Origin of the sequence: Halomonas sp. TA22 (genome assembly GCF_013009075.1) — a bacterium.
GTDB lineage: Bacteria > Pseudomonadota > Gammaproteobacteria > Pseudomonadales > Halomonadaceae > TA22.
Genome location: NZ_CP053108.1, coordinates 55,136 through 283,389 on the forward strand (window position 1 = coordinate 55,136; position 228,254 = coordinate 283,389).

A 228,254-nucleotide genomic window follows, 5' to 3' on the forward strand; every position below is an offset into this window, starting at 1 on the left:
CCAAGGTCACCAGCGTACCGTCGCATATCGTGATCCCAGTGGTGATCTTCCTGTGCTTGGCCGGCATTCAGGTCCAAGGCTACGGTACCTTCGGCATGCTGGTGGTATTCGGCTTTGCCCTGTTTGGCTACTTCCTCAAGAAATTTGACTACTCCTTCGTGACCTTCCTGGTGGCGTTCATCGTCACCCCGATGCTCGAGATGAACCTGCGTCAGTCGATCATCCTGTCGGGAGGCGAGATCTCGATTCTGCTGCAGCGCCCCATCGCCCTTACCTTCTGCATCGCTACCGTGCTGATGGCCCTTCACCTGAGCTGGAGTGGTTATCGCAAGCGAGCGGAGCTACGTGCCGCTTGAGGGCCCCTTTCAACCGCCATTAACGACAATCAACAAGAGGACTACACCATGCGAATGAAACTGCTTACCACGGCGGTAATTTCCGCCACCATGAGCCTGGGCATCGCCGGGCAACTCCAGGCCGACGATTTCCCCAGCCAGCCGCTGTCCATGGTGGTCGGCTTCGGCGCTGGCGGCAGTACCGACATTCAGGCCCGGGTGCTCGCCAATGTGCTGGAAGAGGAGCTGGGACAGCCGGTCAATGTCGTCAACCAGCCCGGCGCCGGCGGTGCCGTCGCCCTGGCACGCCTGGCCAACAATCGTGACGAAGGCTATACCTTTGCCTTCGGTACCTCCAGTACGGTGACCTTCGGCCCGCATGCCACCGAAACCAGCTTCGCGCTGGACGACTTCCGTTATGTCGCCGGCATTACCGTCGGCCAGGCCGCGATCGTCACCGGCGAAGATCGTCCCTTCAGCGCCAGCTGGGAAGAGGTGGTCGAGTATGCACGTGAGAACCCCGGTACCAGCTACGCCACCCAGACCGCGCTGGACCGGCTGGTCATCGAATACATCGCCAAGCAGGAGGAGCTCGATCTGCGCATCGTGCCAACTTCTGGCGGCGCCGGCATGGCGCCGCTGATCCTCTCCGGCGATGTCGACTTCGGCTATAGCGGCGGCACTCACTCCGGCTACGCCGAAACCGGCGAGATGCCAGTGCTGCTCGGCCTGGACAATGAACGCCTGGTGGCCTTCCCGGACGCCCCCTCGCTGCGCGAAGCCGGCTATGACATCAATACCGGCGAGATTCGCGTCATCATGGTGCCGAGCAATACCCCCGACAGCCATGTCGAGCGCTTGGCCGAAGCGCTGGAAGCTGCCACCCAGGATGAGCGCTTCATCGAGATCACCGAAGAGCGGATCCTGATGCCGGTGACCTATGTTCCCGAAGATGAGGTGACCGAGAGGCTCAACGAACAGTCCGAGGGCTACCGCACGCTGCTCGAGGAGATGGGTGGCGTTCCCGACGACGCGTAAACCACCCACGCTCACTCGAATACCGCGCAATCGCTGGGCAAATGCCCGTCCGAAGCAGGGGCGGGCATTTTTTATGCAGATCATGACGCTTCCAGGCCGTTGAATTAGCAGGATACGCGACGAAAGGTGCAGATTTCTGGCCACAATGCTGGTAGGGGTTGCGAGCTAGATACTATAATGCGCCCCAATTTTCGCTGCAGGATCCCGTCGTGATCGAGAAACTTCGCAACATCGCCATCATCGCCCACGTTGACCATGGCAAGACTACGCTGGTCGACAAGCTCTTGAGCCAGTCCGGTACGCTGGACCGCAAGGCCGAGGGTCAGGAGCGCATCATGGACTCCAACGACCAGGAGAAGGAACGCGGCATCACCATCCTGGCCAAGAACACGGCGATCCGCTGGCAGGCTCCCGGTTCCGACGAGGTCTACCACATCAATATCGTCGACACTCCTGGACACGCCGACTTCGGTGGCGAGGTCGAGCGCGTGATGTCGATGGTCGATTCCGTGCTGCTGCTGGTCGACGCCGTCGACGGTCCCATGCCGCAGACCCGCTTCGTGACTCAGAAAGCGTTTGCCCAGGGCCTCAAGCCGATCGTCGTGGTCAACAAGATCGACCGTCCCGGCGCTCGCCCCGACTGGGTCATCGATCAAATCTTCGATCTGTTCGACAATCTCGGTGCCTCCGACGAGCAGCTCGACTTCCCGATCATCTATTGCTCGGCGCTCAACGGCATTGCCGGCATGGATCCGGAATCGCTGGCCGACGACATGACGCCCATGCTGCAGTCCATCGTCGACATCGTCGAACCGCCCAAGGTCGAGCTCGACGGCCCCTTCCAGATGCAGATCTCGGCGCTCGACTACAACAGCTACGTCGGCGTCATCGGCCTTGGCCGCATCAAGCGCGGTAGCGTCAAGCCCAACCAGCAGGTGGTGGTGGTCGGCGTCGATGGCGCGACCCGCAAGGGCAAGATCGGTCAGGTGATGACCCACATGGGCCTGGAGCGCGTGCAGACCGAACAGGCTGATGCTGGCGATATCGTCTGCATCACCGGTATCGACAATCTCTCCATCTCCGACACCCTGTGCGACCCAGCCGCCGTCGAGGCACTGCCGCCGCTGTCGGTCGACGAACCCACCGTCTCGATGACCTTCCAGGTCAACGACTCGCCATTCGCCGGGCGTGACGGCAAGTACGTCACCAGCCGCAACATCAAGGAGCGCCTCGAGCAGGAGTTGATCCACAACGTCGCGCTGCGTGTCGAGCCGGGCGAAACTCCCGAAAAGTTCAAGGTCTCCGGACGTGGCGAGCTGCACCTCTCGGTGCTGATCGAGACCATGCGTCGCGAAGGCTTCGAGCTGGCCGTGGGCCGTCCCGAGGTGATCATCAAGGAGATCGACGGCGTCAAGCAGGAGCCGTACGAAGAGGTGATCATCGACTGCGAGGAGCAGCACCAGGGTGCCGTCATGGAGGAGCTCGGCTACCGCAAGGGCGAGCTGACCAACATGAACCCCGACGGCAAGGGTCGTGTACGCCTGGACTTCATCATCCCCGCGCGTGGGCTGATTGGCTTCCGCGGCCAGTTCCTGACGATGACCTCGGGCACCGGCATCCTCACCAGCCGCTTCGATCACTACGGCCCGCTCAAGCCCGACGCCTCCATCGAACGGCGCAATGGCGTGCTGGTCTCGATGGTGCCAGGCAAGGCACTGGCCTATGCCCTATATGCCCTGCAGGAGCGCGGCAAGCTGATCATCGATCACGCCACCGAGGTCTACGAAGGCATGCTGATCGGTATCAACAACCGCGCCAACGACATGGTGGTCAACCCGACCAAGGGCAAGAAGCTCGACAACATGCGTTCCACGGGGAACGACGAGAACATCGTGCTGACCCCGCCGGTGAAGTTCTCACTGGAGCAGGCCATCGAGTTCCTCGACTCCGACGAGCTGGTCGAGATCACGCCCAACCACATCCGCCTGCGCAAGAAGCATCTGACCGAGAACGAGCGTAAGCGCGCCAGCAAGAAGTAAGCGCTTTCCCGCTCGCTTGTCGCCATGCGATCTTGTACGGCGTAGCGGATAGACCCGAAAAACCGGTGCCAGTATCTGGCACCGGTTTTTTAATTTTCGCCATGCCGGATTGTCCAGTGACTTGGCCAGATGCCCGGATAAGGCCTAGGGTAAATCATCCAAGCTTGCCGTTAACGAGACTTCACTGGGGAAACATGATGTGCGACATCTGTAGAGCGCGTGCGGGAGCCACTCGGCGGGATTTTCTGAAGGGCGCCTTGACCGGGGCGGGAGCGATTGCCGGTGGAGGGCTGCTCTCTTCTGCCTCCGCGTCGACGCACACCTCCACGCAGACGCAGCGGGACATGCCGAATCACAGCGGCGAGCCTGGGCGACGCGTCCTGATCCGCGGCGGCCATGTCCTCTCCATGGATGACACGGTGGGCGATTTCGAGCGCGGCGATGTACTGATCGAAGGCAGCCGCATTGTCGCTGTCGGCGTCAACCTCGACGCCGGCGATGCCGAGGTCATCGATGCGGCGGGGCGCATCGTCATGCCGGGCTTCATCGACACGCATCACCACCTGTTCGAGACCGCGCTGCGCAGCTTCCTGGCCGACGGCATCATGTTCGACGATGGCACGCTGGAAGGATCGCCCAATTACATGGACGACATCCTGGGCCAGCTGACGCCGGTGTACCGTCCCGAGGACGTCTATATCAGCGAGCTGTTCGGCTCGCTCAGCCAGCTCGACGCCGGGGTCACGACGGTGATGGACACCAGTCAGATCCACCACAGCCCCGAGCACTCCGATGCCGCCATCGAGGGCTTGCGCGACTCCGTGCGACGCAGCGTATTCGGCTACTTCGAGGGGCAAGGAGAGCGCACGCAATACCCCCAGGACGCGCGGCGCATTCGCCAGCAGTACTTCTCAGCAGGCGAGGGGCTCTCGGCCGACGGCCTGATGAGCATGGTGATGGGCGGCGAGATCTACCTGCCCGACCACGAGACCTCCTGGGCACTCGCTCGCGAGCTGGACCTACCGCTCGCCTACCACGTGGTCGGTGGCCTGGACATGGCAGAGACATTCGACGAAATTGCCGCCAGCGGCCAGATCGACGAGCGCCACATCCTGATCCACATGACGGGGATGAGCGACATGGCCTGGCGGGCGGTACGTGATGCCGGGGCGCATGTCTCGCTCGCGGTCCCCATCGAGATGACCATGCGCCACGGCACGCCGCCGCTGATGAAGACCTCGGAGCTGGGCATTCTGCCTTCGCTTTCCAGCGACGTGGAGTGCACCATGACCGCCGACTTCTTCACCCAGATGCGCTCGACGCTGACGCTGCAGCGCATGTTCGTCAACGAGCTGGCGCTGCAGGGCGAGGAGGAGAGACCCTCCTTGCTAACCCCGCGCGAGGTGATTCGCTACGCAACCATGGGCGGGGCCAAGGGGCTGCGCCTGGAGCACAAGGTGGGCTCGCTGACGCCGGGCAAGGAAGCCGACATCCTCCTGCTCGATGCCGAGGCGATCAACGTCGCACCGCTGAACAACGTCCCCGGCGCGGTGGTGACGCTGATGGAGCGCAACAACGTCGAGACGGTGCTGGTCGCGGGAAGGATTCGCAAATGGCGCGGAGAATTGCTCGAGGCGGACATTCCCCGGCTGCGTGACGAGTTGACCGCCTCACGCGACTATCTGTTCGAAGCCGCAGGCGTGGACCGGCATCTGTTCCGTTGAGAAGGCGTGCGCCCCGCCCAAGCGAGGCGCTGCCGGTGGCGGTAAGCTCAGGCGCGTTTGGACAATCCCAGATAGGCCTGTTGCACCGACTCGTCGGAGCGCAGCGTCTCGGCGCTCCCTTCGCCCACCACTCTGCCCGTCTCTATCAGGTAGCCACGGTCGGCGATCGCCAGACTCTTGCGTGCGTTCTGCTCGACGAACAGCACGCTGACTTCGATCTCGCGGATTCGCTCCAGTGCCTTGAACAGCTCACTGGCCATCAGCGGTGAGAGGCCCAGCGAGGGCTCGTCGAGCAACAATAGCCTGGGGGCCGACATCAGCGCCCGGCCGATCGCCACCATCTGCTGCTCGCCACCGCTCATGCTGCCTGCCACCTGCCCCAGACGCTCCTTGAGCTTGGGAAAGAGCGCCATGACCCGCTCCAAACTGGCACCCTCCTCGGTGCGCGCGCGGCGCGGATAGGCCCCGAGCAGAAGGTTCTCGCGTACTGTCATGGCTCCGAAGATGCCCCGCCCCTCAGGTACCAGCGCCACCCCGGCCTCGACGATCTGGTGAGCGGGCAGGCTCAACAGGTCGACTCCCGCCAGGCGCACCTCACTCCCGGCACGAGGCGGCACCAGGCCGGCGATCACCGAGAGCAAGGTAGATTTACCCGCCCCGTTGGCCCCCAACATCACCACCATTTCGCTCTCACCCACCGACAGATCGACTCCCTGCAGTGCAAGGTGCTGTCCGTAGGCGGCTGACACATTGCGTACCTCAAGCATCGTCATCGTCTCCCAGGTAGGCGCGAATCACCTCCGGCTCGGCCAGCGCCTGAGTTGGGGTGCCCTCGGCGATCTTGCTGCCGGCATTCATGATCACGCAGCGCCCGCAGAGCGAGCGGATCGCATCCATGACATGCTCGACCATCACCATGGTGACGCCTTCGTCGCGCACCTTGCGTAGCAGTGCGATAGCCTCGACCAGTTCGGAGGGGTTGAGTCCCGCCAGCCACTCGTCGAGCAGCAGCAGACGCGGCTGCAGGGCCAGCGCCCGGGCAAGCTCGAGCCGCTTCTGATTCATGTAGGTGAGATCTTGGCCCAGGGTATCGACGTGATGCGAAATTCCTACCAGGCCGAGCAGCTCAGTAGCACGGGCATCGGCCGCCGCCCCCCACAGCGGGGTATTGCCGAATGCCATGCCGGCCTTGACGTTGTCGAGACAGTCCATCGAGGCAAGCACACGCACCAGCTGGAAAGTTCGCGCGATTCCCTGACGAGCGATACGATTCGGCGCAAGTCCCGATATCTCATCGTCGCCTAGGCGAATGCTACCCGAATCGGGCTTGAGCGCCCCCGAGACAAGATTCATCATGGTCGTCTTGCCCGAGCCGTTGGGTCCAAGCAAACCCACGATTTCCCCCTCTGCGACCTCGAAACTCAGCTCATTCACCGCGCGCAGGCTGCCGAAGCTGCGTGTGACGGAGTGCACGGACAGTAGCGTTGTCGACCTATTCATGCGCTGCCCTCCCTTGCGGGTTGAGCCACGCCACGCTCACGCCATTTTCGCCGGTAGGTGTCGTACAGCCCGGCAACCCCATTGGGCACCAGGTAGACGATGGCCAGGAAGGTGATACCCAGCAATACGCTGAACAGGTGCGGGAAGTTGGCCGACAGGTATTCAAACAGCAGTACCATGGGGATGACACCCAGGATTGGGCCATAGAGGCGCCGCGCCCCGCCCAGCAACGCCATGATCAGCACCTGGAACGAGATGTTGGGATTGAAGGCGATACTGGGGTCGAGGTAGGTCCAGCGCGGGGCCAGAATGGCGCCCACCACGGCCATGAAGGTGGCGCTCAGCGCAAATACCATCACCTTGATCAGCGTGATATTGATGCCGCAGTGCAGTGCCACGGTTTCGTCATCACCGATCATGCGCAGGGCGAAGCCGACCCGCGAGCGCCCGATCAGCCATCCGACGATCAGCACCAGCGCCAGCACTGCCGTGAGCTGCCAGACGATCTGCTGCTGGCTGATATCCAGAAACACGTAGCGCCCCACCGAGCCCGCGTGAGTCGACTCGTACCAGTTCACCAGCTGGCGGATCAATTCTGCCAGACCGAAGCTGAAGATGACGAAATAGACGCCACGCAGGCGCAATGTGGAGAGTCCCACCAGCAGCGCTATCACAAAGGCAATCGTGGCAGAGATGGCGATCACCGCGGCCCAGGGCAGTGTCTCGCCCAGTACCGCCATGCTATAGGCACCGATGCCGAAGAAGGCCACGGTCGCCAGCGAGACATAGCCGGTCGGTCCCGAGAAGAGGGCCCAGGCGGTAGCCAGGATGGCGAACATCAGGAAGTTGATGGCCATGGAGAGGCCATAACCCCCCACATACCCCGGCAGAAGGGCGAAAAAGGCGATACCCGCGCAGAGGAGCAGTGCCCCGGCGATTTCCGAACGTGCCATCATGCCTCGGCCCTCCCCATCATGCCGGTAGGCCGCACCAGCAATACCAGCAGGAACAGCGCGAAGGTGACGGCAAGCGTCAGTCCCGGTGCCACGTAGGTCGAGACGAAGCTCTCCGCCAATCCCAGGATCAACCCGGCGGCCAGGGCGCCGAGCAGGTTGCCAGCCCCCCCCATGATCACCACGATGAGCGCCTTCATGGTAAAGACCACGCCCATCGATGCATTGAAGGTAGTGAACATGCTGACCAGCACGCCGCTGGCGGCGACCAGGCCACCGCCAAGCGCAAAGGCCATCGCCGAAGCCGCACGAACGTTGATGCCGACAAGCTGGGCTGCCCGGGGGTCGACGGAGACGGCACGCAGCGCGGTGCCCGGCCGTGTCCGCATCAGCGCCAGATAGAGCAGGGCGCCGATCACCACGGCGAAGCCCACCGCCAGCAGCCGATCCATGGCCAGCGGCGAGCCCGCCAGCATCACCACGGTATTGATGTAGGTGTAGCTGAAGTAATTGCTGCCGAAGAGCAGCAGCACGAGCCCCTGGATGACGAACAGCAGCCCGAAGGTGGCCAGGATACTGTTGACCTCGAGCTCCCCCCGGGTGCGCGAACGCTTCACCAAGGGGTTGAGCAGCACCTGATAGATCAGCCAGTTGAGCGCGAACGCCACCGGGACGACCAGAAACAGCGCCAGCAACGGATTGATCGCATGCAGTTGGAAGAGCCAGTAGGTGGCAAAGGCCGCCGCGATCAAAAACTCCCCATAGGAGAGGTTCATGATGCGGGCAACGCCATATTGCAAGGTCAGTCCCATGGCCACCAGGGCATACATACCGCCCAGCGTCAGGCCATTGAGCAGGGCATCGAGAAACGCCATGTCTTGTCCCTGTGGTTGTCTAGCTATCGTGAGAGGAAACGACGGGCACTTGGCCCGCCGTGCAGTGGCGGTTAACGCCAGTCGGGTTTGGGCAGGAGGAGCTCGCTGGCACCGTCGCGATCCATGGGGGCGATGGCACGGAACATGCCGTCCTGCCACTGGCCCACCTGCCAGCCCTCCCAATAGACGCGCCCATCCAGCGTGATCTCACCGAGCACCGTCTCGAAGGTGCCGTTCTCCATTTCCGCCACCACCGTCTCATGATCGATGCTGCCGGCCCGCTCGATCGCCTGCTGCAGTACCTGCAGGCTGGCGTAGGTCGGGGCGCTGGCCCACAGATCGGGCGCCTGGCCAATCACCTCGGTATGGCGCTCGATGTACTGCATCATCGCCTCACTGTCACTCTCCACCCCGCCGATACCGATCACCCCCTCGACGTTGTCGCCAAAGCGGCTCTTGTAGAGCGGGAAGGCGGTACCTACCGCGGTATAGAACAGTGGTGGGTTGAAGCCCAGAGTTTGCGCCTGGTCGGTGATGGCGATCGTTTCGGGGGGGTAGCTGAAGGCGAGGAAAGCCTCGGGATCACGCTGGCGTGCGCTGTTGATGATGCTCTGCATGTCTTGGGTGCCGGGCGGGTAGGCCTGGTTGTAGACCACCTCGAAGCCTGCCGCGTCCAGGCGCTCGCGTGCGGCATTGGCCAACTCGATACCGAACTGGTCGGCGACATTGACCATCGCCACCCGGCCCTCGATCTCGCCGCTGTCACGCAACTCGGTGAGCATATCCACGATGCCCTCAGCGTAGTGGCTCGACATGCTCAGGAAGAAGAAGATGCGCGGCCAGCGTGACATCAGGTTTTCCTGATGATTGGAGACCGCCGTCACCGCCAGGTGGGGATAACCGGCACGGTGGAGCACCGGGGCCACGGCGAGATTGAGCGCCGTGCCCCAGGGAGGCAGCACGAAGTGCACCTCATCCTGATTGATCAACCGCTCGACCGCCCTGACCGCCTCCTCCGAGCTGCTGCGATCGTCGTAAGCGACCACTTCGATGGGCACCTGACGATCACCAATCCGGATACCGCCGGCCTCGTTGACCTCATGTACCCAGAGCTTGTAATTGGGCGTGATGGTGGTACCGGCGCCCCCGGCGTATGGGCCGGTATCCGAGACGGCGTAACCGATGCGTATCGTCTCTGGCACCTCACCGGCCCACAGCGGGGATGCGGCGAGGGAAACAGCGACGCAGAGGCCGAGCGCCGCGCGTGTGAAGTGACGTGGTAGGGTCATGACGAACTCCAGTTCTCGTTATCTTTTTTATGCATGACAGCGCCTGAGCACACACGGGGAAAGGCATTGTGCAGTGACGACCCGACAGGCCATGTTCGCTAGGCGTACAATTATGCGCGATACGAATCTAGCCTAGAGTTCTCCAGACGGACGAACAATCATCCCAAAGCCTAAAGCCTCAATACGTGTAGAAATTTATCTTGGAAATCAAAAATATATAAAAATCCATCGTTATCGAATATTCAAATGACCTTTATTTACTTGATCTATCAATATGAAAGGCTCCCTTGGATCGCGTCTTCATGTGCCCTATGCATGCAAGCGTTGAAGCTTACCTAGGCCGGTAGGCTTTTTTTGTGGGTCGTAAAGCGGTCTACTCTATAGTCAAACGCGCGTTCTAGGATTTCCGACGGAGAACAACGATGCACAAGCACGTCGAGTGGGACGATCCCGGCCGCGACAGCGTGAGCGCCCATTTCGCCCATCATCCCCATCAGCATGCCGAACCCGGCCCCGGCGACATTCTGTCGGCCCGCTTCAAGGGCAAGGTGGTGCGCATCAAGGTGGCGGCGCACGTGGATGGCACCAGCATCGGCGATGTCGTGGCCATGATCGACCCCGACGACGGTGCTCGCATCAAATCGCATGACAAGCTTGCGCTGGGCGATACCGTGCGTCTGCCCAATGAGTCCCGCGCCTTCGAGCCGCGCGGCAAGAGCGAGGAATCCGACGATAATGACGACGATAGGTGATACCACGCCTTAACGTCGGCGCTAGGCGCGAGTAAACTCGCGTACGGTTTTCGCAAGGCCCACAAGGCCGACACAATATCTTCAGGACACAATATGAGTACGCATAACGTCTGGACGCACAAGGGTACCTTCCTGCTGGCGGCGGTTGGCTCGGCAGTGGGCCTTGGCAACCTGTGGCGCTTCCCCTACCTGACCGGGGAGAACGGCGGGGGCGCCTTCATTCTGATCTACGCGCTGACCATCTTCGCCGTGGGTATCCCTATCCTCATCGCCGAAACCATGCTCGGCCGCACCAGCCGACAGAGCCCGATCATGGGCATGCGCCATCTGATCAAGACACACAATACCTCGCGGGCCTGGGAGTCGATCGGCTGGCTGGGCGCCGCCTCGGCATTCCTGATCCTGAGCTTCTATTCGGTGATCGCCGGCTGGGCCGTGCACTACACCGGGCTGATGTTCACCGGCTCGCTGAGTGGTGCCGACGCCGCCACCATCGGCGCCAGCTTCGATGACCTGCTCGCCTCGCCGTGGCTGCTGGTGCTCTACCACACGCTGTTCATCATCGCCTCGGCCCTGATCGTCGGCATGGGCATCCACAAGGGCATCGAGGGCGGCCTGCGCATCATGATGCCAGCACTGTTCGTGATTCTGCTGGTGGTGCTGATCTATGGCGTGATCAATGGCGATATCGGTGCGGCGGCAGCGTTCCTGTTCACCTTCAATTTTGAGGATTTGAGCCTCGAAGGCTGGTTGCAGGCGATGGGGCAGTCGTTCTTCACCTTGAGTCTCGGCATGGGCGCGATCATGGCCTATGGCGCCTACATGTCCAGCGAGGTATCGCTGACCCGCACCGCCATCGCAGTGGCCTTCGTCGACACCGCAGTGGCGATGGTCGCCGGTCTGGCGATCTTCGCGCTGGTGTTCGGCGCCGACCTGAGCCCCGGCCAGGGCCCAGGCCTGATGTTCGTCTCGCTGCCACTGGCATTCGCAGAGATGCCTTTCGGCGGCCTGGTTGGCGGCGTGTTCTTCATTCTGGTGCTGGGGGCGGCGATCAGCTCGTCGATCTCGCTGATCGAGCCGGTCGCGGCCTTCCTGGTCGAGCGCTTCGACATGACCCGCCCCAAGGCAGTCGGCCTGATGGTCGCCGCCAGCTGGATGATGGGGCTGTTGACCGTGGTCAGCTTCAACGTGTGGGCCGAAGGCACGATCTTCCATACCCTGTTCGGGCGTAGCGCCTTCGACTTCATCGAGCTGCTGACCAACATCTTCATGCCGCTGGGTGGCCTGTTGATCGCGCTGTTCGCTGGCTGGGCACTGACCCAGAGCGAAGTGATGAAGGAGCTGCGCACCTCGGAGGCGTGGTTCAAGACTTGGCGCTTCTTGGTACGCTTCATTGCACCGGCGGCAGTCTCCTTCGTGTTCCTGCGCACCATCCCGCAGGTCGATGGCTACCTGATCCCCGCCCTGGGGGCAGCCGTGATCGTCGGTGCCTTCGCCGCGGGACGCACCTTCATTGTCAACAGCAGCAATAATTGATCCGCCTGCCCGGCCGCCACACGTCGGCCGGGCCAGCGACGATAATAAAAACTGTATGCGGGTTACTCCATGTCAGCGATTATCGATGTCAGTCACGTACACAAGTCATTCGGTGGCCTGAAGGTCATCAACGACTGCTCCATCAGTGTGGAAAAAGGCTCGATCACCGGGCTGATCGGCCCCAACGGTGCCGGCAAGTCCACGCTGTTCAACATCATCGCCGGCGCCTTGCCGCTCGACAGCGGTCATGTCACCCTCGACGGCGAAGACATTACCAACCTTCCCGCCAACCGGCTCTTCCATAAGGGGCTGCTGCGCACCTTCCAGATCGCGCATGAATTCTCGCAGATGACGGCGCTGGAGAACCTGATGATGGTGCCACCGCATCAGGAGGGCGAGCACCTCTTCTCCACCTGGTTCAAGCCGGCGCGCGTGCGCGAGCAGGAGAGCGAGGTGCGCCGCCGTGCGCTCGAGGTGATCGATTTCGTCGGTCTCAACCATGTGCGCAACGAGCTGGCCGGCAACCTCTCCGGCGGCCAGAAGAAGCTGCTCGAACTCGGCCGCACCATGATGACCGACGCACGGGTGGTACTGCTCGACGAGATCGCCGCCGGGGTCAACCGAACCCTGCTCGGCGAGCTGATCACCAATATCGAGCGCCTCAACCGCGAGCTTGGCTACACCTTCCTGGTCATCGAGCATGACATGGAGATGATCGCCAGGCTCTGCGACCCGGTGATCGTGCTGGCCCAGGGCCAGGTGATGGTCGAGGGCAGCATCGAAGAGATACGCAGCAATCCCGAGGTCATCGAGGCCTACTTTGGCTCTACCGCCGCCTGAGCGCGCCTGACCGATAACACCAACGACAACGCATTCGCAGGAAACCATCCATGCCTCTACTCGATGCACGGGACGTTCATGGCGGCTACGGCGGCATGAACATCCTCAATGGGGTCGAGATGTCGATCGAGGCCGATCAGATCGGCGTCATCGTCGGCCCCAACGGCGCCGGCAAGTCGACCATGCTCAAGGCGATCTTCGGCCTGCTCAACGTCAACCAGGGCGAGATCCTGCTGCGCGGCGAGCCCATCACCAACCTTGCGCCCAACAGGCTGGTGCACCTGGGCATGGGCTTCGTGCCCCAGGAGAAGAACATCTTCCCGAGCCTCACGGTGGAGGAGAACCTCGAGATGGGCGCTTTCATCCGTCCCGGCAACTTCCGCCGCATGCTCGAGCAGATCTACGACTTCTTCCCGCCGCTCAAGGAGAAGCGCAAGCAGCCGGCTGGCGAGCTCTCCGGCGGCCAGCGCCAGATGGTGGCGATGGGTCGCGCGCTGATGGTCGAGCCCAGCGTGCTGCTGCTCGACGAACCCACCGCCGGGCTCTCGCCGCTCTACATGAGCGAGATCTTCGAGCGGGTGAAGAAGATCAACGCGGCAGGTGTGGGCATTCTGATGGTCGAGCAGCACGCCCGCCAGGCGCTGGCCATCGCCCACAAGGGCTTCGTGCTGGCCGCCGGACAGAACCGCTTCACCGACAGCGGCGAGAACCTGCTCAACGATCCCGAGGTCGCCAAGAGCTTCCTGGGCGGCTGAGCGCCCGGCACAACAACAACCGTGGCAAGCGCTGGCGATTGCGCCATCTGCAGGAGAGGTCGCTTTGAACGAACTGGTATTTTTCATCAATAACGTGGTGGTGGCCGGCAGCGTGACCGGCTCGATCTACGCCATGGGGGCGATCGGCGTGACGCTGGTGTTCAGCATCATGCGCTTTGCCCACTTCGCGCATGCCGACATGATGACGCTGGGCGCCTTCATCGTGCTGCTGCTGACGCTGATGTTCCCTGAAGCGGGCGCCATGGTGGGTCTGCCTACCGCCATCGTCATGCTGCCCATCGCCATGCTGGTCACGGCGCTGGCGGCGGTGGGGATCGACCGCGCCTTCTACAAGCCGCTGCGCGCGCATGGCGTCAAGCCGATCGTCATCGTGATCGGCTCGCTGGGCGTGACGCTGATGCTGCAGGGGCTGCTGCGGCTGTTCGCCGGCACCAGCCCACAAAGCCTCTACATCGCCGAGCGCAAGGAGATCTACCGCCTCGAGCTGCCCTTCGAGGCGGTAACGCGACCGATCATCGTTACCGAGCCGCAGGTGATTTTGTTCGTGCTGGTGGCGGCGGCGGTGGTCGGCCTGCACCTGTTTCTGAGCCGCTCGCGGCTGGGCAAGGCGATGCGCGCGATGTCCGACAACCCCGACCTGGCCCAGGCCTCCGGCATCAACACCAACACCATCGTCGCGGTGACCTGGGTGATCGCCGGCTCGCTTGCCGCCATGGCGGGCACGCTGCTGTCGCTGGACGTCACCTTCAAGCCCGACCTGAGCTTCTTCCTGCTGCTGCCGATCTTCGCCGCCGCCATCGTCGGCGGCGTCGGCCACCCCTATGGCGCCATCGCCGGGGGCTTCGTGGTCGGCTTCGCCGAGACACTGGCGGTGTTCAACTGGGCGATCCTGCTGCGCCCCTTCCAGGAGCGCCTGCCGGAGTGGCTGGAGATCCCGCGCAACCTGGCCTTCGTGAGCACCGAGTACAAGATCGTGGTGCCCTTCTTCATCTTGATCGCCATTCTGGTGTGGCGCCCCACCGGCATCTTCAAAGGGAAGGTCCTCTAATGACAAGAACGCTTCCTGTCCGTGAGACCGTGCTGTTTATCGGTCTGTTCGTCGCCATCCTGGCAATCTACTTCTTTATGGGCGCGGCCTACAGCACGCGCATGCTGGTCGAGGCCGCCTGCTACGCGATCATCGCGCTGGGCCTGACCATCCAGTGGGGCTACGCCGGACAGTTCAATGCCGGCGTGATGGGCTTCGTGGCCCTGGGTGGCTTCTGTGCGATGTTCTTCAGCATCCCTGTCAACGACGCCTTCTGGGGTACCGAGCTGCCCGGCGAACTGGGCCGCGTGCTGCTCTACCTGGCGGCGGCGGTGCTGGTGGTGTACGGCGCCACCAAGCTCGACCGGCTCGGCGTGCCCAGGCGGCTGCGCACGATCATCGCCGTCACCTTGGCGGTGGTGCTCTATCTGGTGGTGATCAGTGCCATGCGCGAGGTGACCGACGAGATCCAGTCGCGGGCCGGCTTCATCGGCGGGCTAGGGCTGCCGGCGTGGATCGGCTGGATCGTCGGCGGGGCGCTGGCCGGCGCCATCGGCTACTTCATCGGGCATATCTGCCTGGGGCTCAGAAGCGACTACCTGGCCATTGCCACGCTGGGCATCGCCGAGATCATCAAGGCGTTTCTCAAGAACTCCGACTGGCTGACCCGCGGCACCGCCACCGTCTCGCCGTTGCCCTGGCCTACGCCGGGACCAAGCGAGCTCGGCTTCGTGCTGGCGCGCGCGCTTTACCTCTCGGTCACGGCGGTGATGATCGCGGCGATCTTCTTCCTGCTGCACCGCGCCTACCACGCCCCCTGGGGGCGCATGATCCGTGCCATTCGCGACAATGAAGTCTCGGCCGCGGCGATGGGCAAGGACATCAACCGACGCCGCCTGGAGATCTTCGTGCTCGGCTGCATCCTGATGGGCATCGGCGGGGCGGCGTTGACCAGCTTCAACGGCATCTTCGACCCGCAGGGCTTCCTGCCGCTCAACCACACCTTCCTGGTGCTGGTGATGGTGATCCTGGGCGGGCCTGGCAACAACCTCGGCACCATCTTCGGCGCCGTGCTGGTCTACATCATCTGGTTGATGTCCGAGCCGCTGGCGCTGTTTCTGATGAACGTCGCCATCTACATCGGCGAGGGCTGGTTCGGCTGGGAGCCGCCGGCCAATATCACCAGCCGTGCGCTGCAGGCGCGGGTGTTCGTGATCGGCCTGCTGATCTCGCTGGTGCTGCGCTACGCGCCACGTGGCCTGCTGCCGGAAAAGGTCCCTCACCACCACTGAGGTGTCCCTGGCTGCGATAACGCACCCGGCAGACGAACGAAGGCCCCGGCGGGTAACCGCCGGGGCCTTCGTTGCTACGGACCAGCCTTGCTGAACTTACAGATCCACGAAGCCCTTGCTGACGAAGCGGCCATCCTCGACGACCATTTCCACCACCACGCCGGGCACGTCGCCATTCTCGTCGAAGTCCTGGGTGCCGGAGGCGCCTTCGTAGTTGATCTCCTCTCCATCGGCGATCAGCTGCTTGGCCTTCTCCCACTCGCCGGGCAGGATCACCTCGCCGGGTGCGCTTGCCACGTCACGCAGCGCCTCGGCGAGCCCTTCGCGATCGGCGCTACCATTCTTCTCGATGGCAAGTGCCAGCAGGAAGGCGGCATCGTAGGCCTGGGCGGCGAACACCGCGCTGGGGTCGATACCCGCTTCCTCGGCCATCTCGGCGAAGCGATCGGTGCCGGGCATCTCGGGGCTACCCGGACGCGTGGCGATCATCCCCTCGAGCACATCGGCGCCCACCGCGTCGACCAGGCTGTCGCCGACCATGCCGTCGGCCCCCACGTACTGGGTGAACATGCCGCTCTCGTAGGCCTGGCGCAGCAGCGTCTGTCCGGAGCCATCGGCGTAGGCGAGCACCACCAGCGTCTCGACGCCGGTGGAGGAGAGCGAGCCAAGCTCGGAGCGGTAGTCGGCACGGCCATCCTCATGCGCCTCGTTGGCGGCGACCGTGCCGCCCTCGGCCTCGAAGGTGGCAGTGAAGGCATCGGCCAGACCACGACCGTAGTCGTTGTTGACGTAGGTCACTGCCGCTTCGTCGAAACCCTTGGCAAGCACCAGCTTGGCCAGCATCTCGCCCTGGAAGGCGTCGGAGGGCACGGTACGGAATACCAGGTCGTTGTCGTTCAGGTCAGTGACCGCCGGGGCCGTGGAGGCCGGCGATACCATCACCACCCCGCCGGGAATCGCCGCGTTGTTGGCTGCCGCCACCGTGGCGCCGGTACACAGCGCGCCGACGATGGCGGTCACGTTCTCGGTATTGACCATGCGATCCGCGGCGTTGGATGCCGCCGAGGCATCGGCACAGGTAGTATCGCCGCTGGGCATCGCCAGGGTCTGGCCATCGAGGATGCCGCCCTGCTCATTGACCTGGGCCACCGCCAGCTGGGCGCCATCGTAGATCGGGGGCGTCAGGCTTTCGATGGGGCCGGTGAAGCCACCCAGGAAACCTATCTTGACCTCGGCCTGCGCCAGTCCTGCAAAGGCCGTCGTGGCGGCAGCCACCGCCATCGCTAACAGAGCTTTCTTCATGATTGTTCTCGTTGTTGCCAGTTAGATGGGTACCGTCATTACTCTGGAAGCGTTCACGCAAAAACACAAGCGGTTCGTGCCAACGCTAATATTTGGCTATTCTTTGTTAAATGGATGATAAGGAAGCTGTTTTTTTCACTTCTTTTGCCAGCTCAGCGGGGCTTCAACGCAATACGACCAAGGAGAGGCAACATGACCGAGCTGACCGAACTGCACGGCAGCCGAGGCGACATCGGCCTGGCCCATGGTCGCCGGCACGCCGAGAAGATTCACCGCAGCATCCGCGTCTACGACCAGCTCTTCCAGGACTTCGTTGGCTGCGACTGGCCAGCGGCCACGCAGCGGGCACTGGCATTTCTACCGGCCATCGAGCGTCGCTTTCCGGCAATCATCGAGGAGGTGGAGGGCATCGCCCAGGGCGCAGGGCTCGAGCTTGCCGACATTCTGGCGCTCAACTGTCGCAGCGAGATCTCGCTGACCCAGGCCAGCGGCGGCTGCTCCGCCTTCGCCCTTCAGCGCGCGAGCACCCAATGGCTGGCCCAGAACTGGGACTGGCGTGCCGATCAGCTCGACAACGTGGTGGCACTGAGAATCGAGGCTGACAACGCACCCGCGCTGGTCACCCTCACCGAAGCCGGCATGGTCGGCAAGATCGGGCTCAATGCCCAGGGCATCGGCGTGTGTCTCAATGCGATTCGCTCGGAAACCTGCGGCGAGGGACTGCCGATTCACTTCGCCCTGCGCAAGATTCTCGAAAGCGAAGATTACGCCGCCGCCCGGCGCGTCATCGAGGAGGACCGGGTCGCCTCGCCCGCCCACTTCCTGCTGGCCTGCGGCCAGGGCCAGGCCAGCGGCTTCGAGGTGCACCCCGGCGCACCGGGAGAGCTGCCCGCCCGCAACGGCATCGTGACCCACACCAACCATCTCTATGCCGAATCGGTGACTGCCTGTGTTGCCGACTACCCGCGCCCCGACTCCCACATCCGCCTGGCCCGGCTCGACCAGCGCCTGGAGCAGCCCTTCGATGCCAGCCCCGAGGGGCTGTTCGACATCCTCAGCGACCATGAGCACAGCCCCATGTCGATCTGCTGCCACACCGATCATGAACGCCCCGAAGCCGAGCGGATGGAAACGCTCTTCTCCACGGTCATGAACCTGAGCGAGCGCACGCTCTACTGGCGGCACGGCAAACCTTGCCAGAACCGCGAGACACTGCGCATCCAGCTCTAGGCCGCGACACGCCATCGGCCCTTACTTGTCCAGCCACCGCGCGGTGCGGGTCGCAACCGCTTCCTGCGCTTCGAGCTCACCTTTCAGGTACTGCTCGGTGGTGCGCAGGAACAGCCGGCGAAACCGGTTGTGGATCGCCTCCTCGCGCTTGAGTGCCAGTAGATCCTGATCCTCCTCCTGCTCCTGGTGCGGATACTGAAGCGCCATGCGCACCGAGCCCGAGGTCGCATCGCAGATCTGCAGTGCAGGAAGAGCCGCCTGGGAAGGATTGATTCGGTATGCCATTACCGCCTCCGTGATAGTCTTTTTAAATGATAATAATTATCATTTTCAGAAGAGAATTTAGGCATACCCCAACCGCCTGTCAAGCATGCATCGGGAGATTCTATCGACCCGATAACTTTGTAAGGGATTTTTTTATTTTGTTGCTATGAAGAAATATACAGTAATAAATATTTTCTGCTTATTGTGAATACATGCATAAAGTCTATGACCGAGAGCGCCGATAAGACATTACCCCCTGCACTACATAAAAAGGTCCGACATGCCATTTATCACGCGTTCTCTCCGCCGCACCAGCGTCGGGGGAAAACTCTCGTTGCTGATTCTCGCACTGCAAATAACCGGTTTCATCGGCCTGGCGTTCTTCCTGTCACAGGCCAGCATCCGACAGATGAACACCGAAGTGGGTGATGGCATCCAGCGTCAGCAGCAGCAAGTGTCGGACATGGTGTCGCTGTTCGACCAGACCCTGCAGCAGCAAGCCGGCGACATGCTGCAGATATTTCTTGCCGATCTCGTCCCCATCTACGACCTGGTACCCACTCAGCGCATTACCGTGGGCGAGCGGCAGACCCCGGCATTGACCAACGGTGGCGAGGCCCTCAACGGCGAGTACTACCTTCCCGATCAATTCACTGCCCAGACCGGCGCGCCCATCACGTTCTTCGTCCGCGACGGCGACGATTTCGTGCGCGTGACGACCTCACTCACCAACGCCAGTGGCGAGCGTGTCGTGGGTACCCTGCTCGATCGCGAGAGCCGCGCCTATGCAAGCCTGGCGGCGGGTGAAGCCTACAGCGGTATTGCCGAGCTGTTCGGCACGCCCTACATCACCAAGTACGAGCCGCTGCGTAACCGCCAGGGCGAAGTGATCGGCGCCGCCTTCATTGGTGTCAATATCGTCAATGAGCTGGCCATGCTGCAGGAGCGGGTGCGCAGCATGACTTACTACGCAAGCGGCTATGCCATGCTGATCAATGCCAGCCCACAAGGCCAGGGGCAGGTGATTGTCGGCGGGCCGCATGAAGGAAGCTCGCTGCTGGAGCTGAAGACGACCGGCAATGAACCCGCCTTCACCGAGCTGTTCACGGCCCCCTCGGGCCAGATCGACTACGCCCTGGCTGGCAACGACACTCGCCAGCGCACCACCTACTACTTGGCCTACCCGGAGTGGGACTGGATCATCGCTAGTACCGTCTTCGACGACGAAGTGGAAGCGGGTATCGTCACGCTGCGCAACTGGGCCCTGCTCGCGGCCGTGCTGCTGGCACTTGGCGTTGCCGGCCTGCTCTATTTCGTTCAGAAACGGCTCATCGGCCGCCCGCTCGACAGGACGGTCGCCATGGCGCAGAACCTGGCCAAGGGTGACTTGTCGCAGCGCCACATGACGCAGCGTGAAGATGAGATCGGCAAGCTGATCACCTCGATGAACGGTATCGGCGAAGGGCTTTCGCATATCGTAAGCCAGGTGCGCAGCAGCACCCGCAGCGTTAACCATGCCGCCGAGGAGATCACCCAGAGCAGCCAGGACCTTTCGTCGCGTACCGAACAGTCGGCCGCCAATCTGCAGGAGACCTCGGCCTCCATGGAGCAGATCACCGCCACCGTGCAGAACACCGCCCACTCCGCCCAGCAGGCCAACCAGCTGGTACAGAGCACCGCGGATATCGCCAAACAGGGCAACAGCGACATGCACAAGGCCCAGGCGACGATGGACGACATCAACGCATCGGCCGCTCGCATCGGCGAGATCATCACCCTGATCGACGGGATCGCCTTTCAGACCAACATCCTGGCGCTGAACGCCTCGGTGGAGGCCGCTCGCGCGGGCGAGCACGGCCGCGGCTTTGCCGTTGTCGCCCAGGAAGTGCGTACCCTGGCGACTCGCTCAAGTGACGCCTCCAAGGAGATCCGGGTACTGGTCGACGAGTCGATCGTGCATACCCAGTCCGGCGCCACGCTGGTCAAGGGAGCCGCCCAGACCATGGAGAAGATCCTTCAGGGGGTCGAACGCGTCAGCGACATGATTGGCGAGATCAGTGCCGGCGCCAAGGAGCAGAGCGACGGTATCCTGCAGATCAACACCGCCGTGACCGAGCTTGATACCATGACCCAGCAGAACGCCGCCGTGGTCGAGCAGTCCAGCGCGGCGTCCGAAGAGATGCGCCACCAGGCCGGGCAACTCGAAAAGCTGATGGCCACCTTCACCCTTGGTGCCGACGACCTTGCCACACTAGCCAGCCAGTCCTCGCGCCCACGCAGCGCACAGCAGCTTCCCCAGACTCCAGCGCCCGCTATCGCAAAGCGCAAGCTGCCGACCACCCAGGCCGACGAGTGGGAATCTTTCTAAGGTTCTAAGTAATGACGTGGCTTATCTCACGAGATAGGCCACTTGTTTGCTGTCGTTGGGCTTGGCCGGGCGACAGCGAACTCCTGCCTGAGCTGTCTGGGTGGCAGCGAACCCCGCGCTTGGGGTGGTCGCCCGCACCCATGGTACAGCCATCCTGTTGAGCCCTGCGCCTGCAGGGAACGGCAGCGGACGTGATACTCGAGCAATCCTTTCGGGGTTCATCCCCACGCCTGTGGGGAACGGGGCGAGATCGTGACGCAAGACTTCGTGCGACCCCACGCCTGTGGGGAACGGTCTAAGGCATACTCCACCCTTTCTTCCCCAAGCGGTTCATCCCCACGCCTGTGGGGAACGGTGCTCAGGGAAGGTCCGGGCGTACTCCTGGCACGGTTCATCCCCACGCCTGTGGGGAACGGACCCACTGGAAGGGCGAATTCCGGCAGTATGACGGTTCATCCCCACGCCTGTGGGGAACGGACCTGTTTATGTGTACGCAGATCATGGGCAAACGGTTCATCCCCACGCCTGTGGGGAACGGAGGCTGATGATTTGTTCGCGCTGACTCATTTCCGGTTCATCCCCACGCCTGTGGGGAACGGGACATATTTAGCCAGCCAGTATTTATCCATAACGGTTCATCCCCACGCCTGTGGGGAACGGTGGGAAGGGTCGACATTGGCTCTACTCCTCGCCGCTGGATAGAGTACCTGACTACGAATCAGGGGGTCGGAGGTTCGAATCCTCCCGGGCGCGCCATATCGTTACCCGTCCTCATGATCGAAGGGCGGGTTTTTCGTTTGTGTAAAGGCAAGAAATAAGCCGGTGAATTTTATTGGTATTGCGCACATCAACCGGCTTGTGCATCTCCAAATGATGAGCTGGTCAGCGTTCCCGAGGCGCCACGTTATCCACGTGGCGCCTTTTTTATGGTTCATACCAGGCTCGGTGATGGTGATACTTCTTGGCGAAGCCCCGCCAGGAGGTCATCGAGCGACGTGAGGCGTCGCAACGAGAGGAAGCGACGGGCCGCTTCCTGGTCGCGGTGACGCATATGGTTCAACCATTGTTTAATCAGCGATACGACGACGCGTTCAGGAAGTGTGCTACGCTGCAATGCAGCATAGGCGAGCAGCGTATCGGCGCGCACCTGCCAGGGCGTATCGGCAAGGCGTTCGCCATAACGTTGCCAGTGGCGAATGCGTCTGGCTAGCCAGGGATCGGCAAGGATGCCTCTACCGAGCATGACATCGACGCAGCCGGAGAGCGAGCGGGCTTTCCAATACTCCTCCAAGGTCCAGATGTCGCCATTGGCGACGACCGGAATGGCAAGGTGCTGGCGAATACGCCCGATCCACTCCCAGTGCGCCGGGGGGCGGTAGCCTTCGTCACGCGTGCGAGCGTGTACGACGAGCTGTACAGCACCGCCATTCTCCGCCGCACGGGCGCAGGCAAGGGCCAGGCGACGGTTGGCGAAGCCCAGTCGAATCTTGGCGGTCACCGGAATGGCGCCGTCGACGGCGCGCTGGACCGCCGCAACAGCCTGCTCGACACGGGCAGGGTCGCGCAGCAATGAGGCGCCGCCGTCGTGACGGTTGACCAATTTGGCCGGGCAACCGAAGTTGAGGTCCAGGCCGGTCGCGCCTAGGTCGAGCGCCTGGCGAGCATTCTCGGCGAGTGCCACCGGGTCGGAGCCAAGCAGCTGCAGATGCACCGATACGCCGCTGGGGGTTGCGACCGTTGGCTGGGCAAGCTCGGGGCAGTGCTTGAGAAATACCCGGGGCGGCAGGCGAGCATCGACGACTCGCACGAATTCGGTGACTGCCCAGTCGATCCCTGGATGCTGCGTCAGTAGGGCACGGGTATGCGCATCGATGACGCCCTCCATGGGTGCCAAGCCGATACGCCCCTCGTGTAGTAAATTGACAACTTGTGGCTCAACCATGGTGTCATTGAAAATCTGGTAGATTCAGGCAGGTTATTGTATCAGCCAAGAGAGTGCCCGCAGCAGTGCCGTCGCTTAACTGCCGGGCGAGCAAGGGGAACCGTGATGTGGGATACAGCGCTGTTGCAGGAAGGCCTCGCTTTGATGGCCTTCGGTATGGGCTTCGTCTTCATTTTTCTGACGGTGCTGGTGATTTCAACCTCGCTCATGTCGATGCTGGTGACGCGCCTGGCCCCGGTCCCCGTGGCACAGACGCCATCCACGCATGTGCCCGCCGCAGGCAAGAGCGCGGAAAATGACGAGCTGATGGTCGTGCTCAGTGCGGCTCTGCATCGCTACCGTAGACGCCATCCTCGCTGAGACAACGGCATAACCCGCCACTGCGACGCGACAGACCGTGCCGAGGCAATTGGCTGATCGCGATATAACGATACAAGGAAGAAGGTCTTTGTCATGAGTGAGAGCAAACGCCCGCTGGGCATCACCGACGTGGTGTTGAGAGACGCTCATCAGTCACTGTTCGCGACGCGTATGCGCCTGGACGACATGCTGCCGATTGCCGAGAAGCTCGACCGGGTGGGGTTCTGGTCACTGGAGTCCTGGGGTGGCGCGACCTTTGATGCCTGTATTCGTTATCTCGGCGAGGATCCCTGGGCGCGCATTCGCGCCCTCAAGGAGGCGATGCCCAACACGCCCCAGCAGATGCTGCTGCGCGCCCAGAACCTGCTCGGCTATCGTCACTATGCCGATGACGTCGTGGACAGGTTCATCGAGCGTGCCCGCACCAACGGTGTCGACGTGTTTCGCGTCTTCGACGCCATGAACGATCCGCGCAATCTGGAGCGGCCGATCAAGGCGGTGGTCGCCCAGGGTGGCCACGCCCAGGGCGCGATCTCCTATACCGTGAGCCCAGTGCACACCATCGAAGGCTGGGTGGATCTCGCCAAGCGGCTTGAAGACATGGGCTCGCACTCGGTGGCGATCAAGGACATGGCGGGCTTGCTCACGCCCTATACCGCCTTCGAGCTGGTGTCGCGCCTGAAGAAGACCTTGTCGATTCCGGTGCACATGCAGTGCCACGCGACCACCGGCATGTCGACCGCCACCGCGCTCAAGGCCGTTGAGGCGGGTATCGACAACGTCGATACCGCGATCTCCTCGATGTCGATGACCTATGGCCACAGCCCCACCGAGTCGGTGGTGGCGATCCTCAAGGAGACTGATCGCGATACCGGGCTCGATCTCGAGCTGCTCGAGGAGATCGCCGCCTACTTCCGCGAAGTACGCAAGAAATACGCCGCCTTCGAAGGCTCGCTGAAGGGCATCGATTCACGCATCCTGGTCGCCCAGGTGCCGGGGGGCATGCTCACCAACATGGAGAATCAGCTCAGGGAGCAGGGGGCCGGCGACAAGCTCGACGCGGTGCTCGACGAGATCCCCAAGGTGCGCGAGGATCTGGGCTTCATTCCACTGGTCACGCCGACCTCGCAGATCGTCGGTACCCAGGCGGTCATGAACGTGATGATGGGTGAGCGCTACAAGTCGATCTCCAAGGAGGTTCAGGCGCTGCTCAAGGGCGAGTATGGCGCTGCCCCGTCCGAGTTCAACCAGGAGCTGCAGGCTCGCGTGATCGAGGGCAAGGCGCCGATCACTTGCCGCCCTGCGGACATGCTCGAAGACGAGATGGATCGCTTGCGTACCGAGCTCAAGGCCAAGGCCAAGGAGGAGGGCATTCGGCTCGAGGAGGGAGAGCGCGAGATCGACGATGTGCTGACCTACGCACTGTTCCCCCAGATCGGCCTCAAGTTCCTCAAGAATCGCGACAATCCCGATGCCTTCGAGCCGGTACCCCAGGCACCTGATGCCCAGGCCTCGAACCTGCCGGCCGTGTCTCAGAAGAGCACGGCACCGGCGCCTGCCAGTTCCGGGCCCGAGACCTACACCATCACCGTCAATGGCAAGCAGTATGTGGTCGAGGTCGCCGAAGGTGGCGACATCACCCAGGTCCAGAGCGGCAGTGGCGCGTCCTCCGGTACGCAGACGGCGGTCTCCCGTGACGAGACTTCCGCCCCCTCCACGGGGGAGTCGATTACCGCACCGCTGGCCGGCAACATCTTCAAGGTCAACGTCAGCGTGGGCGACAGTGTCGCCGAGGATGACGTGGTGATCATCCTCGAGGCGATGAAGATGGAAACTGAAGTGCGTGCCGCCAGTGCCGGTACGGTGTCCGAGATCAAGATCAAGGAGGGCGACAGCGTATCGGTGGGCGATACGCTGATCGTTCTCTAAGGGCATCGATTCATGGATAAGCTGTTAACGCTCTGGTACGGCTCGGGCCTGTACAACCTGACCCTGGGCCAGGTTGTGATGATCGTGATTGGCCTGGCCCTGCTCTATCTAGCCATCTACAAGAAGTTCGAGCCGTTACTGCTGGTGCCGATCGGCTTTGGGGGAATTCTCGCCAACATTCCGGAGGCGGGACTGGCACTGTCGGCGTTAGACCAGGCCATCGAAGTGGCACAACCGACGGTGCTTCAGCAGCTGGCGGCTGTCATGCAGGTGACCCTCAATCCGCTCGCAAGCCCCGATGCCTGGCGCGAAACGCTGCATGCCGTCGCTCACGACGGATTGCCCCCGGAGCTGTTGCGAGCTGCGCGGGACGTAGTGGGAGCGGCCGGTTACGGCGATGGCATGCTGTATACCTTCTACAGCGTGGCCATCTCATCGGGCATCGCGCCGCTGGTGATCTTCATGGGGGTCGGTGCGATGACCGACTTCGGCCCACTGCTGGCCAACCCGCGAACCCTGTTCCTGGGTGCCGCCGCGCAGTTCGGCATTTTCGCCACGGTGCTCGGTGCGGTGGGGCTTTCGGCGATGGGCGTGATGGACTTCTCGCTCAATCAGGCGGCGGCAATCGGCATCATCGGCGGGGCCGATGGCCCGACCTCGATCTACGTCTCGAGCATACTGGCGCCTGAGCTGCTGGGTGCGATTGCGGTGGCTGCCTACGCCTACATGGCGTTGGTTCCGCTGATTCAGCCGCCGATCATGCGTGCGCTGACCAGCAAGAAGGAGCGTGCCATCGCCATGACCCAGCTGCGTCCGGTATCGAAGATCGAGAAGATCATCTTTCCGCTGGTGCTGCTGCTGCTGGTAGCCCTGTTCCTGCCGGATGCCGCGCCACTGCTGGGAATGTTCTGCTTCGGCAACCTGATGCGCGAGTGTGGCGTAGTCGAGCGGCTCTCCGATACCGCGCAGAATGCGCTGATCAATATCGTCACCATCTTCCTCGGCCTGGCCGTTGGCTCCAAGCTGGTTGCCAGCGAGTTCCTGGCGGTCGAGACGCTTGGCATCATGGGATTGGGTATCGTGGCTTTCGCCATCGGGACCGCGGCGGGGGTGCTCATGGCCAAGCTGATGAATGCCGTCAGCAAGATGCCGATCAATCCGCTGATCGGGGCGGCTGGCGTCTCGGCCGTGCCGATGGCGGCACGTGTGGCCAACAAGGTGGGGCTCGAGGCCAACCCGCACAACTTCCTGTTGATGCACGCCATGGGACCCAACGTGGCCGGTGTGATCGGTTCGGCGGTGGCAGCCGGGGTGATGATCAAGTATCTGGGATGATGCTCCGGTCAGCAATAGGTCCATCGGCGCGTGCCAATGGGCCTGTTGCTGCTCTTCGTTCAAGCCCTAGTGGCTCAAAGAGTCGTAGTAGCAGTGCCGGGCCGGCTTCGGTCAGCCGAACCGCCCGTGATGTCCTGGGCTAGCTCAAGATCCTCGTCCACCCAGAGCTGGCAAGCGAGCCGATAACCCTGCTCGAGACGCGAGCCCAGCATCTTCTTCTCTTTCCAGTTGGGCTCGGGTAGGGCTTCGCCCCCTTTGACGACTCGACACATGCACTTGGCGCACTTGCCCATGCCGCATCCGTAGTCGAGGTGGGGATAGGGAAACTGACGAATCCCCGCTCGTACAACCAGGTTGGTGTTGGCCCGGACTTCTCCTTCGAAAACTTCGCCATTCTTATGAATCTTGATTAGAGGCATGAATCACCTGCTTGTCTGCTGAGCGGGGAGCGATATGCCGGCGCCCGCGTTTGTCGCCATTGTTAAAGTCAGAGAGGCCATGCCAGGATGGACTCTCGTCTTGTCGACCTGTCTGGCGCTGCTATAACAGTAGGATGGCCAGGCAGGAAGCCACGCCAATCCCGGCGATGACCGGCACGAAGTTGCGACGCACCAAGGCTGCCGGGCTGACCCCTGCAATGCCGGCATCCGCCGCTACGCCGAACGCCCAGGCCGCCAACGTGCCGCCACCGGCGAAGATCGCTGCCACTTGGCCCAGGGCGGCCAGCACATGGACGTTGACATCCGCGCCAGTGCCCAGCGCCCCCGACAGCGAACCCACTAGCGGTAGTCCGGAGAAGCCGGACCCATCCATTCCCGAGAGCAGGCCGATGAAGGCCATGCCGAATGTCAGCAGGAAGGCGTTGCCGTCAATGTGGCGGCCGATGTTGTTGCCGATGTCAAACAGGTAGCCGGCCGAGCCGGCGCCGATTACCTCCGCGGCATGCTCCGGATGGCCCAAGAAGAAGAAGCCGGCGATAGGAATGATCGGTGCGAATATCTTGATGGCAAAGAAAAAACCATCGCGAGTGTAGCTGCTGATGCCGTCCAGAGCATGGTGACCGTGCGAGGCGAGAGAGGAGAGCACCAGCAGCACGGTGGCCGTGCCGCCGAGCAGTGCGGTGGCGCCGCCGCCGCGAATCGCTTGATCGGGCAGAAACAGGGCGCGGTAGATCATCATGGCCGCGATGCTGATCAGTATAGTCGGCACCGCCACGGCAAAGAAGCGAGCGCAGGGGCTGGCGTCGAAGGGCTCCGAAATGGTGGCGGGCTGCACCGCGGCCGCGTTCACGCTCGCTGCCGGTTTGGGTGTGAATATCTCGTCGCTCTTCGGTGCCTTCAGCACGCCCGAGCGCATGTCGCGGCGCAGCTGGATGCAGGCCAGCGTCACGGCGACGATGCCTACGGTCAGGGAAAACAGCATGGTATAGGGCACCAGGGCGGTGGTTTCGACGCCGGCGGCGCTAGCGGTGAGACGACTGGCGCCCTGGATGACCGGATCGGCCGACAGGGCCATGCCGTGGCCGAACAGGTTGACCGCCATGGCTGCGCCGATCGCCGGCAGCCCGACCTGCATCGCGACCGGAATCAGCACGGTGCCGACCAGCGCCACTGCCGGAGTGGGCCAGAAGAAGGCTGCCGCAACATACATGGTGATGCCGACCACGAAGAATGCGGTCCAGGGGCCGACCATCAGCCTTTTCATTGGAGCAACCATGAGGCGGTCGGCGCCTGAGTGCTGCAGCGACTTTAGCATGGCCACCATCAAGGCGATGACTAGCATGATGTCGAAGAGTTCGACCCCGGCGTTGAGCAGGGCCCGAAAGACCACCTGAGTGGCGAATATGGTCTGATTGAGTGCACCGTCGTGTGGCGCTTCGGCTAGCATGCCCAGCATGAAGATGCCGGCGATGGAAGGGATGATAACTCCCTTACGGAAACCGATGGAGACGAATATCGCCAGGATGACCAGCAGGAATATCCAATGCGATGCCGTGAGTTGTATTTGTTCCAATTGTTCCATGTTGTTGCACCATGTCGTGTCGTCAGGCTTGGGGGTTGTAGTTATCGATGCTGCTTTACAACTTTTTCGCTGCGCCATGTATGCCGGAAGCGGTGCTTACGTCTCATAAGCATGAGATGGCGATTAGGATGAGCTCACTCGTATCGTCTGCCTCCTAATCGCTCGCAATGTCGCCGCTCGCTGGTCGCGGGACGAATGTCCAAAAACCTTGGCACGTTCCTCCCTGCGGGACTAGAACCGCCCGCATGGGCTGGAGGCAGTGTGGCGCAGAGCCTCCATTTCCCGAATGCCAATCGTCGGATTAACTGGCGTCCGCTCAAACATGTCGCAAAATCAATTTCTGGTGTACCAAATTGGGGCATAAAGGGTAGTCTCCCGATTTCATTGATTGGCATTATAAAAGAAGGAGGGATAAATATAGTGACGCTTAGCAAGCGTAGCTAATGGCCTTCTTTCGCATTTATTGTTTAAAAACAATATCTTAAATATCTATTTTGAATATGTTTTTGTCTTTAAAATCGATTATGACTTAGATTATGCCTCTGTTAGGGAAGGCGTCAAGTAAGGTATACCAAATTCCAAAAGGTAGAGGTTCTGCATGGCGAGACACGGTAACAGCAAGCCAGAGGCGACAGTGGCAAGCCGTATCTATGAGATCCTGCGCCAGGATCTACTCAACGGGAGATTCGAGGCGGGCAAGAGATTGTCGATTGTGTCTTTGAGAGAAGCGTACCAGGTGGGGCTGAGCCCGCTGCGCGAGGCGCTAAATCGCCTGGCGGCGTATGGTCTGTTGCGCCAGGAGAGTCAACGAGGCTTCCGCGTGCTCGAACTATCCAGGGATGAGCTTGCCGATATCACGGAGGTGCGTCGTCGGCTGGAGGGCATGGCATTGGAGCTAGCCATCCGGCACGGCGATGCGGAGTGGGAGTCGCAATTGTTAGCGGCCTGTCACCGACTAGTGCGCGCTGGCGATCATACCTCGCTGAGCGAGTGGGAGGCATTGCACTTGCGTTTTCACAACGCCCTCATCGCCTCCTGCGGCTCAGCATGGCTGCTGCGCTTCATCGCCCAGCTCCACGATCAGTTCGACCGCTATCGGCGGGTTGCGCCTCGTGCTCTTGAGCTGCGCCAGCGGCTTAATAGCCAACATCATGAGCTGGTGAACTTGGCGTTGGCGAGGGATGCCAGACGCGCCAGAGCGGTGATCGAGGAGCATATCGTGCTTTCCAGCGAAGTGGCGAGGCGCAGCTGCCTCTAGCGCGGTGCCGGAGGCGGCGCGATGCGGAAGGGCCGATTCGGCAAGTGGCGATTGGTGAAGCGACGTGGCTGGCGAGATTATTCATGGGGGGCTTTACAAGGGAAGGACATTTAGCTAGTTTATGGTATACCAAGTGCCATTGGCGAAAACGACTCCTGCGTCCGACCCCTTGCTTCCCTGCAGGAGCCAAAGGAGAGAACGGGATGAAAAGCTACATTCTCACAGAGATGACCTGGCCGGAGGTCGAGGAGGCGTTGCAGCGCGTCAGGATGGCCATCGTGCCGGTGGGCGCCCACGAACAGCACGGCCCGCACATGAACGAGAGCTGCGATGCGGTGCTGGCCACCGAGATGGCCAAGCGGCTGGCGGCGCGCTTGCATCCCGATGTGCTGGTGACGCCCACGGTCAACATGGGCGTCTCGCCCCATCACCTGAATTTTCCCGGCACCCTGAGCCTGCGCCCGGAAACGCTGATCGCCGTACTGCGCGACATGGTGATCTCCCTCAAGCGCCACGGCATCGACAGAGTGCTGTTTCTCAACAGTCATGGTGGCAACCAGGCAACGCTTAGCCTGGCCTGCGCCACCTTTTCCCAAGAACTGGGAGTGGTGTGCTACTACGCCAAGACCACGGCGTCCGCCAAGAAGGCGATGAAGGAGCATGTTCATTCGACGTTATTTGGTCACAGCTGCGAGCGAGAGGTGTCCGAGGCGCTCTACATGGCTCCTCACCTGGTGCGTCCGGAGCGGCTCGAGAAAGGCGATATTGTCAGCGGTGGGCGCTGGGAGCGGATGCGTCCGGGCAACCCCATCCAGGGGTTCTACCGTTACGAGGAGATGACCCGCAACGGCTGCATAGGCGATGCCACCCAGGCAAGCTATGCCATTGGCAAGGTCATCGTGGAAGAGGCACTTGAGGAGCTTTCTGCAGCAGTACATGCGCTACTGAATGAGCGCGCCGAATCGAGACAGGCTTCACCGAGTGAGCGGGAGTTGGCCAGCTGATACTGCGTTTGTGGTTGCTGCCAGCATTCACGGCTGACGATGCCACGACGACCCATGACAACAAGAGGGCAACGATATGTTTATTATCCTGACAAGCAAGCTGGACGAATACGATGCCAGGCCGGGGCAAGGCGTTTCCCCCATCGAAGCCTACGAGTACTTCTTCTATGGCAAGAAGAAGGCCGACTTCACCATTGCCCAGGTCGATGGGCTCCAGGGGCGCGTTAGCATCGTCGAGACCGGCGAGGGTGGGGCAACCAATAGCGTGCCGCTGAAGTTCTTCGAGCGCTTCGACACGCTCGAGGCGGCACGCAACGAACTCAAGCAACTGGTATCCTTCGGCAGTATCGATGCCCGCCTGAAGAAGGTTTCGCTGCACTGAAAAAGTCGACCCTCTGTATTGGGCCCGCTCCTGATGGTGCGGGCCTGCGCCTGTCACTACTGGTTCTTCGTGCACCAGATACCTCCTACATTGCCCTAAGTATGGTAAAATGTCGCAGTTGATTCACCGCCCAGACAGCCGCAGGTAGCCAATGGCCGACACTTGGTCCCAAGAAGACCTTTCCCCAATCCGCGACAAGGTGTACGCCCATCTCAAGGACGCCATTCTGCGGGGTGAATACAAGGCGGGTGATCGTCTGGTCGAGAGGGTGCTGGCCGATAAGCTCAATATCAGCCGTACGCCTATCCGTGAGGCGCTGTTTCGTCTCGAGACCCAGCGCTTCGTGCGCACGGTGCCGCGCAAGGGAGTCGTGGTCAACGAAATCACCCAGGCGGAGATTCTTGAAGTCTTCATGATCCTGGCATCGCTGGAGTCACTGGCGGCACGCCTGGCCGCGCAAAAGGTCAACGATGAGATCGTGGCCGAGATCGACCAACTGCTGGCCGAGATCGAAGAGGCGCTGAGCAATGGCGGTGGTGATGAAGTCGAGCTCAACGTCAAATACAACGATCTGATTGGCCGTGCCTCCGGCAATCCCAAGCTGCATGAGATGCTGGTAGACTTGAAGGATTACGTACGCGCTTTCTCCAATCTCAGCAGCGCCCTACCGGGGCGTACCAAGGAAGCCCTGCGTGAACATCAGGATGTACTAAGCGCCATTCGCAGCGGCGAAGAGGACCTGGCCGAGAGCTTTACTCGCATCCATCTCGAGAAGTCACGCATGGCCTACATGAGCCACTCCCACAACTGACAGTGGCGACGTGGTTCACATACCCTCGACAATGCGCATATCCCTGACGGCTCCATTGCCGAGCGCTGTCAACGCAGCCGCGTAAGCCTCCCCATCATGGGTCGCGCGAGCACTATCGAGATCGGGAAACTCGATGACGATAGTGCGTTCCCGCCGGCCATTTTCATAGGCGAAGGCTGCGACACCTCTTGCCAGGAAAGTTCCGCCGCCAGCGGTGATGGCAGGAACGGCAAGCCGAATGTAGCTGGCATACTGCTCGGCATTCGTGATTTCGCGATAGCAAGATATCCAGTAAGCTTTTTTCATCGCTTGAGTTCCTTGGGTACAGAGTGACGGGGGACGCGACACTGCCCGGGGCACTCGTCATGCCCCAGGCCGGCGTGACTAGCTGATGACCAGCGGCGAAGACAGGTCCTTCAAAGTCTTGGCGACGCTCATGGCGACGATGTGGCCGGTCTTGGGGTTGCTCGGCGAGGGGGTGTTCCGCACCTCGATGCGCACCTCGCCGAACCGTCCTTTGGCCGATACCTCGTGGACGTTCTTGTCGATGGAGGGGTCGATCAGCACGCGAACGTCTGTTGACTCGAAGCCTACTCCCGCCAGGCTCAGCGCCGCCGAGACGTTGACGCTCTCCGGGAACACGCGGGACGACTCACGGGCGTTGCCCTCGAAGATCACCGTCGGCTGCGTGATCGTGTCGAGATCCACTACCTCTTCGGCAAAGGTGCCGCGCCATGCCTTGACCGGCTTGCGGGTGGTCAAGGTGACGCGCTCCAGCGGCCCTTGGGCAGCGGCGGCGATGCGGTCGAGGCCGGCAATGGCCGCCGATGGCACCAGCACCCGTTTGCCGTGCCGGCCGGCGCTGGCCATGACCCGATCGAACAGCGCCTGGTCGCAGAAGGCGCCGACCGAGACGATCATGAAGTCGCAGCCGTGGGCCAGCGAAGTTTCGGCGTAACGGATCACGGCCGCATGGCCCGCCGTCTCGACTACCACGTCGGGGGCAGAGGCGAAGAAGGTCTCCTCGCAGTCGGTGAATTGGCAGCCGTCCAGGGTAATGCCGGCATACTTGGCCACATCGCGTACCAGCACGGCGACCAGGCGACTATCACCCGCCTGGCCGCCGAGTATGGCCTCGGCGACGTCCTTTCCGGCCGTGCCGTAGCCGATGAGACCTACCCGTGTCGAATGCTCGCTGCTGGCCATATCGCTGCTCACGCCTCCGCCTTGGGTGTGACCTGGCGAGCACCTGCACTACCCCCTTTGGGGGGCTCCTCCCAGGAGACCTTGACGTCGCCCTTGAGAAAGGTCTGGCAGGCGAGCCGATAACCCTGCTTGAGCTCTTCGGCCGAGAGCAGTTTCTCTTCCTTCTTCTTTACGGCATCGGTATTCTCGCGACCTTCCTCGATCAGGCATTTGCAGGTGCCGCATAGGCCACCACCGCACTTGAACGGGATGCCACCCTTTTCGCGCAGCGAGATACGTAGCAGGTTGGAGTCCTCGGGAGCGCGGATGATCTTGCCGCCGTTGGTGATGAAAGTGATATCCGGCATGTCGATTACCTCGCTAGATCCGGTGATGCCTCAGGCTAGGCTACGCTGCCTTCGAGCTCGTGGGTGAAATTGAAGCTGTCGGCATAGATACGTTCTACGTCGAGGCCGCGCTGGGAAAAGCTCGTCTTGGCGGCGGCGATCATCGGCGGTGGGCCACACAGGTAGGCATCGAAAGCGCTCAGGTCGTTGAAGTCTTGACACACGGCCTCATGCACGAAGCCTCGGCGTCCATCCCACTCGGAGTCGGGCTCCGAGAGTACCGGTACGTAGCGCAAGTTGGGCAGCGTCCTGGTCCAGTCATTGAGCTGCTCGTCGAGATAGAGATCCTCGGCGCGGCGCACCCCCCAATAGAGGGCGATAGCCGGTCGCTCGGGCTCGTTCAGCAGCGACTCGATGATGCTTTTGAGCGGCGCCAGGCCGGTGCCGCCACCCACCATCAGCAGATCGCGCGGGCTATCGGCGTCGTGGCGGAAGTTGCCCAACGGCAGCTCCACGTCGAGGGTGTCGCCGGGCTGGTAGTGAGTTTCCAGGCGACCGGTGAAATGGCCGCCTGGCACGTGACGGATATGGAAGTCGAAAAGCTCACCGCGATGGGGTGAGGCCATCGAGAAGCTGCGTGGGCTGCCATCGTCCAGCATCACGTTGAGATACTGGCCGGGATGGAAGACCACCTCGCTGGCGCTGGGAATGCGCAGCACCAGGTGGGTCACGTCGTGGCTCAACTTCTCCAGTTGCTCGATGGTGGCAACGTGGAAGTCGGCCGGAATGTGGCCCGCTGGCAGCAGCTTGGCGGTGATGGTCAGGTCGCTCTGGGCGCATGCCTGGCAGGCCAGCGCATAGCCCGCCTCGGCTTCCTCTTCGGTCAAGCCGAAGGGGAACTCGTCATACCCGACGGTGCCTTCCACCAGCTTGACGCGACAGGCCCCGCAGCCGCCGAAGCGGCAGTCATGAGCAAGTGGGAAACCGGCTCGCTCGGCGGCCTCGAGCAGCGGTTCTCCTGTCTGGGCTTCGAAGCTTTCTGAGGTGTCGGAAAGGGTAATACGGTAGCTCATGGCAGCCTCCTTGAGCGCACCCGTCTGGTCAGGGTCTTGTCATCATCGCCGCGAGCGGCGCTTGAATTCGTCAGGGGAGTCGGCAAGGGAGCCGTCCGCTTGCCGACGTCGCCTCGTGCGGACGGGCTTATTTCTTGATGTCGGCCTCGACCACCACCTCGTGGCCGGACTCGCGCAGATGATCCTGAAGCGCCTTCAGCGCGGCCAGGCCGGCCTGGGTGTCCTGTTCGCCGTTGCCGCCGCTCAGGCCAACACCGCCGATCACCTCGCCATCGACGACGATGGGGAAGCCGCCGACGAACACGGCGAACTTGCCCTCGAAGCTCCATTGGATGCCGAAGGCTTCGTTACCGGGTAGAGCGGGGCCATTGGGGGCGGTATTGAAGAGATGGGTCGAACGCTTATGGCCGGCCGCGGTGAAGGCCTTGTTCCAGGCGATCTGCGGGCCGGTGACGCGGGCGCCGTTCATGCGTTCCAGCGCCAGCGGGTAGCCGCCATCATCCACCACGCAGATGCTTTCTAGCACACCGATCTCCTCGGAGCGCTGCTTGGCGGCCTCCACCATTACCTTGGCTTCTTCCAGTTCCAGTCGAAATACCTGCTTCATGAGTCTCACCTTGTCGTCAGGTTGTAGTTATGTGTGCCGTGCTCAGCAGCCGATGTAGACGGTCTTGGTCTGGGTGAAAAAATCCAGCCCGGCGCGTCCCGACTCGCGGAACGTGGACGTGCTCGACTGCTTCAACCCGCCGAAGGGGGCGTTGACCAGGTTGCCGGTGGTGGTGCGGTTGACCTTGACCGTGCCGGCCTGGATGTCGAGTGGGAAACGCTGGATGTAGCCGATGTCGTTGGTCACCAGTGCGGCGGCGAGGCCGTAGGGCGTATCGTTGGCCTTGGCGATGGCGTCGTCGTAGTCGTCGATCTCGATCACCGCGACCACCGGGCCGAAGATCTCTTCGCGGGCGATGCGCATCTCCTGGGTTACGTCGCTGAAGATGGCCGGCGCCACGTAGAAGCCCTTGACGTAGTCGCCCTCGGTGAGGTGCTCGCCGCCATGAACGTGGGTCGCTTCCTTCTTGCCCGCCTCGACGTAGCCGAGCACGGTGTCGAGCTGCTGGCGGGTGGCCAGTGGGCCGATCTGGGTACCTTCGGTCATGCCGTTGCCGATCTTCAGCGTCTTGACCTTCTCCACCAGCCGCGTGAGGTACTCTTCTTTGAGACGACTAGCGATCAGCACCCGGCTGGTGCCGGTGCAGGCCTGGCCGGTCAGAGAAAAACCGCCCTTCACGGTCAGGTCCACCGCGGTGTCGATATCGGCATCTTCCAGCACGATCAGCGGATTCTTACCGCCGAGCTCCATCTGAGTGCGGGTGGTCATGGCCGCGGCGCGATGAATGCGCTCGCCTGCTGCGGTGGAGCCGGTGAAGGAGATCGCCTTGACGGTCGGATTGGCGGTGATCTCCTCGCCGATGGCCGAGGCGGCACCGGTAACGAAATTGAACACGCCTGCCGGCACGCCGGCGTGGTGCAGGGCCTCGGCCAGGCGATAGCCGATCAGCGGAGCATCCGACGAGGGCTTGAATACCACGGTGTTGCCGGTGATCAGTGCCGGAGCTATCTTGCGCGCCGGAATCGAGATCGGGAAGTTCCAAGGCGTGATGATGGTGGCCACGCCCAGCGGTTCGCGCTGGGTATAGACCATCATCTTGGCGTCGTCCTGGGGGAAGGTTTCGCCGGTGATGGTCTGGCCTTCCACCGCGTAGAAACGCAGGGTCTGTGCCGAACGGGCCACTTCGTCGAGGCTGTTGGCCAAGAGCTTGCCTTCTTCGCGGGTTAGCTCCTGGGCAAACTGCTCGACGTTCTCCATCAGGTAATCGGCGGCGCGGTTGAGGATCTTGGCGCGCTGCGAAATGGGTGTCTCGCACCAGGCGGCGAAGGCGCGGTCGGCCGCGCTGATGGCCTGACGGGCGTCTTCCACCGTGGAGGCCTGGAACCGTCCGAGCAGATCGTCCTGGTCGGCAGGGTTGCGGTTCTCGAAGGTCTCCCCAGAGGCGCCCGCGACCCACTGGCCGTCGATGTAATTGAGAAACTGGGTTGCGTTATCCAAGACGCTTACCTTTTTGTCGTCGCTGGCTGTTGTTGCTGACTATCGATGCTAGACCGGGTCCGTTTGTGCTCGAGCCGGGTCATCTGCCGGCCACGGGCCGGCAGATGAAAGGACCGTTCCGAATGATCAGGCGGCCATGTCCAGCTCGGTGATGGGCAGGTCGCCGACGACGTAGTCGTAGTACAGCGCGGTGGTATAAAGCAGGCGCATCTGGGCGCCGATTTCACAAATCTTCAGGCAGCGCTGCTGCAGCTCGACGGTGTCGGCATGCTCCAGCACGATCTGATAGCCACGCTCGCCATGGATTTCGTCGGAGACGATGTGCAGATCGAAGAACTCGACCTCTTCGTCGGTAAAGCCGTACTTCTCACGCAGGGTCGGGGTCTGCTTGCGATAGATCGATGGCACCTGGGACTCCAGGCCGACCACCAGCGCTGCCACCGCGACAACCGGATGCTCACGCATGGCCACGGCATAGCACCAGCTCTGCAGCCCACGGGTGGTGGGCGACATGTTGTCCGGATTCTCGACGCGCTCGCGGGTGGTGCCACAGGCCTCGGCGAAGCGAATCAGCAGGTCGGTGTGACGGTCGCCACCCAGCTCTTCCTCGTACATGTTCTGCAGCAGGAAGTCCTTGGCCTCGGTGTAGGTCTCCGGGGTGTTGGCGTATATGTAGGCCAGATAGTCGGCGAACGGGCCCACATAGTGGTAGTGGTTCTCGGCCCAGCGGGCGAGATGGTCGCGGGACAGCTTGCCGCTGGCCCAGGCCACGCTGAACGGGGCCTTGTTGGCGCTCTTGCCTTTGATGGCATCTTCCAGAGCGGTACGGAATTCGTCGCGATTCATCAACTGTGCCATGGGGGAGGACTCCTGGTCGTTACCGTGCGCCGCCTGATCCGACAGGCCGAGCGCTTGTTGTTTGTCGTCGTGGTTCCGGGCATTGGCCGGTTTTTCAAATGGCTCATGGTATACCATGAGCCATAAGGTGAGATTAGCATGCTCTCTTGGAGTGTCAAGGGATTTGCTAGATGCCAGCGAATAGGAAGGATGCGGGAAAGGGATGCGGGGAGCATGGTAGCGCCTGGCACTCTCCTTCAGAAGAGATGATTAGCGGGCTTTGGTATACCTTTGGTGGGTGTCTAGTGTGGAAATGATAGGGTCGGGGAGGATTCGTGCGGCGCTCAAGCACCGCATCGGGGCGGGCAGCAGGCATTCACCGGCGAGTGCGAGGCGCAACGAGAGGGTATGGTTTCGGCTCTCGAGGGGCGTGGTGCGTTGGCTGTCAGCCCCCGAGAACCCGTTGGACGAGTGTTCACTCCTGTGCGAGCGGTTGGCCTCGCTGCTTGAAGCGGTAGCGCAGGGCCAGCACGATCGACAACGCGGCCAGGGTCAGCAGTGCCAGCGAGATGGGACGGGTGAAGAACAGTGTCCAATCCTCGTTGGTCATCAGCGCTCGACGCAGGTTGGTCTCGGCGATGGGGCCGAGAATCACCCCCAGCACCAGCGGTGCCAGCGGGTAGTCGAGCTTGGCCAGGATATAGCCGAAGACACCGATGCCCAGCAGCAGGTAGATGTCGGTGATGCGATTGTTGAGTGCGAAGGCGCCGACCATGCAACAGGTCAGCACTACAGGCACGATGATCGACTTGGGCACGCTGGTGACCTTGAGAAATAGCCGCATACTGAGAAGGCACACTACCAGCATCATGGCGCCGGCCAGGAACATCGCCATGAACATGCCGTAGACGGTGTCGGCGTGATCCATGATCAGGCGTGGGCCGACGCCGATACCATGCACCATCAGCGCCGCCATCAATACCGCGTCCACGGCGCTGCCGGGAATGCCCAGTGCGATCATCGGGATCAGACCTCCGCCGGAGGTCGCCGAGTTGCCTGATTCCGAGGCGATCACCCCCTCGCTTGAGCCTTTGCCAAAGGCCTCGGGATGCTTGGAGCTGCGCTTGGCCTGATCGTAGGCCAATAGATTGGCGATGCTACCACCAGCCCCCGGTACTGCGCCAATGAACACCCCGACCATCGAGGAGCGAATCAGGTTGAACGGATAGGAGAGCACCTCACGCATCGCTGCCCAGGGCTTGAAGCTGATGTGGCTATCGATCAGTTGCTTGCCGGCCTTGACCTCCTCGGCGTCCTCGACCTCACGCAGTAGCTGGCTGACCGCGAATATGCCGATCAGCACGATTAGGAAAGGGATGCCCGCCGTCAACATGCGCAGGTCGAACGAGAAGCGTGTCACGCCCATCAGCGGGTCCGAGCCCACCGTGGCGATGATCAGTCCTATGACACCGGCTAGCAGACCGCGCAGCATCGATTTGCCGACCAGGCTGGCGACGATGGTGAGGGCGAACACCACCAGCGAAAAATACTCCCAGGCGCCGAGCTTGACGGCGATCATGGCCAACGGCGGGGCGGCGATGATCAGTACGATGGAGCTGATCAGAGTGCCGAAGAATGACGCCCAGATGCCGATCGCCAACGCCCTGCCGGGCTCGCCGCGACGAGCCATCGGATAGGCGTCGAAGGTGGTGGCCAGCGCCGACGGCGTACCGGGGATGCCCAGCAGTGCGGCGCTGATCATGCCGCCTGTATAGCCGCCGATATAGACCGCCAGCAGGGTAGCGACCCCCTGCAGCGCCGGCATGGTGAAGGTCAGCGGCAGTGCCAGCACGATGGCCATGGTGATGGTGAAGCCGGGAATGGCCGCGGTGATTACACCGGCCACCACGCCTACCAGCATGGTCAGTATGGTGGGCAGGGTAAATAGCTGATCGGCCCCTGCCAGAATGGATTCCATCATGTGCGGATTCCTGGGTCAGCGAGTGATTTTGTTGGATAGCGCATGTCTTAAAGCAGCGCACCGCGTGGTAGGGAAATGGTGAACACGTGGCGGAACAGAGCGTCGAGCCCTACTGACATCAAGAGCGCGATGAGCACGGCGATGGCCAATTGACGCGGGCGATGTGCACCCAATAACACTTGGCAGGCCAGCACGAAGGGCAGTGTGGCCCAGCGGAAACCGACAAGAGGCACGGCGAAGGCGTATAGGGTAAACAGACCCAATACGCCGAAAGCCAGTCGATGCCGCCACAGCCATGTGCCTACGCTGCCGTTGGGCAGTGCCGTGGTATGCCTCAGCTTGGCGGACTCCTTGGCGATCATGATGACATTGAGCAGCGCCAAGATGGCCAACATCAGACGCGGGAAGCTGCCCGAGCCGATCGGCTCCCAGGCCGAGGATGGCAGCCCGCCGGCGTGAGTGAACATCACCGCGGCGATCCCGAGCAGCGCCAGGTTGAAGACGATATGAGCGACCGCCTTGGCGCGCTCGCCGTGAGGGACGGGATCCCGGCCTTGCGACCGGGAATCGGAGGTGGCCACGCTCATTGCTGCAGGGACCCTGCCAGGCGCTCGATGGTGGCATCGAGGGAGGCGAGGTGTTCACGATACTCGTCCGGGCCCATGAAATGTACCTCGGCGCCGGCATTGTTGACGCGGGTCACGAACTCCTCTTCCGCTGCCATTGCCTCGACGGCGGTGGCCAGTACCTCGATGCGATCCTGTGAAGTGCCCTTCGGTGCGATCAGACCGCGTAGGATCGACAGGTTGAGGTCTTCGTAGCCGAGCTCAGCGAAAGTCGGTACGTCGGGGGTTTGTGTCATGCGTTCGGTGTGGCCTACGGCCAAGAAACGTAGATCGTCATTCTCGACGAACTGCAGGCTGGAGGCGACATCACCCATGGCGGCGTCGATATGCCCGCCGACCAGTGAACGGATACGCTCGCCGGTACCTTCGAAGCCAACGTAGCGGAACGAGAGGTCCTCTGCCTCCTCGATCATGGCGCCATGGATATGCGGCACCCCGCCGAGGGTCACGCCGAAACGGATCTCGCCGGGGTTTTCCTGAGCATACTCAACGAACTCCTCGAAGGTTTCCCAAGGGCTGTCGGCGCTAACGGTCAGATACTGCGGCGAGGCGGTGATTGCAGCTATCGGCTCGTAGTCGTCCCAATTGTACTGGGTCATGCCAGTATGGTGGGAGACCATGAAGCCGTCGTGGACCTGACCGATGGTGTAGCCGTCATTGTCGCGCTCGGCGAGATCGGCAAGACCAATCGTGCCGCTGACGCCAGGCATGTTGATCACCGGTAGCGGCTGGCCGAGATGGGGCTGTATATGGTTGGAAACCAGGCGCATCAGTACGTCGCTGCCGCCACCCGGCGCCCAGGGTACGATGAATTCCACCGCACTGTCGGGGTAGTCGTTGGCGTGGGCACCGGTGGCGAGGCCGCCCACCACCAGGCCGAGGCCGGCCAAGGTTGCGGAGGTCAAAGTCAAGCGCTTAGCGAGCGGTTGGCGCGAGGCGACGTTGAGGTTATTGGTTGTCGGCATCTTGCTTCTCCGATTGTGGTCAAAGGGACCCGGCAGGCGCCGGGTCCGGAACTGCAGGGTTACCAGGGCAGCACGGCCCCGTCGGTACGCGGCTCGGTACCACCGCACAGCACGCCGGTGGTACTGTCGCGCAGGATGATCTGGCCGCGACCGAAGCTGATCGTGTCGGCGGCCTTGACGATATGGTGACCGCGGCGGGCCAGCGCCTGAGCGAGGTGGTCCGGGAAGTGCGGCTCGACCTCGACGGTCTTGCCCTTGACCCACTTCCAGCGCGGCATGTCGAGCGCCGCCTGAGGGTTGAGGCGATCCTCGAGCATGGCGGTGATCACCTGCACATGGCCCTGAGGCTGCATGTAGCCGCCCATCACTCCGAACGGGCCCACCGCCTGGTCACCCCGGGTGATGAAGCCAGGGATGATGGTGTGGTAGGTGCGTTTGCCTGGCGCCAGCGCATTGGCGTGGTTCACATCGAGCGAGAAGGAAGCGCCGCGATTCTGCAGGCTGATGCCGGTACCCGGAATCACTATCCCTGAACCGAAGCCATGGAAGTTGCTCTGAATGAGCGACACCATGTTGCCGTCGTCATCGGCGGTGGCCAGATAGACGGTACCGCCCATGATCGGGTTGCCGTGTACCGGTTCCACGGCCTTCTCGCCGATCAGCCCGGCGCGCTGCGCCAGGTAATCCGCGGATAGCATCTGCTCGACGCTGGGGCCCATGGCGTCGCGCTCGGTGATGTAGTTCAGGCCATCGACATAGGCCAGCTTGGTGGCCTCGATACGTCGATGCAGCGTCTCCAGCGGGTCGCGCCCTGCGTCGCCCAGCTGCTCGAGCATGCCGAGTGCCTGCAGCGCGATCATGCCGGCGCCGTTGGGCGGAATCTCCCAGATGTCGTGGCCGCGGTAGCGCGTCGAGATGGGCTCGACCCACTCCGGCTCGAACGTGGCCAGATCCTCCTTGCGCAGCTGGCCGCCATGCTCGCGGAAGAAGGCGTCGAGCTTGTCGGCGAGTTCACCCCGGTAGAACGCCTCGGCACTGGTTTCGGCGATCGCTTTCAGGGTGCTGGCATGGCCCGAGGATCTCCACACTTCACCTGGTACCGGGGCACGTCCTTCGGGTGCGAAGGTGTCGAACCAGGGGACGAAGGCGGTCTCCTCGAAGGCGGCGTAGCGATGATAGGCCTCGTTCCACATCTGATGGACGATTGGCGAGACGGGGAAACCCTGCTCTGCCAAAGCGATGGCGGGTGCCAGCAGCTCCGCGAAGGGCAGCTTGCCGAAGCGCTCGGAGAGCGCTGCCCAGGCCGCCGGTGCCCCGGGAACGGTGACCGGAATCAGGCCATACTCGGGCATGCTCTCGTGCCCCAGCGCCTTGACCGCCTCGATGCTGGCCGCTTGCGCCGCGGGGCCGCTGGCATTGAGGCCATGCAGCTTGCCGTCGATCCAGACGATGGCAAAGGCGTCGCTGCCGATACCGTTGGAGGTGGGCTCGACGACGGTCAATGCTGCGGCCGTCGCAATTGCCGCATCGATGGCATTGCCGCCTTGCTTGAGGATATCCATGCCGACCTGGGCTGCCAGGGGCTGGGAGGTGGCGACCATGCCGCGACGGCCGAAGCTGGCCATGCGCCGCGAGGGGCTCGGGTAGTAGAGGGCGTCATGTTGCATGCATAGGCTCCTTGAGAGGGCTCAGGCGTCGTCGCGCCGCGCCTTGAGATGGGTGCGTTGGATCTTGTGATTCTGATAGAGCGAGAAGATGACCGAGGCGACCGCCAGGGCCAGAAACAGTGCCGACAGTGGGCGAGTCAGGAAGGCCATCCAGTTGCTGTCGAGTTCCAGTGCCCGGAATAGCTGGCGCTCGAGGTTATCGCCAAGCACCACGCCCAGGATCAACGGCGTCAGCGGCACCTCGGCCTTCCACAGCAGGTAACCCACCACGCCGAAGATGAACAGCACCCAGATATCGAAGAGGTTGTTGTTCAGCGCATAGGCACCCACGGCACACAGCATCAGTACCACGGGAATCAGGATTTCCTGGGGGATCAACGAGATCTTGGCGAACCAGCGCACCAGCAGAAGCTGACACAACACCATGATCACCGCCCCGATCAGCAGGCTGGCGTAGATGGCGCCCACCAGTATCGGGTTCTGCTCGAACATCAGTGGCCCCGGGGTGATGCCATGCAGGATCAGCACCCCCATCATGATCGCCATCGGTAAGTCGCCCGGGATGCCCAGTGCCAGGGTGGGAACAAAGGCGCCGCCGGCCACGGCGCTGTTTGACGCTTCCGAGGCAACGATCCCATCGGGAATCCCTTTGCCGAAGCGCTCGGGATGGCGCGAGAACTTCTTGGCCTGGTCGTAGCTGATGAAGTTGGCCACGGTGCCGCCGGTGCCCGGCAGCGCGCCGACCAGACTGCCGATTAGCGAGGAGCGCACGGTATTGAGCTTCTGGCTTGCCATGTCCCGCAGGATGGTGGCGTAGGGAATGGCGACGTTGGTATCCACCCCCTTGGCCTTGTCCTGCTCGTCGCGCAGCTTCTCGAGATTGCCCATCAACTGGGAGAAGGCGAAGATGCCGATCATCACCGGCAGGATCTCGAACCCCGAGCCCAGCGCCGGCACGCTGAAATCGAAGCGCAGGTTGCTGTTGCGGTCATATCCCACGGTGGTGATCAGAAGTCCCAGTGCGGCGGCAAGCAACCCCTTGAGCATCGCGCCGCTGGAGAGACCGGCGACCAGCGTCAAGGCGAAGACGATCAGTGCGGTGATCTCCCAGGGGCGGAAGTTCATGCTGAAGCTTGCAATCAGCGGGCCGAAGAACACCAGTACCGCTACGCTGATCAGCGTGCCGAGAAAGGAGGCCGCAACGCCGATGCCCAGCGCCCGTCCCGGTTCGCCCTTCTGGGCCATGGGATAGCCGTCGTACACGGTGGTGATCGACGAGGGTGTGCCGGGAATCCCGAGCATCACGCCGGAGACGATGCCACCGGAATAACCGCCCACGAAGACCCCCACCATCAGCGAAACACCGCTGACGGGATCCATGGCGAAGGTGAACGGGAAGACCACCAGGATCGCCATGGTCACGGTAAAGCCGGGGATGCTGCCACCGATGATGCCGAACAGCACGCCGATGACGATCAGTCCTAGCACCGAAGGGCTGCCGACCTGGGCGAGGGCCTGTAGAAAGAAGTCAGCCATGGTTCACTCCAGAGGTCAGGGCAGCCAGACGTTGAGGCCGAAACGGAAGATGGCGTATACCAGCGGCGCCAAGGTAAGGCTGATGCCGAGATTGATCGCCCATTTGCGCCACGAGTCGATACCCAGCAGTAGCGCCAAGGAAGCGACAAGAAACCCTAGTGTCGCAACGATGTATCCCACCAGCGGTAGTAGTGCCGCATAGGCAGCAAAGAGCGCGAACAGCGATAAAACCGTGCGGTTATAAGCTACCCACTCCCCAAAGCTGCGACCGGGTGCCGTGCGGGAAGGAAGCTTTGAGAGCAGCGAGCGGAGCAGAATCAGGGCCGACAACAGACCGATCACCACCAGCAGGATGCGTGGGAAGAGTGCCGATCCATAGGGCTGCCAACTGGTCGGAGGACGAATATTGCCGGACTCCATCCACATGATGCCCACCACGATCAGCATGACCAGCGCCAGAGCACGGTCCTTGGTTAGCGTCAGCATTTTGCTATCTCCAGTGCTGCCCGACTGCAAGCCGGGCAGCACACTGACTCGATTCGATTGATTGCACAGTGGCGCTTCGTTTTGCCGAATCCTCGAGAGTTCAATTCTGGAAGTCGATGTTCTCGGCAGCGGCGCTCAGGGCCGACTCGTTCTCATCGAGAAATTCGAGATACTCCTCTCCCGCCAGGAAACGCACCACCGAGCCGAATTCGTTCTCGATACGGCTCTGCAGGGCCTCGTTCTCGAGGGCCTGGCCATAGGCGTCGGCTAGCGTGTCCAGATACTCCTGCGGTGTGCCCTTGGGGGCGAAGATGCCGCGGCTGGTGGAGTGGTCCAACTCGATGTCCTGCTCGCGAAGGGTGGGCACGTCGGGCAGGCCATCGATCCGCTCTTCATGCGCCACGCCGAGCGGACGGAAGGTGCCGTTCTCGAAGAAGGCACCGCCCGAGGGCAAGTTGAACATGGCGAAATCGATCTCCTGCGCCATCAGCGCCGATACCTGCTCACCGGTATCCGGATAGCCGACCAGGCGCACGTCGGCCATGTCGATGCCGGCGGCATCGAAGAACTGCACCCAGAAGAAATGGTCGGTGGAGCTAGGGATCATGCTGAAGCGCACCTGGCCGGGGTTTTCGCGGACGTAATCGGCGATCTCGTCGGCGCTCTGCACGGGATGATCGCTGTGCGCTGCCGGGATGTTGATGGTCTGGGTCAGCAGGGCGACGGGTTCGAAGGCGTCGTAGGAGTAGTCGACCATGCCGGCCAGTTGGGAGAGTGCGATGGAGTCGTGGCTGCCCAGGAGGGTATAGCCATCGGGCCGCGCCTCCTTGACGTTGCGAGAGCCAAGGGTGGCGCCGGCGCCAGCCATGTTGACCGGTACGATAGTCTGGCCTAGGTGCTGTTCGGCCTGTTGGGAGATGAGGCGGAAAATGATGTCGGTCGCGCCGCCTGGCCCAAAGGGAATGATCAGGCGGATATCCTGCTCGGGGTAGTCCGCCTGGGCGGGCTGACTACAGGCAATGCTCGAGGCGAGGCCGATCGCCGCGACGGCGGTGGCCATGGTCAGTGTTGAACGCGTCATATCGAAACACCTTTTATATTGTGGTGGTGTAGTTGATACCGCTATAGCAACGGCAGTGGTGGCGCGATCCCTTTCGGGAGTGTTGTTATGTCCGGCACGAGCCGGAGTTCAGCCGATAAGTAGCCCTCCATAGACCAGGGCACCGAGAACCACGAAGGCGGGATGCACTTTGAATCGCACCAGGGCGATGGCTGCCACGGCACCGATCAGCACGGTATGGATTGGTCCGGCGTTGTCGAGGCCTTCGCTGAAGAAGCTCCAGGTCAGCCAGGCCATCATGATGGCAATGACCGGGCGCACCCACTGGCTCATGCGCTTGACCCGCGGCGAGTCGCGGTGGCGATAGAGTAGTCCCAGTGCGCCGAGCATCAAGAGTAGCGACGGCACGACGGTGGCGAAGACGGCGACGATGGCACCGGCCGTGCCGGCCACGTCATAGCCGATGTAACCCGCCATCTTGGTGGCGATGGGACTGGGCAGGGCGTTGCCAAGAGCCAGGGTCTCGGCGAACTCCTGTCCGCTCATCCATCCGTAGCGGCCCACCACCTCCGTCTCGATCAGCGGAATGATCGCCGGGCCCCCTCCATAGCCGATAATGTTGGGAATGAAGAACGCCATGAACAGCTGCCAATAGATCATTGCGCCGTCTCCTTGGCAGTGCGGGGCGATGCTGGGCGAAGCAGGGCGGCCACCAGCAGGGCGCCTATCACCCAGCCGGGATGCACGCCGAGCCAGTAGATCAGCGCCCCGGCAATGGCCGCCATCGCCAGGCTGACCAACCAACCCAGCGCCTGACGGGACTTTTGCCAGAAATCCCAGGTCAGTTGCGCCATCATCACCATGACCACCGGTACCACGCCTTGCCCCATGCCCCGGATCCAGGCCACGTCACGGTAGCGGCTAAAGACGCCAAGCAGCAGGATCATCGCAACGATGGTGGGTAGAATGACCGCCAGAATGGCATTGATGCACCCGGTGACACCGCCTATTCGATAGCCGATATAGCCGGGCATCTTGGTGGCGATGGGACCGGGCAGGGTGTTGGCGATGGCCAGGATGTCAGCGAACTCCTCGTCACTGAGCCAGTGGTGGCGCTTGACGACCTCCTGCTGCACCAGCGGTATCATCGATGGCCCGCCGCCGAAGCCCAGCAACCCGATACGCAGAAAGGCCCAGAAGATATGCTGCTGCCTGGCGGCCACCGGCGTGTTCATGTCCTGCCCACAAAAGAGTGCATTAAGATTCCTTAACAAATCGTCTTATTTTAAGAAAATCGATTATTTGAAATATAATATAGATTGCTTGAGAAAGTTGCGTCAAGCTCATATCAGGCAGGTATCATCGAGGTCGTATCAAACGAAGGAGCTGCGATGGGTGCAATACAACCGAAAAACAGTGCCACGAACGCCAGCCGAATTTTCGATACCTTGCGTCAGGATCTGGTCAACGGGCGCTTCGAGGCGGGCGAGAAGATCGCTATCAACTCGCTTAAGGATCACTATCAGGTGGGGCTGAGCCCACTTCGCGAAGCACTCAATCGCTTGTCCGCCTACGGTCTGCTGATCCAGGAGAATCAGCGCGGCTTTCGCGTGCCGCGCCTCGAGCGTCGCGAACTTGACGATGTGGCGGAAATGCGTCGCGAGCTGGAGGGCATGGCCTTGGAGAGGGCGATTCTCAACGGTGATGCGGAGTGGGAGTCGGAGCTGCTGGCGGCAGCCCACCGTCTCAAGCGTGCCGATGCATCACCCACCGAAGTCGATGAGTGGGAGCGCCTGCATGGGCGCTTCCACAGCACCCTGGTGGCACCCTGCGGGTCGGTATGGCTACTGCGCTTCATCGACCAGTTGCATGATCAGTTCGATCGCTATCGGCGCATGGCACCAGGAGTACCGGAGATTCGAGAGATTCTGGATGTCCAGCATGGCGAGCTGGTGGCGCTCGCGCTCGATCGCGATATCAAGGGCGCAAGAACGCTGCTCGAGCATCACATAGCGCTCTCCTACGAAGTGGCGCTGGGGAGCTGCACGGCGAAATAGTCTCGTCGTGGAGATGGGCTAGGTCACAGGCCATGGAAGATGTCGATGCGTCCTTTGAGGCGCGAGCGCAAGGTCGCCAGGTCGACAGGCAGTGACTTGGGCCAGCCCACGGTGAGCACGACGCCATCGGAGGCGTAGTCGACCGCTTCGACTGGAATCGTCTCTCCCGCAAGCCAGCTGCGCGCCTCGGCCTCGCCGGAGAAGTCGACCTTGAGCTTAAGTGGCACGCGGGGGGTGTATTCTCGGGTCGGTAGGTCTGCCAGCGCCTGCGCCACCGCGTGGGAATACGCTCGGGCCAGGCCTCCGGTACCCAGCTTGGTGCCGCCGAAGTAGCGGGTCACCACGCAGCCCACCTGGCCAAGGCCTGCACCCTCCAGCACCTGGAACATCGGGCGACCGGCGGTGCCGCCGGGTTCGCCATCGTCTGAAAAGCCGATGGCCATCTGCTCCCCCGGTGGGCCTGCGATAAAGGCGCTGCAGTGGTGGCTGGCGCTGGGGTGTGCCTGGCGTGCCTGGGTCAGCAGCATCTCAAAATCGGCCACCTTGGGTGCGTGGCAGAGCCAGGTAATGAAACGGCTGCGCTCCACCTCCATTTCGCTCTCCTGCCTCTCGCCCACCGTGAGCGCGGGAATCGGATACCCCATCAGGCCACGCTTGCCGTCTGTCGCACCACACCCATCACCATGCCCAGCACCTGGATATCGTCGTTCTTGAGATAGATGGGCGGCATGCTCTCGTTGGCCGGTTGCAGGCGCACGCCGGACTTCTCGATATAGAGCTTTTTCAAGGTCACTTCATGGTCATTGATCATCACCACGGCGGTCTCGCCATTCTCGGCGCTCTCCTGGCGCTCGATGATGATCACGTCGCCATCATGGATATTGCTCTCGATCATCGAATTGCCGCAGACCCGCAGCGCATAGGTATTGCGCCGCACCATCCGCGAAGGAATGAAGACCGTCGAGGAGTCGGGGCAGGCTTCGATTGGCATGCCCGCCGAGACCCGGCCCAGTAGGGGAACCTCCACCAGGTCGATGCCATCGATCTTCTCCCAGGCATCGTTGAGCGGCAGGTTGGGCAAGCGGTTGAGATAGTGCGTAGCGACATGCGACATATCCTACTCCTGGGGCACGACGGGGCCGGGCAAAAGCCCTGTTGTTTTTTACAGCTAACGGCATCATAGCAAGGGGAGATAGGCTGGCAAGCGTTAACGTTCGGGAGGGAGCATGACCGAGGTCAAGCCAGGGGCGGATGCGACCGGCTGACGCAGCGTGTACGCTGGCGAGCCTGGGTCTTTCCGTGTAGAGTCGCGAGCGATTATTCGACGCTGGGAGAGTGCGGTGAACTTCCGCCTGCAAGCGCGAAACCTGGCCTGTGAACGTGACGATCGCTGGTTGTTCCGGCAGCTCGATCTCGAGGTTGAACCCGGTCAGATCGTGCGTATCGAAGGCCCCAACGGTAGCGGCAAGACCACGTTGCTGAAGATTCTGTCCGGGCAGCTGAGCGACTACCAGGGCGAGCTCTACTGGAGCGACCGGCCCATGCGCGAGGTGCGTGACGCCTTTCTGGCCAACCTCCTCTATATGGGACACGCTCCCGGGGTCAAGGGCGCGCTGACGCCCCTTGAGAATCTAGCCTGGTACCAGGCGCTGGCCGGCGACGCGGGGAGTGAACGGGCGCGCATGTCGGCCTTGGCGAGTGTCGGGCTGAGTGGCTTCGAGGATGTGCCTGCCGCCCAGCTATCGGCGGGGCAGCAGCGTCGCGTGGCGCTCGCCAGAATGGCATTGATCGCGCGGCCTCTCTGGGTCCTCGACGAGCCGTTCACGGCCATCGACCGTGAAGGTGTGGCGGCACTCGAACAGCGCCTGCTCAAGCATGCGCGCAGCGGTGGCAGCGTACTGCTGACCACTCACCACGACCTGGCTCCGCTTGGCGATATCAAGCGGATTCGCCTGGGTGACGGAGGGCGCGATGCAGCAGTTGGCTGAAGAGATGGTGGTCACGGAACCCCGTGGCGGACTTGGGGTCGCACTGGCGGCGACACTGAGACGCGACCTGACGCTGATGCTCAGACGGCGCAGCGAGGTGATGAACCCGTTGGTATTCTTTGCCCTGGTGATCACGCTGTTTCCACTGGGCATCTCACCTGAAGCGGTGTTGCTCGCCACGATCGCGCCGGGGCTGCTGTGGGTGGCGGCACTACTGGCCACGCTGCTCTCCCTCGATTCGCTGTTTCGTGCCGATTTCGAGGATGGCAGCCTCGAGCAGTTGCTGCTCTCGCCGCAACCCCTGCCGATGATGGTGATGGCCAAGGTTGCCGTGCACTGGCTGCTGACCGGTCTGCCACTTGCACTGATGGCGCCGCTGCTGGGCATCATGCTGGCGCTGCCGGCGGGAAGCTATCTGGTGCTGGCGGTCTCGCTTGCGGTGGGAAGTGCCAGCCTGAGTTTGATCGGCGCGATTGGTGCGGCCCTGACGGTGGGCCTGGCACGCGGGGGCGTGCTGCTATCACTGCTGGTGCTGCCACTTTATATACCGGTGCTGATCTTTGGCACGGGTGCAGTCGAGGCGGTCATCGTGGGAGACGGAGTGGCGGCGCATCTGGCGATACTCGGCGCGCTGCTGGCAACGGCACTGATGCTGGCCCCCTGGGCAATCGCCGCCTCGCTGCGCATCAGCATCAACGGTTAAGCGACATCAAGAGGATAAGGGCATGTGGTCCTTTATACATAAGCTCGGCTCGCCCAAGTGGTTCTACGGCATCAGCTCAAGCCTGCAGCCCTGGTTCTGGGCCGCGGCACTCATTCTGATCAGTGCCGGCAGCATCTGGGGCCTGGCCTTCGCGCCCGCTGATTACCAGCAGGGCAACAGCTTCCGTATCATCTACGTGCATGTGCCGGCGGCCTTCCTGGCGCAATCGATCTTTGTCAGCCTGGCGGTATCGGCGGTGGTCTTCTTGGTGTGGAAGATCAAGGTGGCCGATATGGTCGCCGCCGTCATGGCGCCGCTGGGAGCAGCGATGACCTTCGTCGCGCTGTTCTCCGGTGCGGTGTGGGGCGTGCCCACTTGGGGTACCTGGTGGATGTGGGATGCGCGCCTGACCTCGATGCTGATCCTGCTGTTTCTGTTCTTCGGCGTGATTGCTTTGCGCGGCGCCTTCGCGAGCCGCGACAGCGGCTCCCGGGCAGCATCGGTGCTGGCGCTGGTCGGCGTGATCAATATCCCGATCATCAAGTACTCCGTGGACTGGTGGTACACCCTGCATCAGCCCGCCAGCTTTACCCTGACCTCGCGCCCGACCATGCCCGCCGACATGTGGTGGCCACTGCTGTTGATGGTGCTAGGGTTCTACAGTTTCTTCATCGCCCTGACACTGATGCGCACGCGCAGCGAGATACTGCGCCGCGAGTCGCGCAAGCGCTGGGTTCGTGAATTGGCGGGGGGGGAATCGTGATGGCCTTCGATTCGCTGGAAGCGTTCTTCGCCATGGGCGGTCATGCGCCCTATGTTTGGTCAGCCTGGGCCATGACGGCAGTGCTGATGCTGGGCGCCGTAATACATGCGCGGGCCGAGCGCCGACGCTTGATTCGTGATCTGCAACGACGTGAACGCAGGGAGCGCCGTGTCGAAAGCGAAATGTCGAGGAGACAAGTCAATGAAACCTAAACGCAAACAGAAGCTCTTCATCATTTTCGGCCTGATGTCACTGGCGGTGGTCGCCGTGGGCCTGACCCTGTTCGCACTGCGCTCCAACATCAATCTGTTCTTCAGTCCGATCCAGATCGCCGCCGGCGAGGCGCCGGTGGAGCGCCAGATCCGCGCCGGCGGCATGGTCAAGGAGGGTAGCGTGTCACGCAACCCTGAGAGTCTCGATGTCGAATTCACCATCACCGATTTCGTCGAGGATCTTGGCGTGCACTATAGCGGCATCCTGCCGGACCTGTTTCGTGAAGGGCAGGGCGTGGTGGTGGTGGGCTCGCTGAACGCGAGCGGCCTGTTCCGTGCCGATCAGGTGCTGGCGCGCCATGACGAGAACTACATGCCCAGCGAAGTCGCAGAGGCACTCGAGGCGGCAGGGTACTCACCGGCCGATTTTCAAGCCAAGGCCGCGGAGGTGGGCAAGCGCCTGGAAGCCTCGAGCAACGGCACCAGCGCATACTGATCCGGAGCCCCCATGCTGATCAAGATGATTCCCGAAATCGGCCACTTTGCCCTGATGCTGGCGCTGTTGATGGCGCTGGTTCAGGCGGTCATGCCGCTGGCCGGGGCGACTTTCCGCCGCCCGCTGTGGATGGCCTTTGCCCGCCCCATGGCGGCGGGCCAGTTTCTGTTCGTGGCGATCGCCTACGCGTGTCTGACCACGAGCTACATGCTCGACGACTTCAGTGTCGCCAACGTCGCCAACAATTCGAACTCGATGCTGCCGTGGTACTACAAGTTCAGCGCGGTATGGGGCAACCATGAAGGCTCGGTACTGCTATGGAGCCTGATGCTGGCCGGCTGGAGCTATGCTGCCAGCCGCTTCTCGCGTCAACTGCCCGAGGATATGATCGCGCGGGTCACCGGCGTGATGGGGCTGGTCAGCCTGGGCTTCCTGCTGTTCATCCTGGTCACCTCGAACCCCTTCGAGCGTCTGTTGCCCAACATGCCGGCCGATGGCGCCGACCTCAATCCACTACTGCAGGACTTCGGCCTGATCGTCCATCCGCCAATGCTCTACATGGGTTACGTGGGCTTCTCGGTGGTCTTCGCCTTTGCCATCGCCGCGCTGCTGGGCGGACGACTCGACGCCGCCTGGACGCGCTGGGCGCGCCCCTGGACCAACCTGGCCTGGGCGTTTCTTACCGTGGGTATCGCCCTGGGTAGCTGGTGGGCCTACTACGAACTAGGCTGGGGCGGCTGGTGGTTCTGGGATCCGGTGGAGAATGCCTCGCTGTTGCCGTGGCTCACCGGCACCGCATTGATGCACTCGCTGGCGGTGACCGAAAAGCGCGGCTCGTTCAAGAGCTGGACGGTGCTGCTGGCAATCTCGACCTTCTCGCTGTCACTGCTGGGAACCTTCCTGGTACGCTCCGGCGTGCTCACCTCCGTGCATGCCTTCGCCAACGACCCCTCGCGTGGCTTTTTTATCCTGGTACTGCTCGGCATCACCGTTGGCCTGTCACTGCTGATCTTCGCTCTTCGCGCCCCCCGCGTGCGCCATGTGGTGGGCTTCAACTGGGTGTCGCGTGATGCGCTGCTGCTGATCAACAACATCATGTTGGTGATCATTACCGTCACCGTGCTGCTGGGTACCGTCTATCCGCTGTTTCTCGATGCGCTGGGTCTGGGCAAGATCAGCGTGGGCCCACCCTACTTCAATGCGCTGTTCGTGCCCCTGACGGTATTGATGTGCGTATTCATGGGGCTGGGTCCGAGCGCACGCTGGAAGGGTATGCCGGCTCGCGAACTAGGCAAGCGAGTGGCACTTTCCGGTGTGGCGGCGCTGGTGCTCGGTATGCTGCTGCCGCTGATCTTCGCCGATCACTGGAATGTCTGGGTGGCCCTCGGCCTGGTCACTGCCTTGTGGATCGTGCTGCCGATGCTGCGTGACCTCTATGACAAGACGCGACATGCCAGCTCCTTCGCTGCCGGCCTGCGCAAGCTATCGCTCTCCTATTGGGGCATGCAGCTTGGCCATCTTGGTGTCGCGGTGACCATCGTCGGCGTCGCCATGGTCTCCAACTACAACATCGAGCGTAACGTGCGCCTGTCGCCGGGCGACAGCGTGCAGGTGGCCGGCTACGAATTCACCATGACCCAGTTGACCAGCCGCCGCGGCCCCAACTTCCTGGCCGATACCGCCACCATCGAGGTGAGCCGGCTGGATAGCTCGCGCAGCTTCATCATGACACCGGAGAAGCGCCTCTATATCGCGCGGGGCATGCCGATGACTCAGGTCGCCCTGCGCCCCGGCTTTTTCCGCGATCTCTACGTGGCCATGGGCGAGGATCTGGGCGATGGCTCCTGGGCGATGCGTATCCAGTACAAGCCCTTCGTGCGTTGGCTGTGGCTTGGTGGCCTGCTGATGGCCGGCGGTGGCGTGATGGCCGTTGCCGACCGTCGCTACCGTCGTCGCAAGGAGGCCGATGAGGTGCAGCGCCAGGAGATGGGCGCACGAGAGGTGCCGGCATGAAGCGCCGTCTGCTGCTGCTGATCCCTCTATTGGGATTCGGATTGCTGTCGATATTTCTCTATCAGGGATTGGGGCTGGACCCCTTTCATCGCGATTCGGCGCTGCTGGCCCGCGAGTTCCCGAGCTTCGAAAAGGCCACCCTGGAGGACCCTGAACGGCGTGTCGACCAGACCCTGCTCACCGGCGAGGTGACGCTGGTCAACGTATGGGGCGAGTGGTGTCCGGCCTGCAAGCAGGAGATGCCGCAGCTGCTCGATCTTGCCAGCCGAGGTGTGCGCATGGTGGGCATCAACTACCGCGACACGCGTGAGAAGGGGCTGCAGTTTCTCGAGGAGTTCGGCAATCCCTTCGAGTTCAACATCTTCGATCCCGAGGGCGACCTTGGTTTCGAGCTGGGGGTGTATGGCGCACCGGAAACCTTCCTGGTCGATCGCGATGGGGTAATCCGCTATCACCATACCGGCTATATCGATCCGGCCGACGTACGCGACCACATCCTGCCGGAGGTGCAGAAATGGCAGTGATCCAACGAGCCTTCGCCGTGCTGCTGCTGGCGATGATGGCCGGCCTGGCCCAGGCCGCCATCGAAGTGCGCGAATTCGATGATCCGGTGCTCGAACAGCGCTACCGCTCGCTGACCGCCTCGCTACGCTGTCCGCTGTGCGAGAACCAGGCGATCGACGACTCCGATGCACCGATATCCGCCGACATGCGCGAGCGCGTCTATGTATTGCTCCAGGATGGGCGTTCGGACATCGAGATCCTCGATTTCATGACCCAGCGGTTCGGCGACTACGTGCTCTACAACCCTCGGCTCGAGGGCCGCACATTCCTGCTTTGGGGGCTGCCGGCGGCGCTGGTGGTATTGGGTGGCCTATTGGTGGTGCTGATCGTACGCACCCGCCGCAAGGCCTCGGCACGCGAGCTGACGGATGCTGAACGTCAACGGCTCCACGACCTGATCAATCGCGAGAGGACGCAATGACTTCACTCTGGCTAGCCTTTGCGCTGCTACTGTTGCCCGCCCTATGGCTGCTGATCGTGCCGCTGCGCACGGCGCGCCATGTGCATACGGCACAGAGCGACTTCGAGGCCCAAGACCGCACCGCCGAGCAGAACGTGGCGGTGTATCAACGCCGCCTGGCGTCGCTGGAGGCGGCGCGTGAGCGCGGCGAGATCGACCAGGCGCGCTTCGACGAGGATCGTCTGGATCTCGAGCGCAGCCTGCTCGAGGATACCGAGGGCCTCAAGCGTGCACCGCTCAAGAGCCCGGCCGCCGGGCGTCTGGTGGTGCCGGTGGCGATGCTGGCGGTGGTGGTCGCCTCGGTAGTGTGGTATCAGCGCGAAGGGGCCGAAGGGGACCTGGCACTGCATGCCGCCCAGCAGGAGGTGCGCAACCACCCCGAGCGCTCCATGCCGATGATGATCGAGCGCCTCGAGCAGGAGGCCGCACGCCAGCCTGATAACGTCAATGTGTGGCTTGCGCTGTTTCCGCTCTATCGCGATTCCGGGCAGGCGCCCCAGGCACTGCATGCCCTGGATCGCCTGATCGAGCTCGAAGGTCGCCAGCCGGCGCTACTTGCTCAGCTTGCTCAGCTGCAGTTCTTCATCGCTGACCGCCGCATCACAGACGAGGTTCAGGCGCTGGTCGAGGAGACCCTCGACCTCGATCCCCGCCAGCCCACGGTGCTCGGCATGCTCGGCATCAATGCCTTCGATGAGTCGCGCTATGAGGAAGCCATCGACTACTGGCGCCGCGCGATTGCCGGCTACGACGACCCCGGCTCCGCAGCTGCGCTGCGTGAAGGGATCGCCGTGGCCCAGGAGCGTCTCGGCGTGAGCAGCGACGAGATCGCCGCCGAGCTTGCCGACGGGCCGGGTATCAGCGTACGGGTCACGCTCGACGAGGCGCTGCGCGGTCAGGTCGATGACGATGCCGTGGTGTTCGTGGTGGCCCGCGACGTGGCGGGCGAACTGCCGCCCCTGGCGATTACCCAACTGCTGGTCTCGGAACTGCCGGCGACGGTGTTTCTCGATGACACTGCCGCCATGAGCGATGCCGCGCGGCTGTCGCAGGTCAACGAGGCGCGGCTGATGGTGCGGGTCTCGCCCAGCGGTCAGGCCACGCCACAGGCCGGCGACCTGTTCGGCGATCATGATGCGGTGGCCGTGGGCGACATCGATGGCGACCCGGTGGACGTAGTGGTCAACCGGATATTCGAGTAGGCCATGCGGCTGAAATCGATCAAGCTGGTCGGCTTCAAGTCCTTCGTCGATCCAGTGACGGTGCCCTTCGATGGCAACATGACCGCCATCGTCGGGCCCAACGGCTGCGGCAAGTCCAACGTCATCGACGCGGTGCGCTGGGTGATGGGCGAATCCTCGGCCAAGACCCTGCGCGGCGAGTCGATGACCGACGTCATCTTCAACGGCTCCACCGGGCGCAAGCCGGTGGGACAGGCCTCCATCGAGCTGCTGTTCGACAACCGCGATGGCAGCATGGGCGGTATCTACGCACAGTACGCGGAAATCGCCGTCAAGCGCGTGGTGACCCGCGACGCCCAATCCTCCTACTTCTTCAATGGCCAGAAGTGCCGGCGCCGCGATATCGCCGACCTGTTCATGGGCACCGGCCTCGGGCCGCGCTCCTACGCCATCATCGGCCAGGGGATGATCTCGCGGCTGATCGAGGCGCGCCCCGAGGAGCTGCGCGCCACCATCGAGGAGGCCGCCGGGATCTCCAAGTACAAGGAGCGGCGCCGAGAGACCGAGAACCGCATGCGTCGCACCCAGGAGAACCTCGAGCGCCTCGACGATATTCGCGAGGAGCTCGACAAGCAGCTCGAGCGTCTCAAGCGCCAGGCCGAGGCCGCCAGGCTTTACCAGACGCTCAAGCAGGAAGAGCATCGTCTGAAGGGCGAGCTGGCTCTGCTGCGTGGACGTGCCCTGCGTGCCGAACAGGGCGAGCAGGAGAGCCGCGTCCGCGATCTCGAGACTGCGGTGGAACGGGAACTGCTGGGGCAGCGCCAGTGCGAGTCGAGTCTCGAACAGGTGCGTCTCGAGCACGATCAACTGGCCGAACGGCTCAATGCCAGCCAGGCCAAATTCTTCGACACTACCTCCGCCATTGCCCGGCTCGAGCAGCAGCTGGAGCACGCCCGTACCCGCGATCAGCAGCTGGCTCGCGACCTGGAGGAGGCGCGCCGCGAGCTTGCCGAGCTCGACCGGCTGGGCGAGGCGGATGGCGAACGGTTGGTGTTGCTCGATGCGCGACTGGAGGCGCTGGAGCCCGAGCGAGAAGGAATTGCCGAAGCGCTGGGGACGCTCGAGGCTTCGCTGGAGGAGGCCGAGCAGTATCAGGTTGTTGCCAACGAAGGGTGGGAAGCCTTCCATGACCGACATCGCGATACCGGCCGTGACGCCGAGCGCGCCCAGGAGCGCGTGCGCTCGCTCGAACGTGCCCTCGAGGATGCCGACAAGGCACTCGCGCGGCGTCGCCAACAGCGGGGCGAGTTGCCTGATGTCCGCGAAATGCGCGAGCAGCGCCATGTCCTGAGAGAACAGCTTGGCGAACTCGATCTCGGCCTTGACGCCGTCGAAATGCGGCACGAGACCCTTCTGGCGCAGCGCGATGCGGCCCGCGACACGATCCAGACGCATGAGTCTCGGCGTGAAGAGGGGCGTCAGCGGCGCAGTATCCTGAATGGCGAGCTGGCCTCGCTCGTTGCCCTCATTCAGGCGGCACTGACCGATCACGACGATGCGCTGAATGAGCGGTGGCTCGCCCATGGCCTCGACGAGGCATCGCGCCTTGGCGAGTGCCTGCAGGTCTCCCCCGGTTGGGAAAATGCCGTCTCCTGGGTACTGGCACCTTGGCTCAATGCTCGCCTGGCAAGACTGGACGAGGTGGCAACGCTGGTGCAGGGCGGCGATAGCCGTGGCATGTCGTTGGTCGACGAGCGTGAGGGAGCGGCCGAGCGCGAGGCGGGTACGGGATTGGCCACCAAGGTCAGCGGGGCTGGAGCAGCGCGTCAGCTGCTTGCTGGTATCCACACCGCTGAAAGCGCCGCGCAAGCGTGGCAGCGCCGTGCGACCCTGCTGCCTGGCGAGAGCGTGATCACTACCGATGGCTTGTGGCTCGGGTCGGGCTGGGCACGCCGTCAAGGCCAGGAGGATAGCGGTGCCAGTCTGCTGGTGAGCCGCCAGCGGCATGACGAGGTGACAGCGCAGCTCGAGACGCTTGGCATCGAACTCGAGTCGCTGGACATGGTACTGGAGGCGGCTCGGGAAGAGGCGCATCAGACCGAATCGGAGCTCGAAGTGTGCCGACGCCAACAGAGCGAACAGCAGCAACGACGCCAGCAGGTGGCGCTTGCCGAGTCGAACCTCGCCACCCGCCTGGAGCACCTCGACCAGCGTGCCGCCGAGCTAGACGAGGAGCTGGCATCGCTTCTCGAGCAGCGTGAAAACCATGCCCTTGCGCTTGAGGAGGCGCGGGAGACATGGCAGCTGACCATGGCTCGTCTCGACGAAAGCGCTCTCGAGCGCGAGTCGTTGGAAAGGCGGCGTCGCGAGCGGCAGGAGGCAGTGGCTGCCTTGCGGGCCCGTCAGCGCCCAATGGCGGAGCGCGCTCAGCAGCTTGCCCTCGAGTATCAGCGGGTGACGACCGAGCGCGATGGTCTGTGTCAGCAGCGCTCGCGGGTAGAGGAGTCGCGGGGACGGCTCGAGGAGAAGCGTATCACCCTTGAAGAGCAGCGCGAACTTCTTCACGAGCCTCAGGATATCGAGCACGAGCGCCTCGCCGAACTGCTGGAGCAGCGTGAGCGCGATGAGCGCGCATTGAATGGTTGTCGCGACCAGGCCGCCGAGCTCGGCGAACAGCTGCGCCGCGACGAGCTGGCCCGGCAGAGTCATGAACGCAATCTGGAAGGGGTGCGCGAGCGATTGCAGGAAGGACGCCTGCAGGTTCAAGCGCTCAAGTTGAAGGCCGACGCTCAGGATGAACAGCTGGCGGAGCTGGGTCATGACGCCCAGGCGCTGGCCGAGACGCTGGACCCCAATGCCACCGAATCGCAGTGGCAGACCCGTCTAGAGGAGCTCGCCGACAAGATCCGAAGGCTTGGTGCCATCAACCTGGCAGCGATCGAGGAGTACGATCAGCAGGCCGAAAGGCGCGATTATCTCGAGGCACAGCATGCCGAACTCAGCGAAGCTCTGGAGACGCTCGACCGGGCGATTCGTAAGATAGACCAGGAGACTCGGACCCGTTTCAAGCAGACCTTCGAGCAGGTCGACGCAGGTCTTCAGACACTTTTTCCCAAGGTCTTCGGTGGGGGTACTGCCTGGCTAACCTTGACCGGTGATGATCTGTTGGAGACTGGAGTAGCCATCATGGCAAGGCCACCCGGAAAGAAGAATAGTACGATTCATTTGCTCTCCGGGGGAGAAAAAGCCCTGACCGCGTTGTCTCTGGTATTTGCGATCTTCCAATTGAATCCGGCACCCTTCTGTATGCTGGACGAAGTGGATGCGCCTCTCGATGATGCCAATGTCGGTCGCTATGCCAAGCTCGTGAAGGAGATGTCCGAGTCGGTTCAGTTCATCTATATCACACATAGTAAAATTGCCATGGAAGCCGCGGAGCGGCTGATGGGCGTTACCATGCAGGAGCCTGGGGTGTCACGCCTGGTCTCGGTCGGTGTCGAGGAGGCGGCGGTACTGGCAGAGGCATGAACGCCTTGCACTGAAACCACAAACGGGTTAACAAGGATGCAAACCGATGAAGTACAGGGAACAAGAAGGGCAATTGCACTGGGCGCAGCAAGCTCGCTGTTTTATCAGAGATGCTTGACATTCAAAAAAAGTGGCCTTTTTTTTGGGAATCGCGCTATGCTGGTGACGAACAATTTATCAGGCATGGCGCCTTAGCACACAGGCAAGACGACCCATGGAACTAAGAGAGTGGCTGATCATCCTGGGGCTAGCCCTGGTGACTATCATCGTGATTGATGGTGTACGTCGCCTGCAGCGCCAGCGTCGCGTGCCTCGACTGGATCAGGTCGACGCATCACCGGTAGGCACCGGTAATGGTAAGAGCGGAGTGAAAGCCGAGGCTGACCCCGAAGAGGTGGCTCGAGAAGCCGAGATCAATTGGGAACTTCCCAATGGCGGCGCGCGCGTAGTCAAACCGGCCTCCTACAGCCGTGACACCTCGCAAGAGCACGACATGGTGATCCCGACGCCGAAGCCCAAGCTCAAGCGGCAGGAGCATCCCGGGCCGTCGCGGGTGCTTTCGTCTTGGCGCCGGGAAGCGGCTCAACAAGCAGCGGTTGCCTCTGCGTCTCAACCTGAGCCTGAAAGAGTGGTGCCTACGCAAAAGCCTTCTGACACTATCAGCTCGTCTGCCCCCCTTTCTGAAAAAGATATAGCTAATAAAGGCGTGGCGAGCAAGCCAAGCCGTGTCGAGCCGGCGATGGAACAAATGTCCTCAAAGGAGCAAGTCTCCTCTCCCCGCGATGCGTCTCCTAAGCCTGCCTCGTCCCAGACGCCGGAAGAGCCGCTCGTTCAGGCAGAAGTGCCACCTGTTTCCGAGTCGCAAACACCTCGCGCCGAGCCGACGCTATCAGCACTGGACGATGGCATGGATCCCGAAGCGGATGACACCACTCAGCCTCTCGCGGCCGATCCCGCTGATCACGAAGAGTATCAGGATGGCGAGCGTTATCGTCTGGTTGATCTCGATGGCATGTCCGATTCGCTGCGTTCACGCTCGGCACGTGCCGGTGCCTCCATGCAGCGCTTCGGGGCCTCGGTGAAGAAGTCAATGGCCGAACGCAAGGAGCAGCGCAAGAAGGAGAAGCTCGAGCGGGCCAGGATCAAGACCGAGCGCGAAGCTCGAGAAGCCAGCCGTCGGCAGCAGGCCGAGGCCGAAAAAGCATTGCAGCGTCAGCAGGAAGAGGCACGCCTGACAGCCCTGCGCGAGCAGCAGGTGATCGACGCACAGGAGTATGACGATCCGCTATTTGCGCCAGGCCGGCTGAGCCATGTCGATAGTCGTTATGATGGCCGCTACGCCGACGGGCCTGCAGGCGGAGCGGATCATGGCAGCGAAGCGGAGCCTGCCCACTATTCCGTTCACCACGCCGATGCGCAGGTAGGCGTCGAGGGGCATGCCGGAGAGCAAGCGGCTCCCCGCCCCATCGTCGAGAACTCGCTGGTGGAGAGAGTGCTACGCCACGATGTCAATGGCGACCATGCTCGCGATACGCTCAGCCATGCCGACGAAGTCATCGTCATCAGTGTGATGTCACGTGATGAGGAGGGCTTCTCCGGTCCAGCACTGCTCGAACTCATGCTCGCTTGCGGGCTGCGGTACAGCAGCGACATGGGCATCTTCCACCGCTGCGAGACGGAAGATCCCGGCAGTGAGCTGCAATTCTCAATGGTCAACGTCATCAAACCGGGGACCTTCCCGCTCGAATCGATGGAGACGTTCCAGACGCCCGGCATCACTTTGTTGATGCCGTTACCCGGTGCTGCGGATACCAGTGCCGCCTTCGAAGCCATGGTGGAGACTGCCATGGTGGTGGTACGTCATCTGGGTGGCGAGCTGAAGGATGAGAACCGAAGCGTGATGACGGCGCAGACCGTCGAGTTCGCGCGTCAGCGCGTGCACGATTTCGAGCGGCGTCATCGCCTGCACCGTTATCAGGTCAACTGATCGAGCTGCCTTTCAGTAGGCACTCGCCATGGGCTCCTTCGGGAGCCCATGGCGTTTTTGCCCAACGCTGCCCGGGATTCGTTACACTACATCCATTCCTTGAGACGACCTGAGTTCTCCACTGCATGAGCCAGCACGATCAGAAAAGTGTTGCCGAGGCGGCCAGCCTGCGGGCCGAAATCGACGATGCCAATCACCGTTACTACGTCCTTGACGAGCCGATGCTGACCGACGCCGAGTACGATCGCAAGCTGCGTCGGCTGCAGGAGCTGGAAGCCCGGTTTCCCGAACTGGTGACGCCCGACTCTCCGACCCAGCGCGTCGGCGCCGCGCCTGCCGCGGGCTTCCCAGAGGTCGCGCATGCCATGCCGATGCTTTCCCTCGACAATGCCTTCGACGACGACGAGCTCACCGCCTTCGTCAAGCGACTGGGAGAGCGGCTCGAGCGTGACGGCGAGCAGCTCGCGTTCTGCTGCGAGCCCAAGCTCGACGGTGCGGCGGTGTCGCTGGTCTACGAGAATGGCGTGTTGCTGAGCGGTGCGACCCGTGGCGATGGGCGTACCGGTGAAGGCATTACTACCAATCTGCGCACCCTGCGCTCAATGCCGCTCAAGTTGCGTGGCAACGGCTGGCCGGAACTTCTCGAGGTGCGTGGCGAAGTGACCATGAGCCATGCAGGATTCGAGACACTCAACGAGCGTGCCCGCGAGGAGGGCGGCAAGGTGTTCGCCAATCCGCGCAATGCCGCTGCCGGCAGCCTGCGCCAGCTCGATCCGCGCATTACCGCGACCCGCCCTCTGGAATTTTGCGCCTACCAAGTGGCACGTATCGAGCCCGACCAAGGGGCGCAGACCCACAGCGCGTTGATGGCGCAGCTGCGCAAATTCGGTTTTCGCAGCAGCCCCGCGCTGGAGGTGGTGCATGGCTCTCAGGGCATCATCGATTACTGCCGCCGCCTGGGCGAGCGGCGCGACAACCTCGGCTATGATATCGACGGTGTGGTGATCAAGGTCGATGACCTGCGACTGCAGCGCGAACTCGGTTTCGTTGCCCGCGCACCGCGCTGGGCGGTAGCCTTCAAGTACCCCGCCCAGGAGCAGATCACCCAGCTCAACGACGTCGAATTCCAGGTTGGGCGTACCGGGGCGATCACCCCGGTGGCGCGTCTTGAGCCGGTGACGGTGGCGGGCGTCACGGTCTCCAACGCCACCCTGCATAATGCCGATGAGATCGAGCGGCTGGGAGTGATGATCGGCGATACCGTCAGCATTCGCCGCGCCGGGGATGTGATTCCCCAGGTGGTTCGGGTGTTGAAGGAGCAGCGTCCCGCCGATGCCCGAGAAATCCGCTTCCCCAGCCGATGTCCGGTGTGCGATTCCGACGTCGAGCGCCTGGAGGGCGAGGCGGTGGCGCGCTGCTCGGGCGGACTCTACTGCGCGGCCCAGCGCAAGGAGGCGCTCAAGCACTTCGCCAGCCGCCGCGCGCTAGATATCGAGGGGCTCGGCGTCAAGCTGATCGACCAGCTGGTCGAGCTCGACTGGGTCAAGACTCCCGCCGACCTGTTCCGGCTCGAGGCCGAGCGCCTGGCCGAGCTTCCGCGCATGGCGAGCAAGTCCTCGGAGAAGCTGGTGGCGGCCCTCGAGAAGTCGCGCCATACCACCCTTGCACGCTTCATCTACGCACTGGGAATTCGCGAGGTGGGCGAGGCCACGGCCGGCAACCTCGCGGCGCACTTCGGCACGCTCTCTGCTCTGATGAGCGCCGAGGTGGCCGAACTCGAGGCGGTCAATGACGTGGGGCCGGTGGTCGCCTCGCATGTGCATACCTTCTTTCGTCAGCCGCATAATCGCGAGACCATCGACGATCTGCTGGTGGTAGGCCTCGAGTGGCAGGAGGAGGAGATCGGCGAACGCCCTCAACCGCTCGAGGGGCAGACCTGGGTGCTGACCGGCACGCTCGAGAATCTGACCCGGGACGAAGGCAAGGCGCGACTGCAGTTGTTGGGCGCCAAGGTCGCCGGCAGCGTATCGAAGAAGACCGCCTGTGTGGTGGCGGGCCCGGGGGCGGGCAGCAAGCTTGCCAAGGCCGAGGAGCTGGGCGTGACCGTGATCGATGAGCCGGCGTTCCTGGCCAGTCTTGCCAAGTGGGAAAGCGGGGAGGAGACGACATGAGCGAACGCTTTATCGAGGTGCCCTATCGCATGCTGCCGGGCGAGACGCTCGAGGTGCTGCTCGAGACCTTCGTCACTCGCCAGGGCTACGACACCACCGATACCGGTGCGGGCATGGGCGGCTGGGTCGAAGAGCTCAAGCGCCAACTGGAGCGTGGCGAGTTGATCATCGCGCATGATCTGCAGACTGAAACCACCGAGGTGATGACGCTTGCCCAGTGGCGAGCCTTCGGGCGTGACCTGGCCGACGACGAGGAGGGCTGAGCCGGCACACTCAGGGCCCGGCAAAAAAGACCAGGCCCGCCTCAAGAGAGGCGGGCCTGGTGCGCATGGCTGGCGGAAGGCCTGTCTCAGCCGAACAGCAATGGCACGCCGAGCCCCGAAATCAGCAGGATCAGGGCACCCCCCAGCCGCGAGGATATCTGTGCGAAGGGCATCAGCTGCATGCGTCGCGCCGCGGAGAGCACCGCCACGTCACCGGTACCCCCCATGTTGGCCATGCATAGCCCGGCGGTGATCGCCGACTCGATGGGATAGAAACCGACCAGCTTGCCGAGCAGGGCAGCCCCCAGCGCGGCACCGGCCACCACGGCGAAGACGATCAGCACATAGGCGGGGGTGAGCGCCTCGATCACCGTGCCCAGGTCGGTATAGGCCACGCCGATGCCGAACAGCAGGGCAAAGGTCCAGTTGCGGGCCACGAAGCCGTACCACTGGGTGGCGGCGTCGGCCAGCGTCTGGGGCACCAGGCCGAAGATCTTGAACAGCGCGACCACGATGATCATCAGTGCGTAAGGGTGCAGCGGAATCAGGTCGGCAATGATCTGACCGCCGATGTAGAAGCCCAATGCCACCATCACACCGATCCCCATGGCGGCGATATCGAGCTCCTGGCGACGCTCCTCGAGCTTGACGCCGGGCATGATCTGGCCATTTCCGGTCAGGCTCGGGTAGCGATCGCCGAGCTTGGCCAGCAGGCTGGCGAAGACGATGGCAAAGACGTTGCCCAGCGCTAGGGCTGGCACCAGCAGCGAGATGTAGTAGCTTGCCGGTTGGCCGAGCATCTGCTCGTAGATCTGGCTCATCGGGACCGCGCCGGCGCCCATGCCGCCACCCAGGATGGGCAGGGTGATCACCACCACGGCATCGCTGAGGGTGAAACCTGCCAGGGTGCCGAACAGTGCCGCCAGCGCCATGGCGCCTAGCACTGCGCCGATGATCGGCATGAAGTAGCGAGTGCCGATGGTCACCAGTGCCTTGGAATCCATGCCCAGGATGCTGCCGGTGATCAGTGCGGCGATATAGAAGTTGAGAAAGTCACCGCCCTGCATGAACTGGGTGATATTCTCGCCGACGCTTGCCGGCATCACCGGGAAGTACATCAAGGTGGCGGCACCGAAGATGGCAAGGATTGCCCCACCACCGAGGTAGGTGCGCACGATCGGCAGGCGATCACCGACGAAGCCCAGCAGTTCGCCCAGCACCATCATGGTCAGCAGGCCGCCGATCATCCCGGCGGGCAGATTGTCGGTGTAGATGGCAGTCAACAGCACCACGCTCAGCATGCCGAAGGCCGGCATCGGCATGCCGGCGATACGCGGCAGGCTATGGCGGGAATTGGCGACCAGCGTCGCGGTGTCGTTCGCGTTGCTCATGCATTTCCTCCTGCCGCCTGCGGTATGCTAGAGACGGCGTCATGATCTGGTGTGAACGGCCAGTGTGAGTGGCGTCCCATCATTCGGTATTCACTAGCGTGGTGAGCGAGAATAAGCGCCAGCGCCGATGAGCCAAGCTTTGCAAACTTAACTAAGCGTTTTGAAGTTATTGAAAACGAACGCTGCCTTGGCGGCACAGCGTGCGCCAAGTGGAAATGCCACCAAGGTCTAACAAGTGTCTCTCAACAGGAATCGTGCGTGTCATCTCTTTTGAATGCCCGACGACCCCGCTTGAACGTATTGATCTCGCTGCTGGTGGCAGTGATGATCGTGCTGTCGCTGGGGCTAGCGCTGTGGCTCTTCGCCGCCCAGCAGCGCAGCGTACTCGAGCAGGCCGAAGCGACGCGGGTCACTGACCTTGCCCGGGTCGTTTCCGGCATGTCCGAGGTACGCGCCGTGCTCGCCTCGGACATGCCGAAATCAAGCGATGCGCAGAGCGTGCTGCAGCGTGATATCGATGGCTTGCGGCGCGTGCTGGAGGTTGACTTCATCGTGGTCATGACGCCCGTTGCGCAGCGTCTCACTCACCCCGAGCCGCGGCTGATCGGCCAGCGATTTCAGGGTGACGACGAAGGGCCGGCGCTTGCGGGGAGTCACTACGCCTCGCGCTCCCAGGGCAGCCTGGGCACCAGTATCAGAGGCTTCGCACCGGTGGTCGGCGAGCAGGGCGAGGTAATCGGAGCGGTGTCCGTGGGGGTGACCTTGGCCTCGCTGCTGCCATCGCTCGAGCAGCATCGCAGGCAGTTGTGGCTTGGTATCGCGATACTGATGCTGGCGGCCGCCCTCGGCGCCGGCTGGCTTGCCCGCTATATCAAGCGTGTGCTGCTGGGACTGGAACCGCATCAGATCGCGCGGCTGGTCGAGGAGCGCCAGGCGATGCTCGCCTCGGTGCACGAGGGTATCCTGGCGGTGGATCGCGAGGGGCGTATAACGCTTGCCAACGAGGCGGCACGCGCCCTGTTTGCCCGGGCCGGGCTTGGCGAGCCACCGCTGGGTACGCCATTGACCGACTACATACCCCACGCCGGTTTGCCGAAGGTGCTGACCGACTTGCGTCCGGTGCTGGATGGCGAGTTGTTGATCAATGGCCAGGTACTGCTGGTCAACCGTGTTCCGATCCGTCACTTGGGTGAGGTGATCGGCGCGGTGGCGACACTGCGTGACAAGAGCGAGGTGGCGCGACTTGCCGAGGAGCTCACCGGCGTGAAGCGCTATGCCGAAGCGCTGCGCGCCTCGACCCATGACTTCAAGAACAAGCTGCACGTGATCACGGGCCTGGCAAAGCTCGGCGATCTGGCCTCGCTGCGCCGCTATTTGCGTGAGCTGGCCGACGACCGCCTGGCCTCCTCGTCGGCGTTGGGCGATGAATTCCATGATCCGGTGCTAGCTGGCTTTCTGCTCGGCAAGCGCAGTGAAGCGCGCGAGCGCGGTATCGAGCTTACGATTAGCGCGGCAAGCCCGCTGCCGGGCCCTGCCGATCCGGCACTCGGCCATACCCTGGTCACGGTGATCGGCAACCTGCTCGAGAATGCCTTCGAGGCCCTGGTCTCAAGCGAAGAGCGACGGGTCGGCCTGACCCTGGGGCTCGACGAGCAACTCTTGACCCTCGAGGTGCAGGATACCGGGCCGGGCATTGACGAGGCGCTGCAGGGGCAAGTCTTCGAGCGTGGCGTATCGACCAAGGGCGACCGGCGCGGCCTAGGGCTTGCGCTGGTCAAAGAGCGCATTGCGGCCCACGAAGGCACGCTCTCGCTCTACAGCAGCCCCGGGCGCGGCACCCTGATAGAGGTGGCGCTGCCTTATCTCCCGTCTCAGTCGGTCGCTAGTGAGGAGCTGCCATGAGTGATCTCATTCGCGTCCTGATCGTCGAGGACGACCCAATGGTGATGCGCCTGAATCTGGAGTATCTCAACCGTCTCGAAGGCGTGACTCTGGTGGCACAGTGTGCCGACGTCCCCTCCGCCCTGGCAGTGCTTGAAGAGCGGGCGGTGGAGCTGGTGTTGCTGGATGTCTATCTGCGCGAGCGCAGCGGGCTCGAGATCGTCCGCCAGCTGCAGCGCCAGGGACGCGACATCGATGTGATCCTGATCACTGCGGCTTCGGAGGTCGAGACGGTGCGCGCCGCGCGTCAGCTCGGCGTCAGGGATTTTCTGGTCAAGCCCTTCGAATTCGAACGCTTCCGCGATGCGGTCCAGGCCTGTGTCGAGGTGCGCCGCTCCTTGGGCTCCCTGCCGGAACGTCTCGCCCAGCGCGATCTCGACCGGCTCTTCAAGTCGACCGGCGGTGAGGCGCTGCCGCGCCGCCCGGATGGGCTGCCCAAGGGATTGACTGCGCCGACGCTTGGCCAGGTGGCCGCGGCGGCACTGGCCCAAGGAGGGGAGAGCTTCGCCACTGAGGCGTTGATTCCGGCCACCGGCATGTCGCGGGTATCGCTGCGCAAGTATCTCAAGTACCTCGCCGAGCAGGGTATCCTCGAGGAGTCTTTCCATTACGGCCAGGTCGGGCGCCCCTCCTTCAGCTACCGCTGCCTCGATCGCCCCGCGCTCCTCGCCCTGCAACAGGGGTGAGCCTACCCTGCCGTGCCGCGCACGATATCGCTGATCAGCCGCCGGCCGGGGTGCAGGTGATCGACCAGCTCGCGCTCCAGCGGTAGCGGCTCGTCGCAGATCCGCGAGGCAAGCAGCTCGGCGCATAGCGGCGCACTGGCAAGCCCACGCGAGCCATGGGCGGCACTGATCCACAGCCCGGCATGATGAGCCCCGGGAGTGGCCGGCACGCGGCGCGCGTCCCGGGCCAGCACGGCATAGTCGCGCTTCCAGCGCTCGGCATCCGGCAGCGGGCCTGCATAGGGTGTCTTGTCGGGGCTTGCCGCACGCACCGCGGCGCGGCCACCAAGCTGCGCGGGGGAAAGCGCGCGGTGTGTATCGCGCAGCGCCTGGTCAAGCGCCTCGGCGTAACCCGGCAAGGTGCGCTTGAGCTCGGCGAGATTGGCCGTATGGTCGCTGTCGCGCAGCGCGGTGTCGCTGTCGTTGGGTGCGAAGGTGGCGCCGAAGGTGAGGGCGCCATCGAGCGGGGGAGGCAGATAGCCGCCCGCGCAGATCACTCGCTTGGGCGCCGGGAGGCGCTCGGCGATACCGGGTGATAGGGCAAGCGTGCTCACCTGGCCGCGAATCGGCTGCAGTGGCAAACCGGCCGTTTGGGTGAAGCGGTTGGCCAGTGCGGCGTTGGCAATCACGACTTGGTCGGCTGTGAGCGTGTGGCCATCGGCCATCGTCAGCGTCCAACCCGTGGTACAGCGCTCAAGCGCTACCACGTCCGCCCGGTGAAAATGGATGCCGTCAAGCTTGGACAGCTGCTCGCATACTGCCTTTGGTCGGACCCAGCCAGCGCTTGGGTAATCCAGCGCGGGCATGCGCGGCGCCAACGCTTCGGGCAGGCCGCTACGTGCATCGGCCGTCTCGGCCGCGACGTGTTCGACCACCTCGCTTGGTAGGGCGTGATTGTCCGCAAAGCGCTGCTGGCGCTTCGCTTCGCGCTCGCTCGTGGCCAGCTGCATGACGCCGCAGTCGTCCCACAGCCGGCGCGTCGGGTCGAGCTCGGCAAGCCAGCGGCGGCTATGCAGCAGCCCGGCAAGATAGACGCGGCTCTGCAGGTTGGTGTCGGCGGAGAGCTTCACATAGAGCGCTCCCTGGCCATTGCCCGAGCCACCTGCGCCAGGGGCTTCGCGGTCGATGAGTGTCACCTGCAAGCCACGCCGCGCCAGCGCTTGGGCGGTGGTGGTGCCGGCAAGCCCTGCACCGATCACCGCCACGTGTCGCACGGGCAGCGCAGGAGGCGGACAAAACCAGGGGGTGAGCCGGCGGCTGTGTCCGGCGGGCGGGGTGACGATCTCGCCTGTGAGCATTTCGCGCTTACGCCCGAAGCCCGGCACCTTGCGCCAGCTGAAGCCGGCCGCCTTGAGTCCGCGCTTGACGATGCCGGCACAGGTGAAGGTGGCGAAGGTGGCACCGGCACGGCTGTGCGCCGCCATTGCCTCGAACAGCGACGGCTGCCACATCTCGGGATTCTTCGACGGGGCGAAGCCATCGAGGAACCAGGCATCGACACGCCCCTCCAGCCGCGCGAGCCGCTCGACGCTGTCGCCGAAGTGCAGGTCCAGCGTGACGCGTCGGTCCAACCATAGGCGATGCACGCCCGCCACCGGCGCTGGCCATTGCGATACCAGCCGCTGCGCCCGCTCGGCGAGATCGGGCCAGGCGCGCAGGGCGCGGGCCAGATCATCACGGCTCAGCGGGTGCTTCTCGGTGGAGACCAGGTGCAGGCGGGCGCCGGGGGGGGCGTGGGCATCGAAGCTGGCCCAGGCGCAGAGCATGTTGAGCCCGGTGCCGAACCCCGTCTCGCCGATCACGAAGGGGCGCGACTCGCGCCACTCGGCAAGCCGCCTGGGCAGGTCGTTGGCGGCGATGAAGACGTGCTCGCTCTCGGCGCGGCCGCTCTGGCGCGAGAAGTAAAGATCATCGAAGGTAGTGGAGCGCGGCGACTCGAGATCGGCGTCGTCACGCGCCCAGTCGAGGCGAGCCTCTTCCATTGCGGTGAGGGGGGGCAGGCTGGCGCTACGATTTTCGCAAGGGGGCACCGGCGGCTCCGCTTCACAGGTGATCAAAAAGTAGGCGATTGACGCTGGGCGGCAGCTTGTCTGCGCTTGCACGATGCGTCCGCGCCCTGTTAACAGTCTTTTCCACAGCCTCTGTGGGTAACGCCCTGTGGAAAACCAGGCGGCGACGCGAGAGGCTGTGCCAAGTGGTGGGGCGTTACGGAAAGACCTTCTTGAACGGCTTGACCGCCACCTTGGCGTAGACACCTGCGATCATGTAGGGATCGGCATCGGCCCAACTCCGGGCAGCCTGTATGTCATCGAACTCGGCGACCACCAGGCTGCCGCTGAAGCCTGCATCGCCGGGGTTTTCGGCATCGACCGCCGGGTGAGGACCGGCCAGCACGAGCCTGCCTTGGTCGCGCAGTTTCTCCAGGCGTGCCAGGTGATCGGGTCGGGCCGCCATGCGGCGCTCGAGGCTGTCCTTCACGTCTTCACTGATAATCGCATAGAGCATCGTCATGTTTTCCTTATCCGCCACTTGGTTGATTGACCCTCGGCTAATTGACCGTGGCGCGGCGGGCGCGCACCATGGTGCTCCCATTTTGACAAAGAAGCCTGTCGGCGTCATGCCCATACCCGCTCTGCCTAATGCCATCGACGAGGTGACAGGCCTCGATCTGCACATGCACTCCACCGCCTCCGATGGTGCCCTGTCGCCCACCGAGCTGGTGGCGCTCTGCCATCGCCGCGGCCTGACCCACATGTCGCTCACCGACCACGACACCGTGGCCGGGGTCGCCGAGGCGCAAGCCGCCGCGGCGCCATTGGGTATCCGCTTCATTGCGGGAACCGAACTCTCGACACAGTGGCGAGGCGTCAATATCCATGTGGTGGGGCTGTTGCCCCAAGGCGCCCGGGGTTTGCTGGTGACCGGGCTCGAGGCGCAGGCCCTGGCGCGTATCGAGCGCGGCGAGGAGATCGCCCGTCGCCTGGAAACGGTAGGGCTCGACGATGCGCTGGCGCATGCGCGGGCCCAGGCCGGCAGCGACCGGCCGCTTGGCCGACCCGATTTCGCCCGGGCGCTGGTCGAGGCGGGCATCGTCAAGGACATGGCCGAGGCGTTCAAGAAGTATCTGGGCAGCGGCAAGCTTGGCGACATCAAGGCCCACTGGCCGTTCCTGTCCACGGCTGTGGAGTGGATTCGCGATGCCGGCGGCGTGGCCGTGCTGGCACATCCGCTGCGTTACGGCATGACGCGGCGCAAGCGCGGCCTGCTACTCGACGATTTTCAGGCGGCGGGGGGCGAGGCGGCAGAACTGGTGAGCGGCTTCCAGAACCAGGATGTGACCCGCGACCTGGCCCGCCAGCTCGCCGAGCGCAGTCTCTATGCCTCACTCGGCAGCGACTTCCATTTCCCCGGCGGGCCGCTGGCGCCCGGCAGCCTTAGTCCGGTACCGCGTGCCGCAGTCAAGCCGGTATGGCAGCACCCCCATCTCGCCGCCTTTGCCGGCGATGCCGCGTTGGATGGCTAAGCAGGGGTTCGCTGGTTAAGCTGAACCGAGGAACCATTACCGCAAGGATTCGCCATGACCCTGTTCTTACAGCTGCATCCCGACAACCCGCAGAAGCGTCTGATCGACCAGGCGGTGAAGATCATCCGCCAGGGCGGCGTGATCGCCTACCCCACCGACTCCGGCTACGCCCTCGGCTGCCACCTGGGCGACAAGAAGGCGATCGAGAAGATCAAGTGGCTGCGCTCGCTGGACGACAAGCACAACTTCACGCTGATGTGCTCGGATCTCTCCGAGATCGGCACTTACGCCAAGGTCGACAATATCGTCTTCCGGCTGCTCAAGGCACATACGCCAGGCCCCTACACCTTCATCCTGGTCGCCACCACCGAGGTGCCGCGCCTGCTGCTGCATCCCAAGCGGCGCTCGATCGGTGTGCGTGTGCCCGACCACCCGATCACCCGTGCCCTGCTCGATGCCCTGGGTGAGCCGCTGATGAGCGTGACGCTGATTCCGGTGGGCGAGGAGCTGCCACTGACCGACCCCGAGGAGATTCGCGAGCGCTACGATGCGCACCTGGACCTGATCATCGACGGCGGCGCCTGCCACCTCGAACCCACCAGCGTCATCGACCTGCGCGAACTGCCGCCGGTGATTGTGCGTGAAGGACGTGGCGACCTGACGCCGTTCCGCTGATTGTATGGGGCCTGCAGCGGATTGCTTGATGCGTATCAACCGGCAATGGCCGGTGTCGCGCTTGAGTGGGATGCTATCAATGCCATGGGCTTGAGCGAACATATCAGGGCACTGGAGAAGTCCAAAGCAGGTCGTTAAGCCGGCTCACTGCCCGTCAGCCGTCGTTCCACTCTCTTCAGATCCTCCGGTGCGCCCAGCATCACCAGCACGTCCCCCGCCATAATCCGGGTACGCTTGTCTGGGTAGCGTTGGCGCCTGTCATTTCTTACGAGCGCCGTTACCATCACTTGATCATCTTCCAGGTCAAGGGCGCCCAACTCTTCTTCCAACACGGGGCTGCCTTCGTGCATGACAATGGAGTGAAGGCGTTCGGCCTTTTCATCTTCCGTGTTGAGGGCGTCGTGATCCCCTCGGAACAGCTCCTTCAACATCGGGTAACGGCTGGTTCGCTGCTCCTGGAGATATTGAGTGATCTTGTATTGCGGCACGCTCAACGCGAGCAGCGAATGGGAGACGATGATCATGCCCGTTTCCAATGTTTCGGGGATGACTTCCGTGGCCCCGGCCTTGCGTAATTCGTCCACGCTACTCTCATCCCGAGTGCGGACCACGATGGATAGTGCGGGATTCAGCAAGCGGGCATGATGCAGGGACTTTAGCGCGGCAGGTCGATCGTCATGGCTGACGATCAAGAGCGCTGCACGTTCGACACCTGCTGTCTCGAGAATGGTCGGATCTGATGAGTCGCCATAATAGACAGGTTGGCCAGCCAGGCGCGCCTCCTTGACGATTGCCGGATCCATGTCCAGCGCCACGAAATCGATATTCTCGCTTTCGAGGAAGCGACTGACGACTTGGCCGGTACGACCATAACCACATATCACGACATGTCGTTTAAGGTCCTGCTGTTCAGTAAGACGTTGAGAGTTCGCCTCATTGGAGGGGCGGTTGGGTATCGTACTGAACAGCTTGGCTGCTATCGGTTGATTGTAGCGAATCAGGAAGGGAGCCAGGATCATGGAGAAGAGCACTGCAGTCAGAACGATTTGGGCAGGGTAGGGGGTAATGACCGCTGCCTCTAGGCCAATGGCGAGCAGGGCGAAACCGAACTCCCCTCCAACAGCAAGCAACATGCCCGTGCGAAAGGCTGTATAGAGATCTATGCCGGAATACTTGACGATCACTGTCACCAGCAGGAGCTTGATGCCCAGCAGGGCGAGAGCACCCAACAATGCTTCCAGCCAGATGTCGGGAATCAGCATCGGGTCCACCAGCATGCCGATGCTGACGAAGAACAGGCCGAGCAGTACATCGCGGAAAGGTCGAATGGTCGATTCTACCTGATGACGGAACTCGGTTTCTCCCAGAACCATTCCGGCAAGAAACGCACCGAATGCCATGGACAGCCCCAATGTATTGGTAGTCCAGGCTGCTACCAAGGAAACGAAAAGTACCGTCAGGGTGAAAAGCTCCGCTGAGCGCCTTTCCGCAACCAGGTGAAACAGAGGTTTTAGCAAGTAGCGACCCGACACCATAACGACGGCAAAGGCCAAAGCAGCCTTGAATAGCGCAAACCCCAAGGCGCTGGCGACTTCATTGGCTGCCGCCACACCCAAGACAGGAATGACGACAACGAAGGGAACGGCCGTTATGTCTTGAAATACCGAAACTGTGGTGCCGAGCCGCCCATGGCGAGTCTGGCTCTCCCCTTGCTCCATCAGTTGCTTGGTGATGATCGTGGTTGAAGACTGTGCGAATACGGCGCCTATCACGAATGCTGCCGCTGCCGGCGTTCCTAATCTCCAGGCAAGCAGGGCGATGACGGCGGTAGTGAGAGCGACCTGAGCTGACCCTAGTCCCAGAATCGTATGACGAAGCGCGTATATCTGCTTTATCGAGAAACTCAGGCCAATGGTAAACAGCAGAAAAACGATGCCGAATTCAGCGATGACACGAATATTTTCGTCAGGTAGCACGGGTCCGGCAGTATGCGAGCCAAGGATGACGCCTACCAGCAGATAGCCAAGGCTCGGGGGAATACGCAATCGCTGAAAGATCAGTACGATAAAAACGGTTGCGCCCAGCAGTAGCAACATCTGTATCAAGGTTTGTTCGAGCATCGTATTGTCATATCTCCAAGAGCACGCTACGAGGCCACGCCAAAAAATGAGGTTGTGGTCATCCTAACAAAAAGCCTTATTCCAATGCGTGCTTATGGGAGAGAGTGATAAATCGTCGATAACAGTATCTCGTGGAAGAAGAAACGCCAGTTAGTGCTCATGACCGCTAGCGTGTGAATGCTCCGCAGGATCGTCTGTAGTCTCGTCGAGCCAGGTGCCGCAGCGCAGGCAGTATCGGGCGCGCTTCTCGTGGCGGTCGTGACCGCAGCCCGGGCAGGCTTCGTCGGAGTAGCGATCGGCGCGAATCGAGCGGATCACCTCGGCGGAGAAGACCCCGGTGGGCACGGCAATGATCGAGTAGCCGAGCAGCATGACTATCATCGAAATCGCCTGGCCCAGTGCCGTGGTCGGCACGATATCGCCGTAGCCGACCGTGGTCAGGGTCACGATGCCCCAGTAGATCGCCTTAGGGATGCTGGTGAAGCCGGCTTCCATGGGCTCGATCATGTAGACCACCGAGCCGAATATCGTCACCAGAATGAACACGGTGAACAGGAACAGCAGGATCTGGTCGGTACTGTTCTTCAGCGCTTCCACTAGCAGCCGGCCCTCTCCCACGAACTGCATCAGGCGCAGAATGCGGAAGATGCGCAATACCCGCAGGATGCGCACCACCAGCAGCGTCTGGGCGCCGGGAACCAGCAGCACCAGCCAGGTCGGCAGGATCGCCAGCAGGTCGATGATGCCGTAGAAACTCTTGAGGTAGAGCCAGGGGCGCTCGAGGCAGTAGAGGCGTACGGCGATCTCGAGAGTGAAGAGCAGCGTGAATGTCCACTCGAGAATCGTCAACAGCTCCCCATACTCGCGCTGCCAGGCCGGCACGCTCTCGAGCATCACCACCGCCACGCTGGCCAGGATCACCACGATCAGGGCGATATCGAAACTCTTGGCCAGCGGCGTGTCCGACTCGAAGATGATCTGGAAAAGGCGCGTGCGCAGGCCCTCTCCGCCGGGCTTCAGTAGTGACACAGGCAGTCTCCTGGGCGGTCAAGCTTGGGCGGCATGAAGGTCACGGGCAAGCGCGACCAGGGTCTGGCCGAGCTCGGTGGTGAGCCTGTCGCCGTCACCTGGGGCGGCGAGAAACGTATGCAGCTGCGTGCTCAGCCGATCATCGCCCAGCGCTGCCAGGCGTGCCAGCGCTTCGTGCGCCACCGCCGCGAAGTGGGCAGCGCCACTGTCATAGAAGGCATCGAGTGCGGAGGTGGCCCGTTCGAGGCAGTCGGCACGCGACACGCACGCCTCGGGCAGCGTCCAGCGGCAGTCGACCAGTGCCGTGCCGCGGGCGGCCTTGCTGGCGCTGGCCGGGCGCAGGGGAAGCCACTCGGCAAGCTCCAGTGCCAGCTGCCACAGATGAGCGACCTCTCCCTCCTGCAGCTCGAGTTCCAGCTCGCGGATCTGCGCGCGGCGCTCACCGGCGATGATCTCGCCGATATCGAGCGCCAGCTCGATGCGGCTGCCGTGCATCTCCAGCTGCCAGGCCAGGCGGCGAAAATCGGTACGAAAGCGCGGGGTGAGGGCGTCGAGGAGGGATGCATCGACATCTTGCATCGGCGGCAGTGCGGCAAGGCCGACCAGGTCGAGTTCCGCCCCCGCAATGGGCCACTCCCACTCGCCGCGAATCGACAGGCCACCGCTGCCCCGCCCGCTGGTCTTCAAGGTCTGGAGTCGCTGCAGGTCCGTTGCACCCTGCCTGCGTTTCTCGCGAATGCGCAGGGCCACGCGGGCGCGCTCCAGGTCGCCCTGGGGGGTATCGAAGTAGGTGTTGCGCAACTCGATTGCCTGCGGCACGAGGGTGGCAAGCCGGGGGTGGCGGCCGAGACGCTCGGAGTCCACGGCGCCAAGTGCCAGTTTCAATTCGATTTCCTGCGACATGATCCATGCGCCCTTGAATGAGAGAGTGTTAAATTTTCATGACGCTGGGAGCTGCAGTCACTATACTGACGCCGCCATTTCCAAAGCGCATCGTTTCCATGGTTACACCTAATCCGTTCTCCGCGATGTTTGGCCGCTCGCCATTCCAGCCCTTGCTTGCGCATATCGTCAAGGTCAATGAGTGTGCCGATGAGCTGTTGCCATTCTTCGATGCCGCGCTCGACGGCGATTGGGAGGCTGCCTCCCGTCACCGTGAAGCCATCACCCAGCTCGAGCACGACGCCGATGAGCTCAAGACCGAGCTGCGTCTCAACCTCCCCAATACCTTGTTCCTGCCGGTGTCGCGCTCCGATCTGCTCGACCTGATCAGCGTGCAGGACAAGATCGCCAACAAGGCGCGTGACATCACCGGCATCATGCTGGGTCGCCGCATGCAGATGCCAAGCGAGCTTGCCCAGCCGATGCGCGAGTACCTCGTGACCTCCGTCGCCTCCGTCGCCCAGGCGCGCAAGGCGCTAGGTGAGCTCAAGGAGCTGCTCGAGTCAGGCTTCGGCCGCAATGTCTCCGACGTCATGCAGAATCTGATCCGCGACCTGCACGAGCTGGAGCACCAGACCGACAACCAGCAGGTCGAGATCCGCCGCCAGCTGTTTGCGCTGGAGAGCCAGCTGCCCCCCGTGGACGTGATCTTTCTCTACAAGATCATCGACTGGATCGGCGAACTCTCCGACCGCGCCGAGCGCGTGGGTAGCCGACTGCAGATATTGACGGCTCGCTGACACGTCGTCTTCCCGCACGTCCCGATCTCCTTTGTCCTCGACACCTACATAGGATCGAAAACCTATGTCGATCATTGCGCAACACGGTGAAATCTTCATCATCCTGGCCTGTGCCTTCGGTTTCTTCATGGCCTGGGGGGTGGGGGCCAACGATGTCGCCAACGCCATGGGCACCTCGGTGGGTTCCAAGGCGATCACCATCAAGCAGGCGATCGTCATCGCCGTGATCTTCGAATTCCTGGGGGCCTGGCTGGCGGGAGGAGAGGTCACCGCCACCATTCGCGGCGGTATCGTCGACCCCGCGCTGCTGGCGCAAAATCCTGAACTGCTGGTGTATGGCATGCTTTCGGCGCTGCTGGCCGCGGCGATCTGGCTGCTGGTCGCCTCGAGCAAGGGCTGGCCGGTCTCCACCACCCACTCCATCGTCGGCGCCATCGTCGGCTTCGGTGCGGTGGGCCTGGGCATGGAGGCGGTGGCCTGGGGGCGGGTGGGAACGATCGCCTCGAGCTGGCTGATCTCGCCGCTGCTGGCCGGCTCCATCGCCTTCATGCTGTTCAAGTCGGTGCAGCACCTGATCTTCGAGAATCGCGACCCCTTCGCCGCGGCGAAGCGCTACGTGCCGGGTTATATCTTCCTGGTCGGCTTCATCGTCGCCATGGTGACCCTGACCAAGGGGCTCACCCATGTCGGGCTGGACTTCACCTTCGGCCAGAGTTTCATCATCTCGGTGGTGATTGGCCTGGCGATCACGGGGCTTGGCATCGTGCTCGAGAACCGCATCAACCCGGGCAAGCCCTCCGAGGATCAATTCGGCTTCGGTGGGGTGGAGCGGGTGTTCGGCGTGCTGATGCTGTTCACCGCCTGTGCCATGGCCTTCGCCCATGGCTCCAACGACGTGGCCAACGCAGTGGGGCCGCTGGCCGCAGTGATCAGCGTGGTACAGAGCGATGGCGCGATCGACGCGGCAGCGTTGGTGCCTTGGTGGGTGCTGGTGTTGGGCGGCGGCGGTATCGTCTTCGGCCTGGTCACCTACGGACACAAGGTGATCGCCACCGTGGGCACCGGCATCACCGAACTGACCCCCAGCCGCGGCTTCGCCGCGACGCTTGCCGCTGCCACCACCGTGGTACTGGCATCGGGCACTGGGCTGCCCATCTCTACTACCCACACCTTGGTCGGGGCCGTGTTGGGGGTGGGGCTTGCGCGCGGCATGGCGGCCCTCAATCTGCGTGTGATCGTCACCATCGTCATGTCCTGGTTGATCACGCTGCCTGCCGGTGCGGGACTGGCGATCATGTTCTTCTTCATGTTCAAGGGCATCTTCGGCTAAGCGGCAAGCCTGAAGGCAGTGAGTGGAAGGCGGGCGCCACGAGAGTGGTGCCGCCTTTTTTTGGCCTCTGTTATAGTCTTTGGCAGTAACGCTCATTCACCCTGCGCCGGAGCGCGGCTCTTGAACACTCGTTTTCCCTTCGTCGACTCGTTCCGTAACTCATCGCCCTATATCAATGCGCATCGCGGCCGCACCTTCGTGATCCTGATCGAGGGCGAGGCCATGGAGGATGGCCGCGGCGAGCAGTTGATTCAGGATCTGGCGCTGCTGCACACGCTGGGTGTGCGCCTGGTGGTGGCCTTCGGCATTCGCCCCCAGGTGACGGCGGCCCTGGAGGCGGCGGGGATCGAGCCCCGTCGGTACGCTGGGCATTGGGTCGCCACCGACGCGATCATGGCCTGTGTCGAGCGTATCGCCGCCGAACAGCGTCTGTGGCTCGAGGCGAGGTTATCGCTAGGGCTCCCCAATACGCCGCTGCACGGCGTGGAGCTGACCGCCATCTCCGGAAATCTGGTGATGGCCAAGCCGCTTGGGGTGCGTGAAGGGGTCGACTTCGAGCACAGCGGCGAGGTGCGCCGCGTGCGCGCCAGCTCCATCCAGGCGCTGATCGAGAAGGGCGCACTGGTGCTGCTGCCCCCGCTGGGCTTTTCGAGTACCGGTGAAGTGTTCGATCTGGATGCCTCGGAGGTTGCCCAGCAGGCGGCCGTGGCGCTCAAGGCGGACAAGCTGATCCTGCTCGGCGAGGCGATTGGCCTGCATGATCAGAGCGGTGCGCTTCAACGGCAGCTGACGCCTGGCGAGGCTGAGCCGCTCAGGCGACAGACCGACCCCGGCAGCGAGCTCGATCGGCATCTCGCCGCAGCATGCGGTGCGGCACGCAGCGGCGTGGCCCGTACTCACCTGCTCTCCTGGCATGACCACGATGCGCTGCTCGGCGAGCTGTTCACCCGCGATGGGGTGGGTACCATGATCACCCAGCACCGCTACGAGCAACTGCGCGCCGCGGAGCTTTCCGATATTGCCGGTCTGCTGGAGCTGCTTGAGCCACTGGAGAGCAACGGCATGCTGGTGCCCCGTTCACGGGATCGGCTCGAGCATGAAATTGACGACTATCTGGTCATCGAGCGCGATGGCATGATCATCGGCTGCGCCGCACTGCATGTCTTCAGCGATGCCGGAATGGGCGAGCTTGCCTGCGTGGCGGTGCACGACGACTATCGGCGTGGGGCGCGGGGCGAGCTGTTGCTGGCCGAAGTGGAGCGCCATGCACGCCGCCGGGGGCTTGAGAGCCTGTTCGCCCTGACCACCCATACCACGCACTGGTTCTACGAACATGGTTTCCGTCTGGCGGAGCTTGCCGACCTGCCCACGCTCAAGCGCGATGCTTACAATCACGCGCGTAAATCGAAAGTCCTATTGAAACCCTTGAGCTGAGTGTCTGCTGAAAAGAGACACATTCTCGACGCTGAGCGGTGATGTGTCGCCAAAAAGATACTAATAAATCATTGTTATTATTGGGTTTTAAAAATAACAGTGTTTCCATGTTGGTAATTGGAGACACATTTTCTTTCTTTCTAGCCCTTTTCCAGCGGTTTTCTTCAAGGTCTGCCTATTTGCTTCAATATGCCATTCTCAAACAATTGTTTTTATTTATAAAATAGGTTTATTGGCATGGCTTTCGCACTATATAGAATGTGAGCAAGAGAAGTTGATCAACACGGCTCGATCAACTTCTCGACCTAACCGGCTAGGGCGCTATCGCAACCCTGGACAGATCCCTCGCTAGGTTGGGTCTACGTCTGCTCCACGCGATGTGTGACTTAGGTTGCGATGAGACTTGGTGCCGCCGACACGCATGGAAGTGCACCTACGGGCAAGGATGCCCTGGCAAGGATGCCTCATCCCCTTCGGGGGATCGAATTCAGGATAGCGCTGTGCGACAGCGATATCGTAGTACGGAGCCGGGTGGTGCGCCACCCGAGTGCGGGCAAGTCCCTGGTGGTACGGCTTGTTTGGCACGGCTTCAGAGCCCTCGGGCTCGCCGGAGATTGCGACAGATCGTTGGGCCAGGCTTGCGACCTATTGAGATCTCTACCCCCTTCAGTTCCCTGCGTACCTTGGGCCGGCTCTGCCGGCCCTCTTTTTTGCGTGTCTGTTGAGTGTGCAAAGGCAGTTGATGTAGGTGAGCGTCGTCAACGTCGATTATCTGTTATTCTCAGTGATAAGCAGTATGACTCTGCCATTTTTTCTCTTACATAGAACACTCGTCATGACCACTCAGGTCTCGCGTCGCTGGCGCCCTCGCTCACTGCTGCAGCTGGTGTTGCTGGCCTTCATGGCCGTGATGCTGCCGCTTGGCGTGCTGATGTTTCAGGCCGGTCAGGCGCTCGCGGAGCTTACGCGCCTGGCCGATGTCAGCGCCAGACAGGCGGTGGAGGAGACGCGGCGTGCGCGTACGCTCTCGAGCCTCGCGCTTGAGATGGAGCGCAGTGCCAGGCAGTACGCGGTGGTGGAGCAGGAAGGGCTGCTCGACATCTATACCGAGCGTGCCAGGGAGTTCGGTATTCTGCTTCGCCAGCATACTCGCTTGCTGCCGGAGGACCCCGATGTACTGGCGCTGGCCGACCAGCTCGAAGAGGTGCGCCAGTTGCCCGATCTGTCCCTCGAAGAGTTTCGCGAGGCACTGCCCGTCTTCGCCTCTTTTGCGGCACGTACCGAGGCCATGCGCCGGGCCACCAATCGCCATATCGACACGCGCATCGAAGCGATCAGTGAGCAGGCCAGCAACGTCCAGACGCGACTTTGGCTGCAGACCGCTGCTCTGGTCTCGGCAAGCCTGGCGCTGATGCTGCTCTTCACCTGGCTGATCATCCGTCCGATTCGCCAGCTCGAACGGCGTATCCTAGGGTTGGGTAGCGAGGGCAAGGCGAAGACGGCGCAGGTTATCCAGGGGCCGGCGGAACTGGTCAGCCTTGGCGATCGGCTGGATTGGCTCTCGCTGCGTCTTGGCGAGCTCGAGGAACAGAAGCGGCAATTCCTGCGTCATATGTCCCATGAGCTCAAGACACCGCTGGCCAGCGTGCGCGAAGGCACAGCCCTGCTCAACGATGGTGTGGCAGGCGAGATCACGCCGCGCCAGCGCGAGATACTCGAGTTGATCGATGCCAGCGGCCGCGAATTGCAGACACTGATCGAACAGCTGCTCGACTATAATCTGCAGCAGCACCAGCGAACCAGCAGCAGTGAAACCTTCGACGTGGCAGAGGTGGTCAAGGAGCTGCTGGCCAAGCATCAGCTGACCCTGGAGCACAAGGGCATGCGCGTCAATTGGTTCGATGTGCCGCTAGAGTGGCGTGCCGATCGCATTACGACTGGGCGAATACTCGACAACCTGCTCTCCAATGCCGTGGCCTACGGCGAGGATGGCGGGCGCCTGGAGATCCGCGCGCGCAAGCGCGGCAGGTCGCTTGAGATCGAAGTGGCCAATAGCGGTGAGCCCATCGCCGAGCAGGACCGTCCTCGTCTGTTCGAAGCCTTCTACCAAGGGCGCGCGCAGCGCAAGGGACCATTGAAGGGATCGGGAATCGGCCTGTCGGTGGCCGCCGACTGCGCCCGGGCGCAACATGGCAAGCTCGAACTGGTCGATCAGGACAGTCTGCCGGTCTGTTTCCGTCTTACGCTGCCTTGGGCCCAGCAGAGCCTGGATAACACACATGAAAATACAACGGCGCTACCTCTACCGAGAGAGGCGGTAAGCGACGACGCAAGGAACCATTGATCATGAACTATCGAATGCTGTCGCCGCTGTTGATTGCAGTGGCACTGGTTGGCTGCGAAATGATGCCGACTGCGCACATCGAGGCACCCAATGCCAACTCGGAGCTGCCCACGGAGTGCAATGAAGAGATTCCCACTCTGGTGGAGAGTACCTGCCTGGTCGACGCCTGGGTCGCTTTTGGGCTTGCCTCGCAGCGCGGCAACCGCGAGTGGCGTGATGAGATGCTTGAGCGAGTCGACAGTCCCACCGCCCAGGCACGGCTCAATCGTGCCGTGCTGCTGGCGTGGGGCACGGAGCGACAGTGGAATCAGGCCGCCGAGCTGCTGCGCGAGGATATCCATGCCGCCCCCAGCGACTTGCAGCCCCTGCTGCGCTATTGGCTGAACGAAGTGGAAGGGCGTCGCGGCATGTCCGAGCGGCTGGAGCGCAGCGAATCGCAGCGCCGCGCCGCCAGTGAAGAGAACGCCGCGTTGAGCGAAAAGCTCGAAGCGTTGACCGATATCGAGCAGAGCATCAATCTGCGTCAGCTATCCCCCTGACGCCTGCTTTATCTTGCGATTCAAGGGAGTGTAATTGTGAAGCAAGCAGCCCATATCCTGCTGGTGGATGATGATGTCAGCCTGCTCAAGCTACTCGGCATGCGCCTGGAGAGCCGTGGCTATCGCGTCAGCACTGCCGAAAGCGGCCGTCAGGCGCTGACCCGCCTGAGCGAAACGCGCCCGGATCTGGTGCTCTCCGACCTGCGCATGGATCAGATGGACGGCCTTGAGTTGTTCCACGAGATCCAGCGCCGCACGCCGGGCCTGCCAGTGATCATCCTCACCGCCCACGGCTCGATTCCCGATGCGGTGAGCGCCACTCGCCAGGGCGTATTCAGCTTTCTCACCAAGCCGGTGGATCGCGACGAGCTGTTCGCCGCCATCGACGAGGCGCTGTCCCAGGCGCCCGGCTCCTCAAGCGATGGTGACGACGCCTGGCGCGCGGCGATCATCACCCGCAGCCCGCAGATGGAGCGCATCCTCGAGCAGGCAAGGATGGTGGCCGGGGCCGATGTCAGCGTGCTGATCACCGGAGCATCGGGGTCGGGCAAGGAGCTGCTGGCCAACGCCATTCATCAGGCCAGTCCACGCGCCAATAATCCCTTCATTGCCATCAACTGCGGCGCACTGCCCGAGCAGCTGCTCGAAAGCGAGCTCTTCGGCCACGCCAAGGGCGCCTTCACCGGCGCGGTCAGCCAGCACCAAGGGCTATTCCAGGCCGCCAATGGCGGCACCCTGTTCCTCGACGAGATCGGTGACATGCCACTGCCGCTGCAGGTCAAGCTGCTGCGCGCGATCCAGGAGCGCCAGATCCGTCCGCTCGGCTCCACCGTCTCGGTGGATATCGACGTGCGCATCATCTCCGCCACCCACCGCGATCTCGACCGCGCCATGCGCGACGGGGATTTCCGCGAGGATCTCTACTACCGTCTCAACGTGGTCAACCTCAAGCTGCCGGCGCTCAAGGAGCGTGCCGAGGACGTGCCGCTGCTGGCCAAGTACCTCGTGACCCAGGCGGCGGCGCGCCACAAGCCCTTCGTCAAGGGCTTCTCGTCGGAGGCGCTCAACCTGCTTGCCTCCAGCGCCTGGCCGGGCAACGTGCGTCAGCTGGTCAATGTGGTCGAGCAGTGCGTGGCGCTGACCAGCTCGCCGATCATTCCCGAGGCGCTGGTCTCCCAGGCGCTGGCAGCGGAGGAGAATGCGCTGCCTTCGTTCAACGAGGCGCGCGCCACCTTCGAGCGCAGCTATCTGATCAAGGTGCTCAAGATCACCGAAGGCAATGTGACCCAGGCCGCGCGCATCGCCGGACGCAACCGCACCGATTTCTACAAGCTGCTCAATCGCCATGAGCTCGAGCCGAGCGCCTTCAAGCCGGGCGCCGAGATGGTCAGCGACTTCTGATGGTGTCCACCTAGCGCGACAGCCGCCGCTTCACTTCCAGCGTCAGCCGCCCCTCGCCCAGACGGGCGGTGAGAAGCTGCCCCGGTCGAGTGTCGGCCGCGTGGCGTACCACCTGCCTCTGCTCATCCTCGAGAATCGCATAGCCGCGCCCCAACACCGCCAGCGGGCTGACCGCATTCAACTCCCGCACCACGCCGGAAAGCTCGGCGCGGCGCGTGGCGAGTAGACGCGGCATGACCGCCTGCAGGCGTTGGCTGACCTGCTCATGGCGCTGCTGGGCAAGGCGCAGCTGGCTTGCCGGGTCGAAGGTGGAGAGCCGTTGCTGGAGATGACGCTGCTGCTGGCGCCGCGCGCTCAATTGCTGGTACATGGCGCGCTGCAGGCGTGCCTCGAGCTGCTCGAGCTGCCGGCGCTGCTGGGCAAGGCGCTCGCCAGGGTGGCGCAGCCGCGCCCGCAGGTGATCGAGGCGCTGGGCCTCCCGCTCGAGGCGTACCCGCTGGCAGTGCGCCAGCCGCTGCAGCGAGGCCGCCAGGCGCTGCACCAGCTCGCGGCGGTCCGGCACCAGCTGCTCGGCGGCGGCAGAGGGGGTGGGCGCGCGGGTATCGGCGGCGAAATCGACCAGGCTGGTGTCGACCTCATGGCCCACCGCCGACATCACCGGCAGCCGCGAGTGAAACACCGCCCTTGCCAGATGCTCGTCGTTGAACGCCCACAGGTCCTCGAGGCTACCGCCGCCGCGGGTGATCAGCAGCGCATCCTGGGCCGGGTCGAAGCGCCCCTGTTCGCCGACATGCCGATTGATCATCCCCAGCGCCCGGATCATCGCCGACGCCGCCTCGCGCCCCTGCACCGGCACCGGCACCACGCTGACGCGGGCCAGCGGCCAGCGTGCCGCGAGCACCGCCAGCACGTCGCGAATCGCCGCTCCACTGGGTGAGGTCATCACCAGCAGCTGGCGTGGCGGGCGCGGCAGGGCGCGGGCGTTGGCGAACACCCCCTGGGCGGTAAGCTGCTGCTTGAGACGCTCCAGCGCGGCGAGCAGGTCGCCGGCGCCGGCCGGCTGCACGGCCTCCACGATCATCTGGAAATCGCCGCGCGGCTCGAACAGCGAGACGCGCCCACGCAGCTTGACGCGGTCACCATCCTGCATGGGCGTTGCGACGAAGCGCGCTCGGTTGCGAAACAGCGCGCAGCGCAGCTGGGCGCGATCGTCCTTGAGTGTGAAGTAGACGTGCCCCGAGGCCGGGCGCGACACCCCGGAGAGCTCGCCCTCCACCCAGCAGTCGCCGAAGCCGCTCTCCAGCATCAGCCGGGCGCGGCGATTGAGTTCGCTGACGGAGAGGGCATCGCTGACGGTGGGCATGGCGGCTCCGGTAAGTGGCAAGGCAAGTCTTGGCAAGTCTACCACTTCAGCCAAGCCCGCCCTTCATTGAAGCAGGGGCGGGCGGAGCGCTATAATGGTCGATTAACTCCTCCACGCCCCGTCTTCCCATCTGCTCAAATGGGTGTTGCCGCTATGTTACGTATGGCCCAAGAAGCGCTTACGTTCGATGACGTATTACTCGTTCCCGGCTACTCGAATGTCCTGCCCAAGGATGTCAGCCTCAAGTCCCGCCTGACCCGCAATCTCGAACTCAATATCCCGCTCGTCTCCGCCGCCATGGATACCGTGACCGAGGCGCGCCTGGCGATCGCCATGGCCCAGGAGGGCGGGATCGGCATCATCCACAAGAACATGACCATCGCCGGACAGGCCGCCGAGGTGCGCAAGGTCAAGAAGCACGAGAGCGTGATCGTCAAGGACCCGGTGACCGTGGGACCCAAGGCCAAGCTGCAGGACCTGCTGGCGATGGCCGACGAGTATGGCTACTCCGGCTTCCCGGTGGTGGAGGGCGAGACCCTGGTGGGCATCGTCACCGGCCGCGACATGCGCTTCCAGCCCGACTACAGCGACAGCGTCGAGGCAATCATGACCCCGCGCGAGAAGCTGGTCACCGTGCCGGTCGGCACTCCGCTCGACGACATCAAGGTCAAGCTGCAGGAGAACCGCATCGAGAAGATCCTGATCGTCGATGACGCCTTCCGCCTACACGGCCTGGTCACGGTGCGCGACATCGAGAAGGCGCGTACCTACCCGTTCGCCGCCAAGGATGCCGATGGCCGCCTGCTGGTCGGCGCCGCGGTGGGCACCGGCCCGGAAACCCCCGAGCGGGTGGCCGCCCTGGCCGAGGCCGGCGTCGATGTGATCATCGTCGATACCGCCCATGGCCACTCCCAGGGCGTGATCGACCGCGTGCGCTGGGTCAAGGAGCACTTCCCCGAGGTGCAGGTGATCGGTGGCAACATCGCCACCGCCGACGCCGCCGTGGCGCTGGCCGAGGCGGGTGCCGACGCGGTCAAGGTGGGCATCGGCCCCGGCTCGATCTGCACCACGCGCATCGTCGCCGGCGTCGGCGTGCCGCAGATCAGCGCGGTGGCCAACGTGGCCGAAGCGCTCAAGGCGTTCGACATCCCGCTGATCGCCGATGGTGGCGTGCGCTTCTCCGGCGACCTGGCCAAGGCGATTGCCGCCGGCGCCAGCACGGTGATGATCGGCGGCCTGCTGGCTGGCACCGAAGAGGCACCGGGCGAGGTCGAGCTCTACCAGGGGCGCACCTACAAGGCCTACCGCGGCATGGGCTCGATGGGCGCCATGTCCCAGAGCCAGGGCTCCAGCGACCGCTACTTCCAGGACAAGAGCGAAGGCGCCGAGAAGCTGGTGCCGGAAGGCATCGAAGGCCGCGTTCCCTACAAGGGCATGATGAGCGCCATCGTCCATCAGCTGATGGGCGGCCTGCGCGCCTCCATGGGCTACACCGGCTGCCGCGACATCCAGGAGATGCGCACCAAGCCGCAGTTCGTGCAGATCACCGGCGCCGGCTTCGCCGAATCCCACGTACATGACGTGCAGATCACCAAGGAAGCCCCGAACTACCGGGTGGGTTGATCACCAAGCTTGATGAATGGCGGCGGGCATAGCCCCGCCGCTCGCTTTTCGATTCCCACGCGGCCTGTTTCGCGGCCCTAACGAGACGCTTTCATGACCGATATTCACGCCCACAAGATCCTGATCCTCGACTTCGGCTCCCAGTACACCCAGCTCATTGCCCGCCGCGTGCGCGAGATCGGCGTCTACTCCGAGGTTCGCGCCTTCGATATCACCGAAGAGGAGATCCGCGAGTACAACCCCAACGGCATCATCCTCTCCGGCGGGCCGGAATCGACCGTCGCCGAAGGCTCGCCGCGGGCGCCGCAGTGCGTGTTCGAGCTGGGCTTGCCGGTGCTGGGCATCTGCTACGGCATGCAGACCATGGCCGAGCAGCTCGGCGGCGCCGTGGAGGGCTCCAACAAGCATGAGTTCGGTTATGCCCAGGTCACGATCGACGAAGGCGACGACATGTTCCGCGACATCAAGGACCATGTGGGCCACGACGGCAAGGCGCTGCTCGACGTGTGGATGAGCCACGGCGACAAGGTCGCCCGCGCGCCGGACACCTTCACCGTGACCGCCTCCACCCCGAGCTGCCACATCGCCGCCATGAGCTGGGCCGAGAAGCGCTTCTACGGCGTGCAGTTCCACCCCGAGGTGACTCACACCTTGCAGGGCCAGCGCATCCTCGAGCAGTTCGTGGTCGGCATCTGTGGTGCCGAGAAGCTGTGGACCCCGGCCAAGATCATCGAGGACCAGATCGCCCGCGTGCGCGACCAGGTCGGCGAGCGCCACGTGCTGCTCGGCCTCTCCGGCGGCGTCGACTCCTCGGTGGTGGCGGCACTGCTGCACAAGGCGATCGGCGATCAGCTCACCTGCGTGTTCGTCGACAACGGCCTGCTGCGCAAGAACGAAGGCGAGCAGGTGATGGAGACCTTCGCCCGCCACATGGGCGTGAAGGTGATCCGCGTCGACGCCGAAGCGCTGTTCCTCGGCAAGCTGGAAGGTGAGAACGACCCGGAAGCCAAGCGCAAGATCATCGGCAATACCTTCATCGAGGTGTTCGACGATGAGGCGAGCAAGATCGAGGGCGTCGACTTCCTCGCCCAGGGCACCATCTACCCCGACGTGATTGAATCTGCCGCCAGCAAGACCGGCAAGGCCCACGTGATCAAGTCGCACCACAACGTCGGCGGCCTGCCCGAAACCATGAAGCTCAAGCTGGTCGAACCGCTGCGCGAACTGTTCAAGGACGAGGTACGCAAGCTTGGCGTCGAGCTCGGCCTGCCCTACGACATGGTCTATCGCCACCCCTTCCCGGGGCCGGGCCTGGGCGTGCGCATTCTCGGAGAAGTGAAGAAGGAGTACGCCGACATCCTGCGCGAAGCCGACGCCATCTTCATCGAAGAACTGCACAACGCTGACTGGTACCACAAGACCAGCCAGGCCTTCGCCGTGTTCCTGCCGGTCAAGTCCGTCGGCGTGGTCGGCGACGGCCGCCGCTATGAATGGGTCATCGCCCTGCGCGCCGTGGAAACCATCGACTTCATGACCGCAAGATGGGCACATCTACCGTATGAGCTGCTGGAAACCGTCTCCAACCGCATCATCAACGAGATCAGCGGCGTATCGCGCGTGACCTACGACGTCAGCAGCAAGCCGCCTGCGACGATCGAGTGGGAGTGAGGCACGCCTAGGCAGAACGCCTGACACAGTTAAGCTGACCGGGATCAAGGGTCTACCAAAGGGTAGGCCCTTTTTCTTTGCAATTTGTTACAGGGTTTTGTTTGCTCGGGTTAAGGTTGCCGAGACGACCGCCGATAGAACAGGAACAGGTAGTACAACGCAGACAGGGCTGTCGCAGGGAAAGGATATCATCCCCGGGCGGTAGCGTGCTTTGACAAATAAATGCAGCCGATTTTCGATAACGTTACCTTTGGAATTAGCCGAGAGAAGTCTTAGTGCAAAGTTCCGCTTCCGGCCCAAAGCGGACATACAGGCAAAGGCAGCATGCACGCACTTCCGTGATATACAGCCGGCACGATGATAGGTGTTATATTGCCGATTTATACATAATGTCTAGAATTTTAAGTAGGCCGGGGTGTGAGTGGAGTGCGGCATAACACGCAGGAACTGGTCGGCACGTACATCCAATTATCGGACGGGAAATAAAAACCTATCTGCTCTATGTATTTGGCATTGGCTTAATAATGACATTAACAGAGAGATCACGGATGCTTAGCTTCCTCTCAAAAATTTTCGGAAATGGAAGGGATACAGATCCCCAAGAATCCACTGGCTTGACGTGTGTTGCCCACGATTCGAATAGAAAATCCGGCAGGCGGGAACCACCGAAGGAACTCGATTGGTCCCAAGCCGAGTACGTCCCGCTGCCACCATCACCGCCTACCTGGGAGGTGGATGGTCGCGACGAGTTCCACCGTGAGTACAATGACCCATCGATTGGCCCTGTGTTTCAGGCTGGATTCAAGAACCAACACTCCAAGGTCGTGAAGCTCGCCGGTGACCTACCTCAAGAACAGCGGCAAGGACGAGTCGGGGAGGTCATAGCCAAGGCATATGCCAAGCTGATTATGCGGCGGATGAAGTCTGGGCAGCTAGCGGCGGCGGCAAAGCAAGCTGTTGAAATGTTCGAGCGTGTCCCTGAGCACGTGAAGGACGTTGATCGCCGTCGCTTTAATCGTATCTTGAAAGAGATGGAAAAGTCAGGGAAGAAGCATGGCTACTCACCGGTGGATGTCGCAAGCCCTTCATCATTGCCGCTGTTTAAAGCATCGGAAGATGCTCCTTGGAAACTTGTAGGCGAGCGAAAGCTGAACAGTGATGAGCGGCCAGATCCTGCCTTCACTATTGCTGCCATCGATGCAAGAGGGACTTGGTTACTCGACCGTTCCGGGGCCAGTGCGGACCGATCGGAGGTAAAGAGCGTACTTCGTAGAATGGACCGACTTGGGTGCCTTGTTGGCGAAAAAGCGCTGCTCCATGATGCCTATCGAACCGGAACCGGCGGCGCCGGTTCCGGTATAGCGATCATGGATTCCAGCGGGTTGCTTCACGTCTACAACGAAGAGCTGAACATCGTAACCGAGTCAAATCTGCGCGAGGACTCCCGTGTAGTTGATCACTTCCGGACCATCGACACGAATTACTGGGGTGAGTTCAAATCCCAGGTGCGAGCCGTGGATGTTTCTCCTGAGGGGGATCGGTACCTTTTCACGTTAGCCGACGAGACTTGGTGCTGCACGGCCTCCGGCAGAGCAGCCTGGGGGCTCGTGATGCCACTGAAGGAAGGTTGGAAGCGTGTCGTGGGACGCAGCGAGCGCTTCGGGGTAGCTCAAGAGGTTGAGGAGGCGCTACGGCTTTTCAGCTTGTCCCTACCCGTTGATCCCACGGACATCAAGCGAAAGTACCGCAAGTTGGCGCAGGCCCACCACCCGGACCGCAATGCTGGCGATCCGGCCGCTACCGAGAAGATGAAGGCGTTGAACGCTGCGTTCGAAATTTTGACCGGTGTCGATCCGAACACGCTCGGATACGAAGAGTCTGATGTTACTTATTTCGCCCGGGCGGCTCCCGACTACGTTATGGAGCTGGAGGGCTTTCGGCTTGAGATATCCATGACCGGTGGAGTGCCTCAAGATTGGGTCTACGCGGCCAGCTTTGCTGTTGTCGGCGGTGGGGCCTATCTGGCTACTTACTCGGGCAAAGTCATCCTAGTTTCACGAGAGGGGCGACCCGAGGTGGTGTACGACATCGGGACCTGCCCGAACGAGATCGTTGATGTTGATCGGTATACTTACTTTCTCACACCCACCCGACTTTACATCATAGAAGATAGTACAAAGCTCTCTGCGTTTCTCGATGTCTTCCAGCAGGGGCGGTTACTTGTAACGCAAGTCGGATTTGGGTTGCACACAGGAAAACGACTCCAGTGGTTCACGCATGCCGGCGTGAAAACTGGTGAATTGATGGCGAGAGACCCTATACGGACAATTTACGCAACCGATAGTGGAGTGGTTGTCCAAACTCGACAGCATCAAGTCGAAATCCAAGGGCTTTTGATGTGAAATCCACAGGTCAAAAGTGAAAAACGGTGTCATTGGTGAGCTAACAACAGCGTCAACACGGGCCGATTTTCCGCTGGCGCTCCAAAGTCGGCCGGTTACGTGGGCGTTATGCAGTGCAAAAGGGTGAGCTACCGTGCCAATTGAAATGCCAGTAGAGTTACGGTTCCCGATGGGGGAACGACTCCGTTAACTGTGGGAGCGGTTCAAGACTTTATTAGTCTTGCTCGAAAGGCCTCATCTAGCACCATTGGTCGCCAACAGATTATTGAAAAATATAAGGGGTTCTTGGCTATTGCAAGTGGTGACCAGTACGCCAACAGCTCCAGTCTGTCGTGGGCTGAATCAAATCTGGAAAATCATGCCGAAAAAGCTGCGTCTGATGCACCTGGATTCATTGCCGCTTTTTGTGATGCATGTGAGGCGCTAGAAAATTGGGGAGTAGCTGTTCCCGGACACCAATACGTTAACAATATTCTTGAGAAACACTCGGTTCCGTTTAGAGTTATCGATAGCCAACTGGCGGCCACTGATGAGCACATTTCACCACCGGATCCTGTGATTGAAACAGCAGAGTCAACCGTTTCTAGAGCGCTGGCTGATGCCAAAGCATTAGTTGGTTATTCTGATGCTTCAAGTGCAATAGATAGAGCGCATACGGCATTGCACGGTTACCTGATCAAACTTTGTGGCAACGCCTCAATACCAGTAGAGGATGATGCTTAATTATCGAGAGTATTTAAATTGCTGCGCCAATCTCATCCCGCTCTCTCCCCTGATGGACCGAGAGCGTCGGATGTTACTAAAATACTTCAATCCTTCGCGGCTTCAATTGATGCATTGTCCACTTCGTAACCGGGCCAGCTTAGCACACGCAAATGAACTCTTGGATGAACCGGAAGCAACAGTGGCACTAAATGCCGTGTATACAATATTTCGATACATTCAGGACTGCATCAAGAGGTTCGGCAATGCATAACCATGCGCTGTTGTCGGACAATTTTTCCACCGCTGCACGGTTCAAAAATTTCCGGAAAGCTTCGCGCTCATAACCTGAAAGTCAGCTTTTGGCCGACAGGTGAACTTTAGACTATCCTTAATTCTTATGAGGTCGGACTCGGCCTAAAAAGGTCGTCCTGCTAAAGGCTGAAAACGTTTCGGTCTTATGGTTTAGGATCATTTTCGTTATGCGATAAATTTATAATTAATATAAGGGATTTCCAGTAGTTGGGGCTGTGTGCGGTAGAAAAAAATTGTTTAGCGCATGTGCGAGTTAAGCTTGGCAGACAATCACTCAGCCTAATGGCTCCGAAGGGTCTAAAAAATGAATGATTTTAGAAAAACAAATAAGCCAATAGTTCTGAAATCGATACGCGGCCGGAAGAATTGGGTACCAATGAAGTGTGAAGAATGTGGAAAGAAATCCTGCTTCACCACAACATATAAACGATCGAACACAGGTAAAGTTATAGTTTGCAATGTAAGCCAATAGTGCGGGATCATTCAAAAGGGCATCAGAAACGGGGGAAGTTTGACGCAATGAATATGGTGGTTGGGAAAAGTGTCAAAAATTGACCTAACAAGACAGCCAACGGGACGCAGCAAAGCTGCACTTGATGGGTGCATTACATAATTCTTCGCCGAACGTCTGCTCTTGGCCGAATGGTGAAATTCAGTCTATGCTGATGGAGTTACGTGGGCAGCTGACGCCCCTGAGCGGACATGGTGGCAAAGAGAACAAGCACGTTCATCTGTGTTATGCAGCGTGCGCGGTGATTGGTTCAATGCCGCCGAGCTATACTTAATGCGCCTATATTTCAGTGCCTTAATAAGGCTGCGGGCGCGCGGCATAATATTCTTGAACGCGTATGCGTGTTCAAGTGGAATATCGATTATGCTACATAACACAACTGTTATGCGGCGCGGAAGCCTTTGACTCGTTCCTGAAACAGACAACGCCTAAATGGAGATCAACCGGTTAGACATCTTCTCCATCCCCGTAAGCGACCCACAAGCAGAAATCCATTTATGGGGACACGTTGGACTTTGAGGTCGTTCGAGTTGATCCCACCCGGAGGTGCCGATGACCCGCATCGTCATGACCGCCATGCCGGCAGCTGGCCACGTCAACCCCAGCGCGCCGCTGGTCCGTGAACTGGTCCGGCGCGGCATCGACGTCACCTTTTACGTCACCGAGGAGTTCCGCGCTGTCGTCGAGCAGTTAGGGGCCACCTGCCGCGCTTATCCCGACGGCACGATCTCCTCCAATGTAATTGCCGATGCCACCGCTCACGGCGGATCGGCGAAGGTCGTTCAGCGACTGCTGGAGGCGACGCAGACGCTGTTGCCGCTGCTGGAGTCCGAGCTGCGGGAGGCCCCCCCGGACGCGATCATGTTCGACTCGAACGCCCTATGGGGCCGAATGCTCGCGACCAGCCTGCGCCGTCCGGCGATCTCTCTTATGACCACGATCCTCGTCGACGCATCCGTGTTCCGCAGTTTGACTGTACGCGAGCGTCTTGCCGTAGTGCGGGAGACCGCGACCTCCCTGCCGGGAATCCTCGGCGCGCGACGACGGCTGCTGCGAAGCGCCGGTCGTGACCTCCTACCATCGAGTCCGGTGTTCCCGACCCGAGGTGATCTAACAATCTTCCCGATTCCTGCATGGATCCAATCTCCCGATGACCGGTGCGATGCGAGTAGCCACTTCGTCGGCCCTTCCATCGATACCGAGTTGCGCAGCGAGGAGATCGACGAGCAACTTGAACGCCTCTTTGGAGACGAGGTCCCCCTGGTGGTGGTGTCCCTAGGGACACTGCACCGCGGCGGCGAAGACTTCTTCCGATCCTGCATCGACGCCTTCGCTGCGCTGCCCGCGAACGTGCTGCTGGTCGTCGGCCGTGCCATGGACCCTGCCGATTTCGAATCAGCGTCGTCGAACATCGTGGTACGGGCCGTCGTGCCCCTACTCGCGGCGCTGCGGCAGGCGGCGGTGTTCGTGACGCATGGCGGAATGAACAGCGTGCTGGAGGGGCTCCACTTCGGCGTGCCGATGGTCGTTATCCCCCAGCAGGTCGAGCAGTTCCTTATCGGCCAGGCGGTCGCGGACCGTGGCGCGGGTCTTGTGCTGCGCCATCACCTCAGCGGGCAGAAGATCGGCACGAGGGAACTACGGGCAACCGTCGAGGCACTGCTGGATGATTCGTCTTACACGGCCTCGGCCCGCACTCTTGCAGCCACCCTGCACGAGGGCGGTGGAGCAATGGAGGCAGCCGATCAGATCGAACGTCTTCTCGGCGAGCCCGCTGCCATGTGAGGGAGAGACTCCGCCCCGGAGGCGACTCGTTTGGGATGGCTCTATAGATGGCTCTATAGATTCCTCTATGTCCATCTACAAGCCTCGGCGTTGCGGCCCGGGGTGTGCTCAGTAAATGAGCCGCATGGCTTCCGCATAACCAGTCGTTCAAGCGGACGCGCCGCTGGCGGGCGTTGCTTCTTTCGAGCGTCAGTGCTTCCTTGCCATAGATTGAATGTTGGCGTTTGGCGCGCCGCTTAACTCCGGTGTTCACTGGGAGGATTTTTGCAATACGGAACCGAAAAATATAGGAAGCTATTTGAGCAGATGTCTCCCCAAGAAATTGAGGAGATGAACCGACTCAGTTATGAGGAACACCAACGGCAAGCCGAAGCCAGGACACATCGATAGACTTTTCTCACTATCATTTTCAAATGCGAATTGATGGTCAAAATTCATTAACTTTAATGACTTTCATGTGCCTTTTACTGAACATGACCTATTTGTCCTAAAAACAGCATGGAGCAGTCCGACTGGTTAAAACAGGACTTCGGCGCAATAGGTTCTGGTATGCAAGACGCGGTAAGTGTCGAGTTGGATGACATTCTGGAGCATACAACTAGGTCGGAAGATGAGAGTGACGCGGTATACCACTTTTCGACAATGATCGACGCAAGGGATGACCCTATATCTGGTGAAGAGATTTATTAAATGCAGCAGGAAGCGGAAAGAATTGGAAAGTCACTTTCCTATATCGCTCAGAAAAGATTAAAAGATCGTGCAAAAGTCCAAACCGTAGCCAGCCCTGCAGATTCGATACCTGACCTTGCCTCTCGGACGGAGCACAAGCGCAGGTGAAGTTTGGCGACGCCTGTTTCGTTGCGGCGTCGCCTCCACCACAAAGGCGCGCATGCTGGCTGGCGTTATATCAGGGACTTCTCAAGGTCCGCTTTTGGCCGTTAGTTGACCTAAGGCTGTACACCTCCAACGTATCGTCACTTACCATGGCGCTAACCACCCACTCGCTGCACTACCACCTCTGCAACAGCCCCTGCTCGGTACGCAGCTGGCGCACCAGTTTGCCGAGTTCTTCGCTGTGGCGAATGGGAGTGCCCAAGTGGGCAGGGGAGTTGGTAGACAGCTTAAAGCGGGCGCCACAAGGGCGCCCGCTTTCGTTGTGACCTCACAGTCAGAAGCGATCGACGCGGAACGGCGTCATATCCACCTCGGGCGCTTCGCCATCCATCATCTGGGCGAGCAGCTCGCCTGTGGCCGGGCCCAGGGTAAAGCCCTGGTGGCCGTGGCCGAAGGCGAGCCATAACCCTTCCTTGTCGGGGGCGGGGCCGATCACCGGCTTCATGTCAGGCAGGCAGGGCCGGGCGCCTTTCCAGGGCTGGCTGTCGCGACGCTTGCCCAGCGGGAACAGCTTGCGTGCCACCTTCTCGGCGGCGGCCAGCTGCTTGTACTGGGGCGGCGAGTCCAGGTTGGCAAGCTCGGCGCCGGTGGTCAGGCGAATCCCGGCGCGCATCGGTTCGAGCAGGAAGCCCTTCTCGGCGTCCATCACCCAGTGGTTGAGCTTGGCCTCTCCTTCGGCGGAGTAGTGCATGTGGTAGCCGCGCTTCACGAACAGCGGCACTTTCATGCCCAGTCTTCCCAGCAGCTCTCCGGCCCAGGGCCCCAGGGCCACCACCACCTGCTCCGCCTCCAGGGGGCCTTCGCTGGTATTGACTCGCCAGCCGCCATCCACCTGGAGCACGTCCTCGACGCTGGCCTTCATCACATGGCCGCCCTGTTCGGCAAAGCTGCGGGCGTAGGCCTGCACCAGGCCACCCGGGTCCGAGACCATCCAGGGCTGCGCCCAGTGGATCGCCCCGATCAGCCCCTTGCCCAGGTGCGGCTCCTTGGCGTAGAGCGCCTCGGCGTCCAGCACCTCGTACTCCACTCCGAAGCGCTCGTGGTTCTCCTGGGCTTCTTTCTGGCGCTCCTCGAACTCCTTGCGGGTGCGGTAAAGCTCCAGCCAGCCGCCCTTGCGCACCAGCGCCTCGGCGCCGGCGGCCTCGATCATCGGCGCGTGGGCATCCTGGCAGCGCATGATCAGCGACGCCCACTCGCGAACGATGCGCTCGTAGCGTTCGCCACTCGAGTTCAACCAGTAGTTCAGCAGCGGGCCCGCTGCGCTCATCATGCCGGTGGGGCGGTAGCGGATGTCCACCTCGCGGTTGGGCAGCACCCGCAGCAGGGTGCCGATATCACGGGGGAAGGCATAAGGGCGCACCGCCTCGCGCTGGATGATGCCGGCATTGCCGAAGGAGGTCTCGAGCCCCGGCTCGCGGCGGTCCACCAGCGTGACGTCATGGCCGCGACGCACCAGATGCCAGGCCACCGATACGCCGACCATGCCGGCACCAAGAACGATGATATTGCGGGCCATGAGAGTCTCCCTGCCGATGATTCGGAAGCTCCGCGGCGGGCAGAGCCTGTCATGTGCGGAGCTTATCAGCACTTGTCATAAAAACGGCGATGTGCCGATAATTAAGACGAAGTGGCTATATTGACATATTAATGCAGAATATTTGCCCGAATCTTTGGGGGTAAATGGAGCTTTTGATTATGGCTGACGCTTGGCCCTTCTCGCGTCATTGTCGGATAGTATAGGTGCTGCCTGACGGCCTCCATGGTCTGACCATGGACGGTGGGGCGGGTGCTTAAGCTGGTGGGGTCAACTGCCCCCGACTGCCCACCGCTCCGGCAGCTTGCTGCAGTTGCTTAGCAGCCGCTGCTGCAGCCTCTCCAGCAGCGTTTACTCGGTGCCTTGGTGTGTCTCTGCGCTCAGGGTGGCGAGGGTAGTGTCGATGGCTGCCGGCATGCGTTCGGCGAGTTCGAGGCCTTGCTTGATGAAGTAACGTGGCTGGAATCGCATCGAGCGTGCCAGCGCTTCGAGTTGCGAGCGTTCGATACGGTTGGGGCGAGCCTCACCATCAATGCGAAACGTGAAGCGGCGTGCGAGGCCGCTGTAGAGTCATGGAAATCCCATCTGATCCACCGCTTGCATATGTCTTGCATATGCATGGTGCGGCTACTATAGTGCCATATGTAAAGCATGTGCGTGGGGTGAGAGAAATGCGTACCGTGTCAATATTCAAGAATGGCAAGAATCAGGCAGTCCGACTGCCCGCCGACATGGCCTATGAAGGCATTGGGGAGCTGGAAATCACGAGGGAGGGAGATGTGATCACCCTTCGCCCTGTTCGGCCTTCCTGGGCGTCTCTGCATGACTTGCCGAAAGCTGACGACGACTTCCTGAAAGAACGGCCAACAGTCGTGGGCGATGAAGGTAGGTTCCATCTGTGACTACCTACATGCTCGATACATGCATCTGCTCATTCATCATGCGTGAGCACCCAGCATCGGTGATCCAGCGCTTGACCACTGAAGTTGAGAAGGGCAATCGGATAGTCGTTTCTGCCATCACCTACGCCGAGATGCGTTATGGTCAGCTCGGCAAGAAGGCATCAGCCAAGCACAAGATATTGGTCGATGAGTTCGTGAAGCGTCTTGATGCCGTATTGGCGTGGGATCAGCCAGCAGTGGATGCGACGGTGGAGGTCATGGGCGACCTGACCAGTGCTGGGACGCCCATCGGACCTAACGACACAGCGATAGCAGGACACGCAATTGCCTCTGGCTGTACGTTGGTGACCAACAACGTTCGTGAATTCGGCCGTGTTAAAGCCTTAGTTTACGAAGACTGGTGTCATTATTCATGACGGCTGCCACCCTTGCGCCGCACTACGACCTCGAGCCTCATCAGGCCCAGCACGTCCAACACCTTTTGCAGTTGCAGGGTCGGTTTGCCGCGCTCCAGGCGACGATGAAGCGGTTGCCGGTGCCGGCCGTTGCTTTTACAGGCGGCGGCGGGGATGCTTTAGTAAGCATGTGCTGAACGTCACCGATATGACCCATTGAAGCTCGTGCAAGGAGCACGCTATGCCGCTGGAACTGTGGCTTTCCTTCTGTTTGGCCTCGCTGTTGATCATCGTTTCGCCCGGCCCCGCCGTGGCCCTGCTGGTCACTACCGGGATCAACCGAGGGCGACGCGCTGCCCTAGCCATGCTGCCTGGTTTCTTCCTGGGGGATTTGCTGGCCATGACCCTGTCGTTTGCCGGGGTCGGTGCGCTGCTGATGGCCTCCGCCGAGCTGTTCCAGCTCTTCAAATGGCTCGGGGCCGCCTATCTGCTTTATCTAGGCATCAAGATGTGGCGCGAGGCCGGCCAACTGGGCGAACTGCAGCCTACAGGCACGGATATTCGTCTCGGTACCGCCAAGGCGTTTCTGGTCACCGTGCTGAACCCCAAGAGCCTGGCCTTCTTCATGGCCTTCATGCCCCAGTTCGTGGCGCCCAGCCAGCCCCTGCTGCCGCAGTTGGTCATCCTATTCTCGACCTTCCTGGTCATCGGCGTGCTCAGCGATCTCGCCTTCACCTTCCTGGCCACCAGCGGCGGCCGGGTGCTGAGTGCTCGGTTGCGCCGCATCCTGCACCGCACCGGTGCCGGCAGCCTGATCGGGGCGAGTGCCCTGGTCGCTGCCATGCGGCGGCCTTGAGGGCATTCGCCAGGTTGAAGTGGTTATCGAACCCCCAGGTGACCATCAATCGTCGCTCCATCTTGCCGCGTTCTAGCTAAGTGGAGCGTGAGAAGCGCAGAGTATCGGTCTCAAGGTTGGCGCCCACGGCGCCGGAATCGAAGGCGTGATAAGGCCTTCCGAAATCCACGCCAGGCACCGCTAAACAGCTTGGCAAAGAGGCCTGCGCGCAACCGGGCATTGCGCTGCTCGATTTCGCGCATTTTCGGATCCGGGTTGTGGAAGGCCATGACTATCACCCCGCTGCTGTCGCAAGCACACTTGATGCATAGCACGGGGTTGCAGCGACTGTCGAGCCACGTGGCTGTAAGTGGGTAGATTGAGCATGTAGAGGGTGGCCATCGCGACCTGGCTGCGCCAGGGCTCCAAGAGGGGGAAGCAGGATGAGAACAGCAGGCGATGTGGTGCGCGAATTCTGGCGGCTGATGGCAACCAATGACTTTTACTCGGTCATGGCGGTGCTTGTGTCGGAATTCGTTCTCGAATGGCCGCAGTCCAACGAGCGCATCCGCGGCGCTGAGCGTTTCGCACGGATGAATGCCGAATACCCGGCCCATGGCCGTTGGCAGTTCACGCTGAATCGCGTCGTCGAGGGTGACGGTGAGGTGGTGACGGAAGTCGCCATCACCGATGGTGTCCAGTCGGCAACGGCGATCTCCTTTTTCACGGTAGAGAAGGGAAGGATTATCCGGCTGGTCGAATACTGGCCCGAGCCCTACTCGGCCCCCGTGGGCAGGGCACATCTCGTCGAGCCGATGCCATCACGGGCCTTCCGTGGCGCCGGGCAGCGCTGAACATGGCTTGTCGTCAAGTTAGTGCGGGTGCGGCAGGATTTCGTTGAACTCCAGCACATTCAGATCGGGGTCGCGGATGAAGCAGACATTGCGGCGTCCGTGGCCCATCATGACTGGCCCCTCGGTGATCTTGGTCCCTTCATGCGTCAGCCATGCCACCAGTTCGTCCATGCTCTCGACGATGAAGGCGGCATGGGTGTAGCCGGGCCGTTTGATCGGCGCGTCCAGCAGCACGTTGCCTTCCTCGGCAAGCTCGCCGTTGTAGATCAGGTGGATGCGCAGGCCTGACGGATGCACGAGGCCGCAGGCCTTGGCCTCGGGGGCAAACTCTCCGGGATCGCGCAGGAAACCGAGCTTGGCGTAGAAGGATTCCGCTGTGGCGAGATCGGTGACGCGGATGCCTATATGGTCGAGATGAAGCGTGTCAAAACGCATGGTAATGACTCCTTGAGGAAGTGGCCTGCTCAGACATTGAGTCCGGCGCGGGTGCGCTGGAAGGGGATGAAACCGGGGAGGCCTTCGATCTGGCGCAGCCAGGCCTGGACTCTGGGGTAGCCGGTGAGGTCGACGTTGCCCTCGGGGGCCCGTTCGATGTAGCTGTAGAGCGCGATGTCGGCGATGCTCGGCTCTGCCGTTGCGGCGATCCAGCGCTGGCCTTCCAGCGTCCGCTCCATGACGGCGAGCGTGGCGTGGGCGCGCTCGATCACCTCCTCGGGGCGGAAGGGTACACCGAATACGGTGATAAGCCGGGCGGCGCAGGCGCCATAGGCGACCTTGCCGGCCGCGACCGAGAGCCACCGCTGTACCCGCGCCTCGTTGGCGGGATCGGTCGGCAGCCAATGGGAAGAACCGATCTTCCTCGCCACATAGACGAGAATCGCCAGCGAGTCCGCGATGATGATGCCGTTGTCGTCGAGCACCGGTACTTCACCGAAGGCATTGAGCGCGAGAAATTCCGGTTGCTTGTGGGCGCCGGCCGCCAGATCGACCTCGATCAGTTCATGCTCGACTCCGGCAAGGGAGAGAAACAGGGCGGCGCGATGGGCGTGCCCTGAGAGAGCGTAATGGTAGAGCTTCATGACAATTGTCCTCCTGCAGACGAAGCCTCATTCTGTCTCTCGCTTGAAGGCGAGAGAATCCGTCAGAATCACACTTCATCATTGCGATAACCGATAATAATGCTCGGCGATGGACGAGCGATGGACAGGAGGCGCAATGGACAGGCTGCGAACGCTAAGGACCTTCATCTGCGTAGCGGAACAATCGAGCTTCGCCGAAGCGGGGCGGCGGATGAACATGTCGCCCACCACCGTGACACGGACCATCGCGGCGCTGGAGGCGAGCCTTGGCGTTCAGCTGTTGATGCGCACCACGCGCAGCGTTCGGCTGACCGAGGAGGGGGCACTGTTCCTGGAGCGATGCCGGGCAGGGCTTGCCGAGATCGACGGGGCGTTCGATATCGTCCGTGGTGGCCGCGCGACGCCGCGAGGCACCCTGACGGTGACGGCGCCGGTCATGTTCGGCCGGCTGCACGTGCTGCCGGTGGTGGTCGAGCTGCTGCGGCAGTATCCCGAGCTTCAGGTCAGGCTCCTGCTGCTGGATCGGGTGGTTCGCCTGGTCGATGAGGGCATCGACGTTGCCGTTCGCATCGCCGAGTTGCCGGACAGCTCGCTGCACATGCTGCAAGTCGGTCAGGTGCGGCGAGTGCTGAGTGCGAGCCCGGCCTATCTCGCCGCGCGTGGCAGGCCGACGTCGCTGACCGATCTTCGCGATCATGACCTGATCTGGATAGAGGATGAGGCCGGGCCGCATCGCGGGTGGGGCCTCGATGAGGTTCGGCGATCCGGAAGCCCCGCCAGACTGACAGTCAACCATATGGACGCGGCCATTGCCGCTGCGGTCGCCGGGCTCGGCGTGGTGCGAACGCTCTCCTACCAAGTCGCCGATGATGTCGCGGCAGGGAGGCTCGAGCATATCCTGAATGACGATGCCGCCCCGGCGCTGCCGATTTCCTTGCTGTTCCAGAGCGGTCGCAGAGATCATCCGAACGTGCGCGCCTTCATCGATGCCGCCAAGCAGCACTTGCAGGGGGTATCGCTGTAGCCGGTGCGGTGGCGATGTTAGACATCGGTTCACCAATGCTGTGGCTAGCTGTCCTCATTTTTCCGCACCTTAGGCGTGTTGCTTTAGTCTGCTTGGGCCGATTCGGCTGACCAACGCATTGATCGACCACCTGATAAGCCAGCCAGACGCGGTAATCGTAAACGTATCGTCCGGCCTTGCCTTCGTCCCGCTGAGCGCCACGCCAACCTACAGCGCCACCAAGGCGGCGCTTCACTCCTATTCGGTCTCCCTGCGCGAACAGCTCAAGGGCAAGGTCGAGATGCTCAACGCGCTGTGAGCGCGAGCGCATCTCAGTATCGGCCTACGCCACTCGCTTGCCGATGGCGCAAGGCCGCACAGTCCGGCGCTAGACCTCCCTGGTGGTCGGGGCTTGCGATCTCTGCGCCTGTCCATGACTTACAACCAAGGCCGAGAGATGGTGAAACGTGCCGAATTACTCAGAAAACCGGTACAGCGATCTATTTCGCTGACCCACATAGCCCATGGCAGCGGGGTTCCAACGCGAATACCAATGGCCTGTTGCGGCAGTACCCGCCCAAGGGCACAGACCTCTCGATCTACCGCCAGGAAGAGCTCGACGAGATCGCCAACTCACTGAATACACGGTCACGCAAAACACTGAACTGGCGACCGCCGCTGGAAGTCTACGCCGAAGTGCTCAAGAAGTCGGTCGCCGGCCCGAGCACACTTCAATAGCGTTGCTGGAACTTGAGATCACCCTCTTGCTGTCAGCAGAAGATAACTCCTATAACTCATTTTATCATGCGGAACCCTATGCCTACTTTATTGTCCTATTATTAACAAACACCAACGCCCTAAAGACCAGATGCGAAAGAGGCTCAATAAACCTAATCTTGAATTTTCTGAAAAGCACTTTCTTTCTTTTGTTTTTAACCAGTCCCAAGAAGCTAGGCAAAAACATATGATTATTATCAACGCAATAAACAGGCTTTGCCGTCAGCTCCATAATCTTTTTGGCTTGTCTAACATTGCTATCTATAAATAAAACAAGCTCGCTCTGATCCTTAAAATAGGCGGCTTTATGAGCACTATGCGCACTTAACCTCTGTCGCTCAGCTTTAGATGGCAGGTCAAGCATTATTAAGTTTTCATACTGAATTCCATTTTTCTTAAGCCATTCCTCTGTTTGAGGCCGATATTTTTCTAACCTGCTTGTCACCAATGAATGTATTCTACAGGAAGGAATGATGTGCGGTTTTGCGTTAGTCAAAAAACCCAAATATTTTTTCCCATCATCATTTTCATCTTCACTTGGATCAAGACAAAGTACGCCATCAATATCAACACAAGCCCGAGACAATATTCTGTGATGAAAAACATTCCATTCAAAAATTCTGGGTGCGGGCACATGCTCAAAATAAAAATCTATATCAGCTCGATTCTTCCTATCTGAATAGATAGCTACAGATGTAACACGTTCTCTTAGATCATTGGGCAATTTTTCTAAAATATAAGCCATAGACTCACCCGATAAAATGCTATCATCGACCAACAGAACTTTTCTTGCATCATGCGCAGTACAAAGCTTGTTTTTGACTTGCCGAGTGAGCCCATTTTTCAGTGGGCGGTTCTGAATGTATCCATCAATATCAATAACATTTAAGTTAGTGTACAGCCCAATCATGTAAGCAGGTATCATTCCGCTTCTTGGTATGCCTACTATCAAATCATATCCACCTGAATGAATCTTATACAGATGCTTCTTAATATCTTCTGACAGGTTGTAAAAAGACTTGTAATTTATCATGAAAGTTTTCCTTTTGAGCGAAATTACACAGCAATAATAAACAATGTGGAGTAAAGCTATGAGTAGACGATGGAAGTCATGGAGGCAATTGCATGAAAGGTGGCTTTGAAAATGAAATGATCGAAATGAAAGGCAGAAAATAACCGGTGACTATCCAAAGCGGACCAGCATAAAGGACTTGCGTAAGCATATGTTCTTGTATTCGCCATTTGTAGAAGTAACGGATCACCTTATGGGAGCGAGCCAGCCATTCCATCCGCGCCTCTTCGCAAGGCAGATAATGGCGCAGTGGGTAGCCGCGTTCGTGAATTTCGATGGCGCTGGTGGTCTCGGCGAGAAGCGTGTCACCGAGCTTTACCTGCACCCGGCGATTGTGAGGATGCAGTACAATGCGAGGCTTGACGGAGTCATTGGCCATGGTCCTTCCCTGCGCGTAAAGTTTGTGTGTTTGTTGTATTTATATTGCCATTTGTAACGATGCTAGCACAGAAGAGGGTTAGTTCCATGCTTTGGATCTTGAATTCAACCATAAGCGCAGCACCAGCGGTGTTTAGGGCTCCTAAACACTCCCAGGGACACCTGTGCCGGTGTCCGATAGCCGAGACGCTTTCGAGGACGGTCATTCAGTTTCCTCACCATTTGTCGCAACTCGGCAGTTGATCTGCCGGACATTGATGCCCATCATCTGACAGGCCTTGGCCAGCCGAGCACCGTCACGCTGGACGTCTTGCACCAGTGTCACGATGCGCTGGCGATCCGGGAGGCTGATCAGTCGTTCTCGTCGCTGTTCGTGCCCCAGATCAACTGTCAATGCTGATGAGAATCATTACAGTTTAAATAGGGTGGCTAATCGTCACTGTTTCCTTCACCCCTGCAGATACTGTCCTGGCAGCCGCTGTGCCAGAAACTCCATGAACAACCGGGTGCGCTGGGAAAGTATGGCCTGGCGATAATAGACAGCGTTGATGGGCTGGGTCTGGAACTCGACATGCTGAGGTAATACCTCGACCAACGCCCCTTTCCGGCGGAGGGAAAGCGTCATGAAGTCGGCGAGGCAGGCGATGCCTTCGCCAGCGGTCGTGAGTTCCAGCAGCGTGGTGCCGCTTGAGGCCGCCAGTGTCGGCGTGATGTGCAGATATTTGCCATCGGCGCGGCGTAGGGGCCAGCGGTTGAGATGGTCGAGCTGGCTGAAGCCAAGCAGGCTGTGATGCCCAAGCGCCTCGACGCTGTGCGGTACGCCGTGGCACTCGAGGTAGCGGGGGCTGGCCAGGATGCGCAGCGGACTTTGGCCCAGTGGCCGGGCATGGAGCGAGGAGTCCTCCAGTTCACCGATGCGGATGGCGAGGTCGACGCGCTGTTCGAGTAGGTCGACAAAGCGGTCGTGGGTGTCGAGCTCCAACGTGATGCCAGGATAGAGGGCGCGGAACTCGCCGATCACCGGTGCGATGACGAACTGCATGAAGCTCGGGGCGGCATTGATCCTGAGCCTACCCTGCGGCTGGTCGTGACGGTCGAGGATCGACTCCTCCGCCATTTCCACGGCGGAAAGAATATGGCGGCAGTGGCCAAGAAACGTCTCGCCCTCCTCGGTGAGTTCCAAGCGGCGCGTGGTCCGGCGCAGCAAGGTCGCGCCGAGCTTCCGCTCCAGACGGTTGAGCGCACGGCTGACGCCGGAGACGGTGATGCCGAGCCGTTCTGCGGCACCGGTGATCGAGCCACAGTCGACCACGGTGACAAACGCTTGCTGCTCTTCGAGGGTGCTTTTCATAGTCTCTTCATGCGGATTTGCACTGTTTTAGATGCGGGATTAAATAGGCACTGTTGATTTTAAGTCAAAAGTGTCTTGTTCTGATCTCGGTTTTTCTTCTTCTTCTCGACTCCCACAATACGTCTCACCGGATCCCTGCCTATGACGTGAGGGCAGGCCATGACGACTATTCAAGAGGTTTGATGAATGAGGATTCTGCTGATCAATGGCGGCAAGGCGTTTGCTCACTCTGGTGGTGAGCTCAACAATACCCTTCACGGTGTTGCACTCGAAACCCTGAGTGAGCTGGGCCACGAGGTGCGTGAGACGGTGATCGAGCGTGGTTACGATGCAGAGGCAGAGGTGCAGCGTTATATATGGGCCGAAGCGATTATCTATCAGATGCCAGGCTGGTGGATGGGCGCCCCCTGGACCGTCAAGCGCTACATCGATGAGGTTTTTACCGCTGGGCACGGTTCGCTCTATGCCAGCGATGGGCGTTCGCGCCAAGACCCGACCAAGCAGTACGGTAGTGGTGGTTTGCTGCAGGGGCGGCGCTACATGCTTTCGCTCACCTGGAACGCGCCGCTGGAAGCCTTCGAGGAGGCGGGCAACTTCTTCGAGGGGCGTGGCGTGGATGGCGTCTACTTCCCGTTTCACAAGTCCCAGGCGTTCGTGGGCTTGGCAGCACTGCCCACGTTCATTGCCACCGATGTGATCAAGGCACCTGAGGTACAGCGCGACAAGATCGCTTACCGTAAGCACCTGATGCGGCTCTTTGGCTAGGCAAGACGATTCACGCTTCGCGACTGCATACCCGCGCTTCCACTCGTTGGTATCGGTAAGCCCAATACAACCCGACTGTCAGGTAGCATGGGGGTGGGTTATCGCAATCGGAAGGCACGTATGAAGCGAAGTGGAACATGGCGCCTGTGGATCGTATTGGCAGTGGCATTCACGTTCTCGAGCCTGTGCATGGCGCAAATGCCGCAGGGCGGAGGCGGTGGCGAGAGCCAAGGCGAAAGCGAAGAGAGGTTGTGGTTCGCCGTCGATTCACTGAATGCCGGACTGGACGACCCCCCCGAGGCGGTCCAGCGCCTTTCGCCACGCGAGGCGATCCGCAGTTTCCTTTCGCTTACCGAAGAGGAGGAGTTCGCGGCGGCGGCGCATGTGCTCAACCTCTCCGACCTGACCGATGCCGAGCAGCAAGCGCGAGGGGCGCAACTTGCCATGCAGTTGGCGGCGGTTCTCAGGCGTGGCGAGTGGCTCAACGTGTCCAACCTTTCGGGGCGCCAGGATGCCGCCATCGAGGACCCCTCAGGGGAGCATCCCCTGACGGGAGAGCCGCGCCGGAATATCCAGTTGGCCTCGCTCGAGGCCGATGGCGAAGCCTATGATATTCGGCTGGGTCGTTACCGGGAGGGCGACGAGGAGCCGGTCTGGCTGATCACGCCGGACAGCGTTGCATCGCTTCCCGTGCTTTACGAGGAGTACGGCCCCTCATTGTTGGAGGAGTACATCCCGAAGCGCTTCAAGTCGTCGTTCGGGATGCTCGAGATATGGGAGTGGATCGCCATTCCGGCTTTCCTGCTGGCGATTGGCCTGGTGGGGTGGGGGGTCTACAGCCTGGTCGGCTTGACGGCACACTGGTTCCCGTCGGGTTCGCCAAGCATCTTCGCCAGTCGTATCAGGGGCCCCATGGCGCTGCTCGTCATGTCGCTCGTGGCCCAGGTACTGCTCGACTACGTGGTCTCCTTCACGGCGGTGGCCACCACGTTCATTCGCGTGCTGCTGATCACTATCATGGCCTGGGGGGGCGGAACGATCGCGCTGCGTCTCGTCGACACCATCATGCTGAGGATGATGCGGCGCCTGGTGGGCGGGATCGACGATACCAAGCCCAAGGACGAGCGCAAGTTGCTGACATCGCTCTATGCGTTGCGTCGGCTGATCATCCTGGTCACGGTGATCGCCGTTTCGGTCTATGTGCTTAGCCAGATCCAGCTCTTCGAGACGCTGGGGCTGTCGCTGCTGGCCTCGGCCAGCGTGATTGCCGTGCTGGTGGGTATTGCCGGCCAAGCGGTGCTTGGCAACATCCTCTCATCGTTTCAGCTGTCGCTGGCCAAGCCGATCCGTATCGGCGACCTGGTGATGTTCGAGGGCCAGTGGTGCTATGTCGAGGGTATCTTCTATACGTTCATTCGCTTGAGGGTGTGGGACGAGCGGCGCTTGATCGTGCCGGTAACGTACTTTGTCTCCAAGCCCTTCGAGAACCTGTCGGTGAAGAGCGCCAAGATGTACAGGACGCTGGAGATGAAGCTTCATTTGAGCGCCGACATACAGCAGATCAGGGAGAAATTCCTGGCGTTCGCCAAGGAGGAGGACAACGTCGTCGAGCATCACAAATTGTGCTGCTACGTAACTGCGCAGAGCGAGACGTCCCAGACGGTCTCCTGCTACCTGATGGCGTCCGACCCCTTCGCCGGCTGGGTCGCGGAAATGAATATCCGCGAGAGGCTGATGGCCTTCATCCGGGAGAATCACCCCGAGTGGTGGCCGCGAGACGTGGTAGTCATCAGCCATCATGATATCGCCAAGGACAAACGGTCAGGCAACCGCCAGACAGCAGTGCAGGAGGGGGCCGGCGACAGGTCGGCTGAATAAGGATAATCATCGGCCATCGACCGGTAGGTGACCAATGCGATCAATGGTGCAACGCCGGCTCGAAGAACGACACTTAACACGCTATCTTTTAGCTACCGAGTATGTTCCGCAGCACTAGCCGGGCCGCGCCATCCTCATGCTTTCAGGAGTTGTTTATGAGCCAGGAAAACGCGTACGTGCCGCCTCGAGTATGGAAATGGGAGAAGGAGAGTGGTGGCAAGTTCGCCAGCATCAACCGGCCCATTGCCGGCCCCACCCACGACAAGGCATTGCCGGTCGGCAAGCACCCGTTACAGCTCTACTCGCTTGCCACGCCCAACGGGGTCAAGGTGACGGTGATGCTCGAGGAATTGCTGGCGCTGGGTCACCAGGCGGCCGAATACGACGCCTGGCTGATCAACATCGGCGAGGGCGATCAGTTCGGCAGCGGCTTCGTCGAGGTTAATCCGAACTCCAAGATTCCCGCCTTGATGGACCACCGCTCCACGCCGCCCACCCGCGTGTTCGAGTCGGGCGCGATCCTGTTCTACCTGGCCGAGAAGTTCGGCGAGTTCTTGCCGCGCGATCCCGCCAAACGTGCGGAGACGCTGAATTGGCTGTTCTGGCAGATGGGCAGTGGGCCATTGCTTGGCGGTGGCTTCGGTCACTTCTACGCCTATGCGCCGGTCAAGATCGAATATGCCATCGACCGTTACGCCATGGAGGCCAAGCGTCAGCTCGACGTGCTCAACCGGCGTCTGGCAGAGTCGTCCTATCTCGGCGGTGACGAATACACCATCGCCGACATGGCGGCCTGGCCCTGGTACGGCCAGTTGGTGCTTGGGCAGTTGTATGAGGCCGCCGAGTTCCTGCAGGTACAGGAGTACGAGCATGTCCTGCGCTGGGCCAGGAAGATCGAAGCGCGTCCGGCAGTGAAGCGTGGGTGCATGGTCAACCGTAGCTTCGGCGATCCCGGTGGACAGCTACATGAGCGCCACGACGCCAGCGACTTCGAGACCCGCACGCAGGACAAGCTAGACAAAACGCGTTAAGGCAGAAGGGCCAAACATAGATGCCGGCTCCAAGGCCGGCATGCTTCGCTTCTGATATGGCTACTATCAATTTACCTGCGTCACCATTACCGGCACCGTGCCTCGATTGATCATGCCGAGCTTGCGTGCAGCGCGCTTGGAGAGGTCGATGATGCGCCCTTGGACGTAGGGACCGCGATCGTTGATCAGTACTTCCACTTCCTGGCCGGTATCCGGGCGGGTGACGAGCACCATGGTACCCAGCGGCAGCGAGGGGTGAGCGGCCGTCAGCGCCTGCTGGTCGAAAGGCTCGCCACTAGCGGTGGCGGCACCTTGGAAAGCATCGCTGTAGAAGGAGGCGATGCCTTGCTCGGTATCGTCTGCCTGAGCATGCGCGATCGCATGGCCAGAGGCCAGCAGACCCCCTGCCAATGCGCAGGCGATAAGAAGTTGGGAAAATCTTCCCATGATATTTCCTCAAGGTTCTCGTGTAGCAGTGTTCAGCATCCATTGATGCAATGAGGGCCATAGGACAAGGGAGAATAATAGCCGGCGTAGCGGGATGTGGCAACCAAAGCGGCGTTTGACGGAATTCGCTGCAATATTTTTGTCAATCGCGTCATTAGGGCGAAAATGGTTTGCTTGGTGCATAATGATCAATGATCTAGATTTACCGTCATGACGACGATGCTATGCATATATCAGGAGCGCCATGCCATGGATGACGAGAAGCACAAGCAGATACTGATCGAGAAGTACCTGAGCGCCTACAATTCGTTCGATATCGATAGGATGCTTGCCACGCTGCATGACGAGATCGAATTCAGGAATGTCTCGGGCGGCGTCATAAATGCACATGCATCGGGTAAGGAGCAGTTTCGTCGCCTGGCGGAACATGGCAAGACGCTGTTCCTCTCGCGTCAGCTCACCGTGCGCGGCTACGATCTCGAAGCGGAACCCGCGACCGTCAATATCCACTTCCGGGGCTCGCTGGCCTTCGATATTCCCGAGGGTGCCAGCAAAGGAGAGACAATGGAGATGGAGGGGCGCTCCGAATTCTCATTCCAGGATGGGCTGATTCGCAAGATCGTCGATATCAGCTGATTCAGCGCGGGCAACGATACTGACAACGACGCCGGCCACTTGGCCGGCGTTATGATATGCAGGTGTCGTGGTCGGGCTCAGGCGCGGTGGGATAGCTTGCGATGAGCGTCATCCATCGAAGCGATCAGGCGTATCCGTGAAACGACTTCGGTTCTGTTGCGGCCATTGGCCTTGGCGGCATATAGCCCCTCATCGGCCTGTTTGATCAGCGTATGAGCATTGGCATGGCGTACCGGCAGCATCGAGGTGACACCAATGCTGACAGTCACATGATTTGCCACGGGGGAGGCGGGAAATGCGCAGGCACGTTCGGCCAACAGATCATGAATGCGCTGAGCCATGTGCGTTGCGCCTTCCAGTTCTGTGCGAGGCAGCAGGATGGCCATCTCCTCTCCGCCATAACGCGCCACTAGATCGCCTGGCCGGGCAGCTGCTTCTTTTAAGGTGGAGGCGATGTGACGTAGGCATTCATCACCTTCCAGATGGCCATAGGTGTCGTTGAATACCTTGAAGTTGTCGACGTCGATCAGCAGCAGGCTCAGCGGTTGCCGTTCGCGAGCCGCACGGCGCCACTCAAGCTTGAGCACCCGTTCGAATTCGCGGCGGTTGGCAATGCCTAGCAGACCATCACTGGTGGCCTGGCGATGGAGCTTGTCGTTTAGTGCTTCGAGCTGCTTCTGCTTGTTCTTGAGTTGCTGTTCGCGTTCTTGGTAGGCATTGCGCATGGGGCGCACGATCAAGGTGATCGTGAGAGCGATACCGCCGATAAAGGCGAGAAGGATCAGGCTGCTGCGAGGGAGGCCCGGAGGGAGTTCGATCAGAGACTCGATGACGCCGAGAGAGAGGGAAGTGGCTGCTGGCTCGAGGCTCCAGGCAAGCACTGCGGCAAGCGCGACGGCCGTGAGGCTGAGGCTGATGACCAAGGGTTGCTTAGGTTTCATATGCATGTTGGGCGTCTCGTTCCAGGATCCGTCCTGGCAGTGCTGAGTAGTAGAGGTACAAAGCTGACGCATTTGGCTTGCCATTTTTTCCCGGAGGATGCGTAGGCAGCCGCAAAAAATGAGGCCGCAAAGCGGCCCAAGGTACGCAGGGAACTGAAGGGTCTTGCCAGCTGGCCGCTACCGAGTAGCCGCCAGCATAAAATGAGGGGAGGCGTCCTTGCCGAAATCCTTCCATCAACCGCCACTCCTTGGCGAACAAGAGCCTCCTTATACTGGGAGAGCCTATGGCTAAACATCTACTCTTCCCAGTTGTACTTTACTAGTGCGATAAGTGGGCCAGAGAAGATTTCGCTAAACAAAAACAATGAGATGAAGCGTAGACCAGAAGGCGCAAGGTGTAAAATAGAATAGGTGAAGGTATTAATTGTTTCTTTATGGCGACGCTTTTCTGACATTCCTTAAATAATAATTAAAAATCAATGATTTGATGTGTCTCCAAATGGGCACATGACGTAAACTTGCAGTGCAACCGCATTGTGACGGCAAGTGCGAATTCGTCACTCTTGCGCGTATTATTGTCAGTTGGCAAATAAAATCGGTGCTTATTATTGGTTCATGTAATTCAAAGGTGATTTGACTAACCAAAAGCTGTCGCCCGAAAACTGTCGCGTCCGATCAGGACCGTATGCCAACCTGCCAATGCGGCGTGATCGGCTGCCCAATCGAATTCCGGCAAGCGGAAGGAGAGATACTCGAGCGCTACGCCAACGACAATATCGCCAAGGGTGAGTCTCGGGGGCTTGGGAGGCGCCTCGTTCATCGTATCTTCGAGTCGTTGCAGGATGCGGGGAATCGCCCACAGACGGCGCTGCCCGAGATTGCTGGCATCGACCTCAGGGCCGTTATGCTTACGGGCGATGACAGTATTGAACGCGGCTTCCATCAGCCCTTGGCCAAGGCCGGCCAGGCTGAGCACACGGCCCAGTCGGGTAGGGGGCAGCAGTGATTCCCCTTCGCCTGTAGCGTCCAGGTACTGGGCAATCAGCAGGGCTTCGCTAAGTGCCGTCCCCTCATCGGTTACCAAGGTAGGCACCCGGCCCACCGGATTGGCAGCAAGCAGAGATGCATCGTCTGACCAAGGATCGCACCAGCAGAGCGTGACGGCCTCGGCGAGTCCCTTTTCCATGGCGACGATACGCGCGACACGAGCAAAGGGCGAGGTGGCGTTCAGGTAGAGCTGCATGATGTGTGGCTCCTAGGCAAGGATGGTAAATTGCCGATGCTACGCAAGTGGGCGTGACTCGGCCGTGGCGCCGATGTTGCGGCTGAACAGGAGCAGTAGGCACCCCACGGCAAGCATGGAGCTGCCAATGCCGAAGAGCGGATGGTAGGTGCCGGTCGTGGCATAGAGTGCCGACATGCCGTAACCGGAAGCTGCCTGAGCGGCGGCGAAGGTGGCCGTGGCGTAACCCCATAGGCGCTTGTGCGCACGTGGCCCCACCAGCTCCGCCAGGCGGCCCGACGTCAAAGCGACGATGCCGGGAATCATGGCGCCCACCACCAGCGACGAGATCGACCGGCTGACGAGAGAGAGCGAGATCAGGGGGATCGCGACAGCCAGGGCCTTGGCCAGGAAGGCCAGCGCCAGGCCGGTATGCCACCCCAGTCGTTTCGCCACCAGGCCAGCCAGCAGCGGCCCTACTACTGCGCCAATTCCGAACATGGCCCATTGCAGAGAGGCGGCCTCATGGCCCAATTCGGCTTCTCGGGTCAGGTAATCGACCCAGAATACCGTATGTGGCACGAAGCCTGCCGCATCGAGGCCATAAGCGGCGATCACCATGATCACGACCAGTGCGCCAAGCTGACGGGTGTCTCCACCTTCCCTCAATGAGGGGAGTCCGGCTGGCTTGTCAAGCCGGGTGACGCCTCGATCGCAGATTCCCCCCGCTAGCAGTGAAACCCCTCCCAGCGCCAACCAGGTGACGGCCAGGGGATACTCGAGCAGCAGCGGCACCACGGTCGCCGCAATCAAGGCCCCCAGACCTATACCACTGAAGACTAGGGCGCCCACGGAGGCCTTGCGCTCGGGCACGGTGGCCGCCAGGGCCATGGAGGGACCAACCACCATTAGAATTGCGCCGGCAACGCCTGAGACCAGACGCCAGATGAAGAACCAAGCGAAGGGCGCTGGACTTGCACAGAGCAGAAAGCTCAGCCCGATGGCAGCGAAGGCGCCTGCCAGCACCCAGCGGGGGCGGAAGTGCTCCGATAGCCTGTGGGCGGTAAGGGCGCCGATGAAGTAGCCCAGCAGGTTGGCGGCGCCCAGATAAGCGGCTTGCGAAGCCGTGAACCAGCCCTGCTCGATCAATGCCGGCAGCAGCGGTGTATAGGCGAAGCGCGCTATCCCGATGCCGGCAAGTGTGGCCATGATGCCGGTCAGCAGCGCGGGCAGATCGTGCTTATGCAGCATGAAGCATCGCTGGTAAGCGGAAATGCACCATAGGTCTCTTGCCCTAGTGTTTGATGATCACGTAAAAGGCATGAATGATTCCCGGAATGAAGCCCAGCATGGTCAACAGGATGTTCAACCAGAAGTGGCCTTTTAATCCGACTTCCAGAAAAACGCCAACTGGCGGAAGAATGATGGCGAAGATCATCTTGATGGGGTCTGTTGCGGTAAGCGCCATGATGGCTCCTCAGAGTCGATTCGGTGAGTGCCTTCAGTTTAGGTCGTGATGCGAAACAGGCCAGCACCGAATGGCACCGAGTCGCCGTAACAAGTGTTCAACTATTGTCCCGACACGACCCACCATTGGGCGGGCCGTGTGTGACAGGGATGGAACGTCAGAACTGATAATCTTCCTCGAAGAGATTGGCCCTGGCGTCGCGCATGACATCCTCACAGGCAGCTTGATGGGCGAGCTGGGTGAGCAGGCTCTGGGTCACTTCAAAGCCCTTGCCCAGGCAGGTGTCGACCTCCTGACGGCTGACTTGGGGCATTACGTTGCAATCGATCTTGATCGTTCTTCCGCCACTATCCAGCTTGTCGGCTAGCGCACGCATGCGCCAGGCAAGTCGCGATTGCCAGCTAGCTGATTCTTCCACGCCTTCGTTTACGCTAAACGTGCAGTGCCATTCAGGTTTGTATACCTTCATGAGAACCTCCTGGGCTGGTCTGGTAGGAATGTTCGATCGTGGTTTCTGCTCCGTATTGGCAACTGTTGCAGAATCATCATACAGGCTTTCGGCTGCCGGGATAGAGTGGCAACATGGCCCGCCAAAGCGATTGGTTAAAGTAAATCGTCCCCCTGCCGAAGGATGTCATGAGGAATAAGAGAAAAACATTCAGCAGGGGGGCGGATGCGGTTATCGATTGATCGGCACGGTGGCAAGCGCGTAGGGCGGTGGCTGCTGATCGTGGCGCTTGGCTTGCTCTCCTCCAGCTGCGCAATGATGGCGCCTGCGCCACCGCAGGATCAGAGCAACATCTGCGAGATCTTTCGCGAGCAGCCCTCCTGGTATGACTACGCCCGCGCGTCGCAGGAAGCGTGGGGCACGCCCATTGCGACGCAGATGTCGTTCATTCAGCAGGAGTCCTCGTTTCGCAGCCATGTCCGACCCGACCGCAAGCGAATCCTATGGATATTCCCCGGTCCGCGTCACTCATCGGCACGGGGTTATGCCCAGGCGCAGGATCCGGTCTGGGGCGAGTACCAGGCCGATGCCGGGCGTCTCTTTGCCCGCCGCACCCATATGAAACACGCCACCGACTTCGTCGGCTGGTATAACGCACGCACGCACCGGCAGCTTGGCATTTCGCTCTACAATCCCGAGCATCTCTACCTTGCCTATCATGAGGGAGCCGGTGGCTACCGCCGCGGCACCTACCGAAGCAAGCCCCACGTCATGCAGGCCGCAAGCCAGGTGAGTTCGCGGGCCAGCCGCTACCAGTCGCAGCTGGCCTCCTGCGAGTCCGAATTCCGCTGCCGCCACTTCTACCAGATCTGGCCCTTCTGCCGAGCGTAAGGGAGGACGAAGGGGCGACGCAGAGCAGGGTTCAGCGGCGGAAGGACTCTGCCAGTTGCTGGCGCCGATACTCGCCCTGGCGCTCGAACATCCAGCCGGGGTACTCCGCGGGCAGGGCGCTTACGCGGTCGAGTTCGGCAAGCTCATCGCCACTTAGCGTGATGTTGATAGCGGCGATATTGTCGTCGAGTTGGTCGGTGCGCTTGGCGCCGATGATCACGCTGGTCACGGCCCGCTGATGCAGCAGCCAGGCCAGGGCGATCTGGGCGACGGAGACGCCGTGCGCCTCGGCGATTCTACGCATTGCGTCGATGGCGTCATAGGCGCGTTCGATGTCCACCGGTGGGAAATCGAAGCTGGTACGGCGGCTGCCGGCCTCGGCCTGGCCGTCGCGGCTGTATTTACCGCTAAGCAGGCCACCCGCCAGTGGGCTCCATACCATCAAGCCAACGTTCTCGCTCTCGAGCATGGGAATGAGTTCGCGCTCCAGATCACGACCGGCCAGGGTGTAGTACGCCTGGAGCGATTCGAAGCGGGCCAGGTTCTGGCGCTCGGCAATGCCTTGCGCCTTCATGATCTGCCACGCCGCCCAGTTGGAGACGCCGATATAACGCACATGGCCATGCTGTACCAGTACGTCCAGGGCGCGCATGGTCTCCTCGATCGGGGTGGCCGGATCGAAGCCATGGATCTGGTAGAGATCGATATGGTCGAGTTGCAGCCGCTTCAGGCTGGCCTTCACCGCCTCCATGATGTGGTAACGCGATGTGCCTCGTGAATTGACGCCCCGGCTGCCGGTCTCGCCAAAGGCCTTGGTCGCGACCACGACCTCGTCGCGGGGCACCTTGAGATTCTTCAGTGCCTGGCCGGTGATGACTTCCGACTGCCCCAGGGAGTAGACGTCGGCGGTATCGATGAAATTGATGCCCGAATCTAGGGCCCTGCCGATCAGTTTGTCGGCGTCGCCCTGTTGCAGATCACCGATCTGGCCCCACAGTTCGCCTTCGCCACCGAAGGTCATGGTGCCAAGGCAGAGTTCGGAGACGAACAGACCGGTATTGCCGAATTTTCTGTAACGCATGGAAGACTCCTGCTGGGTACGATGGGCGATATGCAAGTATGGTTCACCGTAGCGGAGCCGCTAGCATGATCCTGTCGGGAATCTGCCTATTCCTCTTGAAAGTCAATCGAGCGCTACCTTTTCCAATCTCGCCGTAAGGCGCTCCAGTAACTGTCCGCCATGGCGCCAGAAGTGCCAATGGAGCGGGACGCTCAGTTGTTTACCGGGGGCTAGGCTCGCCAGGGTGCCTTGCGCCAGCTGCGCTTGCACTTGCCGGGTCGGCATCATGCCGTAGCCGATGCCTGCTTCCGCCAGCCGCACGAAGCCCTCCGAGGAGGGGCAAAGGTGATAAGGGAAGCTCCCGCGATAGCCGCATTGGGCCAGGAAGCGATGCTGCAGCTGATCGTGAGGGCCGAACACGATGGCCGGCGCCGAGCCAAACGCCCGCTCGGTGGGGCCATCGGGAAAATGGCGCGAGATATAGTCCGGCGAGGCGAGCGGCTGATAGACCATGTGCCCGATTGCGATGCATCGGGCGCCAGCGATGGCTTGGTCGCTACTGCACAGGCAAGCCGCGACATCGCCATCGCGCAAGCGCTTTAGACCCACGTCCTGATCCTCGATGACCATGTCCAGTAGTACCCCTTCCGAGCGGCACAGCTCGCCGATCGCCGCCGCCCACCAGGTGCCTAGGCTGTCGGCATTCAGGGCGATGCGCAGCCTTGGTGTGGTCGCCACCAAGGAGGGCAGGGCATCGCGAAGATCCCACTCCAGCAGCTGCACCTGTTGAAAGTGGTTGAGCAACCGCTGCCCGGTCGGGGTGGCCTGAAGGGTCGGATGACGCACCAAGACCGACTGGCCGATTCGCCCTTCTAGCAAGCGGATGCGCTGTGACACCGCCGACTGCGTCAGCCCCAATGCTGCGCCGGCGCGCTCGAAGCCATCGTGCTCGATCACCGTGGCTAGCGCCTCGAGAAGCTTGTAGTCCAGCATAAGCAGTTTTAATGCACCATTAGCAGGATGAATTTTTAGTATATATATGGTCCGTTATACTTGCCGCTTCACACAGGAGCGAACCATGTTGACGAGTTACCTCACCGGGCTGCTGGTTTGTGGCGGCATTATTGTCGCGATTGGTGCTCAGAATACTTATGTGTTGGGCCAGGCAATCCGTCGCGAGCACCAGTGGTGGTCGGCGTGCCTATGCATGTGTACGGATATCCTGCTGTTCACCATGGGGATGCTGGGAGTGAGCGCCGCGCTGATGGCCTTGCCCGAAGCGGTCGAGGTACTGCGCTGGGTGGGGGTGCTGTTTCTGGGCTGGCTGGCGGTTCAGGCGTTCAAGCGCGCTTTCACGGGGGCGCACGGGCTGGCGGCTCAACGAAGAGAACGACGCAGCTTGAAGGCGGTGGTGGTGACGACACTTGCGGTGACGCTGCTGAATCCTCATGTCTATCTGGACACGCTCTTGCTGATTCCTGCCATAGGTGCCCAGCAGGAGAGCCCCACCGTTTTCCTGGCCGGCGCGGGGAGTGCTTCCGTCCTATGGTTCGCACTACTGGCTTGGGGGGGAGCGACCTTGGCTCCATGGCTCTCCAAGCCGGCCGTATGGCGGATGATCGATGGCTTGATCGGCACGATGATGGCCATGATCGCCCTCCAGCTTGCGATCAATGGCGTCTAGATCGACCATTAGGGCTTTGATACAGGGAGATGAGCATGCCTATCGTAACTATTCAGCAGTTTCCGCGTTCGGTCGAACAGAAGCGTGAGCTGGCCAGGCGTATCACTGAAGCGTTCGTCGAGGTCTATGGTGCCAATGCAGATAGCGTGCAGCTCTTCTTCAATGAGATCGACGGCAAGAACTGGGCCAAGGGTGGCACCATGGGCTGTGACAATGATCGCGATAGCGGTAGCGCTAGCCAAGGATAGCGTTTTGGATGGCTTGCTTGAGCGATCTCGAGGCATGGCTGTGGCTGCGCATGCATAAAATTGGTGTCGTTAATATCAGTCGGTTTTGTAAGTCAGTGTTGCAATTTTTTTCTGATGTTTTTTATGATTTTTATGTCTTGTGTATTCAAATGCAGCGCGTGTAATTACAGGTATTGATGTTGGCCCATATTATCTTGGGATAGCAAGTCGGACATTGACAACCTGCCTATGCGAACTATCGTTCGAGTATGAGGCCCTAGATTGTAAGGGCAGGCGCCAACGGAATTACGCGCCTTGGTTAAAAGTCATGTCAAAACATGGAGGTAACAGCATGGTGGGTTCAGATAATCAGACCGGCACAGGCGCATCATCCTCATCCCATGGCGGCACCATGGGCAGTGAGGAGATCAAGAGAGAAGCCCAAGGGCAGGCGCACGAGTTGAAGGACGAGGCGCGGGACACGGTCGAAGAAGTCGCCGGCGCAGCGCGACAGCAGGCTGAGAACATGTTCAATAGCCAGAAAGAGGCGGCGGTGGAGCAGACCAGCAAGCTTTCCAGCGTGTTTCAGAAGATGGCCGATGAGTTCGACAATCAGGATCAATCCTACTTTTCTGGCTACGCCAGAAACATGGCCAACTGTGTCGATCACGTCTCTCAACAACTTCGTGAAAAGGATATTCAGAGTCTGGTTAATGACGCTCAGCAATACAGTCGTCGTGAACCGGTACTATTCATGGGCGGAGCGATTGCGGCGGGTTTCTTTATATCCCGCTTTCTGCGCAGCTCCGGTAAGCGGAGTGGCACGACTGACAGCAGTTACGATGATGCGCCGCAATACTGAGTCGAGGTGCTAATTCGGCAGAGTTAGAGGCTTCATTGTTAATAGGTTAATTCCCTTCGTTTCTAACAGCCAGGGAGGCTAAATAGCATGGATGCAGATAACCGCTCTACAACGGAAAACTCCTCCATCGGATCACTTCTCTCAAGCCTGACCCGCGAGATGACGTCACTTGTGCGCAAGGAAACGGAACTTGCGAAAGTGGAGATGTCCGAGAAGACTAGCCAGGCCATGGGTGGCATTGCAGCCATCGCGACGGCGGGCGCTGTGCTCTTGTGCGGTTTTCTCGTGCTGCTCGCAGCAGCGGTGTTCGCCCTCGACGAGGCGCTTAATACGCCTTGGCTGTCAGCCCTGATCGTTGGCGGTGTCGTCGCCATCATTGGTTTCATCATGCTTCAGAGCGGACGCAAGAAGCTGCAGAGCCAGAACCTGATGCCAAACAGGACCATGGCCAGCTTGCAGCGCGACAAGGATTTCGCCAAGCAGCATGAAGAAATAGCCAAGGAGGAGCTGAAATGAGCGAGCACCGCGATCAGCGCAAATCGGAAGAGATCGAGAGCGAAATTCATGAGACGCGTGCGCGTCTCGATCATACCCTGCATGAAATCGAGGAGCGCTTCTCTCCTCAGCAGTTGATGAACGCGGGTTACGACTACCTGCGCCATGGCGGTGCCAATGAGTTCATCGCCAACCTTGGCGATGCCATCAAACGCAATCCTGTGCCGTTCATGCTCACTAGCGCTGGGCTGGGCTGGCTGATACTGGCACAGCGCAAACCTACGCACCATGACGATGGCCGCTCAAGAATGCGAACCAATGCGGGATACAATGATGCCAGCAGAGGTTCGCATAATCATGTCAGTGGCGCGTCACCAAGTCCGGGAGTTCCACCCACACACACTACACATGCGTCTTCCACCCACACGCATTCCGACAGCATGACGGGCGCCGGCACCACCACCTATGGGACCGATCCCGCTTCCGTGGGGGCCTCTGCCACCACGTCGCAGGCCACCCCTTCAGTGGGGAGCACGCCGCCTGCCGGGAGCGCCAGTGGCTCGGCATCGGACAAGAGTCGGATGGATGCCGTTAAGAGCAAGGCGCAGCACATCACGGACAGCGTGAAGGGAACAGCACAGCACATGGGGGAGAGTATGCGAGATACCACATCACATATGCGCGATAGCGCATCGCACCTGCGCAATAGCAACCACTCGATGCACGATTCGATGCATGACATATCGCATCGCGCCAAGCACGCGGGTAGCCAGGCGGGAGGCTTCATCCAAGATCATCCCTTCGTTGCGGGTGCTTTGGGCCTTGCCATCGGTGCGGCTCTAGGTGGCATGTTCCCGGCGACGCGGGTCGAGAACAAGTATCTGGGCGAGTATCGCGACCGGGCAATGCACAAGGCGTCGGAAGCGGGTCATGAACAGGCGGAAAAGGCACAAGCCGCCGCCCAGGAGAAGGTCGGCGAGGCCCGCGAGAAAATCGAAGAGGCTCGTGACAAGATTCATGACAAGGCCGAGGAGGCCCAGTCCGGACAGTCGGATGTGCCATCCGCCAAATCCGGCTCCACCTCGACAGGGGCCACGGCGCCGGTCACCAAGGAGGAGACCACGCCTGGCGGTGCTTCGCATGGCGAAGCGATGACGGCACCCTCGTCTGCGGCCAGTGCTAAGGTAGGTACCGGCGGGGCTGGCTCCAAGGGTGACGATGCCATCAAGAGCGGCAGCCGCTCGACGCGGGATACCTGATCCTCGTTAACGGAAGGCAGTCGTTGGCTTGAGCTTCTGGCGTGACGCAAGGAGTCTCATGTGACCAAGGCCGGTCGGGGTTGGCAAGGCGCCACTCCCCGATCGGCCTTCTCGTTGGTGCCTATGACCCCTCGCGGCGCTTGATCTGGTCGCGCAGTTGCGGTGGAACCTGTTTGATGATCAGGCGATCATGCTGTGAATCGTACTCGATGCCTGAACCCAGCAGGTGAGAGTCGAAGCTGATCGATACGCCAGCAGAGCGGCCCGTGAAGCGCCGGAACTGGTTGAGCGTGCGTCGGTCGGCGGGAATCTCCGGCGAAAGGCCGTAGTCCTGCTGACGGATGTAATCGTAGAAAGCTTTTGGCTGCTGTTCGTCGACCAATTCCGAGAGCTCGTCCAAGGTGATCGGCTCGCCACGTCGAGCCTGGTTACTGGCGTAGTCGATCAGTGTGTCGGTCTTCTCACGGCTCTGCTCCTCGGAGAGATCCTCGCTCTCCACGTAATCGCTGAAGGCCTTGAGCAGGGTGCGCGTCTCGCCACTGGAGTCTACCCCCTCCTCGCAGCCCAGCAGTTCGCGGAAGTCGTCGGCGAGTTTTTTGCCGCCGCGATCCTTGATGAAGGAAATGTACTGCTGCGATTTCCCGCCTCTCCACTGGTTCAGGTCGATGCGCGCTGCCAGCATCAACTGGCTGAGGTTGAGCTGCTGTACCGCGGCTACCTTGAGAGAGGCATCGATACCGAAGCCTTGGCGGTGATGCAGCAGGGAGAAGCTCAGGTACTGGGTATCGCCCTGCTGGTAGTGAACGAACAGTACCGGGCCACCCACCGGCAGGTGTACGTCGATGAGTGCCTTGAGCTTCTCCACCACTTCCAGGGTAAAGGTCGTAAAGTCGCCTTCATCGTCGAGGTAACGCGCGAGTGCCATCTCGAATGCGCGACTCCCCGTCGCATGGCTGAAGTGGCCCCACGTCTTGGGCTTGGCATGAAAACTGTCATTGAAGCTTGCCAGCAGATCCGCCATGGACGGTGTTGCGTCATGCGCCTGGCCGGCCCGTTGTAGCGTGGCGGGACGATCGGGGGTGGGCTTGTCGATCTGATGGACGATGCTGTTGAGTATCGGCATGAAGGCATCTTGGCAGGAGAGGTAGGCATGATGATAACGTGCCCGAGTGGCAGGAAACCATGCGTGCAATCCGCACACGGGCATACCACGGCGGTCTCTGCTATTCTGCTGCCTTTGCACCCTTGTATATGGCCTTTATCTCCTCGGCTGCGCTCCCCTTCGACCTCCCGCTCGCTTCACGCCTTGATTTCGTTACAGGACCCCCAACGTGTCTGATTCCGTGCCCGACTCCAGTGATATCCACGATGGCGATTTCGCTTCCCTGCCGCTGATGCCGGAGCTGCTTGCCAACCTGAAGTCGCTTGGCTATCACGCCATGACGCCGATTCAGCAAAAGAGCCTGCCGGCGATGCTGGCCGGACGTGACGTCATCGCCCAGGCCAAGACTGGCTCGGGCAAGACGGCGGCATTCGGCCTGAGCCTGCTCTCGCGAGTCGAGGTGACGCGCTTTCGCGTGCAGGCGCTGGTGCTGTGTCCGACCCGTGAGCTGGCCGACCAAGTGGCCGGCGAGGTGAGACGGCTGGCGCGCGGCCTGTCCAACGTCAAGGTACTGACGCTGTGCGGTGGTGCGCCGCTCGGGCCGCAGCTCAACTCGCTTGAGCACGGTGCGCATGTGATCGTCGGCACCCCTGGGCGCGTGGAGGAGCACTTGCGCAAGGGCTCGCTGGCACTTGATGAGCTCACCACCCTGGTGCTGGATGAAGCCGACCGCATGCTCGACATGGGCTTTCAGGCTTCGCTGGAGGCGATCGTCGGTCAGACACCCGCCAGCCGACAAACTCTGCTGTTCAGTGCCACTTATGGTGACAGCATTCGGCCCGTCGCCGAGCGGCTGATGCGCGATCCGGTCACGGTGGCAGTGATCGCCACGCATGATCAGATGAGCATTCGTCAGCACATCTACCGGGTCGCCGATGAGGTGTCGCGTTTCGAGGCGCTGCGCCGGTTGCTACTGCACTTCCGTCCCGAGTCATGCGTGGTGTTTTGCAATACCAAGCGTGAGACGCAGGAACTGGTCGACGCCTTGCGTGAGCAGGGCTTCAGCGCCCTGGCCTTGAATGGCGACCTGGAGCAGCGCGATCGCGACCGCACCCTGGTACTGTTCGCCAATGGCAGTATCTCCCTCCTGGTGGCTACCGACGTGGCGGCGCGCGGTCTGGATATCGAAGCGCTGGACATGGTGATCAACTACCAGATCGCCCGTGAGCTCGAGGTGCATGTGCACCGTATCGGGCGTACCGGTCGGGCCGGCAGCAGCGGCGTGGCCTGCACCCTGGTCAGCGACAAGGAGCACTACCGCCTGGAGCGTCTCGCCGAGTTCCTTGACCAGCCGCTCGAGGCCGAGCCGTTACCGGCGTTGCGAGGCGAGCCGGAGCCGCTGATACCGCGCATGGCCACTCTGCAGCTCGATGGCGGCAAGAAGCAGAAGGTGCGGCCGGGGGACATCCTCGGTGCGTTGACCGGTGAGGCGGGCATCAACGGCGACCAGGTGGGCAAGATCAAGGTGCTGGAGCGCAGTGCCTATGTTGCGGTTCGTCGCGACGTGGTCAACGTCGCACTGGAGAAGTTGAGTTCGGGCAAGATGAAAGGGCGCTCTTTCCGCGCCCGTCGGGTCAATTGTTAACTCCCGGGCTCATTCAGGAGCTATTCTCTACCCACAGGATCCATCCTCGAGGATTAACAACAAGGGGCCTATGAAAGTACCCAAGCGATTACAGCCGCTGGTCGACGATGGCATGATCGATGAGGTCGTCAATCAGCTGATGAGCGGTAAGGAAGCCCAGGTATACGTCGTTCGCTGCGGCGATGAGCTGCGCTGTGCCAAGGTATTCAAGGAGGCCAAGCAGCGCAGCTTCAAGCAGGCGGTGCAGTACCAGGAGGGGCGCAAGGTGCGTAACACCCGCCGCGCCCGGGCGATGGCCAAGAAGACCCGATACGGGCAGAAGGAACAGGAGCAGGATTGGTTGAACGCCGAGGTGGACGCCCTTTACCGGTTGGCGTCGGCGGGAGTGCGTGTGCCCAAGCCCTACGGCTTCGTCGATGGTGTGCTGCTGATGGAGATGATCGACGACGGCGAAGGCTATGCCGCGCCGCGCCTCGACGACGTGACGCTCACCCCGGAGCAGGCCAGGCAGTATCACGCCAAGATCATCGCCGACGTGGTGCGCATGTTGAGCGCCGGGCTGATCCATGGCGATCTCTCCGAATTCAACGTGCTGCTGGCGCCGGACGGGCCGGTAATCATTGACCTGCCCCAGGCGGTGAATGCGGCGGGTAACAACAGTGCGGCGATGATGCTCGAACGCGACGTCAACAACATGCGCGACTACTTCGGGCGCTTCGCTCCTGAGCTGCTGACGACCGAATTTGGCAAGGAGCTCTGGGCCCTGTTCGAATCGGGCGAGCTACACCCGGAGAGCCAGCTGACCGGTCGTTTCGTTCACGATACCCGTCTCGTCGATGTCGGTGATCTGATGGCGGTGATCGAAGATGTTCAGGAGGAGGAAGCCGAGCGCCGTGAGCGAGCCCGCGACGACGGAGACGACGATTGAGAGGACGCTAGGGCAACCGGCGCATGACGAGGAGAGAGCATGAAACTGCAGAACGCGACCTGGCAGGAGGTGGAAACCTACCTGCAGCGCGCCAGGGGTATCATCGTGCCGATCGGCTCTACCGAGCAGCATGGCCCTAACGGGCTGATGGGTACCGATGCGATCTGCCCCGAGGCAATCGCCTGGGCGCTGGGAGAGCGGCATGACGTGCTGGTGGCCCCGACCCAGAACATCGGCGTGGCGCAGCATCACCTCGCCTTTCCCGGCACCCTGACACTGCGGCCAAGCACGCTGATCGCCGTGCTGCGCGATACTGTTGCCTCGCTTGCTCGGCACGGCTTCACCCATGTGTTCTTCATCAATGGACACGGTGGCAATATCGCCACCATCAGTGCGGCCTTTGCCGAGATCCACAGCGAGCAGAGCTTCGGGGCTTCACGTGGCGTCGAACTCAACCTGGCGCTATTCAACTGGTTCGCCGGACGGCGCGGGCGTGAATTGGCCAAGTCGCTATATGGTGATGCCGAAGGCAGTCATGCCACGGCTTCGGAGATCGCGCTCTCCTGGTACGCGCGCCCTGAAGCGGTCAAGCAGGTCGCCATGTCACCCAAGATCGCGCCCAAGGGCAGCGCCATGTGCACTGCCGACGAGTTTCGGCGGCGCTTTCCGGATGGCCGCATGGGCTCCGACCCGTCGCTTGCCACTGTCGAACATGGCCAACGTTTCCTGGAGGCGGGGGTGGAGGATGCCTGGGAGGCGTACCAGGCCTTCATCGACGGCTGATCCAGGTAAGTGAGCATTGACTGGGGCGCCTTTCCGGCGCCCCGATTCATGATTTCGCGTTGTGGTCGGGCTTGCCCTTGCGTTTGGAGGAGGCCATCTCCTCGAGCTCCTTCTCGCTCATCGATTCATACATCGATTTAGACGCGCCCTCGAGCTCGTTGACCTTCTTGTCGCCGCGCTTGGCCGAAAGCGCCGCGCCGGCGGCCATTTGCTGAGATTTAGACTTTGCTGGCATGGGTTGCCCTCCTGTTGGCCTGAATCCACTGGTTTGCCACGATTCACTATAGTAGGCGTAGTGGTGGCTATCCAAATGGCACGGGAAGTAAACGCTCGCTTACGTTCGAGAAATGGTCGCCGAAACCGCTGACGAGGTGTGCTCATGTGGCGTTTCCTGTTTGGGCTGGTCGCGATCTACGCCCTGGTCGTGGGGCTGGCGTGGGCGTTCCAGGACCGGTTACTCTACGTGCCGCTAGGGCGTGAGCATGTCGCCACACCAGCGGAGATCGGCCTTGCCTGGGAGTCGGTGGCACTCGAAACCGAGGATGGCCTGATGCTCGACGCCTGGTGGGTGCCGGCAGCGGAGCCTCGCGGTACCCTGCTGTTCTTGCACGGCAATGCCGGCAATATCTCGCATCGCCTGGCATCACTTGCCCACTTCAACCGCCTGGGCCTGTCGGTGCTGATACTCGACTACCGTGGCTATGGCCGTAGCGAGGGCAGGCCTTCCGAAGCGGGTATTGCCCGCGATGCGCGGGCCGGCTGGCGGTGGCTTCGCGAGGAGAGGGGCCTGCCGGCAAGCGAGATCGTGCTCTTCGGCCGTTCGCTGGGCTCGGCTGTCGCCGCGGAGCTCGCCCACCGGAAGCGAGGTGATGACCTGCCTGCCGGGGTGATCCTCGAATCCCCGTTCCGCTCGGTGCCGCACCTCGCGCAGCAACTCTACCCGTTTCTGCCCGTCCGCTGGCTGTCGCGCTTCGACTACCCTACCCAGGAGTACGTAAAGCAGATCGCCTCACCGCTGCTGGTGATCCATAGCCGCGAAGACGAGATCATTCCCTTCAGCGAAGGTGAGGCGGTGTTCGAGGCGGCAAGCGAGCCCAAGCAGATGCTGGTGATCGGGGGTGGCCACAATACCGGCTTCATCGACAGCGAGGTGGAGTATCTGCAGGGGATAGAACACTTTCTCACGCGCATCGTCAGCCTGGAGCGGCCCTGACCGGGGCCGATGACTCAACACAAGGATCCTTTATGTTCCGTTACTTCGAACGGCTGGTCGACCCGTTTCCCATCGACGAGCCGAGCGAGCCGCCGCGTGGTCTGGTGGCCTTCTTGTATCACTATTCGCGTCCGGTGCTGCCCTGGCTTGTATTGATGGCGCTGGTCACGGCGCTGCTCTCGATCACCGAAGTGGTCATCCTGAGCTTTCTCGGCTCGCTGGTGGATTGGCTGGCCGCTGCGGATCGCGAGACATTCTTCAGCGAGCATGGCAGCACCCTGTTGGCGATGGGGGCGCTCGTGGTGATCGGCTTCCCGCTGGCGGTACTGGCACAGTCGCTGCTCACGCATCAGACGGTCTTCGGCAACTATCCGATGATCGCCCGCTGGCTGACGCACCGCTACATCCTGCGCCAGAGCATGATCTTCTTCCAGGACGAGTTCGCCGGGCGGGTATCGCAGAAGGTGATGCAGACGGCGCTGGCGATCCGCGAGACGGTGGTCAAGCTGATGGATGTGTTCGTCTACGTGGTGGTCTACTTCAGCGGGGCGATGTTCCTGGTCGGGCGCGCCGAGCCATGGCTGATGCTGCCGCTGGTGCTGTGGCTCGGCATCTATATCGCCATCATGTGCTACTTCGTGCCGCGCCTGCGGCGCATCTCGATGGCTCAGGCCGATGCCCGGGCGCAGATGACCGGCCGCGTGGTCGATAGCTACACCAATATCCAGACCATCAAGCTGTTTGCCCATACGCTGCGCGAGCAGGACTACGCCCGCGAGGCGATGAGCGGTTTCATGAACACCGTCTACCGCCAGATGCGCCTGGTGACGGTGCTCACGGTCTGTCTGCAGACCAGCAATGCGCTGTTGCTTGCGAGTATCGCCGGGATCGCGATCTTTGCCTGGCAGCAGGCGGCGATCGGGCTTGGCGCCATCGCCGTGGCGATCGCCCTGGTGCTGCGGCTGCGCTCGATGTCCGACTGGATCCTGTGGGAGGTGGCGGGGCTGTTCGAGAACATCGGCACCGTGCAGGACGGTATCAATACCATCGCCCAGCCGCCCGCCGTGCGTGACCGCGATGATGCCAAGGAGCTTGCCGTGACCCACGGCGAGATCCGTTTCGATCAGGTGCGCTTCGGTTATGGTGGCGAGACGCCGGTGGTCGAGCATCTCGATCTGACGATTCGCCCAGGCGAGAAGATCGGGCTGATCGGCCGCTCCGGGGCTGGCAAGTCGACGCTGGTCAACCTGCTGCTGCGCTTTCATGACGTCGAGGGCGGCCGCATCCTGATCGACGGGCAGGATATCGCCGGGGTGACTCAGGAGTCGTTGCGGCGGCATATCGGCATGGTGACCCAGGATACCTCGCTGCTGCACCGCTCGATTCTCGACAATATCCGCTACGGCAAGCCCGATGCCAGCGAGGAGGAGGCGCTTGCCGCTGCCCGCCGCGCCCATGCCGATACGTTCATCGACACGCTCAGCGATCCCCAGGGGCGCACCGGGCTCGATGCCCATGTCGGTGAGCGCGGGGTGAAGCTTTCCGGCGGTCAGCGCCAGCGTATCGCGATCGCCCGGGTGCTGCTCAAGAACGCGCCGATCCTGATTCTCGACGAGGCAACCTCGGCGCTCGACTCCGAGGTCGAGGCGGCGATCCAGGAGCAGCTCTACACGCTGATGGAGGGCAAGACGGTGATCGCCATCGCCCACCGCCTCTCCACCATCGCCTCCCTCGATCGCCTGCTGGTGATCGACGGGGGGCGTGTCGTCGAGCAGGGGAGCCATGAGGAGCTACTGGACGAGGATGGACTCTACGCCTCGCTGTGGCGGCACCAATCCGGTGGCTTTTTGGGGCTCGACCCGACGCCGAGCGAGGCATCGCACGCGGACTGAAGGCAGACGCCCCACTGGCCAGCTATGCTTCGCTGCAGGTGCAATATTTTGCAAGGAGGAGACATGCGACTCGAAGGCTCATGCCACTGTGGTTCGGTCAGCTTCCGGCTGGAATCGGCGCACCCCTATCCCTTCATGCGTTGCTACTGCTCGGTGTGCCGCAAGACGGCGGGAGGTGGCGGTTATGCCATCAACCTGAGCGGCAACGCCGAGACGCTGGAGGTGGAGGGGCGCCCCAACATCGGGATATACCGGGCGATCATCGATGGCCAGCAGAGCTCGGGGGAGCGGCACTTTTGCAAGCACTGTGCCAGTGCGCTGTGGCTCTTCGACCCGAGCTGGCCCGATCTTGTCCACCCCTTCGCCTCGGCCATCGACAGTGAGCTGCCGACTCCGCCGGAGCGCACGCATCTCATGCTCGGTAGCAAGGCGGACTGGGTCGAGGTGGAGGCGAAGGCGCAGGACAAGTGTTGCGAGGAGTATCCCGACGAGAGTCTCGCCGAATGGCACCAGCGTCTGGGATTGGAAATGTGATCATGATTCAAGGAGACATCGATGAAGGTAGTCACACTGCGTAGCCCGGGCGGGCTTGATCATCTCGAGCTGAGCGAGCGTGACGCGCCGGCCAATCCGGGGCCGGGCGAGATCCTGGTGCGAGTTCAGGCAAGCTCGCTCAACTTCCATGACTACGGGGTGGTGTCCGGGGCGATGCCCACCGAGGACGGGCGGATCCCGATGTCGGACGGGGCCGGCGTGGTCGAGGCGGTGGGCGAGGGTGTCGAGGAGTTCACGGTGGGCGATGCCGTGGTCTCCTGTTTCTTCCCTACCTGGCAGACAGGCCCAGCCATGGTCGGCGACTTCTCTACCGTGCCCGGCGATGGCGTGGATGGCTATGCACGCGAGTACGTGGTACGCCCGGCGAGCTGGTTCACCCACTCGCCCAAGGGGTACAGCCATGCCGAGGCGGCAACCTTGACCACGGCGGGGCTGACCGCCTGGCGGGCCCTGGTGGTCGATGGTGGTCTCAAGGCCGGCGATACGGTGCTGGTGCTTGGCACCGGTGGGGTGTCGATCTTCGCGCTGCAGATCGCCAGGATGATGGGGGCGAGGGTCATCGCCACCTCGTCGTCGGATGAGAAGATCGAGCGACTCAAGGCGCTGGGGGCGGACCACACCATCAACTACAAGGCGGAGCCCGAGTGGGGCAAGCGCGTCAAGGCTCTGACCGATGGGCATGGCGTCGATCACGTGATCGAGGTGGGAGGGCCTGGCACCTTGCCGCAATCGATCGACGCGGTGCGAATCGGCGGACATATCTCGCTGATCGGCGTGCTCACCGGGCGTGGCGGCGAAGTGCCAACCGTCAAGTTGATGGCCAAGCAGGCCAGGTTGCAGGGGCTGATCGTCGGCAGCCGTCGGCAGCAGCAGGAGTTAGTGCGGGCACTGGAGACAAGCGACCTGCACCCGGTCATCGACCGCCGATTCTCGCTGGAGGAGATTGCCGATGCCTTCCGCCATCAGGAGGCGGGGCGTCACTTCGGCAAGATCTGTCTTGAGTTCTAGGGTTTAGCCGGTGCGCTCGGCAGTGGGTGCGAGGCCGAAATAGCGCTTGTAGTCGCGGCTGAACTGGGAGGCGCTCTGATACCCCACGGCAGTCGCGACGCCCGAGACATTGAGCGTCTGCCGGTTGAGCAGCAGACGCGCTCTGAGCAGGCGCAGCCGTTTCAGGTACTGCATCGGGGCCTGTTGCGTGGTGCGCTTGAAATGGTGATGAAAGTGCGAAGCGCTCATGTTGACCTGGCTGGCGAGCCGTTCCACCGAGATTGGCTGGGCATAATGCTGGTGCAGGTAGGCGAGCGCATCGGCGATCTGCGCATACTTTCCCGAAGTGTGAAGCAGTTGGCACAGTGAGTCGCCCTGGGGGCCGCGCAGCGCCTCGAACAGCACCTCTCGCACACGACCGCTGCCTAACGCCTCGCACAGCAGCGGATCGTGCAGGCACTCGAGTAGCCTCAGCACGTTATCGCCCATGGATTCGTTCATGGGCACCGCCGCCATCGGCGAGGGGGCCATCACCGGGTAACGCTCATCCCTTGCCAGCAACGGTCGGACCAGCTCATCCAGCATGAGCCGATCCAGACTCACTGAGATACCCAGCAACGGCTGTCGTTCGGCGGCGAAGGTTTCGCACTCGAAGGGCAGCGGCAGCGCCTGGATGAGATAGTTGCCGGGACCATAATGGATGACGCGCTCCTCCAGGTAACCGATCTTGTTGCCCTGGACGATGATCACCAGGCTCGGATCGTAGATCAGCGGCGTGCGCGGCTGGCTACAGTGCGATGCAATGATCTGCACGCCCGGTAGACGCGTTTCAGAGTAACCCTCCCGTTTCACCAGCGGTGCTATGAGTGACGCCATGGAGGCGCCATATCGGTCGTGTGCCGCGGCGGCGGCCTTAGGGTCGATCAGGGACATCCAGGGTCATCGCTATTCATGAGGTACATGGCCGAATAATAACATTGGGCATAAAATTGCCGATGTTAGGTAATTGCCAAGCACCATCTCATAGCTTTGAGCAAACATTGTACAGAATCGTGTATGGCCGCGAGGCGTGCATCGCGCCACACTATATTGGCTAATCGCCATGATATTGCCATGCGCGTTAGCGCCTTCGGCCTGTTTCACTTACAAGGAGACATTCATGCCTGAAGCAAAAGGATATGCTGCCCACTCCGCCACCACACCGCTGGCACCGTTTCGGTTTGAGCGCCGCACGCCGCGTCCGGACGATGTCGCCATTGAGATCCTCTATTGCGGGGTCTGCCATAGCGATCTGCATTTCGCCCAGGATGACTGGGGCATGAGCTCCTACCCGGTGGTGCCTGGCCACGAGATCGTGGGACGTGTCACCTCGGTAGGCGATGAGGTTAGCCAGTATAAGGTGGGTGATATCGTCGGCGTCGGTTGCATGGTCGACTCCTGTCGCCACTGTTCGGCGTGCAACGATGGTCTCGAGCAGTACTGTCTGGAGGGCTTCACCATGACCTATGGCAGCCCCGATCGGCATGATGGCAGCTTGACCCAGGGGGGCTACTCCGATGCGATCGTGGTCAGCGAACGCTTCGTGGTGCGCATGCCCGAGGGGATCGACCTCAAGTCAGCCGCACCGCTGCTGTGCGCGGGTATCACCACCTACTCGCCACTCAAGCACTTCGGCGTCACCAAGGGCCATAAGATCGGGGTGATCGGTATGGGTGGGCTTGGTCACATGGGCGTCAAGTTGGCCAAGGCGTTCGGTGCCGAGGTCACGCTGTTTACCCGCTCCGAGAGCAAGGTCGCCGAGGCCAAGCAGCAGGGCGCCGACCACGTGGTAGTCTCCACTGATGAGTCGCAGATGGCGGCGGTGGAGGCGACGTTCGACTTCATGCTCGACACCATACCGGTGCAGCACGACCTCAACCCATACCTGGCGGCACTCAAGCATGATGGCATACATATCCTGGTAGGCCTGCTCGAGCCGATCGATCCCGCTATCAGTGGTGCTGCGCTGATCTTCAAGCGCCGCGTACTGGCCGGCTCGTTGATCGGTGGCATGCCGGAAACCCAGGAGGTGCTCGATTTCTGCGCCGAGCATGGCATCACCTGTGATGTGGAGATGATCGGTATCGACGAGATTAACGAGGCCTATCAGCGCATGATCAAGGGCGATGTGCGTTACCGCTTCGTGATCGACATGGCCTCGCTAAAGGAGAACGCTGCCTAATCGAGATAAGCTCATTGACGCTGTATTAAGCACCTAATAGAACGAAAAGCCGCACGGTTACCGTGCGGCTTTGTAGGCCTTTGCCACCACTGCTTTGAGTCTTGCTCGCTGCAGGGGGGCATTACGCTCAACGCTTGGCGGGAACGTCGTCCTCGCTGGAGCGTGCCAGGAAAGCCTGAGTCACGGCAGGAAGGTTCTCTTCAAGCCACTGCGCCATGTTCTCCTCCTCCTTGAGGATCTCTTCGCAGACGCGTTTCACTTCAAGCTCACCACAGTACTCCGCTGCACTGATCAAGGCCTTGTAGTTAGCGATCTCGAAGTGCTCGAAGGAGAGGCTGGCAATGCCACCCTTGACCACTTCATCGGAGACGAACATACCGCCCATCGATTGGCCCATGGCGGCGAATTTGGCGCCTATGTCCTTGAAGGCGGAGGTGTCCATGTCGGCCTTGTCGATCACGCTCTCAAGCTTCTCGAGCTGGCCTTGGGTCTCCTGAATGTGCTTCTCGATACGAGACTGTAACTCAGGGTAGTGCTCTAGACGGCTCGCCTGGTCCCTGAGCATCTTGTCGGCTTGGACTTCCATGGCGTGCGCATCGCGCAACCAGTCACTGAGATGCTTGCGGCTGGACTCATTCATAATATTACCTCTCCTTGGTTAAAAACCGGTGCGGGGCTTCAAGCGACAATCAAATCTGCTCGCTCTGTGCACCTGAACCCGGTCGCGCCTTGCCAAGCGACGCGGGCTCGCCTTCCGGTTCGGGTTGCTGCTTGACGCTGAACTCGCCACGTCCATCCAGTGACGGACCCTGGGCCCAGCGTCCTTCCGGTGCTTGCTTGTCCATGAGTGTATTAAGATAGTAGTAAGAGTGCTGTGTTGCCTCATGCTCTTCCGGTGTGGAGTTGGGAATCGGCAAGGCTGCCTGGATACCGCCCAGCTCCTCGATCACTGCCAGCCACTGCTGCTGGTGATAGGTGTCGCGAGCGATCAGGAACGACAGGAAGTCCTTCATCCCCTTGTCATCGGTCCAATTGTAGAGACGCGAGGCCAGCACACGACCGCTCGATTCAGCGGCGACGTTGGCCAGCATGTCCGCCCCCACATTGCCGGTGGCATAGATATGGCTCATGTCGAAGGGTACGCCATTGGAGTTGACAGGCATGGCGGAGAGGCCCGAACTCAACAGATGGCGAGGGTTCATGCCACCCAGGATGGCGTGGACCACAGGGTCTTTGGCCGACTCCTCCTGGTAGGAAAGCGGGGCCCCCTCGAGATTGAGGGCCACGGCATGGGCAAGCATTTCGATATGCGCAAGCTCTTCCGTAGCCGTCGACATCAACATGTCGCGGATCCGGTCATCGCCACGCGCGCCCATGGCCTGGAAGAAATACTGCATCGCGACGCGAATTTCTCCCTCCACGCCACCAATGGCTTGCTGAAGCAGCATGGCGAATTGCGGATCGGGCTTGTCGACTTTAACCGGGTACTGAAGATTGGACGAATGATGGAACATGGCTCTCTTCCTTGATGTTGGTTACATTAAGCTAGACATTCATATGCACTAACCTTTTAGTGCGTTTCTCAGGCGTTGTTTACGGACGTTACTACTACTTCACTTATGGCTATTGCCCATCTATAGCAACTTTTCTTCCCAGCAAATTGAAATAGAAAGGAAATTTCCCCAAGTTGAGTTTGGGAGGTTAGAAAAACCAACTCATGTTAATTAACGTCTTGCTTCCTAGCCAATCGGTTATCGAGATGATTCCTGATTCAGGCTAGCAGTTAAGCAAAATATTATTACTGCCATTTGTGTTTTTTCGTAAATTAGTTTGGCTCCTAACATTGTGCTTCTTTCAACGTAGTCCACTTTCCTGATATAGGCCAAAGGATTGCCGCCCGATGGCAGGCTGGCGGCACATTGACTTGCATCGTTGCTATCGAATTTATTGCGCGTTACGGTCTTGTACCGTTCGTAGGACGCTATAGCGCAATCGAATGTCACATGCAGACTAATGGAGGAGTTTGCCATGCAGGACAAACAGGACCTGTTTCCAACACGCCTGGAGCGCAAGTTGGACATGTTCAAGCGTATCGACCCTGTGGTGCATAGTGAGGGAGCGCAGCGGAGCGCTGGGCCGTTGAGCACTGCAGAGATCGATGAGTTCGAGCGCAAGGGCTTTCTCTCGTTCGAGAGTTTCTTCGACAGAGAAGAGATGGAAGCCTTTATTCAGGAGCTTCGCGATTACGAGGAGGATGAGGATCTCAAGCTTTCCGAAGGCACGGTGCTGGAGCCGGGTCGCCAGGAGATCCGCTCGATCTTCGGCATTCATGAGATATCCGAGCGCTTCAGCCGCCTGACCCGTGACCCGCGCCTGCTGGCGATGGTGCAGCAGCTGCTGGGTGGCGATATCTATATCCATCAATCGCGCATCAACTATAAACCCGGCTTCAAGGGCAAGGGCTTCGACTGGCATTCGGATTTCGAGACCTGGCACAGTGAGGATGGCATGCCGCGCATGCGCTCGCTGAGCTGCTCGATCATCTTGACCGACAACGGCGAGTTCAATGGCCCGCTGATGTTGATTCCCGGCTCGCACAACTACTTCATCCCTTGTGTAGGGCGCACTCCTCAGGATAACTACAAGGAGTCGCTCAAGAGCCAGGAGGTGGGAGTGCCCGACGAGGCCAGCCTGCGCAAGCTGATGCTCGAAGGCGACATCGAGGCGCCCAAGGGACCGGCAGGTTCGCTGGTGATGTTCGAGTGCAACACCATGCATGGCTCCAACATCAACATGTCCTGCTGGCCGCGAAGCAACCTGTTCTTCGTCTACAACAGTGTCGAAAACACGCTTCATGATCCCTATTGCGGCAACAAGCCACGTCCCGATTTTCTGGCCAATCGCAAGGACTGGAGCCCGCTCAGAGCAGTTGATGAATGATCCTTCACGCCGGCCGACATGTCGCCGATCCCATAAGGCACCCAAGCGGTGCCTTATTTCATTTGTCTCTGCCGAGCGGCCGAGGCGACTGGCCGGTTGACGCTATCGATGCCATCCTGAGATATCACTTCAGCAGGAGACGGCTCATGTTGCCATCACTCGCTACGCGCGCCTCTGCCTGGCTCATCGGCCTGCTGCTCCTCGGCGTTCTTGAGGGGGCAATCGGGCGTGAGCTTGCCGTCGATGTCGAGGAGATGGTGGAGGTCGAGGTGGCGACCATCGGCATGGAGCGCCATACCGGACTTCCGGTAGTACTGCTGCGCGAGCCCGGCGCCAACGAGGTGATCACCATCTTCGTCGGTGCCGCCGAGGCCGAAGCGATCCTGCGCAGCCTGCATGGCGTTCGCCCGCGTCGCCCCTTGACCCACGACCTGCTCAGCAGTGTCCTCGAAGGCACTGAGATGCGCCTGGAGCGCGTCTATGTCGATGCGCTCGAGGCCAATACCTTTCTGGGCATGCTGGAGCTGCGCATTGCCGGGCGTGACGCGCCGGTACGCATCGACAGTCGCCCCAGCGATGCCATCGCACTGGCCCTGCAGGCGGGCGCCAGCGTGCATGTGGCGCCACAGGTCATGGCTGCCGCCCAACATATCGAGTTCGAAGGGCTAGACGATCAGGTGCTGACCGCGCTGGGCATCACCGTGGCTCCTGTCACCGAGGATCTGCGCGATGCACTGCAACTGCCCGACCGCGAGGGCGTACTGATCACCGATGTCAGCGGGCCTGCCGAGCAGGCCGGGATGCAGCCCGGCGCCCTATTGCTGGAGGTGAACGAGCGCACCCCTCTTACGCCGATGCAGTTCCTCGAGTCCGTTCGCGCCACGCCGAGAGGCGAGAAGGCGCGACTACGCTACTGGCAGCAAGGCGGTGAGCAGCAGCTCGAGCTGCCCACCGATGTGCCCGCGCCTCGCCAGCGTCGCCCCGTTCAAGAACCGCCCGCCAGCCGGGATGAGATGGTATAGCCCCCTGCATTGGTGAGCCCCACCGAGTCGTGACGTGCGCAAGCAAAGAGAGTGAGCCTACTCATGGTAAACTCCCCTCTTTGTTTGCCTGGTAGCGCGTGTACCCTAAGGACTCCCGTGACGCTTTTGTCGAGTATTGCCTTCATCGTAGTGGTATTTCTGACCTCGGCGCTGTCGGGGATATTTGGCATGGCAGGCGGGCTGGTGCTGTTGTGGTTCCTGCTGGTGCTATTTCCCGCGGCCACGGCGATGGCCGTGCACGGGGTCATTCAGCTCACCGCCAACGCCTCGCGGGCCTGGCTGTCGCGGCGCTTCATCGTGTGGCGCATCGTGATGATCATGACCAGTGGCGTGCTGCTCGCCGCGCTTGCGCTGTTGATGGTCAACTACACGCCCAATGCGGCCATCGTCTCGCTGCTGATCGGCCTGATGCCGATTCTGGTGTGGATGCCCAAGCAGTGGTTTCAGCTCGATGCCGCCAAGACCAGTCACGCGCTGGGCTGCGGCATCGTTGCCGGCGGACTGACGATCGCCGCTGGCGTATCGGGGCCGCTGATCGATATCTTCTTCATCCGAACGCGCATGGATCGACGGCAGGTGGTGGCCACCAAGGCGATGATCCAGGTGATCTCGCACTCGATCAAGATTCTCTTCTATCTCGGCTCGGCACTGGCGCTGAGTGCCGGCCAGTGGTCGATCATCCTGCTGGCGGCACCCTTCGCGATCTTCGGCACCCACACCGGCAATCGCATCCTGCAGCGCCTGACCGATGCCAACTTCCGGACCTGGACGCGCTGGATCGTCACCGCCATCGGTACCTTCTATATGGTGCAGGGCATCATTCTGGTGATGGCGGCATAGGCTGGCGCTCAGTTGCGCATCCGGGTCAACCCCTCCTGAGCGCTCGAGGCGACCAGGCGACCTTGTCGGTCGTAGATGCTGCCGCGGGCGAAGCCGCGTGAGCCGCCAGCCCAGGGGCTATCCATGTCGTAGAGCAGCCAGTCATCGATCCTGGCATCCTGGTGGAACCACAGGGCATGATCGAGGCTTGCGATCTGCAGCCTGGGGTGGCCGAACTGAATGCCGTGGGGCACCAGGCTTGTGGTGAGCAGGTTGAAATCGGAACTGTAGGCGAGCAGGTGGCGGTGTAGCGCCGGGTCGTCGGGCAGGTCACCGGCGAGGCGGAACCACAGCTGCTTGCGCGGCGGCCGTCGGCCGTCGCCCTTGTCGTCGTCGAGATAGAGAAATTCGATGGAGTGCCCCTCGAAGCTCGACACTTTGGCACCATCGGCGATCAGGCGGTCGGGGTCCTGCAGCTCGGGCATCTCGAGCTGATGATGAAAGCCCTCCTCCGTACCGTGGAAAGAAGCACTGCAGAAGAAGATCGGCTTGCCCTTCTGGATGGCCGTGACCCGGCGGGTGGTGAAGCTGCCGCCGTCACGCACCGCGTCGACCTGATAGAGCACCGGCAATTTCGGGTCGCCGGGGCGCAGGAAGTAGCCATGCAGCGAGTGGGCATGACGCTCGGCGCCAATCGTCTGGGTCGCCGCCGACAGGGCCTGGCCAAGCACCTGGCCGCCGAACAGCTGGGGGAAGCCCAGGTCCTGGCTATGGCCACGAAACAGGTTTTCCTCGATCATCTCCAGGCCCAGCAGGGCCACCAGGTCATTCAGGGCGTGTGCCATTGGGACTCCTTGATACGGCCGGTCGGGGCGCCGGCATCATACGCTTGTTTAATTTCACCAGCATACCGGAGAGGGGCGCCGATGCGCAGCGATGAATTCTACATGCACCGAGCTCTCGATCAGGCGAGGCTGGGGCTGGCGGCTGGGGAGGTGCCGGTGGGCGCGGTGGTGGTGGATGGCGCAGGCGAGATACTGGGGGCGGGATACAACGCGCCGGTGGCATGTCACGACCCTTGCGCGCATGCCGAAGTCCAGGCGCTGCGCGTCGCCGCGAATGCCCTTGGCAACTACCGCCTGGAGGGCTGCACGCTCTATGTCACCCTTGAGCCCTGCCTGATGTGCACCGGCGCGATCATCCATGCGCGTCTCGCGCGTCTCGTCTATGGTGCCGCCGAACCCAAGACCGGCATGGCCGAGTCTCGGGCCAACCTCTTCGCTCAGCCATGGCACAACCATCAGGTGCAGGTGGAGGGGGGGCTGCTGGCCAGCCAGGCACGCCGCCTGCTACGAGACTTCTTCGTGGCGCGGCGCGAGTGACCTTGGGTATGCCCCTCCAGCTAGAGGACCGGCGGCACGGTATCGAAGAGCTCACTGTCGTCGTCGGCATCGGGCATACGCTGATTCAACTGGTGAAACTGCTGCTGGCTGCGATCCACGTAATTGAGGATCTCGTAGTAGCGGCGGATGTTGCGCACGTAGATGACCGGCTCGCCGCCCCGCGCGTAACCATGACGCGTCTGGCTGTACCACTCACGATTCTGCAATAGCGGCAGCGCCTCGCGCACGTCGGCCCAGACATAAGGATCGCCACCGCGCATCTCGGCGATGCGCTGGGCATCGTAGAGATGCCCAAGGCCGACATTGTAAGCCGCAAGCGCCATCCACAGGCGATCCGGTCCCTGGATCTCCTCCTGCAGGCGTTCCTTCATCTGGCGCAGGTAGCGGGCGCCGCCATCGATGCTCTGCTTGGGATCGAGACGGTTGGCGACGCCCAGCTCGCTGGCGGTAGGCAGGGTCAGCATCATCAGGCCGCGTACGCCGGTCGGGGAGGTGGCTTGCGGGTCCCAGTGCGACTCCTGGTAGCCAAGCGCCGCTAGCAGCTTCCAGTCGAAGCCGGTCTCCCGGGCGGCGGCACGGAACAGCTCGGTATACTCCGGCAGCTTCTCGCGGATATGGTGGATGAAGATGCGTGCCCCGACATACTCCAGGTAGTCGTCGTGGCCGAAGTAGCTGTCGATCAGTTCGGCGAGAGTGCCGTTGCGCTGCAGCTCGAGCAGGAAGCGGTTGGCCTCCTCAAGCACGCCGAGCCCTTGGCGGGCGGGAAACGCCCAGGCCATTGAGAGCGGTTCACCCAGCGGGAAGCCGTTCTCCACCTCGGGATAGAAGAGGCGGTTGAGCTTGAACTGATGGGCATAGATCACCGCGGCATCGAGGTTGCCGTTCTCGACGCGCTGCAGGAGATCGGCGACCTCCAGCTCGGCCGCCTCCTTCCAGGAGAGAGAGGGCATTTCGCGCTGCAGCTCGCGCAGAATCAGGCTGGTGCCTGAGCCACTGATCACCCCAATGCTGAGACCGAGCAGGTCTTGCGGTTGCCGTACTGGCGGCAGACCGCGGCGATAGACCAGCAGCGGCTGCAGCGTCAGGATCGGACGGCTGAAGTTGATGCCCGGCAGGCTGGGGTCGAGTGGCAGCGCAGCCGCCCCCAGATCCCCTTCACCACGGCGTACCGCGTCCAGTACTCCTTCGATGTTGTGGTTGGCATCCATCGACAGACTCACGCCGAGATGTTCGGCGAAGCGCAGCATCAGATCGTACTCGAACCCGGTGGGGCCATGGCGCCCTTCATAGTAGGTGGTGGGCGTATTGCGGGTATAGACGGCGAGGAAGTCGCGGGTCCGTATCTCCTCTAGCGGCTGGCTGTCATGTGTAGCGACAGGGGGCGTCAACAAAAACAGCGCTACGCCGAGGCACGTCGAGACAACCTGCCGAGGGTGGCGGTGCAGAAAATGAATTAACGCTTTGAACATGTAAGTAACACATGGCAACGGAGCGACACACCATAACGGTCGCGCCACATACTGTCACCTTGCCAATGTTCGCCCTTACGTTTCGCGTGATCGCCGCTTTCCAGTATCATATGCGCTCACCGCCGCAGGCCGCGGCCCTCATTTCGCTCTCTTCAGAGGCTCTCGACCATGCTCGAATTGCGAGGTGCGCCCGCTCTCTCCGACTTCCGCCATGCCAAGTTGCTGGCCGGCCTGCGCGCCCATGTGCCCGTGGTCGAGGCACTGCATGCCCACTATGTGCACTTCGTCGATCATGACGGTGATCTCGGCGACGAGGAGCGTGCCGTGCTGGCGCGGTTGCTGGAGTATGGCGCCCATGTCGACGATCGCACATCCACCCCGGAAGGGCATCTGTTTCTGGTGGTGCCGCGCATCGGTACTCAGTCGCCCTGGTCATCTAAGGCCACCGATATCGCGCGCAACTGCGGACTTTCGCGCATTCGTCGCATCGAGCGTGGCACCGCCTACCGGATCAAGCTCTCGAGTGAACTCTCCGAAGAGACGTTCAATGCCATCGTGGCGCTGCTGCATGACCGCATGACCGAGATGGTGCTGGCCAATGCCTCGGACGCCAGCCGCCTGTTCGCGCACCATGAGCCAGCGCCGCTGGGACAGATCGATGTGCTGGAGGGGGGGCGCGAGGCGCTGGTCAGGGCCAACCGCGAACTGGGGCTGGCACTCGCCGAGGACGAGATCGACTACCTGCTCAAGGCCTTTCAGGGGCTTGCGCGAAACCCCTCGGATGTCGAGCTGATGATGTTCGCCCAAGCCAACTCCGAGCACTGCCGCCACAAGATCTTCAACGCCGACTGGCTGGTCGACGGCGAGGCCCAGCCGCACTCGCTGTTCAAGATGATCAAGAACACCTACGCCCAATCCCCGCAGGGCATACTCTCGGCCTACAGCGACAATGCGGCGGTCATCGAGGGCACGACCGCCGGGCGCTTCTTCGCCCAGCCGTTGACTGGGGCCGAGGGCGAGCGCGCCGTCTACGCCACCCATCACGAGCCGATCCATATCCTGATGAAGGTGGAGACCCACAACCACCCCACTGCAATCGCCCCGGATCCCGGTGCGGCCACCGGGGCGGGTGGCGAGATTCGCGACGAGGGTGCTACCGGTATCGGCGGCAAGCCCAAGGCGGGGCTGACCGGCTTCACCGTCTCCAACCTGCGTATCCCTGAGTTCGTACAGCCGTGGGAAGCCTTCGACTATGGCAAGCCGGAGCGCATCCAGTCGGCCCTGGCGATCATGCTCGAGGCCCCGATCGGCGGGGCGGCCTTCAACAACGAGTTTGGTCGACCCAACCTCACCGGTTTCTTCCGCACCTACGAGCAGGATGCAGTGGGCGCCGGCGGCATCGAGCGGCGCGGTTATCACAAGCCGATCATGCTGGCCGGCGGCTACGGCAACATCCGCGAAGGCCACGTGCAGAAGGGCGAGATTCCGGTCGGCGGCAAGCTGATCGTGATGGGCGGCCCGGCGATGCTGATCGGCCTGGGTGGCGGGGCGGCGTCGAGCATGGCCTCCGGCACCTCGAGCGCCGATCTCGACTTCGCCTCGGTACAGCGCGGCAATGCCGAGATCGAGCGGCGCGCCCAGGAGGTGATCGACCGCTGCTGGGCGCTGGGCGAGAACAACCCGATCCGCTTCATTCACGACGTGGGCGCCGGCGGGCTCTCCAATGCCCTGCCCGAACTGGTCAAGGATGGCGGTCGCGGCGGGGCCTTCGAACTGCGCGCCGTACCCAACGCCGAGCCGGGCATGAGCCCGCTTGAGATCTGGTGCAACGAGGCTCAGGAGCGTTACGTGCTGGCGGTGGCGCCCGAGGATCTCGACACTTTTGACGCTCTGTGTGCCCGTGAGCGCTGCCCCTATGCGGTGGTTGGCGAGGCACTCGATGCCCACCATCTCGAGGTGCGCGACGGCCACTTCGAGGCTCGGTCCATCACCACCAAGCCGGTCGATCTGCCGATGAGCGTACTGTTCGGCAAGCCGCCGAAGATGCAGCGTGAATTTACGCGCGAGACCCGCGAGTTGTCTGGCGTTGCGCTCGACAACCTCGACCTGCGCGAAGCGCTGGATCGGGTACTGCGCTTGCCTGCGGTGGCCTCCAAGAGCTTCCTGATCACCATCGGTGATCGCTCGATCACCGGCATGGTGGCCCGCGATCAGATGGTTGGCCCCTGGCAGGTGCCAGTGGCCGATGTCGCCGTGACCACGGCGAGCTTTGACACCCACGCCGGCGAAGCGATGGCGATCGGCGAGCGTCCGCCGGTGGCCCTGATCGACCCCGCCGCCAGCGCTCGTCTGGCGGTGGCCGAGGCGATCACCAATCTGGCCGCCGCCCCCATCGACAAGATCGGAGATATCAAGCTCTCCGCCAACTGGATGAGTGCCGCCGACCACGTCGGTGAAAACCAGGCGCTGTACGATGCCGTCTACGCCGTGGGCATGGAGCTGTGCCCGGCGCTGGGCATCGCCATTCCGGTGGGCAAGGACTCGATGTCGATGCGCACCGCCTGGCAGGAGGAAAACGCGAAGGGCGAGATCGAGGAGAAGAGCATCACCGCGCCGCTGTCGCTCACGGTCACTGCCTTTGCACCGGTCACCGACGCGCTCAGGACACTGACACCGCAGATCAACCTGGAGCAGGACGAGAGCGACCTGATCTTGATCGACCTGGGCGGTGGCAAGAACCGCCTGGGCGGCTCTGCGCTGGCCCAAGTCTATGGCCAGGTCGGCAACGACTGCCCCGACCTCGACGATGCCGAGGATCTCAAGGCGTTCTTCGAGGTGATCCAGGGGCTCAACCGTGACGGCAAGCTGCTTGCCTACCACGACCGCAGCGACGGCGGGCTGATGATCACGCTGCTGGAGATGGCGTTTGCCGCCCATGCCGGGCTCGAGATCAAGCTCGACTGGCTGGTCGACGAGGCCTATCAGGCGGTCGATGCGCTGTTCGCCGAGGAGCTGGGCGCGGTGATTCAGGTGAATCGCGCCGATACTGAATTCGTGCTGGCACAGTTCGCCGCCGCCGGGATCGATACCTGTGGCGTGATCGCCCGGCCACGCTACGACGACCAAGTGCGGGTGACGCTGTTCGAGGAGCCGCTGCTCGAGACCACCCGGCTGCTGACCCAGCGCAGCTGGGCCGAGACCAGCTATCGCCTGCAGGCGATGCGCGACAACTCCGAGTGCGCCAAGAGCGAGTTCGACGACCTGCTCGACGGCCGTGACCCGGGGCTCTCGGCGCAACCGACCTTCGATGTCGATGAGAATATCGCCGCGCCCTATCTCAACGTGACGCGCCCGGCCGTAGCGATCCTGCGCGAGCAGGGCGTCAACGGCCATCTGGAGATGGCAGCCGGCTTCGACCGCGCCGGCTTCGAGGCCGTCGACGTGCACATGAGCGACATCCTGGCCGGGCGCGTCTCTCTCGATCAATTCAAGGGCATGGTGGCCTGTGGCGGCTTCTCCTACGGCGATGTGCTGGGGGCCGGCGGTGGCTGGGCCAAGTCGGTGCTGTTCAATGCCATGGCCCGCGAGCAGTTCGAAGCGTTCTTCGCCCGTGACGACAGCTTTGCGCTTGGCGTATGCAATGGCTGCCAGATGTTCTCGCAGCTCAGGGAGCTGATCCCCGGCACCGAAAACTGGCCGCGCTTCGTGCGCAACGAATCCGAGCAGTTCGAGGCGCGCGTGTCGATGGTCCAGGTCGAGAAGAGCCCCTCGATTTTGCTGGCCGGCATGGAGGGCTCACGCCTGCCGATTGCCGTGGCCCATGGCGAGGGGCGTGCCGAGTTTCGCGACAGCGCCCACCTGCGTGCCATGCAGGGCAGCGAGCAGATCGCGCTGCGCTATATCGACAACTACGGTCAGGTCACCAGCCGCTATCCGGCCAACCCCAACGGCTCGCCGTCGGGGATCACCGGACTGACCACGCCGGATGGGCGCGTCACCATCATGATGCCGCACCCCGAGCGGGTGGCGCGAGCGGTGAACAACTCCTGGCGTCCCGCCGAGTGGACCGGCGATGGCGCCTGGACGCGGCTGTTCCGCAATGCCCGGGTCTGGCTGGGCTGATAGTGGCGCGTAGCTGAGAAAGCGGCCTGCGGGCCGCTTTTTTTATTGGCTCCCTTATGGAATTAAACGACCGTTTTTAATTGCTCGGCTGACGGGCCACACTCCTGGCAATGGCAGCGGATGAGAGTTGGCCACCAACAAGGAGAGGAGCATGCACGAGAGCCTTCACGAGCGCGTCACGCTGAGCGTCGAAGCACATGTGCCGAGGTGCGCCTGGCGCGCCACAATGGCCTCGATCATGGGTGAAGCGGCGCGCTGGCGGCGTTAAGATGGCGCCTTCCCTAGCTTGCGTTGCCATCCGATGTCCGCCGTGCCTCCCTCGTCAGCCTCCGCTCCCTTGACGCCTCATGCTGCGCCAGCCCCTGCGCTGCGCCCCTATCAGCAGCACGCAGTGGCACGGGTGGTCGAGCACTTCCGGGGTTCCGATGAAGCCGCCGTGGTGGTACTGCCCACCGGTAGCGGCAAGTCGCTGGTAATCGCCGAGCTGGCGCGGCTGGCTCGCGGGCGCGTGCTGGTGCTCGCCCACGTCCGCGAGCTGGTCGAGCAGAACCACGCCAAGTACCAGGCCTATGGGCTCGAGGCGGATATCTTCAGCGCGGGGCTTGGGCGCAAGGAGGCGGCGCGCCAGGTGGTATTCGGCTCGGTACAGTCGGTGGTTAGGAATCTCGCGCGCTTCGGCGACAACAGCTTCACGCTGCTGGTGATCGACGAGTGCCATCGGGTCTCGCTCGAGAAGGAGTCGAGCTATCGGCAGGTGATCGACCATCTACGCCGGCAGAATCCGCGCCTCAAGGTGCTCGGGCTGACCGCCACGCCGTTTCGCCTGGGCCAGGGATTCATCTACCATCGCCACTATCACGGCATGGTCCGGGGCGACGCCGAGAGCCTGTTTGCCGATTGTGTCTTCGAGCAGCCGCTGCGGCTGATGGTCAAACAGGGCTATCTGGCCGAGCCGAAACGCATCGACGCGGCGGTCGAACGTTACGACTTCTCGCATCTCGTTCCCTCGACCGCGGGGGTGTTCCGTGAGGAGGAGCTCAACCGCGTGGTCGCCGGTCATCGCGCCACGCCGGGGATCATCGCCGAGGTGGTCGTGCGCGCCCGCGAGCGCCACGGGGTGATGATCTTCGCAGCCACGGTGGCGCATGCCGAGGAGATTCTCGGCTACCTGCCGGCTGGCGAGGCGGCGCTGATCACCGGTACGACACCCTCCCGTGAGCGCGAGGCGCTGATCGATGCCTTCAAGGCGCAGCGGCTCAAGTACCTGGTCAACGTGGCGGTCCTCACCACCGGCTTCGATGCGCCGCATGTCGATCTGATCGCGATCCTGCGCCCCACCGAATCGGTGGGGCTCTATCAGCAGATCGTCGGTCGTGGGCTGCGTCTGGCTCCGGGCAAGCGCGACTGCCTGATCCTCGACTATGCCGGCAACCCCTGGGATCTCTATGCGCCGGAGGTCGGCACGCCCAAGCCAGATTCGGATGCCGAGCCGGTACAGGTCGAGTGCCCCGCCTGCGGCCACGCCAACCTGTTCTGGGGCAAGCGCGATGGCGACATCGTCATCGAGCACTTCGGTCGCCGCTGCCAGGGGCTCGTTGAACGCGCCCGACCCTGCGCGACAGGCACAGGGGCAACATCGACAATGCCTGCGATGGAGCAGTGCTCCTTTCGCTTTCGTTTCAAGGTATGCGGTGAGTGCGGGGCCGAGAACGATATCGCCGCGCGTAGCTGTCACGGCTGCCAGGCGCGGCTGGTCGACCCCGACGACAAGCTCAAGGAGGCGCTACGCCTCAAGGATGCCCGGGTATTGCGCGTCAGCGGGATGCAGCTCGAGGCGACCGTCAATGGCCGGGGACTCGAGCGCCTCAAGGTCACCTACCACGACGAGGATGGCGCCACGCTGTCTGAGTGGTTCGCCCTGGAGACGCCGGCCCAGCGCGGCGCCTTCGCGGCGGTGTTCCTGCGTGATCATCTGCGCGCGTCGGGCAGCCGGTGGTCGCCCACCACTCCCGACGAGGTGATCTCGCAACAGCATCGCCTGCGCGCGCCGGATTTCGTGATCGGTCGCAAGCTGGGGCGCCATTGGCAGGTGCGCGAAAAACTGTTCGATTATGTGGGTCGCTATCGCAAGGCCACCAGCGCGTGATGGGGCCTGTCGAGGGAGTGCCGACAGCGCCGGCTTACCTCGCAAGGAGTGTCTTGCTAGACTGTACGATCGATCTTTCCCGTTTCAGTCCCATCGGCTCAGGAGGCCGGGCCACGCGTGAGCGATACGCCAACGACCGCCGCCAGTGAAATGCCCGCCGCCGTGCAGGGCGAGCTATTCGCGCGCCTGTTCGATGAGCCGATCCTTGCCGCCCCGGAAGATCTCTACATTCCCCCGGAGGCGTTGCGGGTCTTTCTGGAAACCTTCGAGGGGCCGCTTGACCTGCTGCTCTACCTGATCCGGCGTCAGAACCTGGATATCCTCTCCATCGACGTGGCGGCGATCACGCATCAGTACATCGAGTACGTGGAGCTGATGAAGGCGATGGAGATCGACCTGGCCGGCGAGTATCTGCTGATGGCCGCCATGCTCGCCGAGATCAAGTCGCGCACGCTGCTGCCGCGGCCGCCCAAGGGCGACGAAGAGGACGGCGAGCACGACCCCCGTGCCGAGTTGATCCGCCGCCTGCAGGAGTATGAGCGGCTGAAGCTGGCGGCCGAGGCGCTGGGCGAGGTGCCGCGACTGGGGCGCGACTGGTTCCCGGCCCAGGCTGGCCTGCCGCCGCTCGAGACACGGGTGGTGCATCCCGAGGTGGGGCTCGATGAGCTGCTCGGTGCCCTGGCGGGCATCCTGCGGCGCGCCGAACTGACCCAGTCGCACCAGGTCAGCCGCGAGGTGCTCTCGACACGTGAGCGCATGCTGGCGATCATGGCGCGCCTCGGCCACGAACAGTACACCCCCTTCGAGGCGCTGTTCACCCTGGAGGAGGGGCGAGCCGGTGTGATCGTGACCTTCATGGCAATCCTTGAGCTGGCCAAGGAGGCGATGATCGAGATCGTACAGAATGCGCCGCTCTCGCCGATACACCTGCGTGCCCGGTTGCCTGGCGAGCGCGAGTTGGCCGAGGTCGAGCACGAGGAGGACGAGGCGGGCGAGAGCCCGTTTGCCGACGAGACGGTGAGCGAGATTCCGCATGAGTGAGCGTACGGGCACCCATCTGCTGGAGGAGATTCTCGAGGCGGCCCTGCTGGCGGCGGGCGAACCGCTCTCGCTGGAGCGCCTGGAAGGACTGTTCGATGAGCATGAGCGCCCGCCGAGGCGCGAGCTGCGCACGGCGCTGATACGCCTTGGCGAGTGCCGGGAGCAGGGGGCGCTGGAGCTGATCGAGACCGCTTCAGGGTACCAGCTGCGTATCCGCGCTCGTCTGTCGCCCTGGGTGTCGCGGTTATGGGACGAGCGTCCGCAACGCTACTCCCGCGCGCTGCTGGAGACACTGGCGCTGATCGCTTATCGGCAACCGGTGACGCGTGGCGATATCGAGGAGGTGCGCGGGGTCGCGGTGAGCGCCTCGATCATGCGCACCCTGGTGGAACGTGGCTGGATTCGCGTGGTCGGACAGCGTGACGTTCCCGGGCGGCCTTCGGTCTACGCCACCACGCGTCAGTTTCTCGACGACTTCGGCCTCAAGACGCTGGATGGTCTGCCGCCGATGCATGAACTCAAGGCATTCGACGCCGCCTATGCCACACTGGAGGATAGCGTGGCACCGCGCGGACAGGACACCGAGAAGCGCAACGACACATTGAGCGCCACCTCTTGCGCAGCGCAGGCCGATAGCGAGGCCAGCGGCAGGGAGGTGCAATCTTCACACGCCGAGATGGCGTCACCTCGGCCGGGACTGAGCTTCGCTGACCTGGAAGCCCGCCTGGCCGAACGCGCCCGCGAGAGCGTCGCCGATGACGGACGCGCGGACGCGGCAACCTCAACAGACGAGATGTCAGACGAATCATGAGCACCACTACCACCAGCGAAAAGCTTCAGAAGGTTCTTGCCCGCGCCGGGCTGGGCTCGCGCCGCGAGATGGAGACCGCCATTGCCGGCGGACGTGTCAAAGTCAACGGCAAGGTCGCCACGCTTGGCGATCGCATCGAGACTCGCGACAAGGTGACCTTCGACGACCGCCCGGTGACCCTGCGCGGTGCCGAAGAGAGTCCCCGGCGAGTGATCATGTACAACAAGCCGGAGGGCGAGCTGTGCACCCGCAAGGACCCGGAGGGGCGACGTACCGTCTTCGAGCGCCTGCCGCGGCTCAAGGGTGAGCGCTGGATCGCCATCGGCCGCCTCGACATCAACACCAGCGGTCTGCTGCTGTTCACCACCGACGGTGAGCTGGCCAATCGCCTGATGCACCCCTCCACCGAGATCGAGCGTGAATACGCCGTGCGCGTGATGGGAGAGGTGACGAAGGCGCAGGTGGTGGCGATGGTCGAAGGCGTCATGCTCGAGGATGGCCCTGCGCGCTTTACCGATGTGCAGGAGTTCGGCGGCGAAGGCATCAACACCTGGTTCCATGTGGTGATCATGGAGGGGCGCAACCGCGAGGTACGCCGACTATGGGAGTCCCAGGGGCTGACGGTGAGCCGCCTCAAGCGCGTGCGCTATGGCAACATCTTTCTCGACAAGCGGGCCAAGGCCGGCGAATGGACCGAGCTCACCCAGGATGAGATCGACGATCTCTCCACGCTTGCCGGACTGGCGCCGCGCAAGGTGCCGGAGCTGACGCCGGACGAGAAGAATCGCTGGAGCCGCGACAAGAACAAGCGTCGTCCGGTCCAGGCGATGCGCAAGCCGCGCTCGACACGCCCACGCTGAAAAAAGAGTTGTCACCACAGGGCCCTATCAGTAATATATGCGCCCTGTCGGGGGGTCGTTAGCTCAGTTGGTAGAGCAGTTGGCTTTTAACCAATTGGTCGTAGGTTCGAATCCTCTTCCACCACCCTTCACCGCCTGCAACGTTGCTCGTCGCCAGCAGCGGATGCGTACTTTACGGCCTACTTTCACAGAGCGCAAGAGCCAATGCGAAAAAATATAGACCATGCAACGCGAAGGCACCATGAAAATGCATGACTCAGATCATGAACAGGTCGACGAAGCGATGCACGGGGGTCGCTTCCAGCGTCTGCTGATCCTTGCAGAGAGCGTATATTTGCTCGCAGCGTATGGAAGGGAAGCGAGTTGCCAGGTTGCTCCTGAACTTCGCTTCCAGCAGCGGCATCCCCTCTTCGCGGCGGCGACGGTGGCCGATGGGATACGCCACTTCTGTGCACTCCGTCGAACTTCCGTCGCTGAAAAACACCTGGATGGCATTGGCGATGGAGCGCTTGTCGGCGGCGAGATAATCCTGCGTGTAGCGGGGTTCCTCGATCACCTCCATTTTGCCCCTCAGCGTATCGATGAGCGGATGCTGGCGATGAAAGGCATCCTCGTAGTGCTCGGCGGTCAGGTCGCCGAAGATCAGCGGTACCGCCACCATGTACTGCAGGCAGTGGTCGCGATCCGCCGGGTTGGCCAGCTCCCCTTCCTTGGAGATGATGCGGATGGCCGATTCGTGGGTAGTGATGACGATGCGCTCGATCTCCTCCAGGCGATCCTTGACCTGGGGGTGGAGACGTACCGCCGCTTCGCAGGCGGTTTGGGCATGGAACTCGGCTGGGAAGGCGATCTTGAACAGGATGTTTTCCATCACGTAGGTGCCGAATTCGCGTTGAAAGCGAAATTCCCTTTCTCCTTCGGACTTGAGCTTCTGATCTTTGTTGGTCTTGGAGAAGAGCACGTCGTAGAAGCCCCACTGTGGTGCGCTGAGCACGCCGGGAATGCCCATCTCGCCACGCAGGGCGATATCGGCCAGACGCACGCCTCTTGAGGTGGCATCGCCTGCTGCCCAGCTTTTACGCGAGCCGGCATTGGGCGCATGGCGGTAGGTGCGCAGACTTTGACCATCGGCCCAGGCGTGGGAAAGGGCCGAGAGCAGCTGTTCACGTTCCGCCCCCATCAATTTGGCAGCTACCGCGGTGGAAGCCACCTTGACCAACACGACATGATCCAGGCCTACCCGATTGAAGGAGTTTTCCAGCGCCAGCACGCCCTGGATCTCGTGGGCCTTGATCATGGCGTTGAGCACGTCGCGCATGGTCAGCGCTGGCTCGCCTTGAGCGATGCGCTTCTGTGAAAGGTGATCTGCGACGGCCAGGATGGCACCGAGGTTGTCTGAGGGATGGCCCCACTCGGCGGCAAGCCAGGTGTCGTTGTAATCGAGCCAGCGAATGATGCAGCCGATGTCCCAGGCCGCTTTGACCGGATCTAGGCGAAAGGGCGTCCCCGGTACCCGAGCGCCATGCGGCACCATGGTACCTTCGACCAGCGGCCCCAGATGTTTGGTGCATTCAGGGAAGCGTAGCGCCAACAGGCCGCACCCCAGGGTATCGATCAAGCAATTTCGCGCCGTATCCAGCGCTTCGTCACTCTCGATACGGTAGTCGAGTACGTAATCGGCAATCTTCTGTAGCTCGAAATCATAATCGGGTCGGACGTTGCTCTCGGCGGTGGTGCTCATGCTCACTCCTGTCACAGGCTCGATGTCGTCTCCCTTCACTATAGAAAAACGCCCCGAGCCTTGCGATTCGAGGCGAAGACTTGGTGCGTACTCTTGTCCTAAAAAGCATCGCCTGGAATGCGAACCCAGCCTTCCATCAGCACCCGAGCACTGCGACTCATCACCGCTTTGGTCGCCGTCCATTGTCCAGCGACCTGGGACGCTTCCGCCCCCACCCGCAGGGTGCCCGAGGGATGACCGAAATGCACCGCGTTGCGCTCGCCGCCACCGGCAGCCAGGCTGACCAAGGTTCCCGGTACCGCCGCCGCCGTGGCGATGGCTACCGCGGCGGTGCCCATCATGGCGTGATGCAGCTTGCCCATGGAGAGCGCACGCACCACCAAGTCGATATCGGACGCTTTGATCGTTTTGCCACTGGAGGCCACGTAATCCGCCGGCGGCGCAACGAAGGCGACCTTCGGCGTGTGCTGGCGCTCGGCCGCTTCGCTGATCTCCTTGATCAGTCCCATGCGCACCGCGGCATGGGCGCGTATGGTCTCGAACATGGCCAATGCCTTGGTATCACCGTTGATCGCTTCCTGCAGCTCGGTACCGGTGTAGCCGATCGCTGCTGCATTGACGAACACGGTCGGGATACCGGCGTTGATCATGGTCGCCTCGAGTGTGCCCCCCTCCACCACATCGGCCGGCACCTCCAGTTGGTCGACCAGGTTACCGGTGGGGAACATGGCACCATCGCCGTCTGCTGGATCCATGAACTCCACCGCCACCTCGGCGGCGGGAAAGGTCACGCCGTCGAGCTCGAAGTCACCGGTTTCCTGCACCTCGCCGTTGGTGATCGGCACTCGTGAGACGATGGTCTTGCCGATGTTGGCCTGCCAGATGCGTACCGTGGCGATGCCGCTTTCGGGAATGCGTGAGGGATCTACCAGGCCATTGCTGATGGCGAAGGGCCCTACGGCGGCGGAGAGGTTGCCACAGTTGCCACTCCAGTCGACGAAGGGCTTGTCGATGGAGACCTGACCGAACAGGTAGTCGATGTCGTGATCGGGGCTCTCGCTTATCGACAGTATCACCGTCTTGCTGGTGCTGGAGGTGGCCCCGCCCATGCCATCGATCTGTTTCTGGTAGGGATCGGGGCTGCCGATCACCCGCAGCAGCAGTGCATCGCGGGCCGGGCCGGGCTTCTGCGCCGCCTCGGGGAGATCATCCAGGCGGAAAAAGACACCCTTGCTGGTACCACCACGCATGTAAGTGGCGGGAATTCTGACTTGTGCAACGCTTGCCATGGCACTCGCTTCCTGAAGTGACGAAAAGCCCCGACGAGATGCCGGGCGTTCACGCAACGTGTTGATCAGGCCGTCGCTTCGGCCTCGGATTCGAGGAAGTCCTGGGCGAAGCGCTGCAGCACCCCGCCAGCGGAGTAGACGGAAACCTCCTCGGCGGTATCCAGGCGACAGAGTACCGGCACGCGCTCACTGTCGCCATTAGCACGATGGATCACCAGCGTCAGGGTCGCCCCCGGCACCGGCCTGCCCTCTACGTCGTAGGTCTCAGTGCCGTCGAGCTTCAGGGTGTGGCGCGTGGTGCCGTCCTCGAACTGCAGCGGCATCACGCCCATGCCCACTAGATTGGTGCGGTGAATGCGCTCGAAGCCTTCGGCGACGATGACCTCGACGCCGGCCAGCGCTACGCCCTTGGCTGCCCAGTCACGTGAAGAGCCCTGGCCGTAATCGGCCCCGGCAATCACGATAAGCGGCTGGCCGCGCTCCATGTAAGTCTCGATGGCCTCCCACATACGGGTAACCTTGCCCTCCGGCTCGATGCGCGCCAGCGAACCCTGAATCACTTCGCCCTTCTCGTCCCGTACCATCTCATTGAACAGCTTGGGGTTGGCCAGCGTGGCGCGCTGCGCGGTGAGATGGTCGCCACGGTGGGTGGCGTAGGAGTTGAAGTCCTCCTCCGGCAGGCCCATTTTGGCCAGGTACTCACCCGCCGCGCTGTCCAGCATGATGGCATTGGACGGCGAAAGGTGGTCGGTGGTGATGTTGTCCGGCAGGATCGCCAGCGGCCGCATACCCTTCAGGCCGCGCTCGCGGGCCATGTTGCCTTCCCAGTATGGCGGGCGGCGAATGTAGGTGCTCTGCGGGCGCCATTCATAGAGTGGGCTTTCAGCCTCCTCCACTTCATCCAGGTTGAACATCGGGATGTAAACCTGCTTGAACTGCTCGGGCCTGACATACTCGCCGACGATGGCGTCGATCTCCTCGTCACTGGGCCACAGCTCCTTGAGGGTGACGGGATTGCCATTCTTGTCGTAACCCAGCGCATCCTGCTCAATGTCGAAACGCACGGTGCCGGCGATAGAGTAGGCCACCACCAAAGGCGGCGATGCCAGGAACGCCTGCTTGGCGTAGGGGTGAATACGTCCGTCGAAGTTGCGATTGCCGGAGAGCACCGCGGTAGCATAGAGGTCGCGATCGATGATCTCCTGCTGGATCTCCGGGCGCAGCGCACCGGACATGCCGTTACAGGTGGTGCAGGCATAGGCGACGATACCGAAGCCGAGCTTCTCGAGTTCGGGCAGCAGGCCAGCCTCTTCCAGATAGAGCCGGGCGACCTTGGAGCCAGGCGCAAATGACGACTTCACCCAGGGCTTGCGCACCAGCCCAAGCTCATTGGCTTTCTTCGCCACCAGACCCGCCGCCACGACGCTGCGGGGGTTAGAGGTATTGGTGCAGCTGGTGATGGCAGCGATGATCACCGCACCGTCGGGCATCCTTCCGGCCTTCTCCTCGGCCAGCGCCTGATCCAGGTTGGCGGCGATGCCGCGCTCGGCCAGCGCTGAGGTGGGCAGGCGACGGTGCGGGTTGGAGGGACCTGCCATGTTGCGCTCGACGCTGGACAGATCGAACATCAGTACCCGCTCGTACTTGGCGCTTTTGAGGCTGTCGGCCCACAGCCCCACGGTCTTAGCGTAGTGTTCGACCAGCGCCACTTGCTCCGGCTCGCGACCGGTGATGGTCAGGTAGTCGATGGTCTGCTCGTCGATGTAGAACATCGCGGCGGTGGCACCGTATTCCGGCGTCATGTTGGAGATGGTGGCGCGGTCGCCAATGGTGAGGCTATCGGCACCTTCACCGAAGAATTCGAGATATGCTCCGACCACCCGCTCCTGGCGCAGGAACTCGGTAATCGCCAGCACGATGTCGGTGGCGGTAATTCCGGGCTGTCGCTTGCCGGTCAGCTCCACGCCGATGATATCGGGTAGACGCATCATCGAGGGGCGACCGAGCATGACGGTCTCCGCCTCGAGGCCGCCAACACCGATGGCAATGACGCCCAGACAGTCGATGTGAGGTGTGTGGCTGTCGGTACCCACGCAGGTATCCGGGTACGCGACGCCCTTTCCATTCTCATCAGGGCGCGCCTGGATCACCGGCGACATCTTCTCCAGGTTGATCTGATGCATGATGCCGTTGCCGGCGGGAATAACGTCGACATTCTTGAACGCGGTCCGCGTCCAATCGATGAAGTGAAAGCGATCCTCGTTGCGGCGATCCTCGATGGCGCGGTTCTTATCGAACGCCTGGGGGTCGTCGCCACCGCACTCCACGGCCAGGGAGTGGTCGACGATCAACTGGGTCGGCACCACCGGGTTGACCTTGGCCGGATCGCCCCCCTTCTCGGCGATGGCATCACGCAGGCCGGCCAGGTCGACCAGCGCCGTCTGGCCGAGGATGTCGTGGCACACCACCCGCGCCGGATACCAGGGGAAGTCCAGATCGCGCCTGCGCTCGATCAACTGCTTGAGCGCATCGGTGAGCAGCTCCGGCGCACAGCGACGTATCAGCTGCTCGGCCAGCACGCGGGAGGTATAGGGAAGAGTGTCGTAGGCGCCCGGCTGGATCTCCTCGACGGCCTCACGCACGTCGAAGTAGTCCAGCTCGGTACCGGGAAGCGATTTGCGATATTGAGTGTTCATGAGTCGACGGTCTTCGCGTGGTGTTGAGACAGATAGCGCGAGAGGCGACTTGCAGGCCGCCTCCGAAGATGAGTGATCAGTCGCGCTCTTCGAGCGGCACCCACTGGCTCTTCTCGGGCCCGATGTAGTCCGCGCTGGGGCGAATGATGCGGTTGTTGGCGCGCTGCTCGAAGACATGGGCGCACCAGCCGGTGACACGCGAACAGACGAAGATCGGCGTGAACAGCTTGATGGGAATGTCCATGAAGCGGTAGGCGCTGGCATGAAAGAAGTCTGCGTTGCAGAACAGCTTCTTCTCGCGCCACATGACGTCCTCGACCCGCACGGAGACCGGGTAGAGCACGGTGTCGCCAACGTCCTGAGCCAGCCTTTCCGACCACTCCTTGATGATGGCATTGCGCGGGTCGGACTCGCGATAGATCGCGTGGCCGAAGCCCATGATCTTCTCCTTGCGCTCGAGCATGCCCATGATCTCGCGCTCGGCCTCTTCCGACGACTTCCAGTTCTCGATCATGTCCATGGCCGCCTCGTTGGCGCCGCCATGCAGCGGGCCGCGCAGCGAACCGATGGCACCGGTCACGCATGAGTGCATGTCGGACAGCGTCGACGCGCACACGCGGGCGGTGAAGGTCGAGGCGTTGAACTCGTGCTCGGCGTAGAGAATCAGCGAAACGTTCATTACCCGTGCATGTAGCTCGGAGGGTGCCTCGCCGCGCAGCAGATGCAGAAAGTGGGCGCCTACCGACTCATCGTCGGTCTCGGTTTCGATGCGCACGCCATCGTGGCTGTAGCGATACCAATAGCAGATGATCGACGGCAGTACCGCCAGCAGACGGTCGGAGACGTCCTGCTGCTCATCGAAGCTTGCCTCGGTTTCGAGGTTACCGAGCATGGAAGCGCCGGTGCGCACCACATCCATGGGGTGCGCATCCCTGGGGATCTGCTCGAGCACGGTCTTGAGTGCGGCCGGCAGGCCACGCAGACCCTTGAGCTTGGTCACGTAGGCGTCGAGCTCGGCCTGGTTGGGCAGCTTGCCCTTGAGCAGCAGGTAGGCCACTTCCTCGAAGCGCGCCTTCTCCGCCAGCTCCTTGATGTCATAGCCGCGATAGGTCAGGCCGGCACCGCTCTTGCCCACGGTACACAGTGCCGTGCTACCGGCACTCTGGCCACGCAATCCGGTGCTTGCCGGTGTTTTCTCCGCCATGACGTGTCTCCTCAATGAGAACGGATGAAGTTATGGTTGTACGTCGAATATGAACGGACTATGGGTTGATCGCCCTCTAGTCAATCGCTCCCTTGGCTGGTGAACAGTTCATCCAGCTTGCGCTCGAAGTCATGGTAATTGAGAAAGTCGTAGAGCTCGTCGCGGGTCTGCATCGACACGATGACATCGCGCTGATGACCGTGCTGGTGAATGCTCTGGTAGACCTTGAGCGCCGCCGCGTTCATGGCCCGGAAGGCCGACAGCGGGTAGAGCACCATGCGACAGCCGACTTCGCCAAGCTCCTGCTGGCTGAACAGCGGCGTGGCGCCGAACTCGGTGATATTGGCCAGGATTGGCGCGCCGACCCGCTCGCAGAACGCACGGTAGTCGTCAAGGGTATGCACCGCCTCGGCGAAGATGGCATCGGCGCCCGCCTCGATACAGGCATTGGCGCGCTCGATGGCGGCATCGAGACCCTCCTTCTGGAATGCGTCGGTACGTGCGATCAGGTAGAAGTCTGGATCGATGCGCGCATCGGCGGCCGCCTTGATGCGATCGACCATCTCCTGCTTGGTGACGATTGCCTTGTTGGGTCGGTGCCCGCAGCGCTTCTGGGCCACTTGGTCCTCGATATGCACGGCGGCCACACCGGCACGCTGCACCTCCTTGACGGTTCGCGCGATGTTGAAAGCGCCACCCCAGCCGGTATCGATATCCACCAGTAGCGGTATCTCGCTGGCACCGGTGATGCGATGAGCATCCTCGACCACATCGTTCATGGTCGTCATGCCGAGGTCGGGCAGGCCGAACGAGGCATTGGCCACGCCGCCCCCGGAGAGGTAAATCGCCTGATGGCCAACCCGCTCGGCCATCAAGGCAGTATAGGCATTGATGGTGCCGACGATCGGCAAGGGACGGTTGTCCTCCAGGGCGGCGCGAAACCGCGCGCCGGGGGTTTGACGAGTCATGGCTATCTCCTTTATCGATGCGCTGGCAGTCAGTTTGACGCCACGCCCTGCTCGGCTTCCTGTTGCAATACGGCGGCGTAGCGTTCGGCGACATTGGCACGTGATGCGCTGACATGGCGCCGCATCAGCAACTCGGCAAGCTCGGCATCGCCCGCCTCTATGGCATCGACGATACGGTGATGCTCGACGAAGGCGCGCTGGGGACGCGTACCGCTGGCGCTGAACTGGGTGCGATAGAGACGCACCAGGTAATAGAGGTCGTCGCACAGAATGGTCATCAACATGCGGTTATGACTGCCCTGCACGATGCGGTAGTGAAAATCGAGATCGCCCTCGCACTGGTAGTAGGCCTCGCCACGCTTGAGGTCGGATTGGTTCTCATGCATCGCCAGCACCTCGCGCAGACCAGCAATCTCCTCGGGCGACATATGTTCCGCCGCCAGACGCGCCGCCATGCTTTCCAGCGCTTCACGAACGTCGAAGAGTTCGAGCAGCTCTCGCATCGACAACTTGACCACCCGCGCGCCGACATGAGGCACACGCTCGATCAGCCGGTGAACCTCGAGCCTTCGCATCGCCTCGCGCAATGGACCGCGTGATATACCATAGCGCTTCGACAGGCCCGGCTCGGTGATCTTGGCGCCGGGTGCCAGCTCGCCGCGCACGATGGCACTCTGCAACTGGTTGAAGACCCGCTCGGCAAGGGTGCGGACTTCAGGTGTCGCCTGCTCGAATTCGGCAAGGGGTGGATTCGGCATGGGAGGAGTGGCGAAATTCATATCATTGTCGACAATTAAGGGCATAGGGCACTTTATGTCAGAGCCGCACAAGGAATCAACTGCCGAGTAGTCCATATCATCTACATCTTTTGGCGCATTCTGCCTTGTGTAGCCTGAAGAGTGTCGACAATCATTAAAATCAGACATGGCTTCATCGCGTTGAACTGACGTTCATACGGCTCGAAGCGAGGCAGGGACAAATGGCAAGCGGCCACCTAGAATGGTGTGCTTGTTAAGGAACGCGCCGCGAATGACTCAAAGAATCGACCTCACCCCCCTACCCTATCGAGCCGACCCGCTCGGCTATTTTGGTCAGCTGAAGCACCGACCGGGCGCGGTGCTGCTCGATAGCGGGCGCCCTGCTGGTCCAGGTGGGCGTTACGACATCATGAGTTGCGACCCGCAAGCCATGCTGGAGATCGATCAACGGGGTACAGTGCGCTGCCAGGAGGTGCCCGGCCTGCCGGCATGTCCAATAGCCGCCCAGCAGGCACTGCTGGAGCGCCTCGATATCGAGGCGCCACAAAGCGACCTCCCCTTCCTCGGCGGCCTGATCGGTTACTGGAGTTACGACCTGGGTCGCTGCCTGGAACGGCTCGACGGTACGGCGAAGGAAGTGACAGCGCTGCCCTGGAGCCGGGTCGGTCTCTATGACTGGGCATTGATCCAAGATCACCAGCGCGAGAAGAGCTGGCTGGTCGCCAGTCACGACAGGCGTGAACAGGTTCTCGCCTGGCTGGCAGCGCCCGCCTGCGGCAATGATGAGCCGGCATTTCGTATCACGGCTCCTTTCACTGCCGAGTTGGATCGCCACGGCTATGGCGAGCGCTTTCGCGCCGTTCAGCGCTACATCCATGCCGGCGACTGCTACCAGATCAACCTTGCACAACGCTTCAGCGCCCCCTATGAAGGAAGCCTCTGGCAAGCGTACCGGCGGCTGCGTCATGCAACTCCCACTCCCTTCGCCGGTTATCTGGCCTGGGATGACAAGGCGGTGCTGTCGCTCTCTCCGGAGCGCTTCCTTAAATCCCGGGACGGGGTTGTCGAGGCGCGTCCCATCAAGGGGACCCGCCCACGCGGCCAGGACGCCGCTCAGGATCGTCTACTCGCCGAAGAGCTTTCGCTCAGCATCAAGGATCGTGCCGAGAACGTCATGATCGTCGATCTGCTGCGCAACGACCTGGGACGGGTCTGCCTCCCCGGCAGCGTCGAGGTACCTCGACTCTGCGGCCTGGAGAGTTATGCCAACGTGCATCACCTGGTAAGCATCGTGCGCGGCAAGCTGGCCCGCCATCACTCTCCGCTGGACCTGCTGGCAGCCGCGTTTCCGGGCGGCTCGATCACCGGAGCACCCAAGGTGCGCGCCATGCAGATCATCGATGAGCTCGAACCCAGCCGGCGCAGCGCCTATTGCGGTAGCCTCGGCTACATCGATCATCGAGGGAACATGGACACCTCGATCGCCATTCGCAGCGTCATTGCCGATGCCGGAACGCTGCATCTGTGGGGGGGAGGGGGTCTGGTTGCCGATTCCAACGAAGAGGCAGAGTATCGCGAGACTCTGGACAAGATTCGCCATCTGATGCGAGCCCTCGACAGTGCTACAGCAGTGCGCCCCCTGCGCATCTAGCCAGGCATATAAGCTTCGAACCAATTGATATTGGGGCGAAGCGTGTGGATTTTGCTAGGGTAGCGCCATGAGTGGAGGCATCAGCCTCCGGCTGACATGGAGTTTTTCATGAATCTGGATATCGAGGTCATCAACCGGCAGCATGGCGACGACCCGGTTGCTCTGACGCGCTGGGCAGTGGGCCTGGGCAAGCGCGCCATCTGCACCACCAACTTCCGCCCCTTCGAAGCCGTGATCCTGCACATGGTGACGCAAGCGCAGCCGGACATGCCCATCGTGTGGATGGACTCCGGCTACAATACCGAGGCGACCTATCGTTTCGTCGACGACATCGTCAAGCGTCTCGATCTGAATTTGATCACCTATCATCCGCAGCGCTCGCGCGCCCACCGTGAAGCGCTCGAGGGCACCTTTCCCGGCATCGACGACCCGCGCCATGCCGCCTTCACCGAGGAGGTCAAGCTCGAGCCCTTCCAGCGCGCCTTGCGTGAAATGTCACCCGAGGTGTGGTTCACCGCCCTGCGTGCCGAAGATACCGCCCAGCGCGCCCAGATGCAGCCGGTCTCGATCAATGCCGACGGATTGATCAAGGTCGCCCCGGTGTTGCACTGGACCGCCAAGGAGATGTATCAGTACCTGCAGCAGCATGACCTGCCCAACAATTTCGACTATTTCGACCCCACCAAAGTGGAAGAGAAGCGCGAGTGCGGACTGCACTTGCAGCACTGATAGCAACCCGCAAACATCAAGAGAAGTCGGAATAGAAAAAGCCCTCCGCCGAAGTAACGGCGGAGGGCTTTGCGTTTCACCGTCAGCGCATCGGAAGCGTTATGCCTTCGAACAGCTCCTGCTCGTGACGCGGTCCCGCCGCCAGTGCTGCCTCGATGATGTCGCGATCGAGATGCTCGGCGAATCCCTGCACGAAATCGTACATGTAGCCACGCATGAAGGTCCCTCGCCGGATGCCGATCTTGGTGGTCGAGCTGGCGAACAGATGGCTTGCATCGAGCACGGTCAAGTCGCTGTCGGCCTCGGGGTCGATCGCCATATGGGCGACGATGCCCACGCCCATGTTAAGACGCACATACGTCTTGATGACGTCTGCATCGGCTGCGGTCAACACCACGTTGGGGGTCAGGCCATGCGCGCGGAAGGCATCATCGAGCTGCGAGCGTCCGGTAAAGCCGAATACATAGGTGACAAGCGGATACTCGGCGAGAGCTTCCAGCGTCAGAGGCTGCACCTTGGCGAGGGGATGGTCGTGGGGCACCAGTACGCAGCGGTTCCAGCGATAGCAGGGCAGCAGGATCAGGTCGTTGAACAGCTCCAGCGACTCTGTGCAGATGGCGAAATCCGCCTGCCCTTCGCTGACCATCTGTGCGATCTGCTTCGGCGTACCCTGCTGCATGTGCAGGGCCACGTCGGGGTACTTGCGGGTGAAGTCACGGATCACCGGTGGCAGAGCGTAGCGGGCCTGAGTATGCGTGGTGGCGATGGAGAGGCTGCCGCGCCGCTCGTCGCTATGCTCCTGGGCCACCTGCTTGATGTTTTCCGCCGTGCGCAGCACCTGCCCAGCCAGTTCGATGATGGCCTGGCCGGCAGGCGTGACCCGTGTCAGGTGCTTGCCACTGCGGGCAAAGATCTCGACACCCAGCTCATCCTCCAGCAGACGTATCTGCTTGGAGATGCCCGGTTGGGAGGTAAAGAGGCTTTGTGCTGTCGCCGACACGTTCAGGTTATGACGTGTCACCTCCCAGATGTAACGCAGCTGTTGCAATTTCATTCCAAGCGCCTCCTGCTAGCAGCACCTTTTTTAATACCCTAAGATGCTTATTTCTTATCATATAATTACTTTATAGAATAAAAAAGAGAGTAGCCATGCCCCGTCGCGTTTTGACATTCTCAGAGAAACCGCTACCACTATAGTAAGGCGCTATGGAGGCAATTGAGCGGTTCGCATTTGCCAGCAGCGCAGCCTGCCGCTAACATCAGCCAGCTACGCTTATGAAAGCACGCTCGACAAAGCGCAATGCAACGGAGATTCACATGGCAAACAATGTCGATGTCACCATGGCCAATTTCGAGCAGGAAGTGCTCAAAGCGGACCAGCCGGTGTTGCTGAAGTTCTGGGCTCCCTGGTGCGGTCCCTGCAAGATGATGGCCCCCGTGGTCGATGAAGTCGCCGAAGAGCGCTCGGAAAGCCTCAAGGTGGTAAGCGTCAATGTCGACGATGCCCCAGAGATTGCCGCCGAGCATGGCGTACGCGGCGTTCCCACCGTAATGCTGTTCAAGTCCGGTGCCAAGGTCGCCTCACTGGTCGGCGCTCAGTCCAAGTCGCAACTCGCGCAGTTCATCGAGCAGAATGCCTGAGTCCTCTTCTCGCAAGAGGTTCCTTTCAAGATGATCTCGAGTGCCCCGACACCTGTCGGGGCACGTTCGTTTTAGCCCTCTTTCTCCACGACTTTGCTCTTGTGTCGCTCCGGTTCGTCGCCCGGTCCCAGCAGGCGCGCAATCCAGCGCGTGTCGGGATGACTCTCCAGCGCGATCTTGAGCGTCATGGTCAGGAGTACCGAGAGCAACATGCCAACCGTCCCCAGCAACCATCCCCAGACCACCAGGGAAAGAAACGCCACGAAGGTGGAAAGCCCCAAGGCGCGCCCCATCACTCGGGGTTCGATCAGGTTGCCCATCACGAAATTGATTGCCAGATAAGCCGATGCGAGCACCACAGCCGAGCCCCAGCCGGCATCCGGCGACAGCAACAGCAAGAGCACGGGCGGCACCGCCGCCAGTGCCGAGCCAATGTTGGGGATATAGTTGAGCCCGAAAGCCAGCGTCGCCCACAGTAGCGGAAAATCGACCCCCACCAGTACGCAGGCAAGCCATACCAACACCCCGGTGACCAGGCTGATCATCGTCTTTACCGCCAGATAGCGCTTCAAGGTCAGACTAAATTCGCTGAAGCGACGCAGGCTGGGGATTGGATCCTCTAGAGCATGTGCGACCTTGCGGCGAAAATTCATCGTTTCAAACAGCATGAAGACCACCAGCAGCGCGACGATCACGCTCTGCATCAGCAGATTGCCCAACTCTCCAAGAAAAGTGGGTAGCCAGTGCGACAGATCGATCGAATCCATCCAGTCGGCCAACTGTCCTGGCTGACCGGCCATCTCGTTGCTGGCCATCCAGTTGAGCAGGTGCAGATAGATGGCTTCCAGGCGCTCCTCCAACTCCGGCCAGGCTTCGATGAAAGTGCCGAAGCTGTTGACCAGGAACGTCACCAGCAGCAGCAGAAACGACCCGAGTACCAGCAACGTCAACCATACCGCTGTCTGCAAACCAACGCCGTGCCGGTGCATCCACTGCACTGGCGATGTGCATACGACGGCAATGAACAACGCCAGCAATAATGGTACCAGTAGATCCGCCCCTAGCTTCATGCCGGCAATGATGACGATCAGCGCGGCCAACCCCAGCATCAGGTTGAGAGGAATGGTGCGCCGCATCTCGTTCGGGTTCTGATCCATGTTGCCTTCCTGGCTAAGTTTATGGTCCTAATAATGGCTGCTGCGTCACGTCTAAACAAACCCATGAGAAGACGATTAGCCACCTCATCCTGAGGTCATACATTAGCAAATAAGAAAATCTGATGTATGTCGCCTCACCACGGGAACGCTTTGTCACGGCGCGATTCGAATCAGCGTCACTCAACGTTTATCCCTGACATTGGAGGCCCCATGGCCCGCTCACTGAATCGAACCGCTCCGCTGCTCGTCACCCTTCTCGCCCCGCTGCTGCTTGGCGGCTTGTTAAGCGCGAGTGCGCATGCACAGTCCCCTAACCAACCGCCGCCTCATCAACGCGAAGCGAAACTCAGCGTGCAGTCCCAGGCCAGTATCGAAGTAGCACCGGACAAAGCCACCTTAAGCGCTCGTCTCTGGGAGCGCACGCCGACAGTGGCAATGGGCGATGACAATCAGACCGATCCGCAGGCCCTGCGAGAAGCGCGCGACCGCCTCGAAGAGCGCACCGCTGAGCTGATCCGCACTCTCGAAGCGGCAGGACTCGAGCGCGACGCGATCAGCGCCGGCTCGCTCAATGTCAGGCCCGATCATATACCCGGACAGCGTGGCGAGAATGGTCAAGATGAGTATAGGGTGCGTACCCAACTCGAACGCCCCATCACGCTCAGCGTCGACGATCTCGAACGCCTGCCGACGATTCTCGATGCCCTCACCGAAGCCGGCGTCAACGCGCTCGATGGCGTGCAGTACGACCTGCACGACCGCGATGCGGCAACCGATGAGGCTCTGGTCAAGGCGATTGAAAAGGCGCAGCGCAAGGGAGAGCTGCTTGCCGATGCCATGCAGGTCGAGCTGGGCCGCGTACTGCTGATTCAGGAGACCCAGTCGCCGATCTTCATCCCACGCATGGCCGCCATGCGCGCCGACGCCGTGGAAAGCCTTAGCAGTGCCGTGGAGTACCGCCCCGGCATGATCAGCCTTGACGCTGGCGTGACGGTGGAGTGGGCCATCGAATCCTTCACGTCATGATGCACACCCCTGCCGGCAGATCGGCAGGGGGTGTGGAGACAGGCCGTCAGCAGTTGATGCGCGCGACGCCTCCCATGTAGCCGCGCAGCGCTTCGGGCACGCCGATCGAGCCGTCGGCATTCTGGTAGTTCTCGAGCACCGCCAGCAGGCAGCGGCCAACCGCCAGGCCCGAGCCATTGAGGGTATGCAGCAGCTGAGGCTTCTTTTGCTCGGGGTGACGGAAGCGTGCCTGCATGCGCCGCGCCTGGAAATCCTCGCAGTTGGAAACCGAGGAGATCTCGCGATAGGTCTCCTGGCTAGGTAGCCACACCTCGATGTCGTAGGTCTTGGCGGCCCCGAATCCCATGTCGCCGGTACACAGCGTCACCACCCGATAGGGCAATTCCAGCGCCTGCAGGATCGCCTCGGCATGACCGCGCATCTCCTCCAGTGCGATATAGCTCGTCTCGGGATCGACCAGTTGCACCATCTCGACCTTGTCGAACTGGTGCTGGCGAATCATGCCGCGCGTGTCGCGACCGTGGGAGCCCGCCTCGCTGCGAAAGCACGGGGTATGTGCAGTCAACTTCACAGGTAGGATCTTGTACTCGAGGATGGCATCGCGGGCAAAGTTGGTCAGCGGCACCTCGGCGGTGGGGATCAGGTAGTACTCCTGATCGCCCTGCAGGCGGAACAGATCCTCGCCGAACTTGGGCAGCTGACCGGTGCCAGTCAGCGAATCGGCATTGACCATGTAGGGGACGTAGCACTCCTCGTAGCCATGCTCGAGGGTCTGCTTGTCGAGCATGAACTGGGCGAGTGCCCGATGCAGACGGGCAATCGGCCCGCGCATCACGGCAAAGCGCGAGCCGGTCAGCTTGGCGGCCATCTCGAAGTCGAGATAGCCAAGCTTGGCGCCAAGGTCGACATGATCCTTGATCGTGAAGTCGAATGTCCGTGGCACTCCCCAGCGATGCAGCTCGACGTTCTCCTCCTCACTGGCTCCCACGGGCACACTCTCGTGCGGCAGATTGGGCAGCGAAGCGACCAGCGCCTCCCACTGCACCTGCACCTCGGCCAGCGCCGCCTTGGCAGCATCGAGTCGATCGCCAAGATCGCTCACCTCATCGAGCAGTGGCTGGATGTCCTCGCCCGAGGCCTTGGCCTTGCCGATCGCCTTGGAGCGGACGTTGCGTTCGTTCTGCAGCCGCTCGGTCTCGGTCTGCAGGTCGCGACGCCGGGATTCCAGCGCCTCGAGTTGCGCCGTGTCGAGCGTAAAGCCACGTTTGGCCAGTCGTTGGGCGACCTGATCGAGGTCGCCACGCAGCAGTTTCGGATCGAGCATGGAATCCAGTCCGTCGAAGTCAAAGAATGGGGAAGTCAGCCCGCTATTGTAAGGAAAAGACCGGGCTTTCTCCATCTCCCACGGGTGCGCTGTCCCGGCCGCTCGGGTAAAGTAGCGCCATGTCTCCTTCCCTGGCAGGACGCTAGTCGTTCTGCGATAGCGACCACGGCCTGATACCCACTCATGATCGCACGACTCGACACCCTTGAACGGCTGGACGCTCACTATTCACGCTTCCTCGAGGCGTTGCGGCGCTCCGGCTTCACTGGCGATATCGCCCCCGACTATGCCAACCGCACGGTGATGGCCACCGACAACTCCATCTATCAGCGGCTGCCCCAGGCAGCGCTCTATCCACGCGATGCCGAGGATCTACAGCGCATCGCGCGGCTTGCCGCCCGGCAAGAGTATCGCCAGGTGGTATTGACGCCACGCGGCGGCGGCACCGGCACCAATGGCCAGTCGCTGACCGATGGCCTGGTAGTCGACGTGACCCGCTACATGAACGCCATCCTCGAGATCGATGTCGAGAATCGTCGTGTGCGGGTTCAGGCCGGCGTGGTCAAGGACCAGCTCAATGCCGCACTGAGGCCGCATGGCCTGTTCTTCGCCCCGGAGCTCTCCACTTCCAATCGCGCCACCATCGGCGGCATGATCTCCACCGATGCCAGTGGCCAGGGCAGCTGCGAGTACGGCAAGACCCGCGATCATGTACTGGAACTCGGCATCGTGCTGCTCGGGGGGGAGCGCCTGACGAGCCACCCCGTCGATGAGCGGGAGCTTGTATCGCTGTGCGCAAGGGAGGGGATCATTGGAGAGACCCACCGCGTCGCCCGCAAGATCGTCGACACCCAACAGGCGCTGATCGACGCCAAGTTCCCCAAGCTCAACCGCTGCCTGACCGGCTACGACCTCGCCCACCTGCATACCGAGGATGGGCGCTTCGATCTCAACAGTGTGCTATGCGGTTCGGAAGGATCGTTGGGGTTTCTCAACGAGGCGGTACTCAATGTACTGCCGATGGCCAAGCACTCGATCCTGGTCAACGTACGCTATGCAAGCTTCATGGATGCGCTGCGCGACGCCAAGGCACTGATGGGCCTGGACAGCGCCGTGTCGCACGCCCCTCGCCCCACCTCCATCGAGACGGTGGACGACAAGGTGCTCGGGCTTGCCATGGAGGATTTCGTCTGGGACAGCGTGGCGGAATTCTTTCCCTCGACCAGCACCACCTCAACAGACATTGCCGCGTCGATTCGCGGCATCAATCTGGTGGAGTTCAACGACGACGATGCACAGACGCTGGAGGCGACTGTCGCCTCCTTCACCACCCACCTGGAGGCCGACAGCAGTGTCGAGCGGCTGGGTTATACCCTGGCCCGGGGACGTGAGCAGATCAACAAGGTCTATGCCATGCGCAAGCGCGCCGTGGGTCTGCTCGGCAACGCCAAGGGCGAAAAACGCCCGATTCCCTTCGTCGAGGACACCGCGGTGCCTCCCGAGCACCTGGCGGACTACATCGCGGAGTTCCGCGCCCTGCTCGACGCACGTGGCCTCGAGTACGGCATGTTCGGCCATGTCGATGCCGGCGTACTGCACGTGAGGCCGGCCATTGACATGAAAGACCCGGCACAGGAGTCGCTGATTCGCGATATCTCCGACCAGGTCGCGGCCCTGACCCACAAGTATCATGGCCTGCTGTGGGGCGAGCACGGCAAGGGAGTGCGGTCGGAGTACGCCCCCAAGTTCTTCGGCGAGCTCTACCCCAGCCTGCAGCGGCTCAAGGCCGCCTTCGATCCATACAACCAGCTCAATCCCGGCAAGATTGCCACGCCATCTTCTATCTCACCCGACGCCGAGAATGCCGTTTCCGCAGAAGACACAAGTGTCATCCCGTCTAAGAGCGTGGGAGAAACCCAGGAGATCAAGCTGGTCGATCCGGAACTGCTGAGCATCGATGGGGTGCCGACACGTGGCCAGTTCGACCGGCAGATCGACGAGCGGGTCTGGCAATCACATGCCAGTGCGGTCTATTGCAACGGCAATGCCGCCTGCTACAACTATGACCCCGATGACGCGATGTGCCCCTCCTGGAAGGGCACCCGCGAGCGCATCCACTCACCCAAGGGGCGTGCCAGCCTGATGCGCGAATGGTTGCGCCTGCAGGGTAATGCAGGCATCGACGTGGTCGAGGAGTCGCGCAGAAAGAAGTCCGAACGCGGTTGGGGCTTTATCAAGAGCTTCCCGCTACGCATGCGCAACACCCTGACGCGCAAGCGTGAAGGGGACTTCTCCCATGAGGTGTACGACGCCATGGCCGGCTGCCTGGCGTGCAAGTCCTGCGCCGGGCAGTGTCCGATCAAGGTCAACGTGCCGGAGTTTCGCTCGCAGTTCCTGGAGGTCTATCACGGCCGCTACCTGCGCCCGCTGCGCGACTACCTGATCGGTGGACTGGAGTTCATGCTGCCCTATCTGGCATCCGTCGCGCCGCTCTACAATGCCGCGCTCGGCAACCGCCTGGTCGAGCGCCTGCTTTCCGGCCCCATCGGCATGGTCGACAGCCCACGGATTTCACGCGCCAGGCTCGCCAAGCAGCTCAAGGCGTGGGGGGTAGCCGAGGCCACACCGACCGCGCTCAGCCTGCTCACCGAACAGCAGAAAACGCGCAGCGTGATTCTCGTGCAGGACGCCTTCACCAGCTACTTCGAGTCGAGGCTGGTGATGGATATCGTCGAGCTGCTCTCGCGACTCGATTTTCGCGTATTCGTGGCCCCCTTCTCGGCCAACGGCAAGCCGCTACAGGTACAGGGATTTCTCGGTGCTTTCGAGCGCACCGCCGAACGGCAGGCCAAGCGGCTCAAGGCGCTCGCCGAGTTCGAGATTCCATTGGTTGGCATCGACCCGGCCATGACGCTCACCTATCGCCAGGAGTATGTAAAGGCACTGGGGCCGGCGAACGTGCCCGAGGTATTGATGCTGCAGGAGTGGCTGGTCTCGCTGGGCTCGCGCATCGCGCCACATGGCGCCAAACGCGAGTGCGCACAGGCCCCCGGCTACAAGCTGCTCTCCCACTGCACCGAGAAGAGCAATGCCCCGGGGGCGCCGGGCGCTTGGCAGCAGGTGTTCGCGGCCTTCGGCCTGGAGCTTGAGCTGGTCAGCACCGGCTGCTGCGGGATGTCCGGCACCTACGGCCACGAAGCACGCAATCTTGCCACCTCGAAGACCATCTACGGCCTCTCCTGGCAGGCGGTGGTGGAGAACAACGCGAATCGCGGCAAGCTGCTGGCCACCGGCTACTCATGCCGCAGCCAGGCCAAGCGGTTCTCCGACCAGGCCCTGCCACACCCGCTGCAGGCGCTGCTCGAGGAGTTGCGCGCTGCCGGCTAGCCAATTTCACGAAAAGCGCTCGTCTTGACGTACGTACTCTAAAGCGTACACTTGATGGAAAGTTAAACACGCAAGAGGTGCGTCATGACGGGAATCACAGCAACTGAGGCGCGCAGCAACCTTTATCGGTTGATCGACGAAACCGCCGAGTCCCATCAACCGATCGTCATCATGGGCAAGCGGAACAAAGCGGTCTTGGTATCCGAAGAGGATTGGTCGGCTATTCAGGAAACACTCTACCTCCTTTCCGTGCCTGGTATGCGGGAGTCTATTCGAGAGGGGATGGATACCCCCGTGGACGACTGTGATGAGGAGTTGGACTGGTGACATGGAAGCTGGTTTACACCAAGCAAGCCCAGAAAGATGCAAAGAAGCTGGCCTCCAGCGGCCTTAAGCCAAAAGCTCAGGAAGTATTGACACTGATAGCAGAAGATCCATACCGCAAGCCGCCACCGTTTGAGAAGCTCATCGGCGATCTTGCGGGGGCCTACTCTCGCCGCATCAATATTCAGCATCGTCTGGTCTACCAAGTGCTCGAAGACGAGCGAGTGGTAAAAGTTCTCAGGCTCTGGAGCCACTACGAATAATGCATAACCAGCCGCTGTTGCCGGACAATTTTTTCACCGCTTCGCGGTGACCACCAAACGCAGCGGCCGGCAGGAACTCCCCACCGACCGCATGCAGTCAAAGCATCAACGCCCCAGCAACGCACAGGAGGCCGCATGTCGCGCACCCTGATCATTATCGGCTTGATCATCGTCGCCATCGGCATCCTCTGGCCGTGGCTCTCCAAGCTGCCCTTCGGCCAGCTGCCCGGCGACATCGCCATCCGCCGCGAGGGCTTCTCGCTGTTCTTTCCCATCACCACCATGATCCTGATCAGCGTGGTGCTCTCGCTGATCATGTGGCTGTCGGGGAGATAAGGGGGCTGTCGCGGCGGGCCTTAGCGAGGATGGAAGCGCGTATCTCCGCGGCACTGGATGAACCGCTGGCACATTACCGGGTGGACCTCAGCCTTCAGGAACTGGAGCTGAACGCCCTCTTGATCCAAGCCAGGAACGATTCCGTGGTGCCTGTTGCTGACGCAAGGGCCAGGCGTAACGGCTGGGACTACGCCAGCGCCAACTCATCGATCAGTGCCGCCAGGCGCTGCCGCGCCTCGCCGTCCACCGCCTTGAGCGGCCGCGGCAGGCACGGCGACTCGACCAGCCCCTGCAGCTCAGCCGCGGCCGCGGTCACGCGCAGGCTACCGCCGGTTTCGCTAAACAGCTGCCACAAAGGCCGCAACCGCTCGACCAGCCGGGTCGCCTCCTCGGCATCGCCGGCCTGGGCGGCGCGGGTGATTGCCAGCATGGTCTTGGGGAAGGTCCCGCCGATCGCCGAGTACCACACCTCGCAGCCGGCATTCAGCCCCAGCGCGGCAAAGGCATCGCCACTGACGCCAATCGTCACATGGGAGGGAATCAGCGCCCGCAGCCGCGCCACGCGGGCCTTGGCCTCGGCGGGGTCGTTCGGCACCCCGGGGATCTTGATCGACGCGACGTTGGGCAGATGCGCGATCTCCCCATGCAGCTCATCGCTGAAGGTGAAGTGCGTGGTGCCGGGATTGTCGTAGACGCACAGCGGCACCGACAGCGACCGCGTCACGTCCTCGAACAGCCCGTACACCTCCTCGGGCGACAGCCGCTGATACGACACCGGCGCCAGCATCACCGCGCTGGCCCCGGCCTGCTGGGCATCTTCCGCCAGCTTGAGCACATCGCGGGTGCGCACGGCCCCGATACCCACCATCACCGGGGTATCGCCGGCATTCTGCACCGCCAGCTGGGCGACGCGAGCACGCTCCGCCACCGACAGGTAGGCGTAGTTGCCGGTGGAGCCCAGCGCCCCAATCGAATCGACCCCAGCCGCCACCAGGCGCTCGATCAGCCGAACGAAGGCCGCCTCGTCGATGCCGCTGGCATTCAGAGGGGTCAGGGGAAAGGCGCTCAAGCCAGTGAACATGGTCGGTGCTCCCAGGTAGTGGTAGGAAAACGCTCAAGGGGCCAAGGGGTGAGTTAAGCCTACCATGACAGTCGCTTGGTAAATCGGATCTGGCCATCCTCCAGGTAGCCGCTATCGACCCAGCCCAGGTGCCGATAGAAGCCAGGCGCTCGAAAGCGCTCATCCTCCCCGGTAGACAGCCACGCCTCCTTGACCCCGGCTCGCCGCAAGCCCTCCTCCGCCGCTGCCATCAGCGCACCGCCAACGCCCTGGCCATGGCACCTAGGCCGCACAAAGCAGGCAAAGACATACCCCTCGGAGACCTGCGCCATCGAGAACCCGACGGGCTGGCCGCCGATCTCGGCAATGGGGGTCACATAGTCGCCGCTTGCCACCATCTCCCCTACGCTCTCGACGGTGATCCCCAACCCCGCCAGCCCATCGCGGGACTGGTGATTCTCGGTGACCGAGCAGCGGATATCGAACAGGGACTCAACGTCATCGACGCGGGCATCGCGTAGCATCATGTTTTCCTCGATAGCGGGCACCCAACCGGCTCCAGGCATTGCTACAGCCTCAGCAGCAGCGCAACCAGCCATCCGCCAAACAGTACCGGTACCGACCAGACATGGAACTCGCGCCACAGGCCGGGCTGATAGGCGAGGCGCAGGGCAATCAGATTGGCCAGCGAACCGATCGCCAGACCGAACCCGCCCACCGTCACTCCCCACGCCAGGGCCTGCCAGTCATCGGTAAACGAGGCCAGGAAGATGGCGGCGGGCACGTTGGACATGACCTGCGAGGTAAGCACCGCGGCGGTAAACACCTCCCCCGGCAGCTGCAGCAGGTGATGGGTGATGCCCTGCACCGCAGGCAGCCCCGACAGGAGACTCATGTTGATGAACATCAGCGCGAACACCAGCAGCAGCAGCCAGTCCACGCCCAACAGCAAATGCCGCCGGTAAAACAGGTAGAGCACAATCAGCATGGCCGCCCCTAGGGCCGCATAACCCCAGTCGGCCATGACCAGAAAAGGCACATACAGCAGCAGCGAGACCCGGAATAGCCGGCGGTCCCGGGGTACCGCGGCGGCCACACCGGACACCGAGATGCGCTTGCGGGGAAACGCCAGCGGTACGGCGGCGATCAGCAGGGCGGTAAGCGCCAGGGCCAAGGGCGCCATCATCGCCGTGAACTCAAGGAAGCCCGCGCCAGATGCCTGCCACATGAAAAGATTCTGCGGATTGCCGATGGGGCTAAGCGCAGAGCCGGCATTGACCGCCAGCGCCTCGAAGATGATCAAGCGCCCCAGGGGAAGATCCGCTACCCGGCGCAGGCTGACGGTAAGCGGCACGACGATGAACAGCGCCACATCATTGGTGATAACGGCAGACAGGCCCGCAGAGAACAGAATCAGATAGACCGCCAGCAAGCGCTCCCCCCGCACCCGCTGCAACAGCCAACTGCCCGCCAGGCTGAGGTAGCCGCTCACCTCCAGGCCCCGGCTCAGCACCATCAGCCCCGCCAGGGCCCCCACGGTCTTCCAGTCGACACGCTCATACAGCGCCCAGCCCGCATCGGGGGAAAGCCACCACAGCGGCACCAGCGCCGCCAGAAGCACCATGAAGAGAACATCTTGCACCACCCGGGACAGGGCATGACGGAACATTGAAGTGGGGGCCTTTTAGCCGTGGAGCGAATCTGCGAAGGATACCATCAACGCTCCCCAAGCCACGCTACCACTCCATGAACGTAAGATGACCGAAGAGAGCCCCCCCTCCTGCATATGGCCGCCATACAACACCTAGCCTTAGTCGCTTTCTTGACCGGTAGGTGTGACTTCTTCTCGATACATCTTGAAACCACGCGCCAAATAGTTATGTAACCCTCCCCTAAAATAGCGGCATTCGCAATTAGAGTTCTCCGGCTTACACTAGCGCAAAACCGGGCGCAAACTGGCGATACAAATCCTTGAATTCTTTGATAGGCTAGGCTTCACGCGTCGGATGAAGGATGAGCGTGTCATACGCCGCGCCGATATGTGGCGCTAGGCGCCCAGTGTCAACCTTTCCAAGCGGCTGCTTTAGGCGGTAAAGAATTTCTGATCCTTTGTTGTTGCCATGGCATGGGGCATCAGTTTCGCTCCAGCAACCCGACATAATGATGCGGTAGCCGCATGGCGACGAGATCCTTGCGGCGCACGATATTGGTTGGGTAGGGCGATGCCAGGTTGGCGGTGTCGATGTGTAACTGGGCGATACCGGTCTTGCCGGTGAACAGTGCCTCCCGGCGCGGAAAGTGGAAGGTATCCGGTCCGAAGATGCCGCTTAATCCCGGCAGGCCGATGTCGGGCGCGTGGAGATTGGCGAAGGCGAAGTAGACGTTGTTCTCGCCGCCGCGCACCCGGTAGTGGTGCCAATGGTGAGTGTCGGCGCCGGTGGGAATCGGCTCGGCCTGGGCGATGGCGGTGCCGGCATGGGTGCCGTGGAAAGGCCCCGCCACGGCGGCGGGACAGGCGATCAGGTCGCAACCACGCAGGGCGAGAATGCGCCCGGCTTCAGGAAAGTCGGCGTCATGACCGACCAACAGGCCGATCCGGCCCAGCGGCAGATCGTGGGTGACCCAGCGCTCCCCCGGCGTGGCCCAGTCGCGGTCCGCATCGCTCAGGTGAATCTTGCGGTAGATCGCCTCTATGCCCTGGGGGCCCACCAGCGCAGCGGCGTTGTAGCCTTTGCCCTCCGCCGCTTCGGCGAAGCCTACCACGTAGTGCTGCCGACGCTGCTCGGCGGCCTCGCGCAACCGTTCGAAGGCGGCGTGACCGTGGGAGATGGCGTTCTCGCCGCCCGCCGTCAAGCCGGTCAGAGAAAGCTCGGGAAAAACCACCAGTTCGGCGTCCGCCGCCTGCTCCGCCAGCGCCAGGCATTGGGCGAGGTTGCTGTCGAGATCCTCAGAGGATACCAGCTGTGCCACGGCGACGCGGCTCTCCTTGCCCTGGGGCAACGGCTGGTGGCCGTAGAGGCGATAGAAGTCGAGCGGATTCCAGGTATGGGTGTGATGCAGCAGCTCATGGTAGCGCTCGGGGCGGCGCTCGCCGATCAGCGGGCCGCCGACTCGGGCGGTGTCGATCTCGCCGAGCACCATGCCATCGCCGCTGTCGCGGCTGGCCTGTATCCGCCCGTCCGGCTCGATGATGCAACTGCCGCCGCTGAACTGCACGCCGCGCTCCCGTCCCCAGCGATTGCTTTCGATGAGATAGCAGCCGTTCTCCCTGGCGCGGCTGATCCAGTAGGGCGCTGGGGTCCGCTCCGCCAGCCAGTTGCTGATATGGCAGATCACCTCGGCGCCTTGTAGTGCCACCAGCCGGGCGGTTTCAAGGAAATGGATATCCATGCAGATCAGCAGCGCCAGGCGGCCGAGCGAGGTGCCGAACACCTGATGGCCGCTGTCGCCGGAAGCGGCCCACTTGGGCTCGGCGATATAGGGATGGCTCTTGCGGTGCTTGCCGACATACCCCTCGGGGCCCACCAGCACCGCCGTGTTGTAGTAAAGGCCGCTACGTGGCTCGACCTCGGCGAGGCCGAACACGATGTAGCAGCCGAGCCTTGCCGCCAGGGCGGCGAAGTGCTCGGTGGCGGGCCCCGGCACCGGCTCCACGTAGGGCGCGACCTCTTCCCGGTCGTGCCAGCAGTAGCCGGTGAGACCCATTTCCGGGGTGACGATCAGCCGCGCGCCGGCCTCGGCGGCTTCCTCCACCAGGCGGCTCAGGGCGGCGATGTTGCGCGCCTTGGCGCACATCTCCGGCTCGAACTGTACCGCAGCGACCTGATACTTCATGCCAGCCTCCCGGCGCCAGGCTTAGCCTTAGCGCGCCTGCCCAACGATGGACTTGAGAATGGACGCTCCCAGGGTGTACTTGGGATCGACCATGTTGCCCAGGCGCACCCGGCCCGCCTGGGTCAGCAGCAGGTAGGCGTCCATCTCGTCGAAATCGAACTCGCTGGCGAGCCAGCGCACCAGTTCGCGATAGGCGATGCGCGCGGCGTCCTCCATGGGCCGCGAGGAGCCGATGGTCATGTAGAACTGCTCGTTCTCCAGGCGCGGCCACTTGAAGGTCCAGTTCTTGATGAGGTCGACCTGCACGGTGGTCACGGTGGGGTGCTCGATGGCGACACCGCACAGCTCGCCGTCGCCTTGAGCAGCGTGGCAGTCGCCCAGATAGAGCAGGGCGCCCTCGCTGTGCACCGGCAGGTAGATCACCGCGCCGGGAGCGACATCGGGCAGGTCCATGTTGCCGCCATAATAGTCGGGGGTCAGCGAGCTGATCGCCTCGATCTCCGGCGAGACACCGATGGTGCCGATGAACGGCTGATAGGGCAGGGTGATGCTGTCGCTCCACTTCACGCCGGTCTCGGCATCCACTTCGACTTTCTTCACCCGCTCCGGCAACGGCGCGTTGAGCACGGCGGTGTCGCCGGTGCCGACCAGGCCGCCGAACTCGGGAATCAGCGCCGTGGTGCCGCGCGGTTGCGGGCCGCGCGGCTGCATCTCCTTGATATAGATCGCCAGGCAGTCGCCCTTCTCGGCGCCCTCCACGTAGATGGGGCCGTTCTGCGGGTTGAGATAGGGCAGGTTGAGCAGTTCGCTGGGCTTGTCGCTTTCCGACTTGAGCTTGCCCTCGAAGGCGTCGTGGGTCTCGGCGCTGACCAGGTCCCCCGGCTGGATGCGCAGCACCGGCTCGGCGTAGGGGCCGAGCGTGTAGTGGTACTTGCCCTGCACCGCCTCGGTGAGGCTGTGGGTGGCGCCGGGCTTGCCCTTGGCAACGGCGCGGCGCGCCATGATGGAATCGTTGAACCAGCTCATCTTGTGCTCCTTGTCTAGTGTTCGTGATACGAGTGCGTCAGACGGAGAGATAGCGGCGGACCGTGTCGCGGTCCTCCAGCATCTCGGGGGTGAGTTCGGTGACGATGCGCCCCTTGTCCATCACGTAGCAGCGATGGGCCATGGCGCGGATCATGTCGATGTTCTGTTCGACGAAGATCACCGTGAGACCGCTCTCCTGGTTGAGGCGCACCATGGTGCGGGCGATCTCCTGGACGATGGAGGGCTGGATGCCTTCGGAGGGTTCGTCGAGCAGCACCAGCTTGGGGTCTCCGATCAGCACCCGGGCGATGGAGAGTTGCTGCTGCTGGCCGCCGGAGAGGGTGCCGGCCCGCTGATTGCGGCGCTCTTCTAGAATCGGGAAGAACTCGAACACACGCTCATAGATACCGGGCGCGGGCGTGCCCAGGGACTCTCCGGCGCGCAGATTTTCCATCACCGTCATGCGCGGGAAGACATCGCGGCCCTGGGGCACGTAGCCGATGCCCCGGCGCGCCCGGCGGTGGGCGGAGAGCTTGGCGATCGGCTCGCCTTCGAGGAGCAACTCGCCGCGCTCGCAGGGCAGCAGGCCGATCAGGCTCTTCATCAGCGTCGACTTGCCCACCCCGTTGCGGCCGATCACCGCGACGATCTCGCCGCGCTTGACCTCGATGTCGATGCCCTGGAGCACCGGTTTGCTGTCGTAGCCCGTTTCAAGCTTGGCGGTCTTGAGAATGGTGTCAGTCATAGCCTTGCCCCAGATAGATGGCCGCCACCCGGTCGTCGTTGACGATCTCGTCGATGGTGCCCTGGGCGAACACCGCACCGAAGTGCAGCACCGTGACCCGCTGGGCGATCTGGCGCACGAAGGCCATGTCGTGCTCCACGGCGAGCACCGTCACCCCTTCGGCGTTGAGCGCCTGGACCATCTCGCCGGTGGCGAGGGTCTCGTCCGGTGTCATGCCCGCGGTGGGTTCGTCGAGCAGCAGCAGCTTGGGTCGTAGACTCACCGCCATGCCGATCTCCAGCCACTGCTTCTGGCCATGGCTCAGCGCGCCGGCCAGAGTGTCCGCCTGGGTCTTCAGATTGAGGAAGCTAAGCAGCCGCTCGATCTCGGCATCGAGCTCGTCGCCCTTGAGGCGCTTTTGCAGCGCGATCTCCAGGTTGTGGTGCACGCGCAGTTCCTTGAAGATGCCCGGCACCTGAAACTTGACGCTGATGCCGCGGCGGATGCGCGCGAAGGAGGGCTCCTTGGTGATCTCCTCGCCCTCGAACAGAATCCGCCCAGCGCTGGGCGTGTGCTCGCCCAGCATCAGCTTGAACAAGGTGCTCTTGCCGGCGCCGTTGGGGCCGATCAGACAATGGATCTCTCCGGGTGGCAGGGCGAAGTTCACGTCGTGGGTGACGTGCAGGCCGCCGAACCACTTATTGAGACCCTTGGTTTCAAGGATGGGGGGAGCAAGAACGGGAGCTTCCTGGCCAGGTATGGTCATTGGCGTGTCCCCTCGCCCTTTGGCTTGCGCCACAACCGGGCGCAGAAGTTCGCCAACCCCATGACGAGACCCTGGGGCGCCGCCAGCACGGTGACGACCAGCAGCGCGCCCATCAGCACCAGGGCGTACTGGCTGCCGTAGACGGTCAGCGCCTGGAAGCCGGCCAGCACCAGCAGGGTACCCACCAGGGCGGTGGTGATGTCGCCGCGACCGCCCACCGCGACCCAGACGATCGGCAGGGCGGCGGCGGTCATGCCCATGCTCGAGGGCGTGATGTACTGGCCCCAGGCGGTGTAGAGCGCGCCGCTCAGCCCCGCCAGCATGCTGGCGATGACGAAGGCGACGAGCTGGTAGCGGCGGATGTCGTAACCGAGCATCTCGGCCCGCTCCGGGTTGTCGCGCAGCGCCACCAGCACGTTGCCAAAGCGCGAGTTGAGCAGCACCCGCAATCCCAGATAGATCGCCACCAGCAGCGCCAGGGTGAGGTAGTAGAGCTGCACGTCCGGGTAGAGCACGATATCGTTGCCGAACCAGGGCAGGGTCAGCGGTGGCATGCCGCCCATGCCATTGAAGCCGTTGAGACGGGCGCTGCCCACCGTCCACTGCGGTCCGGCGGTCTGGGCCATGAAGCGCTCGCAGACCAGGGTGAAGGAGAGCGTCACGATGCCCAGGAAGACGCCGTTGATCCTGCCATAGAACAGGAAGTAGCCCAGCACCGCCGCCACCAGCCCGGCGACGCCCACCGCCAGCGCCAGGGAGATCAGGGTCAACCCGTAGGCCGCGCCCCAGTTGATGGTGAAGATGCCGTAGCAGTAACCGGCGATGCCGAAGAAGGCCACCTGGCCGAAGCTGAGGATGCCGCCATAGCCCCAGATCAGGCACAGCCCCAGGGCCATGAACACCCAATTGAAGAAGTAGATGTTGTTGCCCACGTCGTAGCCGTCGGCGAACAGCGGATAAGCGCAGGCGGCGACCAGCACCAGCAGGAAACCGCTCCAGAAGCCCTTGCCCTTGCCGAGGGTCTGCGGGCCTTCCAGGCGCTTATGGAACAGCGCTTTGTGAATCGATGAAGACACGTTCAACTCCTCTCTCGCAGCAGCCAGCCGGACAGACCGCGCGGCATCACCCGGATCATCACGATGGCGGTAAGCAGCAGGCCAATCTGGCCGGCCAACTGGCCGTACCAGGAAGTCAGCGCCGCCTTGATCACGCCAAGGATGGCCGCCGCCGGCGCGGTGCCCAGGAAGATGTCCGCCCCACCCACCACCACGGTGACGAAGGCTTCCACCAGGAAGGCGCTGCCCATGGTCGGCACCAGGGTCATGGTCGGCGCGTAGAGGCCGCCGGCGAGCCCGGCCAGCGCCGCGCCGAGGCCGAAGGTGAGGCTGTAGACAAAGCCAGTGTTGATGCCCAGCGCCTGGGCCATGTGCGGCACCTGAATGGTCGCCCGGGCGAGCACGCCGAAGCGGGTGCGGGTGAACAATAAATAGAGGCCAAGCAAGGTCGCCAGCGCCATGCCGATCAGCACCAGCCGGTACAGCGAGAAGGAGTAACCCCCCATGCTGAAGCTGCCCAGCGGCGTGCCGGTGCCGGGCAGGGTCGAACCGAGCACGATCAGGGTGCCCTGGGTGGCGATCATGCTGATGCCCCAGGTGGCGACGATGGTATCCAGTGGGCGGTGATAGAGATGACGGATCACTAGCCGTTCCAGGATCATCCCGACGAGGCCGGCCACCAGCGCACCGCTGAGTACCGCCAGCGGCAGTGGCAGGCCCATGCGCGCGGTAGTGGCGCACACATAGGCGCCGCAGAGAATGAATTCGCCATGGGCCAGGTTGATGACCCCCATCATGCCGAACACGATGGCCAGGCCGCAGGCCGCCAGCACCAGGAAGGCGAAGGCGTCCCCCGCCTGGTAGAGAAAGGCGAACAGGTCGCTTAGGAATGCCATGGGTTCGATTCCTGATCAGTTCGAGTGAAAGCGGAGCGGCGGCCGAGGCCACCGCTCCGCGAAACGCCCACTCAATCGCCTGGCGGCGGATTGGACGGGGTGTACTGGGTGGCGGGGTTGTCCTGGGTCAGGTCGCAACCGTTGTCACCCAACCAGTAGGGCTCCACGTCCTCCCAGACATGCGGGAAGCTGATGGAATGATCCTCCTCCACCCGGGCGAGGTAGATGGTGTGCGACATGTGCTGGCTCCTCGGGTCCAGGCACACCCGGCCGGAGGGGCCGTCGAAGCAGACATCGCCCTCGGCGATGATCTCGCGCAGCGTCTCGCGGTCGGTCTCGCCGTCGGCGCGCTCGACCATCTCCTTGTAGAGGTGGAGGGCAATGTAGGAGTTGGCCGCCTCCTGGTTGATATAGGGCTCGTCCGGAAACATCGCGCGGAAGCGCTCGACGAACTCCCGGCTCTCCGGGGTATCCACCTCCTCGATGTAGTTGGTGGTCACGTACATGTTGGCCAGGCTCGGCGGCGTGAAGCGCAGATGCTCGTAACCCTGGCCGACGTTCACCGAGGAGGCCATGGGCGTGCGCAGGTTGGCGGACATCGCCTGCTCGTAGTAGGAGGACTGGGCGGTGCCCACCAGCAGGGTGACGATGAAGTCCGGCTGGGCGCGCTGGATGTTCTGGATGGTCTGGGAGAACTGCGAGACGCCCAGCGGAATGAACTCCTCGCCGACCATCTCGCCGCCCTGTTCCTCGACGATCTCGCGCACCCACTCGGCGGAGATCTGGCCGAAGTTGTAGTCCGCGGCGATGGTGTAGACCCGGCCGCCGTAGTTCTCCATCATCCACGGCAGCAGGGTGGAGAACTGCTGCTCCGGCACCGCGCCGGTGACCACCATGTTGGCGTCGCACACGCCACCCTCGTACTGGTTATTGTAGAAGGCGAAGCCGTCGAACTGGCTGACGATGGGCCGATACGCCTCGCGGGAGGCGCTGGAGAAGCCGGCGAACACGGCGTCCACCTGGTCGCGTTGCAGCACGCGGCGCATGAATTCCTGGTAGCGGGTGTTGTCCGACTGGGTATCGTAGATCACCAGCTCCAGCGGTCGGCCGGCGATCCCGCCCGCCTCGTTGATCTCCTCGGCGGCCAGTTGGATGGCTCGTACCTTGCCGATGGTGGCCACGGCGAAGTCCCCGGATTGATCCTCCAGTACCCCGAGCTTGATGGGCTCTTCGGCCATCAGAGGAGAATTCAGGCCGAGCAGACCCATACCCATCACGATGGGTGTCAGTGATTTTTTCATCTTGGTGTCCTGCTAGTTGTGAGTTATTGGTTGGTCGCTATCGTTGATGTCGTCGATTCGAATGCCGATGGGACTAGCGGTTGGATTGGTATAGGTGATCATGAAAGCCGCACTCATCCAGCAGATGCTGGGAGTAATCCTCGATGTTCATGCGGTGCTTCATGCTCTCTTTTCTCAGCAATTCGTAGGCGGTTTCGTCATCTATGGAATTCACCTCCATCAGGTTGAGAATGGCCTTGACGAGCGCCTTTCGCTGGTGCCGCTTGCGCTCGTGCTTCTCGGCGTTCTTCTTGAGGGAGAAGCGCACCCGGTGCTCGTTGACGCCGAGAAACAGCGCCGAATAGACACAGGATCCATGCACCGGCTTTTTCAAAAAGCTGGTCGCCCCGGCATTGAGCAACGCCTTGAGGCGGCTGGGCGCCTCAAGCCCCACCAGGCCGATCAGCGGTACCGGCGGCAGTTGCGGCGTGGCGCTGTATGCCTCGCCCAGGGGCGAGGGCAGGTCACCATCCAGAAAGAGAATGTCCCGGTTGCGATCCAGTTCATTCAGCGAAATCACCGCACGATCGTCTCCCAGCGGCACGTACTCGACGTTCAGGCCCAACTTGACGAGCGTGCGTTCCAGGTGCTCGGTAGCGTAGCCCATCCTGCAGACCAGTAGTGCCCGGCGGTGGCTGAAGTTCTGGGTCATCCTAGACGTCATGACACAACCCTCAAATGCGGTTTCCTGGCCTTGGCGACCGCTTCGTGATGTACGTTCACCAAATAGGGGTCCGGGCGCACCGGCGAGGATGCTTCCTGGAGGATCTCGAAGCTGAAATCCTTGCGCGAACGGCCGATGCGCGGTGTTAGCCAGGCGTGATGATTCTCGGCGTCGAGCTTTACCGGACCCTGGGGCGCGGCGAAGGAGAGGTCGCGAACCGCCGCTTGTACCCGCTCCGGGTCGTTGTCGCCCACCCGGTTGATGCCCTTGGCGAGCAGAATGGTCGCCATGTAGGCCGCTTCCGCTTCCACCGAAGGTTCCGGTCCACGGGGAAACATGGCCCGATAGTCGCTCAGGAAGCGGCGATTTTCCGGCGTGCATACCGAAGTGAAATAGACGCTGGAGCTGATATGGCCATCGCAAGCGTCAGACCCGGTGCTTTGAAGGTCGGACTCGGAAAGGTTGCAACTTGCCACCGGATAATCGGCGACTTGGTCAATGCCTCTCCTGCGACAGGCCGTGCGCAATTTTCGGAAGAAGTCGTAGCTAGAGCTGCCGATCAAGGTGTTGAAGATGAAGTCTGGATTGGCCGCGATGATAGAGTCGATGACGTCGTCGCTGACCAGATCGCCGATGGGCAGGTACTTCTCGGCGATGATGTTGTCCTCGCCCTGACAGATGCCCTCGCGCAGGATACGGTTGCTCTCCCAGGCCCAGATATAGTTGGAGCCGATGCAGTAAGCGCGGTCACCGTAATGCTCGCGCATGTAGTCGATGAGTGGCGAAATGTGGTGATTGGGCGCGGCGCCGGTATAGATCACATGATCGGAAGTCTCGAATCCCTCATAATGGGTCGGATACCAGAGCAGCGCGTTGGACTTCTCCAGAAAGGGAATCACCTCCTTGCGGCTGATGGAGGTATAGCAGCCGACGATATGGCGGATTCCCGCCGCCATGAAGCGCTTGCTGCCCTCCACATAGCGGGCGATCTCCCCCGCCGGGTCGAGATGGGAAGGTTCTAGCTTGATGTGGAATTCCGTCGACGCCTTCACTTGGGCACAGGCCAGCAGGCAGCCGTTGAGAATCGACTCCCCTACGGCACCGTAGGGCCCTGTGGAGGAGATCAGAATACCGACTTGGTGTGACGGATGGCTCATGCGTTTCCCAAAGTTTCCAAGGTCGAGACCAAAAAAAAGCCCTCCGACACCGTATGGCGTCAAAGGGCTCTATTGCCGATATGTTCGATGGAATCCGCGCGGGTGGAGTCAAAGCATCGTTGCTTTCTCCCACGCTTTTTTTCAAGATGACAAGCTTGTTTGTGCTTGTCAACCCCATGAAATAGAGGAAATTATTTTAATCATTAATGCACCAAATTGAACGAAAAAAACCGGAGTTGCCCCAAAATGGAGTTTGATATTTCTCCCGTATCGCCGCGTTCCGCGACCGGATCGGTACCGGGCGCAAACTGGCGATACAAATCCTTGAATTCTTCGTGTTGCCGGTAGGCTGCATCACATCGCTCGACCCGTTCCCCACAGGCGTGGGGATGAACCGTCCCAAGACTGGGCGACCGGCGAGGGCGTGATCCGTTCCCCACAGGCGTGGGGATGAACCGGACGATCCCGGCACATGGACGTGCCTCTACCTCCGTTCCCCACAGGCGTGGGGATGAACCGTTCCTGCATTTGACCAGCCGTCGCCCGGCTAACCGTTCCCCACAGGCGTGGGGATGAACCGCCCGCTTATCGATGGCAGTCGAGAGCGGGCCACCGTTCCCCACAGGCGTGGGGATGAACCGTTCAATGTTTCCGTCATGCCCGACAGAGTATGCCGTTCCCCACAGGCGTGGGGATGAACCGGGAATCGAGTCATCGAACTCCTCGTAAGCAGGCCGTTCCCCACAGGCGTGGGGATGAACCGTTGATCTGGCCAGTGACCTTCTGCCCTGACTCCCGTTCCCCACAGGCGTGGGGATGAACCGAGTTGAGCAGATCGCTTATGCGAGTGGACAAACCGTTCCCCACAGGCGTGGGGATGAACCGATCGTGCACGGCTTGGAGTGTGGCCAGGTCATCCGTTCCCCACAGGCGTGGGGATGAACCGCTTGGTACTGGTCATCCACCTTCACCCCGGCCCCGTTCCCCACAGGCGTGGGGATGAACCGCCGATTGTGCTCACGGCGGCATGGATGGTGGTCCGTTCCCCACAGGCGTGGGGATGAACCGGCATGAGCGATCACAAGCGCTGCAAATGCGGCCCGTTCCCCACAGGCGTGGGGATGAACCGCTCGTGTCGAGCAACTGGATACAGGACGGCTGCCGTTCCCCACAGGCGTGGGGATGAACCGTCATACAACTCGACCTTGCCCGGTTGCGGGCTCCGTTCCCCACAGGCGTGGGGATGAACCGAGATGCTAGCCGATGCGGCAGAGCTCCAATCCCCGTTCCCCACAGGCGTGGGGATGAACCGCATCTGCTCGCGAGCTTGAGACGCGCGCAGCTCCGTTCCCCACAGGCGTGGGGATGAACCGCCCTAACCGCCGAGCTATTGGAGTTTGCCAAACCGTTCCCCACAGGCGTGGGGATGAACCGCTGCTGGCCGTCTACAACACCGGCTTTGGCGACCGTTCCCCACAGGCGTGGGGATGAACCGTAGACGCTATCCCATCAGAGGCGGCAAACGCCCCGTTCCCCACAGGCGTGGGGATGAACCGTCCTCGCTGCTGGGCGGCGCTGCCAGGCATGCCCGTTCCCCACAGGCGTGGGGATGAACCGTTGGAGTATGCACACAGAATTTCATTTGAAATCCGTTCCCCACAGGCGTGGGGATGAACCGCGGAGGAAATCGTACTGGATGTAGAGGATGGGCCGTTCCCCACAGGCGTGGGGATGAACCGTTCTCGAAACCTTCGGAGTTAAGGTAGCGTTTCCGTTCCCCACAGGCGTGGGGATGAACCGCCGACTCAGAAGCGCTTTCAGCGGCTTCAATTCCGTTCCCCACAGGCGTGGGGATGAACCGTTTCAAAGGTCTACGTGATTCCATGTGTGGATCCGTTCCCCACAGGCGTGGGGATGAACCGCAGCGGCGTTTGTTGCTGTAACCCCATTTCTACCGTTCCCCACAGGCGTGGGGATGAACCGCCACACCACCACCGAAGGAGCAGCACAGATGACCGTTCCCCACAGGCGTGGGGATGAACCGGTGAAGAGCACACCTACTTTACCATCTATCATGCCGTTCCCCACAGGCGTGGGGATGAACCGAACAGCATTTGATTGATGCTGCACAGGTTGACCCGTTCCCCACAGGCGTGGGGATGAACCGAGGACACCATGACCAAGATCATCAGCTTCGCCCCGTTCCCCACAGGCGTGGGGATGAACCGGCTACACGTACCGGGAAGACACCGACGAAAACCCGTTCCCCACAGGCGTGGGGATGAACCGCCGTTGAGTCCTTCGCAGCCGGCGGAGCCCCCCCGTTCCCCACAGGCGTGGGGATGAACCGGCCATCCAGAGGACTCTCGGGATACTGGAACCCCGTTCCCCACAGGCGTGGGGATGAACCGCCCGCTGCGTGCGGGCACATTTCGAATACTATCCGTTCCCCACAGGCGTGGGGATGAACCAATTAGTGTCGCAAATGTCGCGCACGCTTGCTGCCCGTTCCCCACAGGCGTGGGGATGAACCGGAGACGCAGGCATGAATAAATCCGGACACGGTCCGTTCCCCACAGGCGTGGGGATGAACCGATAGTACCAACGCAGCCGCGTACAATACGAAACCGTTCCCCACAGGCGTGGGGATGAACCGATGCGGCACGTAGCGGCATTAGTCACGCGGAGCCGTTCCCCACAGGCGTGGGGATGAACCGTTAATAACATGAGGAAGACCCTGACTATCACTCCGTTCCCCACAGGCGTGGGGATGAACCGCATACTGACTATGAGGGTCACTGGCCTCTTCGCCGTTCCCCACAGGCGTGGGGATGAACCGGCTGGCTTGGCAGGTGGTATTCAATCAAAGGACCGTTCCCCACAGGCGTGGGGATGAACCGGCTGCTATAGCAACTCTCACCGGGAACTCAATCCGTTCCCCACAGGCGTGGGGATGAACCGCCTGGGGGCCATGGCTGGTTGGTCTTAGTGATCCGTTCCCCACAGGCGTGGGGATGAACCGGGAGATGACCAGTGGAGCATAGATCACACGAGCCGTTCCCCACAGGCGTGGGGATGAACCGCCTTGCTCCATTGCAACGTAACCTTGGTAACTCCGTTCCCCACAGGCGTGGGGATGAACCGGCGAGGAGTAGAGCCAATGTCGACCCTTCCCACCTTTGCGCTAGTGTAAGCCGGAGAACTCTAATTGCGAATGCCGCTATTTTAGGGGAGGGTTACACGGGGTTCATGCAGCGTTTCCCCTATCGCTTAAATGCCACTACATTGCTTTCCGACCGATTTCGTCAGGCCCCGCGAATACCACGCCCCACCTTTCCCATATCTCGGCTTGCATTCTGTACCGCTTCCCCTTGTTGTAAGTACCGACCAATCTTGGAGGCACATGAGCCAGCATTGCGTCCACCAGCAGTGGATCAGCCATGAAGGTCTCGGTCCACAGGGTCGCAACAGAACGCCTAAGGTCATGCACGGTGAAGTATTCGAGGTGGTAGAGCGCCGCTTCAGCATCGGGCTCTTTTCTCGCCCTGCCCTGCAATCTGGCAATCGCTGTAGTGATCGTATCGTAGTGAATCGGTTTCTCGACATTACGGCTGGACGCGAAGACAAACTCGCTATTCGACAACTTTCGTTGCTCATCCAGTATTGCTAGCGCCTGGTTGGAAAGGTGTACCTTGTGTTCACGTGCACTCTTGGTTCTCGAAGCGTGGATGTGCCAGGTATCCTTCTTGATCTCATCCCAGCGCATAGATGCCACCTCAGCACGGCGTGCCCCGGTCAGGATCAACAGTCTGACTGCATTGGCAACCGACACGGAGCGCATCGCAGTGGAGGCCAACCCCACGGCGTCGCGGCTTTCGTTGATCACCTCCCAAAGCTCCATCAGTTCAGGCAGTTTCAGGTGGCGCTCACGTGGTTTGCCTGGCCTCGCCTTCACCTTGGCAGGCTTCAAACCAGCTGCCGGATTATCGCCGATCTGCTCGCGATCCTCGCAGTAGTCCAGCAGCTGCCGAAGTAGAGTGAGGCACTGCCGGGCCTCCTCTCTGGCCGAGCCGGCGATGTCCTCAAGCACCTCAATAAGCAAGCGGCGACTCATGTCCCGAACGTAAGCACCACCCAGCCGCTTCTCCAGGTGCAACCGCCACCGCCCCTTCTGCTTACGCACAGTGCGCTCGGTCGGTGGTAGCCCACCCCGTGCCGGGGCCGACGCATAAAAGTCGATCCACTTCTCAAAAGCTTCACCCATCGTCCAAGCCGCTTGGTTGGCGGCTTTGACGGCCTTGCGCTGCTTGCGGGGGTCGATACCCTGCCTGACGAGCTCAAAGGCTACTTTGTGGGATTGGCGAGCCTCGGCGAGGCTCATTTGGGGAAAGCTGCCGAGCTGATACTCCACCACCGTCTCGCCTTGGCGATAGCGGTAAATCCAGCGCTTCGCTTGCCTATCAGGGCGAGCTTCAAGGGCTAACCCACCGAGCTTGCCATTAGAAACGACTACCCGCGCCTTCGTCTTGCCCTCTGGAGCCTTGAAATTTTCGACTGCCTTGCTCGAGGTAAGTTTTTTTTTGGCCCGACTCACGCGTCTTGGACACCACTGCAAAATAGAGGATTCGGGAAGGGCTCGTCGCATCAGCATTGCCAGTGTTGCGGCTGTGCGTCTAACCAATTGCGATGCAAGCAAAGCCTGCCTTTCCTACTGATAGCATACAGCCGCTATGCTCCGCATGGTTATTGGCGCTCCGGCGAGGTTTTACGGATGACTCATTGACAAAAACGTCCGGCAATAGGAAACGGACCACCACCAACCTCTCAGCTGTCGCTCCCCTGTCCCATGCGGTAAATCAAGCTGTATTCTTCGCTAGAAAATGAAGGTAGAGAGGGTCAAATTCGCCCACTTCCTTCAACTTCTTCCAGTCAGGAACAGTTATCTGCTTTCTCATGGTTTGGATCAAGCCTTTGGAGCGAAGCGACTGAAGTATCCGGTTCATATGAACCATGGTTATGCCTGTCGCGTCAGCTAGCTCAATCTGAGTAACCGGTAGATCGAATGTATCTTCCTCAGCCAGCCCCACCGCCTTCAAACGAACTAGAAGCTCACAGAGCAAATGAGCAATCCGTTTGTAGGCCACGCGCTGGCTGTTATTCAACAGCCACTCGCGAAGGATCGATGCATGAATTAATGTTTCACGCCAGAACGCTGCAGTAAGTTGGGGATAGCGATCACAAATACTGCGCATGTCTTCATGCTGAATGAATCCGAGCAGGCAGGGGCTCATCGTTGCAATACTCATATCCAGAACCCTCAAGTGCAGGCTTTGTAGGTCCGGAATGTCGCCGGGAACATGTAGGGCCAAGATCTGCCGATTACCCTCGACGGTCATCTTGTAGACACAAGTGAAACCCTCCAGTATCAAGCAGCAAGATGATGGTTCATCACCAACACGAATAATTTCCTGGTTGGGCTTGAGGGCCCTTGTTTGAATCGGCAAGTCCTGGAGCGCTTGTTTTTCCTCGCTCGAGAGGGTAAATATCCTTTCCAGCTTGCGGATCATGAGCGTGTTGGGTGAATAAGAAAGTGCGGCCATGCTTAGGCTCCATAGCTAGCAGGACTGAAGCCCCTTGCAACAGTCTAGGGTGTGGACGATCTGTTTTTTTGCAGACTAATCATGCTTCATGATGAAATGCTTGGCTAGGTGGCGCTCGCGGATGCAGCTCAATGGCAAAGCCACGGTGTGCACATATGCGGGACTGCACCGGGCGCAGGGTGCCGCATGGCACTTGAGAAGCAACGCCCGAACGTCCCGCTACACGACGACGCGCTGGGACGAACTACCGATCGTCAGGATGCGATAGCAAGACAAAAGAAAGCCCGGCCGAAGCCGGGCTTTGATCATTGCATGTCCTTGCTTGCTCTCCACGAACATCCTGTCCGCGCGTCCTTGTTACCATCGAGCCTTCCGTGCTTGGTCTTCCCTGATGAGCAATCCTTGCTCTACAACCACACAATGACAGACATCCATCCGCTCTGTCTTAACGCAGGTTATCAACTGATGTACGAGATAACCGACAGTTTCGGTAGGACAACACCGCTGCAGTTGAAGAAGACTGCGCTGCGCCCCACGCTCTTCCAGATTGGGGCACTCCTGCTGCCAATCGGCGACTGCCTCCTGTCATGAACTCTTCACCGTTGTATGCAATAACACTCAGGTTATACCTTCTACAAAATTATTTGCCCTAACTTCTTCAAGAGTGTGTCATGCTGCCTGTCAATGCGACGCCCCAAGTGCCGTTCCGTGAGGCCGTGATGGTCTGGCTGCGCGTGGCCATGCTGAGCTTCGGCGGTCCCGCTGGCCAAATCGCGGTGATGCACCGCATCCTGGTCGAGGAAAAGAAATGGATCGGCGAGCGACGTTTCCTGCATGCGCTCAACTACTGCATGATGCTGCCGGGGCCGGAGGCGCAGCAGCTAGCCATCTACATCGGATGGCTGATGCATCGTACCAAAGGCGGTTTGGTGGCCGGCAGTCTCTTCGTACTGCCTGGCTTCATCGCCATCCTCGCGCTGAGTTACCTCTATGCCTCACTGGGCAATGTAGCCTTGGTCGAGGGGCTCTTCTTCGGTCTCAAGGCCGCGGTGCTGGCGGTGGTGCTCAATGCCGTGGTGCGAATCGGCAAGCGGGCGCTCAGTAATCGGATCATGCTGGGCCTGGCGGCGGCGGCCTTCGTGGCAATCTTCTTCTTTGAAGTGGCTTTCCCGTTGATCATCCTGAGTGCGGCCCTGCTGGGTTACTGGGGTGGCAAGCGCGGCATGGCGGCGTTTCAGGTAGGCAGTGGCCATGGAGATGGAAGCGACCAGGGCCTGAGCGACCGCGACTCGCTGCTAGGTGAGGGACTACCGGCCCATGCGCACCCCAATCGCAGCTGGTCACTGCGCATCTCGGCGACCTTCCTGCTGCTGTGGCTGGCTCCGGTGGCACTGCTGTTGGTTATGTTGGGTAGTGAGAACGTCTTCAGCCAGATCGCCACCTTCTTCAGTAAGATGGCGGTCGTCACCTTCGGTGGCGCCTATGCCGTGCTCGGCTACGTGACTCAGGAGGCAGTTCAGAACTACGGCTGGCTGGCCCCTGGAGAGATGCTCGATGGTCTGGGCATGGCCGAAACCACCCCAGGGCCGCTGATCCAGGTAGTGCAGTTCGCCGGCTTCATGGGCGCCTACCGCGAGGCCACTGGGTTAGACCCCATGCTGGCAGCAACGCTGGCGGCGGTGCTCACCACCTGGGTGACGTTCGTGCCCTGCTTTTTGTGGATCTTCTTGGGGGCGCCCTATGTGGAGCGTCTGCGCGACAACCGTGCCCTGAGTGCTGCGCTGTCCGCCATTACGGCCGCGGTAGTAGGCGTAATTCTCAACCTGGCGATCTGGTTCGGTATCCACGTAATCTTTGCTGAGGTTGAGGAGTGGCATTTTCTGGGAATTCGCCTGTTGATCCCGCATCTGGCCTCGCTGGATCTGCTTGCCCTATTGCTCTCCGCCGGGGCCATGATCGCCATCTTTCGCTTCAAGGTCGGCATGCTCAAGGTGCTGGGCGGCTGTGCGCTACTAGGAATCCTATTTACTCTGGCATTCTAGTTTCCACGATAAGTTCCGAGCTTCGCATACAAGGAAGAGGTAAAACCGAAGAAATACATGGGTTTGCAGATTTTAGCATATGGCAAAACTGCCATACACGTGCAGTGTCACGATATTGCTAACCGAGCCGCTTTCGTCAAGCCCTGCAACTCCTTTTCCAACCGTTCCCAGACGGTTTGCATCTTGCACCGTTTACCCTTGTTGTAGGTCGTATCGTTGTGGGCCTGCGAAGGCGAGCCGAACGCTCACCTGAACAGGCGACGCCTGCTGCTGAACATGGGGAAAGGGCTAGGTGGAGGTTCGAGGTTCGAGCGTCAACGTCATGCTTTGGTCCCGCGATCTACTTCGCACAGAATATGCTTGAGTCGCGTGGAGAAGGGATCGCCGGCAAGACATGCTTGGTGTCGGGAGCCGGCAACGTCGCTATTTATACCATCGAAAAACGCTATCAATTAGGGGCCATTCCGGTTTCTTGCTCCGACTCCCTTGGCATCATGCACAAGGCATCAATCTCGATACTCTCAAGCTGATCAAGGAAACAAAGCGGCAATCACTGAGCGAGTATGTCGAACATCACCCTGAGGCCGTATACATCGATACGCAGAGCTATCCTCGAGATGGACATGCGGTATGGCGTTTCAAGGCTCACCTCGCGTTTCCCTGCGCAACGCAGAATGAGTTCACCGAAGCCGATGCCGAGACCATGCTTGCCAATGGCATCTTCTGCATAAGTGAAGGCTCAAATATGTCATCGACCGCAAATGCAGTGGATCGCTTTCTTCACGCGGAGATTGCCTACGGCCCTGGCAAGGCGGCAAATGCGGGTGGCGTGGCCACAAGCCAGCTGGAGATGGCCCAGAACAGCAGCATGCAGCAGTGGTCTATGGAAAAGGTGGATACGAAGCTGCAAATGATCATGCGAGATATATACAAACGCTGCTCGACCACCTCGGAAGAATTTGGTCAGCCATACAACCTGGTTCTGGGAGCCAATATTGCCGGTTTCCGTAGAGTGGCTGACGCGATGATTGAACAAGGCGTTGTCTGAGTATTGGTTGGTGTTCATACAGCCTGAAGCTAAGAGCCCCCTTGGATTAGTCCTGATCCAAGGGGGTTCTAGGTTTGTATATCATGCCCCTAGCTCGTCAGCGTTTACGATGATGCCTTCCAGGCGGGATCATGCGCACACGAGCCTTGCGAGGCTTGCTTGCCAACGCCGAGCTCACATCGCTCGGTGCCTCTTTCGATGAAGGCTCAGGCGGTGCGTTGATCCACGCGAAAACCGGCAGGGAAAGATGCCAGTAAATAGCGCTGAGACGTAATACCAGAATAACGCCAATGGCCAACGCAATAGCCAGATAGGAGTGAATGGGCAGCCTCTCCAGAATGACATAGGTACAGGCACCGGCAATGGAGGCAGTCGCGTAGATTTCCTGACGCAGAACCATCGGCACACGACGTGCGAGTACGTCGCGCAACATGCCGCCCGCCACACCTGTCATCAGTCCCATCAGTACGGCAACAATGCCAGTATGACCCAGCAGCAAGGCCTTGTGTGCACCTAGAATGGTGAACAGGGCGAGACCGAAGGCGTCCAACACCGGCAGGTAAACGCGCGATATCCGATGGATATAATGAAAGCCACTGATCGAAAGGACTACCGTGGCGATGATCACCCATATATAGGTAGGGTCGGTCACCCAGAAGACAGGACTCACCCCGAGCAGCAGATCGCGTAGAGTGCCGCCGCCAATTGCCGTTACGGCCGCTAGCACCAGCATTCCGAACGGGTCCATCCGTGTACGGCAGGCCAGTATTACCCCCGAGAGCGCAAAAACCACTACACCAATCAAATCAAGCCAATAAACCCATCCTAGCAAAGCAAAGCTCCTCAATGACGTTACGAATCAAGCTTGGACTGCGCTCTAATAAGTTCAGTGCGTTTAACATATCGCTACTTTCGAGGTTTGATGATAGCTGTCAGTGAAACCGTGTGCAGTAGAAGAAGGCTCAAGACTGGCGCCACGCCAGGACTATCTCGCGCTACATACAAAGTCTCGGTTGCGGGTCCGACCACATCCGTTAGATTGAAGTGACCAGCTTGTCTCCATGAGGGCTCTCCTCAATCTCGACTTGCCAAGAAAAGTTGACATTAAGTTTCTTGCTGGGCCCGCCATGGGCGGCCTTGCTAATAGAGCACGTTGCCAATAATGGCCGCGAACAAGGACAATAACGAGCACGCCCATGACTCAACAGACCGTGCCCCCCATACGTCGCTTTCGCGGCAAGCCGAAAGGCCGTGACCTGGACCCCGTCAGCCTGGAAGCGTTGCGCTTGTTGCTCGGTGATGAGCGCAGGGATGAGACGCTGCGCCGCCGCGACCTGCTGATCGAACATCTGCATGCACTGCAGGACCGCTACGGCTACTTGTCGATGGAGAACCTGCGGGCGCTGGCCGCCTACATGAACCTGCCGATGGCGGCGGTATATGAAACCGCGACCTTTTACGCCCATTTCGATATCGTTCACGATGATCAATCGCCTCCCCCGGCGGTCACGATTCGCGTCTGCGATTCGCTCAGCTGCGAACTCGCCGGTGCCGCGACACTCAAGGCCCAACTGGACGCAGGCGTGGACCCGGCAAGAGCCCGGGTGATACGTGCCCCCTGCATGGGGCGCTGTGACATGGCGCCAGTGGTCGAGGTGGGGCATCGTCACCTCATGCATGCAACGACCAGGGGTGTCGAGGCCGTGCTGGATAGCGGCCACTTCCATCCTGAAGCGATAGACTGGCAGCGTCTGGACGCATACCGTGCGGAAGGGGGCTATCGTCTGCTTGCCCAATGCAGGCAGGGCGACGTGCGCATCGAGCAACTGTTACAGACACTTGAGGCTTCCAACCTGCGCGGCCTGGGTGGTGCCGGCTTTCCCACCTTCAGGAAATGGCAACTGGTGCGGCACGAGCCCGGCCCGCGCTATTGCGCCATCAATGCCGACGAGGGCGAGCCTGGCACCTTCAAGGATCGCTACTATCTCGAACGGGCACCGCACCGCTTTCTCGAAGGCGCCTTGATCAGCGCCTGGGCGATTGAGGCCGAGTCGCTCTATATCTATCTGCGCGACGAGTATCCCGGCCTGCACCGGGTACTGCGCCTCGCCATCGCCGAGCTGGAGAGCGCCGGGCTGGTCGAACCGGGCCATATCGTGATCCGCCGTGGCGCCGGTGCCTATATCTGCGGTGAAGAGTCAGCCATGCTCGAGTCGCTGGAGGGCAAGCCCGGCAAGCCGCGCCATCGTCCGCCCTATGTCGCCCAGAACGGCCTGTTCGGTCGCCCTACGCTGGTCAACAACGTCGAAACCGTCTACTGGATTCCCTTGATCTGGCAGCGTGGTGCCGAGTGGTTCGCCGGCCATGGCCGGCATGGCCGTGTGGGGCTGAGAAGCTTTTCGCTTTCCGGCCGCGTCAACCGGCCGGGTGTGCATCTGGCGCCGGCGGGCATCACCTTGAATGAGCTGATCGAGGAGTATGGTGGCGGCATGCAGGAGGACAGCCGCCTGCTGGCCTATCTACCGGGGGGCGCCTCGGGCGGCATCCTGCCCGCCTCGATGGCCGAGGTGCCGCTGGATTTCGATACCCTGCAGGAGCATGGCTGCTTTATCGGCTCGGCCGCGGTGATGGTGATCTCCGATCAGGATGACCTGCGCGCAGTCGCCACCAACCTGCTGGCATTCTTCGCCGACGAATCCTGCGGCCAGTGCACGCCGTGCCGAGTGGGTACCGAAAAGATGCTGACACTGCTTGAGCGCGACGAATGGAATGCCCATGAGCTGATCAGGCTGTCTCGAGTGATGATGGATGCCTCGATCTGCGGGCTGGGCCAGGCGGCCCCCAATCCGGTGATCGGCCTGCTCACCCATTTTCGCGATACGCTGGCGGCTCAGCACGTCATCGTCAAAAGCTAGGATCCTGCCGATGAACGCTACGTTTATTCCTCTCCCAGCCTTCCATATGACCCTTGACGGCATCGAGGTGGAGGCCTATCCCGGCGAGACCCTATGGCAGGTCGCCAAGCGTAATGGCGAGCGTATCCCCCACCTCTGCTACAAGGACGCGCCGGGTTACCGGGCCGATGGCAATTGCCGGGTGTGCATGGTCGAGATCGAGGGGGAGCGGGTGCTGGCGGCCAGTTGCCTGCGCGAAGCCGCCCCCGGCATGGTGGTCAGAAGCGCCAACTCCGAACGAGCCCATATGGCGCGCGAAACGGTAATGGAGCTGTTCATTGCCGATCACCCCGAGCGCGAGACGAGTCCCGACCGCAGCAGCCATTTCTGGGACATGGCCGACACGCTGGCGATCGATGCGACCGCCGTCAGAGTACGTCTGCCATCACGCGCCGAGCGTGACGCGTCCACCATGCATCATATCTCCCCTCGCAAGGACTCACTCACCGTCGACGCCACGCACAGCGCAATGCACGTCGACCTCGATGCCTGCATCGAGTGCACCCTGTGCGTACGTGCGTGCCGTGAAGTGCAGGTCAATGACGTGATCGGCATGGCGCATCGCGGTGCGGCCTCAAAGGTGGTGTTCGATTTCGATGACCCGATGGGCGAGAGCACCTGCGTGGCCTGTGGCGAGTGCGTGCAGGCCTGCCCCACCGGGGCGCTGATGCCGGCAACACTGATCGATGCTCAGGGCCGTGGCGATTCCAGAGCCGCCGATGAAACCGTCGATTCGGTATGCCCCTACTGCGGAGTGGGGTGCCAGCTGACCTACCATGTCAAGGACGCGCAGATCCTGTTCGTCGAGGGTCGCAACGGACCCTCGAATCAAAATCGCCTGTGCGTGAAGGGGCGCTTCGGTTTCGACTACTCACGCCATTCTGCGCGCCTGACCAGGCCACTACTGCGACGCGAAGGCGTACCGAAGGGGCTGGATCCGACCTTCGACCCAGCCAATCCCACCACGCATTTTCGTGAAGCGAGTTGGGAAGAGGCGCTGGACGTTGCCGCCACCGGGCTGGTAGCGCTCAAACAGCGCCACGGTCCCGATGCCCTGGCCGGCTTCGGCAGCGCCAAATGTTCCAATGAGGAGGCCTGGCTATTCCAGAAACTGGTACGCACCGGTTTCGGCTCCAATCACGTCGACCATTGCACCCGGCTATGCCATGCAAGCTCAGTGGCGGCGCTGATGGAGTGCATCGGCTCGGGAGCGGTGACCGCCTCTTTCATGCAGGCGCTGGAAGCCGATGTAGTGATCCTCACCGGCTGCAGCCCTGCGGTGAACCACCCGGTGGCCGCCACCTTCTTCAAGCAGGCCGCCAAACGCGGCACCAAACTGATCGTCATCGACCCACGTGGACAGGCCATGGGCGCGCATGCCCACAAGATGCTGCGCTTCACCCCAGGCAGCGACGTCTCGCTGTTCAATGCCATGCTCAATGTGATCGTCACCGAGCAGCTCTATGATCAGGCCTATATCGATGCCCATACCGAGGGCTTCGACGCGCTCAAGGCGCACGTCCGCGAGCTGACTCCTGAGGCAATGGCCGAGAGCTGCGGCGTCAGCGCCGAGGAGATTCGCGAGGTGGCCCGCGAGTACGCCAATGCCGACAGGGCAATGATCTTCTGGGGCATGGGAATCTCGCAGCACACCCACGGTACCGACAATGCCCGCTGCCTGATCTCGCTGGCGCTGGCCTGCGGCCATACCGGCCGCCCCGGCACCGGTCTGCATCCACTGCGTGGACAGAACAACGTACAGGGCGCCTCGGATGCCGGCCTCATCCCCATGGTCATGCCGGACTACCAGCCAGTCTCGGACGAGCAGGTGCGCAGCGCCTTCGAGGAGCTCTGGAACACCCCGCGGCTCAGCGCCACGCCCGGCCTTACCGTGGTCGAGATCATGGACGCCATCGCCGCGGGCACTATTCGGGGCATGTACATCCTGGGCGAGAACCCGGCGATGTCCGACCCCGACCTCGACCATGCCCGTGCCGCCCTGGCCAAGCTCGAGCACTTGATGGTACAGGACTTGTTCGTCACCGAGACGGCACAGTTCGCCGATATCATCCTGCCGGCGTCCGCCTGGCCCGAGAAGGATGGCACTGTCACCAATACCAACCGGCAGGTGCAGATGGGACGCGCCGCCATCCCGCTTCCCGGCGATGCCAAGCCCGACTGGTGGATCATTCAGGAGATCGCCCGACGCTTCGGCCTGGCGTGGGATTATGCTCACCCACGCGAGGTCTTCGCCGAGATGACACGTGGCATGCCATCGCTTGACCATATCACCTGGGAGCGGGTCGAGTGCGAGAACTCGGTGACCTATCCATGCCCGGCGGATGACACCCCTGGGTTCGACATCGTGTTTTCGGACGCCTTTCCCACCCTCTCAGGCAAGGCGCGGTTCTCCACCACGCTGCCCCTGCCGCCGGATGAGCCGATCGACGCCGCCTACCCCGTCGTGCTTACCACCGGGCGCCAGCTCGAGCACTGGCATACCGGCTCGATGACGCGCCGGGCACGGGTGCTGGATATCCTCGAACCCGAGGCCGTGGCCAGCCTTGCCCCGGGCGAGCTCCGCCGGCTGGACGTCCTGCCCGGCGAGATGATCACCATCACCACCCGGCGAGGCAGCATTACGCTGAAGAGTCGCACCGACCCGCTGATGCCGGAGGGCATGGTCTTCGTGCCCTTCTGTTACGCCGAAGCGGCAGCGAATATCCTCACCAACCCGGCGCTGGACCCCTTTGGCAAGATTCCCGAGTTCAAGTATGCGGCATGCCGCCTGGCACGGGCGAAAACGGCAGACATCGAGGCGACCTGAACCCGAGCTAGCGATGAGCTATGGATGAGATAGGGATGAGCGACTTATGAATAACCACCATGCATTCGCCAGGCTGACAGCGGCGCTGGCCCTGATGGCCTCACCCCTGGCCATGGCCAACGACTACCCCACCGAGACCCGGGTCGATTACGTGCTGGGCTGCATGGCGGCCAATGGCCAGAACTACCTGGTCATGCAGAAGTGCGCCTGCAGTATCGACACCATCGCCGAGCTGATGCCCTATGCCGATTACGAGGCGGTGGAGACCGTCATGCGCATGAACGACCAGCGCGGCGAGCTCGGCATGCTGTTTCGTACCGAGCGCAGCATGCAGGACCAGCTCCGTCACTTCCGCAGCGTTCAGGCGGAAGCCGACCTGCGCTGCTTCTAGCATGCGATGCGTTGGCACTCTGACCGCGATAGGCTTGCTGTTCGGTCTGGCGAGCGCCTCCTGGGCCCAGAGCGAAGCCGCGCTCAAGCAGGGGGAGCGCATCTTTCGTCAGCAGTGCTCCGGTTGTCACGTACTCTCACCCGGCATACACCGGGCCGGGCCCAGCCTCTATCAACTGATGGGGCGCCCCGCCGGCAGCGTGGAAGACTTCGCCTATTCGGCAGCCTTCGACAACGCCGCGTTCAACTGGACACCGGAGATGCTCGATGCCTTTCTCGCCGATCCCGATGCGCTGCTGCCCGGCAATTTGATGGTGCTGTGGGGGTTGGCGCCGGGGTTACGCGCACCGCTGATCGACTATCTCCAGCACGCCGCAGAAAACGCTCCCTGAACTCGCTTACTCACCTCCCCCTCCCTTGCGCGCCATCATGCCCCGAGCCGGGTTGTAGCCGACGATCGCCAATCCCAGTAGCACTGCTGCCGTGATCAGGGTAATCAATGTCGCCTCGGGGTTGAGCTGTTCATAGAGCGCGAAGCGGATCATCTCCACCGCATGGGTGAAGGGGTTGAGGGCAGCGATCTGATAGACCGCATAGCTCCCCTCACGGATGCGCCATAGCGGATAGAGCGCCGAGGAGAGAAAGAACATCGGGAAGATCACGAAATTCATGATGCCGGCGAAATTCTCCAGTTGACGCACGAACGTCGACAGCAGCATGCCAAGGGCACCCACCATGAACCCCGTGACCACCAGCGCCGGCAGGATCCATAGATACCCCATCGCTGGCGCCTGAACGCCATAGAGCCAGGCGATCAGCAGAAAGACATAGACCTGAGCGATGGAGACCAATGTACCCGCCAGCAATTTGCACACCAGCAGGTACCAGCGCGGAAAGGGACTGACCAGCAGCACCCGCATGCTGCCCATCTCGCGGTCGTAGACCATCGAGAGCGAGCTTTGCATGCCATTGAATAGCTGGATCATGCCCACCAGTCCCGGCACGATGTAGACCTCGTAGAGAATGTAGGTCTGATAGGGCTCGGTCATGGCCACCCCGAGCGCCATGCGAAACCCGGCGGCAAATACCAGCAGCCAGACCAGCGGTCGTACCAGTGCCGCAATGAAGCGCGAGCGCTGATGAACGAAACGCAGCAGCTCACGTCCCACCACACCGTTCATGCAGTGCAGATAGCGCGCAACGCTCATGCCTGCCCCCCTCCGGTCAACTGGTCGAAGGCCTCCGCCATCGAAGCGGTGGCGCTCTTGGCCACGACGTTTTCGACCACATCGTTGGCAAGCACGCGCCCCTGCTCGAGCACGATTACCCGATCGCCGGGCTGCACCTCGTCGATCAAATGGGTCGCCCACAGCACCGCCACCCCCTCTTCACGACACAAGCGATGGGCATGCGCCACCAGCGCGCGCCGCGCCGCGCTATCCAGACCAACCGTTGCCTCGTCGAGCAGCAGCAGGCGTGGGCGGTGCAGAAGACCGCGAGCGATCTCCACGCGCCGCCGCTGCCCTCCCGATAGCTGCCGCACTCGCGTTCGCAGATGCTCTGTCATGCCGACCCTGGCCGCCTGTTCGGCAGCACGCTCAAGCCCCACACGGCGGGACATGCCATGCAGCGCCGCGTGATAGGTCAGGTTCTGGCGCACCGTAAGGTCCAGATCCAACGTCGGTTGTTGAAAGACCACTCCCATCTGGGCGTGCGCCTTGACCGCATCATCGCGCAGATCGAAGCCACCGACGCGGATCTCGCCCTGGCGGCGGTCGTAAAGTCGGGTGATCAGCGAGAAAAGCGTGGTCTTGCCGGCGCCGTTGGGGCCCAGCAACACGGCGAACTCGCCCGCAGCAAGCCGCAGGGAGACGCTCTCCAGCACCGGCTTGCCGCTATAGCTGAAGCTCAGGTTCTCGATGACCAGCGCGACCGGCGCATCCTCTCGGGCTATCGCTCCCGGATCGCTCACGGCTCGACGATCACCCCCCAGGGGAAGCGCCCCACCGGTATCGAGCGCAGCGCCCGGCGGTTTGCCACGTCGATCACCGTGACATCGCCACTCACTCCGTTAGTGGTATAGAGCCGGCTCTCGTCACCGTTCAGGGCCAGATGCCAGACGCGCTGCCCCACCAGAATGTAGTCGAGCACCTCATAGGTTTGCTGGTCGACGACCGCCACGCGATTCGAGGGGCCGAGTGCCACGAAGCCGTAGCGACCATCACGGGTCAACGCCACGCCCACCGCCTGGACGGTCTCCCGTGGTACGCCGGGCACGTCGAAGCGGATGGTATGCTCGACATCGAAGCTATCGACCATGTCGAGAATCGACACGGTGGCGGCGATCTCCGCCGAGACCCAGGCCTTGCGCCCGTCATGAGTGAACTCGGCATGCCGCGGACGCGCCCCGACCAGGCGGTGATGGACGGCCTCCATCGCCTCGGCGTCGATGATGTGCGCCATGTTGGAGGTCTCGGTCGTGGCGATCAGCCAGCGGCCATCGGGGCTGATCCCAAGCCCCTCGGGCTCGACGCCTACCGGGATCTCAGTCACCAGCGTGCGGCGCTCGTAATCGAGCACCGAGACGATGTTGTCATCCTCGTTCGAGACATAGATGTAGGGGCGGTTGGGATCGACCCGAATGACCTCGGGATCATCGCCGGAGGATTGGCTGCGTACCACCTGCAGCGTCTCGAGATCGATCATGTCGATGGACTCATCGTCGCCCACAGCAACGAACAGCTCGCTGCCATCGCTGCTGAACGCCATGGCCCGCGGGCGCCGCCCCACACTGATCGTCTCCACCACTTCCAGGCTCTGCCCATCGATGACCGAGATCGTATTGTCCTTCTCGTTGCTGACGAAGATGCGCTCGGCATGCGCCGCGAGTGGCATTGCCAGCAGCGTCCCCAAGACGGTTCCCAAGGCGGCTTTACCGGTCAATGACGTGATAATTGGTGTTAGAAGCGACATTGCGATTCCCCCTCATCGGCACCCAAGGCGTCAAGCGGGGTGCGTGGATGCAGATAGCCCTCCTGAGGAGAGACCGACGCCACCATGCGTGGCCCAGCAATCAGAATCGGCTGGCGAAGCTGGTGATTCCAGGTGCGGTAACTCACCGGGAAGCCCAAATAACCCGCCAGCTCGAACTCGTCACTGAGCATGTAATCGATGATCGCATCACGCTCGACCGAGCCGGTCCTGTTGGCGGCCTCCCCAAGCGAGCGCACCGCCAGCCAGGCGCCGAAATCCTGGGGCGTCATCCAGCGATCAGCGACTTTCTCGAAGCGCCGCTGCAGCTGCACCGCACCCCAAGACTCGTGCGAGCGGTGCCAGGCGGTGGCCATCAATCCCTGAGTACCCACCACGGGCCTGGGTAGCCAGGTCTGGAAGGGAAAGTACTCGCCGAAATAGTCAGTCTCATCGGCGATCACCAATACGTCATGATCGGGGAGCTCCTGCACGAAGACCGGGATTTCCCGCTGGATGGTATGAAAGCCGCCCTCGGCACGCCGCGCCATGGGATCATAGGGCCACATGGCCTCGCCGACGATGCGGTGCCCATAGCGCGCAGCGGAGGCACGCAGTGTCTCGGCCAGCAGGCGATCCTCGTCGGTATTGCCATACACCAGCGCCCAGCGGTCCCATTGCTTGAAGCCCAGGAACTGGGCCAGGGCATCGGCCTGCATGCGCCGACTGGGTACGCTGTGGAACAGTTGGGGGTGGCACGCCTCGCCGCGCAGGACATCATCAGGCGCGGCGGCATTGAATACCACCCGCTCGCCAAGGTCGGGGTGCTGCATCAGCTGCTGCAACGACTCACCATCCAGACCACTGATGATCCAGTCGGCGCCTTGCTCGATCAGCGACCCGAGTCCGACCCCGACATCCCCGCCAGGGTCGATAGTGACCTCGACCAGCACGAACTCCTGGCCGAGAAACTGCCCGGTGGCATTGTTATCGTTGATGGCCAGCCGAGCGCCCTGCAGGCCTTCGCCATCGAGCACCGGGTCGAGCACCGAGAGTGGCTCCAGGTCGTCGGGGCGCTCCATTCCCAGGTAGCCCAGGGTCAGGGTGACACTCTGCGCCTGAAGCGATCCCGCCCACCCCAGTACCCCCACCACCGCTCCGACCATCAACCAGCGCGTCATGGGGTGCCGGCGCTCTTTGCAATGCGTGTTCTTGTAGTAATGAAGCATCGTCTCTCCTTAATGGCGTCTTGCAGTATGTCGACTTACAGGCCTGCATCGATGATGCGCACCATCTGGCTCAACTTCTCTTCAAGTAGGTAGGGCTGCTCGCATAGTGCCGGCAACGCCTGCTGACGTGATTCGAAGGCGCGCTGATCCCAGAACAGCGCCTTGGAGAGTGCTTCGATCTCCTCCGGGTCTACGTGCTCATCAGCGCGCTTCTCCTCGAGCTCGTCGACCATCTTTGCCACGCTCTCCAGGCGCGACACCTGACCGCGCGAGGCGCCACGAATACGCTCGATGGTGCGGCTGCGCTCGCGGTCGGTGAGCTGGAAAAGCCCCGAGAACAGCAGTGTGAGGCGCTCCTCGCGATCTGCCTCGCCCTCGCTGCGCTCGACAAATTCGCGAATTCTCGCCAGCGCCTCCTCGCGAGGCGTCTCCCTGGCGGCAGCGAAGCGCACGAGGCGTCCTACCTCCTCGTCCTCCCACCACTGCCGCTCGAGTGCATCGAGCGAAGGGCCTGGCCAAAGGGTTCCCCAGGCCAGCTCGGGCACCAGGCGCTGTACGCAGGGCCAATCGGGAGGACCCGTGGAGGCGCGCTGGGCTTCAGCGGAAGCGGCGAGGAACATGGAGAACGGCAAACACAGCGTCAGGGTCAACGGCAAGGTCAGTACTACTCGAGGCAAGGGGCGCATCATGGCTGGGCCTCCCTGTTATCGTCCACCTCGCCCTTCCCAGGAAGCGCAAGCAGCTGGCCGCGGCGATCCAGCAAGGGAATGTCATACTCGACTAGGATGGCGTCGATCTCCTCCCGTCTCCGCTCGATGAACTCGTTGATCGCATCCTTCCACTGAGGCTCGCCACGCCGTACCCCCATGGTGATGCGGTAATCGAGCCGCGCTCCACTCTCGTCGGCGTGCAAGGGGATCACGTTCAGCGGCGGATCGTGACGAGCGGCGTAATAGCCGGCCATGGGGCCCCATATCACCGCACCATCGGTCTCGCCGGCCGCGACATCGGCTACCGCATCGCGTACCGGGGTACGCTGGCGGGTATCCACCTGGAGCGGATAGCCCTTCACCCTGGCGCCACTGCGACGCAGCGGCACCATGGGTGGGGTCTCGGCAACCACGCCAATGGCCAAGCCGTCGAGATCGCTATCGTCGAGACTCGACACGTCGAGATTCGACGAGGCAGGCAATACCAGGGAGTAGACCGAACGGTAATACTCATTGGTGTTCTGCACGAAGCCGTAGCCGGCAGCAACACCGATGATCACATCACAGACCCGCAACTCCAGGGTATTGCGGACGAATCCCATGATTTGGGGAGCCCAGACATAGTGCAGCGGCAATCCCAGGTCATCGGCCAACAGCTCAGCGATACGGTTCTCGAAACCCTCGCCTTCGCTATTGCTGAACGGCAAGTTGTTGCCATCGGCGCAGACACGCAGAAACTCGCGATCGTCACGCTCGGGCAGATCCGCCCAGGCGGGTGGCGTGAGCATGCAGACAAGCGCCACGAGACCGAGCGAGGCAACGCAGGGCAGAGAGATGTAGAGCTTCATGATGTCCTCCAATCATGTGATAAGGGTTCTGCCATTTGATTGGCACAGCCGATTGGATGAACCTCACTGATCGTTCTCGGGCGCCTCCTCCTGCATCGCCTCGATGACGCGTGGCCGACCCCGCCCCAGCTCTCCCGAAGCGCGCGCCGTCATGTAGCGGTAGATATTGGGGATATTGCTCAACACGGTGGAGTCATCGGCAAAGGAGGGCATGACCTGGCCTGGCAATACATCCCGACCACCGGCGATCGTCTGGGCGAATTCGGCAAACGAGCGGCGCTCTGCCGCCTTGACCAGACTTGGCGCAAAGGAGGAACCCAGGCCATCGGGCCCGTGGCAGGCCATGCAGTGACGGGTAAAGACCAGATAGCCCTGGTAGGTACCGGGGTCGACGTTACCCTCTTCGACGATGAAGGCGGTGGGGTCGCCGTAGTCGATGCCGTAGCGACCGTTGTCGGAGGCGAAGGCCAAACTGAGCCCGGATGCCACCAGAGTGGCACCCAGCGCAGCCGCGATGAAGGTAAACCGGCGTGATTTGCAGCGTTTCGTCATAGTACGTGCCCTTTTATGGGGGGGGCTTATTAGCGGTTGAGCAGTGCGAACTTGGCATTACGCAACGCCAGGAGGCACTACGGCCTCCTGGAATCTCATCCTCACGCATCGGGCAGAGCGAATACCGTCAGCACGCCACCCAGTTCGGTATAGTCGCTGAGTGCCGAGAAAACACCTACCGCACCCAGCCCCTCCTCGGGATCCTCGAGCCCCGCGGCAAGACCGATGCCAGCCCAGCCACCCACCCCTGAGAGGACCGCGATATACTGCTTGCCCTCATGGCGGAAGGTATTGATGTTGCCAATGATTCCGGAGGGTGTCTTGAAGCGCCAAAGTTCCTCGCCGGACTCGATATCGACAGCCTTGATGTGGCCCTCGAGCGTGCCGTAGAAGGCCAGATCACCCGCCGTGGTCAGCGCACCGCTCCATACCGCGAAGCGTTCATCCACTTCCCAGACCACTTCGCCGGCCACCGGGTCCCAGGCGATGAAGCTGCCCATCCGCCCTTCCATGCCGCCATTCTCCATCGGAGCGGGCATCATGGTCAGGGTGGCACCGACATAGGGCTGGCCCGCGACATAATCGGTCTCGAACGGCTCGTAGTTCATGCAGATACGGTTGATGCCGGCATAGACCAGACCGGTGTTCGGTGAGTAGGAGCTCGGCTGCATGTTCTTGGCACCCATGGCGGTCGGACAGATGTCCGTGGTATTGACGTCTACGCCCTGGGTATAGGTGCTGTACTGCTCATTGACGTTGGGACGGCCGGTCTCCATGTCGTAGCTGTCGGCCCAGTTGGTTTCCGGCGCGAATTTCTCGGCCACCAGCAGCTCGCCCGTCTCGCGGTCAAGCAGCATACCGAAGCCGGTACGATCAATGATCGAGAGCGCCTTACGTTGCTCGCCATCGATCTCGACATCGATCAGTACGTTCTCATTGACGCCGTCATAATCCCACTCATCGAATGGCACCTTCTGGTAGACCCACTTGGCTTCGCCGGTTTGCGGGTCACGCGCAAATACGGTAATCGCCCACTTGTTGTCGGCGGGCTCTCCATCAAGGGTGCGCTGCTCAGGGTTCCAAGTACCGGGGTTACCGGTGCCGTAATAGATCAGATCGAGTTCGGGATCGTAGGTGACCCAGCCCCAGGGTGCCCCGCCCCCCCGCTCCCACTCGCCCTCCGGCCAAGTGCTCACGCCGAGGTCAGCATCGCCGATCGGCTCGCCCATCATCAACGTAGTCTCAGGGTCGATCAGCACTTCATCGTCCGGGCCCGTGGAATAGCCACGCCACGCCATTTCGCCGGTTTCGATATCGTACGCCGTTAGATGGCCACGAATCCCAAACTCGCCGCCGCTGATGCCCATGATCACCTTGTCGTGTACCACCAGCGGCGACATAGTGTTGGACTCGCCGATGGTGTGATCACCGTTGTTGGCATCCCACAATAGCTCGCCTGTCTCGGCATCCAGGGCAATCAAGGTATTGTCCGCCTGACCCAGAAACAGCTTGCCATCGGCATAGGCCAGGCCACGATTGACCGTGTCACAGCACATCACCGGAATGACGCGCGAATCCTGGTCAGGCTCATAGGACCAGATGACGCGGCCCTCCTCCTCCAGGTCGAGCGCGAACACCTTGTTAGGAAAGGGAGTGTGAATGTAGAGGCGCCCATCGCCCACGTACAAGGGTCCGCCTTCATGACCCCGCAATACCCCCGTGGAGAACTGCCATACCGATCGCAAATCGTTGACGTTATCGCGATTTATCTCGTCCAGCTCGCTATAGCGATGCCCTTGATAGTTACCGAGTTGAGTGACCCATAGGTCAGGGTTGCTCTGCAGTTCTTTCTGATTGTCGTTGGCCTGTATCGCCGTTGCGGTCATCAGGCTCACCGTGGCAATGGCGAAGCTCATCTCACGAAGCATGGCGTGGTCTCCGTAGTACAGAAGGTGTATCGAACGGTTGTCGAGACACCGATTGTTGTTATCGTTTTCGTGACAGCACTCTGAAGGTCTAGCACAAGTTCGGCATGGCCAAGCAAAAAATCGTTAAAACGCGACTTTGGGATTAAATATAATGCTTTCCTTTATAACAAAAGGGGGCATAACCACGACTTAAGTCTCAAGGCAGACCATAGCGTAATGTCTTATTTTCAAGCAGGACACCAACAATAACGAATCACCAGTGGAGATATTTCATGTGGACAAAGCCTGCTTATAACGACCTGCGGCTCGGCTTCGAAGTAACGCTTTATATTGCCAATCGCTGATAAGGACAGGCAAAGGCTCCGTTCGCGGAGCCTTTGCCCCAATGAATTAACGACCTCGATACAGCCCCATACCCGACATAACAACACAACAACGGGAGAGCATTATGAGCCATATCAATATCCACCCCTCCGTGAATGACGGCGTCACCCCAGCTAGCGACGACTTCCACGGCGGCACCCTGCACTGCAAGTGCCCTGCAGATCAGGTAGAAGTGAGCGTCAAATCCCAAAGCGCCCATAACCACGTATGCGGATGCACCAAATGCTGGAAGCCCAGCGGGGCGCTATTCTCGATGGTCGCTGTCGTGCCTCGAGATAGCGTCAGTCTCATTGGGCATGAAGAGAAACTGCAGGTCGTCGATACCTCTGCTGCCATCCAGCGCCATGCCTGCAAGGAGTGCGGTGTGCATATGTTCGGTCGCATCGAAAGCAGCACTCATCCGTTTCATGGCCTGGATTTCATTCATACCGAACTATCGGATGAGCAGGGCTGGGCGGCACCTGAATTCGCGGCGTTCGTCTCCTCGATTATCGAATCGGGAACCGATCCACAGCAAATGGGTGCGGTGCGGGCACGCTTGAGCGAACTCGGCCTGACACCCTATGACTGCCTATCGCCACCGCTGATGGATGCCATAGCTACCCACACTGCCAAGGCCAAAGGAGCGCTGAACTAGGAGAAGCATGAAGAATCACAGCTGAATATGGTAGTAAATGCTGTATCTGGATACGATATCACCTCCGGTGATTTATGCCTTTCATGCAATGCGAAGTGGCTTGTCCTGCTTCGCAGCATGCTGCTGCTTCTTCTCTTCCTGCTTAACGCGTTGATATATTTCATCGCGATGAACCGAAACATGCTTGGGCGCATTGATTCCCACGCGTATTTGGTTCCCTTTCACTCCCAAGATAGTGACCGTGACTTCATCACCGATCATTAACGTTTCGCCAATACGCCGGGTCAAGATAAGCATTACGTTTCCTTTAAATTGATATATGAGCGTCATATCCAATCCCAAGGGCGGATAACGAGCCTCATAGAGTGTATGTAATCAAAATGCTGCTCAGTCATCCAGGCATCCTTCAAGCACGCTATCGCTGGGAGACGGATAACACCCAGCAACCCAAAGCAACAATCATGCCAAAAAAATCACAAGTGCCATAAAAATCTTAACGATCGCATGTGGCCTGTGGCGTCGTCCGTCTGGCCAGATGAAACATAGGCAATTCATTTGTCGCAAGAGAGGAATAGTGAAAAAATGACACTGGCAAATTGACAATCCCTCATCAAGAAATATCAAAATGACAGCTTTACTGCATACTCTCCAAGGGTTGCTTACCAGACTGAGCGAAGGCCAATCTAAGGAAACCCTGCATGAGCATTGGGCCCAACTGCTCGAGGTCCTGATGGGTCCCTTCCGGGCCGACGCCAGCGCTCTGCTGGTGGTCAATGAGGATGGTTTTCGCCCCATTGCCACGCTCGGCCTGCCTGACGAAGTATGGGGACGTTGCTTTACCTTGGAGAAGCAGCCCCGCCTGGCAACGATTGCGCTGCAGCCGGGCGTAAGCCGCTTCGGGCCGGACTGTACTCTATCCAACCCCTTCGATGGCCTTATCGACGACACCCTCAGCCAAATACATGACAGTATTGGCGTGGCGCTGCGCGATGGCGAGCGCCTGATCGGTATACTGACCTTGGATACCCTCACCCCTGGCCAGCTGGAGGGTTGCGATGAAGAACGGCTAATTGCAGCAGCCAACTTGCTTGGTACCTGTCTATGCATGGCTGCGCGACTCGGTACAGTCACACCCATCACTCAGACGTACGCCTTCGAGCGACAAACGATGCCCCTGCACTGGCACAGCCCCGCCATGCGGCGTCTTGACGATGCGCTAAGCCTGGTCGCCCCCACCGACATGAATGTGCTGCTGCATGGGGAAACCGGTGTCGGCAAGGAGCGCATCGTGCAGCAGTTGCATACTCGCTCACCGCGATATCGCGCTTCGCTAGTGCGGGTCAATTGCGCAGCGCTGCCAGAATACCTGATCGAGAGTGAGCTATTCGGTCATTGCCGCGGCGCATTCTCGGGTGCCGTCAAGGATCATCGGGGTCACTTTGCCATGGCGGATGGCGGCACACTGATGCTCGATGAAATCGGTGAACTCCCCTTGGTGCTTCAACCCAAGTTGCTGCGCGTGCTCCAGGAGGGGGAGATACAGCCGCTGGGAAGCGAGCGGCCACAACGCGTGGATGTCCGGGTAATCGCCGTCACCAATCGCGACCTTGCCGCCGAGGTGAGGTCCGGCAGATTTCGCGAGGATCTCTATCATCGGCTTAGTGTTTTTCCGCTTGAGATCCCGCCACTGCGTGAGCGCCGAGAGGATATTCCACTTCTTGCCGGCAATTTTCTCGAAGAGAATCGCATCCGGCTGGGGCTTTCCAACCTTCGTTTGGCTCAGGATGCCGAAAGCGCGCTCATGGTGTGGCATTGGCCAGGGAATGTGCGTGAACTGGAACATACGATAAGCCGTGCAGCACTTCGGGCATTGGGCGATGCGCTACAGGAGAGACGCCACTTCAAGGGGGACCAACGCCAGGTTACCGTACGCATCACACAACACCATCTCGATCTGCCTACCAAGCAGATCCCGCATGATCTGGATGAGGAAGTGCAATCGACGCTGCCGGCGACAAAGGAAAGCTGGCAAGCCTTGAGAGTGGCGACCGAGGATTTTCAGCGCCATTATATTCACCGAGCACTCACGAGCCATGAGGATAACTGGGCGGCAACTGCACGAGCACTGGCGACCGACACCGGCAACCTTCATCGGTTGGGAAAGCGCCTTGGGCTCAAGTAACGTCAAGCCAGACCATCGGCATCAGTACAGTGTCAGAATCGATAGGAATCTTACCGGGTGCAGCAAGATATCAAGCAGAACGTACTGTTAAGAAACAATGTAAAGATTACCGGTCATGGCTCGCAGGCCATGATATTCGCCGCGGGATTTGGCTGCGATCAGAATATGTGGCGATTCGTCACGCCAGCCTTCGCCAATGAGTACCGGATCATTCTTTTCGATTATGTAGGCTCTGGCGACACGGATATTCAGAGCTATGACCAGGAACGATACGCAACCCTGAATGGTTATGCGCAGGACATCCTCGACATCCTAAGGGCCTTGAATTACCACAAGGTGATCTTCGTGGGCCATTCCGTGGGATGTATCATCGGGCTCCTCGCCTCCATCCGGGAACCTGAGCGTTTCGAACGGCTGGTCATGGTTGGTCCCTCGCCATGTTATCTGAACGATGACTTATCCCATTATATGGGTGGCTTTGAGAGAAAATCACTCGAAGACCTGCTTGTAATGATGGATAAAAACGATATTGGCTGGGCCAACTTTCTTGCTCCCGTCATCATGCAGAACGGCGATCGTCCGGAGCTGGTAAAAGAGCTGAAAGAGAGTTTTTGCGCTGCTGATCCTACCATTTCACGCAATTTTGCCAAGGTTACCTTCTTTTCGGATAACCGCGACGACCTGCCCAAGGCCACCGTCCCTGCACTGATACTGCAATCCTCAGAGGATGCCGTCGCCCCCGTAGCCGTGGGTGAATACGTTCATCGGCATATGCCTAAAAGCACCTATAAATTGATGAAGGCAACGGGCCACTGCCCGCATATGAGCCATCCCGATGAAGTCATCGCATCGATAAAAGCCTATCTCGTACCTATCCCAAGATTGGCAGTACGGGAAAGACAACTGCACAAGCTTCCTTGCGGCTTCCTGTCGTTTACTCTGGAAGGCAAGATTTCGCTTGCCAATGAAACGTTGCTCGAGTGGCTTGGCTATGCGCGTGAAGAGCTGCAGGACAGGTCCATCGAGGTGGTGCTGACACCCGCAAGCGTGCTTTTCTACCAGATGTACTTCTTCCCCATGATGCGATTGCACGGCAAGGCCGATGAGGTTTACCTGACGCTACTCACCAAAACGAGGGAGGAAGTTCCCGTGCGAATCAATGCCGCCTGCCACGGCCATGCAGGGGAGCTTGCCATCGAGTGCATGATGCTGCGGGATGGGCCTCGTCGACACTAGCCTTTCGCACTTTCCACTCCCATAGTGCCTTCCGGGCTCAGCTTTCCCTCTCATGTCCCTCACGACTTGTGTATCAGGGCCTGGTCTTCAGGCCTGCTCAGTGTCGTATGTCGACTCCTGCCCGGGATATTAAAAACATTCACATGTAACTAAATGTGTACTATCGTTACATCAAGGCCGTCATTGGAAGACACATTCACAGAGCGAGCGACGAAGCTAGTAGACGACCTTCTCGCCAATGGAGAATTCCCAATGTACCAGCAACTCACTACCACGGTTTACCAGCATGGCTATATTGGCGCAGGCATGACCAGCGCAGAGCGCATGATCGCCTCGACACGACGCCAGGAGGACGATGGCCCCATGAGCCTGGCGCAGATCGCCAATGCTCGACGCGAAGTGGAGTACATGGCTCGGCGCAACGGTATCAAGCAACCCCTTCTCCAATTGTGGCGTTGTTGAAGCCGATCAGCCGGACGACAGCCCACCCCCACTCCCGGCGTGACCAGCGGCAGTACAAACGAAGCCCCTTGCCAATCGAGGATTGGAAGGGGTCGAGCCATGAAGGGAATCAGGCGATCAACTGGCGGGAAGTAGCCTCATAACGTAGAGGTGGGCAGCTGCGTCGTGCTGGCGGAGATGCGCTCGATCTCTGGGTCGCATTGCGGTTGAGCACCTGCTGTGATTGGAACAGCGACTCGCTCAGCCTGGATTCAAGGCGACCCGGGCACTTCCTCGCTTGCCAGGACGATCTGATTGCGCCCCCGCGACTTCGCCTGATAGCTCGCCGCATCGGCCCGGGAGGTCACCGTGTCGACATTATGGTCATCTTCCAGAAAGGCGGTGATTCCCATGCTCAGCGAGATCCGATACTCACGGCCCTCGTGGGTCACGCTCACCTCATTGATGGCACGCAGGATATTGCTGGCGACGCGCTGCGCCTGCTGCAGGGTACAACTGGGCATCAGCACCGCGAACTCATCCCCTCCCTGACGGGCGACATGATCGCTTCGACGCACTTCCCATACCAGCACCTGACCGATACGCCGTAGCATTTCATCGCCAAGCGCATGACCACCCTCGTCGTTGATCGGCTTGAAATGGTCGAGATCGAACATCAACAGCACGGAAGGGATGCCGGCCTTCTGCCAAGCCACCAGCGCCTCTTCCAGGCGCCGCTCGAAACCGCGCCGATTGAGCAGGCCAGTCAAGGGATCGTGTTCGGCCTCCCATAGCTGCAGAGCCTCCCGCTGACGGCTATCGGTAATGTCCTTGACCGTACCGACATAGCCCAGCGCCACGTTGCCCCCCTTTACCTGGCGGATATGGATCTCCAGCCATAGGGTTGTGCCCGATGCCGTGTTGTAGCGCATCTGCCGCTGAAAATCGCGTCCCGTACGCAACGTGGCTTTCCATAGGTCAAGAATGTCCTGACGTTCGGCAGGATGCAGGTGATGGACGATACTGTCCTGGCAATACGCTTCGATGGGATAACCCGTCAACGACTGAAGCGCCGGGTTGATATAGTCGATCTGCCCTTGAAGATTGCACACGAAGAGGCCAATGGGAGAGGAGGCCAGCACCGAGTCCAGAAACGCCTGGCGATCCTTGAGCATCGAGGTCGCCTCTCCGCGCTTGGCCTCGAGCGCATTGAAGTTGTCCGCCACCTGCTTCAGCTCCCGCATGCCGGTATAGAGCTCCACCCGCGACGCCTCGCCCTTGCCCACTGCCGCGATGTGCCGCTCCAGACGATGCAGCGGGCGCAGCAACAGTTTCAGCAACCACCACAATAGCGGCAACATCAGCAGCGCCGTGATCAGCCCCACTCCCCATAGCTGGCGAATGAACGTCTCGAAGGGGCCCAGCATCTGCTTGCTGGGAAGAAAGACACCCACTATCCAATTGGCCGACCATACCTGGCGGAACCCCAGCAAGGCGGGCTCGCCCTCGATCATCTGCCCCTCGGCGGCCCCCTCCCAGCCCGAGAGAGCCAGATCGAGAATCGGGTGCGAATTGCCGCTTGGCACCTGCATCATGATGAGCCGCTCGTTGGGGTAGGTGAGGATACGCCCCGTTGAGGTGAACAAGGCAGCAAAACCATTCTCCCCAATGCGGATATTGCGCAGATTGGCAAAGAAGCTCCCCTCCTCTACCCTCACCGCTCCACCAAGAATACCGTTGAACTCACCCTGGACGTCGAACAAGGGCACCCCCATCATGACCAGCGGAATGGGGCTTGCCGTACCGGTATAGGGCTCGCTGACATAGGGGCGACGGACGTTTTTCAGATAGGAGAAGTATTCACGGTGGCTGACATCGATGCCTCGCCTCCCTTCTAGCACCGGCCAATCGGCAATCACTTCGCCCTCGCGCGAGATCACCACCAGCATGTCGAACAGATCCAACAAGCTACGGTGGGCACTCAGAAGGGGGTCGGCGTTGCCCAGACCGGGGGAGAGCTGGGTCGCCGCACTTCGCAGCGACTCCAGACGCACCTCCACCGACTGTTCGATCTGGCGCGCGATCAGCGAGGCCTCGTACTCCAGATGGATAAAGTTGGCCTCACGCACCAGGGCGCTGCCGGCACGCGAGGAAACCATCAGGATAGTGGCGATGAGTATCAGCCAGCCAATCCCGATACCCAGTAAAAGTCGGAAATGCAGTGAGCCGAAAAGCCGGCTCACCAGAAGAGTACCTTTATCATTTTTCTAGTGTATCAGATCGCATCAGGCGTGGCGGACGCGAAAGTGCCTTTAGTCTCAACGCAGCACCTTGCTCGCGACGACGCTTGAGCTCATACGCCACTGCCAGCAGTACCGTGATCAGAATCAGGATCAATCCCAGCGCGTTGACCGCCGGTGTAAGCCCGGTGCGCACCTTCGACGCGATATAGACCGTAAGCGTGGTATCGTAGCCAGCCACGAACAGCGTGGTATTGTAGTTCTCGAAGGATTGCAGAAAGGCAATCACTGCCGCCGAAAGAATCGCCGGCTTGAGGTAGGGTAGCAGAATGCGCCGAAACATCTGCCACTGGCTGGCGCCAAGGTCGAGTGCTGCGCGCTCCATGGTGCGATCGAAGCGCTGCAGCCGCGCCGTCACCATCAGCATCACGTAGGCGGAGATGAAGGTCGCCTGCCCCAGCACGGTCAGAAATATCCCCCCGCTTACGCCGAACTGACGCCAGAAGATCAAGGTCGAGATACCGATGATCACCCCAGGGGTTAGCAGTGGCGAGAGAATCAGCGCATAGAGAAACGGCTTGGCTCGGCTCGTGACGGTGTTGAGAAAGAGGGCGCTTGAGATACCGATGGGCACCGCCAGGCACAGCACACCCACGGCCACCAGCAGACTGTTGACCAAGGCCTCCCACATGCCGCCATCGGCCCACAACTCACCGAACCAGCGCAGCGTGGTGCCACCCCAGGGCGTCACCGTCGGGAAGCGGCTATCGTTGAAGGTCGCTGCCGCCATGATGAGCAGGGGCAGGAACAGGTAGAGAAAGAACACCACGATATAGAACTTGAGACCGAAGGCCATCAGACGTTGTGCGCTCATCTCGTCCACTCCCTCATTTGGCAATATCCCCCAAGCCCACCTTGAAGATACGCATGACCAGCGTCATGAACCCTATGCACAACACCAGCAGCAGGAAGGCGTAGGCCGCGCCCTGGTTCCAGTTGCCCCCCTCGAAGAACCAGTTGTAGATGATCTGGGTAAACCAACGGCTACCTGGCGAACCAAGCAGCGCAGGTACCGCATAACTGCCCGCCGCGAGCATGAAGGTCATGATGCAGCCAGTGGCAATGCCCGGCTTGGCGTGGGGAATCACGATCCGCCAATGGGTGCGCAGCGTCCCCGCGCCGAGATCGCGGGCGGCGCGCACCTGGTTGCCATCCAGACTCTCGATGGCGTTGTAGAGTGGAAACACCATGAACAGGATATAGGCATAGACCATGCCCACCATCACCCCGGCATCGCCGCTCAGAAAGCGGATGGGTCGATCTATCAGGCCAAGCGTCAGCAGCACTTCGTTCAAGGGGCCGCGAAACGCCAGCAGGATGAACCAGGAGTAAGTGCGCAGAATCTCGTTGATCCAGAACGGCACGATCAGCAGCAAAAGGCACAAGGCCGCCTGGCGCGGGGTGGCCACCTTGGCCAGATACCAGGCCAGCGGATAACTCACCGTCAGGGTAAGCAGCGTCACCAGCACGCTCGACCATAGCGTCTTGAAGAAGATCGCCCGGTGAATATCGTTGTTGAACAGCGTGATGTAATTGGCCAGCGTCCAGCCATCCTCCGACCCTCCGACCTGAGCCGGCAGCAGGTTGGGGCGCAGCGAGTAGTCGATCATCTGCAATTGCGGCAGGGTCACCATGACGATCAACCACATGCCAAGCAGTGTGACGATCGCCATGGCGATGGGCGAGCCGAAGCGCTGGCTAAGCTGCCGGAACATGGGTGCCTCCCGCTTTACTGGCTTGCTTGATTTCGCCTGTCTCCTCGTCGACCACCGGGCTACCGTCGTCGGGCAGAACCACGGCATCCACCGGGTCGAAGCCGAAGGTGGTTCGCGTCCCGGGAAGCAGCCGGCTGGCGGCCTGCTTGGCATCGTCCCCTGCCAGCTGTACACGCAGCCTTTCACCGCTGGCATCGAGGCGAGTGTCAAGCATCAGCCAGGCCCCCTCGAAGTGCACTGCCTCGATTGTCACCTCAAGCCTTGGCCCACCGAAGGCGGCACCGGCTTCGAGCAGGCGCAACTGCTCCGGGCGCACGAACAGCGCCGCAGGATCGCCCGCTTGCAGGCTGTCGCTGGCTCCCGCGATGGCCCGGCCCGCCAGCTTGCCAAGAAGCCCGCCATCCAGGCTCACCCGCTTACCCTCGCGGTCGCTCACCGTGACCTCAAGGCGGTTGTTCTCCCCCACGAACGAGGCCACGAAGCCGGTCTGGGGGGAGCGGTAGAGGGTCATGGGGTCGGCGACCTGCTGGATGCGTCCCGCCGACATCACCGCCACCCGGTCGGACATGGTCAGCGCCTCGCCCTGATCGTGGGTGATATAGATGAAGGTGATGCCCGTCTTGCGCTGGATCGCCTTGAGTTCGGTACGCATGTGCTGGCGAAGCTTCAAGTCCAGCGCCGAGAGCGGCTCATCGAGCAGCAGTACCTTGGGCTCCACCGCCAGGGCGCGAGCAATGGCGATGCGCTGCTTCTGGCCACCGGAGAGTTCCACTATCGGCTTGTCGCCGCTGCCTTCGAGTGCCACCAGCGCGAGCAGCCGCTCGGAGGCCTCCCGCCGCTCGCGCTTGCCCACGCCGCGCACCTCGAGACCGAACTCGATATTCTCGTAGACGCTCATCAGCGGAAACAGCGCCAAATTCTGGAAGATCATCGCCGTGAGACGACGATTGACCGGCACGCCGGCCATCGCCTCCCCACCGATGCGCACCTCGCCTTCGCTGGGGTCGAGAAAGCCGCTGACGATATTGAGCAGCGTGGTCTTGCCGCACCCCGAGGGGCCGAGAAAGCTGAAGAACTCACCCGATGCGATATCAAGCGAGGTACGCTCGATGGCAGTGAAATCGCCAAAGCGCATCACCACGTCCTGCAGGGAGACGCTGCCGTCCATTGATACCCCTTGTCATCGATTATTGGAATTGTGCAACCATGCGCATGCCCCATGATGACATTGAGCATGGGGAGACATGACATTGATAAGCTCACTATGCCGACAGGTAGCGATCCTGATACTCGTTGCGCAGGGTCACGTACCAAGGTTCCTGCACCGGCCACCACCAGAGGTTGTCGAGGTCCTCATCGCTGTAGGAGTCCTCGAAGAACTGGCGGCTCTCTTCCGGCAACAGCTCTGCCGCCCCTACCGAGGTCGAGTTGTAGCCCGTCGCCTCGACGAACATCGCCCCCGCTTCCGGGGTGTAGTACCAGTTGATGAGCTCATAGACAGCGTCGACATTCTGAGCGTTCTTGGGGATCACGAAGCCCTCCATCCATGCCAGGGCCCCCTCTCGCGGTGCGGCAAAGGCGATCTCCTCACCCTCCTGCGCCAGTCGAAACGCCGTGCTGTCCCAGGTCTGGCCGATGATGGCGCCATTGGTACGGAACGCCGCCTGGGCCTCGTTCTCGGTATCCCAGAACTGCACCAGCATCTGCTTGTGCTTGACCGCCTCGGCAACGATCACATCGAAGTTGGCGCGCATCGCCTCCTCAGTGCGGTAGGAGTCGAGCAGCGCAAACGGCAGCCGGCCCTCGCGCTCAAGCCACAGCCCGATGCCCACCAGTGCCGAATGGCCGCGCACCGTCACGCCCTGGCCATGCTCGGGGTTCCACAGGTCGGCGTAACTCAGCGTCGAGCGGTCGACATTGGCAAAGCGGCGGTGGTAGGCGATGGCCTCCGTTCCCCAGTCGCTTGGGGCGAAGTAACGGCGGCCATCCACCACACCACCCACTGCGGAGCCCCGGATGGCACTGTCCAGCGCCCCGCTCCAGTTGATGCGCGATTCATCTAGCGGCTGGATCAGATCGTAGTCGAGATAGCCGGGCACCCGGTCAACGGTGGGCATGATCACGTCGAAGCCGCTGCCATCGCTTGCACGCAGCGAATTCATCAACTCGTCGTTGGTGCCATAGGGGGTGAAGGTGGCGCGGATGCCGGTCTTCTCGGTGAAGTCTGCCAGCATCTCATCGGTGAAGTAACCGGCCCAGGCATAGATGCGCAGCGGCTGGTTCTGAGCGAATGCCCTGTTGACATAGAACGACGGCACCGCAGCGGCAGCGCTTGCCATGGCCGTTCCCTGCAGAAAACGACGACGCGAGATCGACATGAAAGTCTCCTTGAGAGAAACGTGCGCGGGGACGCACGTATTATTGCTCTTGTTTTGTAATTCGGACCGGTGTCGAAACGATGTCAATCCTATGACAATTGAATGTGCGTTCAACTACCACATAGTAGCAGGCGCTAGGGAAAGAGGCTGGGTGCGTTTTCAACGCTGCTCGAGCTGCCCTTATACGGAAGAGGAAGCAGAATAGGAACAAATAAAAAGCCGGCCCCAAGGGGCCGGCTTCTGGCGTCGAACGAGTCGACGAGGGGTAGCTGGACTTAGAAGTCGTAGCGAACGCCCAGGGTGTACAGCACGTCATCATTGATGTCGCTGATGCGAGCATCGGTGTCGAAGTCGGCATCATAGACTTCGGCGAAGACGTACATCGGCTGGCTGAAGCGGTAGTTGGCGCCCAGCATCCAACGGTTGGCAGAGCTGATGTCAGCGGCATCGTAGCTGATACGTGAGTACTGACCGTAGATCTCGCCCATGCCGTAGTCGAAGGTAGCACCAACGCTGGTGATATCCTGACCCAGGTACTGGGAGTCGATGTTGGCGGTAGCGCCAGCAGGAATAGTCGCTTCGTACTGAGCGTCGTCGGTGCTGGTAGTTTCATAACCCAGGCGAGCACTGAAGGCCGGGGTGAACTGATACTGCGCCACCGCACCCCAGATATTTTCACCGGAGTTGCCAGTTTCACCACCACCAGGACGAACACCGAAATCGCGGTTCTGATCATAGGCGACCGCCAGGTACAGGTCCTGCCACGTGTAATTGATGGCGGCCTGCAGGCTGGTGGTGGAACCGCTGTCGATGTCGGCACCTACGCCTTCAACGCCAACGATTTGATCGTTACCAGTGTAGTGCTTGGCCTGCAGATGGGCCTGGAAGCCTTCCAGTACCGGCGTGGAGTAGGCGATGGAACGGCCATGGGAGCTGTTGTCGACGCCGCCGATGCTTTCCCAGCCCAAGTTTTCCGGCACATCGAACACCGCAGTCACGGCATTGTAGTACATGGAGTTGAAGTTACCGACCTGTACGCGACCGAACTGCTGGCTGTTCACGCCCACGAAGGTGCTACGGTTGCTATTAATTACTTCACCATCACGCTGACGCTCAGCAGCGTTGAAGCGAAATTCGGCGTTGGCGAACACGGACAGATCGGTATTGACCTGGTGACGAGCACGAAGGCCAAAGCGCGAATTGAAGTCTTCGAAGTCGGAGCCGCTCTGGCGAACAGTATCGCCAGCGGCGTTAGTGGTGTCGGTACCGCCAGTGGTCAGACCCATGATCAGACGACCATAGACGTCAACCTGGGTGCCGTCCTGATCGTAAACGGTAGCTGCCTGGGCAGCGGCGGAGACGCCCAGGGCGCCGGCGATAGCAGTCGCTAACAGTGTCTTTTTCATTGCGATATATTCCTTTACTAACTGTTTCGATCGTTACTGCATATGCAGTCGGCTTTCCCGGTGCGCCCTGGCCTCATGCCACTTGGCAGATACCGCGACCGCCACCTGAGCGAAGCCTTGTTATAGTCCAATGCTCGCAGGGAAACCTTATACCGGGATTTTCGTGAACGCAACAAGAAAAAACACTGTTTTTAATCTTCTTGCACGAAATCATGGAACCTTTCCCTGCCCCTTGAGTCTGCCATCACCCTATTGCTGCAGAATCAAGACCGTCTACCCCAGAAACAGCGAGCCGACACAAAGCGTGGAACATCATCGCCGCGTGTCCGAACACATGCAAGCTCGAATATCAATACGTTAGCGTTCTAACAAAGATGCTCAGCGCTGGTGCTTGGCGAGAAGTTCGCTCAACTTGCGATCGAGCCGCTCGCCCCGCGTCGCCTGTTCCGGCTTGGTCTCCTTACGCTCCTCATGCCCTTGCTTTTTATCTTCTCCTTGCCCCTTCTCTTGCGCACTGTGTTGGGAGCGTTTCGCAGAACGGCTACGCTTGCGGGCGCGCAACTCATCCAGCTGGCGTCGCGCATAGCGCGCCTCACCTTCGGTCACTTCACCGGCATTCTCACCATCCAAGTCGACTCGTTCGGCGCCGGTGCGCACCGCCTTGAGGTAACGCGGCAGATGGACATAACAGGCGAGCGCTCGGCGCACCAATTTATCGGGCCAGGGCTCGCGCGCGACGAGCTCCTCGTGAATCCCCACCTTGAGCGGGCGAGTATGGCCTTTGAAGAAGGTTTTCGTGTAGCGCCGATACCACTCGTCGAGCAGCGTCTGGGGGGCTGGCATCTCGTCGTCGGAAAGATCGTTCAGCGGTTCGGTAACGTTGGACGTCGCATCGCCTGCAACCTCCGCCGTCGCACTGTCGTCATCATTGCCCGGTACTTGTCGAGGCAACGAAGCGCTGGAAGCCGACGAGAGCGCTTCCGGCGGCACGCTGGGGGTCGACTTGGGGCGCCTGGACATCAGCGCAGCGAGCCCTTGGCTGCGCGCGGGCACAGCAGCTCTGGTCTCGCCCTGCTCTCGAAGGCGGGCATTTTCCGCCTCGAGCTCATGAATCCGGGCCTGCAGCTCATCGATGGTCGCGCGGGCCGCTGCCAAGGAGACCGCGCCTCGCTCGGCTCGCGTCTCCAGAGCATCGAACAGCGCCGTGGTGCTTGGATTGATCAAGGGTTCGCCCTCCATGCGCTTCCCGTGCCTATGCCGCCTGGGAAGGCCTTAGTTTGTGCCAGCCTGGCGCGCCTGACAATTAGCGCTTTTATGTGAACCGACGATATTCGACGAAGGCATAATTCGGCTGCCCCTCGCTCGGCTGACCTGCCACTCGCTGCACTTCCTGCCACTCGTCCGGCGTCAGGCTCGGAAAATGCGCATCCCCCTCCACCTCGACATCGACTTCGGTAAGATAGAGCCGCGAGGCCAGGACCAGCGCCTGGGCATAGATCTGCGCACCGCCCATCACCATGATCTCATCGACGCCGTCGATGATCGCCTGCTGGTCGGCAAGCTCCAGCGCACTCGCCAGATCATGGCAGACCCGCACCCCCGGATGGCTGAACGCGGGGTCGCGGGTCACGACGATGTTCAAGCGGCCCGGCAACGGCCTGCCGATCGAGGCGAAGGTCTTGCGCCCCATCACCAGCGGCTTGCCCTGGGTCATCGCCTTGAAGAACTTGAGGTCTTCCGGCAGATACCAGGGCAGCTGGTTGTCCACACCGATGACCCGATTGCGCGCCAGGGCCGCGATCATCGCCACCGGCACCAGGGTATCGATACCGTCGTTGGTCGTGTCACCGCTCATACCGCCACCTCCGCCTTGATATGCGCATGCGGCTCATACCCCTCGAGGCGGATATGCTCGAAACGGAAGGCGAACAGATCGTCGACCTCGGGATCGAGCCATAGCCGAGGTGCTGGCGTGGGTTCGCGGGTCAGCTGAAGTTCGGCCTGCTCCAGATGGTTCAGGTAGAGGTGCGCATCACCCAAGGTATGCACGAACTCACCGGGCTCAAGGCCACACACCTGGGCGATCATCTGCGTGAGCAGCGCGTAGCTTGCAATATTGAATGGCACGCCAAGAAAGATATCGGCGCTACGCTGGTAGAGCTGGCAGGAGAGCCGCCCTTCGGCGACATAGAACTGAAACAGTGCATGGCAGGGCGGCAGCGCCATCTCATCGACCAGCGCCGGGTTCCAGGCGGAGACGATCAGGCGCCGGGAGTCGGGGTTGCGCTTGATCTGCTCGACCAGCTGGCCGATCTGGTCGACATGCCCGCCATCAGGACGTGGCCAACTGCGCCATTGATAACCATAGACCGGCCCCAGATCGCCCTTTTCGTCGGCCCACTCGTCCCAGATGCGTACGCCATTCTCCTTGAGATAGGCGATATTGGTGTCACCGGCCAGAAACCACAACAGCTCGTGAATGATCGAGCGCAGATGCAGCTTCTTGGTGGTGACCAGCGGGAAGCCCCGCGCCAAGTCGAAACGCATCTGATGGCCGAACACGCTGCGGGTACCGACTCCGGTGCGGTCCTCCTTGGTTACGCCATGGTTCAGGACATGACGCATCAGGTCGAGGTAGGGTTGCTCCAATGCTTCGGCGCTCATGACGACTTTCCCCCTGTTTCGGCGACTGGGGCAGAGATTTTGCCATCTACCGGTTGATGGCGCGACCAGGCGATCAAGCCGCCCCCTACCACAATCATCGGCAGGCTGAGCAGCATCCCCATGGTGACCCATCCGAAGGCGATAAAGCCGATATGCGCATCGGGCAAGCGGACGAATTCAACGCCAAAGCGGAACACGCCATACAGCACCAGGAACAGCCCGGATATCAGCCCGCGCCGGCGCGGCGTGGCGGAGACGAGCCACAGAACGACGAACAGCACCAGACCTTCGAGTAACGCTTCGTAGAGTGCCGAGGGGTGGCGCGGCTCTGGGCCCATGCCCGGAAACGGCATGCCCCAGGGCAAGTCAGTCACCCGCCCGGGTAGCTCACGATTGATGAAATTGCCGATCCGACCGGTTCCAAGCCCGATCGTCACCAGGGGGGCAACGAAGTCGGTCAGCGTGAAGAAGGCCAGACGCTTCTTGCGGGCAAGGTAGAGCGCCGCCAGCAGCACCCCAAGCAGACCGCCGTGAAAACTCATGCCGCCATCCCATACCTGGAACAGCCACAACGGATTGTCGAGCAACCGCTCCATGCCATAGAACAGCGCATAACCGACCCGCCCCCCGATCACCACGCCCAGGGCGCCATAGAATATCATGTCGCCAATGTCATCGGCATTGAGGCCGATGCGCTCGGCGCGCAGACGGCCAAGCCACCAGGCGCCGGCGAAGCCGACCACGTACATCAGGCCATACCAGTGAATGGCAAGCGGCCCCAGGGAGATAGCGATGGGATCGATATCGGGATAGTTCATCAAGTGACACTCTTTGGAAAATGAACGGGCACTCAGCCCACGAGAAAACGGATCCCGACGACTGCCAGCAGCGAGGCAAAGCTCAGCCGCAGCACCCTGGCCGACAGTATGTGAGCCAACTTAACGCCGAGGCGAGCAAAGGGCACACTGGTGATCACGATACCCAGAAAGGCGGACCAGAGCACGAAGCCGGTACTCCACGCGGGAAGTGCGGAATTTCCCCAACCCACGACGATGAAGGTCAAGGCGCCGAACAGCGCGATCGGCACCCCGCATACCGCGGAGGTCCCTACCGCCTCGGTCATTTTCGCACCACAGCGTGACAGCCAGGGCACACTGAGCGTGCCGCCACCGATACCGAACAGCGCCGAAACGCCACCGATCACGACACCGGCGACGCTCATGCCAAGTCGTCCCGGTGCCGCCTTTCCCGGCCGCGGACCTGCCTTGATTGCCAGGCGCAGCGCGACGAGCAGCACGAAAACGCCGAATAACGTGCCCAACAATCCGGCTGAGAGAGCGCCGGCGACGAAGACACCGGCAATGGCGCCAAGCAGCAAGCCTGGCAATAGCGCCATGAACCAGTCGCGTCGAAAGCTGCCCTTGCGGATATGCCCGATGCTCGAAGAGGACCCGGTCACCACGATGGTGGCAAGCGACGTTCCGACCGCCAGATGCATTGCCACTGCGGGGTCAACCCCTTGCAGCCCGAAGGCAAACACCAGCGCGGGCACGATGATCAACCCGCCGCCCACGCCGAACAGCCCCGCCATGGTTCCCGCCACGGCCCCCAACGCCAGATAACCCGCTATTATCGTTACCATTTCCATCGCTATTGGTGCCCGCCCCGTGCTTTTCTCGTGGTCATCCAGCGCGCCGCCATGTCAACCAGCACCTGCGGCCGATAGGGCTTGGCCAGGAAGTCGTCCATGCCGGCATCCAGATACTGCTGCCGATCATCGTCATCGGCATTGGCAGTCAATGCGATAAGGGTGCTGGGTCTGTCCTGGCCCCTTTCGACTTCGCCCTGGCGCCACCGGCGGCTGGTCTCCATGCCGTCCGGACCGGGCATGAAAATATCCATGAACACCAAATCGTACTCGTTGCGCTGCGCCAGGCGCAGTGCCTGAGGACCATCCTGGGCCGTATCGACCTGCGCGCCCTGCGCTTCGAGCACCTGGCACGCCAGCATGCTGTTGACAGGTCCATCATCGACGATCAAGACCCGTGCCCGACTCAGCAGAGGCACTGGAACGCTCGCTGCCCCCTCCTGGCTCGCCAGCCGTGGCGATTCCGGCGACTCGACAAGCCGGGTAACCAGGATCAGCAGGCCCGCAAGTCGCTCGCTGAGCTGCTCGCCGGTACCCGTGAGCACTACTCCCTCCTGCCTGGCCAGGTCATCCATCAGGGTGTGCAGCTCCTTGTGCAGCACGCCCAGATAGCTCGACTTGAGACGCGACTCCTCGCGCGCCTGATCGCGAGAGAGCTTGACCTGAGCCAGGCGCTGGCGCTGGTCGTAGACGTCATCAAGCAAGCCCAGTCGGTGGCCGTTCTCGTCGGCAACGCCGATCAGCCGGTAGCTCTGCCACTGGCCTTCGCCGTCATGTACCCGAACCGTATCGGGGGAGTCGTCGAGGCTGTCGTCATGACGGATCAGGTAGGAGACCTCGAGACCGCGTAGCTCGGAAAGCGATCTTCCCATTATCTTCTCGAAGGCGGTGTTGGCCTCGACCAGCACCTCGTGGCGGGAAAGGAATGCGGGCTGTGGCAGACGCTCTAGCATCTCGATCAATTGCGGGCGGTTGGCCAGGCGCTCGAGCAGCACCTCGAGGCTATCGAGCAGCGCATCCAAGCGTGCCACCTGACCATCGCCGGGACGCCCCACCGGCAACAGCCGCTTGATCTTGAGCCAGGGAGGAAGCTCCTTGTGGACGTCTCGTATCACCCGCTCGAGGCGCTCATAGGGCATCCCGAATGCACTCTCCCAGGCTTGCAAGCGGTGGCGCAGCAGCAGCAGGAAGGTACCGATGCAGAGGCTGCTGCCCAAGACAAGCGCGGCCAGCAACCAGGTCAGCGTATCCCAGCTGTCTTGCAAGTCATTGTCGGTATACCACAGACTCAGCCAAGTCAGGGCGCAAAGCGCCAACAGCCCTATCTGAGCCAACAGCATCGGCCATAGCACGGGCCATATCAGCTGACGCCAGAGCCTGTTCGTGCTCGTTTCGACTCGCATTCGCTTCCCTGTCGCTCAATAGGGTTCGGTAGAGGAAGCTGATGAGTGTACGTCGAGGCAGCGGCGCTGTCATCGCACCGTTTCGCAACGCGCTTAGCTCAAGGTAAACCTACTTCATGTGTCTCATTGCCTTCGATTACCGCCCCGGCACCCCGATACCGCTGCGCTTGATCGCCAACCGGGACGAACGCCACGATCGCGCCACGGCCGCGCTGGCGCCATGGCAAGAGGAGCCGGACATCATTGGCGGGCGTGACCTGGAGGCCGGCGGCAGCTGGCTTGCGCTACATCGGCAAGGTCGCTTCGCCGCCGTCACCAACGTTCGCGATCCGCGTATCGAGACGCTAGCCAACGCACCAAGCCGGGGCTGGCTGGTACGTGACGCGTTGACGCAGATGGAGCCCCAACAGTGGCTCGAGCGGCTCGGCGCGGGCGAGGCCTACCGCTATGGCGGCTTCAACCTGCTGACCGGCGACGGCCAGACGCTATGGCACCTGCATCGTGGATACCGAGACGTGACGTTGCAGCGGTTGCCGGCGGGACTCTATGGCCTCTCCAATGCCAGCCTCGACACCCCCTGGCCCAAGCTCGAGCTCGCCCGTTCACGTCTGGCAGAGAGCCTTGCCACTGATACCTGGCCCGATGCAGCGCTCGAGGCGATGCATGACACCACGGTCGTCACGGATATGCACCGGCTGCCGGATACCGGCGTCGGCCCGGCACTCGAACACTTTCTGTCTTCGGCCTTCATCAGCGGCGAGCGTTACGGCACCCGCGCCACCACCTGGCTCGAGTGGCGAAAAGATCAAATCGAGATAAGTGAACGCCGCTATGGCCCACATGGCGAGCCACTGGGGGAGACCCAATTGCAGATCACGCTCTCGTCATAGTGCCGGCGGCTAGTCGCGAGGCGGCAGCAGGTGTGCCAGCTGCCATCTCTCCATGCACTTGCCTAGATGGTGACGCACCGCCGCAGGTGTCGAGAACCGCAGCGTCTCCTCCACCAGCGTCTGAGCCGCAGTTAGCGGCACCCGACGGATAGCGGCCCGCACCCGGGGTAGACTGGGGGCATTCATCGAGAGCGCATCGAACCCCATTCCCATCAGCAGCAGCGCCCCCGCCGGATCGCCTGCCAGCTCGCCACACACCGAGACCGGCATCTCAAGCACGGCGCACTCGTTGGCCAGGCGGGCCAGAGCCGCCAGCACCGCGGGGTGACAGGCATCGTAGAGGTCCGCCACACGGGGATTGTTGCGATCCACGGCCAGCAGATACTGGGTCAGATCGTTGCTGCCCACCGAGAAGAAGTCGACGCGCTCTGCCAGGGTGTCGAGCTGATAGAGAGTGGCGGGCACCTCGATCATCACTCCCACCTTGGGCCGCCCCACCTCGATGCCCTCCTCGGCCAGCTCCCGCCGGGCACGGTCCAGCAGCTTCAGGGCATCGTCGACCTCATCGACATTGGTCACCATCGGCAGCAGAATCTGCAAGTTATCGAACCCCTGGGACGCCTTGAGCATGGCGCGCAGCTGCACCATCAGCACCTCAGGGTGATCGAGGGTCACGCGTATGCCGCGCCAGCCGAGGAATGGATTGGCTTCGTGAATGGGGAAGTAGGGAAGATCCTTGTCGCCACCGATGTCCAGCGTACGCATGACCACCGGCAGCGGCGCGAAGCCCTCGAGCTGGTCACGGTAGAGCCGGGCCTGCTCCTGCTCACCGGGGAAGCGCTCGGCGATCATGAACGGCACTTCGGTGCGATAGAGCCCCACCCCGCTGATACGACTTTTCAACAATGCCACGGCATCCACCGCCAGGCCGGTATTGACCATCAGCGGCATGTCATAGTCATCCGGGGTGCGGCTCGGCAGGTGCTGCTCATATTCGAGCACCTTCGCCAGCGCCTGTTCCTCGGCAATCAGTGTCTGATAGTGGCTTTCGAGCTCGGCGCCGGGTCGCACGAACAGCCGCCCGCGATGACCGTCAAGTACCACCCGCGAGCCGTTGAGCCGCGGCAGTGGCAGGTCGACCATCCCAAGCACGGTGGGAATCCCCATCGCGCGGGCCAGAATCGCCACGTGCGACGTGCTGGAGCCGCGCACCGACACCAGCCCGACCAGCTTGTCGCGGGGCACCTCGCCGAGTGTCGCCACGCTGATTTCATCGCCGACCAGAATGGTGCACTCGGGAAAGTTTTCCGGTGTTTGCGGACTATCTTCCTGCAGGTGAGCAAGCACGCGGCGACCAAGATCGCGAATGTCGGTTGCCCGCTCCCGCAGATAGTTATCGTCGACGCGCTCCAGATACTGCACGTGGCGGCGCACCACATCGGCCAGCGCACCGGGCGCCCACTGCCCTTCGCGGATACGCTTCTCCACCTCTTGGCCCAGCGCAGCCTCGCTGAGCATCTGTTGATAGACCTCGAATAGCGCAAGCTCCTGGGCGCTGATTCTGCTGGCAAGACGCTCACCCGCCGCCCGGATCTCGTCGCGGACGCGATAGATCGCATCGCGCAGCCGTTTCACCTCATAATCGACATCGGTGGGAATCAGATCGGGAACGCTATCGAGATCGGCCAGCGGCGATATCACCACGGCTTCGCCGATCGCCATCCCCGGCGACGCGGCCACTCCCGTGAACCTTGCCTGGCCATCGGGCCGAGCCGAACGACTCAGCGCCCCGGTGGCCAGCGCATGGGCCAGTACACCGGCCAATTGCGCCGCCATGGTGACTAGAAAGGCTTCGTCACCCTCGTCGTAGCGACGCTTCTCCTGCTGTTGTACCACCAGCACGCCCAGCATGCGCCGCTGATGAATGATCGGCACACCGAGGAAGCTCGAGTAGCGCTCCTCTCCAGTCTCCTCGAAATAGCGGAATTGGGGATGCGCGGGCGCATCCTCGAGATTGAGCGGCTCTTCGCGCAACCCCACCAGCCCCACCAGACCTTCACCCACCCTCATGGCAACCTGGCCCACGGCCCGGGTATGCAAACCTATCGTCTCGTTAAGGACCAACTTCTGCTGCTCGGGATCGAACAGATAGAACGAACACACATCGGTGCGCATCGCCTTGCGAATGCGGCGCACCATGGTCGACAGGGCCGCCTCCAGCGAGCGTGCCCCGTTGACCTCTTGGACGATGCGGCGAAGGACATCGAGCATAAGCACTCTTTCTTGTCACTTGAATGTCGTGCTGCCAGCAAAGGGGTCACTCTTCACCCAGTGCGAGCCGCTGCGCACGGGGAGCCAGCTCGCGCAGCGCGCGGCGGTAGACTTCCCGCTTGAAGGGCACCACCTGCCCAAGCGGATACCAGTAACTGACCCATCGCCAACCGTCGAACTCCGGCTTGGCAGTGGTATCCACGCAGATCCGACTATCTTGACAGCGGATCTGCAACAAGAACCATTTCTGCTTCTGGCCGATACAGAGCGGCCGGGAGTGCATTCGCACCATGCGCTTGGGTAATCGGTAGCGCAGCCATCCTCGGGTACAGGCCAGGATCTCGACATCGGCCGCAGTGAGACCGATCTCCTCTTCGAGCTCGCGAAACAGTGCCTGCTGTGGTGTCTCGTCTGCCTTGATGCCTCCCTGGGGAAATTGCCACGCATTCTGTCCTACCCGACGCGCCCAAAGCAGCTGGCCCTCATGGTTGACAATGATAATGCCAACGTTGGGGCGAAAGCCGTCAGCGTCGATCACGGGTGTCACCTTATGAATCTTCCATTGATGCCATTCTTCCACAAAGCCGGAAAGCGCATCAACAAGGCTTTCGCCGGGTGAGTGGCATTGTTCAGCACGTCCCCGTTCTGCAATAATCTCCTGCTGTCTACCGGCCTCTACAGGCCGCCCACCCATCCACACGGGAGAGCGCTTTGAGCCTGGCCATCTTCGATCTCGATAATACCCTGATCAGCGTCGACAGTGATCACGCCTGGGGAGAGTTTTTGCTGGAGCAGAGCGCCGTCGACGCCGTCGCCTATCGCGATGCCAACGATCGCTTCATGCGTGATTACACCAATGGCACCCTCGACATCCACGCCTTTCTTGAAGTGGCCCTGAAACCGCTGGCGGAAAACAGTCCCGAACAACTCGCTGCCTGGCATCAGCAGTTCATGGCCACCAAGATCGAGCCCAACATTCTTGCCAAGGCCGAAGGGTTGCTGGCGCATCACCGCTCACGTGGCGACACCCTGCTGATCATCACCGCCACCAACCGCTTCATCACCGGCCCCATTGCCAAGCGTCTCGGCGTCGATCACCTGATCGCCGTTGAGCCAGAAATCGTCGATAGCCGCTATACCGGCCGAGTCACGGGCACGCCCAGCTACCGGGAGGGCAAGATCGTCTGCCTGGAAGCGTGGCTTGCCAACCGCGACATCTCCCTTGACGGCGCCTGGTTCTACAGCGATTCGCACAACGACCTGCCGCTACTGGAGAAG

At 61.5% G+C, this 228,254-nt stretch carries 208 protein-coding genes, 1 tRNA gene, 3 pseudogenes and 2 CRISPR repeat arrays (2 of these 214 running past the window's edge); of the genes and pseudogenes, 109 read left to right on the plus strand and 103 right to left on the minus strand.

Annotated elements, in window-relative coordinates:
* The 4 genes from HJD22_RS00275 to HJD22_RS00290 form a co-directional block, all read left to right on the plus strand.
* Positions 1–356 carry the final stretch of a tripartite tricarboxylate transporter permease gene (locus HJD22_RS00275; protein WP_208653891.1) on the plus strand. It extends 1,156 nt beyond the left edge of the window, so the window shows 356 of its 1,512 coding nt (coding positions 1,157–1,512); its start codon lies off the left edge, out of view; it ends in the stop codon at positions 354–356.
* A 48-nt stretch (positions 357–404) separates the two neighbouring features.
* Positions 405–1,373: a tripartite tricarboxylate transporter substrate binding protein gene (locus HJD22_RS00280; protein WP_208653890.1), complete on the plus strand. Its 969-nt coding sequence runs from the start codon at positions 405–407 to the stop codon at positions 1,371–1,373.
* Positions 1,374–1,582: 209 nt separating this feature from the next.
* Positions 1,583–3,412 (plus strand): translational GTPase TypA, encoded by a 1,830-nt coding sequence (typA, locus tag HJD22_RS00285; RefSeq protein ID WP_208653889.1) that lies wholly within the window; start codon positions 1,583–1,585, stop codon positions 3,410–3,412.
* Positions 3,413–3,606: 194 nt separating this feature from the next.
* Positions 3,607–5,136 carry an amidohydrolase family protein gene (locus tag HJD22_RS00290; protein WP_283101511.1) on the plus strand — a complete coding sequence of 510 codons (1,530 nt, stop codon included), beginning with the start codon at positions 3,607–3,609 and terminating at the stop codon, positions 5,134–5,136.
* A 47-nt stretch (positions 5,137–5,183) separates the two neighbouring features.
* Here the strand turns inward: HJD22_RS00290 and HJD22_RS00295 are convergent, their stop codons facing one another.
* From HJD22_RS00295 to HJD22_RS00315, 5 genes are all read right to left on the minus strand, one after another.
* On the minus strand, positions 5,184–5,903 hold the full coding sequence (locus HJD22_RS00295) for an ABC transporter ATP-binding protein (RefSeq protein WP_208653888.1): 720 nt from the start codon (positions 5,901–5,903) through the stop codon (positions 5,184–5,186).
* Entirely contained in the window at positions 5,896–6,636 is a 741-nt protein-coding gene (locus HJD22_RS00300; protein WP_208653887.1) for an ABC transporter ATP-binding protein, read from the minus strand. Before HJD22_RS00300 ends, HJD22_RS00295 begins: the two co-directional genes overlap by 8 nt.
* Complete coding sequence (locus HJD22_RS00305; RefSeq protein ID WP_208653886.1) at positions 6,633–7,592, minus strand: branched-chain amino acid ABC transporter permease; 960 nt, start codon at positions 7,590–7,592, stop codon at positions 6,633–6,635. Before HJD22_RS00305 ends, HJD22_RS00300 begins: the two co-directional genes overlap by 4 nt.
* On the minus strand, positions 7,589–8,464 hold the full coding sequence (locus HJD22_RS00310; RefSeq protein ID WP_208653885.1) for a branched-chain amino acid ABC transporter permease: 876 nt from the start codon (positions 8,462–8,464) through the stop codon (positions 7,589–7,591). The genes HJD22_RS00305 and HJD22_RS00310 overlap by 4 nt, the downstream gene beginning before the upstream one ends.
* Before the next feature lie 71 nt (positions 8,465–8,535).
* Positions 8,536–9,753, minus strand: coding sequence for an amino acid ABC transporter substrate-binding protein (locus tag HJD22_RS00315; protein ID WP_208653884.1), 1,218 nt, complete (start codon positions 9,751–9,753; stop codon positions 8,536–8,538).
* 422 nt (positions 9,754–10,175) lie between these two features.
* On the opposite strand from HJD22_RS00315, the gene HJD22_RS00320 reads away from it, so the two are divergent.
* From HJD22_RS00320 to HJD22_RS00345, 6 genes are all read left to right on the plus strand, one after another.
* On the plus strand, positions 10,176–10,505 hold the full coding sequence (locus tag HJD22_RS00320) for a hypothetical protein (RefSeq protein ID WP_208653883.1): 330 nt from the start codon (positions 10,176–10,178) through the stop codon (positions 10,503–10,505).
* A gap of 93 nt (positions 10,506–10,598) precedes the next feature.
* Positions 10,599–12,041 carry a sodium-dependent transporter gene (locus tag HJD22_RS00325; RefSeq protein ID WP_208653882.1) on the plus strand — a complete coding sequence of 481 codons (1,443 nt, stop codon included), beginning with the start codon at positions 10,599–10,601 and terminating at the stop codon, positions 12,039–12,041.
* 69 nt (positions 12,042–12,110) lie between these two features.
* Positions 12,111–12,881 (plus strand): ABC transporter ATP-binding protein, encoded by a 771-nt coding sequence (locus HJD22_RS00330; protein ID WP_208653881.1) that lies wholly within the window; start codon positions 12,111–12,113, stop codon positions 12,879–12,881.
* Between the two features lie 50 nt (positions 12,882–12,931).
* On the plus strand, positions 12,932–13,636 hold the full coding sequence (locus tag HJD22_RS00335; protein WP_208653880.1) for an ABC transporter ATP-binding protein: 705 nt from the start codon (positions 12,932–12,934) through the stop codon (positions 13,634–13,636).
* Positions 13,637–13,700: 64 nt separating this feature from the next.
* Positions 13,701–14,705: a branched-chain amino acid ABC transporter permease gene (locus HJD22_RS00340; protein ID WP_208653879.1), complete on the plus strand. Its 1,005-nt coding sequence runs from the start codon at positions 13,701–13,703 to the stop codon at positions 14,703–14,705.
* Positions 14,705–15,976, plus strand: a complete 1,272-nt coding sequence (locus HJD22_RS00345; protein ID WP_208653878.1) for a branched-chain amino acid ABC transporter permease — start codon at positions 14,705–14,707, stop codon at positions 15,974–15,976. Before HJD22_RS00340 ends, HJD22_RS00345 begins: the two co-directional genes overlap by 1 nt.
* Positions 15,977–16,072: 96 nt before the next feature.
* On the opposite strand, the gene HJD22_RS00350 is transcribed toward HJD22_RS00345, so the two are convergent.
* Positions 16,073–17,281, minus strand: a complete 1,209-nt coding sequence (locus HJD22_RS00350) for an ABC transporter substrate-binding protein (protein WP_208656716.1) — start codon at positions 17,279–17,281, stop codon at positions 16,073–16,075.
* Between the two features lie 189 nt (positions 17,282–17,470).
* Here HJD22_RS00350 and HJD22_RS00355 point away from each other — a divergent pair, with 189 nt between their 5' ends.
* Positions 17,471–18,508, plus strand: a complete 1,038-nt coding sequence (locus HJD22_RS00355; RefSeq protein ID WP_208653877.1) for a C45 family peptidase — start codon at positions 17,471–17,473, stop codon at positions 18,506–18,508.
* 21 nt (positions 18,509–18,529) lie between these two features.
* Here the strand turns inward: HJD22_RS00355 and HJD22_RS00360 are convergent, their stop codons facing one another.
* Positions 18,530–18,793 carry a hypothetical protein gene (locus HJD22_RS00360; protein ID WP_208653876.1) on the minus strand — a complete coding sequence of 88 codons (264 nt, stop codon included), beginning with the start codon at positions 18,791–18,793 and terminating at the stop codon, positions 18,530–18,532.
* A gap of 313 nt (positions 18,794–19,106) precedes the next feature.
* On the opposite strand from HJD22_RS00360, the gene HJD22_RS00365 reads away from it, so the two are divergent.
* Positions 19,107–21,140: a methyl-accepting chemotaxis protein gene (locus tag HJD22_RS00365; RefSeq protein WP_208653875.1), complete on the plus strand. Its 2,034-nt coding sequence runs from the start codon at positions 19,107–19,109 to the stop codon at positions 21,138–21,140.
* 154 nt (positions 21,141–21,294) lie between these two features.
* Positions 21,295–21,800: a CRISPR direct-repeat array (repeat unit 28 nt; unit sequence GGTTCATCCCCACGCCTGTGGGGAACGG).
* A 271-nt stretch (positions 21,801–22,071) separates the two neighbouring features.
* Here the strand turns inward: HJD22_RS00365 and HJD22_RS00370 are convergent.
* On the minus strand, positions 22,072–23,025 hold the full coding sequence (locus tag HJD22_RS00370; RefSeq protein ID WP_208656815.1) for a tRNA-dihydrouridine synthase: 954 nt from the start codon (positions 23,023–23,025) through the stop codon (positions 22,072–22,074).
* Between the two features lie 162 nt (positions 23,026–23,187).
* On the opposite strand from HJD22_RS00370, the gene HJD22_RS00375 reads away from it, so the two are divergent.
* The 3 genes from HJD22_RS00375 to HJD22_RS00385 all read left to right on the plus strand — a co-directional run bounded on the left by HJD22_RS00375 (position 23,188) and on the right by HJD22_RS00385 (position 26,706).
* Entirely contained in the window at positions 23,188–23,442 is a 255-nt protein-coding gene (locus HJD22_RS00375) for an OadG family protein (RefSeq protein ID WP_208656814.1), read from the plus strand.
* Positions 23,443–23,535: 93 nt separating this feature from the next.
* Positions 23,536–25,371 (plus strand): sodium-extruding oxaloacetate decarboxylase subunit alpha, encoded by a 1,836-nt coding sequence (oadA, locus tag HJD22_RS00380; RefSeq protein ID WP_208654921.1) that lies wholly within the window; start codon positions 23,536–23,538, stop codon positions 25,369–25,371.
* 12 nt (positions 25,372–25,383) lie between these two features.
* On the plus strand, positions 25,384–26,706 hold the full coding sequence (locus HJD22_RS00385; RefSeq protein WP_208654920.1) for a sodium ion-translocating decarboxylase subunit beta: 1,323 nt from the start codon (positions 25,384–25,386) through the stop codon (positions 26,704–26,706).
* 74 nt (positions 26,707–26,780) lie between these two features.
* Here HJD22_RS00385 and HJD22_RS00390 read toward each other — a convergent pair whose 3' ends face one another.
* Together HJD22_RS00390 and HJD22_RS00395 are read right to left on the minus strand one after the other, a co-directional pair.
* The gene (locus HJD22_RS00390; protein ID WP_208654919.1) at positions 26,781–27,125 is read right to left on the minus strand and encodes a 2Fe-2S iron-sulfur cluster-binding protein; all 345 of its coding nucleotides are present in this window, start codon (positions 27,123–27,125) and stop codon (positions 26,781–26,783) included.
* A gap of 121 nt (positions 27,126–27,246) precedes the next feature.
* The gene (locus tag HJD22_RS00395) at positions 27,247–28,728 is read right to left on the minus strand and encodes a hypothetical protein (RefSeq protein WP_208654918.1); all 1,482 of its coding nucleotides are present in this window, start codon (positions 28,726–28,728) and stop codon (positions 27,247–27,249) included.
* A 598-nt stretch (positions 28,729–29,326) separates the two neighbouring features.
* Between HJD22_RS00395 and HJD22_RS00400 the strand changes: the two genes are divergently transcribed.
* The 4 genes from HJD22_RS00400 (at position 29,327) to HJD22_RS00415 (ending at position 32,183) form a co-directional block, all read left to right on the plus strand.
* Positions 29,327–29,986 carry a GntR family transcriptional regulator gene (locus HJD22_RS00400; RefSeq protein WP_208654917.1) on the plus strand — a complete coding sequence of 220 codons (660 nt, stop codon included), beginning with the start codon at positions 29,327–29,329 and terminating at the stop codon, positions 29,984–29,986.
* A gap of 203 nt (positions 29,987–30,189) precedes the next feature.
* A complete protein-coding gene (locus tag HJD22_RS00405) occupies positions 30,190–30,990 on the plus strand; it encodes a creatininase family protein (RefSeq protein ID WP_208654916.1) in 801 nt (266 codons plus the stop codon).
* A gap of 76 nt (positions 30,991–31,066) precedes the next feature.
* Positions 31,067–31,372, plus strand: a complete 306-nt coding sequence (locus HJD22_RS00410) for a ferredoxin (protein WP_208654915.1) — start codon at positions 31,067–31,069, stop codon at positions 31,370–31,372.
* A gap of 151 nt (positions 31,373–31,523) precedes the next feature.
* Complete coding sequence (locus HJD22_RS00415) at positions 31,524–32,183, plus strand: GntR family transcriptional regulator (RefSeq protein ID WP_208654914.1); 660 nt, start codon at positions 31,524–31,526, stop codon at positions 32,181–32,183.
* A 15-nt stretch (positions 32,184–32,198) separates the two neighbouring features.
* Here the strand turns inward: HJD22_RS00415 and HJD22_RS00420 are convergent, their stop codons facing one another.
* The 16 genes from HJD22_RS00420 to HJD22_RS00495 form a co-directional block, all read right to left on the minus strand.
* Positions 32,199–32,489: a DUF1330 domain-containing protein gene (locus HJD22_RS00420; protein ID WP_208654913.1), complete on the minus strand. Its 291-nt coding sequence runs from the start codon at positions 32,487–32,489 to the stop codon at positions 32,199–32,201.
* Positions 32,490–32,567: 78 nt separating this feature from the next.
* Positions 32,568–33,401 carry an aspartate dehydrogenase gene (gene nadX / locus HJD22_RS00425; RefSeq protein ID WP_248730037.1) on the minus strand — a complete coding sequence of 278 codons (834 nt, stop codon included), beginning with the start codon at positions 33,399–33,401 and terminating at the stop codon, positions 32,568–32,570.
* Positions 33,398–33,736, minus strand: a complete 339-nt coding sequence (locus HJD22_RS00430) for a 2Fe-2S iron-sulfur cluster binding domain-containing protein (RefSeq protein ID WP_208654912.1) — start codon at positions 33,734–33,736, stop codon at positions 33,398–33,400. The genes nadX and HJD22_RS00430 overlap by 4 nt, the downstream gene beginning before the upstream one ends.
* 35 nt (positions 33,737–33,771) lie before the next feature.
* Positions 33,772–34,788 carry a 2Fe-2S iron-sulfur cluster-binding protein gene (locus tag HJD22_RS00435; protein ID WP_208654911.1) on the minus strand — a complete coding sequence of 339 codons (1,017 nt, stop codon included), beginning with the start codon at positions 34,786–34,788 and terminating at the stop codon, positions 33,772–33,774.
* Between the two features lie 127 nt (positions 34,789–34,915).
* A complete protein-coding gene (locus tag HJD22_RS00440; RefSeq protein WP_208654910.1) occupies positions 34,916–35,395 on the minus strand; it encodes a heme-binding protein in 480 nt (159 codons plus the stop codon).
* 42 nt (positions 35,396–35,437) lie between these two features.
* Positions 35,438–36,892, minus strand: coding sequence for an aldehyde dehydrogenase family protein (locus HJD22_RS00445; protein ID WP_208654909.1), 1,455 nt, complete (start codon positions 36,890–36,892; stop codon positions 35,438–35,440).
* Positions 36,893–37,018: 126 nt separating this feature from the next.
* Positions 37,019–37,750 (minus strand): TenA family transcriptional regulator, encoded by a 732-nt coding sequence (locus HJD22_RS00450; RefSeq protein WP_208654908.1) that lies wholly within the window; start codon positions 37,748–37,750, stop codon positions 37,019–37,021.
* Between the two features lie 454 nt (positions 37,751–38,204).
* Positions 38,205–39,710, minus strand: a complete 1,506-nt coding sequence (locus HJD22_RS00455) for a tripartite tricarboxylate transporter permease (protein ID WP_248730038.1) — start codon at positions 39,708–39,710, stop codon at positions 38,205–38,207.
* Positions 39,711–39,757: 47 nt separating this feature from the next.
* The gene (locus HJD22_RS00460) at positions 39,758–40,291 is read right to left on the minus strand and encodes a tripartite tricarboxylate transporter TctB family protein (RefSeq protein WP_208654907.1); all 534 of its coding nucleotides are present in this window, start codon (positions 40,289–40,291) and stop codon (positions 39,758–39,760) included.
* A gap of 2 nt (positions 40,292–40,293) precedes the next feature.
* Entirely contained in the window at positions 40,294–41,301 is a 1,008-nt protein-coding gene (locus HJD22_RS00465; protein WP_208654906.1) for a tripartite tricarboxylate transporter substrate binding protein, read from the minus strand.
* A gap of 59 nt (positions 41,302–41,360) precedes the next feature.
* The gene (locus tag HJD22_RS00470; RefSeq protein WP_208654905.1) at positions 41,361–42,968 is read right to left on the minus strand and encodes a gamma-glutamyltransferase family protein; all 1,608 of its coding nucleotides are present in this window, start codon (positions 42,966–42,968) and stop codon (positions 41,361–41,363) included.
* Between the two features lie 21 nt (positions 42,969–42,989).
* Positions 42,990–44,504, minus strand: a complete 1,515-nt coding sequence (locus HJD22_RS00475; protein WP_208654904.1) for a tripartite tricarboxylate transporter permease — start codon at positions 44,502–44,504, stop codon at positions 42,990–42,992.
* A 15-nt stretch (positions 44,505–44,519) separates the two neighbouring features.
* Positions 44,520–44,990 (minus strand): tripartite tricarboxylate transporter TctB family protein, encoded by a 471-nt coding sequence (locus tag HJD22_RS00480; RefSeq protein ID WP_208654903.1) that lies wholly within the window; start codon positions 44,988–44,990, stop codon positions 44,520–44,522.
* A gap of 100 nt (positions 44,991–45,090) precedes the next feature.
* Complete coding sequence (locus HJD22_RS00485; RefSeq protein WP_208654902.1) at positions 45,091–46,071, minus strand: tripartite tricarboxylate transporter substrate binding protein; 981 nt, start codon at positions 46,069–46,071, stop codon at positions 45,091–45,093.
* A gap of 108 nt (positions 46,072–46,179) precedes the next feature.
* Positions 46,180–46,710, minus strand: coding sequence for a chromate transporter (locus HJD22_RS00490; RefSeq protein ID WP_208654901.1), 531 nt, complete (start codon positions 46,708–46,710; stop codon positions 46,180–46,182).
* Positions 46,707–47,285 (minus strand): chromate transporter, encoded by a 579-nt coding sequence (locus HJD22_RS00495; RefSeq protein ID WP_208654900.1) that lies wholly within the window; start codon positions 47,283–47,285, stop codon positions 46,707–46,709. The genes HJD22_RS00490 and HJD22_RS00495 overlap by 4 nt, the downstream gene beginning before the upstream one ends.
* Before the next feature lie 156 nt (positions 47,286–47,441).
* On the opposite strand from HJD22_RS00495, the gene HJD22_RS00500 reads away from it, so the two are divergent.
* Positions 47,442–48,107 carry a GntR family transcriptional regulator gene (locus HJD22_RS00500; RefSeq protein ID WP_208654899.1) on the plus strand — a complete coding sequence of 222 codons (666 nt, stop codon included), beginning with the start codon at positions 47,442–47,444 and terminating at the stop codon, positions 48,105–48,107.
* 23 nt (positions 48,108–48,130) lie between these two features.
* Here HJD22_RS00500 and HJD22_RS00505 read toward each other — a convergent pair whose 3' ends face one another.
* A complete protein-coding gene (locus HJD22_RS00505; protein WP_208654898.1) occupies positions 48,131–48,751 on the minus strand; it encodes a YigZ family protein in 621 nt (206 codons plus the stop codon).
* Positions 48,751–49,221: a transcriptional repressor LexA gene (lexA, locus tag HJD22_RS00510; protein WP_208654897.1), complete on the minus strand. Its 471-nt coding sequence runs from the start codon at positions 49,219–49,221 to the stop codon at positions 48,751–48,753. The genes HJD22_RS00505 and lexA overlap by 1 nt, the downstream gene beginning before the upstream one ends.
* Positions 49,222–49,447: 226 nt before the next feature.
* Between lexA and ccmA the strand changes: the two genes are divergently transcribed.
* The 13 genes from ccmA to HJD22_RS00575 all read left to right on the plus strand — a co-directional run bounded on the left by ccmA (position 49,448) and on the right by HJD22_RS00575 (position 64,436).
* Positions 49,448–50,095: a cytochrome c biogenesis heme-transporting ATPase CcmA gene (ccmA, locus tag HJD22_RS00515; protein WP_208654896.1), complete on the plus strand. Its 648-nt coding sequence runs from the start codon at positions 49,448–49,450 to the stop codon at positions 50,093–50,095.
* On the plus strand, positions 50,079–50,798 hold the full coding sequence (gene ccmB / locus HJD22_RS00520; RefSeq protein ID WP_208654895.1) for a heme exporter protein CcmB: 720 nt from the start codon (positions 50,079–50,081) through the stop codon (positions 50,796–50,798). Before ccmA ends, ccmB begins: the two co-directional genes overlap by 17 nt.
* A gap of 22 nt (positions 50,799–50,820) precedes the next feature.
* Complete coding sequence (locus HJD22_RS00525; RefSeq protein ID WP_208654894.1) at positions 50,821–51,561, plus strand: heme ABC transporter permease; 741 nt, start codon at positions 50,821–50,823, stop codon at positions 51,559–51,561.
* On the plus strand, positions 51,561–51,773 hold the full coding sequence (ccmD, locus tag HJD22_RS00530; RefSeq protein ID WP_208654893.1) for a heme exporter protein CcmD: 213 nt from the start codon (positions 51,561–51,563) through the stop codon (positions 51,771–51,773). The genes HJD22_RS00525 and ccmD overlap by 1 nt, the downstream gene beginning before the upstream one ends.
* On the plus strand, positions 51,763–52,269 hold the full coding sequence (gene ccmE / locus HJD22_RS00535; protein ID WP_208654892.1) for a cytochrome c maturation protein CcmE: 507 nt from the start codon (positions 51,763–51,765) through the stop codon (positions 52,267–52,269). Before ccmD ends, ccmE begins: the two co-directional genes overlap by 11 nt.
* A gap of 12 nt (positions 52,270–52,281) precedes the next feature.
* Entirely contained in the window at positions 52,282–54,282 is a 2,001-nt protein-coding gene (locus HJD22_RS00540; RefSeq protein ID WP_283101517.1) for a heme lyase CcmF/NrfE family subunit, read from the plus strand.
* Positions 54,279–54,806 (plus strand): DsbE family thiol:disulfide interchange protein, encoded by a 528-nt coding sequence (locus tag HJD22_RS00545; protein WP_208654891.1) that lies wholly within the window; start codon positions 54,279–54,281, stop codon positions 54,804–54,806. Before HJD22_RS00540 ends, HJD22_RS00545 begins: the two co-directional genes overlap by 4 nt.
* Positions 54,797–55,267: a cytochrome c-type biogenesis protein gene (locus HJD22_RS00550; RefSeq protein ID WP_208654890.1), complete on the plus strand. Its 471-nt coding sequence runs from the start codon at positions 54,797–54,799 to the stop codon at positions 55,265–55,267. Before HJD22_RS00545 ends, HJD22_RS00550 begins: the two co-directional genes overlap by 10 nt.
* Positions 55,264–56,508 (plus strand): c-type cytochrome biogenesis protein CcmI, encoded by a 1,245-nt coding sequence (ccmI, locus tag HJD22_RS00555; protein ID WP_208654889.1) that lies wholly within the window; start codon positions 55,264–55,266, stop codon positions 56,506–56,508. The genes HJD22_RS00550 and ccmI overlap by 4 nt, the downstream gene beginning before the upstream one ends.
* 3 nt (positions 56,509–56,511) lie before the next feature.
* The gene (gene smc / locus HJD22_RS00560) at positions 56,512–60,015 is read left to right on the plus strand and encodes a chromosome segregation protein SMC (protein ID WP_208654888.1); all 3,504 of its coding nucleotides are present in this window, start codon (positions 56,512–56,514) and stop codon (positions 60,013–60,015) included.
* A 214-nt stretch (positions 60,016–60,229) separates the two neighbouring features.
* Positions 60,230–62,002, plus strand: a complete 1,773-nt coding sequence (zipA, locus tag HJD22_RS00565) for a cell division protein ZipA (protein WP_208654887.1) — start codon at positions 60,230–60,232, stop codon at positions 62,000–62,002.
* 125 nt (positions 62,003–62,127) lie between these two features.
* Positions 62,128–64,173 (plus strand): NAD-dependent DNA ligase LigA, encoded by a 2,046-nt coding sequence (ligA, locus tag HJD22_RS00570; protein WP_208654886.1) that lies wholly within the window; start codon positions 62,128–62,130, stop codon positions 64,171–64,173.
* Positions 64,170–64,436 carry a YheU family protein gene (locus HJD22_RS00575; RefSeq protein ID WP_208654885.1) on the plus strand — a complete coding sequence of 89 codons (267 nt, stop codon included), beginning with the start codon at positions 64,170–64,172 and terminating at the stop codon, positions 64,434–64,436. The genes ligA and HJD22_RS00575 overlap by 4 nt, the downstream gene beginning before the upstream one ends.
* 86 nt (positions 64,437–64,522) lie before the next feature.
* On the opposite strand, the gene HJD22_RS00580 is transcribed toward HJD22_RS00575, so the two are convergent.
* On the minus strand, positions 64,523–65,827 hold the full coding sequence (locus HJD22_RS00580; protein WP_208654884.1) for a 2-hydroxycarboxylate transporter family protein: 1,305 nt from the start codon (positions 65,825–65,827) through the stop codon (positions 64,523–64,525).
* A gap of 258 nt (positions 65,828–66,085) precedes the next feature.
* Between HJD22_RS00580 and HJD22_RS00585 the strand changes: the two genes are divergently transcribed.
* Positions 66,086–67,729 carry an ATP-binding protein gene (locus HJD22_RS00585; protein ID WP_248730039.1) on the plus strand — a complete coding sequence of 548 codons (1,644 nt, stop codon included), beginning with the start codon at positions 66,086–66,088 and terminating at the stop codon, positions 67,727–67,729.
* Entirely contained in the window at positions 67,726–68,454 is a 729-nt protein-coding gene (locus tag HJD22_RS00590; RefSeq protein WP_208654883.1) for a response regulator, read from the plus strand. Before HJD22_RS00585 ends, HJD22_RS00590 begins: the two co-directional genes overlap by 4 nt.
* 2 nt (positions 68,455–68,456) lie before the next feature.
* Here the strand turns inward: HJD22_RS00590 and mnmC are convergent, their stop codons facing one another.
* Both mnmC and HJD22_RS00600 read right to left on the minus strand, forming a co-directional pair.
* Positions 68,457–70,475: a bifunctional tRNA (5-methylaminomethyl-2-thiouridine)(34)-methyltransferase MnmD/FAD-dependent 5-carboxymethylaminomethyl-2-thiouridine(34) oxidoreductase MnmC gene (mnmC, locus tag HJD22_RS00595; protein WP_208656809.1), complete on the minus strand. Its 2,019-nt coding sequence runs from the start codon at positions 70,473–70,475 to the stop codon at positions 68,457–68,459.
* Between the two features lie 223 nt (positions 70,476–70,698).
* Positions 70,699–70,998, minus strand: coding sequence for a YciI family protein (locus HJD22_RS00600; protein WP_208654882.1), 300 nt, complete (start codon positions 70,996–70,998; stop codon positions 70,699–70,701).
* A gap of 112 nt (positions 70,999–71,110) precedes the next feature.
* Here HJD22_RS00600 and HJD22_RS00605 point away from each other — a divergent pair, with 112 nt between their 5' ends.
* Entirely contained in the window at positions 71,111–72,016 is a 906-nt protein-coding gene (locus HJD22_RS00605) for a PHP domain-containing protein (protein ID WP_208654881.1), read from the plus strand.
* A gap of 54 nt (positions 72,017–72,070) precedes the next feature.
* Positions 72,071–72,691 (plus strand): L-threonylcarbamoyladenylate synthase, encoded by a 621-nt coding sequence (locus tag HJD22_RS00610; RefSeq protein ID WP_208654880.1) that lies wholly within the window; start codon positions 72,071–72,073, stop codon positions 72,689–72,691.
* A 134-nt stretch (positions 72,692–72,825) separates the two neighbouring features.
* On the opposite strand, the gene HJD22_RS00615 is transcribed toward HJD22_RS00610, so the two are convergent.
* From HJD22_RS00615 to HJD22_RS00625, 3 genes are all read right to left on the minus strand, one after another.
* The gene (locus HJD22_RS00615) at positions 72,826–74,811 is read right to left on the minus strand and encodes a monovalent cation:proton antiporter family protein (RefSeq protein ID WP_208654879.1); all 1,986 of its coding nucleotides are present in this window, start codon (positions 74,809–74,811) and stop codon (positions 72,826–72,828) included.
* Between the two features lie 150 nt (positions 74,812–74,961).
* Entirely contained in the window at positions 74,962–75,840 is an 879-nt protein-coding gene (locus tag HJD22_RS00620) for an ion transporter (protein WP_208654878.1), read from the minus strand.
* A gap of 18 nt (positions 75,841–75,858) precedes the next feature.
* Positions 75,859–76,725: a CYTH domain-containing protein gene (locus HJD22_RS00625; RefSeq protein WP_254280828.1), complete on the minus strand. Its 867-nt coding sequence runs from the start codon at positions 76,723–76,725 to the stop codon at positions 75,859–75,861.
* 116 nt (positions 76,726–76,841) lie between these two features.
* On the opposite strand from HJD22_RS00625, the gene HJD22_RS00630 reads away from it, so the two are divergent.
* The 6 genes from HJD22_RS00630 (at position 76,842) to glrR (ending at position 84,570) form a co-directional block, all read left to right on the plus strand.
* Positions 76,842–77,522 carry a TIGR00153 family protein gene (locus HJD22_RS00630; RefSeq protein ID WP_208654876.1) on the plus strand — a complete coding sequence of 227 codons (681 nt, stop codon included), beginning with the start codon at positions 76,842–76,844 and terminating at the stop codon, positions 77,520–77,522.
* A 64-nt stretch (positions 77,523–77,586) separates the two neighbouring features.
* Entirely contained in the window at positions 77,587–78,852 is a 1,266-nt protein-coding gene (locus tag HJD22_RS00635; protein WP_208654875.1) for an inorganic phosphate transporter, read from the plus strand.
* Positions 78,853–78,972: 120 nt separating this feature from the next.
* The gene (gene argA / locus HJD22_RS00640; protein WP_208654874.1) at positions 78,973–80,286 is read left to right on the plus strand and encodes an amino-acid N-acetyltransferase; all 1,314 of its coding nucleotides are present in this window, start codon (positions 78,973–78,975) and stop codon (positions 80,284–80,286) included.
* Positions 80,287–81,121: 835 nt separating this feature from the next.
* A complete protein-coding gene (locus HJD22_RS00645) occupies positions 81,122–82,630 on the plus strand; it encodes a HAMP domain-containing sensor histidine kinase (protein ID WP_208654873.1) in 1,509 nt (502 codons plus the stop codon).
* Between the two features lie 2 nt (positions 82,631–82,632).
* The gene (locus HJD22_RS00650; RefSeq protein WP_208654872.1) at positions 82,633–83,169 is read left to right on the plus strand and encodes a hypothetical protein; all 537 of its coding nucleotides are present in this window, start codon (positions 82,633–82,635) and stop codon (positions 83,167–83,169) included.
* 33 nt (positions 83,170–83,202) lie between these two features.
* A complete protein-coding gene (glrR, locus tag HJD22_RS00655) occupies positions 83,203–84,570 on the plus strand; it encodes a two-component system response regulator GlrR (protein ID WP_208656808.1) in 1,368 nt (455 codons plus the stop codon).
* Positions 84,571–84,580: 10 nt separating this feature from the next.
* On the opposite strand, the gene xseA is transcribed toward glrR, so the two are convergent.
* Positions 84,581–85,933, minus strand: a complete 1,353-nt coding sequence (gene xseA / locus HJD22_RS00660; RefSeq protein WP_208654871.1) for an exodeoxyribonuclease VII large subunit — start codon at positions 85,931–85,933, stop codon at positions 84,581–84,583.
* 153 nt (positions 85,934–86,086) lie between these two features.
* Between xseA and guaB the strand changes: the two genes are divergently transcribed.
* The 6 genes from guaB to HJD22_RS00685 all read left to right on the plus strand — a co-directional run bounded on the left by guaB (position 86,087) and on the right by HJD22_RS00685 (position 94,939).
* Positions 86,087–87,556 (plus strand): IMP dehydrogenase, encoded by a 1,470-nt coding sequence (guaB, locus tag HJD22_RS00665; RefSeq protein WP_208654870.1) that lies wholly within the window; start codon positions 86,087–86,089, stop codon positions 87,554–87,556.
* A 93-nt stretch (positions 87,557–87,649) separates the two neighbouring features.
* Positions 87,650–89,224, plus strand: coding sequence for a glutamine-hydrolyzing GMP synthase (guaA, locus tag HJD22_RS00670; protein WP_208654869.1), 1,575 nt, complete (start codon positions 87,650–87,652; stop codon positions 89,222–89,224).
* A gap of 548 nt (positions 89,225–89,772) precedes the next feature.
* Entirely contained in the window at positions 89,773–91,626 is a 1,854-nt protein-coding gene (locus tag HJD22_RS00675) for a J domain-containing protein (protein ID WP_208654868.1), read from the plus strand.
* A 192-nt stretch (positions 91,627–91,818) separates the two neighbouring features.
* Positions 91,819–92,349 carry a hypothetical protein gene (locus HJD22_RS00680; RefSeq protein WP_208654867.1) on the plus strand — a complete coding sequence of 177 codons (531 nt, stop codon included), beginning with the start codon at positions 91,819–91,821 and terminating at the stop codon, positions 92,347–92,349.
* Positions 92,350–92,458: 109 nt separating this feature from the next.
* On the plus strand, positions 92,459–92,602 hold the full coding sequence (locus HJD22_RS18040) for an abortive infection family protein (protein ID WP_367947664.1): 144 nt from the start codon (positions 92,459–92,461) through the stop codon (positions 92,600–92,602).
* Between the two features lie 1,104 nt (positions 92,603–93,706).
* Positions 93,707–94,939 carry a macrolide family glycosyltransferase gene (locus tag HJD22_RS00685; RefSeq protein WP_217267791.1) on the plus strand — a complete coding sequence of 411 codons (1,233 nt, stop codon included), beginning with the start codon at positions 93,707–93,709 and terminating at the stop codon, positions 94,937–94,939.
* Positions 94,940–96,107: 1,168 nt separating this feature from the next.
* Here HJD22_RS00685 and HJD22_RS00690 read toward each other — a convergent pair.
* On the minus strand, positions 96,108–97,349 hold the full coding sequence (locus HJD22_RS00690; RefSeq protein WP_208654866.1) for an FAD-binding oxidoreductase: 1,242 nt from the start codon (positions 97,347–97,349) through the stop codon (positions 96,108–96,110).
* A 689-nt stretch (positions 97,350–98,038) separates the two neighbouring features.
* Between HJD22_RS00690 and vapB the strand changes: the two genes are divergently transcribed.
* The 4 genes from vapB to HJD22_RS00710 all read left to right on the plus strand — a co-directional run bounded on the left by vapB (position 98,039) and on the right by HJD22_RS00710 (position 100,353).
* Positions 98,039–98,269, plus strand: a complete 231-nt coding sequence (gene vapB / locus HJD22_RS00695; RefSeq protein WP_208654865.1) for a type II toxin-antitoxin system VapB family antitoxin — start codon at positions 98,039–98,041, stop codon at positions 98,267–98,269.
* On the plus strand, positions 98,266–98,685 hold the full coding sequence (locus tag HJD22_RS00700; protein ID WP_208654864.1) for a type II toxin-antitoxin system VapC family toxin: 420 nt from the start codon (positions 98,266–98,268) through the stop codon (positions 98,683–98,685). The genes vapB and HJD22_RS00700 overlap by 4 nt, the downstream gene beginning before the upstream one ends.
* A gap of 220 nt (positions 98,686–98,905) precedes the next feature.
* The gene (locus tag HJD22_RS00705; protein WP_208654863.1) at positions 98,906–99,520 is read left to right on the plus strand and encodes a LysE family translocator; all 615 of its coding nucleotides are present in this window, start codon (positions 98,906–98,908) and stop codon (positions 99,518–99,520) included.
* A gap of 422 nt (positions 99,521–99,942) precedes the next feature.
* Positions 99,943–100,353 carry a nuclear transport factor 2 family protein gene (locus HJD22_RS00710; RefSeq protein ID WP_208654862.1) on the plus strand — a complete coding sequence of 137 codons (411 nt, stop codon included), beginning with the start codon at positions 99,943–99,945 and terminating at the stop codon, positions 100,351–100,353.
* Positions 100,354–100,371: 18 nt separating this feature from the next.
* Here the strand turns inward: HJD22_RS00710 and HJD22_RS00715 are convergent, their stop codons facing one another.
* Both HJD22_RS00715 and HJD22_RS00720 read right to left on the minus strand, forming a co-directional pair.
* Positions 100,372–100,788 (minus strand): VOC family protein, encoded by a 417-nt coding sequence (locus tag HJD22_RS00715; RefSeq protein WP_208654861.1) that lies wholly within the window; start codon positions 100,786–100,788, stop codon positions 100,372–100,374.
* Between the two features lie 29 nt (positions 100,789–100,817).
* Positions 100,818–101,432 carry a glutathione S-transferase family protein gene (locus tag HJD22_RS00720; protein WP_208654860.1) on the minus strand — a complete coding sequence of 205 codons (615 nt, stop codon included), beginning with the start codon at positions 101,430–101,432 and terminating at the stop codon, positions 100,818–100,820.
* 136 nt (positions 101,433–101,568) lie between these two features.
* On the opposite strand from HJD22_RS00720, the gene HJD22_RS00725 reads away from it, so the two are divergent.
* From HJD22_RS00725 to HJD22_RS00735, 3 genes and pseudogenes are all read left to right on the plus strand, one after another.
* Positions 101,569–102,456 (plus strand): LysR family transcriptional regulator, encoded by an 888-nt coding sequence (locus HJD22_RS00725; RefSeq protein ID WP_208654859.1) that lies wholly within the window; start codon positions 101,569–101,571, stop codon positions 102,454–102,456.
* Positions 102,457–102,556: 100 nt separating this feature from the next.
* Positions 102,557–102,754: an SDR family NAD(P)-dependent oxidoreductase gene (locus HJD22_RS00730; RefSeq protein ID WP_302051033.1), complete on the plus strand. Its 198-nt coding sequence runs from the start codon at positions 102,557–102,559 to the stop codon at positions 102,752–102,754.
* Positions 102,755–102,853: 99 nt separating this feature from the next.
* A pseudogene (locus HJD22_RS00735) lies at positions 102,854–103,173 on the plus strand (IS30 family transposase); the annotation flags it as partial.
* An 82-nt stretch (positions 103,174–103,255) separates the two neighbouring features.
* Here the strand turns inward: HJD22_RS00735 and HJD22_RS00740 are convergent.
* The 3 genes from HJD22_RS00740 to HJD22_RS00750 all read right to left on the minus strand — a co-directional run bounded on the left by HJD22_RS00740 (position 103,256) and on the right by HJD22_RS00750 (position 106,013).
* A complete protein-coding gene (locus HJD22_RS00740; RefSeq protein WP_208654858.1) occupies positions 103,256–104,245 on the minus strand; it encodes a phosphoribosyltransferase family protein in 990 nt (329 codons plus the stop codon).
* Positions 104,246–104,321: 76 nt separating this feature from the next.
* Positions 104,322–104,663 (minus strand): DUF427 domain-containing protein, encoded by a 342-nt coding sequence (locus HJD22_RS00745; protein ID WP_208654857.1) that lies wholly within the window; start codon positions 104,661–104,663, stop codon positions 104,322–104,324.
* A 447-nt stretch (positions 104,664–105,110) separates the two neighbouring features.
* The gene (locus tag HJD22_RS00750) at positions 105,111–106,013 is read right to left on the minus strand and encodes a LysR family transcriptional regulator (protein ID WP_208654856.1); all 903 of its coding nucleotides are present in this window, start codon (positions 106,011–106,013) and stop codon (positions 105,111–105,113) included.
* A gap of 186 nt (positions 106,014–106,199) precedes the next feature.
* On the opposite strand from HJD22_RS00750, the gene HJD22_RS00755 reads away from it, so the two are divergent.
* The 3 genes from HJD22_RS00755 to yghU all read left to right on the plus strand — a co-directional run bounded on the left by HJD22_RS00755 (position 106,200) and on the right by yghU (position 109,687).
* Positions 106,200–106,778, plus strand: coding sequence for an NAD(P)H-dependent oxidoreductase (locus tag HJD22_RS00755; protein ID WP_208654855.1), 579 nt, complete (start codon positions 106,200–106,202; stop codon positions 106,776–106,778).
* A 120-nt stretch (positions 106,779–106,898) separates the two neighbouring features.
* Entirely contained in the window at positions 106,899–108,656 is a 1,758-nt protein-coding gene (locus HJD22_RS00760; protein ID WP_208654854.1) for a mechanosensitive ion channel family protein, read from the plus strand.
* Positions 108,657–108,811: 155 nt separating this feature from the next.
* Positions 108,812–109,687 (plus strand): glutathione-dependent disulfide-bond oxidoreductase, encoded by an 876-nt coding sequence (gene yghU / locus HJD22_RS00765; protein ID WP_208654853.1) that lies wholly within the window; start codon positions 108,812–108,814, stop codon positions 109,685–109,687.
* 66 nt (positions 109,688–109,753) lie between these two features.
* On the opposite strand, the gene HJD22_RS00770 is transcribed toward yghU, so the two are convergent.
* A complete protein-coding gene (locus HJD22_RS00770; RefSeq protein ID WP_208654852.1) occupies positions 109,754–110,134 on the minus strand; it encodes a septal ring lytic transglycosylase RlpA family protein in 381 nt (126 codons plus the stop codon).
* Positions 110,135–110,383: 249 nt separating this feature from the next.
* Between HJD22_RS00770 and HJD22_RS00775 the strand changes: the two genes are divergently transcribed.
* Complete coding sequence (locus HJD22_RS00775) at positions 110,384–110,770, plus strand: nuclear transport factor 2 family protein (RefSeq protein ID WP_208654851.1); 387 nt, start codon at positions 110,384–110,386, stop codon at positions 110,768–110,770.
* Between the two features lie 77 nt (positions 110,771–110,847).
* Here the strand turns inward: HJD22_RS00775 and HJD22_RS00780 are convergent, their stop codons facing one another.
* The 5 genes from HJD22_RS00780 to HJD22_RS00800 form a co-directional block, all read right to left on the minus strand.
* On the minus strand, positions 110,848–111,717 hold the full coding sequence (locus HJD22_RS00780) for a diguanylate cyclase (RefSeq protein WP_217267792.1): 870 nt from the start codon (positions 111,715–111,717) through the stop codon (positions 110,848–110,850).
* Between the two features lie 631 nt (positions 111,718–112,348).
* Positions 112,349–112,954: a glutathione S-transferase N-terminal domain-containing protein gene (locus tag HJD22_RS00785; protein ID WP_208654849.1), complete on the minus strand. Its 606-nt coding sequence runs from the start codon at positions 112,952–112,954 to the stop codon at positions 112,349–112,351.
* A gap of 39 nt (positions 112,955–112,993) precedes the next feature.
* On the minus strand, positions 112,994–114,184 hold the full coding sequence (locus HJD22_RS00790) for a YbfB/YjiJ family MFS transporter (protein WP_208654848.1): 1,191 nt from the start codon (positions 114,182–114,184) through the stop codon (positions 112,994–112,996).
* Between the two features lie 43 nt (positions 114,185–114,227).
* Entirely contained in the window at positions 114,228–114,401 is a 174-nt protein-coding gene (locus HJD22_RS00795; protein WP_208654847.1) for a YqaE/Pmp3 family membrane protein, read from the minus strand.
* 157 nt (positions 114,402–114,558) lie between these two features.
* The gene (locus tag HJD22_RS00800; protein ID WP_208654846.1) at positions 114,559–114,870 is read right to left on the minus strand and encodes a hypothetical protein; all 312 of its coding nucleotides are present in this window, start codon (positions 114,868–114,870) and stop codon (positions 114,559–114,561) included.
* Between the two features lie 204 nt (positions 114,871–115,074).
* On the opposite strand from HJD22_RS00800, the gene HJD22_RS00805 reads away from it, so the two are divergent.
* Entirely contained in the window at positions 115,075–115,740 is a 666-nt protein-coding gene (locus tag HJD22_RS00805; protein WP_208654845.1) for a lysozyme-like domain containing protein, read from the plus strand.
* Positions 115,741–115,771: 31 nt separating this feature from the next.
* Here the strand turns inward: HJD22_RS00805 and HJD22_RS00810 are convergent, their stop codons facing one another.
* Entirely contained in the window at positions 115,772–116,821 is a 1,050-nt protein-coding gene (locus HJD22_RS00810; RefSeq protein WP_208654844.1) for an aldo/keto reductase, read from the minus strand.
* Between the two features lie 102 nt (positions 116,822–116,923).
* Positions 116,924–117,793, minus strand: coding sequence for a LysR family transcriptional regulator ArgP (locus HJD22_RS00815; RefSeq protein ID WP_208654843.1), 870 nt, complete (start codon positions 117,791–117,793; stop codon positions 116,924–116,926).
* 85 nt (positions 117,794–117,878) lie between these two features.
* Here HJD22_RS00815 and HJD22_RS00820 point away from each other — a divergent pair, with 85 nt between their 5' ends.
* The 5 genes from HJD22_RS00820 (at position 117,879) to HJD22_RS00840 (ending at position 121,327) form a co-directional block, all read left to right on the plus strand.
* Positions 117,879–118,484, plus strand: coding sequence for a LysE/ArgO family amino acid transporter (locus HJD22_RS00820; RefSeq protein ID WP_208654842.1), 606 nt, complete (start codon positions 117,879–117,881; stop codon positions 118,482–118,484).
* 35 nt (positions 118,485–118,519) lie between these two features.
* The gene (locus HJD22_RS00825) at positions 118,520–118,732 is read left to right on the plus strand and encodes a 4-oxalocrotonate tautomerase family protein (RefSeq protein WP_208654841.1); all 213 of its coding nucleotides are present in this window, start codon (positions 118,520–118,522) and stop codon (positions 118,730–118,732) included.
* A gap of 331 nt (positions 118,733–119,063) precedes the next feature.
* A complete protein-coding gene (locus HJD22_RS00830; RefSeq protein ID WP_208654840.1) occupies positions 119,064–119,573 on the plus strand; it encodes a hypothetical protein in 510 nt (169 codons plus the stop codon).
* Between the two features lie 87 nt (positions 119,574–119,660).
* On the plus strand, positions 119,661–120,089 hold the full coding sequence (locus HJD22_RS00835; RefSeq protein WP_208654839.1) for a phage holin family protein: 429 nt from the start codon (positions 119,661–119,663) through the stop codon (positions 120,087–120,089).
* On the plus strand, positions 120,086–121,327 hold the full coding sequence (locus HJD22_RS00840) for a DUF3618 domain-containing protein (protein WP_208654838.1): 1,242 nt from the start codon (positions 120,086–120,088) through the stop codon (positions 121,325–121,327). Before HJD22_RS00835 ends, HJD22_RS00840 begins: the two co-directional genes overlap by 4 nt.
* Positions 121,328–121,448: 121 nt before the next feature.
* Here HJD22_RS00840 and yejK read toward each other — a convergent pair whose 3' ends face one another.
* Positions 121,449–122,450, minus strand: coding sequence for a nucleoid-associated protein YejK (yejK, locus tag HJD22_RS00845; protein WP_208654837.1), 1,002 nt, complete (start codon positions 122,448–122,450; stop codon positions 121,449–121,451).
* A 238-nt stretch (positions 122,451–122,688) separates the two neighbouring features.
* On the opposite strand from yejK, the gene dbpA reads away from it, so the two are divergent.
* The 3 genes from dbpA to HJD22_RS00860 all read left to right on the plus strand — a co-directional run bounded on the left by dbpA (position 122,689) and on the right by HJD22_RS00860 (position 125,785).
* Entirely contained in the window at positions 122,689–124,074 is a 1,386-nt protein-coding gene (gene dbpA, locus HJD22_RS00850; RefSeq protein ID WP_208656806.1) for an ATP-dependent RNA helicase DbpA, read from the plus strand.
* A gap of 70 nt (positions 124,075–124,144) precedes the next feature.
* Entirely contained in the window at positions 124,145–125,002 is an 858-nt protein-coding gene (locus HJD22_RS00855) for a PA4780 family RIO1-like protein kinase (protein ID WP_208654836.1), read from the plus strand.
* Positions 125,003–125,041: 39 nt separating this feature from the next.
* A complete protein-coding gene (locus HJD22_RS00860) occupies positions 125,042–125,785 on the plus strand; it encodes a creatininase family protein (RefSeq protein WP_208654835.1) in 744 nt (247 codons plus the stop codon).
* A 46-nt stretch (positions 125,786–125,831) separates the two neighbouring features.
* On the opposite strand, the gene HJD22_RS00865 is transcribed toward HJD22_RS00860, so the two are convergent.
* Positions 125,832–126,020 (minus strand): DUF3008 family protein, encoded by a 189-nt coding sequence (locus tag HJD22_RS00865; protein WP_208654834.1) that lies wholly within the window; start codon positions 126,018–126,020, stop codon positions 125,832–125,834.
* A 144-nt stretch (positions 126,021–126,164) separates the two neighbouring features.
* On the opposite strand from HJD22_RS00865, the gene HJD22_RS00870 reads away from it, so the two are divergent.
* The 4 genes from HJD22_RS00870 (at position 126,165) to HJD22_RS00885 (ending at position 130,453) form a co-directional block, all read left to right on the plus strand.
* Positions 126,165–126,998: an alpha/beta hydrolase gene (locus tag HJD22_RS00870; RefSeq protein WP_208654833.1), complete on the plus strand. Its 834-nt coding sequence runs from the start codon at positions 126,165–126,167 to the stop codon at positions 126,996–126,998.
* Positions 126,999–127,030: 32 nt separating this feature from the next.
* Positions 127,031–128,890, plus strand: a complete 1,860-nt coding sequence (locus HJD22_RS00875) for an ABC transporter ATP-binding protein (protein ID WP_208654832.1) — start codon at positions 127,031–127,033, stop codon at positions 128,888–128,890.
* A gap of 63 nt (positions 128,891–128,953) precedes the next feature.
* Complete coding sequence (locus HJD22_RS00880) at positions 128,954–129,424, plus strand: GFA family protein (protein ID WP_208654831.1); 471 nt, start codon at positions 128,954–128,956, stop codon at positions 129,422–129,424.
* 21 nt (positions 129,425–129,445) lie between these two features.
* Entirely contained in the window at positions 129,446–130,453 is a 1,008-nt protein-coding gene (locus HJD22_RS00885; protein ID WP_208654830.1) for an NAD(P)-dependent alcohol dehydrogenase, read from the plus strand.
* Between the two features lie 3 nt (positions 130,454–130,456).
* On the opposite strand, the gene HJD22_RS00890 is transcribed toward HJD22_RS00885, so the two are convergent.
* On the minus strand, positions 130,457–131,308 hold the full coding sequence (locus HJD22_RS00890; protein WP_248730041.1) for an AraC family transcriptional regulator: 852 nt from the start codon (positions 131,306–131,308) through the stop codon (positions 130,457–130,459).
* Between the two features lie 283 nt (positions 131,309–131,591).
* Here HJD22_RS00890 and HJD22_RS00895 point away from each other — a divergent pair, with 283 nt between their 5' ends.
* Complete coding sequence (locus tag HJD22_RS00895; RefSeq protein WP_208654828.1) at positions 131,592–132,653, plus strand: NAD(P)-dependent alcohol dehydrogenase; 1,062 nt, start codon at positions 131,592–131,594, stop codon at positions 132,651–132,653.
* 127 nt (positions 132,654–132,780) lie between these two features.
* On the opposite strand, the gene HJD22_RS00900 is transcribed toward HJD22_RS00895, so the two are convergent.
* Positions 132,781–133,293, minus strand: coding sequence for a ferritin-like domain-containing protein (locus tag HJD22_RS00900; RefSeq protein ID WP_208654827.1), 513 nt, complete (start codon positions 133,291–133,293; stop codon positions 132,781–132,783).
* Between the two features lie 49 nt (positions 133,294–133,342).
* Complete coding sequence (locus HJD22_RS00905; RefSeq protein WP_208654826.1) at positions 133,343–134,167, minus strand: manganese catalase family protein; 825 nt, start codon at positions 134,165–134,167, stop codon at positions 133,343–133,345.
* 514 nt (positions 134,168–134,681) lie between these two features.
* Here HJD22_RS00905 and thpD point away from each other — a divergent pair.
* The 3 genes from thpD (at position 134,682) to HJD22_RS00920 (ending at position 137,476) form a co-directional block, all read left to right on the plus strand.
* A complete protein-coding gene (thpD, locus tag HJD22_RS00910) occupies positions 134,682–135,593 on the plus strand; it encodes an ectoine hydroxylase (RefSeq protein ID WP_208654825.1) in 912 nt (303 codons plus the stop codon).
* Positions 135,594–135,739: 146 nt separating this feature from the next.
* Positions 135,740–136,615, plus strand: a complete 876-nt coding sequence (locus HJD22_RS00915; RefSeq protein WP_208654824.1) for a bifunctional nuclease domain-containing protein — start codon at positions 135,740–135,742, stop codon at positions 136,613–136,615.
* A gap of 117 nt (positions 136,616–136,732) precedes the next feature.
* Positions 136,733–137,476 (plus strand): TSUP family transporter, encoded by a 744-nt coding sequence (locus HJD22_RS00920; RefSeq protein ID WP_248730042.1) that lies wholly within the window; start codon positions 136,733–136,735, stop codon positions 137,474–137,476.
* 8 nt (positions 137,477–137,484) lie between these two features.
* Here HJD22_RS00920 and HJD22_RS00925 read toward each other — a convergent pair whose 3' ends face one another.
* Positions 137,485–138,300: an acyl-CoA thioesterase II gene (locus HJD22_RS00925; protein WP_208654822.1), complete on the minus strand. Its 816-nt coding sequence runs from the start codon at positions 138,298–138,300 to the stop codon at positions 137,485–137,487.
* 81 nt (positions 138,301–138,381) lie between these two features.
* On the opposite strand from HJD22_RS00925, the gene tadA reads away from it, so the two are divergent.
* Positions 138,382–138,837, plus strand: a complete 456-nt coding sequence (gene tadA / locus HJD22_RS00930) for a tRNA adenosine(34) deaminase TadA (protein WP_208654821.1) — start codon at positions 138,382–138,384, stop codon at positions 138,835–138,837.
* A gap of 20 nt (positions 138,838–138,857) precedes the next feature.
* On the opposite strand, the gene mltF is transcribed toward tadA, so the two are convergent.
* Positions 138,858–140,327 carry a membrane-bound lytic murein transglycosylase MltF gene (gene mltF, locus HJD22_RS00935; protein ID WP_208654820.1) on the minus strand — a complete coding sequence of 490 codons (1,470 nt, stop codon included), beginning with the start codon at positions 140,325–140,327 and terminating at the stop codon, positions 138,858–138,860.
* Between the two features lie 168 nt (positions 140,328–140,495).
* Between mltF and purL the strand changes: the two genes are divergently transcribed.
* The 6 genes from purL (at position 140,496) to HJD22_RS00965 (ending at position 149,438) form a co-directional block, all read left to right on the plus strand.
* Positions 140,496–144,449: a phosphoribosylformylglycinamidine synthase gene (gene purL, locus HJD22_RS00940; protein ID WP_208654819.1), complete on the plus strand. Its 3,954-nt coding sequence runs from the start codon at positions 140,496–140,498 to the stop codon at positions 144,447–144,449.
* 310 nt (positions 144,450–144,759) lie between these two features.
* Entirely contained in the window at positions 144,760–146,595 is a 1,836-nt protein-coding gene (locus HJD22_RS00945; RefSeq protein ID WP_302051011.1) for a DEAD/DEAH box helicase, read from the plus strand.
* Positions 146,596–146,745: 150 nt separating this feature from the next.
* Positions 146,746–147,636, plus strand: a complete 891-nt coding sequence (locus tag HJD22_RS00950) for a ScpA family protein (protein ID WP_208656805.1) — start codon at positions 146,746–146,748, stop codon at positions 147,634–147,636.
* A complete protein-coding gene (scpB, locus tag HJD22_RS00955) occupies positions 147,629–148,447 on the plus strand; it encodes an SMC-Scp complex subunit ScpB (RefSeq protein WP_208654817.1) in 819 nt (272 codons plus the stop codon). Before HJD22_RS00950 ends, scpB begins: the two co-directional genes overlap by 8 nt.
* Positions 148,444–149,307, plus strand: a complete 864-nt coding sequence (gene rluB, locus HJD22_RS00960; RefSeq protein WP_208654816.1) for a 23S rRNA pseudouridine(2605) synthase RluB — start codon at positions 148,444–148,446, stop codon at positions 149,305–149,307. The genes scpB and rluB overlap by 4 nt, the downstream gene beginning before the upstream one ends.
* A 49-nt stretch (positions 149,308–149,356) precedes the next feature.
* Positions 149,357–149,438: transfer RNA gene (locus tag HJD22_RS00965), tRNA-Lys, on the plus strand.
* 125 nt (positions 149,439–149,563) lie between these two features.
* Here HJD22_RS00965 and prpD read toward each other — a convergent pair.
* The 6 genes from prpD to HJD22_RS00995 all read right to left on the minus strand — a co-directional run bounded on the left by prpD (position 149,564) and on the right by HJD22_RS00995 (position 157,984).
* Positions 149,564–151,048, minus strand: coding sequence for a 2-methylcitrate dehydratase (gene prpD, locus HJD22_RS00970; RefSeq protein WP_208655131.1), 1,485 nt, complete (start codon positions 151,046–151,048; stop codon positions 149,564–149,566).
* Positions 151,049–151,146: 98 nt separating this feature from the next.
* Complete coding sequence (gene prpF, locus HJD22_RS00975; RefSeq protein WP_208655130.1) at positions 151,147–152,337, minus strand: 2-methylaconitate cis-trans isomerase PrpF; 1,191 nt, start codon at positions 152,335–152,337, stop codon at positions 151,147–151,149.
* Positions 152,338–152,402: 65 nt separating this feature from the next.
* Positions 152,403–155,033 carry a Fe/S-dependent 2-methylisocitrate dehydratase AcnD gene (acnD, locus tag HJD22_RS00980; RefSeq protein WP_208655129.1) on the minus strand — a complete coding sequence of 877 codons (2,631 nt, stop codon included), beginning with the start codon at positions 155,031–155,033 and terminating at the stop codon, positions 152,403–152,405.
* 76 nt (positions 155,034–155,109) lie between these two features.
* Complete coding sequence (gene prpC / locus HJD22_RS00985) at positions 155,110–156,237, minus strand: 2-methylcitrate synthase (RefSeq protein ID WP_208655128.1); 1,128 nt, start codon at positions 156,235–156,237, stop codon at positions 155,110–155,112.
* Between the two features lie 80 nt (positions 156,238–156,317).
* Complete coding sequence (prpB, locus tag HJD22_RS00990) at positions 156,318–157,205, minus strand: methylisocitrate lyase (RefSeq protein ID WP_208655127.1); 888 nt, start codon at positions 157,203–157,205, stop codon at positions 156,318–156,320.
* A gap of 29 nt (positions 157,206–157,234) precedes the next feature.
* Complete coding sequence (locus HJD22_RS00995; protein ID WP_248730045.1) at positions 157,235–157,984, minus strand: GntR family transcriptional regulator; 750 nt, start codon at positions 157,982–157,984, stop codon at positions 157,235–157,237.
* A 250-nt stretch (positions 157,985–158,234) separates the two neighbouring features.
* On the opposite strand from HJD22_RS00995, the gene pabB reads away from it, so the two are divergent.
* Both pabB and HJD22_RS01005 read left to right on the plus strand, forming a co-directional pair.
* Entirely contained in the window at positions 158,235–159,614 is a 1,380-nt protein-coding gene (gene pabB / locus HJD22_RS01000) for an aminodeoxychorismate synthase component I (protein WP_208655126.1), read from the plus strand.
* Between the two features lie 108 nt (positions 159,615–159,722).
* Positions 159,723–160,343 carry a phosphoadenosine phosphosulfate reductase family protein gene (locus HJD22_RS01005; protein WP_208655125.1) on the plus strand — a complete coding sequence of 207 codons (621 nt, stop codon included), beginning with the start codon at positions 159,723–159,725 and terminating at the stop codon, positions 160,341–160,343.
* A gap of 82 nt (positions 160,344–160,425) precedes the next feature.
* On the opposite strand, the gene cysB is transcribed toward HJD22_RS01005, so the two are convergent.
* Complete coding sequence (cysB, locus tag HJD22_RS01010; RefSeq protein ID WP_208655124.1) at positions 160,426–161,397, minus strand: HTH-type transcriptional regulator CysB; 972 nt, start codon at positions 161,395–161,397, stop codon at positions 160,426–160,428.
* A gap of 263 nt (positions 161,398–161,660) precedes the next feature.
* Between cysB and trxA the strand changes: the two genes are divergently transcribed.
* On the plus strand, positions 161,661–161,984 hold the full coding sequence (trxA, locus tag HJD22_RS01015) for a thioredoxin (protein WP_208655123.1): 324 nt from the start codon (positions 161,661–161,663) through the stop codon (positions 161,982–161,984).
* Positions 161,985–162,055: 71 nt separating this feature from the next.
* On the opposite strand, the gene HJD22_RS01020 is transcribed toward trxA, so the two are convergent.
* Positions 162,056–163,141, minus strand: coding sequence for an AI-2E family transporter (locus tag HJD22_RS01020; RefSeq protein WP_208655122.1), 1,086 nt, complete (start codon positions 163,139–163,141; stop codon positions 162,056–162,058).
* A gap of 210 nt (positions 163,142–163,351) precedes the next feature.
* Here HJD22_RS01020 and HJD22_RS01025 point away from each other — a divergent pair, with 210 nt between their 5' ends.
* Positions 163,352–164,167: an SIMPL domain-containing protein gene (locus HJD22_RS01025; protein ID WP_208655121.1), complete on the plus strand. Its 816-nt coding sequence runs from the start codon at positions 163,352–163,354 to the stop codon at positions 164,165–164,167.
* Positions 164,168–164,213: 46 nt separating this feature from the next.
* On the opposite strand, the gene serS is transcribed toward HJD22_RS01025, so the two are convergent.
* Positions 164,214–165,491 carry a serine--tRNA ligase gene (gene serS / locus HJD22_RS01030; RefSeq protein WP_208655120.1) on the minus strand — a complete coding sequence of 426 codons (1,278 nt, stop codon included), beginning with the start codon at positions 165,489–165,491 and terminating at the stop codon, positions 164,214–164,216.
* Between the two features lie 183 nt (positions 165,492–165,674).
* Between serS and HJD22_RS01035 the strand changes: the two genes are divergently transcribed.
* From HJD22_RS01035 to HJD22_RS01050, 4 genes are all read left to right on the plus strand, one after another.
* Positions 165,675–168,878, plus strand: coding sequence for an FAD-binding and (Fe-S)-binding domain-containing protein (locus tag HJD22_RS01035; protein WP_208655119.1), 3,204 nt, complete (start codon positions 165,675–165,677; stop codon positions 168,876–168,878).
* Between the two features lie 84 nt (positions 168,879–168,962).
* The gene (locus HJD22_RS01040) at positions 168,963–169,205 is read left to right on the plus strand and encodes a type II toxin-antitoxin system Phd/YefM family antitoxin (RefSeq protein WP_208655118.1); all 243 of its coding nucleotides are present in this window, start codon (positions 168,963–168,965) and stop codon (positions 169,203–169,205) included.
* Positions 169,202–169,465, plus strand: a complete 264-nt coding sequence (locus HJD22_RS01045; RefSeq protein ID WP_208655117.1) for a Txe/YoeB family addiction module toxin — start codon at positions 169,202–169,204, stop codon at positions 169,463–169,465. The genes HJD22_RS01040 and HJD22_RS01045 overlap by 4 nt, the downstream gene beginning before the upstream one ends.
* A 135-nt stretch (positions 169,466–169,600) precedes the next feature.
* Entirely contained in the window at positions 169,601–169,801 is a 201-nt protein-coding gene (locus tag HJD22_RS01050) for a DUF2905 domain-containing protein (RefSeq protein ID WP_208655116.1), read from the plus strand.
* 187 nt (positions 169,802–169,988) lie between these two features.
* Here HJD22_RS01050 and HJD22_RS01055 read toward each other — a convergent pair whose 3' ends face one another.
* Genes HJD22_RS01055 through HJD22_RS01065 form a run of 3 tightly spaced genes read right to left on the minus strand, consistent with a single transcriptional unit; the run spans position 169,989 to position 172,530 of the window.
* Entirely contained in the window at positions 169,989–170,882 is an 894-nt protein-coding gene (locus HJD22_RS01055) for a dihydrodipicolinate synthase family protein (RefSeq protein WP_208655115.1), read from the minus strand.
* Between the two features lie 59 nt (positions 170,883–170,941).
* Complete coding sequence (locus HJD22_RS01060; protein WP_208655114.1) at positions 170,942–171,388, minus strand: GNAT family N-acetyltransferase; 447 nt, start codon at positions 171,386–171,388, stop codon at positions 170,942–170,944.
* Between the two features lie 41 nt (positions 171,389–171,429).
* Positions 171,430–172,530, minus strand: coding sequence for an SLC13 family permease (locus tag HJD22_RS01065; protein ID WP_208655113.1), 1,101 nt, complete (start codon positions 172,528–172,530; stop codon positions 171,430–171,432).
* A 286-nt stretch (positions 172,531–172,816) separates the two neighbouring features.
* On the opposite strand from HJD22_RS01065, the gene HJD22_RS18045 reads away from it, so the two are divergent.
* Positions 172,817–172,912, plus strand: a complete 96-nt coding sequence (locus HJD22_RS18045) for a SelB C-terminal domain-containing protein (RefSeq protein WP_208657054.1) — start codon at positions 172,817–172,819, stop codon at positions 172,910–172,912.
* 82 nt (positions 172,913–172,994) lie between these two features.
* Here HJD22_RS18045 and HJD22_RS01075 read toward each other — a convergent pair whose 3' ends face one another.
* The 9 genes from HJD22_RS01075 to HJD22_RS01115 all read right to left on the minus strand — a co-directional run bounded on the left by HJD22_RS01075 (position 172,995) and on the right by HJD22_RS01115 (position 182,323).
* Positions 172,995–174,695: a nitrilase-related carbon-nitrogen hydrolase gene (locus HJD22_RS01075; RefSeq protein ID WP_208653697.1), complete on the minus strand. Its 1,701-nt coding sequence runs from the start codon at positions 174,693–174,695 to the stop codon at positions 172,995–172,997.
* Between the two features lie 27 nt (positions 174,696–174,722).
* Entirely contained in the window at positions 174,723–175,721 is a 999-nt protein-coding gene (locus HJD22_RS01080; RefSeq protein ID WP_208653696.1) for an acetamidase/formamidase family protein, read from the minus strand.
* A gap of 37 nt (positions 175,722–175,758) precedes the next feature.
* Positions 175,759–176,466 carry an ABC transporter ATP-binding protein gene (locus tag HJD22_RS01085; protein ID WP_208653695.1) on the minus strand — a complete coding sequence of 236 codons (708 nt, stop codon included), beginning with the start codon at positions 176,464–176,466 and terminating at the stop codon, positions 175,759–175,761.
* Positions 176,459–177,211: an ABC transporter ATP-binding protein gene (locus tag HJD22_RS01090; RefSeq protein ID WP_208653694.1), complete on the minus strand. Its 753-nt coding sequence runs from the start codon at positions 177,209–177,211 to the stop codon at positions 176,459–176,461. The genes HJD22_RS01085 and HJD22_RS01090 overlap by 8 nt, the downstream gene beginning before the upstream one ends.
* Positions 177,208–178,287, minus strand: coding sequence for a hypothetical protein (locus tag HJD22_RS01095; protein ID WP_217267794.1), 1,080 nt, complete (start codon positions 178,285–178,287; stop codon positions 177,208–177,210). Before HJD22_RS01095 ends, HJD22_RS01090 begins: the two co-directional genes overlap by 4 nt.
* A gap of 2 nt (positions 178,288–178,289) precedes the next feature.
* Positions 178,290–179,162: a branched-chain amino acid ABC transporter permease gene (locus HJD22_RS01100; protein WP_208653693.1), complete on the minus strand. Its 873-nt coding sequence runs from the start codon at positions 179,160–179,162 to the stop codon at positions 178,290–178,292.
* Between the two features lie 71 nt (positions 179,163–179,233).
* Positions 179,234–180,463 carry an urea ABC transporter substrate-binding protein gene (locus HJD22_RS01105; protein WP_217267795.1) on the minus strand — a complete coding sequence of 410 codons (1,230 nt, stop codon included), beginning with the start codon at positions 180,461–180,463 and terminating at the stop codon, positions 179,234–179,236.
* A gap of 73 nt (positions 180,464–180,536) precedes the next feature.
* On the minus strand, positions 180,537–181,166 hold the full coding sequence (locus HJD22_RS01110) for an ANTAR domain-containing response regulator (RefSeq protein ID WP_208653692.1): 630 nt from the start codon (positions 181,164–181,166) through the stop codon (positions 180,537–180,539).
* Positions 181,163–182,323, minus strand: coding sequence for a transporter substrate-binding domain-containing protein (locus HJD22_RS01115; RefSeq protein WP_208653691.1), 1,161 nt, complete (start codon positions 182,321–182,323; stop codon positions 181,163–181,165). Before HJD22_RS01115 ends, HJD22_RS01110 begins: the two co-directional genes overlap by 4 nt.
* A 269-nt stretch (positions 182,324–182,592) precedes the next feature.
* Here HJD22_RS01115 and HJD22_RS18050 point away from each other — a divergent pair.
* Positions 182,593–182,652 (plus strand): annotated as a pseudogene (locus tag HJD22_RS18050) (SelB C-terminal domain-containing protein); the annotation flags it as partial.
* A 39-nt stretch (positions 182,653–182,691) separates the two neighbouring features.
* Positions 182,692–185,467: direct repeats of the CRISPR family, unit length 29 nt; unit sequence CCGTTCCCCACAGGCGTGGGGATGAACCG.
* Between the two features lie 136 nt (positions 185,468–185,603).
* On the opposite strand, the gene HJD22_RS01125 reads toward HJD22_RS18050, so the two are convergent.
* Positions 185,604–186,917 carry a site-specific integrase gene (locus HJD22_RS01125; RefSeq protein WP_208656607.1) on the minus strand — a complete coding sequence of 438 codons (1,314 nt, stop codon included), beginning with the start codon at positions 186,915–186,917 and terminating at the stop codon, positions 185,604–185,606.
* A gap of 262 nt (positions 186,918–187,179) precedes the next feature.
* A complete protein-coding gene (locus tag HJD22_RS01130; protein WP_208656608.1) occupies positions 187,180–187,923 on the minus strand; it encodes a Crp/Fnr family transcriptional regulator in 744 nt (247 codons plus the stop codon).
* 91 nt (positions 187,924–188,014) lie between these two features.
* Between HJD22_RS01130 and HJD22_RS18055 the strand changes: the two genes are divergently transcribed.
* The 4 genes and pseudogenes from HJD22_RS18055 to HJD22_RS01145 all read left to right on the plus strand — a co-directional run bounded on the left by HJD22_RS18055 (position 188,015) and on the right by HJD22_RS01145 (position 191,013).
* Positions 188,015–188,191, plus strand: a complete 177-nt coding sequence (locus HJD22_RS18055; RefSeq protein WP_367947663.1) for a DUF4113 domain-containing protein — start codon at positions 188,015–188,017, stop codon at positions 188,189–188,191.
* Positions 188,110–188,514 (plus strand): hypothetical protein, encoded by a 405-nt coding sequence (locus HJD22_RS17735; protein WP_248730047.1) that lies wholly within the window; start codon positions 188,110–188,112, stop codon positions 188,512–188,514. Before HJD22_RS18055 ends, HJD22_RS17735 begins: the two co-directional genes overlap by 82 nt.
* A gap of 80 nt (positions 188,515–188,594) precedes the next feature.
* Positions 188,595–189,965 carry a chromate efflux transporter gene (chrA, locus tag HJD22_RS01140; protein WP_208656610.1) on the plus strand — a complete coding sequence of 457 codons (1,371 nt, stop codon included), beginning with the start codon at positions 188,595–188,597 and terminating at the stop codon, positions 189,963–189,965.
* A 356-nt stretch (positions 189,966–190,321) separates the two neighbouring features.
* Positions 190,322–191,013 (plus strand): annotated as a pseudogene (locus tag HJD22_RS01145) (hypothetical protein).
* Positions 191,014–191,110: 97 nt separating this feature from the next.
* On the opposite strand, the gene HJD22_RS01150 reads toward HJD22_RS01145, so the two are convergent.
* Positions 191,111–191,845, minus strand: coding sequence for a trimeric intracellular cation channel family protein (locus HJD22_RS01150; RefSeq protein ID WP_208656611.1), 735 nt, complete (start codon positions 191,843–191,845; stop codon positions 191,111–191,113).
* Positions 191,846–192,209: 364 nt separating this feature from the next.
* Here HJD22_RS01150 and HJD22_RS01155 point away from each other — a divergent pair, with 364 nt between their 5' ends.
* The 4 genes from HJD22_RS01155 to HJD22_RS01170 are packed head-to-tail and all read left to right on the plus strand — an operon-like array spanning position 192,210 to position 197,576.
* Positions 192,210–193,928, plus strand: a complete 1,719-nt coding sequence (locus HJD22_RS01155; protein WP_208656612.1) for an NADH-ubiquinone oxidoreductase-F iron-sulfur binding region domain-containing protein — start codon at positions 192,210–192,212, stop codon at positions 193,926–193,928.
* A gap of 10 nt (positions 193,929–193,938) precedes the next feature.
* On the plus strand, positions 193,939–196,794 hold the full coding sequence (gene fdhF, locus HJD22_RS01160; RefSeq protein WP_208656613.1) for a formate dehydrogenase subunit alpha: 2,856 nt from the start codon (positions 193,939–193,941) through the stop codon (positions 196,792–196,794).
* 46 nt (positions 196,795–196,840) lie between these two features.
* A complete protein-coding gene (locus tag HJD22_RS01165) occupies positions 196,841–197,185 on the plus strand; it encodes a hypothetical protein (protein WP_208656614.1) in 345 nt (114 codons plus the stop codon).
* 34 nt (positions 197,186–197,219) lie between these two features.
* Positions 197,220–197,576, plus strand: coding sequence for a cytochrome c family protein (locus tag HJD22_RS01170; RefSeq protein ID WP_208657037.1), 357 nt, complete (start codon positions 197,220–197,222; stop codon positions 197,574–197,576).
* A 6-nt stretch (positions 197,577–197,582) separates the two neighbouring features.
* On the opposite strand, the gene HJD22_RS01175 is transcribed toward HJD22_RS01170, so the two are convergent.
* From HJD22_RS01175 to HJD22_RS01210, 8 genes are all read right to left on the minus strand, one after another.
* Positions 197,583–198,392 carry an ABC transporter permease gene (locus HJD22_RS01175; RefSeq protein WP_208656616.1) on the minus strand — a complete coding sequence of 270 codons (810 nt, stop codon included), beginning with the start codon at positions 198,390–198,392 and terminating at the stop codon, positions 197,583–197,585.
* Positions 198,389–199,156: an ATP-binding cassette domain-containing protein gene (locus HJD22_RS01180; RefSeq protein WP_217267796.1), complete on the minus strand. Its 768-nt coding sequence runs from the start codon at positions 199,154–199,156 to the stop codon at positions 198,389–198,391. The genes HJD22_RS01175 and HJD22_RS01180 overlap by 4 nt, the downstream gene beginning before the upstream one ends.
* The gene (locus HJD22_RS01185) at positions 199,153–200,157 is read right to left on the minus strand and encodes a PQQ-dependent catabolism-associated beta-propeller protein (RefSeq protein ID WP_208656617.1); all 1,005 of its coding nucleotides are present in this window, start codon (positions 200,155–200,157) and stop codon (positions 199,153–199,155) included. The genes HJD22_RS01180 and HJD22_RS01185 overlap by 4 nt, the downstream gene beginning before the upstream one ends.
* Complete coding sequence (locus HJD22_RS01190; protein WP_248730048.1) at positions 200,145–201,383, minus strand: ABC transporter substrate-binding protein; 1,239 nt, start codon at positions 201,381–201,383, stop codon at positions 200,145–200,147. The genes HJD22_RS01185 and HJD22_RS01190 overlap by 13 nt, the downstream gene beginning before the upstream one ends.
* A gap of 35 nt (positions 201,384–201,418) precedes the next feature.
* Entirely contained in the window at positions 201,419–202,072 is a 654-nt protein-coding gene (locus tag HJD22_RS01195; protein ID WP_208656618.1) for a hypothetical protein, read from the minus strand.
* Complete coding sequence (locus tag HJD22_RS01200; RefSeq protein ID WP_208656619.1) at positions 202,069–202,941, minus strand: quinoprotein dehydrogenase-associated putative ABC transporter substrate-binding protein; 873 nt, start codon at positions 202,939–202,941, stop codon at positions 202,069–202,071. The genes HJD22_RS01195 and HJD22_RS01200 overlap by 4 nt, the downstream gene beginning before the upstream one ends.
* 63 nt (positions 202,942–203,004) lie before the next feature.
* Positions 203,005–203,493 carry a c-type cytochrome gene (locus HJD22_RS01205; protein WP_208656620.1) on the minus strand — a complete coding sequence of 163 codons (489 nt, stop codon included), beginning with the start codon at positions 203,491–203,493 and terminating at the stop codon, positions 203,005–203,007.
* 101 nt (positions 203,494–203,594) lie between these two features.
* On the minus strand, positions 203,595–205,421 hold the full coding sequence (locus tag HJD22_RS01210) for a methanol/ethanol family PQQ-dependent dehydrogenase (RefSeq protein ID WP_208656621.1): 1,827 nt from the start codon (positions 205,419–205,421) through the stop codon (positions 203,595–203,597).
* Positions 205,422–205,693: 272 nt separating this feature from the next.
* On the opposite strand from HJD22_RS01210, the gene pqqA reads away from it, so the two are divergent.
* Positions 205,694–205,765 carry a pyrroloquinoline quinone precursor peptide PqqA gene (gene pqqA / locus HJD22_RS01215; RefSeq protein WP_134847308.1) on the plus strand — a complete coding sequence of 24 codons (72 nt, stop codon included), beginning with the start codon at positions 205,694–205,696 and terminating at the stop codon, positions 205,763–205,765.
* Positions 205,766–205,869: 104 nt separating this feature from the next.
* The gene (gene gfa / locus HJD22_RS01220; RefSeq protein ID WP_208656622.1) at positions 205,870–206,442 is read left to right on the plus strand and encodes an S-(hydroxymethyl)glutathione synthase; all 573 of its coding nucleotides are present in this window, start codon (positions 205,870–205,872) and stop codon (positions 206,440–206,442) included.
* Positions 206,443–206,523: 81 nt separating this feature from the next.
* Here gfa and csrA read toward each other — a convergent pair whose 3' ends face one another.
* Entirely contained in the window at positions 206,524–206,739 is a 216-nt protein-coding gene (csrA, locus tag HJD22_RS01225) for a carbon storage regulator CsrA (protein WP_208656623.1), read from the minus strand.
* A gap of 328 nt (positions 206,740–207,067) precedes the next feature.
* Here csrA and norR point away from each other — a divergent pair, with 328 nt between their 5' ends.
* From norR to HJD22_RS01240, 3 genes are all read left to right on the plus strand, one after another.
* The gene (gene norR, locus HJD22_RS01230) at positions 207,068–208,624 is read left to right on the plus strand and encodes a nitric oxide reductase transcriptional regulator NorR (RefSeq protein ID WP_208656624.1); all 1,557 of its coding nucleotides are present in this window, start codon (positions 207,068–207,070) and stop codon (positions 208,622–208,624) included.
* A 57-nt stretch (positions 208,625–208,681) separates the two neighbouring features.
* The gene (locus tag HJD22_RS01235; protein ID WP_248730049.1) at positions 208,682–209,860 is read left to right on the plus strand and encodes an alpha/beta fold hydrolase; all 1,179 of its coding nucleotides are present in this window, start codon (positions 208,682–208,684) and stop codon (positions 209,858–209,860) included.
* Between the two features lie 252 nt (positions 209,861–210,112).
* The gene (locus HJD22_RS01240) at positions 210,113–210,322 is read left to right on the plus strand and encodes a hypothetical protein (protein ID WP_208656625.1); all 210 of its coding nucleotides are present in this window, start codon (positions 210,113–210,115) and stop codon (positions 210,320–210,322) included.
* Between the two features lie 251 nt (positions 210,323–210,573).
* Here the strand turns inward: HJD22_RS01240 and HJD22_RS01245 are convergent, their stop codons facing one another.
* The 12 genes from HJD22_RS01245 to HJD22_RS01300 form a co-directional block, all read right to left on the minus strand.
* Positions 210,574–212,544, minus strand: coding sequence for a diguanylate cyclase (locus tag HJD22_RS01245; RefSeq protein WP_248730050.1), 1,971 nt, complete (start codon positions 212,542–212,544; stop codon positions 210,574–210,576).
* Positions 212,545–212,560: 16 nt separating this feature from the next.
* Positions 212,561–213,415: an ABC transporter permease gene (locus HJD22_RS01250; protein WP_208656626.1), complete on the minus strand. Its 855-nt coding sequence runs from the start codon at positions 213,413–213,415 to the stop codon at positions 212,561–212,563.
* Between the two features lie 13 nt (positions 213,416–213,428).
* Positions 213,429–214,316: an ABC transporter permease gene (locus tag HJD22_RS01255; RefSeq protein WP_208656627.1), complete on the minus strand. Its 888-nt coding sequence runs from the start codon at positions 214,314–214,316 to the stop codon at positions 213,429–213,431.
* The gene (locus HJD22_RS01260; RefSeq protein ID WP_208656628.1) at positions 214,300–215,484 is read right to left on the minus strand and encodes an ABC transporter ATP-binding protein; all 1,185 of its coding nucleotides are present in this window, start codon (positions 215,482–215,484) and stop codon (positions 214,300–214,302) included. Before HJD22_RS01260 ends, HJD22_RS01255 begins: the two co-directional genes overlap by 17 nt.
* 94 nt (positions 215,485–215,578) lie before the next feature.
* Positions 215,579–216,694, minus strand: a complete 1,116-nt coding sequence (locus HJD22_RS01265; protein ID WP_208656629.1) for an extracellular solute-binding protein — start codon at positions 216,692–216,694, stop codon at positions 215,579–215,581.
* A gap of 275 nt (positions 216,695–216,969) precedes the next feature.
* Positions 216,970–218,100 (minus strand): porin, encoded by a 1,131-nt coding sequence (locus tag HJD22_RS01270; RefSeq protein WP_208656630.1) that lies wholly within the window; start codon positions 218,098–218,100, stop codon positions 216,970–216,972.
* 378 nt (positions 218,101–218,478) lie between these two features.
* Entirely contained in the window at positions 218,479–219,339 is an 861-nt protein-coding gene (locus HJD22_RS01275; protein WP_208656631.1) for a ProQ/FINO family protein, read from the minus strand.
* A gap of 73 nt (positions 219,340–219,412) precedes the next feature.
* Complete coding sequence (locus HJD22_RS01280) at positions 219,413–219,955, minus strand: dihydrofolate reductase (protein ID WP_208656632.1); 543 nt, start codon at positions 219,953–219,955, stop codon at positions 219,413–219,415.
* Positions 219,952–220,764 carry a thymidylate synthase gene (locus tag HJD22_RS01285; protein ID WP_208656633.1) on the minus strand — a complete coding sequence of 271 codons (813 nt, stop codon included), beginning with the start codon at positions 220,762–220,764 and terminating at the stop codon, positions 219,952–219,954. Before HJD22_RS01285 ends, HJD22_RS01280 begins: the two co-directional genes overlap by 4 nt.
* Positions 220,761–221,585, minus strand: coding sequence for a prolipoprotein diacylglyceryl transferase (gene lgt / locus HJD22_RS01290; RefSeq protein WP_208656634.1), 825 nt, complete (start codon positions 221,583–221,585; stop codon positions 220,761–220,763). The genes HJD22_RS01285 and lgt overlap by 4 nt, the downstream gene beginning before the upstream one ends.
* A 29-nt stretch (positions 221,586–221,614) precedes the next feature.
* Positions 221,615–222,412 carry a sulfite exporter TauE/SafE family protein gene (locus tag HJD22_RS01295; RefSeq protein WP_208656635.1) on the minus strand — a complete coding sequence of 266 codons (798 nt, stop codon included), beginning with the start codon at positions 222,410–222,412 and terminating at the stop codon, positions 221,615–221,617.
* Positions 222,413–222,414: 2 nt separating this feature from the next.
* Positions 222,415–223,677, minus strand: coding sequence for a response regulator (locus HJD22_RS01300; protein ID WP_208656636.1), 1,263 nt, complete (start codon positions 223,675–223,677; stop codon positions 222,415–222,417).
* A 254-nt stretch (positions 223,678–223,931) separates the two neighbouring features.
* On the opposite strand from HJD22_RS01300, the gene HJD22_RS01305 reads away from it, so the two are divergent.
* Positions 223,932–224,705, plus strand: coding sequence for an NRDE family protein (locus HJD22_RS01305; RefSeq protein ID WP_208656637.1), 774 nt, complete (start codon positions 223,932–223,934; stop codon positions 224,703–224,705).
* Positions 224,706–224,714: 9 nt separating this feature from the next.
* Here HJD22_RS01305 and ptsP read toward each other — a convergent pair whose 3' ends face one another.
* Both ptsP and HJD22_RS01315 read right to left on the minus strand, forming a co-directional pair.
* Positions 224,715–226,976, minus strand: coding sequence for a phosphoenolpyruvate--protein phosphotransferase (gene ptsP / locus HJD22_RS01310; protein WP_208656638.1), 2,262 nt, complete (start codon positions 226,974–226,976; stop codon positions 224,715–224,717).
* Between the two features lie 46 nt (positions 226,977–227,022).
* Entirely contained in the window at positions 227,023–227,514 is a 492-nt protein-coding gene (locus HJD22_RS01315) for an RNA pyrophosphohydrolase (protein WP_208656639.1), read from the minus strand.
* A gap of 173 nt (positions 227,515–227,687) precedes the next feature.
* Between HJD22_RS01315 and HJD22_RS01320 the strand changes: the two genes are divergently transcribed.
* Positions 227,688–228,254, plus strand: the 5' portion of a protein-coding gene (locus HJD22_RS01320) for an HAD family phosphatase (protein WP_208656640.1). The gene runs 87 nt beyond the window's last position; 567 of the gene's 654 nt are visible here — the first part of the coding sequence; the start codon lies at positions 227,688–227,690; its stop codon lies off the right edge, out of view.

What these genes read in the sequence shown, in the direction of transcription:
- HJD22_RS00410 (WP_208654915.1), top strand. Translation starts at nt 31,067, where the DNA reads ATGTTTATTATCCTGACAAGCAAGCTGGACGAATACGATGCCAGGCCG.
- HJD22_RS00865 (WP_208654834.1), bottom strand. Translation starts at nt 126,020, where the DNA reads ATGCCAGCAAAGTCTAAATCTCAGCAAATGGCCGCCGGCGCGGCGCTT.
- HJD22_RS00860 (WP_208654835.1), top strand. Translation starts at nt 125,042, where the DNA reads ATGAAACTGCAGAACGCGACCTGGCAGGAGGTGGAAACCTACCTGCAG.
- HJD22_RS01020 (WP_208655122.1), bottom strand. Translation starts at nt 163,141, where the DNA reads ATGGATCAGAACCCGAACGAGATGCGGCGCACCATTCCTCTCAACCTG.
- HJD22_RS00710 (WP_208654862.1), top strand. Translation starts at nt 99,943, where the DNA reads ATGAGAACAGCAGGCGATGTGGTGCGCGAATTCTGGCGGCTGATGGCA.
- HJD22_RS00740 (WP_208654858.1), bottom strand. Translation starts at nt 104,245, where the DNA reads ATGATAAATTACAAGTCTTTTTACAACCTGTCAGAAGATATTAAGAAG.
- HJD22_RS00785 (WP_208654849.1), bottom strand. Translation starts at nt 112,954, where the DNA reads ATGCAGCTCTACCTGAACGCCACCTCGCCCTTTGCTCGTGTCGCGCGT.
- HJD22_RS18040 (WP_367947664.1), top strand. Translation starts at nt 92,459, where the DNA reads ATGCATTGTCCACTTCGTAACCGGGCCAGCTTAGCACACGCAAATGAA.
- HJD22_RS00715 (WP_208654861.1), bottom strand. Translation starts at nt 100,788, where the DNA reads ATGCGTTTTGACACGCTTCATCTCGACCATATAGGCATCCGCGTCACC.
- HJD22_RS00840 (WP_208654838.1), top strand. Translation starts at nt 120,086, where the DNA reads ATGAGCGAGCACCGCGATCAGCGCAAATCGGAAGAGATCGAGAGCGAA.
- HJD22_RS00890 (WP_248730041.1), bottom strand. Translation starts at nt 131,308, where the DNA reads ATGGCGTCACTCATAGCACCGCTGGTGAAACGGGAGGGTTACTCTGAA.
- HJD22_RS01260 (WP_208656628.1), bottom strand. Translation starts at nt 215,484, where the DNA reads ATGGACGGCAGCGTCTCCCTGCAGGACGTGGTGATGCGCTTTGGCGAT.
- zipA (WP_208654887.1), top strand. Translation starts at nt 60,230, where the DNA reads ATGGAACTAAGAGAGTGGCTGATCATCCTGGGGCTAGCCCTGGTGACT.
- mltF (WP_208654820.1), bottom strand. Translation starts at nt 140,327, where the DNA reads ATGTTCAAAGCGTTAATTCATTTTCTGCACCGCCACCCTCGGCAGGTT.
- HJD22_RS00600 (WP_208654882.1), bottom strand. Translation starts at nt 70,998, where the DNA reads ATGCTCTATGCGATTATCAGTGAAGACGTGAAGGACAGCCTCGAGCGC.
- HJD22_RS01250 (WP_208656626.1), bottom strand. Translation starts at nt 213,415, where the DNA reads ATGAGCGCACAACGTCTGATGGCCTTCGGTCTCAAGTTCTATATCGTG.
- HJD22_RS00635 (WP_208654875.1), top strand. Translation starts at nt 77,587, where the DNA reads ATGTCGATCATTGCGCAACACGGTGAAATCTTCATCATCCTGGCCTGT.
- ccmB (WP_208654895.1), top strand. Translation starts at nt 50,079, where the DNA reads ATGCAGCAGTTGGCTGAAGAGATGGTGGTCACGGAACCCCGTGGCGGA.
- HJD22_RS00905 (WP_208654826.1), bottom strand. Translation starts at nt 134,167, where the DNA reads ATGTTCCATCATTCGTCCAATCTTCAGTACCCGGTTAAAGTCGACAAG.
- HJD22_RS01050 (WP_208655116.1), top strand. Translation starts at nt 169,601, where the DNA reads ATGTCGCGCACCCTGATCATTATCGGCTTGATCATCGTCGCCATCGGC.
- prpC (WP_208655128.1), bottom strand. Translation starts at nt 156,237, where the DNA reads ATGGCGGAGAAAACACCGGCAAGCACCGGATTGCGTGGCCAGAGTGCC.
- ligA (WP_208654886.1), top strand. Translation starts at nt 62,128, where the DNA reads ATGAGCCAGCACGATCAGAAAAGTGTTGCCGAGGCGGCCAGCCTGCGG.
- HJD22_RS00440 (WP_208654910.1), bottom strand. Translation starts at nt 35,395, where the DNA reads ATGAAGCAGGTATTTCGACTGGAACTGGAAGAAGCCAAGGTAATGGTG.
- HJD22_RS00290 (WP_283101511.1), top strand. Translation starts at nt 3,607, where the DNA reads ATGATGTGCGACATCTGTAGAGCGCGTGCGGGAGCCACTCGGCGGGAT.
- HJD22_RS00465 (WP_208654906.1), bottom strand. Translation starts at nt 41,301, where the DNA reads ATGCCGACAACCAATAACCTCAACGTCGCCTCGCGCCAACCGCTCGCT.
- HJD22_RS01155 (WP_208656612.1), top strand. Translation starts at nt 192,210, where the DNA reads ATGACTCAACAGACCGTGCCCCCCATACGTCGCTTTCGCGGCAAGCCG.
- trxA (WP_208655123.1), top strand. Translation starts at nt 161,661, where the DNA reads ATGGCAAACAATGTCGATGTCACCATGGCCAATTTCGAGCAGGAAGTG.
- HJD22_RS01130 (WP_208656608.1), bottom strand. Translation starts at nt 187,923, where the DNA reads ATGGCCGCACTTTCTTATTCACCCAACACGCTCATGATCCGCAAGCTG.
- HJD22_RS00280 (WP_208653890.1), top strand. Translation starts at nt 405, where the DNA reads ATGCGAATGAAACTGCTTACCACGGCGGTAATTTCCGCCACCATGAGC.
- HJD22_RS00830 (WP_208654840.1), top strand. Translation starts at nt 119,064, where the DNA reads ATGGTGGGTTCAGATAATCAGACCGGCACAGGCGCATCATCCTCATCC.
- scpB (WP_208654817.1), top strand. Translation starts at nt 147,629, where the DNA reads ATGAGTGAGCGTACGGGCACCCATCTGCTGGAGGAGATTCTCGAGGCG.
- HJD22_RS00690 (WP_208654866.1), bottom strand. Translation starts at nt 97,349, where the DNA reads ATGGCCCGCAATATCATCGTTCTTGGTGCCGGCATGGTCGGCGTATCG.
- HJD22_RS01025 (WP_208655121.1), top strand. Translation starts at nt 163,352, where the DNA reads ATGGCCCGCTCACTGAATCGAACCGCTCCGCTGCTCGTCACCCTTCTC.
- HJD22_RS01165 (WP_208656614.1), top strand. Translation starts at nt 196,841, where the DNA reads ATGAATAACCACCATGCATTCGCCAGGCTGACAGCGGCGCTGGCCCTG.
- HJD22_RS00750 (WP_208654856.1), bottom strand. Translation starts at nt 106,013, where the DNA reads ATGAAAAGCACCCTCGAAGAGCAGCAAGCGTTTGTCACCGTGGTCGAC.
- acnD (WP_208655129.1), bottom strand. Translation starts at nt 155,033, where the DNA reads ATGAACACTCAATATCGCAAATCGCTTCCCGGTACCGAGCTGGACTAC.
- mnmC (WP_208656809.1), bottom strand. Translation starts at nt 70,475, where the DNA reads ATGGAAGAGGCTCGCCTCGACTGGGCGCGTGACGACGCCGATCTCGAG.
- HJD22_RS18055 (WP_367947663.1), top strand. Translation starts at nt 188,015, where the DNA reads ATGAAATGCTTGGCTAGGTGGCGCTCGCGGATGCAGCTCAATGGCAAA.
- prpB (WP_208655127.1), bottom strand. Translation starts at nt 157,205, where the DNA reads ATGACTCGTCAAACCCCCGGCGCGCGGTTTCGCGCCGCCCTGGAGGAC.
- HJD22_RS01240 (WP_208656625.1), top strand. Translation starts at nt 210,113, where the DNA reads ATGTACCAGCAACTCACTACCACGGTTTACCAGCATGGCTATATTGGC.
- HJD22_RS00900 (WP_208654827.1), bottom strand. Translation starts at nt 133,293, where the DNA reads ATGAATGAGTCCAGCCGCAAGCATCTCAGTGACTGGTTGCGCGATGCG.
- HJD22_RS00820 (WP_208654842.1), top strand. Translation starts at nt 117,879, where the DNA reads ATGTTGACGAGTTACCTCACCGGGCTGCTGGTTTGTGGCGGCATTATT.
- lexA (WP_208654897.1), bottom strand. Translation starts at nt 49,221, where the DNA reads ATGTCGCATGTCGCTACGCACTATCTCAACCGCTTGCCCAACCTGCCG.
- HJD22_RS00835 (WP_208654839.1), top strand. Translation starts at nt 119,661, where the DNA reads ATGGATGCAGATAACCGCTCTACAACGGAAAACTCCTCCATCGGATCA.
- thpD (WP_208654825.1), top strand. Translation starts at nt 134,682, where the DNA reads ATGCAGGACAAACAGGACCTGTTTCCAACACGCCTGGAGCGCAAGTTG.
- HJD22_RS00500 (WP_208654899.1), top strand. Translation starts at nt 47,442, where the DNA reads ATGGGTGCAATACAACCGAAAAACAGTGCCACGAACGCCAGCCGAATT.
- HJD22_RS01005 (WP_208655125.1), top strand. Translation starts at nt 159,723, where the DNA reads ATGAATCTGGATATCGAGGTCATCAACCGGCAGCATGGCGACGACCCG.
- HJD22_RS00390 (WP_208654919.1), bottom strand. Translation starts at nt 27,125, where the DNA reads ATGCCTCTAATCAAGATTCATAAGAATGGCGAAGTTTTCGAAGGAGAA.
- HJD22_RS00885 (WP_208654830.1), top strand. Translation starts at nt 129,446, where the DNA reads ATGAAGGTAGTCACACTGCGTAGCCCGGGCGGGCTTGATCATCTCGAG.
- HJD22_RS01055 (WP_208655115.1), bottom strand. Translation starts at nt 170,882, where the DNA reads ATGTTCACTGGCTTGAGCGCCTTTCCCCTGACCCCTCTGAATGCCAGC.
- HJD22_RS00415 (WP_208654914.1), top strand. Translation starts at nt 31,524, where the DNA reads ATGGCCGACACTTGGTCCCAAGAAGACCTTTCCCCAATCCGCGACAAG.
- HJD22_RS01110 (WP_208653692.1), bottom strand. Translation starts at nt 181,166, where the DNA reads ATGACGTCTAGGATGACCCAGAACTTCAGCCACCGCCGGGCACTACTG.
- HJD22_RS00485 (WP_208654902.1), bottom strand. Translation starts at nt 46,071, where the DNA reads ATGACGCGTTCAACACTGACCATGGCCACCGCCGTCGCGGCGATCGGC.
- HJD22_RS01205 (WP_208656620.1), bottom strand. Translation starts at nt 203,493, where the DNA reads ATGACGAAACGCTGCAAATCACGCCGGTTTACCTTCATCGCGGCTGCG.
- HJD22_RS00925 (WP_208654822.1), bottom strand. Translation starts at nt 138,300, where the DNA reads ATGGCACACGCCCTGAATGACCTGGTGGCCCTGCTGGGCCTGGAGATG.
- HJD22_RS00455 (WP_248730038.1), bottom strand. Translation starts at nt 39,710, where the DNA reads ATGATGGAATCCATTCTGGCAGGGGCCGATCAGCTATTTACCCTGCCC.
- vapB (WP_208654865.1), top strand. Translation starts at nt 98,039, where the DNA reads ATGCGTACCGTGTCAATATTCAAGAATGGCAAGAATCAGGCAGTCCGA.
- HJD22_RS01200 (WP_208656619.1), bottom strand. Translation starts at nt 202,941, where the DNA reads ATGAAGCTCTACATCTCTCTGCCCTGCGTTGCCTCGCTCGGTCTCGTG.
- HJD22_RS00915 (WP_208654824.1), top strand. Translation starts at nt 135,740, where the DNA reads ATGTTGCCATCACTCGCTACGCGCGCCTCTGCCTGGCTCATCGGCCTG.
- HJD22_RS00675 (WP_208654868.1), top strand. Translation starts at nt 89,773, where the DNA reads ATGCTTAGCTTCCTCTCAAAAATTTTCGGAAATGGAAGGGATACAGAT.
- HJD22_RS01065 (WP_208655113.1), bottom strand. Translation starts at nt 172,530, where the DNA reads ATGTTCCGTCATGCCCTGTCCCGGGTGGTGCAAGATGTTCTCTTCATG.
- serS (WP_208655120.1), bottom strand. Translation starts at nt 165,491, where the DNA reads ATGCTCGATCCGAAACTGCTGCGTGGCGACCTCGATCAGGTCGCCCAA.
- HJD22_RS00705 (WP_208654863.1), top strand. Translation starts at nt 98,906, where the DNA reads ATGCCGCTGGAACTGTGGCTTTCCTTCTGTTTGGCCTCGCTGTTGATC.
- HJD22_RS00795 (WP_208654847.1), bottom strand. Translation starts at nt 114,401, where the DNA reads ATGGCGCTTACCGCAACAGACCCCATCAAGATGATCTTCGCCATCATT.
- oadA (WP_208654921.1), top strand. Translation starts at nt 23,536, where the DNA reads ATGAGTGAGAGCAAACGCCCGCTGGGCATCACCGACGTGGTGTTGAGA.
- HJD22_RS00590 (WP_208654883.1), top strand. Translation starts at nt 67,726, where the DNA reads ATGAGTGATCTCATTCGCGTCCTGATCGTCGAGGACGACCCAATGGTG.
- HJD22_RS00470 (WP_208654905.1), bottom strand. Translation starts at nt 42,968, where the DNA reads ATGCAACATGACGCCCTCTACTACCCGAGCCCCTCGCGGCGCATGGCC.
- HJD22_RS00720 (WP_208654860.1), bottom strand. Translation starts at nt 101,432, where the DNA reads ATGAAGCTCTACCATTACGCTCTCTCAGGGCACGCCCATCGCGCCGCC.
- HJD22_RS00610 (WP_208654880.1), top strand. Translation starts at nt 72,071, where the DNA reads ATGACCCTGTTCTTACAGCTGCATCCCGACAACCCGCAGAAGCGTCTG.
- HJD22_RS00650 (WP_208654872.1), top strand. Translation starts at nt 82,633, where the DNA reads ATGAACTATCGAATGCTGTCGCCGCTGTTGATTGCAGTGGCACTGGTT.
- HJD22_RS00400 (WP_208654917.1), top strand. Translation starts at nt 29,327, where the DNA reads ATGGCGAGACACGGTAACAGCAAGCCAGAGGCGACAGTGGCAAGCCGT.
- chrA (WP_208656610.1), top strand. Translation starts at nt 188,595, where the DNA reads ATGCTGCCTGTCAATGCGACGCCCCAAGTGCCGTTCCGTGAGGCCGTG.
- HJD22_RS00855 (WP_208654836.1), top strand. Translation starts at nt 124,145, where the DNA reads ATGAAAGTACCCAAGCGATTACAGCCGCTGGTCGACGATGGCATGATC.
- HJD22_RS00810 (WP_208654844.1), bottom strand. Translation starts at nt 116,821, where the DNA reads ATGCGTTACAGAAAATTCGGCAATACCGGTCTGTTCGTCTCCGAACTC.
- prpF (WP_208655130.1), bottom strand. Translation starts at nt 152,337, where the DNA reads ATGGCAAGCGTTGCACAAGTCAGAATTCCCGCCACTTACATGCGTGGT.
- HJD22_RS01265 (WP_208656629.1), bottom strand. Translation starts at nt 216,694, where the DNA reads ATGTCGATCTCGCGTCGTCGTTTTCTGCAGGGAACGGCCATGGCAAGC.
- HJD22_RS00995 (WP_248730045.1), bottom strand. Translation starts at nt 157,984, where the DNA reads ATGAATTTCGCCACTCCTCCCATGCCGAATCCACCCCTTGCCGAATTC.
- HJD22_RS01270 (WP_208656630.1), bottom strand. Translation starts at nt 218,100, where the DNA reads ATGAAAAAGACACTGTTAGCGACTGCTATCGCCGGCGCCCTGGGCGTC.
- HJD22_RS00360 (WP_208653876.1), bottom strand. Translation starts at nt 18,793, where the DNA reads ATGGCATACCGAATCAATCCTTCCCAGGCGGCTCTTCCTGCACTGCAG.
- HJD22_RS00645 (WP_208654873.1), top strand. Translation starts at nt 81,122, where the DNA reads ATGACCACTCAGGTCTCGCGTCGCTGGCGCCCTCGCTCACTGCTGCAG.
- guaB (WP_208654870.1), top strand. Translation starts at nt 86,087, where the DNA reads ATGTTACGTATGGCCCAAGAAGCGCTTACGTTCGATGACGTATTACTC.
- HJD22_RS00825 (WP_208654841.1), top strand. Translation starts at nt 118,520, where the DNA reads ATGCCTATCGTAACTATTCAGCAGTTTCCGCGTTCGGTCGAACAGAAG.
- HJD22_RS01090 (WP_208653694.1), bottom strand. Translation starts at nt 177,211, where the DNA reads ATGACCATACCTGGCCAGGAAGCTCCCGTTCTTGCTCCCCCCATCCTT.
- HJD22_RS00805 (WP_208654845.1), top strand. Translation starts at nt 115,075, where the DNA reads ATGCGGTTATCGATTGATCGGCACGGTGGCAAGCGCGTAGGGCGGTGG.
- HJD22_RS00630 (WP_208654876.1), top strand. Translation starts at nt 76,842, where the DNA reads ATGGTTACACCTAATCCGTTCTCCGCGATGTTTGGCCGCTCGCCATTC.
- HJD22_RS01080 (WP_208653696.1), bottom strand. Translation starts at nt 175,721, where the DNA reads ATGAGCTGGTTCAACGATTCCATCATGGCGCGCCGCGCCGTTGCCAAG.
- prpD (WP_208655131.1), bottom strand. Translation starts at nt 151,048, where the DNA reads ATGAGCACCACCGCCGAGAGCAACGTCCGACCCGATTATGATTTCGAG.
- HJD22_RS00770 (WP_208654852.1), bottom strand. Translation starts at nt 110,134, where the DNA reads ATGGGAAGATTTTCCCAACTTCTTATCGCCTGCGCATTGGCAGGGGGT.
- HJD22_RS01255 (WP_208656627.1), bottom strand. Translation starts at nt 214,316, where the DNA reads ATGTTCCGGCAGCTTAGCCAGCGCTTCGGCTCGCCCATCGCCATGGCG.
- HJD22_RS01105 (WP_217267795.1), bottom strand. Translation starts at nt 180,463, where the DNA reads ATGAAAAAATCACTGACACCCATCGTGATGGGTATGGGTCTGCTCGGC.
- HJD22_RS01040 (WP_208655118.1), top strand. Translation starts at nt 168,963, where the DNA reads ATGACGGGAATCACAGCAACTGAGGCGCGCAGCAACCTTTATCGGTTG.
- HJD22_RS00540 (WP_283101517.1), top strand. Translation starts at nt 52,282, where the DNA reads ATGCTGATCAAGATGATTCCCGAAATCGGCCACTTTGCCCTGATGCTG.
- HJD22_RS00345 (WP_208653878.1), top strand. Translation starts at nt 14,705, where the DNA reads ATGACAAGAACGCTTCCTGTCCGTGAGACCGTGCTGTTTATCGGTCTG.
- HJD22_RS00875 (WP_208654832.1), top strand. Translation starts at nt 127,031, where the DNA reads ATGTTCCGTTACTTCGAACGGCTGGTCGACCCGTTTCCCATCGACGAG.
- HJD22_RS00545 (WP_208654891.1), top strand. Translation starts at nt 54,279, where the DNA reads ATGAAGCGCCGTCTGCTGCTGCTGATCCCTCTATTGGGATTCGGATTG.
- fdhF (WP_208656613.1), top strand. Translation starts at nt 193,939, where the DNA reads ATGAACGCTACGTTTATTCCTCTCCCAGCCTTCCATATGACCCTTGAC.
- HJD22_RS00880 (WP_208654831.1), top strand. Translation starts at nt 128,954, where the DNA reads ATGCGACTCGAAGGCTCATGCCACTGTGGTTCGGTCAGCTTCCGGCTG.
- HJD22_RS01035 (WP_208655119.1), top strand. Translation starts at nt 165,675, where the DNA reads ATGATCGCACGACTCGACACCCTTGAACGGCTGGACGCTCACTATTCA.
- HJD22_RS01185 (WP_208656617.1), bottom strand. Translation starts at nt 200,157, where the DNA reads ATGTCGCTTCTAACACCAATTATCACGTCATTGACCGGTAAAGCCGCC.
- HJD22_RS00615 (WP_208654879.1), bottom strand. Translation starts at nt 74,811, where the DNA reads ATGCTCGAACAAACCTTGATACAGATGTTGCTACTGCTGGGCGCAACC.
- HJD22_RS01060 (WP_208655114.1), bottom strand. Translation starts at nt 171,388, where the DNA reads ATGATGCTACGCGATGCCCGCGTCGATGACGTTGAGTCCCTGTTCGAT.
- HJD22_RS00305 (WP_208653886.1), bottom strand. Translation starts at nt 7,592, where the DNA reads ATGATGGCACGTTCGGAAATCGCCGGGGCACTGCTCCTCTGCGCGGGT.
- HJD22_RS17735 (WP_248730047.1), top strand. Translation starts at nt 188,110, where the DNA reads ATGGCACTTGAGAAGCAACGCCCGAACGTCCCGCTACACGACGACGCG.
- smc (WP_208654888.1), top strand. Translation starts at nt 56,512, where the DNA reads ATGCGGCTGAAATCGATCAAGCTGGTCGGCTTCAAGTCCTTCGTCGAT.
- HJD22_RS00375 (WP_208656814.1), top strand. Translation starts at nt 23,188, where the DNA reads ATGTGGGATACAGCGCTGTTGCAGGAAGGCCTCGCTTTGATGGCCTTC.
- HJD22_RS00575 (WP_208654885.1), top strand. Translation starts at nt 64,170, where the DNA reads ATGAGCGAACGCTTTATCGAGGTGCCCTATCGCATGCTGCCGGGCGAG.
- norR (WP_208656624.1), top strand. Translation starts at nt 207,068, where the DNA reads ATGACAGCTTTACTGCATACTCTCCAAGGGTTGCTTACCAGACTGAGC.
- gfa (WP_208656622.1), top strand. Translation starts at nt 205,870, where the DNA reads ATGAGCCATATCAATATCCACCCCTCCGTGAATGACGGCGTCACCCCA.
- HJD22_RS00395 (WP_208654918.1), bottom strand. Translation starts at nt 28,728, where the DNA reads ATGGAACAATTGGAACAAATACAACTCACGGCATCGCATTGGATATTC.
- purL (WP_208654819.1), top strand. Translation starts at nt 140,496, where the DNA reads ATGCTCGAATTGCGAGGTGCGCCCGCTCTCTCCGACTTCCGCCATGCC.
- HJD22_RS00525 (WP_208654894.1), top strand. Translation starts at nt 50,821, where the DNA reads ATGTGGTCCTTTATACATAAGCTCGGCTCGCCCAAGTGGTTCTACGGC.
- guaA (WP_208654869.1), top strand. Translation starts at nt 87,650, where the DNA reads ATGACCGATATTCACGCCCACAAGATCCTGATCCTCGACTTCGGCTCC.
- HJD22_RS00815 (WP_208654843.1), bottom strand. Translation starts at nt 117,793, where the DNA reads ATGCTGGACTACAAGCTTCTCGAGGCGCTAGCCACGGTGATCGAGCAC.
- HJD22_RS00385 (WP_208654920.1), top strand. Translation starts at nt 25,384, where the DNA reads ATGGATAAGCTGTTAACGCTCTGGTACGGCTCGGGCCTGTACAACCTG.
- HJD22_RS00495 (WP_208654900.1), bottom strand. Translation starts at nt 47,285, where the DNA reads ATGAACACGCCGGTGGCCGCCAGGCAGCAGCATATCTTCTGGGCCTTT.
- HJD22_RS00430 (WP_208654912.1), bottom strand. Translation starts at nt 33,736, where the DNA reads ATGCCGGATATCACTTTCATCACCAACGGCGGCAAGATCATCCGCGCT.
- HJD22_RS01175 (WP_208656616.1), bottom strand. Translation starts at nt 198,392, where the DNA reads ATGAGCGTTGCGCGCTATCTGCACTGCATGAACGGTGTGGTGGGACGT.
- yghU (WP_208654853.1), top strand. Translation starts at nt 108,812, where the DNA reads ATGAGCCAGGAAAACGCGTACGTGCCGCCTCGAGTATGGAAATGGGAG.
- HJD22_RS00505 (WP_208654898.1), bottom strand. Translation starts at nt 48,751, where the DNA reads ATGGGGTATCCGATTCCCGCGCTCACGGTGGGCGAGAGGCAGGAGAGC.
- HJD22_RS01295 (WP_208656635.1), bottom strand. Translation starts at nt 222,412, where the DNA reads ATGGAAATGGTAACGATAATAGCGGGTTATCTGGCGTTGGGGGCCGTG.
- HJD22_RS01085 (WP_208653695.1), bottom strand. Translation starts at nt 176,466, where the DNA reads ATGACTGACACCATTCTCAAGACCGCCAAGCTTGAAACGGGCTACGAC.
- HJD22_RS00475 (WP_208654904.1), bottom strand. Translation starts at nt 44,504, where the DNA reads ATGGCTGACTTCTTTCTACAGGCCCTCGCCCAGGTCGGCAGCCCTTCG.
- HJD22_RS00450 (WP_208654908.1), bottom strand. Translation starts at nt 37,750, where the DNA reads ATGGCACAGTTGATGAATCGCGACGAATTCCGTACCGCTCTGGAAGAT.
- HJD22_RS01190 (WP_248730048.1), bottom strand. Translation starts at nt 201,383, where the DNA reads ATGCTTCATTACTACAAGAACACGCATTGCAAAGAGCGCCGGCACCCC.
- cysB (WP_208655124.1), bottom strand. Translation starts at nt 161,397, where the DNA reads ATGAAATTGCAACAGCTGCGTTACATCTGGGAGGTGACACGTCATAAC.
- HJD22_RS00775 (WP_208654851.1), top strand. Translation starts at nt 110,384, where the DNA reads ATGGATGACGAGAAGCACAAGCAGATACTGATCGAGAAGTACCTGAGC.
- HJD22_RS00355 (WP_208653877.1), top strand. Translation starts at nt 17,471, where the DNA reads ATGACCGAGCTGACCGAACTGCACGGCAGCCGAGGCGACATCGGCCTG.
- yejK (WP_208654837.1), bottom strand. Translation starts at nt 122,450, where the DNA reads ATGCCGATACTCAACAGCATCGTCCATCAGATCGACAAGCCCACCCCC.
- HJD22_RS00480 (WP_208654903.1), bottom strand. Translation starts at nt 44,990, where the DNA reads ATGCTGACGCTAACCAAGGACCGTGCTCTGGCGCTGGTCATGCTGATC.
- ccmE (WP_208654892.1), top strand. Translation starts at nt 51,763, where the DNA reads ATGAAACCTAAACGCAAACAGAAGCTCTTCATCATTTTCGGCCTGATG.
- HJD22_RS00780 (WP_217267792.1), bottom strand. Translation starts at nt 111,717, where the DNA reads ATGCATATGAAACCTAAGCAACCCTTGGTCATCAGCCTCAGCCTCACG.
- xseA (WP_208654871.1), bottom strand. Translation starts at nt 85,933, where the DNA reads ATGCCCACCGTCAGCGATGCCCTCTCCGTCAGCGAACTCAATCGCCGC.
- HJD22_RS01280 (WP_208656632.1), bottom strand. Translation starts at nt 219,955, where the DNA reads ATGAGCGGTGACACGACCAACGACGGTATCGATACCCTGGTGCCGGTG.
- HJD22_RS00725 (WP_208654859.1), top strand. Translation starts at nt 101,569, where the DNA reads ATGGACAGGCTGCGAACGCTAAGGACCTTCATCTGCGTAGCGGAACAA.
- HJD22_RS00605 (WP_208654881.1), top strand. Translation starts at nt 71,111, where the DNA reads ATGCCCATACCCGCTCTGCCTAATGCCATCGACGAGGTGACAGGCCTC.
- csrA (WP_208656623.1), bottom strand. Translation starts at nt 206,739, where the DNA reads ATGCTTATCTTGACCCGGCGTATTGGCGAAACGTTAATGATCGGTGAT.
- ccmI (WP_208654889.1), top strand. Translation starts at nt 55,264, where the DNA reads ATGACTTCACTCTGGCTAGCCTTTGCGCTGCTACTGTTGCCCGCCCTA.
- HJD22_RS00895 (WP_208654828.1), top strand. Translation starts at nt 131,592, where the DNA reads ATGCCTGAAGCAAAAGGATATGCTGCCCACTCCGCCACCACACCGCTG.
- HJD22_RS01075 (WP_208653697.1), bottom strand. Translation starts at nt 174,695, where the DNA reads ATGAAGTATCAGGTCGCTGCGGTACAGTTCGAGCCGGAGATGTGCGCC.
- HJD22_RS00370 (WP_208656815.1), bottom strand. Translation starts at nt 23,025, where the DNA reads ATGGAGGGCGTCATCGATGCGCATACCCGTGCCCTACTGACGCAGCAT.
- HJD22_RS00870 (WP_208654833.1), top strand. Translation starts at nt 126,165, where the DNA reads ATGTGGCGTTTCCTGTTTGGGCTGGTCGCGATCTACGCCCTGGTCGTG.
- HJD22_RS01115 (WP_208653691.1), bottom strand. Translation starts at nt 182,323, where the DNA reads ATGAGCCATCCGTCACACCAAGTCGGTATTCTGATCTCCTCCACAGGG.
- HJD22_RS00790 (WP_208654848.1), bottom strand. Translation starts at nt 114,184, where the DNA reads ATGCTGCATAAGCACGATCTGCCCGCGCTGCTGACCGGCATCATGGCC.
- HJD22_RS00745 (WP_208654857.1), bottom strand. Translation starts at nt 104,663, where the DNA reads ATGGCCAATGACTCCGTCAAGCCTCGCATTGTACTGCATCCTCACAAT.
- ptsP (WP_208656638.1), bottom strand. Translation starts at nt 226,976, where the DNA reads ATGCTCGATGTCCTTCGCCGCATCGTCCAAGAGGTCAACGGGGCACGC.
- HJD22_RS01195 (WP_208656618.1), bottom strand. Translation starts at nt 202,072, where the DNA reads ATGATGCGCCCCTTGCCTCGAGTAGTACTGACCTTGCCGTTGACCCTG.
- HJD22_RS01305 (WP_208656637.1), top strand. Translation starts at nt 223,932, where the DNA reads ATGTGTCTCATTGCCTTCGATTACCGCCCCGGCACCCCGATACCGCTG.
- ccmD (WP_208654893.1), top strand. Translation starts at nt 51,561, where the DNA reads ATGGCCTTCGATTCGCTGGAAGCGTTCTTCGCCATGGGCGGTCATGCG.
- HJD22_RS00295 (WP_208653888.1), bottom strand. Translation starts at nt 5,903, where the DNA reads ATGCTTGAGGTACGCAATGTGTCAGCCGCCTACGGACAGCACCTTGCA.
- HJD22_RS00685 (WP_217267791.1), top strand. Translation starts at nt 93,707, where the DNA reads ATGACCCGCATCGTCATGACCGCCATGCCGGCAGCTGGCCACGTCAAC.
- HJD22_RS00405 (WP_208654916.1), top strand. Translation starts at nt 30,190, where the DNA reads ATGAAAAGCTACATTCTCACAGAGATGACCTGGCCGGAGGTCGAGGAG.
- HJD22_RS00325 (WP_208653882.1), top strand. Translation starts at nt 10,599, where the DNA reads ATGAGTACGCATAACGTCTGGACGCACAAGGGTACCTTCCTGCTGGCG.
- HJD22_RS00755 (WP_208654855.1), top strand. Translation starts at nt 106,200, where the DNA reads ATGAGGATTCTGCTGATCAATGGCGGCAAGGCGTTTGCTCACTCTGGT.
- HJD22_RS00310 (WP_208653885.1), bottom strand. Translation starts at nt 8,464, where the DNA reads ATGGCGTTTCTCGATGCCCTGCTCAATGGCCTGACGCTGGGCGGTATG.
- HJD22_RS01210 (WP_208656621.1), bottom strand. Translation starts at nt 205,421, where the DNA reads ATGCTTCGTGAGATGAGCTTCGCCATTGCCACGGTGAGCCTGATGACC.
- HJD22_RS00950 (WP_208656805.1), top strand. Translation starts at nt 146,746, where the DNA reads ATGCCCGCCGCCGTGCAGGGCGAGCTATTCGCGCGCCTGTTCGATGAG.
- HJD22_RS01285 (WP_208656633.1), bottom strand. Translation starts at nt 220,764, where the DNA reads ATGAGCGCCGAAGCATTGGAGCAACCCTACCTCGACCTGATGCGTCAT.
- HJD22_RS00420 (WP_208654913.1), bottom strand. Translation starts at nt 32,489, where the DNA reads ATGAAAAAAGCTTACTGGATATCTTGCTATCGCGAAATCACGAATGCC.
- HJD22_RS00330 (WP_208653881.1), top strand. Translation starts at nt 12,111, where the DNA reads ATGTCAGCGATTATCGATGTCAGTCACGTACACAAGTCATTCGGTGGC.
- HJD22_RS00300 (WP_208653887.1), bottom strand. Translation starts at nt 6,636, where the DNA reads ATGAATAGGTCGACAACGCTACTGTCCGTGCACTCCGTCACACGCAGC.
- pabB (WP_208655126.1), top strand. Translation starts at nt 158,235, where the DNA reads ATGACTCAAAGAATCGACCTCACCCCCCTACCCTATCGAGCCGACCCG.
- HJD22_RS00760 (WP_208654854.1), top strand. Translation starts at nt 106,899, where the DNA reads ATGAAGCGAAGTGGAACATGGCGCCTGTGGATCGTATTGGCAGTGGCA.
- HJD22_RS00315 (WP_208653884.1), bottom strand. Translation starts at nt 9,753, where the DNA reads ATGACCCTACCACGTCACTTCACACGCGCGGCGCTCGGCCTCTGCGTC.
- rluB (WP_208654816.1), top strand. Translation starts at nt 148,444, where the DNA reads ATGAGCACCACTACCACCAGCGAAAAGCTTCAGAAGGTTCTTGCCCGC.
- HJD22_RS00490 (WP_208654901.1), bottom strand. Translation starts at nt 46,710, where the DNA reads ATGATCTATTGGCAGCTGTTCATGGCGTTCTTCATTCCCAACATTATC.
- HJD22_RS00550 (WP_208654890.1), top strand. Translation starts at nt 54,797, where the DNA reads ATGGCAGTGATCCAACGAGCCTTCGCCGTGCTGCTGCTGGCGATGATG.
- tadA (WP_208654821.1), top strand. Translation starts at nt 138,382, where the DNA reads ATGCGCAGCGATGAATTCTACATGCACCGAGCTCTCGATCAGGCGAGG.
- HJD22_RS00800 (WP_208654846.1), bottom strand. Translation starts at nt 114,870, where the DNA reads ATGAAGGTATACAAACCTGAATGGCACTGCACGTTTAGCGTAAACGAA.
- HJD22_RS00435 (WP_208654911.1), bottom strand. Translation starts at nt 34,788, where the DNA reads ATGAGCTACCGTATTACCCTTTCCGACACCTCAGAAAGCTTCGAAGCC.
- HJD22_RS00580 (WP_208654884.1), bottom strand. Translation starts at nt 65,827, where the DNA reads ATGAGCAACGCGAACGACACCGCGACGCTGGTCGCCAATTCCCGCCAT.
- HJD22_RS01275 (WP_208656631.1), bottom strand. Translation starts at nt 219,339, where the DNA reads ATGGAGGGCGAACCCTTGATCAATCCAAGCACCACGGCGCTGTTCGAT.
- HJD22_RS01100 (WP_208653693.1), bottom strand. Translation starts at nt 179,162, where the DNA reads ATGGCATTCCTAAGCGACCTGTTCGCCTTTCTCTACCAGGCGGGGGAC.
- HJD22_RS00320 (WP_208653883.1), top strand. Translation starts at nt 10,176, where the DNA reads ATGCACAAGCACGTCGAGTGGGACGATCCCGGCCGCGACAGCGTGAGC.
- HJD22_RS00335 (WP_208653880.1), top strand. Translation starts at nt 12,932, where the DNA reads ATGCCTCTACTCGATGCACGGGACGTTCATGGCGGCTACGGCGGCATG.